This window comes from Vannielia sp. ABF1_015, from assembly GCF_056160745.1.
The window spans coordinates 54,617-275,988 of record NZ_JBSWXT010000002.1; the positions used below are offsets into that span (position 1 = coordinate 54,617).

At 64.0% G+C, this 221,372-nt stretch carries 222 protein-coding genes, 1 tRNA gene, 1 other RNA gene and 1 pseudogene (2 of these 225 running past the window's edge); 109 read left to right on the forward strand and 116 right to left on the reverse strand.

Annotated features, from left to right (window positions below; translation table 11 throughout):
• The 7 genes from ACXAG6_RS12680 to ACXAG6_RS12710 all read left to right on the forward strand — a co-directional run.
• Window position 1, forward strand: partial view of a PepSY domain-containing protein gene (locus ACXAG6_RS12680; RefSeq protein ID WP_475338023.1) — a 1-nt sliver only. 266 nt of this gene lie to the left of the window's left edge; just 1 of its 267 coding nucleotides falls inside the window; its start codon lies off the left edge, out of view; its stop codon straddles the left edge of the window (only 1 of its three bases is visible, at window position 1).
• 67 nt (window positions 2-68) lie between these two features.
• Window positions 69-1,040, forward strand: coding sequence for an ABC transporter substrate-binding protein (locus tag ACXAG6_RS12685; protein ID WP_475338024.1), 972 nt, complete (start codon window positions 69-71; stop codon window positions 1,038-1,040).
• A 4-nt stretch (window positions 1,041-1,044) separates the two neighbouring features.
• Window positions 1,045-1,791, forward strand: coding sequence for an ABC transporter permease (locus ACXAG6_RS12690; RefSeq protein ID WP_475338026.1), 747 nt, complete (start codon window positions 1,045-1,047; stop codon window positions 1,789-1,791).
• Window positions 1,788-2,414 carry an ABC transporter ATP-binding protein gene (locus tag ACXAG6_RS12695; RefSeq protein WP_475338027.1) on the forward strand — a complete coding sequence of 209 codons (627 nt, stop codon included), beginning with the start codon at window positions 1,788-1,790 and terminating at the stop codon, window positions 2,412-2,414. The genes ACXAG6_RS12690 and ACXAG6_RS12695 overlap by 4 nt, the downstream gene beginning before the upstream one ends.
• A 19-nt stretch (window positions 2,415-2,433) precedes the next feature.
• Window positions 2,434-3,159, forward strand: a complete 726-nt coding sequence (locus tag ACXAG6_RS12700; RefSeq protein ID WP_475338029.1) for an ABC transporter ATP-binding protein — start codon at window positions 2,434-2,436, stop codon at window positions 3,157-3,159.
• Window positions 3,156-3,950, forward strand: coding sequence for an ABC transporter permease (locus tag ACXAG6_RS12705; protein WP_475338030.1), 795 nt, complete (start codon window positions 3,156-3,158; stop codon window positions 3,948-3,950). Before ACXAG6_RS12700 ends, ACXAG6_RS12705 begins: the two co-directional genes overlap by 4 nt.
• Before the next feature lie 282 nt (window positions 3,951-4,232).
• Window positions 4,233-4,988 (forward strand): LuxR family transcriptional regulator, encoded by a 756-nt coding sequence (locus tag ACXAG6_RS12710; RefSeq protein WP_475338031.1) that lies wholly within the window; start codon window positions 4,233-4,235, stop codon window positions 4,986-4,988.
• Between the two features lie 412 nt (window positions 4,989-5,400).
• Here ACXAG6_RS12710 and tsf read toward each other — a convergent pair whose 3' ends face one another.
• Both tsf and rpsB read right to left on the reverse strand, forming a co-directional pair.
• On the reverse strand, window positions 5,401-6,282 hold the full coding sequence (gene tsf / locus ACXAG6_RS12715) for a translation elongation factor Ts (protein WP_140014342.1): 882 nt from the start codon (window positions 6,280-6,282) through the stop codon (window positions 5,401-5,403).
• Window positions 6,283-6,396: 114 nt separating this feature from the next.
• Window positions 6,397-7,215 (reverse strand): 30S ribosomal protein S2, encoded by an 819-nt coding sequence (gene rpsB / locus ACXAG6_RS12720; RefSeq protein ID WP_475338032.1) that lies wholly within the window; start codon window positions 7,213-7,215, stop codon window positions 6,397-6,399.
• Window positions 7,216-7,459: 244 nt separating this feature from the next.
• Between rpsB and ACXAG6_RS12725 the strand changes: the two genes are divergently transcribed.
• The 6 genes from ACXAG6_RS12725 to ACXAG6_RS12750 all read left to right on the forward strand — a co-directional run bounded on the left by ACXAG6_RS12725 (window position 7,460) and on the right by ACXAG6_RS12750 (window position 11,647).
• A complete protein-coding gene (locus tag ACXAG6_RS12725) occupies window positions 7,460-8,209 on the forward strand; it encodes a PAAR domain-containing protein (protein WP_475338034.1) in 750 nt (249 codons plus the stop codon).
• 16 nt (window positions 8,210-8,225) lie between these two features.
• The gene (locus ACXAG6_RS12730; protein WP_475338035.1) at window positions 8,226-8,543 is read left to right on the forward strand and encodes a YrhB domain-containing protein; all 318 of its coding nucleotides are present in this window, start codon (window positions 8,226-8,228) and stop codon (window positions 8,541-8,543) included.
• A gap of 51 nt (window positions 8,544-8,594) precedes the next feature.
• On the forward strand, window positions 8,595-9,485 hold the full coding sequence (locus ACXAG6_RS12735; RefSeq protein WP_475338036.1) for a PfkB family carbohydrate kinase: 891 nt from the start codon (window positions 8,595-8,597) through the stop codon (window positions 9,483-9,485).
• Window positions 9,482-10,405, forward strand: coding sequence for a pseudouridine-5'-phosphate glycosidase (locus ACXAG6_RS12740; RefSeq protein ID WP_475338038.1), 924 nt, complete (start codon window positions 9,482-9,484; stop codon window positions 10,403-10,405). The genes ACXAG6_RS12735 and ACXAG6_RS12740 overlap by 4 nt, the downstream gene beginning before the upstream one ends.
• Before the next feature lie 75 nt (window positions 10,406-10,480).
• Window positions 10,481-11,260 (forward strand): DUF502 domain-containing protein, encoded by a 780-nt coding sequence (locus ACXAG6_RS12745; RefSeq protein WP_475338039.1) that lies wholly within the window; start codon window positions 10,481-10,483, stop codon window positions 11,258-11,260.
• Between the two features lie 150 nt (window positions 11,261-11,410).
• Window positions 11,411-11,647, forward strand: coding sequence for a hypothetical protein (locus ACXAG6_RS12750; RefSeq protein WP_475338041.1), 237 nt, complete (start codon window positions 11,411-11,413; stop codon window positions 11,645-11,647).
• 66 nt (window positions 11,648-11,713) lie between these two features.
• On the opposite strand, the gene ACXAG6_RS12755 is transcribed toward ACXAG6_RS12750, so the two are convergent.
• Together ACXAG6_RS12755 and ACXAG6_RS12760 are read right to left on the reverse strand one after the other, a co-directional pair.
• Entirely contained in the window at window positions 11,714-12,811 is a 1,098-nt protein-coding gene (locus tag ACXAG6_RS12755) for a patatin-like phospholipase family protein (RefSeq protein ID WP_475338042.1), read from the reverse strand.
• Between the two features lie 9 nt (window positions 12,812-12,820).
• Window positions 12,821-13,594 carry a 3-hydroxybutyrate dehydrogenase gene (locus tag ACXAG6_RS12760; RefSeq protein ID WP_475338043.1) on the reverse strand — a complete coding sequence of 258 codons (774 nt, stop codon included), beginning with the start codon at window positions 13,592-13,594 and terminating at the stop codon, window positions 12,821-12,823.
• Window positions 13,595-13,939: 345 nt separating this feature from the next.
• Between ACXAG6_RS12760 and ACXAG6_RS12765 the strand changes: the two genes are divergently transcribed.
• The 3 genes from ACXAG6_RS12765 to ACXAG6_RS12775 all read left to right on the forward strand — a co-directional run bounded on the left by ACXAG6_RS12765 (window position 13,940) and on the right by ACXAG6_RS12775 (window position 17,051).
• Window positions 13,940-15,760, forward strand: coding sequence for an extracellular solute-binding protein (locus tag ACXAG6_RS12765; protein ID WP_475338045.1), 1,821 nt, complete (start codon window positions 13,940-13,942; stop codon window positions 15,758-15,760).
• Window positions 15,757-16,689 carry an alpha/beta hydrolase gene (locus ACXAG6_RS12770; RefSeq protein ID WP_475338047.1) on the forward strand — a complete coding sequence of 311 codons (933 nt, stop codon included), beginning with the start codon at window positions 15,757-15,759 and terminating at the stop codon, window positions 16,687-16,689. Before ACXAG6_RS12765 ends, ACXAG6_RS12770 begins: the two co-directional genes overlap by 4 nt.
• Before the next feature lie 137 nt (window positions 16,690-16,826).
• The gene (locus ACXAG6_RS12775; protein WP_475338049.1) at window positions 16,827-17,051 is read left to right on the forward strand and encodes a hypothetical protein; all 225 of its coding nucleotides are present in this window, start codon (window positions 16,827-16,829) and stop codon (window positions 17,049-17,051) included.
• A gap of 42 nt (window positions 17,052-17,093) precedes the next feature.
• On the opposite strand, the gene ACXAG6_RS12780 is transcribed toward ACXAG6_RS12775, so the two are convergent.
• Window positions 17,094-17,714 carry a helix-turn-helix domain-containing protein gene (locus ACXAG6_RS12780; RefSeq protein WP_475338051.1) on the reverse strand — a complete coding sequence of 207 codons (621 nt, stop codon included), beginning with the start codon at window positions 17,712-17,714 and terminating at the stop codon, window positions 17,094-17,096.
• A 67-nt stretch (window positions 17,715-17,781) separates the two neighbouring features.
• Here ACXAG6_RS12780 and ACXAG6_RS12785 point away from each other — a divergent pair, with 67 nt between their 5' ends.
• Genes ACXAG6_RS12785 through ACXAG6_RS12795 form a run of 3 tightly spaced genes read left to right on the forward strand, consistent with a single transcriptional unit; the run spans window position 17,782 to window position 21,168 of the window.
• Window positions 17,782-19,242: a class I adenylate-forming enzyme family protein gene (locus ACXAG6_RS12785; RefSeq protein ID WP_475338052.1), complete on the forward strand. Its 1,461-nt coding sequence runs from the start codon at window positions 17,782-17,784 to the stop codon at window positions 19,240-19,242.
• A 52-nt stretch (window positions 19,243-19,294) separates the two neighbouring features.
• Complete coding sequence (locus ACXAG6_RS12790) at window positions 19,295-19,939, forward strand: DsbA family oxidoreductase (RefSeq protein WP_475338053.1); 645 nt, start codon at window positions 19,295-19,297, stop codon at window positions 19,937-19,939.
• Window positions 19,936-21,168: a multidrug effflux MFS transporter gene (locus ACXAG6_RS12795; RefSeq protein WP_475338055.1), complete on the forward strand. Its 1,233-nt coding sequence runs from the start codon at window positions 19,936-19,938 to the stop codon at window positions 21,166-21,168. The genes ACXAG6_RS12790 and ACXAG6_RS12795 overlap by 4 nt, the downstream gene beginning before the upstream one ends.
• Here the strand turns inward: ACXAG6_RS12795 and mfd are convergent.
• Both mfd and ACXAG6_RS12805 read right to left on the reverse strand, forming a co-directional pair.
• A complete protein-coding gene (gene mfd / locus ACXAG6_RS12800; RefSeq protein WP_475338056.1) occupies window positions 21,165-24,608 on the reverse strand; it encodes a transcription-repair coupling factor in 3,444 nt (1,147 codons plus the stop codon). The genes ACXAG6_RS12795 and mfd overlap by 4 nt on opposite strands.
• Window positions 24,609-24,744: 136 nt before the next feature.
• Window positions 24,745-25,386, reverse strand: a complete 642-nt coding sequence (locus ACXAG6_RS12805; RefSeq protein ID WP_140014324.1) for an LCCL domain-containing protein — start codon at window positions 25,384-25,386, stop codon at window positions 24,745-24,747.
• Window positions 25,387-25,461: 75 nt separating this feature from the next.
• Here ACXAG6_RS12805 and ssrA point away from each other — a divergent pair.
• The 8 genes from ssrA to ACXAG6_RS12845 all read left to right on the forward strand — a co-directional run bounded on the left by ssrA (window position 25,462) and on the right by ACXAG6_RS12845 (window position 31,356).
• Window positions 25,462-25,815: a transfer-messenger RNA gene (ssrA, locus tag ACXAG6_RS12810) on the forward strand.
• 38 nt (window positions 25,816-25,853) lie between these two features.
• Window positions 25,854-27,119: a chromate efflux transporter gene (chrA, locus tag ACXAG6_RS12815; protein ID WP_475338057.1), complete on the forward strand. Its 1,266-nt coding sequence runs from the start codon at window positions 25,854-25,856 to the stop codon at window positions 27,117-27,119.
• Window positions 27,120-27,209: 90 nt separating this feature from the next.
• Window positions 27,210-27,689 (forward strand): SspB family protein, encoded by a 480-nt coding sequence (locus ACXAG6_RS12820; protein WP_475338059.1) that lies wholly within the window; start codon window positions 27,210-27,212, stop codon window positions 27,687-27,689.
• Between the two features lie 145 nt (window positions 27,690-27,834).
• Window positions 27,835-28,392: a class I SAM-dependent methyltransferase gene (locus tag ACXAG6_RS12825; RefSeq protein ID WP_475338060.1), complete on the forward strand. Its 558-nt coding sequence runs from the start codon at window positions 27,835-27,837 to the stop codon at window positions 28,390-28,392.
• Between the two features lie 178 nt (window positions 28,393-28,570).
• Window positions 28,571-29,968, forward strand: a complete 1,398-nt coding sequence (fumC, locus tag ACXAG6_RS12830; RefSeq protein WP_140014320.1) for a class II fumarate hydratase — start codon at window positions 28,571-28,573, stop codon at window positions 29,966-29,968.
• Window positions 29,965-30,144 (forward strand): DUF4169 family protein, encoded by a 180-nt coding sequence (locus tag ACXAG6_RS12835; RefSeq protein ID WP_475338062.1) that lies wholly within the window; start codon window positions 29,965-29,967, stop codon window positions 30,142-30,144. The genes fumC and ACXAG6_RS12835 overlap by 4 nt, the downstream gene beginning before the upstream one ends.
• Before the next feature lie 195 nt (window positions 30,145-30,339).
• On the forward strand, window positions 30,340-31,125 hold the full coding sequence (locus ACXAG6_RS12840; protein ID WP_475338064.1) for a Hint domain-containing protein: 786 nt from the start codon (window positions 30,340-30,342) through the stop codon (window positions 31,123-31,125).
• 3 nt (window positions 31,126-31,128) lie between these two features.
• On the forward strand, window positions 31,129-31,356 hold the full coding sequence (locus tag ACXAG6_RS12845) for a ribbon-helix-helix domain-containing protein (protein ID WP_140014317.1): 228 nt from the start codon (window positions 31,129-31,131) through the stop codon (window positions 31,354-31,356).
• 19 nt (window positions 31,357-31,375) lie between these two features.
• Here the strand turns inward: ACXAG6_RS12845 and ACXAG6_RS12850 are convergent, their stop codons facing one another.
• From ACXAG6_RS12850 to ACXAG6_RS12860, 3 genes are all read right to left on the reverse strand, one after another.
• Window positions 31,376-32,737, reverse strand: a complete 1,362-nt coding sequence (locus ACXAG6_RS12850) for a cytochrome P450 (RefSeq protein ID WP_475338067.1) — start codon at window positions 32,735-32,737, stop codon at window positions 31,376-31,378.
• Window positions 32,734-33,990 (reverse strand): hypothetical protein, encoded by a 1,257-nt coding sequence (locus ACXAG6_RS12855; protein ID WP_475338069.1) that lies wholly within the window; start codon window positions 33,988-33,990, stop codon window positions 32,734-32,736. The genes ACXAG6_RS12850 and ACXAG6_RS12855 overlap by 4 nt, the downstream gene beginning before the upstream one ends.
• Window positions 33,991-34,093: 103 nt before the next feature.
• Entirely contained in the window at window positions 34,094-34,840 is a 747-nt protein-coding gene (locus tag ACXAG6_RS12860; protein WP_475338070.1) for a cytochrome c biogenesis CcdA family protein, read from the reverse strand.
• Between the two features lie 136 nt (window positions 34,841-34,976).
• Here ACXAG6_RS12860 and ACXAG6_RS12865 point away from each other — a divergent pair, with 136 nt between their 5' ends.
• Entirely contained in the window at window positions 34,977-35,207 is a 231-nt protein-coding gene (locus ACXAG6_RS12865; protein ID WP_475338072.1) for a sulfurtransferase TusA family protein, read from the forward strand.
• A gap of 50 nt (window positions 35,208-35,257) precedes the next feature.
• On the opposite strand, the gene ACXAG6_RS12870 is transcribed toward ACXAG6_RS12865, so the two are convergent.
• The 6 genes from ACXAG6_RS12870 to ACXAG6_RS12895 form a co-directional block, all read right to left on the reverse strand.
• A complete protein-coding gene (locus ACXAG6_RS12870) occupies window positions 35,258-37,972 on the reverse strand; it encodes an Rne/Rng family ribonuclease (protein ID WP_475338074.1) in 2,715 nt (904 codons plus the stop codon).
• A 479-nt stretch (window positions 37,973-38,451) separates the two neighbouring features.
• Window positions 38,452-39,543 carry an ABC transporter ATP-binding protein gene (locus tag ACXAG6_RS12875; RefSeq protein ID WP_475338076.1) on the reverse strand — a complete coding sequence of 364 codons (1,092 nt, stop codon included), beginning with the start codon at window positions 39,541-39,543 and terminating at the stop codon, window positions 38,452-38,454.
• A 24-nt stretch (window positions 39,544-39,567) separates the two neighbouring features.
• Window positions 39,568-41,223, reverse strand: coding sequence for an alpha-amylase family glycosyl hydrolase (locus tag ACXAG6_RS12880; protein WP_475338078.1), 1,656 nt, complete (start codon window positions 41,221-41,223; stop codon window positions 39,568-39,570).
• Window positions 41,224-41,230: 7 nt separating this feature from the next.
• On the reverse strand, window positions 41,231-42,388 hold the full coding sequence (locus tag ACXAG6_RS12885; RefSeq protein WP_475338080.1) for a carbohydrate ABC transporter permease: 1,158 nt from the start codon (window positions 42,386-42,388) through the stop codon (window positions 41,231-41,233).
• Window positions 42,389-42,415: 27 nt separating this feature from the next.
• Complete coding sequence (locus ACXAG6_RS12890; RefSeq protein ID WP_475338081.1) at window positions 42,416-43,420, reverse strand: carbohydrate ABC transporter permease; 1,005 nt, start codon at window positions 43,418-43,420, stop codon at window positions 42,416-42,418.
• Between the two features lie 106 nt (window positions 43,421-43,526).
• Window positions 43,527-44,795, reverse strand: a complete 1,269-nt coding sequence (locus ACXAG6_RS12895; RefSeq protein WP_475338083.1) for an ABC transporter substrate-binding protein — start codon at window positions 44,793-44,795, stop codon at window positions 43,527-43,529.
• A 289-nt stretch (window positions 44,796-45,084) separates the two neighbouring features.
• On the opposite strand from ACXAG6_RS12895, the gene ACXAG6_RS12900 reads away from it, so the two are divergent.
• From ACXAG6_RS12900 to ACXAG6_RS12945, 10 genes are all read left to right on the forward strand, one after another.
• On the forward strand, window positions 45,085-46,110 hold the full coding sequence (locus ACXAG6_RS12900; protein ID WP_475338085.1) for a LacI family DNA-binding transcriptional regulator: 1,026 nt from the start codon (window positions 45,085-45,087) through the stop codon (window positions 46,108-46,110).
• 9 nt (window positions 46,111-46,119) lie between these two features.
• Window positions 46,120-47,445 carry a GH1 family beta-glucosidase gene (locus ACXAG6_RS12905; RefSeq protein WP_475338087.1) on the forward strand — a complete coding sequence of 442 codons (1,326 nt, stop codon included), beginning with the start codon at window positions 46,120-46,122 and terminating at the stop codon, window positions 47,443-47,445.
• On the forward strand, window positions 47,442-48,407 hold the full coding sequence (locus ACXAG6_RS12910; RefSeq protein WP_475338089.1) for a glucokinase: 966 nt from the start codon (window positions 47,442-47,444) through the stop codon (window positions 48,405-48,407). Before ACXAG6_RS12905 ends, ACXAG6_RS12910 begins: the two co-directional genes overlap by 4 nt.
• Before the next feature lie 171 nt (window positions 48,408-48,578).
• Window positions 48,579-48,869, forward strand: coding sequence for an STAS domain-containing protein (locus ACXAG6_RS12915; RefSeq protein WP_475338091.1), 291 nt, complete (start codon window positions 48,579-48,581; stop codon window positions 48,867-48,869).
• Window positions 48,866-49,258: a response regulator gene (locus ACXAG6_RS12920; RefSeq protein WP_140014302.1), complete on the forward strand. Its 393-nt coding sequence runs from the start codon at window positions 48,866-48,868 to the stop codon at window positions 49,256-49,258. The genes ACXAG6_RS12915 and ACXAG6_RS12920 overlap by 4 nt, the downstream gene beginning before the upstream one ends.
• Window positions 49,255-51,471, forward strand: coding sequence for a chemotaxis protein CheA (locus ACXAG6_RS12925; RefSeq protein ID WP_475338093.1), 2,217 nt, complete (start codon window positions 49,255-49,257; stop codon window positions 51,469-51,471). The genes ACXAG6_RS12920 and ACXAG6_RS12925 overlap by 4 nt, the downstream gene beginning before the upstream one ends.
• 4 nt (window positions 51,472-51,475) lie before the next feature.
• A complete protein-coding gene (locus ACXAG6_RS12930; protein WP_140014301.1) occupies window positions 51,476-51,946 on the forward strand; it encodes a chemotaxis protein CheW in 471 nt (156 codons plus the stop codon).
• A 65-nt stretch (window positions 51,947-52,011) separates the two neighbouring features.
• On the forward strand, window positions 52,012-52,875 hold the full coding sequence (locus tag ACXAG6_RS12935; protein WP_475338095.1) for a CheR family methyltransferase: 864 nt from the start codon (window positions 52,012-52,014) through the stop codon (window positions 52,873-52,875).
• Window positions 52,876-52,879: 4 nt separating this feature from the next.
• Window positions 52,880-53,266, forward strand: coding sequence for a response regulator (locus ACXAG6_RS12940; RefSeq protein WP_475338097.1), 387 nt, complete (start codon window positions 52,880-52,882; stop codon window positions 53,264-53,266).
• Entirely contained in the window at window positions 53,263-53,646 is a 384-nt protein-coding gene (locus tag ACXAG6_RS12945) for a hypothetical protein (protein WP_475338099.1), read from the forward strand. The genes ACXAG6_RS12940 and ACXAG6_RS12945 overlap by 4 nt, the downstream gene beginning before the upstream one ends.
• 279 nt (window positions 53,647-53,925) lie before the next feature.
• On the opposite strand, the gene ACXAG6_RS12950 is transcribed toward ACXAG6_RS12945, so the two are convergent.
• The 4 genes from ACXAG6_RS12950 to ACXAG6_RS12965 all read right to left on the reverse strand — a co-directional run bounded on the left by ACXAG6_RS12950 (window position 53,926) and on the right by ACXAG6_RS12965 (window position 60,047).
• Window positions 53,926-54,429, reverse strand: a complete 504-nt coding sequence (locus tag ACXAG6_RS12950; RefSeq protein WP_475338101.1) for a chemotaxis protein CheD — start codon at window positions 54,427-54,429, stop codon at window positions 53,926-53,928.
• Window positions 54,430-54,446: 17 nt separating this feature from the next.
• A complete protein-coding gene (gene cheB / locus ACXAG6_RS12955; protein WP_475338102.1) occupies window positions 54,447-55,484 on the reverse strand; it encodes a chemotaxis-specific protein-glutamate methyltransferase CheB in 1,038 nt (345 codons plus the stop codon).
• A 41-nt stretch (window positions 55,485-55,525) separates the two neighbouring features.
• Entirely contained in the window at window positions 55,526-58,711 is a 3,186-nt protein-coding gene (locus ACXAG6_RS12960; RefSeq protein WP_475338104.1) for a methyl-accepting chemotaxis protein, read from the reverse strand.
• Window positions 58,712-58,850: 139 nt separating this feature from the next.
• Entirely contained in the window at window positions 58,851-60,047 is a 1,197-nt protein-coding gene (locus tag ACXAG6_RS12965) for a multidrug effflux MFS transporter (RefSeq protein WP_475338106.1), read from the reverse strand.
• A gap of 139 nt (window positions 60,048-60,186) precedes the next feature.
• Here ACXAG6_RS12965 and ACXAG6_RS12970 point away from each other — a divergent pair, with 139 nt between their 5' ends.
• Entirely contained in the window at window positions 60,187-61,059 is an 873-nt protein-coding gene (locus ACXAG6_RS12970; RefSeq protein WP_475338108.1) for an alpha/beta fold hydrolase, read from the forward strand.
• Here ACXAG6_RS12970 and ACXAG6_RS12975 read toward each other — a convergent pair.
• The 4 genes from ACXAG6_RS12975 to ACXAG6_RS12990 form a co-directional block, all read right to left on the reverse strand.
• Window positions 61,056-61,718 carry a hypothetical protein gene (locus tag ACXAG6_RS12975; protein ID WP_475338110.1) on the reverse strand — a complete coding sequence of 221 codons (663 nt, stop codon included), beginning with the start codon at window positions 61,716-61,718 and terminating at the stop codon, window positions 61,056-61,058. The genes ACXAG6_RS12970 and ACXAG6_RS12975 overlap by 4 nt on opposite strands.
• 392 nt (window positions 61,719-62,110) lie before the next feature.
• Window positions 62,111-63,079, reverse strand: a complete 969-nt coding sequence (locus ACXAG6_RS12980) for a DUF3179 domain-containing protein (RefSeq protein ID WP_475338112.1) — start codon at window positions 63,077-63,079, stop codon at window positions 62,111-62,113.
• Window positions 63,080-63,155: 76 nt separating this feature from the next.
• Entirely contained in the window at window positions 63,156-63,761 is a 606-nt protein-coding gene (locus ACXAG6_RS12985) for a peptidylprolyl isomerase (protein WP_475338114.1), read from the reverse strand.
• Entirely contained in the window at window positions 63,754-64,254 is a 501-nt protein-coding gene (locus ACXAG6_RS12990) for a peptidylprolyl isomerase (protein WP_140014290.1), read from the reverse strand. Before ACXAG6_RS12990 ends, ACXAG6_RS12985 begins: the two co-directional genes overlap by 8 nt.
• 118 nt (window positions 64,255-64,372) lie before the next feature.
• On the opposite strand from ACXAG6_RS12990, the gene ACXAG6_RS12995 reads away from it, so the two are divergent.
• The 7 genes from ACXAG6_RS12995 to ACXAG6_RS13025 all read left to right on the forward strand — a co-directional run bounded on the left by ACXAG6_RS12995 (window position 64,373) and on the right by ACXAG6_RS13025 (window position 71,298).
• Entirely contained in the window at window positions 64,373-65,551 is a 1,179-nt protein-coding gene (locus tag ACXAG6_RS12995) for a phosphoglycerate kinase (RefSeq protein ID WP_475338116.1), read from the forward strand.
• Window positions 65,552-65,708: 157 nt separating this feature from the next.
• Window positions 65,709-66,602, forward strand: coding sequence for a fructose bisphosphate aldolase (locus tag ACXAG6_RS13000; RefSeq protein WP_475338118.1), 894 nt, complete (start codon window positions 65,709-65,711; stop codon window positions 66,600-66,602).
• Window positions 66,603-66,778: 176 nt separating this feature from the next.
• Window positions 66,779-67,081, forward strand: a complete 303-nt coding sequence (locus ACXAG6_RS13005) for an FtsB family cell division protein (RefSeq protein WP_475338120.1) — start codon at window positions 66,779-66,781, stop codon at window positions 67,079-67,081.
• Between the two features lie 202 nt (window positions 67,082-67,283).
• A complete protein-coding gene (gene pdhA / locus ACXAG6_RS13010) occupies window positions 67,284-68,312 on the forward strand; it encodes a pyruvate dehydrogenase (acetyl-transferring) E1 component subunit alpha (protein ID WP_475338122.1) in 1,029 nt (342 codons plus the stop codon).
• 15 nt (window positions 68,313-68,327) lie between these two features.
• Window positions 68,328-69,707, forward strand: a complete 1,380-nt coding sequence (locus ACXAG6_RS13015) for a pyruvate dehydrogenase complex E1 component subunit beta (protein ID WP_475338124.1) — start codon at window positions 68,328-68,330, stop codon at window positions 69,705-69,707.
• A 10-nt stretch (window positions 69,708-69,717) separates the two neighbouring features.
• Complete coding sequence (locus ACXAG6_RS13020) at window positions 69,718-69,960, forward strand: hypothetical protein (protein ID WP_475338125.1); 243 nt, start codon at window positions 69,718-69,720, stop codon at window positions 69,958-69,960.
• Window positions 69,961-69,963: 3 nt separating this feature from the next.
• Complete coding sequence (locus ACXAG6_RS13025) at window positions 69,964-71,298, forward strand: pyruvate dehydrogenase complex dihydrolipoamide acetyltransferase (RefSeq protein ID WP_475338126.1); 1,335 nt, start codon at window positions 69,964-69,966, stop codon at window positions 71,296-71,298.
• A gap of 69 nt (window positions 71,299-71,367) precedes the next feature.
• Here the strand turns inward: ACXAG6_RS13025 and cysE are convergent, their stop codons facing one another.
• The gene (gene cysE / locus ACXAG6_RS13030) at window positions 71,368-72,177 is read right to left on the reverse strand and encodes a serine O-acetyltransferase (protein ID WP_140014281.1); all 810 of its coding nucleotides are present in this window, start codon (window positions 72,175-72,177) and stop codon (window positions 71,368-71,370) included.
• A 91-nt stretch (window positions 72,178-72,268) separates the two neighbouring features.
• Between cysE and ACXAG6_RS13035 the strand changes: the two genes are divergently transcribed.
• The gene (locus ACXAG6_RS13035) at window positions 72,269-72,607 is read left to right on the forward strand and encodes a TraR/DksA family transcriptional regulator (protein WP_475338128.1); all 339 of its coding nucleotides are present in this window, start codon (window positions 72,269-72,271) and stop codon (window positions 72,605-72,607) included.
• Between the two features lie 3 nt (window positions 72,608-72,610).
• Here ACXAG6_RS13035 and ACXAG6_RS13040 read toward each other — a convergent pair whose 3' ends face one another.
• The 23 genes from ACXAG6_RS13040 to fabD form a co-directional block, all read right to left on the reverse strand.
• A complete protein-coding gene (locus ACXAG6_RS13040) occupies window positions 72,611-72,910 on the reverse strand; it encodes a DUF7742 family protein (protein WP_475338129.1) in 300 nt (99 codons plus the stop codon).
• Entirely contained in the window at window positions 72,910-73,620 is a 711-nt protein-coding gene (locus tag ACXAG6_RS13045; protein WP_475338130.1) for a DUF2793 domain-containing protein, read from the reverse strand. Before ACXAG6_RS13045 ends, ACXAG6_RS13040 begins: the two co-directional genes overlap by 1 nt.
• On the reverse strand, window positions 73,613-77,545 hold the full coding sequence (locus ACXAG6_RS13050) for a baseplate multidomain protein megatron (protein WP_475338132.1): 3,933 nt from the start codon (window positions 77,543-77,545) through the stop codon (window positions 73,613-73,615). The genes ACXAG6_RS13045 and ACXAG6_RS13050 overlap by 8 nt, the downstream gene beginning before the upstream one ends.
• A complete protein-coding gene (locus ACXAG6_RS13055; protein WP_475339060.1) occupies window positions 77,545-77,982 on the reverse strand; it encodes an NlpC/P60 family protein in 438 nt (145 codons plus the stop codon). Before ACXAG6_RS13055 ends, ACXAG6_RS13050 begins: the two co-directional genes overlap by 1 nt.
• A 13-nt stretch (window positions 77,983-77,995) precedes the next feature.
• Window positions 77,996-78,922, reverse strand: a complete 927-nt coding sequence (locus ACXAG6_RS13060) for a DUF2163 domain-containing protein (protein ID WP_475338133.1) — start codon at window positions 78,920-78,922, stop codon at window positions 77,996-77,998.
• Window positions 78,919-79,551 carry a phage distal tail protein, Rcc01695 family gene (locus tag ACXAG6_RS13065; protein ID WP_475338134.1) on the reverse strand — a complete coding sequence of 211 codons (633 nt, stop codon included), beginning with the start codon at window positions 79,549-79,551 and terminating at the stop codon, window positions 78,919-78,921. Before ACXAG6_RS13065 ends, ACXAG6_RS13060 begins: the two co-directional genes overlap by 4 nt.
• Window positions 79,552-79,585: 34 nt before the next feature.
• On the reverse strand, window positions 79,586-80,248 hold the full coding sequence (locus ACXAG6_RS13070; protein WP_140014276.1) for a phage tail tape measure protein: 663 nt from the start codon (window positions 80,246-80,248) through the stop codon (window positions 79,586-79,588).
• A 4-nt stretch (window positions 80,249-80,252) separates the two neighbouring features.
• Entirely contained in the window at window positions 80,253-80,435 is a 183-nt protein-coding gene (locus ACXAG6_RS13075) for a rcc01693 family protein (RefSeq protein WP_475338135.1), read from the reverse strand.
• The gene (locus ACXAG6_RS13080; protein ID WP_475338137.1) at window positions 80,436-80,756 is read right to left on the reverse strand and encodes a gene transfer agent family protein; all 321 of its coding nucleotides are present in this window, start codon (window positions 80,754-80,756) and stop codon (window positions 80,436-80,438) included.
• Between the two features lie 2 nt (window positions 80,757-80,758).
• Window positions 80,759-81,172 carry a phage major tail protein, TP901-1 family gene (locus ACXAG6_RS13085; RefSeq protein ID WP_475338138.1) on the reverse strand — a complete coding sequence of 138 codons (414 nt, stop codon included), beginning with the start codon at window positions 81,170-81,172 and terminating at the stop codon, window positions 80,759-80,761.
• A 25-nt stretch (window positions 81,173-81,197) separates the two neighbouring features.
• Window positions 81,198-81,605 carry a DUF3168 domain-containing protein gene (locus ACXAG6_RS13090; protein ID WP_475338139.1) on the reverse strand — a complete coding sequence of 136 codons (408 nt, stop codon included), beginning with the start codon at window positions 81,603-81,605 and terminating at the stop codon, window positions 81,198-81,200.
• A complete protein-coding gene (locus ACXAG6_RS13095; protein ID WP_475338140.1) occupies window positions 81,602-81,943 on the reverse strand; it encodes a head-tail adaptor protein in 342 nt (113 codons plus the stop codon). The genes ACXAG6_RS13090 and ACXAG6_RS13095 overlap by 4 nt, the downstream gene beginning before the upstream one ends.
• On the reverse strand, window positions 81,940-82,536 hold the full coding sequence (locus ACXAG6_RS13100; RefSeq protein ID WP_475338142.1) for a head-tail connector protein: 597 nt from the start codon (window positions 82,534-82,536) through the stop codon (window positions 81,940-81,942). The genes ACXAG6_RS13095 and ACXAG6_RS13100 overlap by 4 nt, the downstream gene beginning before the upstream one ends.
• A gap of 194 nt (window positions 82,537-82,730) precedes the next feature.
• Window positions 82,731-83,939 carry a phage major capsid protein gene (locus tag ACXAG6_RS13105; protein ID WP_475338143.1) on the reverse strand — a complete coding sequence of 403 codons (1,209 nt, stop codon included), beginning with the start codon at window positions 83,937-83,939 and terminating at the stop codon, window positions 82,731-82,733.
• A gap of 63 nt (window positions 83,940-84,002) precedes the next feature.
• On the reverse strand, window positions 84,003-84,572 hold the full coding sequence (locus ACXAG6_RS13110) for an HK97 family phage prohead protease (protein ID WP_475338144.1): 570 nt from the start codon (window positions 84,570-84,572) through the stop codon (window positions 84,003-84,005).
• 16 nt (window positions 84,573-84,588) lie between these two features.
• Window positions 84,589-85,773 carry a phage portal protein gene (locus ACXAG6_RS13115; protein ID WP_475338146.1) on the reverse strand — a complete coding sequence of 395 codons (1,185 nt, stop codon included), beginning with the start codon at window positions 85,771-85,773 and terminating at the stop codon, window positions 84,589-84,591.
• A 57-nt stretch (window positions 85,774-85,830) separates the two neighbouring features.
• Window positions 85,831-87,177 (reverse strand): DNA-packaging protein, encoded by a 1,347-nt coding sequence (locus ACXAG6_RS13120; protein ID WP_140014267.1) that lies wholly within the window; start codon window positions 87,175-87,177, stop codon window positions 85,831-85,833.
• Complete coding sequence (locus tag ACXAG6_RS13125) at window positions 87,101-87,499, reverse strand: hypothetical protein (RefSeq protein ID WP_475338147.1); 399 nt, start codon at window positions 87,497-87,499, stop codon at window positions 87,101-87,103. Before ACXAG6_RS13125 ends, ACXAG6_RS13120 begins: the two co-directional genes overlap by 77 nt.
• A gap of 269 nt (window positions 87,500-87,768) precedes the next feature.
• Entirely contained in the window at window positions 87,769-88,926 is a 1,158-nt protein-coding gene (gene mltG / locus ACXAG6_RS13130) for an endolytic transglycosylase MltG (protein ID WP_475338148.1), read from the reverse strand.
• Window positions 88,926-90,215 (reverse strand): beta-ketoacyl-ACP synthase II, encoded by a 1,290-nt coding sequence (gene fabF, locus ACXAG6_RS13135; protein WP_475338149.1) that lies wholly within the window; start codon window positions 90,213-90,215, stop codon window positions 88,926-88,928. Before fabF ends, mltG begins: the two co-directional genes overlap by 1 nt.
• Before the next feature lie 200 nt (window positions 90,216-90,415).
• Window positions 90,416-90,649, reverse strand: a complete 234-nt coding sequence (locus ACXAG6_RS13140) for an acyl carrier protein (RefSeq protein ID WP_074255369.1) — start codon at window positions 90,647-90,649, stop codon at window positions 90,416-90,418.
• A 191-nt stretch (window positions 90,650-90,840) separates the two neighbouring features.
• Window positions 90,841-91,578 (reverse strand): 3-oxoacyl-[acyl-carrier-protein] reductase, encoded by a 738-nt coding sequence (gene fabG / locus ACXAG6_RS13145; protein ID WP_475338150.1) that lies wholly within the window; start codon window positions 91,576-91,578, stop codon window positions 90,841-90,843.
• A 7-nt stretch (window positions 91,579-91,585) separates the two neighbouring features.
• The gene (gene fabD / locus ACXAG6_RS13150; protein WP_475338152.1) at window positions 91,586-92,527 is read right to left on the reverse strand and encodes an ACP S-malonyltransferase; all 942 of its coding nucleotides are present in this window, start codon (window positions 92,525-92,527) and stop codon (window positions 91,586-91,588) included.
• A 191-nt stretch (window positions 92,528-92,718) separates the two neighbouring features.
• On the opposite strand from fabD, the gene ACXAG6_RS13155 reads away from it, so the two are divergent.
• Window positions 92,719-93,963: a cytochrome b/b6 domain-containing protein gene (locus tag ACXAG6_RS13155; protein ID WP_475338154.1), complete on the forward strand. Its 1,245-nt coding sequence runs from the start codon at window positions 92,719-92,721 to the stop codon at window positions 93,961-93,963.
• 84 nt (window positions 93,964-94,047) lie between these two features.
• On the opposite strand, the gene ACXAG6_RS13160 is transcribed toward ACXAG6_RS13155, so the two are convergent.
• On the reverse strand, window positions 94,048-94,623 hold the full coding sequence (locus tag ACXAG6_RS13160; RefSeq protein WP_475339062.1) for a YceI family protein: 576 nt from the start codon (window positions 94,621-94,623) through the stop codon (window positions 94,048-94,050).
• Between the two features lie 129 nt (window positions 94,624-94,752).
• Window positions 94,753-95,295: a hypothetical protein gene (locus ACXAG6_RS13165; protein WP_475338155.1), complete on the reverse strand. Its 543-nt coding sequence runs from the start codon at window positions 95,293-95,295 to the stop codon at window positions 94,753-94,755.
• A gap of 288 nt (window positions 95,296-95,583) precedes the next feature.
• On the opposite strand from ACXAG6_RS13165, the gene rpsF reads away from it, so the two are divergent.
• From rpsF to rplI, 3 genes are read left to right on the forward strand one after another with little or no spacing between them, the layout of a single operon-like run.
• The gene (gene rpsF / locus ACXAG6_RS13170) at window positions 95,584-95,937 is read left to right on the forward strand and encodes a 30S ribosomal protein S6 (protein WP_140014259.1); all 354 of its coding nucleotides are present in this window, start codon (window positions 95,584-95,586) and stop codon (window positions 95,935-95,937) included.
• Between the two features lie 28 nt (window positions 95,938-95,965).
• A complete protein-coding gene (gene rpsR / locus ACXAG6_RS13175; RefSeq protein WP_036700444.1) occupies window positions 95,966-96,193 on the forward strand; it encodes a 30S ribosomal protein S18 in 228 nt (75 codons plus the stop codon).
• Window positions 96,194-96,205: 12 nt separating this feature from the next.
• The gene (gene rplI, locus ACXAG6_RS13180; protein WP_475338157.1) at window positions 96,206-96,844 is read left to right on the forward strand and encodes a 50S ribosomal protein L9; all 639 of its coding nucleotides are present in this window, start codon (window positions 96,206-96,208) and stop codon (window positions 96,842-96,844) included.
• A 95-nt stretch (window positions 96,845-96,939) separates the two neighbouring features.
• On the opposite strand, the gene ACXAG6_RS13185 is transcribed toward rplI, so the two are convergent.
• Window positions 96,940-97,674 carry a hypothetical protein gene (locus ACXAG6_RS13185; protein WP_475338158.1) on the reverse strand — a complete coding sequence of 245 codons (735 nt, stop codon included), beginning with the start codon at window positions 97,672-97,674 and terminating at the stop codon, window positions 96,940-96,942.
• 147 nt (window positions 97,675-97,821) lie between these two features.
• Here ACXAG6_RS13185 and ACXAG6_RS13190 point away from each other — a divergent pair, with 147 nt between their 5' ends.
• On the forward strand, window positions 97,822-98,298 hold the full coding sequence (locus ACXAG6_RS13190; protein WP_475338160.1) for a transglycosylase SLT domain-containing protein: 477 nt from the start codon (window positions 97,822-97,824) through the stop codon (window positions 98,296-98,298).
• A 60-nt stretch (window positions 98,299-98,358) separates the two neighbouring features.
• Window positions 98,359-100,308 carry a bifunctional 2',3'-cyclic-nucleotide 2'-phosphodiesterase/3'-nucleotidase gene (locus ACXAG6_RS13195; protein WP_475338161.1) on the forward strand — a complete coding sequence of 650 codons (1,950 nt, stop codon included), beginning with the start codon at window positions 98,359-98,361 and terminating at the stop codon, window positions 100,306-100,308.
• A 28-nt stretch (window positions 100,309-100,336) separates the two neighbouring features.
• On the opposite strand, the gene rsgA is transcribed toward ACXAG6_RS13195, so the two are convergent.
• From rsgA to tig, 3 genes are all read right to left on the reverse strand, one after another.
• A complete protein-coding gene (rsgA, locus tag ACXAG6_RS13200; RefSeq protein WP_475338163.1) occupies window positions 100,337-101,290 on the reverse strand; it encodes a ribosome small subunit-dependent GTPase A in 954 nt (317 codons plus the stop codon).
• A 205-nt stretch (window positions 101,291-101,495) separates the two neighbouring features.
• On the reverse strand, window positions 101,496-102,434 hold the full coding sequence (locus ACXAG6_RS13205; RefSeq protein WP_475338164.1) for a hypothetical protein: 939 nt from the start codon (window positions 102,432-102,434) through the stop codon (window positions 101,496-101,498).
• Between the two features lie 67 nt (window positions 102,435-102,501).
• Entirely contained in the window at window positions 102,502-103,827 is a 1,326-nt protein-coding gene (gene tig / locus ACXAG6_RS13210) for a trigger factor (RefSeq protein WP_140014252.1), read from the reverse strand.
• A 275-nt stretch (window positions 103,828-104,102) separates the two neighbouring features.
• On the opposite strand from tig, the gene ACXAG6_RS13215 reads away from it, so the two are divergent.
• A complete protein-coding gene (locus tag ACXAG6_RS13215) occupies window positions 104,103-105,647 on the forward strand; it encodes an alkaline phosphatase D family protein (protein WP_475338165.1) in 1,545 nt (514 codons plus the stop codon).
• A 50-nt stretch (window positions 105,648-105,697) separates the two neighbouring features.
• Here ACXAG6_RS13215 and ACXAG6_RS13220 read toward each other — a convergent pair whose 3' ends face one another.
• Window positions 105,698-108,655: a CHAT domain-containing protein gene (locus tag ACXAG6_RS13220; RefSeq protein ID WP_475338166.1), complete on the reverse strand. Its 2,958-nt coding sequence runs from the start codon at window positions 108,653-108,655 to the stop codon at window positions 105,698-105,700.
• Window positions 108,656-108,719: 64 nt separating this feature from the next.
• Window positions 108,720-108,801 (reverse strand) — tRNA-Leu (locus ACXAG6_RS13225).
• A 142-nt stretch (window positions 108,802-108,943) separates the two neighbouring features.
• Between ACXAG6_RS13225 and ACXAG6_RS13230 the strand changes: the two genes are divergently transcribed.
• Complete coding sequence (locus ACXAG6_RS13230) at window positions 108,944-109,441, forward strand: Hint domain-containing protein (protein WP_475338168.1); 498 nt, start codon at window positions 108,944-108,946, stop codon at window positions 109,439-109,441.
• A 28-nt stretch (window positions 109,442-109,469) separates the two neighbouring features.
• Here the strand turns inward: ACXAG6_RS13230 and ACXAG6_RS13235 are convergent.
• Window positions 109,470-111,052 (reverse strand): annotated as a pseudogene (locus ACXAG6_RS13235) (NAD(P)H-hydrate dehydratase).
• Between the two features lie 178 nt (window positions 111,053-111,230).
• On the opposite strand from ACXAG6_RS13235, the gene ACXAG6_RS13240 reads away from it, so the two are divergent.
• From ACXAG6_RS13240 to ACXAG6_RS13260, 5 genes are all read left to right on the forward strand, one after another.
• The gene (locus tag ACXAG6_RS13240) at window positions 111,231-111,569 is read left to right on the forward strand and encodes a P-II family nitrogen regulator (RefSeq protein ID WP_140014247.1); all 339 of its coding nucleotides are present in this window, start codon (window positions 111,231-111,233) and stop codon (window positions 111,567-111,569) included.
• A 53-nt stretch (window positions 111,570-111,622) separates the two neighbouring features.
• A complete protein-coding gene (gene glnA, locus ACXAG6_RS13245) occupies window positions 111,623-113,029 on the forward strand; it encodes a type I glutamate--ammonia ligase (protein WP_475338169.1) in 1,407 nt (468 codons plus the stop codon).
• Window positions 113,030-113,152: 123 nt separating this feature from the next.
• On the forward strand, window positions 113,153-113,887 hold the full coding sequence (locus ACXAG6_RS13250) for a hypothetical protein (protein WP_475338171.1): 735 nt from the start codon (window positions 113,153-113,155) through the stop codon (window positions 113,885-113,887).
• A gap of 78 nt (window positions 113,888-113,965) precedes the next feature.
• Window positions 113,966-114,277 (forward strand): hypothetical protein, encoded by a 312-nt coding sequence (locus tag ACXAG6_RS13255; RefSeq protein ID WP_140014244.1) that lies wholly within the window; start codon window positions 113,966-113,968, stop codon window positions 114,275-114,277.
• 103 nt (window positions 114,278-114,380) lie between these two features.
• Window positions 114,381-115,910, forward strand: a complete 1,530-nt coding sequence (locus ACXAG6_RS13260) for a hypothetical protein (protein WP_475338172.1) — start codon at window positions 114,381-114,383, stop codon at window positions 115,908-115,910.
• 20 nt (window positions 115,911-115,930) lie between these two features.
• On the opposite strand, the gene ACXAG6_RS13265 is transcribed toward ACXAG6_RS13260, so the two are convergent.
• Window positions 115,931-116,692 carry a heme-dependent oxidative N-demethylase family protein gene (locus ACXAG6_RS13265; RefSeq protein WP_475338174.1) on the reverse strand — a complete coding sequence of 254 codons (762 nt, stop codon included), beginning with the start codon at window positions 116,690-116,692 and terminating at the stop codon, window positions 115,931-115,933.
• A gap of 135 nt (window positions 116,693-116,827) precedes the next feature.
• Here ACXAG6_RS13265 and ACXAG6_RS13270 point away from each other — a divergent pair, with 135 nt between their 5' ends.
• Window positions 116,828-117,622, forward strand: a complete 795-nt coding sequence (locus ACXAG6_RS13270; RefSeq protein WP_475338175.1) for a lytic murein transglycosylase — start codon at window positions 116,828-116,830, stop codon at window positions 117,620-117,622.
• A gap of 55 nt (window positions 117,623-117,677) precedes the next feature.
• Here the strand turns inward: ACXAG6_RS13270 and ACXAG6_RS13275 are convergent, their stop codons facing one another.
• The gene (locus ACXAG6_RS13275; protein ID WP_475338176.1) at window positions 117,678-118,556 is read right to left on the reverse strand and encodes an endonuclease/exonuclease/phosphatase family protein; all 879 of its coding nucleotides are present in this window, start codon (window positions 118,554-118,556) and stop codon (window positions 117,678-117,680) included.
• Between the two features lie 199 nt (window positions 118,557-118,755).
• On the opposite strand from ACXAG6_RS13275, the gene ACXAG6_RS13280 reads away from it, so the two are divergent.
• Genes ACXAG6_RS13280 through ACXAG6_RS13290 form a run of 3 tightly spaced genes read left to right on the forward strand, consistent with a single transcriptional unit; the run spans window position 118,756 to window position 121,558 of the window.
• Window positions 118,756-119,697 carry a nucleoside hydrolase gene (locus ACXAG6_RS13280; protein WP_475338177.1) on the forward strand — a complete coding sequence of 314 codons (942 nt, stop codon included), beginning with the start codon at window positions 118,756-118,758 and terminating at the stop codon, window positions 119,695-119,697.
• Window positions 119,694-120,161 (forward strand): GNAT family N-acetyltransferase, encoded by a 468-nt coding sequence (locus ACXAG6_RS13285; protein WP_475338178.1) that lies wholly within the window; start codon window positions 119,694-119,696, stop codon window positions 120,159-120,161. Before ACXAG6_RS13280 ends, ACXAG6_RS13285 begins: the two co-directional genes overlap by 4 nt.
• Window positions 120,158-121,558: a protein adenylyltransferase SelO gene (locus ACXAG6_RS13290; RefSeq protein ID WP_475338180.1), complete on the forward strand. Its 1,401-nt coding sequence runs from the start codon at window positions 120,158-120,160 to the stop codon at window positions 121,556-121,558. The genes ACXAG6_RS13285 and ACXAG6_RS13290 overlap by 4 nt, the downstream gene beginning before the upstream one ends.
• A 78-nt stretch (window positions 121,559-121,636) precedes the next feature.
• Here the strand turns inward: ACXAG6_RS13290 and ACXAG6_RS13295 are convergent, their stop codons facing one another.
• Window positions 121,637-122,536, reverse strand: coding sequence for a DMT family transporter (locus tag ACXAG6_RS13295; protein WP_475338181.1), 900 nt, complete (start codon window positions 122,534-122,536; stop codon window positions 121,637-121,639).
• 86 nt (window positions 122,537-122,622) lie between these two features.
• On the opposite strand from ACXAG6_RS13295, the gene ACXAG6_RS13300 reads away from it, so the two are divergent.
• The 4 genes from ACXAG6_RS13300 to ACXAG6_RS13315 all read left to right on the forward strand — a co-directional run bounded on the left by ACXAG6_RS13300 (window position 122,623) and on the right by ACXAG6_RS13315 (window position 126,235).
• Window positions 122,623-123,918: a cation:proton antiporter gene (locus ACXAG6_RS13300; protein WP_475338182.1), complete on the forward strand. Its 1,296-nt coding sequence runs from the start codon at window positions 122,623-122,625 to the stop codon at window positions 123,916-123,918.
• A 198-nt stretch (window positions 123,919-124,116) separates the two neighbouring features.
• Entirely contained in the window at window positions 124,117-124,572 is a 456-nt protein-coding gene (locus tag ACXAG6_RS13305) for an N-acetyltransferase family protein (RefSeq protein WP_475338183.1), read from the forward strand.
• Window positions 124,572-125,957, forward strand: a complete 1,386-nt coding sequence (locus tag ACXAG6_RS13310) for a DUF2927 domain-containing protein (protein WP_475338185.1) — start codon at window positions 124,572-124,574, stop codon at window positions 125,955-125,957. The genes ACXAG6_RS13305 and ACXAG6_RS13310 overlap by 1 nt, the downstream gene beginning before the upstream one ends.
• Before the next feature lie 113 nt (window positions 125,958-126,070).
• Window positions 126,071-126,235 carry a hypothetical protein gene (locus ACXAG6_RS13315; protein ID WP_475338186.1) on the forward strand — a complete coding sequence of 55 codons (165 nt, stop codon included), beginning with the start codon at window positions 126,071-126,073 and terminating at the stop codon, window positions 126,233-126,235.
• On the opposite strand, the gene ACXAG6_RS13320 is transcribed toward ACXAG6_RS13315, so the two are convergent.
• Both ACXAG6_RS13320 and ACXAG6_RS13325 read right to left on the reverse strand, forming a co-directional pair.
• Complete coding sequence (locus tag ACXAG6_RS13320; protein ID WP_475338187.1) at window positions 126,232-127,179, reverse strand: isopenicillin N synthase family dioxygenase; 948 nt, start codon at window positions 127,177-127,179, stop codon at window positions 126,232-126,234. The genes ACXAG6_RS13315 and ACXAG6_RS13320 overlap by 4 nt on opposite strands.
• A gap of 71 nt (window positions 127,180-127,250) precedes the next feature.
• Window positions 127,251-128,015 (reverse strand): hypothetical protein, encoded by a 765-nt coding sequence (locus tag ACXAG6_RS13325; RefSeq protein WP_475338189.1) that lies wholly within the window; start codon window positions 128,013-128,015, stop codon window positions 127,251-127,253.
• Window positions 128,016-128,205: 190 nt separating this feature from the next.
• On the opposite strand from ACXAG6_RS13325, the gene tpiA reads away from it, so the two are divergent.
• Window positions 128,206-128,967 carry a triose-phosphate isomerase gene (gene tpiA / locus ACXAG6_RS13330; protein ID WP_475338190.1) on the forward strand — a complete coding sequence of 254 codons (762 nt, stop codon included), beginning with the start codon at window positions 128,206-128,208 and terminating at the stop codon, window positions 128,965-128,967.
• A 333-nt stretch (window positions 128,968-129,300) separates the two neighbouring features.
• On the opposite strand, the gene ACXAG6_RS13335 is transcribed toward tpiA, so the two are convergent.
• The 4 genes from ACXAG6_RS13335 to ACXAG6_RS13350 form a co-directional block, all read right to left on the reverse strand.
• Window positions 129,301-131,667, reverse strand: coding sequence for a TRAP transporter large permease (locus ACXAG6_RS13335; RefSeq protein WP_475338191.1), 2,367 nt, complete (start codon window positions 131,665-131,667; stop codon window positions 129,301-129,303).
• A gap of 11 nt (window positions 131,668-131,678) precedes the next feature.
• A complete protein-coding gene (locus ACXAG6_RS13340) occupies window positions 131,679-132,572 on the reverse strand; it encodes a TRAP transporter small permease subunit (RefSeq protein WP_475338193.1) in 894 nt (297 codons plus the stop codon).
• Window positions 132,573-132,649: 77 nt separating this feature from the next.
• On the reverse strand, window positions 132,650-133,738 hold the full coding sequence (locus ACXAG6_RS13345) for a TRAP transporter substrate-binding protein (RefSeq protein WP_475338195.1): 1,089 nt from the start codon (window positions 133,736-133,738) through the stop codon (window positions 132,650-132,652).
• A gap of 306 nt (window positions 133,739-134,044) precedes the next feature.
• Entirely contained in the window at window positions 134,045-134,485 is a 441-nt protein-coding gene (locus ACXAG6_RS13350; protein WP_475338196.1) for a hypothetical protein, read from the reverse strand.
• A gap of 346 nt (window positions 134,486-134,831) precedes the next feature.
• On the opposite strand from ACXAG6_RS13350, the gene ACXAG6_RS13355 reads away from it, so the two are divergent.
• Window positions 134,832-136,583, forward strand: coding sequence for an acetolactate synthase 3 large subunit (locus ACXAG6_RS13355; RefSeq protein ID WP_475338197.1), 1,752 nt, complete (start codon window positions 134,832-134,834; stop codon window positions 136,581-136,583).
• A gap of 76 nt (window positions 136,584-136,659) precedes the next feature.
• Window positions 136,660-137,226 (forward strand): acetolactate synthase small subunit, encoded by a 567-nt coding sequence (gene ilvN / locus ACXAG6_RS13360; protein WP_475338199.1) that lies wholly within the window; start codon window positions 136,660-136,662, stop codon window positions 137,224-137,226.
• A 48-nt stretch (window positions 137,227-137,274) separates the two neighbouring features.
• Here ilvN and ACXAG6_RS13365 read toward each other — a convergent pair whose 3' ends face one another.
• On the reverse strand, window positions 137,275-137,670 hold the full coding sequence (locus ACXAG6_RS13365; protein ID WP_475338200.1) for a hypothetical protein: 396 nt from the start codon (window positions 137,668-137,670) through the stop codon (window positions 137,275-137,277).
• A gap of 78 nt (window positions 137,671-137,748) precedes the next feature.
• Between ACXAG6_RS13365 and purB the strand changes: the two genes are divergently transcribed.
• Complete coding sequence (purB, locus tag ACXAG6_RS13370; protein ID WP_475338202.1) at window positions 137,749-139,050, forward strand: adenylosuccinate lyase; 1,302 nt, start codon at window positions 137,749-137,751, stop codon at window positions 139,048-139,050.
• An 81-nt stretch (window positions 139,051-139,131) separates the two neighbouring features.
• Here the strand turns inward: purB and ACXAG6_RS13375 are convergent, their stop codons facing one another.
• The gene (locus ACXAG6_RS13375; protein WP_475338203.1) at window positions 139,132-140,217 is read right to left on the reverse strand and encodes a PQQ-dependent sugar dehydrogenase; all 1,086 of its coding nucleotides are present in this window, start codon (window positions 140,215-140,217) and stop codon (window positions 139,132-139,134) included.
• Between the two features lie 151 nt (window positions 140,218-140,368).
• Between ACXAG6_RS13375 and ACXAG6_RS13380 the strand changes: the two genes are divergently transcribed.
• The 16 genes from ACXAG6_RS13380 to ACXAG6_RS13455 all read left to right on the forward strand — a co-directional run bounded on the left by ACXAG6_RS13380 (window position 140,369) and on the right by ACXAG6_RS13455 (window position 153,283).
• Window positions 140,369-141,565, forward strand: a complete 1,197-nt coding sequence (locus tag ACXAG6_RS13380; RefSeq protein ID WP_475338204.1) for an ABC transporter substrate-binding protein — start codon at window positions 140,369-140,371, stop codon at window positions 141,563-141,565.
• A 63-nt stretch (window positions 141,566-141,628) separates the two neighbouring features.
• Window positions 141,629-142,411 (forward strand): ABC transporter ATP-binding protein, encoded by a 783-nt coding sequence (locus tag ACXAG6_RS13385; RefSeq protein ID WP_475338206.1) that lies wholly within the window; start codon window positions 141,629-141,631, stop codon window positions 142,409-142,411.
• Window positions 142,408-143,019, forward strand: coding sequence for a hypothetical protein (locus tag ACXAG6_RS13390; RefSeq protein WP_475338207.1), 612 nt, complete (start codon window positions 142,408-142,410; stop codon window positions 143,017-143,019). Before ACXAG6_RS13385 ends, ACXAG6_RS13390 begins: the two co-directional genes overlap by 4 nt.
• Before the next feature lie 81 nt (window positions 143,020-143,100).
• Entirely contained in the window at window positions 143,101-143,802 is a 702-nt protein-coding gene (locus tag ACXAG6_RS13395; protein ID WP_475338208.1) for a hypothetical protein, read from the forward strand.
• Entirely contained in the window at window positions 143,799-144,287 is a 489-nt protein-coding gene (locus tag ACXAG6_RS13400) for a hypothetical protein (protein ID WP_475338210.1), read from the forward strand. The genes ACXAG6_RS13395 and ACXAG6_RS13400 overlap by 4 nt, the downstream gene beginning before the upstream one ends.
• 1 nt (window position 144,288) lies before the next feature.
• Window positions 144,289-145,104 (forward strand): ABC transporter ATP-binding protein, encoded by an 816-nt coding sequence (locus ACXAG6_RS13405; protein ID WP_475338211.1) that lies wholly within the window; start codon window positions 144,289-144,291, stop codon window positions 145,102-145,104.
• 2 nt (window positions 145,105-145,106) lie between these two features.
• Window positions 145,107-145,496 (forward strand): hypothetical protein, encoded by a 390-nt coding sequence (locus ACXAG6_RS13410; protein ID WP_475338212.1) that lies wholly within the window; start codon window positions 145,107-145,109, stop codon window positions 145,494-145,496.
• A 79-nt stretch (window positions 145,497-145,575) separates the two neighbouring features.
• Entirely contained in the window at window positions 145,576-146,028 is a 453-nt protein-coding gene (locus tag ACXAG6_RS13415) for a hypothetical protein (protein ID WP_475338214.1), read from the forward strand.
• On the forward strand, window positions 146,025-146,414 hold the full coding sequence (locus ACXAG6_RS13420) for a hypothetical protein (protein ID WP_475338215.1): 390 nt from the start codon (window positions 146,025-146,027) through the stop codon (window positions 146,412-146,414). The genes ACXAG6_RS13415 and ACXAG6_RS13420 overlap by 4 nt, the downstream gene beginning before the upstream one ends.
• Window positions 146,411-146,818: a hypothetical protein gene (locus tag ACXAG6_RS13425; protein ID WP_475338216.1), complete on the forward strand. Its 408-nt coding sequence runs from the start codon at window positions 146,411-146,413 to the stop codon at window positions 146,816-146,818. The genes ACXAG6_RS13420 and ACXAG6_RS13425 overlap by 4 nt, the downstream gene beginning before the upstream one ends.
• The gene (locus ACXAG6_RS13430) at window positions 146,815-147,228 is read left to right on the forward strand and encodes a hypothetical protein (RefSeq protein ID WP_475338217.1); all 414 of its coding nucleotides are present in this window, start codon (window positions 146,815-146,817) and stop codon (window positions 147,226-147,228) included. The genes ACXAG6_RS13425 and ACXAG6_RS13430 overlap by 4 nt, the downstream gene beginning before the upstream one ends.
• On the forward strand, window positions 147,225-147,647 hold the full coding sequence (locus ACXAG6_RS13435) for a hypothetical protein (RefSeq protein WP_475338219.1): 423 nt from the start codon (window positions 147,225-147,227) through the stop codon (window positions 147,645-147,647). The genes ACXAG6_RS13430 and ACXAG6_RS13435 overlap by 4 nt, the downstream gene beginning before the upstream one ends.
• Window positions 147,647-148,657 carry a branched-chain amino acid ABC transporter permease gene (locus ACXAG6_RS13440; protein ID WP_475338220.1) on the forward strand — a complete coding sequence of 337 codons (1,011 nt, stop codon included), beginning with the start codon at window positions 147,647-147,649 and terminating at the stop codon, window positions 148,655-148,657. The genes ACXAG6_RS13435 and ACXAG6_RS13440 overlap by 1 nt, the downstream gene beginning before the upstream one ends.
• A complete protein-coding gene (locus ACXAG6_RS13445) occupies window positions 148,654-149,952 on the forward strand; it encodes a branched-chain amino acid ABC transporter permease (protein ID WP_475338221.1) in 1,299 nt (432 codons plus the stop codon). Before ACXAG6_RS13440 ends, ACXAG6_RS13445 begins: the two co-directional genes overlap by 4 nt.
• 289 nt (window positions 149,953-150,241) lie before the next feature.
• A complete protein-coding gene (locus ACXAG6_RS13450) occupies window positions 150,242-152,650 on the forward strand; it encodes a GcvT family protein (protein WP_475338222.1) in 2,409 nt (802 codons plus the stop codon).
• A 30-nt stretch (window positions 152,651-152,680) separates the two neighbouring features.
• A complete protein-coding gene (locus ACXAG6_RS13455; protein ID WP_475338223.1) occupies window positions 152,681-153,283 on the forward strand; it encodes a nucleotidyltransferase family protein in 603 nt (200 codons plus the stop codon).
• Window positions 153,284-153,343: 60 nt separating this feature from the next.
• Here ACXAG6_RS13455 and ACXAG6_RS13460 read toward each other — a convergent pair whose 3' ends face one another.
• The gene (locus tag ACXAG6_RS13460) at window positions 153,344-154,219 is read right to left on the reverse strand and encodes an NAD(P)-dependent oxidoreductase (protein WP_475338225.1); all 876 of its coding nucleotides are present in this window, start codon (window positions 154,217-154,219) and stop codon (window positions 153,344-153,346) included.
• 80 nt (window positions 154,220-154,299) lie between these two features.
• Between ACXAG6_RS13460 and ACXAG6_RS13465 the strand changes: the two genes are divergently transcribed.
• Window positions 154,300-156,762, forward strand: a complete 2,463-nt coding sequence (locus ACXAG6_RS13465; RefSeq protein ID WP_475338226.1) for a penicillin acylase family protein — start codon at window positions 154,300-154,302, stop codon at window positions 156,760-156,762.
• An 85-nt stretch (window positions 156,763-156,847) separates the two neighbouring features.
• Here ACXAG6_RS13465 and ACXAG6_RS13470 read toward each other — a convergent pair whose 3' ends face one another.
• From ACXAG6_RS13470 to dusB, 11 genes are all read right to left on the reverse strand, one after another.
• Window positions 156,848-157,561, reverse strand: coding sequence for a hypothetical protein (locus ACXAG6_RS13470; protein ID WP_475338227.1), 714 nt, complete (start codon window positions 157,559-157,561; stop codon window positions 156,848-156,850).
• Between the two features lie 69 nt (window positions 157,562-157,630).
• Window positions 157,631-158,914 carry a GTPase HflX gene (hflX, locus tag ACXAG6_RS13475; RefSeq protein WP_475339063.1) on the reverse strand — a complete coding sequence of 428 codons (1,284 nt, stop codon included), beginning with the start codon at window positions 158,912-158,914 and terminating at the stop codon, window positions 157,631-157,633.
• The gene (hfq, locus tag ACXAG6_RS13480; RefSeq protein ID WP_140014201.1) at window positions 158,911-159,144 is read right to left on the reverse strand and encodes an RNA chaperone Hfq; all 234 of its coding nucleotides are present in this window, start codon (window positions 159,142-159,144) and stop codon (window positions 158,911-158,913) included. The genes hflX and hfq overlap by 4 nt, the downstream gene beginning before the upstream one ends.
• Window positions 159,145-159,300: 156 nt before the next feature.
• Window positions 159,301-160,830: a TrkH family potassium uptake protein gene (locus tag ACXAG6_RS13485; protein WP_475338228.1), complete on the reverse strand. Its 1,530-nt coding sequence runs from the start codon at window positions 160,828-160,830 to the stop codon at window positions 159,301-159,303.
• A 12-nt stretch (window positions 160,831-160,842) separates the two neighbouring features.
• A complete protein-coding gene (trkA, locus tag ACXAG6_RS13490) occupies window positions 160,843-162,219 on the reverse strand; it encodes a Trk system potassium transporter TrkA (protein WP_140014199.1) in 1,377 nt (458 codons plus the stop codon).
• Between the two features lie 159 nt (window positions 162,220-162,378).
• Entirely contained in the window at window positions 162,379-162,843 is a 465-nt protein-coding gene (locus tag ACXAG6_RS13495; RefSeq protein ID WP_475338230.1) for a CHAP domain-containing protein, read from the reverse strand.
• A gap of 331 nt (window positions 162,844-163,174) precedes the next feature.
• Complete coding sequence (ntrX, locus tag ACXAG6_RS13500; protein ID WP_475338231.1) at window positions 163,175-164,581, reverse strand: nitrogen assimilation response regulator NtrX; 1,407 nt, start codon at window positions 164,579-164,581, stop codon at window positions 163,175-163,177.
• 23 nt (window positions 164,582-164,604) lie between these two features.
• Entirely contained in the window at window positions 164,605-166,890 is a 2,286-nt protein-coding gene (locus ACXAG6_RS13505) for a sensor histidine kinase NtrY-like (protein ID WP_475338232.1), read from the reverse strand.
• Between the two features lie 55 nt (window positions 166,891-166,945).
• Window positions 166,946-168,319, reverse strand: a complete 1,374-nt coding sequence (locus tag ACXAG6_RS13510; RefSeq protein WP_140014195.1) for a response regulator — start codon at window positions 168,317-168,319, stop codon at window positions 166,946-166,948.
• A gap of 12 nt (window positions 168,320-168,331) precedes the next feature.
• Window positions 168,332-169,423 carry a two-component system sensor histidine kinase NtrB gene (locus ACXAG6_RS13515; RefSeq protein ID WP_475339065.1) on the reverse strand — a complete coding sequence of 364 codons (1,092 nt, stop codon included), beginning with the start codon at window positions 169,421-169,423 and terminating at the stop codon, window positions 168,332-168,334.
• Window positions 169,423-170,391, reverse strand: a complete 969-nt coding sequence (gene dusB, locus ACXAG6_RS13520; RefSeq protein ID WP_475338234.1) for a tRNA dihydrouridine synthase DusB — start codon at window positions 170,389-170,391, stop codon at window positions 169,423-169,425. The genes ACXAG6_RS13515 and dusB overlap by 1 nt, the downstream gene beginning before the upstream one ends.
• Window positions 170,392-170,573: 182 nt before the next feature.
• Between dusB and ACXAG6_RS13525 the strand changes: the two genes are divergently transcribed.
• Genes ACXAG6_RS13525 through ACXAG6_RS13535 form a run of 3 tightly spaced genes read left to right on the forward strand, consistent with a single transcriptional unit; the run spans window position 170,574 to window position 172,689 of the window.
• Complete coding sequence (locus ACXAG6_RS13525) at window positions 170,574-171,725, forward strand: bifunctional 2-C-methyl-D-erythritol 4-phosphate cytidylyltransferase/2-C-methyl-D-erythritol 2,4-cyclodiphosphate synthase (protein ID WP_475338235.1); 1,152 nt, start codon at window positions 170,574-170,576, stop codon at window positions 171,723-171,725.
• Entirely contained in the window at window positions 171,722-172,219 is a 498-nt protein-coding gene (locus ACXAG6_RS13530) for a phosphatidylglycerophosphatase A family protein (RefSeq protein ID WP_475338236.1), read from the forward strand. Before ACXAG6_RS13525 ends, ACXAG6_RS13530 begins: the two co-directional genes overlap by 4 nt.
• Window positions 172,210-172,689, forward strand: a complete 480-nt coding sequence (locus ACXAG6_RS13535; RefSeq protein WP_475339066.1) for a CinA family protein — start codon at window positions 172,210-172,212, stop codon at window positions 172,687-172,689. The genes ACXAG6_RS13530 and ACXAG6_RS13535 overlap by 10 nt, the downstream gene beginning before the upstream one ends.
• Before the next feature lie 7 nt (window positions 172,690-172,696).
• Here the strand turns inward: ACXAG6_RS13535 and ACXAG6_RS13540 are convergent, their stop codons facing one another.
• Complete coding sequence (locus ACXAG6_RS13540) at window positions 172,697-173,191, reverse strand: type II toxin-antitoxin system RatA family toxin (protein ID WP_475338237.1); 495 nt, start codon at window positions 173,189-173,191, stop codon at window positions 172,697-172,699.
• Window positions 173,192-173,261: 70 nt separating this feature from the next.
• Here ACXAG6_RS13540 and hpt point away from each other — a divergent pair, with 70 nt between their 5' ends.
• Window positions 173,262-173,807, forward strand: coding sequence for a hypoxanthine phosphoribosyltransferase (gene hpt, locus ACXAG6_RS13545; RefSeq protein WP_140014190.1), 546 nt, complete (start codon window positions 173,262-173,264; stop codon window positions 173,805-173,807).
• Window positions 173,808-173,930: 123 nt separating this feature from the next.
• Here the strand turns inward: hpt and ACXAG6_RS13550 are convergent, their stop codons facing one another.
• Complete coding sequence (locus ACXAG6_RS13550) at window positions 173,931-174,842, reverse strand: tetratricopeptide repeat protein (RefSeq protein WP_140014189.1); 912 nt, start codon at window positions 174,840-174,842, stop codon at window positions 173,931-173,933.
• A gap of 361 nt (window positions 174,843-175,203) precedes the next feature.
• Here ACXAG6_RS13550 and ACXAG6_RS13555 point away from each other — a divergent pair, with 361 nt between their 5' ends.
• Both ACXAG6_RS13555 and ACXAG6_RS13560 read left to right on the forward strand, forming a co-directional pair.
• A complete protein-coding gene (locus tag ACXAG6_RS13555; protein WP_475338238.1) occupies window positions 175,204-175,674 on the forward strand; it encodes a c-type cytochrome in 471 nt (156 codons plus the stop codon).
• Window positions 175,675-176,562, forward strand: coding sequence for a c-type cytochrome (locus tag ACXAG6_RS13560; protein WP_475338240.1), 888 nt, complete (start codon window positions 175,675-175,677; stop codon window positions 176,560-176,562).
• Between the two features lie 582 nt (window positions 176,563-177,144).
• Here the strand turns inward: ACXAG6_RS13560 and recG are convergent.
• From recG to sciP, 4 genes are all read right to left on the reverse strand, one after another.
• The gene (recG, locus tag ACXAG6_RS13565; protein WP_475338241.1) at window positions 177,145-179,235 is read right to left on the reverse strand and encodes an ATP-dependent DNA helicase RecG; all 2,091 of its coding nucleotides are present in this window, start codon (window positions 179,233-179,235) and stop codon (window positions 177,145-177,147) included.
• Window positions 179,232-181,487, reverse strand: coding sequence for an NAD-dependent DNA ligase LigA (gene ligA / locus ACXAG6_RS13570; protein WP_475338242.1), 2,256 nt, complete (start codon window positions 181,485-181,487; stop codon window positions 179,232-179,234). The genes recG and ligA overlap by 4 nt, the downstream gene beginning before the upstream one ends.
• A gap of 132 nt (window positions 181,488-181,619) precedes the next feature.
• Entirely contained in the window at window positions 181,620-182,339 is a 720-nt protein-coding gene (gene ctrA / locus ACXAG6_RS13575) for a response regulator transcription factor CtrA (RefSeq protein ID WP_140014184.1), read from the reverse strand.
• A gap of 173 nt (window positions 182,340-182,512) precedes the next feature.
• The gene (gene sciP, locus ACXAG6_RS13580; RefSeq protein ID WP_140014183.1) at window positions 182,513-182,785 is read right to left on the reverse strand and encodes a CtrA inhibitor SciP; all 273 of its coding nucleotides are present in this window, start codon (window positions 182,783-182,785) and stop codon (window positions 182,513-182,515) included.
• Window positions 182,786-182,915: 130 nt separating this feature from the next.
• Here sciP and mnmA point away from each other — a divergent pair, with 130 nt between their 5' ends.
• On the forward strand, window positions 182,916-184,052 hold the full coding sequence (gene mnmA, locus ACXAG6_RS13585; RefSeq protein WP_475338244.1) for a tRNA 2-thiouridine(34) synthase MnmA: 1,137 nt from the start codon (window positions 182,916-182,918) through the stop codon (window positions 184,050-184,052).
• On the opposite strand, the gene ACXAG6_RS13590 is transcribed toward mnmA, so the two are convergent.
• Both ACXAG6_RS13590 and ACXAG6_RS13595 read right to left on the reverse strand, forming a co-directional pair.
• The gene (locus ACXAG6_RS13590) at window positions 184,049-184,636 is read right to left on the reverse strand and encodes a helix-turn-helix transcriptional regulator (protein WP_475338245.1); all 588 of its coding nucleotides are present in this window, start codon (window positions 184,634-184,636) and stop codon (window positions 184,049-184,051) included. The two genes, mnmA and ACXAG6_RS13590, sit on opposite strands and share 4 nt — an antisense overlap.
• Window positions 184,637-184,667: 31 nt before the next feature.
• Window positions 184,668-185,237 (reverse strand): hypothetical protein, encoded by a 570-nt coding sequence (locus tag ACXAG6_RS13595; RefSeq protein WP_475338246.1) that lies wholly within the window; start codon window positions 185,235-185,237, stop codon window positions 184,668-184,670.
• 336 nt (window positions 185,238-185,573) lie between these two features.
• On the opposite strand from ACXAG6_RS13595, the gene ACXAG6_RS13600 reads away from it, so the two are divergent.
• Both ACXAG6_RS13600 and ACXAG6_RS13605 read left to right on the forward strand, forming a co-directional pair.
• Window positions 185,574-185,780 carry a hypothetical protein gene (locus ACXAG6_RS13600; protein WP_475338248.1) on the forward strand — a complete coding sequence of 69 codons (207 nt, stop codon included), beginning with the start codon at window positions 185,574-185,576 and terminating at the stop codon, window positions 185,778-185,780.
• A 59-nt stretch (window positions 185,781-185,839) separates the two neighbouring features.
• Window positions 185,840-186,091 carry a hypothetical protein gene (locus ACXAG6_RS13605; RefSeq protein ID WP_475338249.1) on the forward strand — a complete coding sequence of 84 codons (252 nt, stop codon included), beginning with the start codon at window positions 185,840-185,842 and terminating at the stop codon, window positions 186,089-186,091.
• A gap of 110 nt (window positions 186,092-186,201) precedes the next feature.
• On the opposite strand, the gene ACXAG6_RS13610 is transcribed toward ACXAG6_RS13605, so the two are convergent.
• From ACXAG6_RS13610 to pyrH, 21 genes are all read right to left on the reverse strand, one after another.
• Window positions 186,202-186,834 (reverse strand): hypothetical protein, encoded by a 633-nt coding sequence (locus ACXAG6_RS13610; RefSeq protein WP_475338250.1) that lies wholly within the window; start codon window positions 186,832-186,834, stop codon window positions 186,202-186,204.
• Window positions 186,835-186,949: 115 nt separating this feature from the next.
• Complete coding sequence (gene lpxB, locus ACXAG6_RS13615; protein WP_475338252.1) at window positions 186,950-188,104, reverse strand: lipid-A-disaccharide synthase; 1,155 nt, start codon at window positions 188,102-188,104, stop codon at window positions 186,950-186,952.
• The gene (locus tag ACXAG6_RS13620; RefSeq protein ID WP_475338253.1) at window positions 188,101-189,033 is read right to left on the reverse strand and encodes an LpxI family protein; all 933 of its coding nucleotides are present in this window, start codon (window positions 189,031-189,033) and stop codon (window positions 188,101-188,103) included. Before ACXAG6_RS13620 ends, lpxB begins: the two co-directional genes overlap by 4 nt.
• Window positions 189,034-189,037: 4 nt before the next feature.
• Window positions 189,038-189,835: an acyl-ACP--UDP-N-acetylglucosamine O-acyltransferase gene (gene lpxA, locus ACXAG6_RS13625; RefSeq protein WP_475338254.1), complete on the reverse strand. Its 798-nt coding sequence runs from the start codon at window positions 189,833-189,835 to the stop codon at window positions 189,038-189,040.
• Window positions 189,832-190,302: a 3-hydroxyacyl-ACP dehydratase FabZ gene (gene fabZ / locus ACXAG6_RS13630; RefSeq protein ID WP_140014173.1), complete on the reverse strand. Its 471-nt coding sequence runs from the start codon at window positions 190,300-190,302 to the stop codon at window positions 189,832-189,834. Before fabZ ends, lpxA begins: the two co-directional genes overlap by 4 nt.
• A gap of 1 nt (window position 190,303) precedes the next feature.
• Window positions 190,304-190,930 carry an OmpH/Skp family outer membrane protein gene (locus ACXAG6_RS13635; RefSeq protein WP_475338256.1) on the reverse strand — a complete coding sequence of 209 codons (627 nt, stop codon included), beginning with the start codon at window positions 190,928-190,930 and terminating at the stop codon, window positions 190,304-190,306.
• 35 nt (window positions 190,931-190,965) lie between these two features.
• Window positions 190,966-193,347 carry an outer membrane protein assembly factor BamA gene (gene bamA / locus ACXAG6_RS13640; protein ID WP_475338258.1) on the reverse strand — a complete coding sequence of 794 codons (2,382 nt, stop codon included), beginning with the start codon at window positions 193,345-193,347 and terminating at the stop codon, window positions 190,966-190,968.
• A 123-nt stretch (window positions 193,348-193,470) separates the two neighbouring features.
• Window positions 193,471-193,593, reverse strand: a complete 123-nt coding sequence (locus ACXAG6_RS13645; RefSeq protein ID WP_256377581.1) for a hypothetical protein — start codon at window positions 193,591-193,593, stop codon at window positions 193,471-193,473.
• Between the two features lie 129 nt (window positions 193,594-193,722).
• A complete protein-coding gene (gene rseP / locus ACXAG6_RS13650) occupies window positions 193,723-195,090 on the reverse strand; it encodes an RIP metalloprotease RseP (RefSeq protein ID WP_475338259.1) in 1,368 nt (455 codons plus the stop codon).
• 2 nt (window positions 195,091-195,092) lie between these two features.
• Window positions 195,093-196,268, reverse strand: a complete 1,176-nt coding sequence (dxr, locus tag ACXAG6_RS13655) for a 1-deoxy-D-xylulose-5-phosphate reductoisomerase (protein ID WP_475338260.1) — start codon at window positions 196,266-196,268, stop codon at window positions 195,093-195,095.
• Window positions 196,265-197,047 carry a phosphatidate cytidylyltransferase gene (locus ACXAG6_RS13660; RefSeq protein WP_475338262.1) on the reverse strand — a complete coding sequence of 261 codons (783 nt, stop codon included), beginning with the start codon at window positions 197,045-197,047 and terminating at the stop codon, window positions 196,265-196,267. Before ACXAG6_RS13660 ends, dxr begins: the two co-directional genes overlap by 4 nt.
• Window positions 197,044-197,769, reverse strand: coding sequence for a polyprenyl diphosphate synthase (gene uppS, locus ACXAG6_RS13665; protein WP_475338263.1), 726 nt, complete (start codon window positions 197,767-197,769; stop codon window positions 197,044-197,046). Before uppS ends, ACXAG6_RS13660 begins: the two co-directional genes overlap by 4 nt.
• A 169-nt stretch (window positions 197,770-197,938) precedes the next feature.
• Window positions 197,939-198,649: a hypothetical protein gene (locus ACXAG6_RS13670; RefSeq protein ID WP_475338264.1), complete on the reverse strand. Its 711-nt coding sequence runs from the start codon at window positions 198,647-198,649 to the stop codon at window positions 197,939-197,941.
• A 46-nt stretch (window positions 198,650-198,695) separates the two neighbouring features.
• Window positions 198,696-199,406, reverse strand: coding sequence for a hypothetical protein (locus ACXAG6_RS13675; RefSeq protein WP_475338265.1), 711 nt, complete (start codon window positions 199,404-199,406; stop codon window positions 198,696-198,698).
• Window positions 199,407-200,156: a Tox-REase-5 domain-containing protein gene (locus ACXAG6_RS13680; protein WP_475338267.1), complete on the reverse strand. Its 750-nt coding sequence runs from the start codon at window positions 200,154-200,156 to the stop codon at window positions 199,407-199,409. It lies immediately after the preceding gene.
• Between the two features lie 99 nt (window positions 200,157-200,255).
• Complete coding sequence (locus ACXAG6_RS13685) at window positions 200,256-200,624, reverse strand: hypothetical protein (RefSeq protein ID WP_475338268.1); 369 nt, start codon at window positions 200,622-200,624, stop codon at window positions 200,256-200,258.
• A 117-nt stretch (window positions 200,625-200,741) separates the two neighbouring features.
• Complete coding sequence (gene frr / locus ACXAG6_RS13690) at window positions 200,742-201,299, reverse strand: ribosome recycling factor (RefSeq protein ID WP_475338270.1); 558 nt, start codon at window positions 201,297-201,299, stop codon at window positions 200,742-200,744.
• A gap of 72 nt (window positions 201,300-201,371) precedes the next feature.
• On the reverse strand, window positions 201,372-202,157 hold the full coding sequence (locus ACXAG6_RS13695; protein ID WP_475338271.1) for a hypothetical protein: 786 nt from the start codon (window positions 202,155-202,157) through the stop codon (window positions 201,372-201,374).
• A 13-nt stretch (window positions 202,158-202,170) separates the two neighbouring features.
• Window positions 202,171-202,854, reverse strand: a complete 684-nt coding sequence (locus ACXAG6_RS13700; RefSeq protein WP_475338272.1) for a Tox-REase-5 domain-containing protein — start codon at window positions 202,852-202,854, stop codon at window positions 202,171-202,173.
• A gap of 10 nt (window positions 202,855-202,864) precedes the next feature.
• Window positions 202,865-203,233 carry a hypothetical protein gene (locus tag ACXAG6_RS13705; protein WP_475338273.1) on the reverse strand — a complete coding sequence of 123 codons (369 nt, stop codon included), beginning with the start codon at window positions 203,231-203,233 and terminating at the stop codon, window positions 202,865-202,867.
• A gap of 9 nt (window positions 203,234-203,242) precedes the next feature.
• Window positions 203,243-203,980: a UMP kinase gene (gene pyrH, locus ACXAG6_RS13710; protein ID WP_475338275.1), complete on the reverse strand. Its 738-nt coding sequence runs from the start codon at window positions 203,978-203,980 to the stop codon at window positions 203,243-203,245.
• Between the two features lie 85 nt (window positions 203,981-204,065).
• Here pyrH and miaA point away from each other — a divergent pair, with 85 nt between their 5' ends.
• From miaA to ACXAG6_RS13745, 7 genes are all read left to right on the forward strand, one after another.
• Window positions 204,066-204,935, forward strand: coding sequence for a tRNA (adenosine(37)-N6)-dimethylallyltransferase MiaA (gene miaA, locus ACXAG6_RS13715; protein WP_475338276.1), 870 nt, complete (start codon window positions 204,066-204,068; stop codon window positions 204,933-204,935).
• A gap of 228 nt (window positions 204,936-205,163) precedes the next feature.
• The gene (locus tag ACXAG6_RS13720) at window positions 205,164-206,003 is read left to right on the forward strand and encodes a helix-turn-helix transcriptional regulator (RefSeq protein WP_140014154.1); all 840 of its coding nucleotides are present in this window, start codon (window positions 205,164-205,166) and stop codon (window positions 206,001-206,003) included.
• Between the two features lie 332 nt (window positions 206,004-206,335).
• Window positions 206,336-207,985 carry an ABC transporter substrate-binding protein gene (locus ACXAG6_RS13725; protein ID WP_475338278.1) on the forward strand — a complete coding sequence of 550 codons (1,650 nt, stop codon included), beginning with the start codon at window positions 206,336-206,338 and terminating at the stop codon, window positions 207,983-207,985.
• 107 nt (window positions 207,986-208,092) lie between these two features.
• Window positions 208,093-209,142, forward strand: a complete 1,050-nt coding sequence (locus tag ACXAG6_RS13730; RefSeq protein ID WP_475338279.1) for an ABC transporter permease — start codon at window positions 208,093-208,095, stop codon at window positions 209,140-209,142.
• Window positions 209,143-209,152: 10 nt separating this feature from the next.
• A complete protein-coding gene (locus ACXAG6_RS13735) occupies window positions 209,153-210,577 on the forward strand; it encodes an ABC transporter permease (protein WP_475338280.1) in 1,425 nt (474 codons plus the stop codon).
• 4 nt (window positions 210,578-210,581) lie between these two features.
• Window positions 210,582-210,740, forward strand: coding sequence for a glycine zipper domain-containing protein (locus ACXAG6_RS13740; RefSeq protein ID WP_475338282.1), 159 nt, complete (start codon window positions 210,582-210,584; stop codon window positions 210,738-210,740).
• Between the two features lie 131 nt (window positions 210,741-210,871).
• The gene (locus ACXAG6_RS13745) at window positions 210,872-212,956 is read left to right on the forward strand and encodes a dipeptide ABC transporter ATP-binding protein (RefSeq protein WP_475338283.1); all 2,085 of its coding nucleotides are present in this window, start codon (window positions 210,872-210,874) and stop codon (window positions 212,954-212,956) included.
• A 32-nt stretch (window positions 212,957-212,988) separates the two neighbouring features.
• On the opposite strand, the gene ACXAG6_RS13750 is transcribed toward ACXAG6_RS13745, so the two are convergent.
• The 3 genes from ACXAG6_RS13750 to ACXAG6_RS13760 form a co-directional block, all read right to left on the reverse strand.
• A complete protein-coding gene (locus tag ACXAG6_RS13750) occupies window positions 212,989-213,186 on the reverse strand; it encodes a YdeI/OmpD-associated family protein (protein WP_475338284.1) in 198 nt (65 codons plus the stop codon).
• Between the two features lie 167 nt (window positions 213,187-213,353).
• On the reverse strand, window positions 213,354-213,800 hold the full coding sequence (locus ACXAG6_RS13755) for a hypothetical protein (RefSeq protein WP_140014148.1): 447 nt from the start codon (window positions 213,798-213,800) through the stop codon (window positions 213,354-213,356).
• A 10-nt stretch (window positions 213,801-213,810) separates the two neighbouring features.
• Window positions 213,811-214,356, reverse strand: coding sequence for a lytic transglycosylase domain-containing protein (locus tag ACXAG6_RS13760; protein WP_168222973.1), 546 nt, complete (start codon window positions 214,354-214,356; stop codon window positions 213,811-213,813).
• A 236-nt stretch (window positions 214,357-214,592) separates the two neighbouring features.
• Between ACXAG6_RS13760 and ssb the strand changes: the two genes are divergently transcribed.
• Entirely contained in the window at window positions 214,593-215,108 is a 516-nt protein-coding gene (gene ssb, locus ACXAG6_RS13765; protein ID WP_475338286.1) for a single-stranded DNA-binding protein, read from the forward strand.
• 66 nt (window positions 215,109-215,174) lie between these two features.
• Here the strand turns inward: ssb and ACXAG6_RS13770 are convergent, their stop codons facing one another.
• The 3 genes from ACXAG6_RS13770 to ACXAG6_RS13780 form a co-directional block, all read right to left on the reverse strand.
• Window positions 215,175-215,804 carry a hypothetical protein gene (locus ACXAG6_RS13770; protein WP_475338288.1) on the reverse strand — a complete coding sequence of 210 codons (630 nt, stop codon included), beginning with the start codon at window positions 215,802-215,804 and terminating at the stop codon, window positions 215,175-215,177.
• Window positions 215,805-216,031: 227 nt separating this feature from the next.
• Window positions 216,032-217,141, reverse strand: a complete 1,110-nt coding sequence (gene aroB, locus ACXAG6_RS13775) for a 3-dehydroquinate synthase (protein ID WP_475338289.1) — start codon at window positions 217,139-217,141, stop codon at window positions 216,032-216,034.
• An 18-nt stretch (window positions 217,142-217,159) separates the two neighbouring features.
• Entirely contained in the window at window positions 217,160-217,750 is a 591-nt protein-coding gene (locus ACXAG6_RS13780; protein WP_475338291.1) for a shikimate kinase, read from the reverse strand.
• Between the two features lie 84 nt (window positions 217,751-217,834).
• On the opposite strand from ACXAG6_RS13780, the gene ACXAG6_RS13785 reads away from it, so the two are divergent.
• The 3 genes from ACXAG6_RS13785 to ACXAG6_RS13795 are packed head-to-tail and all read left to right on the forward strand — an operon-like array spanning window position 217,835 to window position 220,454.
• Window positions 217,835-217,969, forward strand: a complete 135-nt coding sequence (locus tag ACXAG6_RS13785; RefSeq protein ID WP_256377559.1) for a hypothetical protein — start codon at window positions 217,835-217,837, stop codon at window positions 217,967-217,969.
• 44 nt (window positions 217,970-218,013) lie between these two features.
• On the forward strand, window positions 218,014-219,516 hold the full coding sequence (locus ACXAG6_RS13790; RefSeq protein ID WP_475338292.1) for a hypothetical protein: 1,503 nt from the start codon (window positions 218,014-218,016) through the stop codon (window positions 219,514-219,516).
• Window positions 219,517-219,521: 5 nt separating this feature from the next.
• A complete protein-coding gene (locus ACXAG6_RS13795) occupies window positions 219,522-220,454 on the forward strand; it encodes a tyrosine recombinase (protein ID WP_475338293.1) in 933 nt (310 codons plus the stop codon).
• A gap of 37 nt (window positions 220,455-220,491) precedes the next feature.
• Here ACXAG6_RS13795 and ACXAG6_RS13800 read toward each other — a convergent pair whose 3' ends face one another.
• Window positions 220,492-221,372, reverse strand: the 3' portion of a protein-coding gene (locus ACXAG6_RS13800; RefSeq protein ID WP_475338294.1) for an ABC transporter ATP-binding protein. The gene runs 208 nt beyond the window's last position; 881 of the gene's 1,089 nt are visible here — the last part of the coding sequence; its start codon lies off the right edge, out of view; the stop codon is at window positions 220,492-220,494.

Here is a 221,372-nt window from a genome sequence, read left to right on the forward strand (position 1 = left end):
GCCCGCCCATCGGCCCCTTGCCTGTGCAGGAGCAGGGCAGGGGGCCTCACTCTGGGAGGACTGACATGATGACGCTGAGAACACTTGCACTGGCCGGGGCTGCTGCCCTTGCCACGGCGGCGAGCGCGATTGCGCAGGATTTGCCGCAGATCCGGGCAGCTGTGCTGAAGATCGGCACGGTGAACTGGGAGCTTGAGACGATCAAGGCCAATGGCTTTGACAAGAAGCACGGCTTTGAGCTTGTGGTGCAGCCCTTTGCCGACAATGGCGCGACACGGGTGGCGCTGGAGGGCGGCGAGGCCGACCTGGCCGTGGCCGACTGGATCTGGGTTGCCCGGCAGCGGGCGGTAGGCAAGGATTATGTTGTGGTGCCCTATTCCAAGGCCGTTGGCGGCCTCGTGGTGGGGGAGGGTAGCGACATTCAGAGCCTTGAGGACATGAAGGGCAAGAAGGTCGGCATTGCCGGCGGGCCGCTTGACAAGAGCTGGCTGATCCTGCGCGCCTATGCCGAGCAGGAATACGGGATGGACCTGAAGGCCGAGACCGAGCAGGTGTTTGGCGCGCCGCCGCTGATCTTCAAGAGCGGGCTTTCGGGTGAGACGGATGGGGCCATAAACTTCTGGCACTTCCTCGCCAAGATGAAGGCGGCGGGCATGCGCGAGGTGATCTCGGTGGAGACGGCCAGTTCTGCGCTTGGGCTCGACCCGGAAACGCCGCTGCTGGGCTACGTGATGAAAGAGAGCTTCCTTGCGGAAAACCCCGACCTGGGCCATGCCATGTATCGGGCCAGTCGGGATGCAAAGGAGCTTCTGGCCTCTGACGATGCCGCATGGGAGGCGATCCGCCCGATGATGAATGCCAAGACCGACGCGCAGTTTGAAACGCTAAAAACGGACTTTCGCGCCGGGATTCCGGCCGATGCACCGGTTTCGGAAGCCGGGGCGGACGCGCTGCTGAAGGTTATGGCAAGCCTCGGCGGAGCGGAACTGGTGGGTGAAGCGACGGAGCTGCCCAAGGGCCTGTTCCTGACCTCCGAATAACCGCGTGAAAGGGGTCGGCACGCCAGCGCTATCGCTTCTGGGGCTCGTTTGCCTCTGGATCGTTGCCGCCGCGCTGACAGCCGACCCGACGATCCTGCCCCAGCCCTGGGCGCTGATCGGGCCATTTTGGGCCGAGTTGCGTGCGGGTGAGCTGCTATATCATCTGGGCCATACGCTTTTGCGTGTGGCCTGGGCGTTTTTACTGGCGATGTCGATTGGCTGCGTGCTGGGCCTGATGATGGGCCGCAGCGAGCGGGTGAACCAATGGCTGGACCCGTGGCTGGTGGTGTTTTTGAATCTGCCGGCGCTGGTGCTGATCGTGCTTTGCTACCTCTGGATTGGCCTCACCGAAGCGGCTGCCATTGCCGCCGTAACGCTCAACAAGATCCCAAATGTGACCACGGTCATAAGAGAGGGCGCGCGGGCGCTCTCGCCGGATCTGGACGCGATGGCAGGGGTTTACCGGATGCCCTTCATCGACCGGCTGCGCCACGTGGTGCTGCCCCAGCTTGCCCCCTTCATGGCCGCCGCAGCCCGCTCGGGCATCGCCGTGATCTGGAAGATTGTGCTGGTGGTGGAGTTCTTGGGCCGCTCCTCGGGCGTGGGCTTTCAAATCCACCTCTACTTCCAGCTCTTCGACGTGGCGATGGTGCTGGTGTATGCCTTCTCCTTCATCGCGGTGATGCTGACGGTGGAATGGGCCGTGCTGCAACCCTGGGAACGGCGCACACGCCGGTGGCGGACGGCATGATTTCGGTCGATATCCATTCCAAGCACTTCGGCGAGAGCCAGGTGCTGGGCCGCGTGCGGTTTGAACTGGGGCAGGGGGAAACCCTTGCCGTTCTGGGGCCGTCCGGTGTGGGCAAAAGCACCATGCTGCGGATCGTGGCGGGGATCGACCGGCGCTTTGAAGGCCATGTGGAGCGGCCCGAGCGCATGGCCATCGTGTTTCAGGAGCCGACGTTGCTGCCGTGGCGCACCGTTCTCCAAAACCTGACGCTGGTGCATCGCGGGCTGGGTGACGCCGAGGCGAAGGAGGCGCTGGGGCGGGTTGGGATTGCCGATAAGGCAGGGCTCTTTCCGGGGCAGCTTTCGCTTGGCCAGCAACGGCGGCTTTCACTCGCGCGGGCCTTCGCGGGCAAGCCGGAGTTTTTGGTGATGGATGAGCCCTTCGTGTCGCTCGATGTGGAGATGGCCGATGGCATGATGCGGCTGACAGAGGCGCTCATTGCAGAGGTCGGGCCATCGGTGCTGCTGGTCACACACGCCCGCGAGGAAGCGGAGCGGCTTGCGGGGCGCATCCTGCACCTTGAAGGCAGCCCGGCGGTGCTGCATCCTGAGGAAAAGGACCACCTCAGATGTGTAAAGCCCTGACAGAGCTTTGTTTTCCGGCATGAGCGAGGCGCTCCTCCTGCGTGATGTGTCGTTTCGCTATGGCGCGAAACAGGCGCTGGATGGCGTCAGCTTTGCAGTGCCGCGCGGGCGGTTTTGTGCCTTGCTGGGGCCAAACGGGGCAGGGAAGAGCACGCTGTTTTCTCTGCTGACCCGGCTGTTGGTGACGCGCGAGGGCGACATCCGGGTCGCCGGGCATGATATGGCCCGCGCGCCCCGGGCGGCTTTGGCCAAGATCGGCGTGGTCTTTCAGCAATCGACGCTTGATCTGGATATGACGGTGGCCCGCAATATGGCCTATTTTGCATCGCTCCACGGCATCTCGGGCCGGGCCGCGCAGGCGCAGATCGACGCGGCGCTCGACCGGCTGAAAATGCGCGAACGTGCCGGCGAAAAGGTGCGCAGCCTCAACGGCGGGCACCGGCGGCGGATGGAGATTGCCCGCGCGCTGGTGCATGGCCCGGAACTGCTGCTGCTTGATGAGCCGACAGTGGGGCTGGATACCGCCTCACGGATGGCAATTACTGAACATGTTCATGCACTTGCGGGCGGAGGCTTAAGTGTTCTCTGGTGCACGCATCTGGTGGATGAGATCGCCCCGGAAGATGACGTTGTGGTGCTGCACAAGGGCCGGGTACTGGCGCAAAAGCGGGCCAGTGAACTTGCTGGCGACGGCTCTCTGCAAGATGCCTTCATGGAGATGACAGGCGCGGGGCAGGGCGCATGACCGGCTTTTTCACCGCCCTTGTCGCCATCGTGCGGCGCGAGGCGGCGCGCTTCGTCAATCAGCGGTCCCGCTTTTTCTCGGCGCTGGTGCGGCCGCTTGTCTGGCTAATCATCTTTGCCGCAGGCTTTCGTGCCGCGCTCGGCGTGTCGATCATCCCGCCGTATCAGACCTATATCACCTATGAGGTCTATATCCTGCCGGGCCTATGCGGAATGATCCAGCTTTTCAATGGGATGCAAAGCTCTCTGAGCCTGGTTTACGATCAGGAGATGGGCTCGATGCGGCTGTTGCTGACTTCGCCGCTGCCGCGCTGGTGGCTGTTGTTCTGCAAGCTGATGGCCGGTGTGGCAGTGTCGATCTTGCAGGTTTACGCCTTCCTCGGGATCGCGGCGCTCTATGGCATCCAGCTGCCTTGGGAGGGGTATCTACTGGTGTTTCCGGCGCTTGTGCTCAGCGGGCTGATGCTGGGCGCACTGGGGCTGCTCATCAGCTCCACGGTCAAACAGCTGGAAAACTTCGCGGGGGTGATGAACTTCGTGATCTTCCCGATGTTTTTCCTGAGCTCGGCACTTTACCCACTGTGGAAGATGGCCGAGAGCTCTGAGCTGTTGCGGGACATCTGCGCGTGGAACCCGTTTACCCATTCTGTCGAGCTGATCCGCTTTTCGCTCTACGCCACGCCAAACCTTTGGGCGCTTGTCATCGTAGCGGTTTGCTTCGCCGCGTTCTTTGTTCTGGCGCTCTGGGGCTATGACCCGGCGCGGGGGCTCATGCGGCGAAAAGGGGGGTGACGGGGCGCTTGAGTATATATGACCTTGGTAGCGTCCATTATGCCTATAATCAGTATTATGTTAATATATAAGGTTGAGGAATGTCGGGTAACCACCTGCCATAACACCATATTCGCCATATGGGTGTTGGCGCTCAACTTATTCACGAATTAACCAACTCCGTTACTGTTTCAGCAGAATTCCGCCTGAGCAATCGACAACCTGGGTTTAAGACCATAGGTCAAGCTGGGGATAACGAGGAATGGGTGCAGGTGTTACTGCCTGCGCGCCAGTTAAACAAAAATGCTAGATACGGTTGAGAAGATCATTGCTTGCCGCAACTTGGAAGACGTCTGGGGGTATCTGCGCGGTGCGATGGCGGAGTTCGGGCTTACCCGCCTTCTCTATGGCCTAACCAGTCACCGCTCGGGGCTGCACCTCGGCGACCGGCAAGACATTACCATCATGTCGACCTTCGACCCCGACTATATGGCGCGGTTCCTTGATGAAGGGCTGTACTTTCATGCGCCGATGGTGCGCTGGGGCATCGACAATGTGGGCGCTCGCTCTTGGCGGTGGATTGCAGAGCGCGCGGAAGCCGGGCTGATGGATTCCGCTGAGCAGCGGTTGTTTGAGCTCAATCACAGCTATGATCTACTGACGGGCATTACGCTGAGCTTTCCGCACTCCAGCCAGCGCACGCGTGCCGGGATCGGGCTGGCACCCGATCCGGGCGTGGAGCAGGATGAGGTTGATGAGATCTGGGACCGTCATGGCCGCGAGATCTGGGCGCTGAACAACGTGGCGCACCTCAAGATAACCACCCTGCCCCTCCTGAACGCCCGCCGCCCGCTGACCCCGCGTCAGCGCGAGGTGCTGGAATGGGTTGGCGATGGCAAGACGACCGCCGATATCGCAACCATCGTTGGGCTGACTGCGGCCACCGTTGAGAAGCACCTACGGCTCGCACGCGAGTCTCTGGGGGTTGAAACCACCGCACAGGCGGTGCTGAAGGCGAGCCTTCTTAACCAGATTTATCAAGTTGAACGCGGCGGATAGCCGGGCCTGTCCTGCAAATCCGTGAACGAGCGTGAATGTAGCGTGAAAAGGATTGTGGGTAAGCTTTTCCCTGCTTTCCTTCCCTTACGGTATTTGTCACTTTGACACCGTTCCGTGAGTGGTGGCATTAGCCAAGGAACTCGTGGCAGGAGTGGCCTCACAATACTGGGGAGCTCAGGCTACACCGGGTAACCGGATCGCTGGCCTGGGGGTGTATTTTCACCTGCCGGGTCGGCACCCCGAACAGGATAGCCTGTCCTCATCCCCAAAATGACGCGGTGTCATTCGGTTCGGTTTTTGTGGTGCGGTCCCTTCCCAGGGTGCCGCACCACAGTGTTTTCACTGGTGTGTCAAAACGAAAAAGGGCCGCCGAACCTGCGTTCGACGGCCCCTGTTTTTCAGATTGAAAGGCTTAGCCCTGGGCAGCCTTGGCGACTTCGGCGGCGAAGTCTTCGGTTTTCTTCTCGATGCCTTCACCCACTTCAAGACGCACGAAGCCGACGATCTCGGCACCGGCTTCCTTGGCGGCCTCGGCCACAGTCAGGTCGGGGTTGATGACGAAGGACTGGTTGAGAAGCGTGATCTCGGCGAGAAACTTCTTCATCCGGCCAACGATCATCTTTTCGATGACCTGCTCGGGCTTGCCGCTTTCGCGGGCGATGTCCATCTGCACCTGACGCTCTTTCTCGACGATCTCCTGATCGAGCTCATCTTCGTTGAGGGCCTGCGGGCGCGGGTCGGCGGCGGCCACGTGCATGGCAACCTGCTTGCCGAAGGCCTCATCACCGCCCTTGAGGGCGACGAGCACGCCGATTTTGCCCATGCCGGGCGCAGCAGCGTTGTGCACGTAGGACACAACGGTTTCGCCCTCGATCTTCGCCATGCGGCGGATCGACATGTTCTCGCCGATGGTGGCGATCTTGTCGGTGATCACGGCTTCAACGGTTTTGCCGCCCATGTCGGCGGCTTTCAGCGCGTCAACGTCATCAACGCCGGTGGCCACATCGGCAATGCCGGCAACCATTTCCTGGAATTCGGCGTTCTTGGCGACGAAGTCGGTTTCGGCGTTCACCTCAACGGCCACGCCCTTGCCACCCTCAACCTTGACGGCCACGAGGCCCTCGGCGGCGGTGCGGCCGGATTTTTTGGCGGCTTTGGCAAGGCCCTTGGTGCGCAGCCAGTCGATGGCGGCTTCCATGTCGCCGTCGTTCTCGGTCAGCGCCTTCTTGGCGTCCATCATGCCAGCGCCAGTCTTGTCGCGCAGCTCTTTCACCAGTGCAGCGGTAATAGCCATGTCATGCTCCTTCGGGAGATCTTATTGCAATAGGTACGGGCGGTTATGCACCGCCCGTTTATCGGTGTGATGACAAGGGGGTGGGGCCATCAAAGCCCCCTGCCCCGGTGCCTCTCAGCTCTCGGCGGCCTCTTGGGCGGGCGCAGCCTCTTCAGCCGCGGGGCCTTCTTCACCGGCTTCAGCGGCGAGCGCCTCTTCAACAGCGGCCTCTTCCAGCGCGCCGATGTCAACGCCGGCGGCGCCCATCTGGGCGGTCATGCCGTCGAGCGCGGCGCGGGCGATGAGGTCGCAGTAGAGCGCGATGGCGCGGGCGGCGTCGTCGTTGCCGGGGATGATGTAGTCGATGCCATCGGGCGAGCAGTTGGTGTCGACCACGGCCACGACCGGGATGCCAAGTTTCTTGGCTTCGGCGATGGCGAGGTCTTCCTTGTTCACGTCGATGACGAAGAGCAGGTCGGGCAGGCCGCCCATTTCGCGGATACCGCCGAGCGAGGCTTGCAGTTTGGCCTGCTCGCGCTCCATGCCGAGACGCTCTTTCTTGGTCAGGCCTTCAAAACCGATGGCCGACTGCTCGTCGATGTTCTTGAGGCGCTGGATCGACTGGGAGACGGTCTTCCAGTTGGTCAGCGTGCCACCGAGCCAGCGGTGGTTCATGTAGTACTGCGCGCATTTTTCGGCGGCTTCAGCAATCGGGCGAGCGGCCTGACGCTTGGTGCCAACGAAGAGGATGCGGCCGTTCTTGGCCACGGTCTCACGCACGACGTTGAGCGCGGCGTCCAGCATCGGGACGGTCTGCGTCAGGTCGAGAATGTGGATGCCGTTGCGGTCGCCATAGATGAACTCGCCCATGCGGGGGTTCCATCGTTGGGTCTGGTGACCAAAGTGAACGCCAGCTTCAAGCAGCTGACGCATGGAGAAATCAGGGAGCGCCATGTCCAATGTTCCTTTTCCGGTTTGCGCCTCGGCGGGGCGTGAGGGCTGATGCCCAACCGGCGGACCTTTGCGGGATGTCTCCCCGCAGGGCCCAAACCCCGCCTGTGAAGTGTTCGCGCATCTAGCGCGGGTCGCAAAAACTTGCAACCCCGGATCGCAACCCCTATCTGTTTTAGCAGACAGACGCTGCGGGTTACCGTGGCAAATATTTTTTGACCGATCATTTTACCGAAAGGCGCAGGCCATGCCCCCCGCCGCCAGACTCAGTGATTTTCACGTGTGCCCATTGGTTACTCCGGGCGTTCCCCCCATTCCGCATGTCGGTGGCCCGATCCTGCCGGCCTGTTCGACCAACGTGTTCACCTGCAACCTGCCTCAGGCGCGACTGTCGGATAAGGCGTTTTGCGTCGGCCCGCCCGACGTTATCGTCTTCGGCTCCCCGACCGTGCTCGTCAACAACCTGCCCGCCGCTCGCATGGGCGACCCCTGCGCCCATGGCGGCACCATCACCATGGGCTGCCCCACGGTGATGATCGGGGTGGCCTATACACCCGGGAGCATGTTGCAAAGCGCGGCCAACGGGGTGAACCCTTCGGGCAGCGTGATCAACTGCGGCCATTCCATCGACGCGGTGCTCGACCGGCTCGACGGCACCGACCCCAACGCCACCGCCCCGGCGCATGGTGACGGGTCGTTCTCTGACATCGAGGCACGGCACGGGACCACGCTCCAGTGGGGCTCCAGCTTTCAGGATGCGTTCGACGCGGTTCAGGCCGGCGGCCCCGGAACCCGGGCGATCGTGGGGATCGGCTATTCCAGCGGCACCGCCTCCCACGTCGTCGTCATGGCCAATGACGGGGGCACCGTGGGGATCGTCGAAAGCCAGGACTGGGGGCCGGGCAACCGGAGAGAGGTGATCACCGATGCGGCGAGAGCGAACCAGCGTTACAACTCTGATGGCGGCAGCAATATTGGCTGGGGCCTTGTGCCTTGAGCCGGGAGACGGACTGATGGCGGGAGAGCGGATCACACCGGAAGAGGCGCTGGCGCTGGTGCAGGAGAAGATCGCCAAGATCAGCGACCATGACTTCGTGGTTGAGGAAGAGCGCACGATGGAGCGCACCTATGGCTGGATCTTCTTCTACAACACCCGGGCCTACCTGTCGTCGGGCGACCCGAGCGATACCATGCCGGGCACCGCGCCGATTGTCGTTCTGCATGATGGCTCGGTTGTGCCTATGCCCAGCTCGATGCCCCCGCAGACGGCGATTTTGCGGTTCGAGGAAATGCTCGAAAACCCCGATATGCGGCCCGAAGACTGGAAATAGGCTTGCCTTCGGGGGCTTGCCTCGGCCCGCGCTTGGAGCCACAAAGCGCGCATGGCTGCGCCCTCCATCCTCTGTATCGGCTCCGTCCTCTGGGACGTGATCGGCCGCACTCCCGCCTCGATGCGGCTGGGCGCGGATGTGCCGGGCCGGATCACACGCATTCCGGGCGGCGTTGCGCTCAACATCGCCATGGCCCTGCGCCGCGCCGGGTTGTCGCCGGTGCTGCTGAGCTCGGTGGGCCGCGACGGGCCGGGCGAGGAACTGGTGGCGCGTTGCGACCTGCTGGGGCTGGAAACCGGCTTCCTGCACCGCTCCGATGACCTGCCGACAGACACCTATATGGCCATCGAAGGCGCGGGCGGGCTGGTGGCGGCGCTGGCCGATGCCCATTCGCTGGAGGCCGCAGGAGCGCGCATCCTGTCACCGTTGGAAGACGGGCGGCTCGGCTCGGCGCAGGCCCCCTACCCCGGCCTCATCGCGCTTGATGGCAATCTGACAGAAACCTTGCTGGCCGAAATCGCTGAAAGCCCCCTGTTCGCGGCCGCCGATTTGCGGGTTGCGCCCGCCTCGCCAGGCAAGGCCGAGCGCCTTCTGCCACTGCTCGGCCATCGGGGCACCACGCTCTACCTCAACCGCGAAGAGGCCGGGCTACTGGCCCAGCGGCCGTTTGACGATGCCGCGAGCGCCGCCAAGGCCCTTGTCGCGCGGGGCGCGGGCCGGGTGCTGGTGACGGATGGCGGGGCGGAAACCTGCGATGCATCCGAGGCCCAAACCCATGTATCCACCCCGCCGCCGGTGATGGTTGAGCGGGTGACGGGCGCGGGAGATACCTTTATGGCCGCCCATATCGCCGCCGAGGCCGCCGGGCAAAACCGGGCCGAGGCGCTGGCCCATGCCCAGGCCGTGACGGCCGCTTATGTTTCTGGAGAAACCCGCCTGTGAAGTTGAAGATCACCGCAGAAGTCGCTGATGCGATTGCTGAAAGCCGCCCCGTGGTTGCTCTGGAGAGCACCATCATCACCCACGGTATGCCCTATCCGCAGAATGTGGAAACCGCGCGCGCTGTGGAGGATGATATCCGCGCGGCCGGTGCGGTTCCGGCCACCATCGCTGTGTTGGAGGGCGCACTCTGTGCCGGGTTGACCGAGGCACAGCTGGACGCGTTGGGGCAGGCAACCGGCGTGGCCAAGCTCTCTCGCGCCGACATCGCCCATTGCCTCGCCAGCGGCGGCACCGGGGCCACCACCGTCGCCGCCACGATGATCGGGGCGCGGCTGGCAGGGATCGAAGTCTTCGCCACCGGCGGCATCGGCGGGGTGCATCGCGGGGCCGAACTGAGCTTTGACATTTCTGCCGACCTTCAGGAACTGGCCAAGACACGGGTGAGCGTGGTGGCCGCCGGGGCAAAGGCGATTCTGGACATCAACAAAACCCTTGAAGTGCTTGAAACCCTTGGCGTTCCGGTCATCACCATGGGGCAGACAGAGTTTCCGGCGTTCTGGTCGCGTAGCTCCGGCCTGCCCTCGCCGCTCAGCGCTGAAACCGCCGCCGAGGTGGCGCAGGCCCACGTGATGCGCGGCAATATGGGCATTGAGGGCGGGCAGCTGGTCGCCAATCCGATTCTGCGCGAGGCCGAAATTCCCGCCGAGGAGCTGGCACCGGTGATCGCCGAGGCGCTGGCCGCTGCCGAAGCCGAGCAGATCGCCGCCAAGGCGGTGACGCCCTTCCTGCTCGACAGGATTTTCCACGCCACAGAGGGGCGCTCGCTGACCGCAAATATTGCCCTTGTGCGCCACAACGCCCGGCTTGCTGCCGAAATCGCAGGCGAAATCGCCCAAATGCGGGCAAAAACGGTGCGTTAACACCTGCCATCCCTTGTCGCGCCCCACTTGCGCGCATAGTTCTGATGCAATCGCCCAAGGAGTGCCCACCCCACGATGGCCAAGACGCCACCGACCCCGGAAAACCCGCTCGATCCCAAGCCCTACCGCCGTCCCGGTTGGCTCTCTGGGTTGCGTTCTTCCTTCTTCACCGGCCTTGTTGTCGTCGGCCCCGTTGCCGTGACCATCTGGCTGATCTGGACGGTTGTGGGCTGGGTCGATGGGGTTGTGATGCCCTTTGTGCCCGGCGCCTATCACCCTGAAACGCTGGTGAACCGCTTTTTCAACTGCGAGGGCTGTGAGCCGATCCGGGTGAATATCCGGGGCGTCGGCGTGGTCGTCTTCCTGCTGTTCACCATACTGGTCGGCTGGATGGCCAAGGGGTTTTTGGGCCGCTCCTTCTTGCGTTGGGCTGAGAGCCTCGTGGACCGAATGCCGGTGGTCCGTTCCATTTACAACGGCCTCAAGCAAATCGCAGAAACTGTGTTTGCCCAGACCGAGACAAACTTCGACAAGGCCTGCCTTGTGCAATACCCGCGCGAGGGGATCTGGGCGATTGCCTTCGTCTCGACCAAGGCCAAAGGCGAAATCGCCGCGAAGTATCCGAATGATGACGAGTTGCTTTCGGTCTTTCTGCCGACCACGCCCAACCCGACCTCGGGCTTCTTGCTCTTCGTGCCGCGTAAGGATGCCATCATTCTCGATATGACGGTGGAAGACGCCGCCAAGTTGGTTATCTCGGCGGGCCTCGTTTACCCCTCCGACAGAATCGCCGCCTCGATCCCGGGCGGCGCGGCGGCGGTAGAAGAGATGCAAAAGAAGAAAGGGGCGGCCTGAGGCGCCTCCAAGGCCCCTCACCCGCACCATATGCGCCAAAAATGCGACATTGCAGCCACATCTTGTGGTTCAACCGAGAGCTGTCGTTGCGACCGCACGGAAACAGCTTAAATTAAGTTCCGAGCAGGTAAAAAAATGGGAAAAAACCCGATGAAACTCTTCTACGCAGGCATTCTCTCTGTCGCCCTTTCCGCCCCGGCCTTTGCCGGTGGCCTGAATGAGCCGGTGATGGAACCGACCGTGACCGCCGACGCAGACACCACCGCCCCTCAGGACACACTGGTCAGCCGTGACGCCATTGCCGCCGACACTGCGGCAGGTGGCAGCCACGACATCATCGTGCCGATCACGGCCCTTATCCTCTTCGGGATCAGCGTCGCCAACTGACGCCAACCGGATTGTCGCCCGGCAGGGGCCGCTCGGAGCTTTCCGCAGCGGCCTGTTTGCCGTTTGTCATTCCGGAAAGGTCCGCCCAAGCCCGTCGCCATAGATCGCGGCCAGATCGACGCTGCTTTTCTTACCGACCTTGGCGCCATTGACGTTCAAGAACCGCGCCGCAGCCCGGCGTCCGGCTTCTTTCAACTCGCTCATCACATAGGGGTTGGGCACGGTTTTGGTGGCGACAGACAGATCGTTCATCAGATCGTCATCCGAGATCATGTGCACCCGAACGTATTTCATCGCGCCCTCGGGGATGGTGCCGCTGTCGATCAGCCGATGGACAAAGGCAATGGCACGCAGTTCCTGCATCAGCGCGGCGTTGAAGCTAATCTCGTTGACACGGTTGGCGATGTCTTGCGGGGTTTGCGGCAGTTCCTCGCGCTCCAGCGGGTTGATGTTGATGATGATGATGTCATCGGGCAGATGGCGCGCATAAAGCGGAAACAGCGCCGGGTTGCCGGTGTAGCCGCCATCCCACCAAAATTCATCGGTTAGCGTTACCGGATCCTTGGCCTCTACCGCACGAAAGACCGTGGGCAGGCAGGCCGAGGCCAGAATGACCTCTGGCGTGATCTCATCGCCGCGAAACACCCGGATGCGCCCGGTGCGCACATTGGTGGCAGACACATAAAAGTCTGGCCCCCGCTCGTGGCAGACATGGCTGTAATCGAAGGCTTCCACCACCTTGCGGAGCGGATTGTCGTAAAACGGGCCGAGGCTGTAGGGCGAGGCCACGCGGGCGGCGGTTTCCTGCATCCAGAAATAGGGCGAGAACTCCATGAACTTGCTCACCACTTCGGCGGGCGGCGCGAAGGGGGCAAGCCATTGGCTGATCTGGGTGTCAGGAATCGCGCCCATCTGCTCCCAAAGCCAATCGAGGTTGGCCCGGGCCACCCGGTTGCCCTCTTCCACATCGCCATCGGCCAGCCCGCGCACCAGCCCGGCCTTGAGCGCCGCGCCATTCACCGCCCCGGCTGAGGTGCCGGATATGGCCGCCACTTCAAAATCGCCGGTCTCCAGCAGCCGATCAAGCACACCCCAGGTGAAGGCACCATGGGCTCCTCCCCCCTGGAGTGCGAGGTTGACGGCGATCTTCTTTTTCTGTGCCATGATGCGTGCCTAGCTGGCCGTCCAGCCACCATCGGCAGAGATCGTGGTGCCGGTGATCTGCGCCGCCGCGTCGGAGCAAAGGAAGATGGCGAGGCCGCCAAGCTGCTCGGTGGTGACGAACTCCTTGGAGGGCTGCTTTTCGAGGATGACCTTCTCGACCACCTCGTCTTCCTTCATGTTGTATTCCTTCGCCGTGTCGGGGATCTGCGCTTCCACCAGCGGGGTCAGCACGTAACCGGGGCAGATGGCATTGGCGGTGATCGGCTCTTTCGCCGTCTCCAGCCCCACGGTCTTGGTCATGCCGACGATGCCGTGCTTGGCGGAGATATAGGCCGATTTGTAGGGCGAGGCGCGCAAGCCGTGGGCGGAGGCGATGTTGATGATGCGGCCCCAGCCTGCCTTGCGCATCAGCGGCAGAGCGGCAGCGGTGGTGTGGAAGGCCGAGGAGAGGTTGATGGCGATGATCGCATCCCACTTCTCCGCCGGAAACTGGTCGATCGGGGCCACGTGCTGAATGCCGGCGTTGTTGACGAGGATATCACAGACGCCCGCCTCGTCGATCAGCTTGCGGCACTCATCGCCCTTGCTCATGTCGGCTTTGATGTAGCGGGCCTCGACGCCGTGGGCCTTGCCGATCTCTTCGGCCAGCGCGTGATCTTCGTCGCGGTCGGTGAACGAGTTGAGCACCACATTGGCCCCCGCTTCAGCCAGCGAACGCGCAACTCCCAGCCCGATCCCCGAGTTGGACCCGGTGATGACGGCGGTTTTGCCTTTGAGAGACATCTCTCTTCTCCTTTTGCGAAAATCCGTTGGCGCAGAGCATAGATGCTGCACCTGCAAAGGAAACGGTGAATGTCACAAGACGTTCCCGCCCTGCGTCAGTTTGTCGGATCGTGATGTTGCGCGGGACGGAGGAAAGACACGGGTCTGCCGCAGCCAAAAAAAAGCGCCCGCACAAGGCGGGCGCAAGTTATTGAGGCAGGTTTCATACAGGCAAGAAACCTATCGAGCAGTGCCCCCTTTATACGCGTTCAGGCGCTCATGTCCAAGGTAAAAGTTTGAAAAGGCTGAACTCCGCCGTTAGGCTTTGGCTCAAATAAACAAGGGCAGACAGGGATTGTTGCCAAAATGGCCTCCGATTTTTTCCGAACAGCTACGCAGGTTTGCGCGGTTCTCGCAGCAGTTTCCCTAGGGGGATTCGCAGCAGCAGAGCCAAAACACGGTATTGCGATGTATGGCGAGCCCGCGCTGCCGCCCGATTTTACCGCCCTGCCCTACGTCAACCCGGATGCGCCCAAGGGTGGCGAGTATGTGCAGAGCGAGATCGGCAGCTTTGACTCCATGCACCCGTTCATCCTCAAGGGCCGCGCGCCCTGGGCCTGGCGGACTTTCGGATTCGAAACGCTCATGGGCCGCAGCCAGGACGAGCCTTTCACGCTCTACGGTTTGTTGGCCGAAACGGTGGAAACCGGGCCGAACCGGGAGTGGGTGGAGTTTCACCTGCGGCCCGAGGCACGGTTCAACGACGGCTCGCCGGTGACGGTGGAAGATGTGATGTGGTCTTACGAGACCCTCGGCACCCTCGGCCACCCGCGCTACCACACGGCGTGGAAGAAGGTGGCCAAGATGGAGAAGGTGGGCGAGCGCGGCGTGCGCTTTACCTTCAACGAGCCCGATAACGAGCTGGCCTTGCTCATGGGGATGCGCCCGATTCTGAAGAAGGCCGATTGGGACGGGATCGACTTTGAAGAAGCCTCCATGCGCGTGCCCGTCGGCTCCGGCCCCTATGTGATTGACAGCATAGACCCGGGCCGCTCGATCACCCTCAAGCGCAACCCGGACTGGTGGGCCAAGGATTTGCCCTTCTACCGGGGCCAGCACAACTTCGACACGCTGCGCTATGAGTGGTTTGGCGATGGCGACGTCGCCTTCGAGGCCTTCCGCGCGGGCGAACTCAGCTACAACCGCGAGAACAACGTGGCCAAGTGGAACAGCTCTTATGATTTCCCCGCAGTCCAATCGGGCGACGTGGTGAAGGCGCTGATCCCCCACGAGCGGCCCTCGGGCATCACCGGGCTGGTGATGAACACCCGCAAGCCGATGTTTGAAGACTGGCGCGTGCGCGAGGCGATGATCCTCGCGTTCAACTACGAGTTCATCTCTGACAAGCTGAATGACGGGGGCGATCCGCGCATCTGCTCCTACTTCTGCAACTCCGAACTGGCGATGAAGCCCGGCCCGGCAGAGGGCAAGGTGGCAGAGCTTCTGGCCCCCTTCGCCGCCGATCTGCCGCCGGGCACCATCGAGGGCTACGAGCTGCCCAAGGGCGATGGCTCTGTGCGCAACCGCGCCAATGTGCGCGCTGCGATGAACCTGCTCAACGAGGCCGGCTGGACGGTGGATGACGCAGGCGTGCTGCGCAACGCGGCGGGCGAGGCCTTTGCCTTCGAGATCCTGCTGCAAACCGGGGCGCCGCAGCCTGCCAATATCGCCGACCTCTACGTCGAAGGGCTGAAACGGCTGGGGATGCAGGTTACGGTCGAGGCCGTTGACCGGGCGCAATATCGCGAGCGCACCAACGTCTATGACTTCGACATGACGTGGTATACCCGCCCGCTCTCCATGTCGCCCGGCAACGAGCAAACGCTCTACTGGGGCTCTGATGGCGTGACCGAGCCCGGAACCCGCAACTGGATGGGCATGAACTCTCCCGCCGGTGAGGCGATGATCCGCGCGATGCTGGAAACCGAAGACCGCGAGGTGTTTCTTGCAGCCGTGCGCGGGCTCGACAGGGTGCTGACGGCAGGGCGCTATGTGATTCCGATCTGGTACAGCCCGGAGGCACGGCTCGCCTTCAAGAAAGAGATGAAATTCAACGCCGACCACCTGCCCGCCTATGGCGATTGGGCCGGGTTCCTGCCCGATGTCTGGTGGTGGGAAGAGGAGTGATCCGCCCTGCCCTGCGTGCAGCACTGATTGGCCTCATGGCCACGGCCGTGCAGGCAGAAACCGTGGAAATCCCCGGCCCGGAAGGCCCGCTTCAGGGCGAATTGCTGCTGCCTCAGGGCGCGCAGGCCGGGGTGGTGATTGTGCCCGGCTCTGGCCCGATCGACCGTGACGGGCGATTTTCCACCGGGCGCGGTGCCCTGACCTATCGCCTGTTGGCCGAGGCGCTCGCCGCCGAGGGGGTGGCGAGCCTTCGGATCGACAAGCGCGGGCTCTTTGGCAGCAAGGCCGCCATCAGCGACCCCGAGGCGGTGACGGTGGAGGCCTATGGCGAGGATGTCAGCCATTGGGCCGCGCTGCTCTCCGCGCGGCTGGGGCAAGAGTGCGTCTGGCTCGTCGGGCATTCGGAGGGCGGGCTGGTTTCGCTCGCCGTAGCCTCTGCTGGCGCGCCGGGGGTTTGCGGGCTGGTGCTGCTGGCTGCACCGGGGCGGCGGCTTTCGGTGATCCTGCGCGAGCAACTGGCCCGGCAACCGCAGGCCAAGCCCTTCGAGGAGGAAATGGAGCGCATTCTTTCCACGCTGGAGCGCGGCGAGCGTGTGGATATCGACAGCCTCAGCCCCGCCCTGCGCCAGCCCTGGCGCGACAGTATTCAGGGCTTTCTCATCAACCTTTTCGCCAAGGATCCGGTGGCGCTGGCGCGCGCCTACCCGGGGCCGGTGCTGGTGATTCAAGGCGAGCGGGATGCTCAGATTGCCCGGGTCGATGCCAATGCGCTGGCAGGGGCCGCGCCGGGGGCCAAGCTGCGCCTCTTTCCGCAGATGACCCATATGCTCAAGGATGATGTCGAGGGCGCGCCCTTTGCCACCTATGAAGATCCGGACCTGCCGCTGACGTGTGGCCTTGCCGAAGCCATCGCCGCCTTCACCCGTTAAGCGACCAGCGAGCGGGCCTTGTACTTGTTAACGCAGCATTAATCGTGACTGCCTAGCCTCCACCCCCATCAACCACAACGCGAATTGATGGGAATCGGCAAATGCGCTACGCTTCGGATGATCTGGGAGGACAATCGATGGCTTGGAAACAGCTCTTCGAGAACTGGGCGGATGCCCTACCAAAGATCGTGGACCTATATCCACATGTGGATACAGTCGCGCTGCAAAGGTTTCGTGGCAACCGAACGCTCTTTGTCGCCTACCTCGCGGCCACCCACGACCTGACGCTGAGAGAGGCCGATGAGGGCGTGAACGAAATGCTCCGCCGGTTTGGCCGCAGCGAGATGGCACAGGCCGCCTGAAGCTTGCCAGCCTGAGGCCGGTTAACTGCGCGGCGCACAGGGCTAGGCCAGCGAGGTCACCCAGAGGATCGTGGCATCCTCGTCGCTCTGCGACACCACGTTATGCCCCATCGTGGCATCGTAATAGGCACTGTCGCCCCGGCGCAGCTCCACCGGCGCATAGAACTCGGTGTAGAGCATGACCACACCGGTCAGCACATATAGGAACTCTTCGCCATCGTGGCGCACCCAGCCGTCAAACTCCTCCATCCGGCGGGCCCGGATGCGGGCGCGGTAGGGCAGCATCTTCTTTTGGGTAAGCTGGTTGGCAAGCAGGTCATGCTCGTAGGTCGGCGTAAGCTGATGGTCTCCCTCGCCTGCCGTCGTCACCGCCATCCGGCCATTCACACGGGTATCGCTGGGCGGTGTGAAGAGCTGGGGCAGCGATATCTTCAGCCCCTCGGCCAGCTTTTTCACGGCGTCATAGGTGGGCGACATCTGGCCGTTCTCGATTTTGGAGAGGGTCGAGCGCGCCAGCCCCGCCTGTCGTGCGGCCTGCTCCAGCGTCCAGCCCTGAGCCGTGCGCAGGCTGCGCACCCGCTCACCCAGATCGAGCGGCGCGGCCTCGGCCTGCTGGCCGCTCTCCCGCGCGATGCGTATCAGGCTCTTTGGATCGTCTCCCATGAGCAGCCGGTTTAGGCGGGCGGGCGAGCCCTTGCAAGCGCCTCCGCCCGGCGCTAGCAAAAAGCCCATGCAAGCCCCCTGCCCCAGCCCTTTCAACATGGCCGCCTATGTGCTTGGCGCGGCTGAGAAAACCCCGGGTAAAACCGCATTGGTCATCGCCGGGGCCACAAAGGCGCAGCGCTGGCGCTTCGGCGAGATCCGCACCCATGTGGCTGCCATCGCGGCCGGGCTTCTGGCGCGCGGCCTTCAGCCGGGTGACAGAGTGCTGCTTCGGCTGGGCAATACGGTCGAGTTTCCGCTGGCCTACCTCGGGGCAATCTGGGCCGGGCTGGTGCCGGTGCCAACCTCTGCCGCGCTGTCCGTGCCAGAAATCACCGCCATCGCCGCAGAGCTGCCCCCTGCGCTGGTGATCGCCGGCAAGGACGTGCCCCTGCCCGAGCACCCGGCCCCGGTTCTGCCCGAGGCGGCGCTGCATGACATGCAGGGCGAGGCACCGCCCCAGATGGGCAGCCCCGACCGGCTCGCCTATATCATCTACACCTCTGGCACTTCGGGCCGCCCGCGCGGGGTGATGCACGCCCACCGCGCGGTCTGGGCGCGGCGGATGATGTGGGAGGGCTGGTATGACCTGCGCGAAGAGGACCGGCTGCTGCACGCCGGGGCCATCAACTGGACCTACACCCTCGGCACCGGCCTGATGGACCCTTGGGCGCGGGGCGCCACCGCTGTGATCCCCGCGCCGGGCACGGAGCCACGCCAACTTCCGCTGCTGATGGCCCGCCATGATGCTACGCTTTTTGCCGCCGCGCCGGGGGTTTATCGGCAAATGTTAAGGCATCATGAGCGGCTCTCCACCCCCAAGCTGCGCCACGGCCTTTCTGCCGGTGAGAAGCTGCCCGACGCGCTGCGCGAGGCCTGGGGCAACGCCACCGGCACCGAGGTTTACGAGGCGCTCGGCATGTCGGAATGCTCCACCTATATCTCCGCCAACCCGGCCCGCCCCGCGCCTGAGGGGGCCACCGGTTACCCGCAGCCCGGGCGGCGCACCCGGGTGGGTCCGGACGGAGAACTGGCGATCCACCGCAGCGATCCGGGCCTGATGCTGGGCTATCTGAACGCGCCCGAAGAGACAGCCGCGCGCTACGATGGCGACTGGTTCTTGACCGGCGACACGGTGGCCGAGGGGCCGGACGGCGCAATCACCTACCTCGGGCGCAATGACGACATGATGAATGCGGGCGGCTACCGGGTATCTCCGCTAGAGGTGGAAGCAGCGCTTGTGACGCATCCGCAGATCAGCGCGGCGGCGGCTGTGGAGCACGAGGTAAAGCCCGGCACCACCGTCATAAGGTGCTTCTATGTCGCATCAGAAGATATTGATGATGCGGCGCTTTCCACCTTCGCCGTCGCCCGGCTCGCGCGCTACAAATGCCCCCGTATCTTCACCCGTGTTGAAGCGCTCCCCGCCAACGCCAACGGCAAGATCAACCGCACTGTTCTGCGCAATCGCCCGCTCGGGCCTGCGTGAGCGCACGGCTTTCACCCTTCCCCCCGCCGCGCGGGCGTGACACATACGCCCCATGATCAAGCTCGACATCTTCTCCGACCCGATCTGCCCGTGGTGCTTCATCGGAAAAACCCTGCTCGACAGGGCACTGGCCGACGCCCCGCAGAACCCGTTCACCATCGAGTATCATCCGTTTCAGCTGAACCCCGACATGCCCAAGGGCGGGATGGACCGGCGCGCCTATCTGGAAGGCAAATTCGGCGGCAAGCAGGAGGCACTGGAGGTTTACGGGCGCATCGCCAAGGCTGCCGAAGAGGCCGGGCTGATGCTGAACCTTGAGGCCATCGAGCGCACACCCAACACGCTGGATGCCCATCGCCTAATCCACTGGGCGGGGCTAGAAGAGCGGCAAATCCCTGTGGTTTCAATGCTCTTCGACGCCTACTTCATGCAAGGTCGCGACATTGAAGACCACGAGGTTCTGGCCGATATCGCAGACTCTGCGGGCTGCGATGCTGCAGTGATCCAGCGTCTCCTGGAGAGCGATGCCGACAGTGAAGATATCCGCGCGCGTGATGCTCACGCCCGTGAGCGCGGCGTCACGGGTGTGCCCACGCATATCATCGCCAACCAGCATGTGGTGCCCGGCTGCCAGCCGCCCGAGCTCTGGACCAAACTCATCGACGAGATCAACGGTCAGATCGGCACCGTTCGATGAGTCTGGCCGACGGCGCGGCGCCCGAGCGCAGGCTGGGCCGAACGGAATTTACCGCCCTCATGGCGATGCTCTTCGCCACCATCGCCTTCTCGACCGATGCGATGTTGCCGGCGATGCCCACCATCGTGGAAGAGTTGACGCCAGATGCGCCCAACCGCGCACAGCTGATCATCACCTTTTTCATGCTGGGCATGGGCATTGGCACGCTAATCACCGGCCCGCTTTCGGATGCCTTCGGGCGCAAGCCAACCATCCTGGCCTGCGCCGCGCTCTACATCGGCGGCTCGCTGCTGGCCTGGGTCGCCCCCTCGCTGGAGCTTGTGCTGGCCGCGCGGGTGCTTCAGGGTCTTGGTGCCGCCGGGCCGCGCGTGGTCGGCCTTGCCATCGTGCGAGATCAATATGCCGGGCGCGAAATGGCCCGGATCGTCAGCTTCATCTTCCTCGTCTTCTCGCTCTTCCCGGCCTTCGCCCCGCTGATCGGCTCAGGTGTGATCACACTGTTCGGATGGCGTGCGATCTTCCTCGTGTTCGTGCTCTTCATCGGCATATCCACGCTCTGGCTCACCCTCCGCCAGCCCGAAACCCTGCCCCGCGCAGGCCGCGTGCCTTTTCAGGCCCGCTCGCTTTGGCAGAATGTTCGCATCGTGGTCGCCAACCGCACCGTCCGCTTTACGATTGCAGTGCAGATCTTTGTATTTGCACAGCTTCTGGCCATCATCGCCACCACGCAGCCGGTATTTGACGAGGTGTTCGGCAAGGCCGATAGCTTCCCGGTTTGGTTTGCGCTCATCGCACTCTGCGCCAGCACCAGCAGCTTTTTGAACGCACGCTTCGTGATGACAGTCGGGATGCGCGGCATGGTGATCCGAGCACTGACCGGCGTGCTCATTATCACCGCAACGTCGCTTGTGATCACAAGCCTGCTCCAACAGGCCTCCACCGCGCATTTCGTTGTCTATGTGATCTGGATCATCACCATCTTCTACCAGATGGGCCTGACCATGGGGAACCTGAACGCGCTTGCGCTGGAGCCAATGGGGCGGTTGGCGGGGACGGCCACCTCGGTGATCGGGGCGATCAGCACGGCCTGTGCCGTGGTGGTCGGAACGCCGATCGGGCAGTTCTTCGATGGCACCACGACGCCGATCATGATTGGTTGCCTGCTTTGCGGGGGCGTCGCCCTCGGCCTCATGCTCTGGATGGGAAATCCCGACGAAACAGGCGCTTAGGCCTTTGCCTTCACCTTCTCGGCCAGGTCGCGGGCAATCGCGAAGGCGCCTTTGATCTTATCCGATGCCTTGGCCCAGTCGCGCCGCACGACCAGCTTGTTGTCGCGGATCTTCGCGTATCCGTTCTGCGCCTGAATGTACTCCACAAGCCCCGCCGGGTTGGCAAACTTGTCGTTATGAAACTGCACCGTCCCGCCCTTGGGCCCGCCATCGAGTTTGGCGATGCCCGCGCGCTTGCACATCGCCTTGATGCGGACGATGAGCATCAGCGTGTTCACCTCTTTGGGCAGCGGGCCGAACCTGTCGATCAGCTCGGCGGCAAAGCCCTCCAGCTCGACCTTGGTGGTGAGCGAAGAGAGCCGCCGGTAGAGCCCGAGGCGCACATCAAGATCAGGAACGTACGCCTCTGGAATCAAGACAGGAACGCCGAGGTTGATCTGCGGCGCCCATTGCCCGTCATCTTCCAGCAGCCCCTCGGCCTCGCCCGATTTGATCTTGGAAATCGCGTCTTCCAGCATCGACTGATAAAGTTCATAGCCGACCTCTTTCACATGGCCTGACTGCTCCTCACCCACCAGATTGCCCGCGCCGCGAATATCGAGGTCTTGGCTGGCCAGCGTGAAGCCCGCGCCAAGGCTGTCGAGGCTGCCGAGAACCCGCAGGCGCTTCTCGGCGGTGTCGGTCAGCGGAATGCGCGGACGGGTGGTGAGATAGGCGTAGGCCCTCGTTTTGGCACGCCCAACGCGGCCCCGGATCTGGTAGAGCTGGGCAAGGCCAAACATGTCGGCGCGATGCACGATCATGGTGTTGGCGGTGGGGATATCGAGGCCGCTTTCAACAATCGTTGTCGCCAGCAGGATGCCGAACTTGCCATCATAGAAGGCGTTCATCTTGTCATCCAGCTCGCCCGCCGCCATCTGGCCATGCGCCACAACATAGCTAACCTCGGGCACCTGCTCCTTCAGGAACTCCTCGATCTCGGGCAAGTCCTTGATGCGCGGCACCACGTAAAAGCTTTGCCCGCCACGGTAATGCTCGCGCAGCAAGGCCTCGCGCACCGTCACCGGATCGAACTCGCTGACGTATGTGCGAATGGCCAGCCGGTCCACCGGCGGCGTGCCGATTATCGAAAGATCCCGGACACCTGTGAGCGATAGTTGAAGTGTGCGCGGAATCGGCGTGGCGGTTAGGGTGAGCACGTGGATGTCGCTGCGCATCTCCTTCAGCCGCTCCTTGTGGCCGACGCCGAAGTGCTGCTCTTCGTCGATGATCAGCAGGCCCAGCTCCTTGAAGCGGATATTCTTGGCCAGCACCGCATGAGTCCCGATCACGATATCCACCGTGCCATCCGCCAGCCCCTTGCGGGTGTCGGTGGCCTGCTTGGCGGGCACAAAACGCGAAAGCTGGCGCACCTTCAGCGGGAAGCCCTTGAACCGCTCCGCAAAGCCCTGCGCGTGCTGGCGGGCCAGCAGCGTGGTGGGGGCAATCACCGCCACCTGCTTGCCCTGCATCGCCGCCACGAAGGCCGCGCGCATCGCCACCTCGGTTTTGCCAAAGCCGACATCGCCGCAAATCAGCCGGTCCATCGGGCGGCCTGCCTCAAGGTCCTCCAGCACCTCGGCGATGGCTTTCAGCTGATCATCCGTCTCGGTGTAAGGGAAACGGGCCGAAAACTCTTCCCACGCGTGGGGCACGGGCTCAAGCACGGGCGCCTTTCGCAGCATCCGCTCGGCGGCAGTGCGCATCAGCTTCTCGGCGGCAATGCGAATGCGCTCTTTCAGCCGGGCCTTCTTGGCCTGCCACGCGCCGCCGCCCAGCCTGTCGAGCAGCCCTTCCTCGTGGCCGTAGCGCGAAAGCAGCTCGATGTTTTCCACGGGCAGGTAGAGCCGGGCAGCATCGGCATATTCGAGGTGGATCATCTCGTGATCCGCGCCAAGCGCATTGACCACCTCCAGCCCCATATAGCGCCCGACGCCATGATCGACATGCACGATCAGATCGCCGGGGCTGAGGCTTTGCGCTTCCGTCAGGAAGTTTTCGGCCCGCCGCTTGCGCTTGGGCGCGCGAATAAGCCTGTCGCCCAGCACATCCTGCTCGGAAATCACCGTCAGGCCGGGTTCGGTAAAGCCGTGTTCCAGCGGCCAGATCGCAAGGTAAACGCCGCCCTTGCCCTCGGGCACATCGCGCCAGTCGGTGATCGGCGTCGCGCCGTCAACGCCCTCGTCGGCCATCAGCCCCGAAAGCCGCTCCCGCGCGCCCTCGGAGTAGGAGGCCACCACCACCTGCCCTTCCCGGCGCTGCGCTTCAACATGAGTCTTCAAGGCCCCGAAAAGGCTGACAGTTTCTTGCTGTCGCTCGGGAGAGAAGTTGCGCCCAATCCGCCCGCCCGCATCCAGCACGCCCGGCCCGGTGCCCTGCGGCAGCGGCGAAAGCTGGATCACCCGGCGGCGCTGCATGGCCGCCTCCCAAGCGCTGTCATCAAGGTAAAGCTGCGCTGGCGGGGCGGCCTTGTAGCTGCCCCCCATCCGCGCCTTCACCGCCGCCGCCTCGCGCCGGTTTTCATAGCTGTCCACGATGCCCTCCCACCGCGCCAGCCGGGCGGGAGTGAACTGATCGTCGAGCATCACCGATGCATCGGGCAGGTAGTCGAAGAAGGTATCGAGCGACTCGTGAAACAGCGGCAGCCAGTGCTCGAAACCGGCATGTTTGCGGCCCGCGCTGACGGCCTCGTACAGCGGGTCATCCGAGCCGGCCGCGCCAAACTCGATCCGGTAGTTCTGACGAAACCGGGTAATCGCCGCCTCATCCAGCACCACCTCGGAGGCTGGAGACAGCTCAACCCGCGTCAGCTTTTCGGTGGTGCGCTGGGTAGCCGGATCAAACCGGCGGGCCCCGTCGAGCACATCGCCGAAGAGATCAAGCCGCACCGGGCCGCCATCGCCGGGCGGGTAAATATCTATGATGCCGCCGCGCACGGCAAAATCGCCCGGCTCCAGCACCGTCGGGGCCTGGCTGAAGCCCATGCGCACCAGAAAATCACGCAGGCCGGCCTCGTCCACCCGCTCGCCCACCACCGCCACAAAGCTGGAAGACTCCACCAGCGCCTTGGCCGGCACGCGCTGGGTGGCCGCGTTCAGCGTGGTCAGCACCACGAAACGGCCAGACATGCCGCTGGCCAGCGCCGAAAGCGTGGCCATGCGGCGGGCCGAGATGTCGGGGTTGGGCGACACCCGGTCATAGGGCAGGCAATCCCAGCCGGGAAATTCGATCACCGGCACATTCGGCGCAAAAAAGGCCAGTGCCGCGCGCATCTCAGCCAGCCGCTTGTCATCGCGGGCGCAATGCACCACGGGCACGCCGCGCTCAAGCTCGCGGGCGATCAGCAGGGCATCAAACCCCTCGGGCGCACCGCCCAGCGTTATGCGCGTCGTCTCGGCCATCAGGTGGTCTGACCTACCCTGCGCCAGACGGAAGTCAACCGGCCTCGCGCCCCGGATTCACATTATCCCGGCGGATGTGTGGACCGGGCGGCGCAGAATTGGCCGGTAGCCCCCGTCCGGCCCTGCTTTGGCGGGCTCAGTTGCGGTTGAAGACGATCGAAAAGTCGTAGCCGCCCCAGTCACTGGTGGCCACGCCTTCGGCCTCAGAGGCGGTATAGGCTTTCAGCCCCGGCACCCGCAGCACCGTCACCTCTCCGCCGCCGGCGCCAACCGCGCCTGCATGAAAGGCGGCTGCGCAAATATCGCTGTCTCCGGTATAGGGGCCAGAACCCCAGACATCGCGTTGCTTGCTGGCATCGGCCGGGCAAAAGCAGGAGTGGCTCTCGGTGCCGGTCGGAAAGCGCGCGCATTGCGCGAGGTCCGATTTGGCCGCAGGCGGCGGGAAGGAGATGGATTTGGCAAAGCTGCCCCAGTCGCGGGTGACAACCCCATTGGCCTCAGAACCGGTGTAGCTGGCTTGGCCTTCCACGGTCTTCAGCGCCACCATGCCGCCCTCTGCGCCGATCACCCCGGCATGGCGGGCGGCGGTGCACACGTGGCTATCGGCGGTATAGGGCCCCGAGCCCCAAACCGAGCCGGGCGCTGCGTTTGCCTCGCAATGGCAGCTCCAGCCCGCCTTGTCAGAGCTGTAGCTGCTGCAATCGGGGGCAACGGATTCTGCCGCGGCGGGCGCGCCAAGAAAGGCGGCAAAGGCACTGAGAATAATTCGGTTTTTCATCTGGTAGCTCCTCGGAAGAACTTGGTCTGAAATTGTAATATGCGGAGTGTAGCCGCCATGCCCGCTGCCGGAAAGTGCCTTGAATTCGCCGCGCCCCGCGCCTATGTGTAAAGCGTTCCGGCAACGGGACTATGGACATAAACGCGCTCGTAATAAGCGGATCGGACCCGGGGGCGGTACCCGGCGGCTCCACCAAACTCTCTCGTTGGGGGATCATGGGGCCGAAACAGGATCGACGAACGTCTAAAGGGGTTTGCTTTGTCTCGGTGAGGTACCACCGATATCGGTCCGTTAAGCATAATTGCCAACGACAATCGTGCTCCGGTCGCTCTCGCTGCTTAATGCAGCGCGATAGATCGAAATCTTAAGCCCTTGCCTCTAGCCAGGTAAGGCGGGGTTCGCAGGCACCTGGCAACAGAAGCCTGCACTTTACTTCCCCGACACATTAACCCGTCATGCCCCCAGCCATGACTGTTGCTCTCTCCACCCTCACACGCACCTTCCTGCGCATCGGCCTGCTCTCCTTTGGCGGCCCTGCGGCGCAGATTGCCTTGATGAATGAGGAGTTGGTGGACAAGCGCGGCTGGCTGACCGAGCGGCAGTATCTCTCTGCGCTGTCCTTCTGCATGATGCTGCCCGGCCCCGAGGCTATGCAGCTTTGCACCTATGCGGGCTGGCGGCTGCGGGGCATCCCCGGCGGGCTGATCGCGGGCACGCTCTTTGTGGCCCCGGGGGCCGTGGTGGTGCTGGCGCTTGCGCTGACCTATGCCGCCTTCGGGCAGGTGCCGCTGGTGCAAAGCCTGTTTCTGGGCATTCAGGCCGCCGTGGTGGTGATCGTGCTTCAGGCGCTGATCAAACTGGCCAAACGGGCCTTCGGGCCGGGCTACATGGCCGAGGGGCTGGCTCTGGCCGGGGCCGCCTTTTTGGCGATCTACGGCTTCGGCCTGCCCTTTCCACTCATCGTCGGCCTCGCCGCGCTCTGGGGAGCCTTGCGCTCAGCTGGCACCACGGAAGAGCCCGCCACCGCCCTGCCCCCCGGCTCCGCGCGCCGCACGGTGCTGACCGTGGTCATTTTTCTGCTGCTCTGGGCCGCTCCCTTCGCACTGGTCTCCGGCTCTGCCTTTCTGACCAACATCGGCCTGTTCTTTTCGCAACTCGCCGTTGTCACCTTCGGAGGGGCCTATGCGGTGTTGGCCTATATGACGCAGGAGGTGGTGAGCACGCAGGGCTGGCTGACCACCGCTGAAATGATCGACGGGTTGGGGCTGGCCGAAACCACGCCCGGCCCGCTCATCCTCGTGACCGAGTTCGTCGGGGCGCTAGCCGGGGCCAAGCACAGCCTGCCGATGGCCCTCGCCGCCGCCGCGCTCACCCTCTGGGTCACCTTCATCCCCTGCTTCCTGTGGATCTTCGCCGGTGCCCCCTACATCGAGTGGATTACCCGCCAACCGCGCCTTGCCGGGGCGCTGCGGGCGATCACCGCTGCTGTTGTCGGGGTCATTGCCAACCTCTCGCTCTGGTTTGCGTTGCATGTGCTGTTTGCCCGCGTTCACACCGCATGGCCGGCCTCCCCGGCCCATCGCCCGGCCACCCCGGAATGGGCCACGCTCGATGAGGCGGCGCTCGGGCTCACCCTGCTTGCCGCAGTGCTTATGCTCGGGTTTCGCCTCGGCATGGCCCCGGTGCTGGGGCTCATGGCGCTGGTGGGCGCTGTAGCGGGCAGCCTCCTGTAACCGCCCCAACGCGCCGTCGATTGGCCCTGTCATTCGGCCCCGAATCTCTTATGCTGAGGGCAACCAAGCACCAAGAGGCCTTCGTCCCTGATGACCCGAGAAATCGACTACGGCAGACTGATGCACCGGGCCATGCGCAGCCTGATCCGCGATGTTCTGTCTGAAGTCGCGGAGCGGGGCCTGCCGGGCCAGCACCACTTTTTCATCACCTTCGACACCCGCGCCGAGGGCGTCGAAATCGCGGATTGGCTGCAAGAGCGTTACCCAGAAGAGATGACGGTGGTGATGCAACACTGGTTTGATGACCTCGACGTCACCGATGAAGGATTTTCCGTTTCGCTCAACTTCGGCGATGCGCCCGAGAGGCTTGTCATCCCCTATGACGCCATCGCCACCTTCGTTGATCCTTCCGTCGAATTCGGCCTGCGCTTTGAAAGCCAGGACGAGGAAGATGACGAGGAGGACGAGGTTGAAGAGTTCGTCGCCCCGGCCCCCATGGCCGAGGATGTCGAAGAGAGCGATGAGCAGCACGACGCCGAAGTCGTCAGCCTCGACAGCTTCCGCAAATAGCCCCTTCATGACAGTTCTGAATCGGCCCGGTGACACGCGCGTGGCACCGGGGTGAAGTTTCAGTAAAGCAGGCATTTCAGCCTTGCCCGAGGCGGTAGGGCTGGCGCATCTGGCGGGTATCAACCAGATATTGAGGGTCCGCCAAATGCCCAGCGATTTCACCGTTTTCCTCTCCGAAATGTTCCGCAAACCCGGCGAGGTGGTGGCCATCGCGCCCTCTTCCGCCGCCGTCGCCCGCAAGATGACGGAGGGGCTGGAAGCCATCGAAGGCCCCATTGTTGAGATCGGCCCGGGCACCGGCGTTTTCACCAAGGCGATCCTCGAGCGGGGCATTCACCCCTCGCGGCTGACCTGCATGGAAACCAACGACCGCTTCTGCGAGACGCTGCGGCAAAAGTTCCCGGGCGTGAACGTGCTGAACCGGCCCGCGCAGGAAATTGCGGAGGTCGGCATTTCGGGCGTCGGCGCGGTGATTTCTGGCGTTCCGGTGCTGGCCCGTCCGAAGATCCAGCGCGAGGTGGTCGGCCGTGCGCTGGAGGTGATGCGCCCCGGCGGGATCTTCGTGCAGATCACCTACAGCCCCGGCGCACCGATCAGCCCCGAGATGCAGGCCGAACTCGGCGTCTCCGCCCGCCGCCGCGGCATCACATGGGCCAACCTGCCGCCCGCGCATGTTTGGGTGTTCACCCGCCGGGCGCAGTAACGGGCCCGCTCGTCCGCCCCGTCTCCTCGGGCGCGCCCCGAGGAGCCCTACCGGCAGAGATCCTCGGATCAAGTCCGAGGATGACAGCCCCACCAGCGACAGTTTGCGCTAACCTGCCATTGACCGCCGCGCCCGGTCGGGTATGTCTCCCCGGACATTACCAGCAAAGGGCGCAATCATGGCCGATACCCGCACCGAGACCGACAGCTTCGGGCCGCTTGAAGTTCCTTCCGACAAGTATTGGGGCGCCCAGACCCAGCGCTCCATCATGAACTTCCCGATCGGCTGGGAAAAGCAGCCGGTGGCCATCGTCCGTGCGCTCGGCGTCATCAAGCAGGCCTGCGCCGAAGCCAACAAGGAGAGCGGCAAGCTCGACGCCAAGCTGGCCGATGCCGTCATTCAGGCCGCCTCCGAGGTGGTCGACGGCAAGTTTGATGACAACTTCCCCCTCGTCGTCTGGCAAACCGGCTCTGGCACCCAGAGCAACATGAACGCCAACGAGGTCATCGCCAACCGCGCCATCGAGATCCTCGGCGGCGAAATCGGCTCCAAGGATCCGGTCCACCCCAACGATCACTGCAACATGGGGCAAAGCTCCAACGATACCTTCCCCACCGCCATGCATATCGCCACCGCGATGAGCGTGCGCGACGTGCTCATGCCGGGGCTGGAAAAGCTGGCCAGCGGGCTGGAGGCGAAGTCCGAAGAGTTCAAGGACATCATCAAGATCGGCCGCACCCACACCCAGGATGCCACCCCGCTGACGCTTGGCCAGGAGTTCTCGGGCTATGCTGCGCAAATTCGCAACGGCATCAAGCGCATCGAGGCCGCCATGCCCGGCATCTACGAGCTGGCACAGGGCGGCACCGCCGTGGGCACCGGGCTGAACACCGTCGAAGGCTGGGGCGAAACCGTGGCCGCCAACATGGCCCGCATCACCTCCCTGCCCTTCGTCACCGCGCCCAACAAGTTCGAGGCGCTCGCCGCCCATGACGCAATGGTCTTCCTCTCTGGCGCGCTCAGCACCGTTGCGGGGGCGATGTACAAGATCGCCAATGACATCCGCTTCCTCGGCTCCGGCCCCCGCTCCGGCCTTGGCGAGCTGATCCTGCCCGAGAACGAGCCGGGCAGCTCGATCATGCCCGGCAAGGTGAACCCGACCCAGGCCGAGGCGATGACCCAGGTTGCTGCCCACGTCATGGGCAATGATGCCGCGATCAAGTTCGCCGGCTCGCAAGGCCATTTCGAGCTGAACGTCTACAACCCGATGATGAGCTACAACCTGCTCCAGTCGATCCAGCTGCTGGGCGACGTGGCCGACAGCTTCACCGAGCGGATGCTCTCTGGCATCGAGGCCAACAAGCCCCGCATCCAGAAGCTGATGGAAGAGAGCCTGATGCTGGTGACGGCCCTCGCCCCCACCATCGGCTACGACAACGCCACCAAGGTCGCCAAGACCGCCCACAAGAACGGCACCACCCTGAAGGAAGAGGCCATCGCGCTCGGCTTCGTGGATGCTGAGACCTTCGACAAGGTGGTCCGCCCCGAAGAGATGGTCGGGCCGAAGGCCAAGTGAGCAAGCCGGTCAATCTGAACCGGGTGCGAAAAGAGAAGGCGCGGGCCGAGATGAAGGCCCGGGCCGACGAAAACGCGGCACTGCACGGGATGACCAAGGCCGAAAAGCAGCGGGCGAAAGCCGAGGCCGCCCGGGTGGCCCGGCTGCATGATGGCGCGAAGCGCGGCGAAGACTGAGCCGCCGCGCTTGCCGGGCCGGTTTTAGGCCGCCAGAGCCATGCAAATTTACCACAGCGCTGCCTTGTGTCGTGAGCGGAGAATCGCTTGCCACATTCTTGCCGCATTTCGGCCCGAACTTTGCCCGAGACCCGGAAAACCGGGCAATTTCAATGAGGCAGGCGCGGGGCCACTCCCCGCGAGACGGAGATGGGAATGGGGACCGAGCTGGCACGGGCGCCGCGTTTGACGCGGGCCGAACTTCAGGCTGACATCGAAGAATTCACAGCACATACCGCCGTAGAAACCGGCGAGTTCGCAAAGGCCTACGTGGCACCGGGGCTGGCTAAGCTGCTGCCCAACGCACGCCGCCTCAGCCGGGCGCTAAAGCCCACGCTCAAGAGTTTTGCCGCCAGCCCCGAGCCGGGCGTCTGGCTTGAAAGCGCCATTTCAGGCGAGGCCCGGGTGCTGACCCCCGAGGGCGCCGTGGCGGCGAGCCAACTTCGGGTTGGCGATATGGTTGAAACCAAGGATATGGGGCCGCTCAGGGTCAAATGGGTTGGGCTCACGCGGGTGACGCGCGAGCAACTCGGCCAAAGCCCCGCCCTCTGCCCCGTCCGGGTCAAGGCCGGCGCGATTGACGGCACCTATCCGCGTCAGGATCTGGAGCTTTCGCCCAACGCCGGGCTGGTGATGCATTCCAACGCCAACCCCGAGGATGAGCAGCTTGTGTCCGCCGCGGCGCTCTCCCGGCGCGACGGATTTTGCAAAGCCATCCCGCGCAACGGCATCACCTATGTGCAAATCCTGCTGGAGCGCCATGCCGTGATGGTGGTGGAAGGGCTTGAGATGGAAACCTTCCACCCCGGCAACCTGCGCCCCGTAAAGGAAGAGGCCGGCCTCTGGTCAGAGATCATGGCCGCCCTCCCCGAGCTGGAGCATGAGCTGGATTGCTACGGCCCCCGCGTGCGCCCCGTGCTGCGTGATCGCGCGCGGCCCTAAGCCATGGCCCGGCCAGAGAAACACTCGCTAACACTGGCCGGGCATCGCACTTCGGTGTCTCTGGAGCCCGAGTTTTGGGCCTGCTTCCGCCAGATCGCGGCAGAGAAAGATATACCGATCAACGCCTTGGCCGCTGCCATCGACGCCGATCGCGGCGTTGAGCGCGGCCTTGCCTCGGCCATCCGGGTCTTCGTGCTGGGCCACTATATGGCACGTGCCAAAGCGGAGTGACTGCGAGGAGAGGCCCCGCCTACCGCCGCGACACCCGCAAATGAATCCCATCCGCCGCCCGCACCGTCAGATGCGCAACCGGGCGTGGCACCTTGCCCTCAATGGTCTCAAAACGCAGCCGTTTCAGCAGCATCGCCAGAATGAGCGGCCCCTCGACCATCGCAAACCCGGCGCCCGTGCACACACGCGCCCCAGCCGAAAACGGCATATAGGCCTCCCGCCCGCATCGCCGCCCCTCCTCGGTGCTCCAGCGATCTGGGTCAAACCCGTCCGGATCACTCCAAAGCCGCTCATGGCGTTGCTGATGCCATGGTGAGAGCACAATCTGCGCCCCCGGTTTCACCGCACGGTTGCGGAAGGTCTCGGCCTTCACATTCTCCCGCACCATCATCGGCACGGGCGGATAAAGCCGCAGGGTTTCGCGGAACACATCACGGATGAACTTCATGCCGGAGATGTCTGAGAATGTTGTATTTTCGGGCAAGCCGGCGGCCTCCTCCGCTGCCCGCGCCTGCACCTCAGGGAAGGCCGCCAGCAGGTAAAGCGCCCAGGCCAGTGCCGAGGCCGATGTTTCATGTCCGGCCAAAAAGAAGATCGCCACCTGATCCACCATTTCCTCGGTGTCAAAGGTCTCGCCCGTAAGCGAATCGGCGGTGCTCATGATCTTGGTGGCAAGGTCATCCGGCGCCCTGCCCCGCGCAATCTCCCCAGCCCGTGCTGCTGTTAACTCGGTGATCAGCGCCCGGATCGAGGCCGCTGTGCGCTTCACCTCGCGCCCATGAAACCGTGGAAACCATCGCGGCAGCGGCAGGAAGGCGGCGAGGTTGAGGATCGGCTGCGCCCGCTGATAGGCGCGAAACTCCGAGAACACCCGCGCCGCAATCTCATGCTCGATCGGGATCGAGAACAGCGTGCGAAAGATCACATCTGCCGCGGCGTGGGAGGTCTCCTCCTCCACCTCCAGCGCACCTTCGCGCGCCTCCATCCGTGCCACGCAGGCCTGCGCCGCCTCCAGCATCGCCGGAAAGGTCTCGCGCAGCCGCCCGCCCTCGAAGGCCGGGTCGATAATGCGGCGCTGGCGCTTCCATGTCTCTCCATTGGTGACGAACACCGAATTGCCCAAGAGCGGCGCCAGCCCCTCTCGCACGCGGTTGGACTTGGGAAAGTCGTCAGGCCGTTCCTTCAGCACCAGATCCACCAGCGCAGGCTCGTTCACCAGATAGCTGCGAAAGAACGGCGTGCGAAACTCGGCCATCCATGCGCGGTAGAGCTTGGCGGGCTGCGCCGAAAGAATATCCTGCCGAAACAAGCGGATATAATTGCGCAGCGTGGTCTTTTCGGGGCGCGCGGGCGGTTTGGGTGGCAGATGCGGGCAGGTCATGCCGCCCGCGAGGTGTAGCGTGAGGCGGGCGTTTCGATCCGGCTCTTGGACGGCACCCGCTCAGCATACCGCGACGCCAGCGAAAGCGGCCCGGCGGTGATGAGGAAATAGTCATAATCGCGGGGCCGGTCGAAGGCGCAGAGATACTGAAAATGCAGCCGAAAGAACCGCCGTTTGATCTCGTTCCACCGCTCGGGGCTGAGGGTCTGGGTGAAAGCAGCCGAAAACACCAGCGGCCAGCGCTTGCCACTCTCCGGCGCAACCCCGGTGACGGACACCGGATCGCAAAGTGCAAAGGCGCAGCCATCGCCCGGCGCGGTCACATCCACCCAGGTGATCTGGTCCCATTGGCAGAGGTCATGCAAATCGGCGCGCAGCCTGTCGGCCCTTGGCAAAAAGCTCACCATCGGCACCACATGGCCCAGCGTCAGGAAGCCAAGGCGCGGCCCCTCACCCTGCGTCCAGCCAGAGCGCATCAGGTCGGCCAAAACCGAAATGCCGATATGGGCGCCCGACGAATGCCCCACCACCAGCACCTCTTCCACATCGCTCGCCAGCGCCTCTTCCACCCGGGCGCGAAACTCGGCAATCCGCGCCTCAAGCTCTGGCGGGTTGGCCCCCTTGTGGCGGGCTGAGTAGCTGTAGTCATGCATCAGGTAATAGGCGAAAAACTTGTTATCCCGCTTGCGAAACCAATGCAGCACGGCCCAGCCCACGGCAAGGAACAGGATGATGCCCAAAAGCGCCGCCGTCACCCCAAGGTGCACCGGCACGGGCAGTTGGAGCAGTGCCCAACCCCCAAGCCGCGCGGCGGCGTAGCCAAGCGCGCAGGCCAGCAAGAGCTGCCCGAGCAGAAAGACAATCGGGTAAAGCGCGGCAATCACCGGGCCCTTGCGCAGCCGCATCAGCCTGAACAGCGCGCCGGAGGCGATATAGGTCCATGCGGTGCGGACGAGCATGGCATAGGTCGCCGGGATCGAGGGGTTCATCGAGGCCTTCACGATATCTGACCAAAGCAGCACTTCGATTTGCGCCTCGGTCTGCGCCCCGCCCACCTCGCTTTGCACGCCCCACGCAAAAGGCCCCTGCCCCTTCGTGGCATGCTGGCTGATCTGGTACCCCGATATCTCTGCCTGCGCGGCGCTCTCCTTGCGATAAAGCTCGCGGTAGCGGCGCGGATGAAACGGATCATAGCCGGGGATATAAATCACCCGGCGGCGCGTCACATCCTGCGGTGTCTGCTCACTTGCCATCAGCCTTATCCTTGCCGTTCCGGCGCTCTTAGCAAGGGAATTTGGCGAAAGTTGGAAGCCGCGCGGCGGCAGGCACAGCCGATTGGTGGGAGAAGCCCACCATTCAGCCGACAGTCGCCAGCGCCGGGAAAATTTCCAGCAGCCAATAGGAGAAGTCGGAAAAGGCGCCGGTGAGCATCAGCAGGCCCACCGTCCACAGCAGCAGCCCCATGATCCGCTCGATCCGCCCCATGTGGCCCTTCATCCATCCCATCAGCCCCTTGAGGCGGGGGAAGAAGGCCGCCACGGCGAGAAACGGTAGGCCGAGGCCGAGGGCGTAAAGCGCCAGCAGAAAGGCCCCGCGCGCCACGTCGCCCTCCATCGCTGCCATCGAGAGGATCGCGCCGAGAATCGGGCCAAGGCAGGGCGTCCAGCCGAAGGCAAAGGCGAGGCCCAGCACGTAAGCACCCATGGCCGAGCCGCCCCGGTCGCCCGCGTCAATCCGTGCCTCCCGATTCAGAAACGGCAGGGTGAAAATGCCCAGAAAATGCGCGCCGAACACCATGATGACGAGCCCCGCCCCCATGGTGAACCATTCCCGGTTCTGCAAGAATACGCCCCCCAGCGCCGAGGCCGCCGCGCCGAGAAGCAAGAACACAGTCGAAAGCCCCAGCACAAAGAACCCGGCCGCCACCATCACCCGCTTGCGCCCGGCGCCTTCCATCTCATCCATCGAGATCCCGCCCATATAGGCGAGGTAGGGCGGCACGATGGGCAGCACGCAGGGGCTGACAAAAGAGATCAGCCCGCCGACAACCGCGATGAGAATGGCCGGCAAAAGCGCGGCGTCCATGATGTCGATGCCAAACATGTCTTTTCCTTTAAGCCCCCCGCGCGCGGGCCGAAAGCCCCGCTGCGCTCACAAGACCGTGGCGCATCATCGCGCCCTTATCCATTTGCGCCCTGTGGCTCTTCCGCCCCGCGGCCCCATCGGCTACCCCTGCCCCATGACCAGCCACCACGCCACCCTCGACGCTTCCGGCCTGCTTTGCCCCCTGCCGGTCCTGAAAACCGCCAAGCGGCTGCAGGCGCTGGCTTCCGGCGAGGTGCTGCGGGTTGAAACCGATGATCCGGCGGCGCTGATCGACATGCCGCATTTCTGCGCCGAATCCGGCCACACCCTTCTGTCGCAGCAGGAAATGGGCGAGGCGATCATCTGGCATATCCAAAAGAAATAGGGGCGCGCCCGGCAAGGCACGCCCCCTTGTTCTGTTTCTAAGGGCCCGGTTCAGCGCCCGAGAGACCACCAGCCTTTGCGCTTTGGCTTTGCGGGCTTCTCTTCAACGGCTTCCGGCGCGGCCTCTGTGGTTTCCAGCACCGGCTCAGGCTCTTGCTTGGGCTCGGGCGCAGGTTCTGGTGTGGCCGCGGTCACAGCTTCCTTAGGCGCGGCCCCAGCTGCGGGCGCCTCGGCCTCCGCTGCAGGCGCCGCCTCGGCCGGGGCCTTCTTGCGGGTGCGCCGGCGCTTGGGCTTCTCCTCGGCTACCGGCTCCTCGGCAGCCACCGGCTCTGCCGGGGCTTCGGCGGCGGTGTCCGCAGGCGCGGCCTCTGCCGCCTCCGGCGCTTCGGGCACAGGCTGCTCAGCCTCGTCGGTCTTCTTGCGAGACCGGCGACGACGGGTGCGCTTGGGCTTCTCTTCGCTGGCCTCACCGCCCTCTCCCGCTTCGGCACCCTCGCTTTGAGGGGCCTCTTTCGGGCTATCGCCTTCGGAGCTCTGATCGCTGGAGTTGGCGTCCTGAGAGTTGGCCTCCTGAGAATTGGCCCCCTGAGAGTCGGTCTTGCCGTTCTCCTCACCAGAGCCTTCACCGCCGCCACCGCGACGCCGACGACGCCGACGGCGCTTGCGCTTGGGCCGGTCCTCACCGTTTTCCTCGGCTTCGGGCGTTTCGGAGCGGGCCTCCACCTGCTCTTCCTCTTCCTCCTCGATCTCCGGCAGATCGGTGGTGTCGATGGAAATCACCGGGGCCGTAACCTCGGCAATCGAGCGCGTCGCTGTCTTCAGCTTCTCCAGCGTGAAGTCGGGCGAAATCATATGCGCATCCGCCTCAAGCCGGACCGACAGCCCATAGCGGCTCTCGATCTGGGCAATGTGCTCGCGCTTCTGGTTCATCAGGAAGTTGACGATCCCCACCGGCGCTTTCAACAGCACCTCGCGGCACTTGCGGCGGGTGCCCTCTTCCTCGATCTGGCGCAGGATGGCGAGCCCAATGCTGTCATCCGAGCGCAGCAGGCCGGTGCCGTGGCACGAGGGGCAAGGCTGGGTGGAGGCTTCGAGCATACCCGGGCGCAGGCGCTGGCGGCTCATCTCCATCAGGCCAAAGCCGCTGATCCGGCCCACCTGAATGCGGGCGCGGTCGGTCTTCAGCTTGTCCTTGAAGCGCTTTTCGACGGCGTTGTTGTTGCGCCGCTCTTCCATGTCGATGAAGTCGATCACGATGAGCCCGGCAAGGTCACGCAGGCGCAGCTGGCGGGCCACCTCTTCGGCGGCCTCCAGGTTGGTTTTCAGCGCGGTCTCCTCGATCGAGCCTTCCTTGGTGGCCCGGCCGGAGTTCACGTCAATCGCCACCAGCGCCTCGGTCACGCCGATCACGATGTAACCGCCCGACTTGAGCTGCACGGTCGGGTTGAACATCGCCGCAAGGTAGCTTTCCACCTGATAGCGGGCAAACAGCGGCAGCCCTTCGGTGTATTGCTTCACGTTCTTGGCGTGGGACGGCATGATCATCTTCATGAAGTCCTTGGCGGTGCGATAGCCGGTCTCGCCTTCCACCCAAACCTCGTCGATCTCCTTGGAGTAGAGGTCGCGAATGGTGCGCTTGATCAGGTTGCCTTCTTCATAGATCGGCGCAGGGGCAACCGACTTGAGGGTCAACTCCCGGATCTGCTCCCAAAGGCGCTTGAGATACTCGTAATCGCGCTTGATCTCAGTCTTGGTGCGCTTGGCCCCTGCCGTGCGCACGATCAGGCCGGCGCCCTGCGGCACCTCGATCTCGCTGGCGATCTCTTTCAGCTTCTTGCGGTCTGCGGCATTGGTGATCTTGCGAGAGATGCCGCCGCCACGGGCGGTGTTGGGCATCAGCACGCAGTAGCGGCCCGCAAGGCTAAGATAGGTGGTCAGCGCCGCGCCCTTGTTGCCACGCTCTTCCTTGACGACCTGCACCAGCAGGATCTGCCGCACTTTGACGACTTCCTGAATTTTGTAGCGCTTGGGCCGGGGTTTGCGCGGCTGGCGGATCTCTTCTTGCACATCCTCATCGGCAACCGACTCGATGTCTTCATCCTTGTCGGAGGCAGAGGTTTCCTCGGCCTCGTCATCATCGTCGCCGTCGTTCTGATCGTCACCCTCATCTTCAGCGGGTGCCTCACTGGCGGGAGCTTCGGCCTTTGCCTCTCCTGCGCCCTCGTCGGCGGGCGCCTCTTCAGCGGGCGCGTCCTCGGCCACGGCTTCGGCCTTTGCCGTGTCAGCAGCGGCGGCATCCCCTTCGCTCAGGAGCGTGTCGGCCTCTTCCTCTTCACCAAGATCAACCACATCCATCCCGGCGATGGAGCCATCCACCTCTTTGGTGGCGACAGCATCATTCGTGTCGGCCTTCTTGGAGCGCGAGCGGCGGCGGCGCGAGCGCTTGGGCTGCTCCTCCTCGGCGGCCTGCGCCTCGGCATAGGCCCGCTCTTCCTCCAGCAGCGCCTGACGGTCGGCCACCGGAATCTGGTAGTAATCGGGGTGAATTTCGCTGAACGCGAGGAAGCCGTGGCGATTGCCGCCGTAATCCACAAATGCCGCCTGAAGCGAAGGCTCCACGCGGGTGACTTTTGCTAGGTAGATATTGCCGGCAAGCTGGCGTTTGTTGACGGTCTCAAAGTCAAATTCCTCAACCTTGTTTCCGTCGACCACCACAACCCGAGTCTCCTCGGCGTGGGTGGCGTCGATAAGCATTTTCTTAGCCATATTAACTCATTGCACGGCGAAGCTCGCCTTTGCCCTGGTGGGCCGAGGTGAGAATGTCCGTGTCTGGAAAGGGGATGAGCGCGGGACGTGCGCGGCAGGACGCGTGCTGATGCAGCTTCCCTGGCCTCGTCGACTATCCTCACGCGTTGCATCGCGGTTTGTCTCCGACGCGTCCCGGCCTTTCGGCGGTCACGCCCGTTTGGGGGGCCATGCCAGCGTGGTGCGGGCCGGGCCGATTGGCCCTTCAAGTCACTGCTCTCAGGGCCGGTTAACTCTGACGGACGTGCGGTAGCGGCGCCTGTGGCTCGCGGTAGGCCCGTCCCTGCCAGGGAAATCGCTCCGGACCATCTCGGGGCACCTGCCCCGGACCGTCCGTGGACCGACCATAACGGAGGGCGGCGTGAAATGACAATGGCAAAAGCGCTTTCATGGCGCACGTTTAGGTTGAGCGGCCTCGGGCCGCTCCGCCCATTGCGCCTTTACCGATAGCGCAGAGACTCCCCGCCTGCGAACAGATGCACCTTCTCGGGCGCCGCCGCCAACACCACTTCCTGCCCGCGCATCTCGCGGTGCACGCCCGGAAGCTTGGCAATCACCTGCTCGCCGCCGTGCTGTGGCTCGAAGTAGAGCAGCGTGACTTCTCCAAGGTTCTCAGAGTATTCCACCACGCCCTTGAAGCAACAATCTGCCTCGGATCCGGTGCTCAGATCTTCGGGCCGGATGCCGATCTTGACCTCCATGCCCATGTCCGCAACCTGCGTTGGAACCGCCGAATGGGCCACAACTCCCGAGGCCAGCTCAACCGCCGTCACCTCGCCTGTCTCCACGATCTTGCCGGGGATCAGGTTCATCGCGGGCGAGCCGATAAACTGCGCCACAAACTCGTTGCGCGGCGTCTCGTATAGCTCCAGCGGCGTGCCGACCTGCGCAATCCCCTTGTTGGCCAGCACCACGATGCGGCTGGCCAGCGTCATCGCCTCCACCTGATCGTGGGTGACGTAGATCATGGTGCTCTCGGGCATGGCCTCCTTGAGCTGGGCAATCTCGATCCGCGTGGCCACGCGCAGCGCGGCATCAAGGTTCGAGAGCGGCTCGTCAAAGAGATAAACCTTCGGGTCGCGCACGATGCTCCGGCCAATCGCCACACGCTGGCGCTGCCCGCCAGAGAGTGCCTTGGGCAGCCGGTCGAGATACTCGGTCAGTTGCAGCTTCTTGGCTGCCGCGTCTACTGCCTCATCAATCTCGGCCTGGCTCTTCTTGGCAAGTTTGAGCGCAAAGCTCATATTCTCGCGCACCGTCATATGCGGGTAAAGCGCGTAGCTCTGGAACACCATTGCGATGCCGCGTTCGGAGGGCGGCACATCGTTCACCACCTGCCCGTCAATCTCCAGCGTGCCGCTGGTGATCTTCTCCAGCCCCGCGATCATCCGCAGCAGCGTGGACTTGCCGCAGCCCGAGGGCCCGACAAAGACGATAAGCTCGCCGGTGTCGATATCGAGGTTGATATCCTTGAGCACGTCCACGGTGCCGCCATAGGTCTTGGCCACATCGGTCAGTTTCAGCTCCGCCATCGCGGTGTCCTCCCTCGTATCCTCTTAGCGGCCCATGAGGGCAAAGCCCCACGGCCCCAGCGTTACCCGGCCTTCGCCAAGGGCTACCGCCCCCAGCGCGCGTCCTTCCTGTAGCGCGCTCCAGCCTTCGCCCATTTCATGCACAACTTCGCCCTCGCCCAGATGGAAGAGCGCCAGCACCTCCCGGCCTTCCAGCGTCCTGTGGATCACCAGCAGGTCGTCTTCGGCCTCGATCTTCTGCGCACCGGTCGCCAATGCCTCATGCGCCTTCCTTAGCGCCACTGCGCGGCGGTAGTGCGCCAGCATCGAGGCGTCGTCGCCCTCCTGCTCGGCCACCGACTTGGGCAGATGCTCGGGCGAGACCGGCAGCCAAGGCCGCGCCTCATTCCCCTGCGAAAAGCCGCCGTGCACCCCTGCATCCCACACCATCGGCGTGCGGCAGCCATCGCGGCCCTTGAACTCGGGCCAAAACTGGATGCCGTAGGGGTCTTGCAGGTCTTCATAGGCCACCTCAGCCTCGGGCAGCCCCAGCTCCTCACCCTGATAAAGGCAAGCCGAGCCGCGCAGGCACATCATCAGCACCACATAGGCCCGCGCCGCCTCATCACTCAGATGCCAGCGGCTGATATGGCGCGGCACGTCATGGTTGGAAAATGCCCAGCAGGCCCAACCCTCGGCGGCCACATCCTCAAGGTGATGCATGGTTTCAGCGATATAGGCGGCGCTGGGGATGTTCTGCGAGAGCAACTCGAAGGCGTAGCACATCTGCATCCGGTCCTCGCCCTTGGTATACTCGCCAAGGATCTCCAGCCCGCGCTGCGCATCGCCCACCTCGCCAACGGCGGCCGCGCCATAGGGCTTCATCACCCCGCGTAGCTTTTCCAGAAACGCAAGGTTTTCGGGCTGGTTCTTCGAGTACAGATGCTCCTGCCAGTTGTAGGGGTTCACCGCCGGGGCGATGTTGGAATTGCGCCGCGCCGGATCGAGCGCCGGGTTGTCGCGCAACTCCTTGTCGTGGACATAGAAGTTGATCGTATCAAGGCGGAAGCCATCCACCCCGCGCTCCAGCCAAAACTCTGCCACACGCAGAAGCTCCTCCTGCACCTCGGGGCAGTGAAAGTTCAGGTCCGGCTGCGAAGTGAGGAAGTTGTGCAGATAGTACTGCATCCGCGCGCCATCCCACTCCCAAGCCGAGCCGCCAAAGATGCTGAGCCAGTTGTTCGGCGGCGTACCATCGGGCTTCGCTTCGGCCCAAACATACCAATCCGCCTTCGGGTTCGCCCGGTTGGTGCGGCTCTCCACAAACCACGGGTGCTGGTCCGAGGTGTGGCTGAGCACCAGATCAATCAGCACCTTCAGCCCCAGCTCATGGGCCCGGGCAATCAGTGCATCAAAATCCTCCAGCGAGCCAAACATCGGGTCCACGTCCCGATAATCGCTGACGTCATAGCCAAAGTCTTTCATCGGGCTCTTGAAGAACGGGCTGATCCACACGCCATCCACCCCAAGGGAGGCAATGTGATCGAGCCGCTGGGCAATGCCCGCAAGGTCGCCCACACCGTCGCCCGAGCTGTCCTGATAGCTGCGCGGGTAAACCTGATAAATCACGGCCCCCCGCCACCAGTCAGGGTTGGTTGCGCGCGCCTGAATGGCGCCCTTGATGCTCGCTTTCATATTCATATCCGTCTTACTTCACCGAGCCGGCCAAGAGGCCGCGCACGAGAAACCTTTGCATTGCGAAAAACACGCAGAGCGGCACCGCGATGGAAACAAAGGCCGCCGTGGCCAAAATCTCCCAGTTGCCGCCCCGTGTGCCGAGGAGTTCGACGATTTGCCGGGTCATCACCGTGGTGTCGCCCGAGCTGTCGATAAGGAAGACCAGCGCCACCAGAAGGTCGTTCCATGTCCAGAGAAACTGGAAGATGGCAAAACTGGCCAGCGCAGGGAAGCTGAGAGGCAGGACGATCTTGGTGAAGATCTGAAAGTCCGTCGCCCCATCCACCTTCGCGTTCTCGATGATGTCGCGCGGCAGGCCTACCATGTAGTTGCGCAAAAGGTATATCGCCAACGGCAGCCCAAAGCCGGTATGCGCAAGCCACACCCCCAGGTAGCCCTTGCCGATGCCAATATCGTTGTGCAGTTTCAACAGCGGTATGAGCGCCAGCTGCAACGGCACCACCAGCAGCGCCACGATGGCCGCGATCAGCAGCGCGCGGCCCGGAAAATCCATCCAAGCCAGCGCATAGGCGGCGAAGGCCGCGATCAGGATCGGGATGATCGTTGCCGGAATCGTCACCGTCAGAGTGTTGAAGAAGGCCCGCGCCATGCTGTCTGTCCGGTCGCCCGACAACAGCACCCGCTCATAGTTGGCGGTGGTAAACTCCGGCGGCACCGTGGTGCTCACAAACACCCGCTGCCCGCGCCCGCTGATCTGCTCGTCGTCGCCCTCCCAGCGGTAGTTGCCCTGCGCATCTACCGTAAAGCTCTCGCCATCGCCCAGATCGGCCACATCGCCGGGGCCATAGGCCGAGACATCGCGGCTCGATGTGCCCCATGCGGTGATGTCATCGGGCGAGCCAGCCTCGCCAAAGAAGTTGCCTTCCACAGCATAGCGCCCTGCCCCGAGGTCGATGCGCGCCTCATCCGGGTCGGCGGCGCGCTGCTGAACCACCTGCTCGGTCGGAAACAGTGCCTTCCACCAGCCGGTTGCGCTGATCTGGTCACTGGTGCGGAAGGACGACACAAGCAGCCCCACCGTTGGAAACAGCCAGAGCAGCACAAGCGCAAGGGTGGAGATCTGGACAGCCCAGCTCAGGCCCGATTTCTTGCCAGCAATGTTATCCATGGTTTTCTCCCGTCCGGTCGAGGGCCATCAGCGCATCTCCTTGCGGGCGTTGTGGACGTTCCAGACAAGGATCGGCGTCACCAGCAGCATGATGACCATCGCACTGGCAGAGCCGACGCCCCAGTCGTTCGCCCGGAACAGCTTGTCATACATGTAATTGGCCAAAACCTGCGTCTCCCATTGCCCGTTGGTCATGGCAAAGACGATGTCGAAGACCTTCAGCACCACGATGGTGATGGTGGTCCAGACCACAACGATGGTGCCCATGATCTGCGGCACCTTGATCTTGAAGAAGATCTGGAAGGGGTTCGCCCCGTCCACAATCGCCGCCTCCACCGTCTCTTCGGGGATGCCGCGCAGGGCGGCGGAGAGGATCACCATGGCAAAGCCGGTCTGGATCCAGATCAGCACCGCCATGAGGAAGAAGTTGTTCCAAAACGGCACCGTCAGCCAAGCCGTCGGCTCGCCGCCGAGGCCCACGACGATGGCGTTCAGCACCCCGATCTGCTCTTCGCCCGCCGCACGGTAATCGTACACCAGTTTCCAGATCACCGCCGCGCCAACGAAAGAGATCGCCATCGGCATGAAGATGATCGACTTGGCCACCGCGCCCCACTTGATCCGGTCGGTCAGCTGGGCGGCCAGCAGGCCAAAGGCGGTCGAGAATGCGGGCACCACGATCAGCCAAAGGATGTTGTTGAACAGCGCCTCGCGAAACTTCGGATCGCCCGCCATTTGGGTGTAGTTCTCCAGCCCGGCCCATTCGTAACCGCCCCCCGGCACACGGTTGGTGAGCGAAAGCCGGAGCGTTTCCACCACGGGATAGGCGAGATAAAGACCAAGGGCAAAAACGGCAGGGGCCAGAAAGAGCCAAGGCCGGATCATGTTGGCGCGGTTGATGTTGCGCCCCGCATTGGGGCCGCGGGCGGGAAAGAGCACCTTGTCGATAAACAGGTTCGACGCCCAGAAGTAGCCGATACAGCCCCCCACGCCGACAAAGATGGTGATCAGCCCTTGGAATGCCGGATGCATGGCGCCCCTCCCCCGTTGCCTCTGGCGGATAAACCCGCTCGTAGGGTGGGCAATCTGCCCACCATTGGCGCGCCGCCCCGAGAGAGCCCCGGGGCGGCACTTCAGATCACTTTACAGCGTCCCAGCTGTCCTGAACCTCCTGAGCCACCTGATCGGCAGGCTTGCCGCCCACGTAGTCAACCATCCCGGTCCAGAAGCTGCCCGCGCCCACCGCGCCCGGCATGATGTCGGACGCATCGAAGCGGAAGGTTGTGGCCTCAAGCAGGATGTCATTCATCTTGGCGAGGGTCGGATCACCAAAAGCTTCCTTACTTACGCCTTTGTGCGGAGTCAGAAAGCCTTTGCGTGCCATCCAGATCTCATGGGCCTCTGGGGATTTGAGGAACTCAATCAGCTCATGGGCCGCCGGGCTATCATTGGTGATGGCCCACTGCGTTCCGCCGCCGAGCACCGGCTGTCCAAGATCACCCTCGCCGCTCGCCGGGAAGTAAAAGAAATCGACGTCCTCGCCCACGACGGAACCATCGGGGAAAAAGGAGGGGATGAAGCTCGCCTGACGGTGCATATAGCACTGCGGCGGCGCATCAAACAGTCCCTTGGGGCTCTCGCGGAAATCGACGGAAGCCGCCGCAGCAGAACCACCGGCCACCCATTCGTCATTCAGAACGAACTCACCGAACGCCTCAATCGCCCCCACGACACGCTCGTCTGTGAATGGGATTTCATTAGAAACCCACTGGTCATACACTTCAGGGGGCTGGGTGCGCAGCATCATGTCTTCCACCCAGTCAGTCGCTGGCCAGCCAGTGGCCGCCTGCGAGCCGATGCCAATGCACCATGGCGTCTCGCCGTCCTCAACGATCTGGGCCGAAAGCGCCTTCAGCTCTTCCAGCGTCTCGGGCACTTCGTAGCCCGCATCTTCGAAATTCTCCGGGATGTACCAGACGAGGCTCTTCAGATCGACCTTGTAGAAAAAGCCATAAAGCGCGTCATTGCCATCGGGGCCCGCATAGGTGCCAAGGTCAACCCAGCTCTGGCCCGCGGCGTAGTTTTCCTTCACCCAATCGCCCGTGCCATCGGCCAGCGGGGTCAGAAAGCCACGCTCGGCCATCACGGCGGCGAGGCCGGGCTGCGGGAAAACGGCGACGTTGGGCGCAGAGCCCGCCTCGGCGTCGATCACGATCTGCTGCTCGAAGCTATCGGAGCCGGTGTAGCGCACGTCATGGCCGCTCTGCTCGGCAAAAGCGGCCAGCACCGCCTGCACATGCTCCTCGTCAGCCCCGATCCACGGACCAGCCACGGTGATCTGTTCGGCAAGCGCAGGTCCGCTCATCAGGGCCAGAACGGCGCAGCTCGTCTTGATGGAATGCTTCATGAATATATCCTCCCGGTTGTGGTGCCGAGCGTGCAGCTCGTGTCGCGATTTCTCCCGCGCAAATTTGACTGAAGCCCGAAACGACTCAGGCCTCAAAGCGCTTTGGAAGCTTGAAGCATGGCCTATCCCACCCCACAGGTCAACCTGCAGCTCTCCGCCGACCGCCCTGTTTTTATTGCCAACTTCGCGCCTGCAGCATTTAATCGCTGCGACCCCAAGCCTTTGACGGCGGCGGCTCCAGACGCTAGTCTGCGCCAAAGTTAAAAGCGCTTTGAAAGGCTCCGCGCCCATGAACCTCAAGCAACTTGCCGCGAATCTGGGCTTGAGCCAAACCACCGTCAGCCGGGCGTTGAACGGCTATCCGGAGGTTGCCGAGAGCACCCGCAAGCGCGTGCTTGCCGCTGCAACGCAGCACAACTACCGCCCCAACACCCGCGCCAAAAGCCTCGCGACGGGCCGCGCCATGGCCATCGGTCACGTCATCCCGATCAGCACCAACCACGAGATGATGAACCCCGTGTTTGGCGACTTCATCGGCGGCGCAGGCGAAATCTATGCCCGCGCGGGCTATGACATGATGCTCACCGTGGTGCCCGATGACGATGAAGACACCGCCTATCGCTCCATGGCGCAGCGCAATTCGGTTGATGGCATCGTTATCCACGGCCCCCGCAAGGATGACCCGCGCATCGCGCTGCTCAAGGAGGTCGGCCTGCCCTTCGTCGTGCATGGCCGCGCGCCGGTGGACGACCATGATTACTCATGGGTCGACGTCAACAACCGTCGCGCCTTCGAGCGGGCCACACTCCACCTTGCAGACCTTGGCCACCACCAGATCGCGCTGCTGAACGGGTTGGAAGGCATGGATTTCGCCATGCGCCGCCGCGAAGGGTTTGAGGCCGCGCTCACCGCACGCGGGCTAACCTTCCGCCCTGAGCTTCACCGCTCTGAAGAGATGACCGAGAGCTATGGCTACGAGGCCGCCGCCGAGATGCTCGGCCACTCCAATCCGCCCACCGCCTTCCTCGTGTCCTCGCTGATCACCGCCATGGGCGTGCGCCGCGCGGTCGAGGAGCGTGGCCTTGCCATGGGCCGCGATGTGTCGATCATCACCCATGACGATGATCTCGGATACTTCAAGAACGGCGGCGAAGTGCCTGTTTTCACAGCCACCCGAAGCTCTGTGCGAGAGGCAGGCCGGATCACCGCTGAAATGCTCCTCGGCCTGATTGACAGTGAAGAGTCAGGCCCCCGCCAACACATTATGGAAGCCGAGTTGACCCTTGGCTCGTCCACCGGCCCAGCCCCGCGATAGGAGAACCCGATGCTCCGCCACACCCGCGCCGACTTCCCCGAAGGCTTTCTCTTCGGCACCGCCACCTCGGCCTATCAGATCGAAGGCCATGAGCACGGCGGCGCAGGCCGCACCCAATGGGATGATTTCGCCGCAACCCCCGGCAATGTCGTGGGCGCTGAGAATGGCGCGCGCGCCTGCGACCACTTCAACAAATGGCCGCAAGACCTTGACCTGATTGCCGATGCCGGGCTCGATGTCTATCGATTCAGCCTCTCATGGGCCCGTGTCATGCCCGAGGGTATCGGCCCGGCCAACCCCGAGGGGCTCGATTTTTACGACCGCCTGGTCGATGGCATGCTGGAGCGCGGCCTGAAGCCCGCCGCCACTCTCTACCACTGGGAGTTGCCCTCGCCCCTGCTCGACAAGGGCGGCTGGCGCAACCGCGACATCGCCAAGTGGTTCGCCGATTACACCTACACCGTGATGAGCACGCTGGGAGACCGTATCTGGTCGGCCGCGCCAATCAACGAGCCGTGGTGCGTCGGCTGGCTTTCTCATTTCATGGGCCACCACGCGCCGGGCCTGCGCGACATTCGCGCCACCGCCCGCGCCATGCACCACGTCTGCCTTGCTCATGGCGAGGCGATCGGCGCCATGCGCAGCCTCGGAATGGATAACCTCGGCGCCGTCTTCAACTTCGAATACGCCCAACCCGCCGATGACACGCCCGATGCCGCCCTCGCCGCGCAGCGCTATGACGGCATTTATAACCGCTGGTTCCGCTCCGGCATCTTCAAGGGTGAATACCCCGACGATGTGCTGGAGGGCCTCGGCCCGCATATGCCCGCGAACTGGCAGGACGACTTCGCCACCATCACCGCCCCGCTCGATTGGTGCGGCCTCAACTACTACACCCGCAAGCTCATCTCCCCCGCGCCCAATGAGCCCTGGCCGCATTACACCGAAGGCGCGGGCGATCTGCCAAAAACTCAAGTCGGCTGGGAGATCTACCCCGAGGGCCTCTTCCACTTCCTCACCGACACCGCCTCGAACTACACCGGCGACCTGCCGCTGTATGTTACCGAAAACGGCATGGCTTGGCCCGATACCCCCGGCGTGCCCGATGAGGCCCGCATCGCGTATCTCGATGCCCACCTCGGCGCGGTGCTGCACGCCATCGAGGCCGGCGTGCCGGTTAAGGGCTATTATATCTGGTCGCTGATGGACAATTACGAATGGGCGCATGGCTATGGCCCCCGCTTCGGGTTGGTGCATGTGGACTACGACAGCTTGCAGCGCACACCGAAAGCCTCCTATGAGGCGCTGAAAGCCGCATTGAGGAAGAACGGATGACCGCAGCCGCGCTGATCGCCGATATCGGCGGCACCAATACCCGCCTTGCACTGGCCCACGGGCGCGAGCTGGACGTGGCCAGCATCAAGCGCTTTCGCAATGCCGATTTCGCCAATTTCGAGGCGGTGGTGGCCGCCTATCTGCCGCAGGTCGGCACGCCCGCCATTGATGGTGCCTGCGTGGCAGCGGCCGGGCCGGTGGTCGATGGGGTGGCAGAGCTGACCAACATTGATTGGACGCTGGACATTCCCACCATCACGCGGGCGGCAGGCACCTCGCATGTGGCGCTGCTGAACGATCTTCAGGCCCCCGGCCATGCCATTGGCCATATCGCCCCCGAGGGCCTTGTGCCGGTGATCCCCGCGGCTCAGCCTGCTGCGCCTGAGGCAACCGCGCTTGTGGTCAACGTCGGCACGGGCTTCAACGCGGTGCCCGTTCATACCACCCCCGCAGGCCGCTTCGTGCCGCCCTCCGAGAGTGGCCATGTCAACCTGCCGATCCGCACTGAGGCCGACCTTCGGCTGTCGCATTACGTGGATGACAGTCACGGCTTTCCTGCTGTTGAAGAGGTGCTTTCGGGGCGCGGGCTGGAGAACGTTTATCATTGGCATTGCGCCGAAACCGGGGCCGCGCCCGAGCTGCGTGGCAGCGATATCATTGCAGCGGCGGAGGGCGGCACGAGCCCGCAGGCGGTGGCAGCGGTGCAGACCTTCCTGCGCTTTCTGGGCACGGTTTCAGGCAATCTCGCGCTGGAGCATCTGCCCTTCGGTGGTGTCTTTCTGGTCGGCGGTGTGGCCGTTGGGCTTGAACGGCTGCTGGGCACCGGTGCCTTTGCCGAGGGTTTCCGTGACAAGGGCCGGTTTGCCGGCTTCATGGGTGATTTTTCGGTCACGCTGGTGCGCGATGACAGGGCTCCGCTGATCGGCTGTGCCAACCATCTGCACGAGCTTCACACCGCCTGATCTGTGCCGCGCTGCGCGGGGTTGAAAAATCCTTCGCCCGGCGTGCGATTTCCTCATCTGGCGTAAGTTAATCTTAAGACCTGTCGGGCATCCCTTCCTCATCCAACCGACCGGATGAAGGAGTCGATCCATGCTTCCGCCCTTCGCCCCATACCAAAAGGGGCCTGCCCGATGAGCGATGCCAGTCTGCGCCTGCCGCTTCCCGCGCGGCTCGATCTGCCCGCTGCCGCACCGCTCCGCGATGAGTTGCTCGGTCATGCCGGCAAGCCGCTCGTGCTTGATGCCAGCGCCTGCGAAAGCCTCGGCACGCCCGGCCTGCAAGTGCTGCTCTCTGCCGCCAAAACCTGGCGAGAGGCTGGCGTGAGCCTGTCGGTGGATGCGTTGAGCGCGGAATGCGCGGCACAGCTCGCCATTTTCGGGTTCACCGCCGATGACCTTTGCAGCAAGGAGCTCGCCGCATGAGCCTTTCCATTTTGGCGGTGGATGACAGCCGCACCATCCGCGACATGCTCAAGCTCGCCCTCTCGCAGGCCGGGTTTGCCCCGCAGGTGGCCGAAGACGGGCTGCACGGGTTGGAAGTGCTGGAGGATATGGTCGATGACGGCACCCCGCCCGATGCGATCATCACCGACATCAACATGCCCCGGATGGATGGGTTCGGCTTCATCGACGCCGTGCGCGCCAAGGACCAGCACCGCGCCGTTCCCATCCTTGTGCTCTCCACCGAGAGCGCCGATGAGTTGAAGGCCCGCGCCCGCACCTCCGGCGCAACCGGATGGATCGTCAAGCCCTTCGATCCGGTCAAACTGGTGCGCGCCATCAACATGGTCGCCGGCAAAGGAGCTGCATGATGCCCGAAACAGATCCGATGGCCGAAATCCGGGCCAGTTTCTTCATCGAATGCGAAGAACTGCTCGAAAGCCTGCAAGACGGGCTGACCGCGATGGACGATGGCGACACAGACGCCGAAACCATCAACGTCTGCTTCCGTGCGGTGCATTCCATCAAGGGCGGCGCCGGGGCCTTCGGGCTGGAAGAGCTGGTGCGTTTCGCCCACCGGTTTGAAACCGTGATGGACGAAATCCGCAATGGCCGGCTGGAGCCCTCACGAGACACAATCGCCCTTTTCTTCCGCGGTGCCGATGTACTCTACGATATCGTCCGCGCCTCCCGCGATGGCGAAACTCTCGACAAGGCCACCACAGAAGCGGTGCTGGGCGACCTCGAAGCGCTGGTCGGTGGCGTCATCGAAGAGGAGGAAGCAGAAGAAGAGATCGACTTCGCCCCAATGACGCTCTCCCTTGATCCGCTGGACGCAGAGGAGGAGCCGGAGGCGACAGATGCCTCCACCGCCCCGGCCATCCACGTGCGGTTTCACCCCACTGCCGAACTCTTCGCCTCGGGCAACGAACCACGCCACATGCTGGCCGCCTTGGGTGATTTGGGCGAAGTCACCACCACCTGCGATATCTCAAACCTCCCGCCCCTCGCCGATCTGGTGCCCGAAGAGAGTTCCATCGGCTGGGAGGTGGAAATCGCCGGCACTGCCCAAAAGGACGAGGTTGCCGAAATCTTCGAATTCGTGGACGGTTTGTGCGAACTCTCGATCGAGCAAACCGGCACCCCATCCGCAGGCCTGCCAAACCTCGACACCATCGTCATTCCCGGCACGGTCGATGATGGCGAGGCACCGGGCACAGCATCGGAGGAAGACTCCGAGCCAGAACCGGAGCCCGAGCCAATGAGTGAAATGCCGGCCCCAGAGGCCCCGCCTGCACCCACGCCCGCAGCCGCAAAACCGGCCCCCGCCGCCAAACCGCCCTCGGGCGCTGCAAAGGACGGCAAGCAATCCGCCGCCGGGGCCAAGGCCACCGTCCGGGTTGACCTCGACCGCATCGAGCGGCTGGTCAACCTCGTCGGCGAGTTGGTCATCAATCAGGCCATGCTGAGCCAGAGCGTCGCCGAAGCGGGGATTCCGGCAAATTCCACCGTCGCATCAGGGCTGGAAGAGTTCCTGCAACTCACCCGTGACATCCAGGAAAGCGTGATGATGATCCGCGCCCAGCCGGTTAAATCGCTGTTCCAGCGCATGAGCCGGATCGTGCGCGAAAGTTCCTCCATGGTCGGTAAATCCGTGCGCTTCATCACCGATGGCGAGCAAACCGAAATCGACAAAACCGTGATCGAGCGCCTCGCTGATCCGCTCACGCATATGGTCCGCAACGCGGTCGATCACGGGCTCGAAACCACCGAGGGGCGCATCGCCGCTGGCAAGCCCGCCGATGGCGTGGTCACTCTCACGGCAGCCCACAAGTCCGGTCGCGTGGTTCTTGAAATCAAGGACGATGGCGGCGGCATCAACCGCGAAGTGGTCAAGGCCAAGGCCGAGGAAAAGGGCCTGATCCCACCCGGCGTGCCCATGCAGGACCAGGAGATTGATAACCTCCTTTTCCTGCCCGGCTTTTCTACCGCCAAAGAAGTCTCCGACCTCTCCGGTCGCGGTGTCGGCATGGATGTCGTGCGCAGCTCGATCCAAGCCCTCGGCGGGCGCGTCACCATCACTTCGGAGCCGGGCGTTGGCACGACCTTCTCCATATCGCTGCCCCTCACCCTTGCTGTGCTGGACGGAATGGTCGTCGAAGCCGGAGGCGAAATCCTCGTGGTCCCGCTCGGCTCGATCTCCGAAACCCTCACGCTTCAGTCGAGCGACATGGAACAGCTCGGCGCTGGCACCCAGCTTGTGCGCATCCGTGAAGAGTTCGTCCCGATCCTCGACATGGCGGTGCAACTCGGGTTCCGCACCCCGCTCGACAGCTACGAGGGCAGCTCGGTGCTGCTCATATCGATGGAAGATAACACCCGCTCCGCTCTGGTGGTGGACCGGATCGTCGAGCAACGCCAGGTCGTCATCAAAGGGCTGCAGGAAAGCTATGGCCGCGTGCCCGGTATCGCGGCGGCCACGATTCTCGGCAATGGCCGCATCGCCCTCATCCTCGACCCGGCGGATCTGATCGCCTCGGCGGGCACCTCCCGCAACATGCAAACCTTCGATCTTGCAGGATAATCTCATGACACAAACCGATGACAACGCCCAAGATCCCACCCGCCAGGAGCTTCTCAGCTTTCACGTTGGCGCGCAGGAGTATTCGATTGATATCATCTCGGTACGCGAGATTCGCAGCTGGACAGAGGCCACCCCCCTGCCCCATGCCCCGCCCTATGTCCGCGGCGTCATCAACCTGCGCGGAACGGTGCTGCCAATCATAGACCTCGCCAAGCGCCTCAGCATCCCCGCAGGTGAGAAAAACGAGCGAAACGTCATCGTCGTGGTCCAATCCGGCGACAATACCGTTGGCCTGCTGGTTGACGCGGTTTCTGATATCTTCGCCGTCTCGGAGGCTGAGCTGCAGGCCCCGCCGGACATGTCCAGCGACGGATCTCTGAAGTGCGTCCGCGCGCTCACGATCCATGAAGAGCGCATGCTCCGCGTGCTTGATCTGGCCGCCGTTCTGCCCAACATCGATGCCGAGGCCGCGTGAGCACAACCCAAGCCATATCTCCAGCGCGCCTGACGCAGCAGGCTGGCGTCGCAGCGCTAGAGCCGATGTCGCCAGAAAAACGCACCCAGTTTGACGCGATTGCGGGAATGGCCCGCGATGCTGCCGGGCTGAACATTGTCCCCGAGAAGGCGGCGATGGTTTTTTCACGGATCGGCAAGCGGCTTCGCGCCCTGAAGCTCTCAGGGGTGGATGATTACATCGCCCTGTTGCAGGGTCCGGAGGCCGGTGAGGAACGCGAGCATCTGATTTCTGCTCTCACAACGAATGTCACCAGCTTTTTCCGCGAAAACCATCACTTCGAACATTTTGCTGCCCGGCATTTGCCCAAGCTCATTGAGAAGGCTCGCGCAGGCGAGCGGGTGCGACTCTGGTCTGCCGCCTGTTCCTCCGGGCAGGAGCCTTACAGCCTCGCCATGGTGGTCCTTGAACAGTTCCCGGATGCCCTTCGTTACGATCTGAAGATCCTTGCCACAGACGTTGATCAGCAGATCCTCGCCGCAGCACGTGCCGCAACCTATGCGCCGGATCTTGTGACCCCACTCAAAACCGGCGGGCGGGATCGCTTTCTGCATCCGGTTGAGGGAGGCGATATGAGGGTGTCCGACGACGTCCGCAGCCTGGTGTCTTTCCGCCACCTCAATCTCATGGGCGACTGGCCGATGAAGGGCAAGTTCGATGCGATCTTCTGTCGAAACGTGATGATATATTTCGACCAACCCACGCAAAACCGGCTGATCTCCCGTTTTTCCGATATCTGTGCCTTCAACGCCGTCCTCTATCTCGGGCATTCCGAGCGGATAGATCCGGCGGCCGGTGCCCCGTTTTGTCAGGTGGGCCAAACGACCTTCGCTTTCGATTCAACGGCCCACCCCCCAGTTTCGCCGCGCCCAAGCGCCCATCAGGAGTAACCAGATGTCCCTCCGAGAAAAGCTCCACGTCATGGTTGTGGACGACATGTCCACAAGTCGCGGCCTGATCCTTCAGGCCCTTGATGCGATGGGTGTCACCAACGTGCGCTACACCGCCGATGGCAACGCCGCCATGGCCGAACTTGAGAAAAAGCCGGCCCATCTTGTCATCTCCGACTACAACATGCCGGGGATGGATGGCCTGCACCTGCTCAAGGCCCTGCGTACCCATGTAAGGTTGAAAGGCATCGGCTTCATCCTGATAACCGGAAAGGCCGACAAGCAGATTATCGACACGGGCCGGGCCCTCGGGATGAACAACTTCATCAAGAAGCCATTCCAGCCAAAGGATCTCCATGCCTGCATGGAAGCCGTGGTGGGCCGCCTGTGAGCGCTGTCGATACTGTTCAAACCGGCCAAGCAGATCTATCGATTTCCGCCCTTCTGACCCGACTGGCCGACACGCTGGATGGGTTGGCGGCCCGCACCTTTCAGATGCAGGATGATCTCGGCAACTTCCTCTCGCAGGCAGGCCATCCCTCCCGCGCACAGCTGAGAGAGCTCCAGGGCCTCGATCTAATCCATCAGACTCTTGATGATCTTCGGGCCGCCGCACATCTTGCGGCAGATGCGGCCGGCCGTAACGACCACATTGACATTGTCGCCCTTGCAGATCTGCTCCGTCTTGAGAGCTGCCGGATCGCATTGCTCCAAGGCGGTGCAGCCGCGTTGGAAGAAGAACGCCCCTGCGGTGAAGTCGACCTGTTCTAAAGAGAGATCTTTTTGCGGTCGCCTCCATGGAATCTCTTGCCCGGTGCAAGGTTAAAGCGCGAAGGCGGGCTACTTTTTGAAACCGCATGTCGCGTCGCCCTCGCCGGGCGCTCTCATCTCATTGGCGATCTGACACCGTAAGGATCAGCCGATGGCCGACCTCAACGGTGCTTGGCCCAAAATCCGATCCGAAAATATGCACTCTACAGAAGCTCAGCCAGCACAGGGGTGGGCCGTAAAATAGGCCCCGCATACATGGATCATGCGGATCGGGAACCTTCAAAACAGTTCCAGCGCATCATCCGCCGGGGCTTTTTCTTGCACTGCGGCGGCCACGGGCTCTTCAAACTTGGCAATCAACATTTGCCGGGCCCGCCCGTTTTCCGGCCAGAACTGAACGCGACGCCCGAGGGTTCCACCCAGCGACTGACCGGTAAGCGGAATATGCTCGCGCTCCAGAAACTCTGTCACAAAGGCCCCATTGCGTGCGCCGATGTCGGAGCTTGCCTTGATCATTCGTGCCCCGCCGAACACTTTTGCTTCGAGGGATTCGCGCCGGGCTCCGGCCTTGAGCATACCATTGATGAGCAGCTCCATTGCATTGGCGCCCGCGGCGGCCTGATACAAATCGGTGCCGCCGCCGCCGGGCAAGAGAATGTGGTTCATTCCCCCCAAACGCGACTGGCGGTCCCAAAGGCACACGGAAACGCAACTGCCGAGGATAGTGGTCAGCATCATCTCAGGGTCTGCAGAAACCCCAAACTCGCCCTGCGCGACGTGCATTGTTGGCCCCCTTCCGGTCATTGCATCGGCACCCGACCACGTCCGCAAAGCGATAGGATTTTGGCGCCCATGCCATTGAGCGGCACCAGCGCTTCGGCGGCACCGGTTTCCCAAGCGACGCGGGGCATGCCCCAGACCGTGCTGCTTTCTCGGCTTTGTGCCAGGCTGCGGGCGCCTGCATCCCGCAAAGCAAGCATGCCGCTAGCGCCATCTCGCCCCATGCCCGTCAGCAAGACGGCCAAACATTGCGACGCCATCGGCTCGGCTGAGAAGAACAATCGGTCGACGGAAGGACGGTGGCCGCTCATCAGCGGAGCCTCCACCATGCGGCAGCGCGGTGCGGCGCGAGGTGTGTGCACCAATTCGAGGTGATGCGCCCCGCCCGGAGCAAAGACCACCATGCCCTGCGTCACCTCCAAGCCTTCACGGGCCAGCGCAACACGTGGAGCGATCAGCCCTGAGAGCCGATGGGCGAGGCTTTCCATGAACTGTGGCGGCATATGCTGAACCACCACAATCGGCGGTGCATTGGGTGGCATGCCTCCAAGGACGCGTTCGAGCGCCTCCACCCCCCCGGTCGAGGAGCCGATCAACACCAACCGCCCGTTCCACCGAAAACTCGAATGATCACGCGAAACAGGGCGCGAGGCGCGAGGCTCAACGCGGGCGAGAGAGGCGTCAAAAATACGGTCGGTCACCTCGGCCGCGCCATCCGGTCGGCTGAACCCGTCTTTCCCGAGGCAGTCGATTGCCCCCTTGGCCAAGGCCTCAACGGCGAGGTCGCTGCCCGGGCCGGTGCCAGAAGACAGCATGACTACGGGGAGCGGACGCAGCGAGATGATCTTTTCCAAAAAGCTCAAACCGTCCATCCGTGGCATCTCGACATCAAGCGTTACCACATGGGGGTTTGTCGCCTTGATGACAGAGCGCGCCTCGTAAGGGTCCGCCGCCTCGCCCACCACGTCAAACCTGCCGTCGGAGGTCAACAACTGGCCAAGGATGGCGCGCATGGTCGTGCTGTCGTCCACAATGACAACGCGCCTCTTTTCAACCATCAAAGTCAATCCTCTTATCCAAGTCCACGCGGGGTAACGCCCTAGAATTCTTCCCAGTCCTCGTCGTCGGGGGGCATGGCCAGCGCGGCCGAGCCATCACTCTGGAGAACAGAGGGGCGTCCACTGCGGAAAGTCGGCGTTGGGGCGGTGGGCGGTGCTGCGGCATCTAACGTGTGGGCCGTTTGGTCGGGTTTTTCTGCCGGTAAGGACGCTACTTCGGCCTCACCTGTCTCTACCGTATCGCTGGCGGGTTCTGTGGCGGCGAGAGGCCGTGTGGCAGGTGCATGAGCCGGGGCTGCGGTGGTCTCCCCTTCCCCTGTGACCTCCGCAACTTTGCCGATTTCAAACCGGCTTACCGTCTTCTTCAAGAGGTCCGCTTCGCCAGAAAGGGACTGGCTTGCGGCATTGGTCTGCTCGAACATCGCTGCATTTTGCTGCGTCACCTGATCGAGCTGGTTCATCGCGGTATTGATCTCGTCAAGGCCGCCCGATTGCTCCTTGGCCGATTGCGCAATTTCCGAAACATGGCCGGCGATGTCGGTCACGCTGGTGACGATTTCCCGAAGGGCCTCGCCCGTCTGACCCACAAGATCGACCCCGCGCTTCACGTGATCTCCCGAAGAGGAAATCAGGCCGGAGATTTCCCGTGCCGCATCCGAGCTACGCTGTGCCAATGCGCGCACTTCCGAAGCGACGACGGCAAAGCCGCGCCCGGCTTCGCCCGCGCGCGCGGCCTCTACCCCGGCGTTGAGTGCCAGGAGATTTGTCTGAAAGGCAATGTCCTCGATCACCGTGATGATCTTGGAAATCTGGTCAGAGCTGCTGGAGATCTGGCCCATCGCCGCAACAGCCTCGCTTACCACCTTGCCGCCCTGCTCCGCATTGCCGCGTGCCTCCGTAACCATCTGGTTGGCACGATCGGCGCCCTGTGCGGCGGAGCGGACGCTGAAGGTGAGTTGGTCGAGCGCGGCGGCGGTCTCTTCCAATGTCGTCGCCTGCCGCTCCGTTCGGCGCGAAAGATCATCGGCAGACGTGGCAATTTCACCCACCTCTCGGTGTATTGCGCCCGCGTTCTCCGTCACCATGGCGATGGCCTCGCGAAGCTTGGAGGCCGCCTCGTTGAAGTTGATGCGCAGCTCGTCATAGCCCTCGGAAAACTGCTCATCGAGCAGCTTGGTCAGGTTGCCTTCTGCCAAGGCCATGAGCCCCACGCGCAGGCTGTCGACCACCTGTGTCTGTGCTTCAGCCACGCGGTTCTGCTCTCGCTCGGCCTCTGCGAGCTTTTCGCGGTCCTCCGTGACGTCAGAACCCATGAACAGGAACATCGCAACCTGCCCATCGGTATCCAGCACCGGGGAAAATCCGCCCTGAAGCCAGCGCAACTCGCCACTCGGGCCGCGCAAGCTGAACAAGCCAAACACGTTCTCGCCCTGCTTCAATCGTTCCAGAACCGTTCCGGTTTTGGTTTCGCTCTGCGGGTCGAACTGGAAGATCTCTGGCGCGCTCTTGCCCTGCAACTCCTCAGCAGTACAGCCAAGAACCTCAGCCATCGTGCCGTTGACTTCAAAGACCTTCGCCTTGCGGTCCATCTTGATGGTGGCCAGGAAACGGTTGATGGAGGTCATCAGCGCCCGATCCATGAATTCCTGTGTCGCGTTCGCCAGCTCCACAACAGTGCCAATCGGGGCACCCTGATCATCCACCACCGCGCCCACGCGCATGGAAAAGCGGGTGTCGTCGAGCCGGAAGAACAGCGTGCGCGGCAGATCTTCTGGCACATCCAGGGCCCGCTGCAGGCTGTCCGGGTTTGGCATCAATTGGTCAATCCCCTGCCCCGTCAGCTCGCCAGTGCCGCTATAGAGTCCGCCCGCCGCAAAGGTTTCGGCGTGTTTGTCGAAGAATGCTTCAACGGCGGCATTGGCGTAGCTGACGCGAAGATCGGAATCGAGCATGAGCATCGGCGCAGAGCTGGCCTGAAAACCGGCGCCACGGAAGATGTTGTCCTGTTCCGCGGCCTGGGCGCTCTGAAGTTTGTCGCGCAGGGTTTCGGCGCTGCGCGCCATCTCGCCAAGCTCGTCCCCGCGTGCGGTGCCGGAAACGGCGTAGGAATATTCGCCCCGCGTCAGCCCCTGCAACCCGTTGCGGACCGCCGTCACAGGCCCGACGATCCCGCGAGACAGGGCGAACCCCACTGCCGTTGCCAGCAGCAGCAATATCGTTCCGCCAATGGCGGCTTCGGTCAGCAATCTATTGATCCCGCCGAAAGCAGCCTCATCGGTCATTTGCGCCGTGACGGCCCAGATAAAGCTGCCGAAGTCGACAGGCCCATAGGCGGCCAGCCCCGTCTCACCGCTATGGATCGGCCCGGTCAGGCGCCCCACTTCGCCTTGCAGCGCGCGGCGAACCGCCTCATCGTCCAGAGGCTCAATCCCCGCCTGCCCCGCCGTGTTACGCTGCTTCATGTCGCTTCCGGCGAAAATCTCCTGAATCCCTGCACTCTGCGATATCAGCGAAGCGACCTGATCGGTTGGCATTTGCACAGCCAGCACACCCTGCAACGTGCCGTCTTCGCGGGCAATTGCGATCCCGGCAAAGCCTGCTGGCGCGCTGTTCGATGGCCCATAGGGGGCGTAATCAACAAAAAACACCCGCTCTTCGGCGCCGGCCTGGGAGACAGCGCCGCGATACACTTCTCCAAGCCCGCTTTCCGCCCAGGGCCCATCCACCACGTTGGTGGCAAAGTCCAATTCCTTGAAAACGCTGTAAATCACGTTGCCATCGGCATCCATGAGGAACACGTCATAATAGCCACGCACCTGCTGGAGCGCCCGAAAGAAGCCGTGATAGCGACGGTGCGCGATAGAATAGCCCGATCCATCGCGGGCGAAGTCGTAAAGGTGTTTTTCCCCCACGGGATGCGGGTTTTCCTCGATGTAAAGCCGCTGCAGATCACTGGCCGGGTCTTCGATCGCGGCAAAGGCACCGGTGAGCTTTTGCAATGCCGAGGTCACCGTGGCTTCGGTGGAATTCACCACGAGATCGCTGCGGATGGTATCCACCCAGCTCTGCAGGGCCGCGCGGTCCTTTTCCAGCGCGGCATCGAGGCGGGCATAGGCCGAGCGCTCCGCGTTCTTCCACCCTTCCATGGCCAAAAGGCCGAGAAATCCGGCCACGGTGACAGCGACGATCAGAAAAATCAGCAGCGGCAGCTTTATCCGCAGTTTCATGTTGCTCAGCATGGGTCTCAAGGTCTCCGGAGCCGTGGCAGGCGGCCCACGCCCATTGCGGGCGGGCCGATTTCAGCTCCGGAAATGCCTCAAGGGTGCTAAAATAGGTTTAACCAACGCCAGATTCTGGCACCGCGCTTCAGGCAGGTTGCCGTATCCGCGCCAGCACCGTCCAGGCCAGCGTTACCGCGCCAATGCCGCAGGCTGCGATGGCCCCCACCATCGGCACCGAGGTGCCATCATGGAACGGCCCCGCCAGCATCACCGCCACCCCGCCGGCCACCATTTGCAACGTGCCGCCGAGGCTGGAGGCCATGCCGGCAATCTCGCCGTGATCGTCGAGCGCCATCACCATCGTCGTGGGGATCACGAGGCCCAAAAAGGCGTTGGCAATAAAGAGCCCGGCCATCACCACCACAAGGCTGCTGCCGCCCGAGGCCACCACCGCAAACAGCACCGAGGCCGCCAGCGCAAAGCCCGAAACCCCGGCCAACACCACGCGCGAAAGCCCCACACGCTCTGCCAGCGGCCCGGCGATCTGGCTCGCCCCAAAGAACCCGGCAGCATTCACCGCGAAGGCGAGCGAAAAGCCGGTTGGCGTAAGGTCAAACTCCTGCCGGTACACATAGGGTGCCAGCGAGATGAACACGAAAAAGCTCGCCATCCCGAGCCCGCCTACAAAGGTCAGCCCCATGAACTTCACATCACGCAACAGCACCCCGCAGGCCCGGCTCAGGGCCTTGACCTTCACATTCACCCGGCGCTCCGGCGGCAGGGTTTCTGGCAGGGCAAAATGCATCAGCGTCACGCAGGCCAGCGCCGCCCCGGCCAGCACCCAGAAGATCGCCCGCCACCCCGCAGCAGCGGCCACGCCTGAGCCAGCAAGCGGGGCCAGCATGGGCGAAACGGAGATCACCAGCATGATCAGTGCCATCATGCGCGTCGCCTCTGGCCCGGTGTGCAAATCGCGAATGATCGCACGCGGGATCACCATCACCGCCGCGCCGCCAAGGCCCTGCACAACGCGCCAGCCCACCAGCGCCTCAAGGCTCCCGGCCATGGCCGCGCCCACCGAGCCAATCGCAAATACCCCAAGCCCGAAATACACCGGCAACCGCCGTCCAGCCTGATCGGCCCAGGGGCCATACACCAACTGCGCAAGGCCGAAGGCGATGAAATAGCCCACAATTGTGGCCCCCATCGCCGCCTCATCCACGCCAAGAGCCACCCCGATCTCGGGTAACAACGGCAGGTACATGTCAATCGCGAAGGGGCCAACCATCGACATGAGGCCCAAGATCAACGCGGAGCGAAACAGCCCCTGAGGCTTCGGCATCGTCTATCCTTTCAGAAACGGGCCGCACAGACGGGCTGCATCGCGGCACGCGGCGGAACCTAGCGATTTGCCGCCCCCCGTCCAGCCCGGGGCCGAAAATTTCTTGCTCTCGTCATACATCTGCTGACAAATGCGACGGATGACCAAGCACCCTGCCCCATTCGCCACGCAGCTCATCTCCGGTTACGGCGGCTGCCCGATCTCGGTGGCCGAGTATGGCGCACCCGATGGCCCGCCCATCCTCTTCGTGCATGGCTGGTCGCAGGCGCACCTCTCCTTTGCTCGGCAGTTCACCTCGCCCGCGCTGGCAGGCTTCCGCATGGTCGGGTTTGACCTGCGCGGCCATGGCGCAAGCGGCAAGCCGACCGATCCCGAGGCCTATGCCGGCTCCGAGCCATGGGGGGGCGACATTGCAGCGGTGATCGAAGCGCTCTCGCTCACCCGCCCGCTGCTGCTGGGCTGGTCGATGGGTGGCAAGGCGCTCTGCGACTACCTCGCGCTGCATGGTGACGCGGCCCTCTCAGGCACCGCCATGATCGGCACCGGCCCCACCTCCGGCAAGTTCATCCCCCCCGAGGCACGCGAGCTGCGCATGGCCGATCCGGATGTGCTGGCCAAAGGGATGCTCTCAGAGGTGCTGGCCGAAAATCTTTCCGCCACCGAGGCCTTCCTGCACGCCTGCTTCCACCAGCAGCCCGAAGCGGAATACTTTGCCACCATGATGGGCTTCAACATGATGTGCCCGCCCGCAATTCGCGGTCAGACCCGCCAGCGCCACGCAGATTATCGCCCCGCCGCCCGCGCCACGCAGCACCCCTGCCTCGTGGTCTGGGGGGCGCATGAACGGGTGATGCCCAAGCCGATTTTCGATGAATGTGCCGCCGAATTCGCCCATGCTGAAGCGCATGTTTTCGAACATTCCGGCCACGCGCCCTTCTGGGAAGAGCCCGAGCGCTTCAACGCCCTGCTGGCTGCCTTCGCAACCCGCCTCTTCGGCGGTGCATCGACCTAAAAGGTAAAGACCTCAAGGTTCGCCCCGCCCCGCGTCTCGCCAGAAAGATCCCGCGTCACCTCCAGCCCAAGCCGCAGCCCGGGCCTGTCCACAATGTTGATGCGTGCGCCAACTTCCAGCCGGTAGCGGTTTCGGGAGCTCGGGCCAACAAAATGCACCCGCCGCAGCGCATTGGCCGCCATGGGAGAGAGCTTCTCTACCTTGCCAAGCAGCACATCCTGCCAGATCAACTCGTCGATGATGTGCTGAATGGCATCCGGGCTATAGATCTTCTCCCCATTCGGCCCCAGTGCGACAAAGCCGAAAGTATCAACATGCACGCTGCATATCCCCGATGACACCGACACATGCAGGCTCGGCACCCCAACCTCACGATAGCCCTGGCCCTGTGTGGCCCCGGCCGCAACGGCATCGCACAGGTGGTTCCGATTGTCGGGCTCAAAGCCCCTGCGTTTCAACGCAGATGCAAAGGCGTCCGCATCGCGCGGCTGAAACTTGAAGCCAACGCCATGTGTCTTCCCGAGCGATTTCACTTCGCTGATATGGGAGGGAAGATTGATGAAGTGGCGCTTGTAAAACCGCGAGCAAATATCCTTGTAGACATCGCTCGACAGCAAGGCCCCCATCCCGACCGTCTTCAGATCTGCCTCTTTCGCCATCCCCGCATCCCCCCATCCACTGTTGGGTGAGTGTAGCACGAAAGCCGTTGTCAGGCCCGGTAAACCGTAATTGCCCGCGATCTGGGGCCTGTCGCCCCCGAATGGTGGCCTCGTTGGCCTGCGCCGCCCGAGCGGCGAGTTTGCAATGCAGCCGCAGAAATGGCTCGCAAGATTCGACTATGCATGGGTTGTGCATCACTTGTGCATAGGATGTTGCCCCGGTAATTTGATACCCCATTTGCACGAGGATCACTGGGTAATTCCCTGACAAATATCAACAATTTGGCATCAAGCGCAGCCTAAGCAGTTCGCGCACTGCCGCATCGCAGAAAGTTTGCAAACTGGATCTAAGGCCCTGATATAGCAGGGTATTCCTCACCCTTCACGAAATCTCAATCGCTTTTGCCTAACATCCAGGTTCCCCGCGGATAAAACGCGTGAAAGGCAAAGGCAAAAAGCAGGTCGTGCGCTACGTCCTCTCCCTTCTCGTTGCGCACCCGGATCATGCCCACATCACGTCCCTTGGCGATTGCGCCGCTGTCGAGGGCGCTCGCCTGCACGCCCGTCCAGTTGATCACAACCCCCGCTTCGCGGATCTCGCCTGCCTTCGCGATCCGCGGCAAGGGCCATGCGCGCTGGCCAACGCGAACCACACGCACCAGCGGCGGAATGCCATGCGGCGGCATTTCTCCATTGAAAAGAAAAGGTTTTTTCGAGCTGTCATACCGCTCATAAGGGTTTGTGCCATAGGGCCGCCCGTGGTTCGGCTCCGCCATCACCTCGCCCTTCGGATTGCGGGTGGCAAAGCTCTCCCAACTCTCCATCCAACTCGGCAGCGGTGATAATTGCGCCCCGGTCAGCTTACCCACAATCGCCTTGCCCGTGGCCTGCTGCCACCAGCTCTCGGTCTGGCGATCATACATGATCATATCCGAGTTCCGCAGCTTGCCCGTCACCCCGAATTCCAGCACTTCCCGCTTGTTCTTCCGGTAGTAAACCAGCGCAGAATTGCAGAGCGGGCAATAGGTTACGGCAATCGGCAGGCCCTGAAACCTGTCATTCACGATCTCATGCCAGATCAAATACCGCAGCGGATAAGCCCGCGCTTTTCCGGCAATCTCCAGCGTAATCACCGGCTCCCGCGCCGCGAGCTTCGCCTTGCTCACCGCAATGAACTTCGGCGCCGTCAGCGCCGGAATCCCGTCTTTCCCCGGCCCGCCTGAAAGGATCTCAACCCAGTTTTCAACGCTCGTCTTGGAAAAATCGGTCCGCGGCCACTCGTTCTTCCAGAATCCCGGGTCCGCCATCGCCACCCCGGTCGTCAGCACCAGCCAAGCCATTGTCCGCAAAAGAAAACCCATGGCACCCTCCCCTTCGTTCAGGTCAAGGATGCCATGGGCTGATCGTTTCACATAGCCTACTCACGCAGGCTTGAGGTCACTCTTGCAGGGTGACGCTCTGCATCACGTCGGGATTTTCCACAACACCGCTGCCGGGCACACCGCGGGTGATCTGGTCAACAACCTCCATCCCCTCGATGACATGGCCCACCACGGTATAGCTGCCGTTCAGATGAGTTGCCGGGGCGAACATGATGAAAAACTGGCTGTTCGCGCTGTCCGGGTCATTCGTGCGGGCCATGCCCACCGTGCCGCGCACATAGGGCTCGTCGGAGAATTCCGCAGGCAAATCAGGCAGTTTCGATCCGCCCGTGCCCGCGCGGCTCAGGTCTTCGCCCTTGCCAAACTCCACGTCGCCGGTCTGCGCCATGAAGCCATCCATCACCCGGTGAAACACCACCCCATCATAGGCCCCGGCCTCCACAAGCGCGGTGATCCGGTTCACATGCTCCGGCGCGAGGTCAGGGCGCAGGTCAATCACCACATCGCCCTTGCCCGCCACCGTGATCACGATGTTCGGCCCATCGGTGTCTTCCGCCGCCTCGGCTTCGCTCACGGTGCCGTTGGTGAACAGGAAGAACGCCGCCAAAAAGGCCAGCCCGACGGCGAAGATGCCGCCCGCAAAGACCTTGCCGTCAGACATCAGCGGCCACCTTCACGCTTTTCATCACGCCCGGGTTCGCAGGCGGTTCGCCGCGCGGGATCGCATCCACATGCTCCATCCCGTCGATCACCCGGCCATAGACGGTGTAATTGCCGTTGAGGAAGTGAACATCATCAAAACAGATGAAAAACTGGCTGTTCGCGCTGTCCGGGCTCTGGCTGCGGGCTGCGCCGATAACGCCACGATCAAACGGCAGCTTGTTGAATTCGGCCGGCACGTTGGGCAGATCAGAGCCACCGGTGCCAGCCCGCCGGGTGTCACCACCGGCCTTGCCATGGGCCACATCGCCCGTCTGGGCCATGAAGCCTTCGATCACCCGGTGAAACACCACGTTGTCATAGGCCCCGGCACGCGCCAGTTCCTTCATCCGCGCGCTGTGCTGCGGCGCCACATCGGGCAGCAGCTCGACGGTCACAGTGCCGCCTTCCAGCTCAATCAGAATGGTGTTCTCGGGATCCTTGATATCGGCCATGCTCGCCTCCTCATGTTCAAAGTCGCGCGCACCCTATGCGCGCACGGGCCGAAGGGAAAGGCCCGCGTTGACCGCGCCGTTCAAACCGGCGAGAACGGGGCAACAGATGGAGGTGGCAATGGCCTGGAAAACCCTTGACGACATGGACCTTGCAGGCAAACGAGTGCTGGTGCGCGTCGATATCAACGTGCCCGTAGACGGTGGCAAGGTGACGGACACCACAAGGATCGACCGGATCGTGCCCACCGTGCAGGACATTCTGGCCAAGGGCGGCAAGCCGATCTTGCTGGCCCACTTCGGGCGGCCCAAGGGCAAGGTGGTGCCTGAAATGTCGCTGGAGGTCACCCTGCACGCGCTTTCCGAGGCGCTCGGCCAAAAGGTCGCCTTCGCCGATGGCGGCTGGGATGCCGCCGTGGCGACGCTCTCGCAAGGCCAGATTCTGCTGCTTGAAAACATGCGCTTCTTCCCCGGCGAAGAGGCCAACGACCCGGAGTTCGCCAAGGAACTCGCCGCTCTGGGAGACATCTACTGCAACGATGCCTTCTCCGCCGCCCACCGTGCCCATGCGTCCACCGAGGGCGTCGCGCACCTGCTCCCCTCCTGCGTGGGCCGCAACATGCAGGAAGAGCTGGAAGCGCTCGAAGGCGCGCTTGGCGATCCGATCCGCCCGGTGGCGGCCGTGGTTGGCGGGGCCAAGGTCTCCACCAAGATCACCCTGCTCTCCAACCTGCTCGACAAGGTCGATCACCTGATCATCGGCGGCGGAATGGCCAACACCTTCCTGCTGGCCCAGGGCTACGAAATTGGCCAGAGCCTCGCAGAGGCCGAAATGACCGACACCGCGCTGGAAATCCTCGAAGAAGCCAAGACCTCGGGTTGCAAAATTCACCTGCCTGTCGACGTGGTCGTGGCTGAAGAATTCAAAGCCCGCGCGCCGCACAAGGTCTGCCCGGCGCAGGAATGTCCGGCTGAAGGCATGATCCTCGACGCTGGCCCCAAGACCGTGGCCAACATCTGCGCGGTCTTCGACGAGAGCGAAACCCTCATCTGGAACGGCCCGCTTGGCGCTTTCGAAATCATGCCCTTCGGCGCCGCCACCTATGCCGCCGCCCGCCAGGCCGGGGCGCTGACCGACCGAGGCGAGCTGATCACCGTGGCCGGCGGGGGTGACACCGTGGCGGCGCTGAACAACGCCAAGGCCAGCTATCAGTTCACCTACATCTCCACCGCAGGCGGCGCCTTCCTTGAGTGGATGGAGGGCAAAACCCTGCCCGGCGTCGCCGCGCTCGGCGGCTAAGGCTCGTTGAACGCCTTCGGCGCCACTCCTCGCCCCCGCGAGGACGCTCCGAAGGACGGACGAGCGCGCCCCGCCCTCACGTTAGCGCAACCACCTTTGCCTTCCCCGGCGGCCCCGGCTATCCCTCTGCGCAAACGTCATTTACGAGGGACGACCCATGCCGAACGCCGAGCAAAAACAAAAGATCGCCGCAGGTCAGGGCTTTATCGCCGCACTCGATCAATCGGGCGGCTCCACCCCCAAGGCGCTCAAGCTCTATGGTGTGGATGAAAGCCGCTATGGCTCCGATGAGGAAATGTTTGACCTGATCCATGACATGCGCTCGCGCATCGCCACTGCCCCGGCTTTCACAGGCGACAAGGTTATCGGCGCGATCCTGTTCGAAAAAACGATGGACCGGGACATTGCAGGCAAGCCCTCCGCCCAGTTTTTGTGGGACGAGCGCGGCGTTGTTCCCTTCCTGAAAATCGACAAGGGCCTCGAAGATGAGGCCAATGGCGTGCAGCTGATGAAGCCCATTCCCGGCCTGTCCGAGTTGCTCAACCGCGCCGCTGAGAAAGGCATTTTCGGCACCAAGGAACGCTCGGTGATCCACGCCGCCAATGCCGAAGGCATCGCCGCAAATGTCGCTCAGCAGTTCGAGCTTGGCGCACAGGTGGTGGAGCATGGGCTGGTGCCAATTCTCGAGCCGGAGGTCAACATCAAGGCCCCCGACAAGGCCGAGGCCGAGGCAATCCTCCTCGCCGAAATCTCCAAGCGGCTCGACGCGCTGCCCGAAACCTCAGATGTGATGCTCAAACTCACGCTGCCTGAGCAGGCCAACATCTACAAACCGCTGGTGGATCATCCGCGCGTGCTGAAGGTTGTGGCGCTTTCGGGTGGCTACACGCGCGCGGAGGCCAATGCCAAGCTTGCGCAAAACACCGGCATGGTGGCCAGTTTCTCCCGGGCGCTCACCGAGGGGCTTTCAGACAGCCAGTCTGATGGGGCGTTCAACAGCACCATCAGCGAAGCCATCAGCTCAATCTACGCGGCCTCCGTCGCGGGATAAACCCCGCTCCCGTGGCCCGGATGATCCGTTCCGGGCCGACGTGTTAACGAAATTGCCACAGGAAAGGTGGTATTTTCATCAGGTTGGGTGATTAAGGGATTCACTTGCCCGCGCTTTCGTGCAAATCTGGTGCGACGAGGCCCGCAAAGAGGCCCGCGAAGACGAGGCACGACGGTATGGCATTTTCCCGCAGACGGCCGGCATTCGGTGTGGTGATCTATTTCGCCGTTGCCCTGTCGCTTGGGCTCTATTTCACCTTCGCGGCGGTTCAGGGCGACTACGGCCTGTTTCGCCGGGTCGAGATTGAGGCCGAAGCGCGTGAGTTGAAGGCCGAGCGCGAGCGCCTGATGTCGGAGGTGGCGGTGCTGCGCAACAAGACGCACCGCATGTCTGACACCTACCTCGACCTTGACCTGCTCGATCAGCAAGCGCGCGATGTGCTGGGCCTGATCCGCGCCGACGAGATCGTTATTCGCTAAGCCCCTCTCTGCGCCGCAGCATTCCCCTGCGCGAAAACCGACACTTTCATTTTAAGCGCCCGCGGCGTTAACCTCTTGTCAACACAAGCGGAATGCTGCTGCTCATAGCTGCGTAAAATTTTCATGTGCATCCCCGGATGGGCGATGGTAAGACATGGTTCAACGTTAAACTACTTTTCTGACTCGGGGAGGAGAAGCTGCAATGGCGGCTCGGAAGACCACCAGGAAATCACCCGCAAAATCCAACACGTCGAAAGAAGAGCTGCTGGCCTACTACAAGGACATGCTGCTCATTCGTCGTTTTGAGGAGAAGGCTGGCCAGCTCTACGGCATGGGCCTGATCGGCGGCTTCTGTCACCTCTACATCGGCCAAGAGGCCGTTGTTGTCGGGCTGGAAGCAGCTGCGGAAGAAGGCGACAAACGCATCACCTCCTATCGTGACCACGGCCACATGCTGGCCTGCGGGATGGACCCGAACGGCGTCATGGCCGAGCTCACGGGTCGCGAGGGCGGCTACTCCAAGGGCAAGGGCGGCTCGATGCACATGTTCTCGAAAGAGAAGCATTTTTACGGCGGCCACGGCATCGTTGGCGCTCAGGTGCCCCTCGGCGCAGGCCTCGCCTTTGCCGATAAATACAAGGATAACAAGCGCGTAACCTTCACCTATTTCGGTGACGGTGCTGCCAACCAAGGCCAGGTCTACGAGACCTTCAACATGGCCGCGCTTTGGAAGTTGCCGGTGGTTTTCGTTATCGAGAACAACCAGTATGCAATGGGCACCTCGCAGGCCCGCTCCACCTCCACCGAAGACATCCACACCCGCGGCGTGCCCTTCGGCATCCCCGGCGAGATCGTCGATGGCATGGACGTGCTGGCCGTGAAGGCCGCCGGTGAAAAGGCCGTGGAGCACTGCCGCTCGGGCGAAGGCCCCTATATTCTGGAAGTCAAAACATACCGTTACCGTGGCCACTCCATGTCGGACCCGGCCAAGTATCGCACCCGCGAAGAGGTTCAGAAGATGCGTGAGGAGCGTGACCCCATCGAAAGGGTCCGCGCTATGCTGCTCGAAGGCAAGCACGCCTCCGAGGAGGATCTGAAGGCCATCGACAAGGAGACGAAAGAGATCGTCAACGCCTCGGCCGACTTCGCCAAGGAAAGCCCGGAGCCCGCGCTCAAAGAGCTTTGGACTGACATTTACGCGGACGTCGCTCCGCAAGAAGAAGACGCCTGAGGAGGAGGTCGAACAATGGCAACAGAACTGCTCATGCCCGCCCTGTCTCCGACCATGGAGGAAGGCACGCTGGCCAAATGGCTGGTGAAAGAGGGTGACTCCGTAAATTCCGGCGACATCCTCGCCGAAATCGAAACCGACAAGGCCACGATGGAATTCGAGGCCGTGGATGAAGGCACCATCGGCAAGATCCTCGTTTCCGAGGGCACCGAAGGGGTGAAGGTGAACACCCCCATCGCGGTGATCCTTGAGGAAGGCGAAGACGCCTCAGCCGCCGAAAACGTCTCTTCCCGCTCCAGCGAACCCACTGAGGTAAAAGAAGAAACCGCCGCCCCTGCTGCTGCCAAACCGCAGGCCGAAGCGCCGACCGAGTTGAAGGTAGACACGTCTCCCGATTGGCCCGAGGGCACGGAGATGGTGCAAACGACCGTTCGCGAAGCGCTGCGCGACGCTATGGCCGAAGAGATGCGCCGCGACGAAAACGTCTATCTGATGGGCGAAGAGGTCGCCGAGTATCAGGGTGCTTACAAGGTGTCCCAAGGGCTGCTCGACGAGTTCGGCGACAAGCGGGTGATCGACACTCCAATCACCGAGCACGGCTTCGCCGGTATCGCCGTTGGTGCAGCGTTCGGGGGCCTGCGCCCCATCGTCGAGTTTATGACCTTCAACTTCGCCATGCAGGCGATCGACCAGATCATCAACTCCGCCGCAAAAACGCTGTACATGTCTGGCGGTCAGATGGGGGCGCCGATGGTATTCCGCGGCCCCAACGGCGCGGCGGCCCGTGTTGGCGCTCAGCACAGCCACGACTACGCCGCATGGTACGCTCAGGTGCCCGGTCTCAAAGTCGTCATGCCCTACTCCGCCGCTGACGCGAAGGGCCTGATGAAGACCGCGATACGAGACCCGAATCCGGTGGTCTTCCTCGAAAATGAAATCCTCTATGGGCGGTCCTTCGACGTGCCCAAGCTGGATGATTTCACCATCCCCTTCGGCAAGGCAAAAATCTGGCGGGAGGGCACGGATGTGACCTTGGTCAGCTTTGGCATAGGGATGCAGTATGCGCTCGAAGCCGCTGAAAAGCTTTCCGAAGATGGGATTTCTGCCGAGGTCGTCGATTTGCGCACCCTGCGCCCGATGGACACCGCCACGGTGATCAAATCGGTAATGAAGACCAACCGCTGCGTGACCATCGAAGAGGGCTTCCCGGTCTGCTCGATCGGCAACCACATCTCGGCCGTGCTGATGCAGGAGGCGTTCGACTATCTCGACGCCCCGGTCATCAACTGCACCGGCAAGGATGTGCCCATGCCCTATGCCGCCAACCTCGAAAAGCTCGCGCTGGTCACCACCGATGAGGTGATCGAGGCGGTGAAAAAAGTGACCTATCGCTGAGGGGGGAGTGATGATCCTGATCGACATACTCGGAACCGGCCCTGATGGGCTGCGGATCGGGCTTGGCCCGGCCCGCGCGCTGGTGCCCAATGCCCTGCTCGCCCGCGAAATCAACGCCGATTACTCTACCGCACAGGCAGAGGAATGGGCCGCCGCGATGAGCCACGACTTGACCGAAGCCATGACGGCGCTGACCTCCGGCAAATCGCCCGATGCGCCTTACAACATGATCCAGCTTGAGAGGGAGGCCTGAGCCATGCCCACCGAAGTTTTGATGCCCGCCCTCTCGCCGACCATGGAGCAAGGCACGCTTGCGAAATGGCTGGTAAAAGAAGGCGATACCGTCTCCTCAGGCGACCTGCTGGCAGAAATCGAGACCGATAAGGCGACGATGGAATTTGAGGCCGTCGATGAAGGTGTGATCGGCAAGATCCTGATCGAGGAAGGCACCGAGGGTGTGGCGGTGAATACGCCCATCGCGGTGATGCTCGAAGACGGTGAAAGCGCCGATGACATTGGGGCTGCCTCATCCGGCAGCTCTGCGCCGAAAGAGGAATCCTCGGCCAAACCCGTGGGCCAGGAACGTTCGGGCGAGCCCGCAGTCAAGTCGTCCGGCGCAGCTGAAAAGTCTGACGTAAAGGCCCCGGCAGCCCCCGAGAAAGATGGCGAACGCGTCTTCGCATCGCCGCTGGCGCGCCGGATTGCAAAGGAAAAGGGCATCGACCTGACTGCCATCAAGGGGTCCGGCCCCAAGGGGCGGATTGTGAAGGCCGATGTCGAAAGCGCCAAGCCCGGTGCCGCCCCCGCCAAGGAGGAAAGCAAGGCCGCCACCCCGGCAGCCGCTGCGGCAGCACCCGCTGGTCCCTCCACCGAGACCGTCATCAAGATGTACGAGGGCCGCGAGTACGAAGAGGTCAAGCTCGACGGGATGCGCAAAACCATTGCCGCCCGTCTCACCGAGGCCAAGCAGACGATCCCGCACTTCTACCTGCGGCGTGACATTCAGCTTGATGCGCTGCTCAAGTTCCGCAGCCAGCTGAACAAGCAGCTTGAAGGCCGCGGCGTAAAGCTTTCGGTGAACGACTTCATAATCAAGGCCTGTGCCCTCGCGCTGCAATCCGTGCCCGACTGCAATGCCGTTTGGGCCGGAGACCGAGTGCTGAAGCTGAAGCCGTCGGACGTGGCCGTGGCCGTGGCTATCGAAGGCGGGCTGTTCACGCCTGTGCTCAAGGATGCCGACACCAAGAGCCTCTCCGCACTTTCTGCCGAGATGAAAGACCTTGCCACTCGTGCACGTGATCGCAAGCTCGCGCCGCATGAATACCAGGGCGGCACCTTTGCCATCTCCAACCTCGGTATGTTCGGGATCGACAACTTCGATGCCGTCATCAACCCGCCCCACGGGGCCATCCTCGCAGTGGGCGCTGGGGTGAAAAAACCGGTTGTCGGGATGGATGGGGAGCTGACCGTGGCCACGGTGATGAGCGTCACGCTTTCGGTCGACCACCGGGTGATTGACGGAGCGCTCGGCGCGGAGTTCCTCAAGGCGCTCACCGAAAACCTCGAAAATCCAATGGTCATGCTCGCCTGAGCGTCACCACAGAACACGAGAAGGGCCGCTCAACAGCGGCCCTTTTTCTTTGCCCTTCGGGAAATTGCGTTAGTCAGCACCGCCCAAGAGCTGGTTCATCGAAACCGAAGGCTGTGAGCAGCCTGCCTTGCCCACGATCTTGGCAGGTACCCCGGCTACGGTGCTTTCTGGCGGCACGTCATGCAACACCACCGAGCCAGCAGCAATGCGCGAGCAGCAGCCGACCGTAATATTACCGAGCACTTTAGCACCCGCTCCGATCAGCACGCCATCGCCGATTTTCGGGTGCCGGTCCTCGTCTTCCTTGCCGGTGCCTCCGAGCGTTACAGAGTGGAGGATTGACACGTTGTCTCCAACCACGGCGGTTTCGCCAAAGACGATGGAATGAGCATGGTCGAGGAAGATGCCCTTGCCGACGCGGCAGGCAGGGTGAATGTCGACCCCGAAGGTCTCCGAGATGCGCATTTGGAAGAAATACGCCATGTCCTGCCGGCCCTGCTTCCAGAGCCAATGGCCAATTCGGTAGGCTTGGATAGCTTGGTAGCCCTTGAAATACATCAGCGGCTGCAAAAAGCGGTGGCACGCCGGATCACGCTCAAAAACAGCCACAAGATCAGCCCGTGCTGCCTGCCCGATCGTTACGTCCGCAGCATAGGCTTCGTCGGCGATCTCACGCAGAAGCTGCTCAGACATTTCACCCGACGCGAGCTTCATCGAAACCCGAAACGCAAGCGCCTGCTCCATCGACTTATGGTGCAGAACACAGGAGTGCATGAGCCCTCCTAGGAGGGGTTCCAAGCTGATCGCTTCCTCACCCTCTCGGATGATCCGGTCCCATACGGGATCCACCTCACTGAGCTTGCTCTTCGTCTGGGCCATGGTCATGTCCTTGCGCGTGCTGCTAGCGTTCTAACGCAAATAGGGCCACGGGGCCAATTGCAAAGAAAGATGGGGAGGAAAACCAATCGTGATGGATGACCCAAGGCAACAAGCCTTTGAAAGGCGCCTGCAAGCGAGGCTGCAGGAACTGTCCGATGGGGAGGTGCTGGGCGAAGACGGAAAGAAAGTTGTGGAATTGTATCAGCAGTCGGTTGGGCGGCTGAGCCGTATGGATGCCCTGCAATCACAGGCAATGGCTCAGGCCGCAAGCCGGATGCGGGCTGCGGAGAAACAGCGGATCAATGCCGCGCTCGCCCGGATGGAGGAGGGGGAGTTTGGCTATTGTGTGGATTGTGGAGAAGAGATCGCCAAAGCCCGGCTAGAGCATGACCCTGCAGCCGCCCTCTGTATCACCTGCGCCCGTGGCTGAGGCTCAGGTCATCACCCCCTGCCCTGTCCGAAACCGCACGACCCCATCCAGCACCATCGCCCAACACTGCGCATAATCGACATCTTCAAAGCTCCGCGCGGGAGCACGCGGCTGCCGACCAACAGCGGCACCAAGTGTGCCGTCGCCCCAATGTTTATGCACTCGCCCAGTTGCCTGCCGAAACCGATCCGCCGCATCCGCGAGCGCGATAAACCGGTCCAGCGCCGGTGCCCGCTGCTCCGCCTCAAGTGGCAAAAGCACACGGGCAACCTCGCAGATGTCACAGTGTTGTAGAGGGCGCATCAGAGGCTCGGCAGATCTATCGTGTAGTAATGCGCTGCCACGCGGATCGCCCCGCCTGTAAAGTCACCACCCACCGCGCTGAGCTTGAGCGGCGATGCCGAGTACCAAGTGGTCGGCGTTCCGAGTAGCCCTGTACAATAGGAACCTTGCCCAAGGCCAAGCCCGGAGCCAAACTGGCTTTCAGATCCGTTGATGCCAAAGGTCCACGCACTCAGCGTCCCGGTTATTTCGGTGATAACTCGCGCGGAGATTGCAAACACCATCGAATTTGCAGGCACCTGCGTAACCGTCGTGTCAGAGGGCCCCGCTGCGATGCTGTGGTCAAACTCCAATATCTGCATCTTGGACGCAGCGCCGGAAGGGCTCGCGGCCATCAGCGGCGGCTGCCACGCCGTTCCGTCCCAAAGCGCGTCGGTTGCTGTGTCGATGATCCAGGCTCGCCACCCGACTTGCGGGTCGACAAAGGCCCAGCCACCGTTATTACCAATGGCAATCTGCCCGCCCTGCCCCGCCCATGCGTTGACAGAGCCGCTCGGCACAAACCAGCATTCCCCATCCACCACAACACCCGGCGGCGTTGTGGTTGTGGCGGACTGAAGCCGAAGTTGCGCCAACCCGTCCAACCGCATGAGCGCGGCGTTCACTGTCACATGTTTCTGCGCCTGACTGGCCTGCAAGAGTGGCAACTTGAGCTGCGTGGTCTCATCCATTGATCTCTACCTTTCCAAAAAGACCCGGCCCATACCGTTCCGAGATCTGGGCCACGTGAATCTCGAAGGCGCCGGTCACGCCGTCACTGGCCTGCTGCGAGGCGGTGTAGGTCCAACCCACCGCGGCTACTGTCACTTCCCGCACCACCGCTTCGGCCTGCACGACTCGCAGCGTATAGGCCTCGCTGGCTTCCCCGAGTGGCACCTCCGGCACATCCCAACTGTCGCCGTCCATCCGCGTGCGCCGGATCCAGCTCACTTCCAGATCCCCGCTTTCATCCCGGCGGCCCTTGAGGTGGACAGGGGCATATGGCCGGAGCCCATTGCCATCGAATGCCTCTTGTCGTTCTACGAACGACGCATCCGTATAGGGCCGCCCTGCAGGGCCAATCCGGTAATGACGAGAAAGTCGCCGCGCAGAACTGGCGAGGTCGATCTGCACAAGGCTGCTGTCCAGCAGCACCACCTGGCTCCCCACGGGCCAGACGTCTGGCATCAGCCCATCCGTGCCAAGCTGCCCCCGCAAGCGTTGCTTCAGCTCATACGTCCGGCTTGAGACGAGGTCCGCCGTAACAAACTGGAACACCTCCCAGTTGCCCGGCGATCCATCCCCAATCGCCACCGCATTGCGACCTGCAAGAACCTGGCCTTCCGTCGCGGAGGAGAGCGCACCCGCGCTGAGGCGCACGCGCAAAGGTTCACCCCATTCCCACTGCCCCGGTCGCCCAGCAACCAAGGGCGTCTCTGTTACGCCAATCGTCGCGCGGGCCGTGAGCAGCCGGTTAAGCTCATAGTCATCGCCCGTGGCGGAACCATACACCGCCACGCTACCCGGCCACGGTCGCGCCGTCGCCGCAACATGCGGCGCATGTTCCACCTCCTCGCCGGTCAGCAACGGCAGGTCGAGAAAAAGCGGATAAACCGGCAAGGGAGGCACGAAGGGAACGAGTGTTGCAGGGGATTCAATCGCATCGCTGGGCTTGTAAACGTTCGGCTCAACCCGCACCGCATCAATAATCTGGCTGCCCGCCTGCTCCACTCGGTCAACGCGGTAGCGGGCCGCGCGGTCCTCCGTCGGTAGCGTGATCACGTCACCTGCCCCGATTTTCAAACGGGATGGCGGCAAAGCAAAGCGCGCGGTGTCTCGCGCAATTCTGCTCTCCGAAAGCCAGCGCTCCACAATGCTCTGCGCCTCGGCCTGTGTCAGTGCTAGCGGCAACTCCGACTGCGCCACCGCGAAGGTCGACTCATCCGGAAAGATCGCCTCCGCCGCCCGCACCTCATAATCGCCGTTGCTCTCAACATAATTGAGCCGCACCTTGCCTGCCGTCTCCGCCGAAGGTGCGCGCACCAGCGTGATGTCGGCGTCAAGATCCTCTGTCACCGCCAGCGTCTCCCGGCTGATGCCGCCCACCGGCACGCCCGTTCGGCTCGCAAAGCGCAAAACCCCGTCTCGCTCCACCGCGTCGAAGCCGAAGGCCAGCATCAAGGGCTGCAATGCGGAGCGCGCGCCGGCAAGATCGGTCACCGTAAAGCCCCGCACCAAGCCATAGAGTTCGCCCAGATCGAGAGCATCCAGTGAGACGCCCGAGCGCAGGCAGATTTCGGCAACCACCGCCGAAAGCGCCTCACTCGTCGCGCGCCCGTTCAGCCAATGCCCTCGGGCGTAGTTTTCACCATCGCTCCAAAGGTCCAACGCCGCCGGGAAATAGGGAAAAGGTCGCGCATCCCAAGCCCAAACATGCGCCCGGCTCATGTCCACCATCGCCCCGCCATACTCTGCCGACACCGGGTTGTTTGCCGGGTTATCAAAATGCGCCGACATTGCCCTCAGGTATTGTGCCTGAATAAGGTCATCGCGCGTGCCATCCGAGTAGTGGGGCAGCCCGCTTTCAGAGCTCTTCGCATCCAGAAACTTGTTTGGTTGATTGGTGCCCTTGTCGAGTGCAGCGCAACCCAGCTCGGTAAACCAGATCGGCTTGCTCTGCGGCATCCACGCAGTCGGCTGCGCTTGTCGCACCCCGCCAACACGCTCAAAATGTTCGTTCTGCCACCAGCTCTTCAAATCCTTGTAGCGAAACACCCAATCCTCACCATGGGCCTGATCCACAATCGGCGTGCGGATCTGAGCATCGCGTGCTGCATCATGGGCGTAATACCAGTCATACCCCTCCCCGCCGGCCACATTGGCCTTCAGGTAATCGAGGTTATAAATCGCGCCCGCCGCCGCATCGGCGTGTTCATCACCCTCGCGCCAGTCAGAGAGCGGCATGTAATTGTCGATACCGATGAAATCGACATTGGGATCAGCCCAGAGCGGATCGAGATGAAAGAACACATCTCCCGACCCATCCTGCGGATGGTAGCCAAAATACTCGCTCCAATCAGCCGCATAGCCAATCTTGCAGGACGGCCCCAGAATGCTGCGCAGTTCGGCCGCCAAAGCCTGCATCTGCGCCACCGCCGGAAAGCCGCTGGCCCCGCGGATCTGGGTCAGCCCGCGCATCTCCGAACCGAGGCAAAAGGCGTCAACGCCGCCCGCAGCAACGCAAAGATGCGCATAGTGCAAAATGAAACGCCGAAATGACCATTCAGCCGGGCCTGTGTAGCTCACCGCCGTTCCGGCCACGCTGAAATCTGAAGCCGAGGCTGTGCCGAAGAACGCGGCAACTTCAGCCTCCGCACTCGCGGTGCCATCTGGCGAACCGTCGCGCCCCGCTGCGATGGATTGGGTGATCCGCCCACGCCATGGCAGCTTCGGCTGATCGCTTGCATCGCTCCACGGGTCTGCAAGGCCGTTGCCTTCCAGCTGATCCATCAGGATGAACGGATAAAAAACAACCTCCTGCCGAGATTCCTTCAGCGCGGCAATCGCCTGGGCCACCGCCTTATCCGCCGGGGTGCCGCCATAAATCGGTCGGCCCTCTTCCGTTTGCGGCGTCAAATCGGCACTCGCCCGGCTCACCCCGCTGACCTTCCACGCCATCGGCTTGCCGTCGTGGTCTGCCTGCTCCACCTTCGGCTTGATCTGGCAAGCACCACATCGCAGGTCATCGCCAAACCAACTGACCACCATTGAAACCGAGCCGCAGGCCGGCAGTTCTTCGTTCAAAGTGTCGAGCGACACCGAGAAGTCCGTCTTGCCGGTTGGCGAGTTGACGTTGGCCGATTGGCTCTCCCCAAGCCCGAAATCATAGTGCACAGGTGTTGTCGCCAAGGCGTATTCGCCGGTGCCGGGCACAAGCGCCACGGCCTTGACCACGCGGCTCAGGCTTCGGGCTTCCGGCGTATCGGCCTCCTCGATCACCGGACGAACAACCTCAAATGAGAGTTGCGGAACGCGGTTGCCAAAATCTCCCAGTTCAAGATCCTCAAGCACCACGTAAGCCACCCCGCGATAGGCAGGCACACGGCCCTCTCCCTCAACGGCCTCCATCTTCGGGTCCGGCAGCTGATCTTCGCTCCCGGTATAAACCCGCATGTTCAGATCATCCGGCGCAAGCTCCACCCCATCGGCCCAAATCCGTCCAACCCGGCTGATCTCCCCTTCACAAAGCGCAACAGCCAAGCTGATCGAATAGGAGTAACTGCGCACGGTTGGGCCCGACGGGGCCCCCTTGCCGCCCGTGTCTTCCTCACGAACGGTCTCCTTGAACTGGGTCGCCCAAATCACCTGCCCACCCACGCGCATCCGCCCGTAGATCTGCCCTATTGGTGCGCCTTCACTGGCGCCCGTCACCCGAAACCGCTCAACCTTGCCGGTTTCCACAACCTGGCTGCCCTGCCCCATCAAGCGCTGGTCGATCACCCGCCCGAGCGTTGCGCCAATCGCACGGCCAATTACCGCGCCCGACAGGCCAAGAAACGTGCCACCAAGCGACGAGCCAAGCGCAGCTCCCGCTGCCGAAAGTATAATCGTCGCCATCAGCCACCCCCTTCGGGAAATTCAAATCGTGCCACCACCCGCCGCATCCACGGCCGGGTAAACGAGCTTTCCACCACGCCATGCCCCGAATAGGCATGGATGAATGAGGCACTCTCACCAACCCGCGCCTGCAGCCCCAAATGCTTGGCCACGGCGCCATCGCGCATCCGAAACAAGATCACGTCCCCGGGCGACGCCTCGGTTAGAGCTTTCTCACGCAGATGCCGCCGCGCTGCGGCCCAAAGCGCTTCTTCGCGCGACGGCTCCGACCAATCGCGGCTGTAGGCAGGCACCTGTTCCGGCTCACGCCCCCAAAGCTCCCGCCAAACGCCCCGCAAGAGCCCAAGGCAGTCGCAGCCGGCCCCTTTGCACGACGCCTGGTGGCGGTACGGTGTGCCAACCCAACTGCGCGCGGCCCATACGGCCCGCGCAGGCATATCGTCCCTTGGCTCACTCATCTTGCAGGCCATCAAGCGCCTCCGACAGGAGAGTCCGGAACTTGCTCCCGCCTTCGTTCACACCGCCGCGTTTCGGATAGCTCATCAGCCAGTCCTCGCCGGGGATGTAGGGGAAGCCGCGAAAATTCAGGAAGTTGTCAAACTTGAGCCTGCAAGTCTCCGCCCGCTTGTCGCAGCCCGCCTCAAGCCGGATCATGTCTCCGGCCTCGATCTGCGCAGGCAGTTGCTCCCAAAGCTCAACCACGCGCCCATCGTTGGAAAGCCTGTCATTCTTGACGATCCCGACAAGCCCCTCCGCCGCGCCGCTCACAACACGCAGGCTTCCGCGCTCAAACCAACGTGGCTCATAGTCATCGAGACCGGCAAACCGAAACACCCTGCCATCGTCCACCGCCTCGACCGCCAGATCGGCGCGATAGCCGGGTGCAGAAAGGTCAAAGCGGCACATCCCGTCACCCAGCACAGCACTGCACTGCGGCTGATACACCCGCCCCTGCGGTTGGTTCAGCGCCTCGGTCAGGCCGCGCAATTCCGCCTCAAAGGCACCATTGGCCCGCGACACCTCGCCAATCGTCCCCCGAAACAGCATCATCCGGGCAGAGGGATCGGCCCAGTTCACCAACCATGCGCGCACCTCGGCCCCGTCATAGTGACCGGCCAAAAGGTCTTCCTCGGTGATCGCTTCGCTCATCAGAGCCCCCAGCGCTTCGGTGTTGTCCACCGCAAGCCCCGTGCCCTGCACCAGCGCCTTCGCCGTCAGCCCGCTGTTGGCCCGAAAGGAGATCTCATCAAACGCAACGCTCTCGTCATGATCGGTAAACCCGAGCACCGCGCCATCAGCCCGCGTGACCGACCAGCAGCGGCAAACCGATGTAATGCCCCCGCCAAGATGCGCATGCAGCGCCTCCGCCCCGCTCACAGCCGCAACTCCACCACCGGCACCGTCGGCACGTCGCCGGCCTTGAAGCTGGCCACGCTGGTCTGAATCCGGTCGGTGTCAAACCGCACCGGCACGTCAAACTCAAACCCCGCCGTCACCGTAAACCCGATAGAGGGCGCATCCTCGAAAGTGATCATCCCGGTCGCCGTATCGACCTCAAAATGAAGCCCCTCCCGGTAGTATGTTCCTTCGATCCCCGCCGTCACCGAGCCAGAAACCGGCTTGCGGATTGGGCGGGTATAAGAGGCGCCACCCGAGGCATAGATTTTCGAAAGCTGAAAGCTCCGGGTCACCCCATCCCCGGTCCCAATCACCTCATCCTGCCAGCCCGGCGTTGCGCTGGCGGCACCAGTCTTGAAGTCCGACCAATCCTTCCAGCGAAACCCATAAAGCTGGCCGCGCCGCGCCTCGAAGAAGGCCAGCAAGGTTTCCACATCATCCAGCGAGCGCATGCCCAGCCCGGCATCATACCTGCGCCGCGAGTGTGCCCAAGGCGTATTGCGCTCCTCAAACCCGTTCGCCAGCGTCACGATCTCTGTCCGCCGTTCCGGCCCGCCGACCGAGCCAAAGCTCAGGCTCGCCGGAAACCGCACCTCATGAAAACCCATCTGCTCCATCCTTCCAATTGCTGCTCTGCAAGCCTCAGCGGTTGCGCTGCCCCTGCGCCAAGGCCCGCGTCATCTGCGCCGCCACCTGCGCACGGCTGCGCTCAAACCCCCTCACATCCGGCGTCGAAATGTTCATCACCACGTTGACAGGCCGCCCCCCGCCCTGGGTCTTCACCCCAAGCGAGCCATCCGCGCCCCGCGCCAGCGGCATGATCGCCTCAGGCCCCGCCTCGCCCATCAGCCCGCGCCCGTTTCGCATCGGGAAATAGGTTGGCGATGAAACCACCCCACCCCGCGCAAAGGGCTGCACCCGCCCCTGCGAAAAGCTGCCTCCCTTCTCAAAGGCCATCCCGCCGGTGATAAAACTCTCCACCCCCTGCCCGATCAGGCTGCCAAAGTGGTTGGTGATCGGCTTCATCGCGGCGTTGTAGGTCGCGTTGATCATCGCTTCGGCAACCGTGCGCAGCGCTTCCGAAAGCCGCATCCCGTCAAAGATCAGCCCGTCAAACGCCTTGCGCAGTCCGCGCCCGATCTGGCTTGAGAGCTGGCCAACATTGGCCTGCGTCACGGTGAGGCTCGACTGCATCCGCATAAGCTCGCCATCAAAGGCCGCAGCCATCTGTGCGGCGCCCACAAAGGCGCCTTCCAACGCATCCACCTGCGCTTCAAGGGCCTCGGCCCCATCGAAATCTGCCATCAGATCATTCCTTCGGTTGGTCAGGGAAAGCGGCGGCCAGTTCGGCCAGCCGTGACCGTGTCAGCGGCGGGGCCGCCTGCTCCAGCCCCAGCATCACCATCAGTTCCACCGGGGTCAGCGCCCAGAACTCGGCAGGCTTCAGCCGCAGCTCCAGCAGGCCCCGTCGCAGCAGGCCTGCCCAATCCACTCAGGCCCCCTTGGGCAAGGCGAAGGCCCGCGCCAGCAACTCAGCGGCAACACGGGCGGCCTCCACAGGCCCCCCGCCGATCTCAACGGTGCGCAGGTCGGCGGCGCTGCCATTCCAGCCACCGCCCCGCAACCCGGCCACCAGCAGCGCCAGCACGTCGCGCGTGCTGAACCGCCCCGCTTCAAAGCGCTCAACCAGCTCCATCAGGGTGCTGGTCTCCAGCGCCTCCTCCAATTCCGCCAACGCACCCAGCGTCAGCTTGCAGCGGTGCTCCGTGCCATTCAGCACCAGCACCGCCTCTCCCGCCCAAGGATTGACCATGGTCAGATCGCCGTGAAACTCAGCGCACCCGCCGAGGCCAGCGCCAACTCATAGGTCGCCTCGCCATCGTGGCTGCCCGCGTATTCCACACTGGTGATCTGAAACGCCCCCTCCACCACGCCAAAATCCGGGATGATGACCTGAAACTCCGGCATCTCGCCGTCAAAAAAGATCTGCCGTGCCCGCTCGTCGCTGTCCTCGTCGCGAAACACTCCCGAGCCACTGATATTGGCGCTCTTCACCCCCGCACCTGCCAGCAGCTCACGCCAGCCGCCCTGGCTCTCAAGGCTGGTGACATCAACGCTCTCCGCGTTAAAGCTCACCCGCGTCGCCCGCAGGCCGGCCACGGTTTCGAACAGCCCGCTGCCGGTCATGTCCATCTTGATCAAAAGGTCTTTGCCGTTCTGGGCAACCATTTGCGTTCTCCTTCAGGATGAAAGGTCAGTCGTCGATCCACGCCGCAAAGCGCAGATCAATCCGACGTTGGTCGCCCTCGCCCACCCTGCGGGCGCGAGCACGTTCAAATTTCAAGCTCACCAAGGTGCCCCGGCTGAGCGAAAGCTCGGCGTCGAGCAGCGCGTCACTGATCGCCCCGGCAATCTGCTTGGCGGTGCCAAACCCCGCCGCATCCGTGACAACGCTCACCGTAAACCGATGCAGCGCCGCCTCCCCCGTGCAGTCGCAACGCGAGAGCACCTCTTCCGGCCCGAGGCTCACATAGGTGCCCGGTGGCGTGCCGGGCGGGGCTGCATCGTAGATGTCACTGCCCACAAGGGCTGCCACACCGGGATCTGTCTGAATATGCTGGTAAACCGCGGCCTGAAGCGCCGCAGAAGCTCCATAACTCATGCCGAAATCTCCTCACGCGCGTAGCAGGTCAGGTAGCGGCCAAACTCATCACGCTCGGCCACCGCCAAGATCCGATAGATCCTCTGCCCCTCCCTGAACCGCTGCTCAGGTTTCGGGCGGCTCATCGCGCCGGGCGGCGCCGCACGCACGGTGATGCGGTAAGGCACAGATGAAACCGTCAAAAATTCATCCGCCTTCTCCCGTCCACTGCCCGACTTGACCTCAGCCCAAAGCTGGCCCAACTCGGCCCATGTCTGGCTCCAGCCTCCCAGCCCGTCCGGCATCCGCTCCGGGGCTTCCAGCACCAGCTTGCGGTTCAATGCGGGGGGCCGTTTCATGTCCGCCCCCCGGTGATCCGAATGGAGCGCCAACGCTCGATCAGCGCAGACACCCCGTAAGGGATCACCCCTTCCCCCGGCCGCGCCTCATGGCGATAGTCGTAGTAGTGCCCGGCCAGCAGCAGCACAGCCTGCCCCAGATCGGCGGGGATATCGCTCCACGCCGGGCCAAACCCCGCATCAAACTCAATCACGATCTTCCCGCCCTTCGGCACCGACGGAAAAGCCGTGCCCGTCGCCCGGATCAGCGGGCGATGGGTGTCAGGCTCAAGCCGGTATTTTCCCGGCTCAACAACGCTCTCCCAATCCAGCAGATCGACAGTTTTCACCGCCGTGATGCCGCTGACCGGGGCCACCGGCAGCGCCATCGTGTCATCTCCCCGCCAATGGGCGAGCACCCATCGAAAATCCCGCTCCAGCAATACCTTGCCAGTCCAGGCCTCCACCGCCGCAAGGGCCGCTCGCAGGAGCAACTCCAGCAGCCCATCCTCCGCACCCTCGTCGGAAAAGCCGGTGCCCATGCGCAGATGCGCCTTGAACTCGGTCACCGGCAGCGCCGCCGCCTGCACCGAGGTCAGCTCGGTCAATATCATGTGTCTGTCTCCCGAAATCACTCAGCCCTCCCCCGCACCTCGCGGGTGGCCACGGGCGCACGCCCCATGCGCCACCCGGACGGAGGGGAGCAGCATCGGCACCGCATGGCGCGCCCGGAAACCCGACCGCCCCGGCGCACGCCCGTGTCGCGTCCCGGGCAGCGCAACCGCGCCACCCGGGCCTTCCCCGGCCCTTAGGAGGCCGAGAACTTCAGGAGCTTGATCGCCTCGAAGTCACTCACGTCGCCGCCGACGCGCTTGGTCGCGTAGAACAGCACATGCGGCTTGGCCGAGAACGGATCACGCAGCACCCGCAGATCGGGCCGCTCGGCAATGGTGTAGCCAGCCTGGAAGTCGCCAAAGGCGATGGCATGTGCATCCGTGGCAATGTCGGGCATGTCCTCTGCAATCAGCACCGGATAGCCGAGCAACCGCGCCGGCTCACCGGCCGCGAGCCCGTCCGACCACATGAAGCGCCCGTCCGCATCCTTCAGCTTGCGGATCGACCCGGCGGTCTTCGAGTTCATCACGAAGGTCGCATTGGCGCGGTATTCCGCCCCGAGCGAATAGACCAGATCAACAAGCCCGTCCGTATCGCCAATGTCGCCATCGGCGCCGGTCGCGATATAGCCCAGCTCACCCCAGGTCTGGGTGCCCTCAGCCACGATGGTGTGCTCCAGAATGCCGGTCGGCTTGTCGCTGCCATCACCGTTGATGAAAGACGCAGCTTCAGCCCGGGCAAACTTCTTGGCAATCCGGTCCGCCAGCCAGCCGTCGATATCGAAGGCCGAGTCGTCCAGAAGCCGCTGGCTCGCCTTGGGCAGGGCCGAGAGTTCGTGCAGCGGAATGGTGATGCGCTCGATCTGCGGCGTATCGGTCTCCACGCTGGCCCCCGTCTCGGTGGCCCATCCCGCGCCAAGGTCGGCCCGGTCGATCAGCACGTCAAACGAGGTCGCCTCGACGGTGACCACATTGGCAACCGCCCGCAGGCTCGCCGTGCTGGACAGAACAGTCTTGATCGTGTCCGACGTCTGCGGATCCACCAGATAGCCCCCATCGCCAGCCACAGCGGTGGAAAGGCCCTTGCCCTCCAACTCCAGCCCGCGCAGCCCATCGTCATCGCCGTTGCGCAGATAGGCATTGAAGGCTTTCTGATGCGGTGCACCGGCCTCATTGGCGGCGGCAAGGGCGGGCCGCCCGGCGGAAATGTTCTTCTTGTGAAGCATAGTCAGTCGCTCTTCCTGTTTCTGAACGCGGGTATCGAGGTCGTTCTGGAACGATTTGAATTCGCCCAGAAATTCCGTGAGTGCCGAGGCCACTTCAGCCACCGGCGTTGCCTGCTTTCGGGTCTTGGTTTCGGGCACGCTTCGCCCGCCCCCGGACCCAGTCTCGGGAGTGCTCATGGCAACCCTTCCTTTCTTGAGATTGGTCGGAAGCCCTGCGGCCTCCGAAGGTTCAGGCCGGCCTCAGCCCGCCAGCGCCCGGCGAGCCGCGCGGAGCGCCTCCGCCAGCTTTTGCCAGCCTTCGTCAGCCTCGGGCGTGAACTCTTCGCCCTTGGCCCCCGAAAGCCGCGCCTCGCGAAGCATCGGAAAGGTCACAAGCGACACCTCCCAAAGCTCCAGATCATGCAGCAGCCTGCGCCCCTGCGTGTCCTTTTCCGCCCGCTTGGTGCGATAGCCAATGGAGAGCCCATCGATGGCCCCCGCATTGATAAGCGCCGCAGCCTCTCGCGCGCGCGCCACGTCCTTCAGCAGGCGGCCCTTTACATAAAGGCCCCGCCGGTCCTCGCGCACCTCGTCCCAAATCCCGATCGGCTCGCAAGGGTCGTGTTGCCACAACATCTTGACCGCCTGGCCCTTGGCGGCAAGCGCCTTCAGCGAGCGCCCATAGGCTCCCGCCACCACCACATCCCCGCCCTGATCCGCAGCGCCGAAAAGCGAGGCATAGCCCGCAATCTCAAAGCTGTCGTCCACCGCCAGTTTGGCCTCCGGCGCACAAAACTTGTGCTCCAACTGCGGCCCGTGATCCTTTGCCATCACTTGCCTTTCTCCGTTACTCATCGCCCGCCTCCACCGGCGGAAGCCCAAGCAGGGCCCGCTTTTCCGCCGCTGTCAGAAACGCCGCATCGCTCACCCGCCGCCACTGCGCCTCGCGCTCTGCGGCCAGTGCAGGCACCCCGTCGAGATCCGGCTTCAGATCGACCGCCTCATTCGCAAGGCCCGAGAGCCAATCCCCCAGCGCACCGGCCACCTTTGCCACCAGCGGCAGCACGGTGAGCCGATAAAAGGCGCGGTTGGCCTCCTGGTAATTGGCATAGGTCGCCTCGCCGGGGATCCCGAGCATCATCGGCGGCACTCCAAACGCCGTCGCGATCTCCCGCGCCGCCGCCTCCTTGGTCTTCTGAAACTCCATATCCGAGGGCGAGAAGCCCATCGGCTTCCAGTCCAGCCCGCCTTCCAGCAACATCGGGCGGCCCGCATTGGCCGCGCCCTGATGGTGCGCGGCCATCTCGTCAATCAACCGGTCGTATTGGTCGCCGCTGAGTTGCCCGCTGCCATCCGCCCCGCGATAGACAATCGCCCCCGAAGGCCGCGCCGCATTGTCGAGCAACCCCTTGGACCATTTCGAAGCCGCGTTGTGCACATCCAGCGCATTGGCGGCGGCCTTGAGCGGCGAAAGGCCATAATGGTCATCCTGCGGATGGAACGCCTTGATATGGCAAACCGGCTTCGCCTCTCCGCTTACATCAAAGCGATGTTTCCGCCCGGCCACCGCGTATTCATAGGCCACCGGCCACCCATCGCTGCCGGGCACCACGCTCATCCGGTCACTGCGCAGCACATGCAGTTCCACCGGCAGCCCGGCGTCGCCCGCCACCGCCTCCACATAGCCATTGCCCGAGAGAAGCAGCTGCCCGTAAAGTGCCTCCAGCAGTTCCGCCCGCCCCTGCGCCGGGTTGGGCCGCCGCAGCAGGTCGGCCACCGGATGCGTCTCATAACGCCGCTCCGCGTCCTGGCAGATGAGTGGCACCGCCGTGGCCGCCTCGGCAATCAGCTTCACCGCCCTGAACCCCACCGGATTGCCGGTGAACCCCGTCTTAGTGAGCGAAACCGTGTCACGCGGGCTCCACGCCACCCGGCCTGCGCCGTGGTAGGCAATCACCGGGCCGGTCGCCGATGCCTTTTGCTCGGGCACAGCGCTACCGCCCGGCTCCCGCTTGAGGAAGTCGAAGACCATCCGTCTCTCCTTTTCGATTGTCCGTAGGGTGGGCAATCTGCCCACCATCCGCCCCGCCTAGAGGCTCCGCATCTTCGGCCGCCGCCATGTGGCCGCCGGGTCTAGGATCAGCTCGGTCAGCGCCCAAACAAGCGCGTCCACCCGGTCCGGCGAGCCACTGCCCTGATAGCCCTGCGCCGTCATCCGGCCCATTTCATCTTCCAGCTCTGTCAGCCCGGCAACATGCCGCACCCGCCCCTGCTCATAAAGCGCCGCCACCGGCTCGGCCCGCGCCGCCTTCCCGCGCGAGGCCCGCACCGCGCGGAAGGCCACCGTCGGATCAATCTGCCGCATCAGTGTTTCAACAAGGTCGCCGCCCTGGTTCACCTCGGCCACCACCCTGTCCGCGCCATAGCGTTCGGCGGCCCTCAGCGCGGCACCAGCCCAGTCCAGCGGCGAAGCGGCCTGCACCGAGGCATCCTCCAGCACCACCGCCCGCCAGTCCTTGGGCTCCGAGCCAGCCGCTTCCAGCCCGGCCACGATAATTCCGCAGGCGTCCGATCCCTTATGACCGGTCACCGGCGGGTCCACCGCCACCACGATCCGGTCAAGTTCGGGCACCTCGCCCAGCCGTGCCGCCTCCAGCGCCTCATGCCGCCACAGCGCGCCCTCAACGTCATCCAGCATCACGCCATCCAGCTCCTGCCGGCCCAGCCGGGTGCCGCCGTATCGCGCTCTGACTTCTTCAAGGAAGGCCGGGGCAAGCCAGGCTCGGTTCGCTTCCGTGCCCGCACGGGTCACAACCGTGCTTTGGCGCTCCAGCAGGTCTCGCAGCAACGCCTGCTTGCGCGGGGTGGTCGTCACGCACATCCGGGGGCTGTCACCGAGCCTCAAGCCAAACTGGAGCATATCCCACGCCTCCTGCGCCTTCTTCCACTTCGCCAGCTCATCCACCCATGCCCCGTCAAACTGCGGCCCCCGCAGCGCCTCCGGATCATGGGCCGAGAAAAGCTGCGCCACCGCGCCGTTGGGCCACTCCAACTGCTTTCGCCCCGCTTTCCACTCGGGGCGCCGGTCAGGGGGCGAGCAGGCCAAAATGCCGCTCTCGCCAAACACCATCACCTCGCGGGCCTGGTCGATGGTCTCGCCCACCAGCGCCATCCGGCGGCATCGCCCCTCGTCAAACGGCCCAGAGCCCTCCACCTGCGCGCGCACCCACTCCGCGCCCGCCCGCGTCTTGCCAGCCCCGCGACCACCGAGGATCACCCACGCTCGCCAGTCGCCCTCTGGCGGAAGCTGATGTGGCAACGCCCAAAACTCAAAGAGCCACGGCAGGGCCGCCAGCGCCTCAGGGCTCAGGCTCTCCAGAAAGCTCTCCTGCATCGCCTGCGGCGCGGAGGCGAGCCAAGCGGCGCCCGATCTCATCCCTTGCGGCGTCGAGGTCGAGCACGCCGTCTGGCTTGTCTCCATCGGGCGCTCCATTGCCGGATCGCCCGATGGCGCGGCTGCCGCCGCCTCGGGTCTGGTGTTCCTCAACAAGTTCTCTCTCCTGATAGGCCGCCAGAAGCACCCGGCGAAGCTGACGGATCTCCGCCAGCCCGCCTCTGGCGCGCCGTGACGTGCCTCCGCCCTTGCGCGCGATGCTCGCCACCAGCGCCCCCGCGCCGTCGGCCAAAAGCTGCTCCGCCGCAGGAAGCATGCCGCCTGCGGCCCCGCCCTCGCGGTCGGGTCGATCATCCATGGTCATGTCTCGCTAGAGGCCGGTGTCCTGCGTAACCGGCAATAAAAAAGCGGCCCACCCCCACAAGGGTTGCCGCGCCCACCTCTCTCATCGTGTCACAACCTATAGAGGAGACCGTTCGCAGAGTCAAGCCAATTCGGCGAGTTGCGCGGGCTAAGCGGTTGTTTCGTTAGGGGTTTCTTAACCATCCCCTCGGGGCTAGAGGGCCCGGCAACCGCCGGACCTCTCGCTATATACTTATTTCCGCGTGCCTCAGAGGGCCTCGGCAGCCGGTGCTAATTGTTGCCCTCGGCCCGCTCCGCCTCAATCTCGCGCCAGCGGGCGACGTTCTCATTGTGCTCTTCCAGCGTCTCGGCAAAGGCGTGGCCACCGGTGCCATCAGCCACAAAAAAGATGTAGGGCGTGGTATCCGGGTTCAGCGCCGCCTCAATGCTCGCCCGGCCCGGGTTTGCAATCGGTGTCGGCGGCAACCCGTCAATCACATAGGTGTTGTAATCCGTCCGCGCCCGCAGCTCGCTCTGCCGTAGGCCCCGGCCCAACGCGCCCCGGCCCTGCGTCACACCATAAATCACCGTCGGGTCGGTCTGCAGTTTCATGCCCCGCTCAAGCCGGTTGACGAAAACGCTGGCAACCTGCCCCCGCTCCTCCGAAACGCCGGTCTCCTTCTCGACGATCGAAGCCATGATCAGCGCCTCTTCCGGGCTGTCATAGGGCAAGCCCTCCGCCCGCTCCGCCCACGCCTCGGCAAGGATCGACTGCTGCGCCGTCTGCATCCGCTCGATCAGCGCGGCCATGTCAGCCCCCCGCCGCACTTCGTAGCTGTCTGGCGCAAGGCTGCCCTCGGCGGGCACTTCGGTTTCGCCCTCCATGAAGCCCCAAACCTTCAGGCTCTCAACCACCTGCCAGCTCGTCACCCCCTCGGCCAGCGTCACCCGAAACCGCACATCAGCGCCAGCGCTGCCCTCTACGTATTCGGCAGGGGCTTCCTCTTCGGCGGGGTTGTACTTGGCCACATCAACGTATTCCTGCGTGGCCGGGTCCAGCTCGCGCATCACCAGCTCGGCCCGCAACACGCCAATCCGATAGTTCACCTCGGTCCCGCAGGTGCTGCGCCCGGCCGTGGTGATGCTCTCGACGATCTCCCGCATCGAGGAGGCCTCGGGCACGAGGAAAGAGCCCGCCTTCAGCAGTTGCGTCCGGTCGGTATATTCCGCGCCCATCCGAAAGATCATGCCATTGCTGACAGCGCCGCGCTCCACAAGCTCGTCACTGACAGCGCCCATGTTCGAGCCGGGCCGGACCTGCAAACAGATCGCCTCCGCCAACGGGCCGGGGCCGGTGTATTGCTTCTGAGCCCAAGTCACGCCCACGGCGAGACCGATCATCAACACGATGATGATTGTCAGGCCATTGGAGGCCAATGAACGCCACATCAGTCGTTAACTTTCCGCAGGATAAGGCAGGCGTTTGTGCCGCCAAAACCAAAGCTGTTAGAGAGCGCCACGTCGATTTCGCGCTCATGCTTGGCATTGGCCGCGAGGTTCAGCTTGGGCGTCACCGCAGGGTTGTCGAGGTTGATCGTCGGCGGCGCCACCTGATCGCGGATCGCCAGCGTCGCAAAGATCGCCTCCACCGAGCCCGCCGCTCCCAGCAGGTGGCCAATCGCGGATTTGGTCGACGACATGGTCGCCTTGCTCGCAGCATCGCCCATCATCCGCTCCACCGCGCCAAGTTCAATGGTGTCGGCCATGGTCGAGGTGCCATGCGCGTTGATGTAGTCAATCTCCGCCGGGCTGATCCCGGCCCGGTTGATCGCCGCTTCCATCGCCCGATAGCCACCCTCGCCATCCTCGCTCGGCGCGGTGATGTGATAGGCATCGCCCGAGAGGCCATAGCCGATCACCTCGGCATAAATCTTCGCGCCCCGCGCCTTGGCGTGCTCGTATTCCTCCAGCACAACGATGCCAGCACCCTCGCCCATGACAAAGCCGTCGCGGTCTTCGTCATAGGGGCGGCTGGCCGTCTCCGGGCTGTCGCCCCGCTTGGTGGAAAGCGCCTTGCAGGCGTTGAAGCCGGCAATCCCGATCTCGCTGATCGGCGATTCCGTGCCGCCCGCCACCATCACATCGGCATCGCCCCACTGAATCAGCCGCGCGGCATCGCCAATCGCATGTGCGCCCGTGGAGCAGGCCGTCACAACCGCGTGGTTCGGCCCCTTGAACCCGTATTTGATGCTCACCTGCCCGCTCACCAAGTTGATCAGCGCGCCCGGAATGAAGAACGGGCTCACCCGCCGCGGCCCGCGCTCCTTGATGAGCACGGCGGTATCGGCAATCGAGTTCAGCCCGCCAATGCCGGAGCCGATCATCACGCCAGTGCGCAGCAGGCTCTCTTCGTCCTCGGGCGTCCAGCCTGCATCCTCAACCGCCTGAATCGCGGCTGCAACGCCGTAGAGGATGAAATCATCCACCTTCCGGCGGTCCTTCGGCGCCATCCAGTCGTCAGCGTTGAAGCTGCCATCCGAGCCATCGCCCATAGGGATCTCGCAGGCATAGGTGGTGGCCAGATGCGAGGCGTCAAACCGGGTGATCGTGCCCGCCCCCGACTTGCCCGCCAAAATCCGGCTCCACGTCTCTTCCACACCACAGGCTAGCGGAGTAACCATCCCCAACCCGGTAATCACGACACGCCGCGTGCTGTCAGCCATCTGCTCGGCCCCCATTCAAGCTCTTTTCTGGTGCTCCAAATACACGGATTTGCACTGGCGCGGCAAGGCACGATCCATGCCGCCGCGCGGCAAACCGCCCTCATCACAGGTATTTGCCAAGGCCAGCCCCAAACCTCGCGTTACCGCGACAAACGCAAAAACGGCGCCCCGAAGGGCGCCGCTTTCAAAAATCCGTCTATGCGGTTTCCGAGGCTTCAGGCAGCTTCGGAAATGAACTTCACCGCATCGCCGAAGGTCTGGATGGTCTCGGCTGCGTCGTCCGGAATCTCGATGCCGAACTCTTCTTCGAAGGCCATGACCAGCTCGACAGTGTCGAGGCTGTCGGCGCCCAGGTCGTCGATGAACGAGGCGTTCTCGGTCACTTTCGACTCTTCGACGCTGAGGTGTTCCACCACAATCTTTTTGACCCGATCAGCGATATCGCTCATGAAAATTCTCCGTCTGTTTCCAGGAGCTTCCGCCCCGTCCGTGTCCCTTGCCCCATTGGCTCTCTCGTGCCGCCGGGCCCTGCCTGCTGACCTGTCATTCTCGACAGACCGCTCGAAATGTGCGCCGCCTATAGCATGTTCTCAGACGGACGCAAACGCTTTCGCGAGGGGCCAAACCAGGCCCTTCGCCGTCAGATCATGGCCATGCCGCCATTGACGTGCAAGGTGGTTCCGGTGGTGTATCCGGCCTCGTCACTCGCCAGATATAGGGCGGCAGCGGCGATCTCGCCAGCATCGCCCATCCGACCGGCGGGGATCTGCTTCATGATCCCCTCCTTCTGATCGTCGTTCAGCTTGTCTGTCATCGCGGTGGTGATGAACCCCGGCGCGATGCAGTTCACGGTGATGTTCCGGCTGGCAACCTCATAGGCCAAGCTCTTGCTCATCCCCACAAGCCCGGCCTTGGAGGCGGCGTAATTGGCCTGCCCCGGGTTGCCCGTAACGCCCACCACCGAAGACACGTTGATGATACGCCCCCAGCGGCTCTTCATCATGCCGCGCAGCACGCCCTTGCAGAGCCGGAAGGCCGCGGTGAGGTTCACCTCGATCACCTGCGCCCATTCCTCTTCGCTCATCCGCATAAAGATGTTGTCGCGGGTCACACCGGCGTTGTTGACCAGAATATCCAGGCTGCCCATCGCCTCGATTGCCTGCTTGGGCAGGGCGTTGACCGCATCTGCATCGCCAAGGTTGCAGGGCAGCACATGGGCGCGCTCGCCCAACTCGGCGGCCAGCGCCTTCAGCGGCTCCTCGCGGGTGCCGCTCAGCCCCACGGTCGCGCCCGCGCCATGCAGCGCCTTGGCAATTTCGCCGCCAATCCCGCCGCTCGCGCCCGTAACAAGGGCGCATTTGCCCGTCAGATCAAACATCTCTCGCTCACTCCTCGTTCAGCGACGCTACGGCCGCCTTTACATCGTCAGGCGAGCCCACCGCACGGGTCGCCACCTCTTTGTCGATCCGGCGGATCATGCCGCTCAGCGCCTTGCCCGCCCCGATCTCCCAGATCTCCGTCACGCCCTCATGGGCCATGAACTGCACAGATTCCCGCCAGCGCACCCGTCCGGTGACCTGCTCCACCAAAAGCGAGCGGATCGTGGTGGGGTTGCTCGTGGCATGGGCCAGCACATTGGTCACCAGCGGTACCTTGGGGTTCTTCATATCCACCTGAGAAAGCGCCACCGCCATCACCTCGGCCGCAGGCCCCATCAGCTCGCTGTGGAACGGTGCCGAAACCGGCAGCAGCATCGCCCGCTTTGCGCCGCGCTCTTTGGCAATGTCGCAGGCCGCTTCCACGCAATGCTTGCTGCCCGAAATCACCACCTGCGAGGGGTCGTTATCATTCGCCGCCTGGCAAACGCCGTTCTCACTGGCATCCTTTGCCACAGCTTCCACCGCGTCAAAGTCCAGCCCGAGGATCGCAGCCATCGCGCCTTCCCCCACCGGAACCGCCGCCTGCATCGCCGCGCCACGCTTGCGCAGCAGCCGCGCGGTATCGGCAAGGCTCAGGGTGCCCGCCGCGCAGAGCGCCGAATATTCGCCCAAGGAGTGACCGGCCACGAATTTGGCCACCGTCACCTCCACGCCTTCAGCCTCCAGCGCACGCATCGCCGCAATCGAGGTTGCCATCAGCGCAGGCTGGGCATTGGCCGTCAGCGTCAGCTCTTCCGCTTCGCCCTCCCAGATAAGCGCACTCAGCTTCTCTCCGAGCGCCTCATCGACCTCTTCAAAAACTGCCGCCGCTTCCGGATAGGCATCGGCCAGCGCCTTGCCCATCCCAATCACCTGAGCCCCCTGCCCGGGAAATACGAATGCTCTCATGGCCCCCTCCTGTAAGTTGCTGCCCGTCCTAGCGTGTCGCGCATGGTGCCACAAGTGCGCCCCGCGCCAGAGGGCTTACGTCCCATGCCTGCGATTTATTCGGTGAGTATTTGCACAAGTCATACGCGCATGCTCCCACTACTTCCCGGTTGCGCACAAGGGTATCTTGCGCCCAACAACCGGAGTTTTTCATGTCGCTCGCCAATACCCAAACCCGCTATGGCACTGTCGCCAAGTCCTTTCACTGGCTCACCGTGCTGCTCATTCTCACCCTCTGGCCGCTCGGATGGTTCGCCAATTGGTGGCCCTATGATACCCAAGCCGCCTTCGACACCAAGTGGCTCCTGTTCTCGCTGCACAAAACCCTCGGCGTGATCCTCTTCGCCGTCGCCATCCTGCGTGTGATTTGGGCCCTCACCCAAACCCACCCCCGCCTGCTCAACGGCGAAAACCGGGTGGAGAGCCTCGCCGCAGAGGTGGTTCACTGGGTGCTCTACGGCTCCATCATCGCCCTGCCTGTCACCGGCTGGATCGAACACGCCGCCTCCACCGGCTACGCCCCCATCTTGTGGCCCTTTGGCCAGGGCCTGCCGTTCATTCCCAAAGACGTCGGTCTCGCAGTGGCCTTCGCCCATATGCATGTCGCCCTCACCTGGGTCATCCTCGGCGCGGTCGGTCTCCACGTTGCAGGCGCGCTGAAGCACGCGCTGATAGATCGGGACGGCATCATGTCCCGCATGTGGTTCACCAAGAAAACACCGCCAACACCGCCCGCCAGCAAAGGCCACGGCCCCGCCCCCGCGCTCATCGCCACCGGCGCCTTGGCGATCGCCCTCGCCTTCCCCTTCATCGCGGGCGAAGAGGCCGCCGCCACCACGGAAACATTCGCCGAGGCCACCGAAAGCGCCGAGGCACCTGCTCAAACGGCTCAATCCACCGAGCCTACCGGTGAAGCCCCGGTCTGGACGGTCGAAAGCGGCACAATCGGCCTGACCATACAGCAAATGGGCCAAGCCGTCAGCGGCACCTTCCCCGAGTTCACAGCCACCATCAGCTACGACCCCGACGCCACCGGCCCCACCAAGGGCGAGGCCTCCGTCGAGATAAACATCGCCACACTCGCCCTCGGGTCCGTCGCGGCGCAGGCCCAAGGTCCGGATTACTTCGACAGCGCCCAGCACCCCACGGCCACCTACAGCGGCCCGATCATCGCAGACGAAAACGGCAACCTGCGCCTTGACGGCACGCTCTCGATCAAGGGCCACAGCGCCGAGGTGCCGCTCCCCTTCACCCTCACCATCGACGGCAACACAGCCACCGCATCGGGCACCACCACCGTCGACCGCCGCACCTTCCACATCGGTGACAGCATGACAGACGAAGGCTCCCTCGCCTTTCCGGTCGAGATCTCCATCGAGATCACCGCCACCCGGTAAGGCGCGTCGCACACCCTCACCAGAAACAAAAAAGGGCCGCCGGATCACCCCGGCGGCCCTCTCTTTTCAAACGCGTGCGCAGGCTTACTCGGCCTTGCCGGCTTCCACCGAAATCTCCACCGCAACCTCGTCGCTCACCATCGGCGCGAAGGCACCGAGGTTGAAATCGCTGCGGGTCAGCGTGGTGGTTGCGCTGAAACCGGCCCAAGGCACACCGGCCATCGGGTGGCTGTCGGTCTGACCGTTCAGCTTGGCATCCAGCACCACTTCCTTGGTCACGCCGTTGATCGTCAGATCGCCGGTGATCAGCGCTGTGTCATCGCCGGTCACTTCGATCGAGGTGGAGGCAAAGCTCACATCTTCCCCCTCATCGGCCCCAAAGAAGTCGCCGCCCATCAGGTGCTGCGTGCGCTCATCCCAGCCGGTGATGAGGCTGGCTTCGGGGAAGGTCACGGTCACGCTGGAGGCTGCCGGGTCTTCCTTGTCCCACATGATCTCACCGTCAAAGCCGGAGAACATCGAGGTGGTGGTGGAAAAGCCGAAGTGATCGTAGCTGAAAACGATCTGGCTGTGGCTTGCGTCCAGCGCGTATTTCTCTGCTTCAGCAAAAACCGGGGTGGCGACAATGGCGATTGCAGCGCCAAGGAAGTGGGATTTCAACACGTTGTGGTCCTCTCGGGTAAATGGGTGTTCCCCCGAGACATCAGACGCCGCGCTGCAGAATGCAACGCGCACCACCGCACAAGACCTGTTGTAAATCGCGCATCATGTGCGCGTGATCAAAGCCTGTCAGCCCTCGGCCCGGCTCCGCAGCAGGTCAGCCCCAATCCGTTGGGCGGCATGCCGCAGCGCATCCGGCGCGCCACGCAGCACGGTGCCGCGCCGCTTGCCCGTCTCCAAAATCAGCACGCCCCGCCCGGCCTCACTGTCCAGATCGAGCCCCGAGATCTCGTCAAAGCTCCACTGCGCCACAAGCCGGGTGCCGCCATCCGTGGTCAGCTCACGCTTGCGCAGCAGGCCCTTCTCAAGGTCCACCTCAAGCTCGCCCCTCGGTGTCTTGCCCGAACGGGTGGCCAAAAAGCCGCCGCCCGCAACCAGAGCCACACCCACAATCGCCTTGCCAATCGCCCCTGCAACCACCGGCAAAGCCAGCAAGCCCAGCCCTGCCAGAATGAAGCTGACACCGATCAGCCGCCCCATCACCCGCGAAGCCACAATCTCACCGTCTTCCGACAGCACATAGCCGCCCGCGCGCTCGGTGGTGCGCAATCCGGTCACCGCAGACTGCAAGGCAGCCCGAACATCGTTCTTGTGCATTTCAATAGACGCCATCGCCAGATTATCCTCTCGCTTATTGTGTCGTCAGCTCTGCTCTCGCGCCCATCTTGCCGCCTAACCTGCCGGATTTAAGGCAAAATGAACGCGCGCCCCCGGCTTCGTTTCCACGCGAGTCCTTTGAGCAACAGCCCCCTGCGCCCAGCCGGGGTTGCATCACGCGCCGCCTCGCGTATAAGGCCGCATCTCTTCGCAAACTTATTCACAGCGGAGCCACTCGTGCCGGGGCCGCGAAGAGACCTCGCCCAGGCTTTGAAGCCCGCTCGAAACAAAAGGAACTGCCGCATGCCGCTCTACGAGCATGTTTTCATTTCGCGCCAGGATCTGTCCGGCGCCCAGGCCGAGGGCCTGATCGAACATTTCTCCTCCGTTCTCGGTGACAATGGCGGCAAGGTCGTCGAACACGAGTACTGGGGCGTGAAGACCATGGCCTACAAGATCAACAAGAACCGCAAGGGGCACTACGCCTTCCTGCGCACCGAGGCCCCCGCGCCCGCCGTGCAGGAAATGGAGCGCCTGATGCGCCTGCATGACGATGTGATGCGCGTTCTGACCATCAAGGTCGACGAGCACGCCGAAGGCCCCTCCGTGCAGATGCAAAAGCGCGACGAGCGCGAACCGCGCCGCGAGCGCCGTTGATCGAAACCTGAGAAAAGGACAGTAAGCTATGGCTACCAAACCGTTTTTCCGCCGTCGCAAGGTCTGCCCGTTCTCCGGTGAGAACGCGCCCGCCATCGACTACAAGGACACCCGTCTGCTCCAGCGCTACATTTCTGAGCGTGGCAAGATCGTGCCCTCCCGCATCACCGCAGTCTCGGCCAAGAAGCAGCGTGAACTCGCTCGCGCCATCAAGCGCGCCCGCTTCCTCGCCCTGCTGCCCTACGCCGTTAAGTAAGGAGAGATATCCATGGAAATCATCCTGCTCGAACGCGTCGCCAAGCTCGGCCAAATGGGCGAAGTGGTGAACGTCAAAGAAGGCTACGCCCGCAACTACCTGCTCCCGCAGGGCAAAGCGCTGCGTGCCAACGACGACAACATTGCTCGTTTCGAAACCGAGAAGGCACAGCTTGAGGCCCGCAACCTCGAAACCAAGAAAGAGGCCGACAGCCTCGCCGCCAAGCTCGACGGCCAGACCTTCATCGTGATTCGTCAGGCCTCCGACGCCGGTTCGCTCTACGGCTCCGTCACCCCCCGTGACGCCGCCGATGCTGCAACCGCCGAGGGCTTCTCGGTCGACAAGCGCCAGATCGCGCTCGCTGCACCGATCAAGGAGCTGGGCCTGCACGACGTGCACATTCAGCTGCACCCTGAGGTCGAAGCCACCATCTCGCTCAACGTGGCCCGTTCCAACGAAGAGGCCGAGCTTCAGGCCTCCGGCAAATCCATTCAGGATCTCGCCGCCGAGGAAGAAGCCGCTGCCGAGTTCGAAATCTCCGAACTCTTCGACGACATCGGCCAAGCCGCCAACGAAGACTTTGGCGACGAGCCTTCCCCCGCTGCCGAAGCGGTTGAAGACACCGCCGGGGACGACGAAGAAAACGCCTGAGACCCACAGGCTAGAGAACAGAAAAGGCCGCTCCATCCGGGGCGGCCTTTTTCGTTTCTAGGGGGTGTCACTGCCTCGGAAATAATTGACCGCGGTCAATAACCGACCATCGCCAGCATCATCCGCATGTCATGGTTCAAAAACGCCCAGCTTCCGGCCCCCGCAACAACCAACCCCGCCAGCGCAGCGCCCTGTAGCACCCTCAGCTTGCACCAGCCCCGCAAGGCCTCCCGTCGCCGCGCCGCCATCACGCCGCGCCCGGCCACCATCAACCCGGCGCCCAGCCCTTCCGCCGCCCGGCGCGCCTCACCCGCGAGGCTGCGCGAGGGATGTAGTCCCGGCGCTTCGCCCACCGGCAAGCCCGGCATCGGCCGCACGAAGGCATTGGGGATGACAAACAGCGCACCGCCCTCATCCCACCCCTCAAACCGCGCCCGCCGCACCACCCGGCGCAGCCTGTGTCGAAAACAAAAGGCCTCCGCCCGCGTCACTTCCAGCGCCTGAACCGTGTAAAACCCCGCCTCAAAGCGCTCCACCAGCCGTGCCATTACCGCTGCCAGCCGCTCATCCTCGCGCGTGCCCATCCAGACCTCTGCGTTGAACAGGCTCCAGAACAGCCGCACCGCATTGGAGCGGTCGAGTTCCCTGCGGCCCACCATCCACTCCAGCGCCCGCGCCTCCGGCGTTCCGCCTTGGCGCTCCAGTCCTCGGATCACATGGGCCCAGACTTCCTGGGATTGGGCAGCCAGCCATTCCGAAAGGCAGGCGCCACTATCCGCCGGTGCCGCCTCGAAAAATGCTTCAACCGTGCCGTGTTGCGCCATGCCCATGCTCTGCCCCTACGAGTCGTTCTTTGGGCCATCCCAGCATTTGAATTGGGGCATTAGTTGGGCAACCGCGCTCCCACCTCGGCAAATTTCCCCCCTGTCACATCAGCACCCCTCGCCAAGCCGCCGCCCCGGTGCCAACCTTGCACCATGACGACTCGCCGCACAGCCCTCGCCCTAATCGCCGCCCTCCCGCTCGCCGCTTGTGGCAGTTCGGACCAAGAGCCAGACACCTCGCGTGACAGTTTCAACCCGCCGCTCTACCCGCAAGAAACCCCCGAGCTGCGCGCGCTGATCAACAAATACGCCGAGATCCACGACATCCCCCGCGAGCTGATCCACCGAGTCTGCATCCGCGAAAGCACCCACAATCCCCGCGCCCGCAACGGCCCCTACTATGGCCTCATGCAGGTTCTGCCCCAGACCGCCCGTACCATGGGCTTTCGGAGCGCCCCCTCCGACCTGCTCGATGCCGAGACCAATCTCAAATACGCCGGGAAGTATCTGAAAGGCGCATGGATCGTGTCCGGAGGCGATATCGACGAGGCGATCGGCTGGTATGCCCGCGGATACTACTACGAGGCCAAGCGCCTCGGCCTGCTCTACGAAACAGGCCTGCGCAGCTGACACACCCCCGTTACAACGCCGCGCCAAACCGGCGGCAACGCTCAACAAGGAGACGCCCCCATGCCCCTCAATCTCTCGCGCCGTAGCTTCCTCGCCTCAACCGCCGCCGGGGGCCTCATTGCCCTCCACCCCTTCTCGCTCCGTGCTGCTGCCGGTCAGGCCCACCTCCGCCTGATGGAAACCACCGACCTGCACGTGCACGTCTACCCCTACGACTATTACGCCGACCGCGAGGTCGATACCGTTGGCCTGTCGCGCACCGCCTCCATCGTCAACGAGATCCGCGCCGAGGCCACCAACTCCCTCCTGCTCGACAATGGCGACTTCCTGCAAGGCAACCCGATGGGCGATTACATCGCCTACGAGCGCGGTATGAAGGAGGGTGATAGCCACCCCGTCATCACCGCCATGAACACCGTCGGCATCGAGGCCTCCACCCTCGGCAACCACGAGTTCAACTACGGGCTTGAGTTTCTCACCAAGGCCCTCGCAGGCTCCGGCTTTCCGGTCGTCTGCGCCAACATCACCAAGCCCGGCAGCTCCGAAACTCTGCTGGAGCCCTACGTCATCCTCGAGCGCGAGCTCACCGATGGCGCAGGCGAGGCCCACCCGATCAAGATTGGCATCATCGGCTTCGTCCCGCCCCAGGTCATGAACTGGGATCGCAAGCACCTCGAAGGCAACGTCGAAGCCAAGGATATCGTCGCCACCGCCCGCGCCCTCGTCCCCGAGATGAAGGAAAAGGGCGCAGATATCGTCATCGCCCTCTCCCACTCCGGCATCGGCTCGGCGGATGAGGCCGACATGATGGAAAACGCCTCCGTGCCGCTGGCCGCCGTCGAGGGCATCGACGCTATCCTCACCGGCCACAGCCACCTCGTCTTCCCCTCCTCCACCTACGCCGATTTTGCCGCCGTCGACGCCGAGGCCGGCACCATCCACGGCAAACCCGCCGCCATGGCCGGCTTCTGGGGCAGCCACCTCGGCCTGATCGACCTGATGCTGGAGCGCGACGGCTCCGGCTGGCGCGTCACCGGCCACAGCTCCGAGGCCCGGCCCATCTCCAAGCGCGAGGAAGACCGCTCAATCACACCGCTGGTTGAGGATGACCCTGCCGTGCTCGAAGCCGTCAAAGCCGACCACGAAGCCACGCTCGCATATGTCCGCCGCGCCGTCGGCACCACCGCCGTGCCGCTCCACAGCTACTTCGCGCTGGTGGCCGATGACCCCTCGGTCCAGATCGTGAGCAATGCCCAAACCTGGTACATCGAGCAGATGATGCAGGGCACCGAATGGGAGGGCCTGCCCATCCTCTCCGCCGCCGCCCCTTTCAAGGCCGGTGGCCGGGGCGGGCCGGAGTATTACACCGATGTCGCCCCCGGCGCCGTCGCCATCAAGAACGTGGCCGACCTCTACCTCTACCCCAACACCGTCCGCGCCGTGCTGATCGACGGTGCAACGGTGAAAGACTGGCTCGAACGCTCCGCAGGCATGTTCAACCAGATCGAACCCGGCGCGCAGGACGCCACCCTGCTCAACCCCGATTTCCCGAGCTACAACTTCGACATCATGGATGGCGTCACCTACCAGATCGACCTCTCCGAGCCGTCGAAATACGGCCCCAAGGGCGAGCTGGAAAACCCCGATGCCAACCGCATCAAGAACCTCCAGTTCAACGGCCAGCCCATTGATCCGGCACAAAAATTCGTCGTCGCCACCAACAACTACCGCGCCTCCGGCGGCGGCAGCTTCCCCGGTGCCGATGGCTCCACCATCATCTTCGAAGGCCCCGACACCAACCGCGACGTGATCGTCCGCTACATCGTCGACAAGGGAGAGATCGCCCCCGCCGCCGATGCCAATTGGACCTTCGCACCGCTCGAAAACACCACCGTGCTCTTCGAGACCGGCCCCAAGGCGGCGGATTACGCGGCCTCGGTGAAAGGCGTGCAGATAGAGCCCGCCGGAGAAGGCGCAGACGGTTTCGCCGCCTTCCGCATCACCCTCTAAGCCAGCAGCGCCCCGTCTCGGCGGGGCGCTACTTCTTGCGGCTGTTCTTCACCACTTTGCGCACCATCTTGCCAAAGCTCTTGTCGCGCATCCGCCGCTCCGAAAGGCTCTCGGAGTTAAACCGCTCTTCCGCCACCAGCTTCTTCCACCGTTTGATCCGCGCCGCGTCAATCTCGCCGCGCTCAAGCGCCGCCAGCACCGCGCAGCCCGGCTCCGTCTCATGGGCGCAATCGCGAAACTTGCAGGCCTCGCCCAGGTCGCGCAGGTCTGAGAACAGGTCGCCAATCCCCGTCTCCGCATCCGTCATCTGCAACTCGCGCATCCCCGGCGTGTCGAGCACTGCGCAACCGCCGGGCACGAAATGCAGCTGCCGCCGCGTGGTCGTGTGCCGCCCCTTGGCGTCATCCTCGCGAATCGCCTGGGTCTCCACCGCCGCGCCCTGTGAAAGCGCGTTGGTCAGGGTCGATTTCCCCACCCCCGACGAGCCCATGAAGGCCACCGTCTGCCCCGGCCTGCACCACGCCGCCAGCGCCTCCGCCACAGCCTCGCCCTTGGCGTTCACCACCACCACCGGCACCCGGTCAGAAATCCTCCGCGCCTCCTCGGCAAAGCGCTCCGGATCATCCGCAATATCGGGCTTGGTCAGCACGATCACCGGGTCCACCTCCGCCTCCATCGCTAGCGCGATGTAGCGTTCCAGCCGCGCGATGTTGAAATCCTGATTGCAGGAGGTGACGATAAAGGCCGTGTCGAGATTGGCCGCAATCATCTGTACCTGCCGCTCCAGCCCCGCCGCCCGCCGCTTGATCAGGCTGGTCCGCTCCAACACCCGGCTCTGCGCCGGGGCCTCGCGGTTCAGCATCAGCCAGTCGCCCACCGTCGCGTCCGGCCCCGGCGGCAGCAGCTCGTCGATGCCATCTCCCACCACATGCAGCCCATTGCGATGCACCTGCGTCACCCGCACCGGCGGCGTCTCCGCCATCTCATCGGCATCGGTCTGCTGGGCAAAGAAGTTGCGCCACCCGAGGCCCTGTAGCGCCGAGCCCGGCGTCTTGCCCGCCCCTGTTGGCGGCGTCAGAAACTGCGAATAGTCGCGTGTAATCGGCCCACTCCCCGCCCTCCGCGCCCCAATCGGGCCGGATACTTCGGTTTAGCGCTCCCGCGCCCCTCGCGCCAGTGCTTCAACCTCAGCCGAACTCTTCCAGCAGCGCCGTAACCTCGCGGTTCGGCGCGCCATAGCTGACCACGGTCACATCCAGCCCCGCATTGCGATAAAGCCCAAACGCCCGCCGCATCGCTTCGGTGATCCACCATGTTTCATTGCCAAAGGCCCCGCCGCCAAGCAGCGTCAAGAACACCGGCACCTCCAGCCGCGCCGCCAGCCCCAGCGTGATCTCATAGGCCTCTTCCAGCACCAGCCGCGCAAACAGCTGCCACGCGCCCGCCCCGCCATAGGCCACCGGCAGAGCCGAGCAATAGACCTGGTGCACATCATGCCCGCCGCGCTCCAGCGTCACCTCCGTATCGCGCTGCAAGCCAACCTGCAGCCGCCCGCGAAATGCATTAAACTGCCCCCGCAGCCGCTCTTCCACGGCCTCCAGCCCGCCCGGGCGTGGCAGCGCGTAGCCGTTGCGCATCTCCCAAAGCGCCCCATCCTCATTGCCAAGCGCCCGCCCCAGCGGTTCCAAGCAGTCAATCTGCCGCTCGCATTGGCCGACATGCCCACTATGCTCCACAAAGTAGTTCCGCCAGATCGTCCCGGCGGCACAGGCCATCGCACAGGCCGGCCCCTGCGTGCGGTCCCACTGATAGCGGGTGATCCCATCCGCCGGGCTCACATCTGGCCCCACCATCTCCAACAGGTTGAACTGCGAGGCCACCTGAAACAGCGCACCCGGATGGGCCAGATGCAGCGCCTGCGCATCCCCGACCACTTGGGCAAACCGGCTACGCCCGCGCTCCGGCACCGGCCCCAAATCGGCCGAGGTCACCAGTTCCAACACCCCGGGTCGCATCACCCGCCCGTTCACCACCGAGCGCAGGTGGCCATCCTCCACCACCAGCTTTTCGCGCACCTCCTCCGGCCCGCGCTCCGCAAACCCCGTCAACGCCTCAAAAAAATCCATCCAGCTCCCTCCAACGCAAAAGGGCCACCCAAACGGGCGGCCCTTCGCTAGATCAATCCGGCAAAGCTCACTCGTCTTCGAGCTTGTCCACCGCATCCTTCAGCTCGTCCTTCGAAACTTCCTTCTCGGAAACCTCAGCCAGCTCAAAGATGTAATCCACAACCTTGTCTTCGAAGATCGGCGCACGCATCTGCTGCTGTACCTGCGCGTTGTTCTTCACGAACTCGAAGAACTCGCGCTCCTGACCGGGATACTGACGCGCCTGCGCCATGATCGCCTGAGTCATCTCGGCGTCAGACACTTCGATCTCGTTCTTGCGGCCCATCTCGGCGAGCAGCAGGCCAAGGCGCACCCGGCGGGCGGCGAGGGTCTTGTGCTCTTCGGTGGTCTCGATCTCGGGGTGATCGTGGCCCTCAACCTCGGGGTTTTCCTCGTGCCACAGCTGATGCGCAATCTGCCCGGCCTCGGCCTCCAGCAGGGTCGGCGGCAGCTCGAAGTCCACCAGCTTGTCCAGTTCGTCCAGCAGCGTGCGCTTCATCACCGCGCGCGAGGCCCCGGCGTATTCCGCTTCCAGCCGCTCGCTGATCTGGCCCTTCAGGGCTTCCATATCCTCAGCGCCGAACTGCTTGGCCAGATCGTCGTCAAGCTTGGCCTTGGCAGGCTTCTTCACTTCCTTGATCTTGCACTCAAACACGGCGGCCTTACCGGCCAGATGCTCGGCCTGGTACTCCTCTGGGAAGGACACTTCCACGTTCTTCTCGTCGCCAGCCTTTACACCCACCAACTGCTCTTCAAAGCCGGGGATGAACTGGCCCGAGCCGAGCGTCAGCGGAAAGTCTTCTGCCGCGCCACCCTCAAAGGCCTCGCCGTCAACCTTGCCGAGGAAGTCCATCAGCACCTGATCGCCGTCCTTGGCCGCGCCCTTCTTGGTCTCAAACGACTTGGCCTGCTCGGCCAGCCCTTCCAGCGCCTCGGTCACGGCGGCCTCATCGGCCTTGACCACGAGCTTCTCCAGCTTCACGCCCTTGAGGTCCACATCGGGGATCTCGGGCAGCGCTTCATAAGACATGGAAACGACAACATCGTCGCCCTCTTTCCAGTCTTCATTGGTCATTTTCACTTCAGGCTGAAGCGCCGGGCGGTCGCCGCTCTCTTCAAAGTGCTTTTCCATCGCGCCGTCGATGGTTTCCTGCATGGCTTCGCCCAAAAGGCGCGGGCCAAACTGCTTCTTCAGGAGGGCCATCGGCACCTTGCCCTTGCGGAAGCCTTTCATCTCGACGTCGGGGCGGGCTTCTTCGAGCTTGCCGGTCACCTTCGCATCCAGCTCACTGGCCGGAATGGTGATTTCGTAGCCGCGTTTCAGCCCTTCGTTCAGGGTCTCGGTGACCTGCATTCCTGCATCCTTCTTCGTATAAGCACCGCAACCCCCTCGGTGCCCGAGGGGGTGATAAATCAGGCGCCTTGTATGTGCAGCATTGCGCCGATGCAACCACATTCCCGCAGCAGCCACGGGCCGGGCCCAAGCGCCTCCGGCGGCGTTTCGCTCACAAGGCGGGCTTTCAAAAAACTGTAGGCTCCCGGTCACCCTCCCGTCATCGCCCGGGTGGAGCGTCCCGGCACCGCGCAGAGCGCAGTCACCAGCATCGCAGCACACGCCAGAGGACAGATATGCCCAAGCTTCACTCCCTTTCCCGCCGCAACCTCCTGATCGGGGGCTCCGCCCTCGCTACCACCCTCGCCATGCCCGCGATCTCCCGCGCCCAGAGCCGCCCGATCTTCACCCACGGCGTCCAGTCGGGCGATGTCGATGCGTCGTCCGGCATGATCTGGACCCGCACCGACCGCCCCGCCAAGGTGATGATGGAAGTCGCCACCACCGAAAGCTTCTCCAACGCCCGTCAACTCGCCCCGATGAACGCCCTGCCCGGCTCCGACATGGCGATCAAGCGGCTGGTCGAGGGCCTGCCCTCCGATCAAGACATCTTCTACCGCTTCACCGCGATGGACCTTTCCGACGTCAACGCCACCTCCGAGCCGCTGGTGGGCCGCTTCCGCACCGCGCCCGCCTCGCGCCGCTCGGTCAAATTCGCATGGTCGGGCGACACGGCCGGTCAGGGCTGGGGTATCAACGAAGACGGCATGGCCTGCTACAGCACCATGGCCTCCTACCAGCCCGATTTCTTCCTGCACTCGGGCGACACCATCTACGCTGACGGCCCGCTGGAAGATGAAGTCACCGATGAGAGCGGCGCCGTGATCTGGCGCAACACGGTCAACACCGACGCCAAGCGCAAGGTCGCCGAAACCCTCGATGAGTATCGCGGCCAGTGGCTCTACAACATGATGGACGAACACGTGCTGGCGATGAACGCCGAAGTGCCCACCTTCTTCCAGTGGGATGACCACGAGGTCATCAACAACTGGTCCTCCTCCCGCTCGATCATGGAAGACGAGCGCTACTCGGAAAAGAACATCCACGTCCTCGCCGCCCGCGCGGCCCAGGCCTTCCACGAGATGGCGCCGATCCGCTACACCCCCGCCGAGCCGGGCCGCGTTTATCGCAAAATCAGCTACGGTCCGATGCTCGACATCTTCTTCCTCGACCTGCGCAGCTATCGCGGCCCGAACACCGACAACATGCAGGATGAGCTGACGGATGAAAGCCGCATCCTCGGGGCCGAGCAAATGGCATGGCTCAAGCGTGAGCTGACCAACAGCCGCGCCACATGGAAGGTCATCGCCTCCGACATGCCCATCGGCCTCGTTGTCGGCGGCGGCGCCGAGGCGGTCGCCAATGGAGATAACGGCCCCGCCAAGGGCCGTGAGCTGGAGATCGCCAATCTTCTGCGGTTCATCAAGGCGGCGGAGGTCAAAAACACCGTCTGGCTCACCGCCGACGTGCATTACACCGCCGCCCACCACTACAGCCCCGACCGCGCCCAGTTCCAGGATTTCGCACCCTTCTGGGAGTTCGTCTCCGGCCCGGTCCATGCCGGCACCTTCGGCCCCAACGATCTCGACATGACCTTCGGCCCCGAGGTCCGCTACGTGAAGGCGCCCGAGGCCGGGCAGGTCAACCTGCCCCCCTCCGCCGGGCTTCAATTCTTTGGTCTGGTCGAGATCGACGGCGCGACCGAGCAGCTCACCGTCCGCCTGATGGACCGGGCGAACACCGAGCTCTGGGCCACCACGCTCGACCCCGAGCGCGTTTAAGCGCTCAAACTCAAGGGAGCGGCCTCGCCAGAGGCCCCTCCCGCCACCCGCTATCCGCCCACGGTCACAAACGGGCCCCAAGCCGCGGGATGCGCGTATCGCGCACGCGCCGGGCTGTCGATCATCTCCAGCATCACCCGCCGCAGAGCCCGCGCACCCGCCGCAGGCCCCGGCTCGGCTTCCGCCATCGCTTCAAACATGCCCGTGGTCAGCTCCACCGTCGCCAGTGAATCCACCGCCCAGTGGCTGACCAGCAATCGCCGCGCTCCAGCATAAAGAAAAGCCCGCGCCAGCCCCGAAAGCCCCTCTGCCCCCTCGCCGCCCGGCCCCAAGGCGGTGTTGCAGGCCGAGAGCAGCACCCAATCCGCGTCGAGGTCCAGAACCGCGATCTCACTGGCGCTCAAAAGCCCGTCAAACCCGGCCCCCGGAGCCGCCAATGCCAGCGCCGGCTCCGAAAGCCCCGCCGCCTCCCCGCCCAGCAGCCCGTGGGTGGCAAAGGCCAGCACCCGCGCCGCACCAAGGCGGATCGCACCGCCCATCTCGGCCTCTCGCGCCGCTTCGCCGGTGACAACTTCCCCCGCGCCACCTGCAACGGCTTGGTTGAGCGCCTCAACCTCGCCCACCGATTCCGGCAATCGCGCCAGCTGAAGCCCGGCGATATCCGCGCCAAAGGCCGGGTCTGCGATCCCCAGAAACGGCAGCGCCCCCGCGCTCGCGCCAGCCTCTCTCCGCAATGCCCTGAGAGACGCGGGCAAGGGTAGCGTGGCAAAGGCATGATGCCGGATCGCCCAGTCGATCTCGCCCCAAGCGGCCCCGTCGTCCGCAGGTTCGGCTACCAGCACACCCAAAGGCAGCGCCTGAAACGCACCATCAGGCACCGCGAGTATCACCGCTCCCTCCGGCACAAAACCCACCGCTGCCCCCAGCGCAGCCCGGTGCAGGTCATGCGCCGTGGCCGGATTAAAGGCGGTCGGTGGGGCTTCCGCAGCCTTCAGGGCAACCGCAGAGCGCTGCGGGCCAGATGGGTCCAGCGCCCGCCGCAACTCGCGCACGCCCCCGCTCACCTCCTCCTCCGTCACCGCCCGGCGCTGCCAGACAACCGTCTCTGGCGTCACGATAAACACATGAAAGCCCCGCGCCGTCTGCAATTGCACCAGCAGCGCCTCGTTCTCACCAAGCAGATCCCGCGCCTCCTCCAGCCCCAAGGGCTCCGGCGCAGCGCTGCTCTTCCATTCCGGCGCCGCCTCGGCCAGCGCGGCCTCGATCCGGTCCAGCTCCGCATCCACAGTCGCCACCTCGGCCTGCCCCACCGGCCCCCGCGCAACCAGCGCCTCGCGCCGCGCCAGCACCGCATCCCTGTCTCGCACCAACCGCCCAACCTCGCCGCCCCCTGCGGCCAGCCGCGCCGTCATCGCCTCAATCGCCCGGCCCGCCGCGCTCTGGCGGGCCGATTGCATCATTCCAAAGGCCTCATCCAGCCTGTCCACCCAGTAATCGCTTGCATCCAGCGGTACATAGCCATCGGTCTCGCGCCACGGAAAAACATAGGGGCCTTTCTGATCAAACCCCTCCACATGCGGCGCGCCCATCGGCCCAATCGGCGGGCGTGCCTCCATCTGGTCATAGAGGGCATCAACACCCCCCTCAAAGAGCGTTGCATAGGCCTCAAGCTGTCGCCGCGCCTCCGCGCCCAGCCGCGACGGCACGGCCTCAACCTGCCCCCGCGCCACCTGCGCCGCACTATAGGCCAGCCCAGAAACGGCATCAGGCCGGTCATGCGGCGCATCCAGCCCAACACGCGACAGTCCGCCAAGCGCGGCGGCCAGCTCGCTCAGCGTCACATCCGCCCGCAATCGCACCGCCTGATAATGCGCCCGCGCCGCATCAAACTGCCCCTCAGCCTCCAACATCCGCGCCAGATCCAGCCGCACCCCGGAGATCAACCGCCGCCCATAGCCATCCTGCGCCATGGTCTCGAAATCCAGCAAAGCCTCCGGCACCTGAAGCGCAGCCACAGCGGGCCGCGCGCCTTCCGGCACCTGCGCCACAACCTCCACAAGCATCGCCATCAACTCCAGCAGATCGACCATATCGGCATGCTGGTACTCCGCCCCCGGCGCCGGGCGGAACGTCTCGATCAACGGGGCCAGCGCCTCCAACTCCGGCACGCCCTCCTCCGTCAGCAGCACCAGCGCCTCCATCAGCGCGCGCCGCTTCGGCCCAAGCCCGCCATCCGCCAGCGCCGCCTCCGCCTCCTTGCGGGCAAACTCTCTCCGCCCCAATCGCCAGTCTGCCAGCGCCGCCAAAGCAAGCAGCCCGGCGCGGCTGTCACTGCCCGCCGCCTGCGCCATATAGCCTTCCCGCGCCGTGAGAAGATCACCCCGGTATTCCCGCATCCGAAGCGGCAGCACCCGCAGCACCGCGCCCCCCGGCTGGGCGATCATCGGCGCGAGCGGGCCAAGCAGCGCCTCCGCCTCCGTCACCCGCTTGCCGCCATCCGCCACCCAAGAGGCCCGCGCCTTCGCATGCACCTCAAACAGCCGCATCCGCGCCCGCGCCGCATCGTCAAACCGCGCCGACCAGCCCGACATTTCCATGAAATCCGCCGCCTGCTCATAGGCCACGCCCGCCTGCAAAAAGAGCCCAAACCCCGAAAGGATCTCCCCGCGCAAAAAAGCCATCTCCGGAATACGCTTCGTCAGCATCGGCTGCCGTGCACCCGCCTCATCAAGCCGCGCCAAGGCCGCGCTCGCCTGTCCGGCCGCGTGATGGGCCAACACCAATGCAAGGTAGATGTCCGAAAGAAGAAACGGGTCTTGCACCCCTTCGGCATCATACCGCGCCACCAGCTCACCCAACCGCACGGCGGCGGCCGGGGCATCCTGCGCAATCTGCCCATAGGCCGCGCCCAGCTCTTCGTAAATTGATCCCTCCGCCCGCGCCCCGCCCGCCAGCAGCACCACAAGCGCCAATGCGGCAAGGCCGCGCGTCAATGTCAAAACAGTCATCCCCATGCCCCAAGGCTATCAGCGCCCCGGGCCGTGCTAAAGACCTGCCATGGAAGAATTGCGGTGCGGGTGGAGGGACTTGAACCCCCACGCCTTGCGGCGCCAGAACCTAAATCTGGTGCGTCTACCAATTTCGCCACACCCGCTTTCCGTGGGAGCGGTATCTAACAGTGCCTCTCGCGGCACGAAAGCCCGAAAATGCAGATCACCCCTCGGAAAATAGTGGCCATCAACAGTTTCTTTACGCTAGCGTGAAAGAAAAACGAGGCAGTTTCAAAAGAGCACCCCATGTCTGATATGAACATGGGAGGCCTGCGCCGGGCAGCGCAGGTGTTCACTCCCGATCTCGGGCCAGCGGGCATATCCGCGTCCGCCCGGATTCTCACCGCCCGTGGCGAGCGCCGTCTTGGCGAGTTGGAGCCCGGTGACAGGATCGTGTCGCGCAGCTCCGGCATGGTCCGGCTCGCAGGCCTGTCGCGCTTCACCTGCGATGTCATCCCGATCGCGCTGGCCCCGCATGCCCTCGGCAACGGAAAGCCGTCTGATCTCGTCCACGTCACCCCGGCGCAAAAGCTGCTGCTGCGCGACTGGCGCGCCAAGCTGCTTTACGGCAGTTCCGCCGCCCTCGCCCCTGCCGCCGCGCTGGTCGACAATGGCTATATAACCCGCACGCCCCGGCTCAAGGGGATGGAGATGGTAACGCTGCTCTTCGACGCGCCCGAAATCCTCTACATCGGCATGCTCGAATGCGCCTTCGAGCCGGACGAGGCCGCCCAAGCCGCCTGACCGCCGCTCCACCCCGTAGGGTGCGCATTCATGGCGCACCTTCCCCGGCCTCCAGCCGCGCCAAGACGCGCGGCAACATCTCCGGCAAATCCTCCGCAATCAGCCCCGGCCCAAACGCACGTGCACACTCCACATGCAGCCATGCCGCCGCTTCCGCAGCCTGCATCGGCGCAAATCCCCGCGCCATCAACCCGGTGATGAACCCCGCCAGCACATCCCCCGCCCCCGCCGTCGCCAGCCAGGGCGCCGCCCGGTCATAAACCGCCGCATTCACCGAACATTCCCCATCCGGCCCCGCAATCACCGTATCCGGCCCCTTGAACAGCACCACGCAGCCCGCCCGCGCCGCCGCCTCCCGTGCTGCATCCACCTTCGAAAAGGCCGGGCCGGTCACCGCCGGGGCCGCCAGTTTCTCGGCAATGTCCGGAAAGAGCCGCGCGAACTCCCCGCCATGGGGCGTGAGCACACAGCCCTCGTGCAGGATTGCAAACAACGCCTCCGGTTCATCCGCAAAGGCCGTCAACGCATCCGCATCCAGCACCGTAGGGTGGGCAATCTGCCCACCACCCCGACCAAGACCCACCGGCACCATCTCCCGCGCCCGCTCAATCCCCAACCCCGGCCCAAGGCACATCGCATTGATCCGCCCATCCTCCAGCACCCGCGCCAGAGTCTCTGCGTCTCCCACCGCCTGCAACATCACCGCATCAAGCCGCGCAGCATTCTCCTGCAACGCCCCCGGCGTCGGCGCCACCGTCACCAACCCCGCCCCGATCCTCAACGCCCCCCGCGCCGCCATCCGCGCTGCGCCACCCTTGCCCGCGCCGCCTGCGAGGATGAGGGCATGGCCGTGGGAAAACTTGTGTTCTCCCTCCTTCGAGAGGCCGCGCAGGGTATCGCTGCCAACAGCCCGCACCGTCACAGCCCGATCCCCTTGATAGCCAGCTTGCCGCAGCCCCTTGGTCCTTCCGCCAGCAGATGCCCCAGCTTCGCGCCGTGGAACGTCACTGTTAGATTCGCCGTCGCACAAACATCAAAGGGGTTATCGCCCGCCATCCCTAGGTAACGCCCGCTGTCGGCACACAGCCCACTCGGAACATCCACCGCCACGACGCGCGGGCTATCGCCCTTCCGCCACATCGCCTGCCAGCTGTTCAATTCCATTTCCACCCGCGCCAGCCCTTCAAGAGAGCGCGACAAGCCGGTGCCAAAAAGCGCATCAACCGCAAGCGCCGTCCCCGGGTGATCCTCGGCATAGCCGCCGATGGAGTCATTCGACAGTGCCCGCACCTCCCCCATCTCCCCCCACCGCTCATAATTCACCCGCGCATCCGGCGGCAGCTTCCCGGCGTCCCCATACAAGAACACCTCCACCTCCCAGCCCCACTCCCGCAGCAGCCGCGCCACCACGAACCCATCGCCCCCATTGTTCCCCGGCCCGCAAAGCACCACCGCGCGGAAACTCCCAGCCGCCAGCTCAGGCCATTCCTCAAACACCGCCTCCACCACGCCCCGCCCGGCGCGTTCCATCAGCTCCAGCCCGGTGGCCTCCCCGGCCTCGATCGCGGCCTGCTCGATGGCGCGCATTTGTGCAGATGTCAGAAGTTCCATGCGCTCTCCGCCCAAAAAGTTTCCAAACCGCCCATGTGCAAATCGACTTGCACATTTTTTCATCACACCTGAGAATTCCCCCGAGACGCTCACCCGCCCGTGAGGCGGCCCCGTTGCCGCCCCCTGCGATAAGTGTTCTCACCCCTAGCGGAACGGACATCAAGGGAGTCGGTCTGTCATGAAAAAGATCGAGGCAATCATCAAACCCTTCAAACTCGACGACGTGAAGGAGGCTCTCCAGGAAATCGGCGTCCAGGGGCTTTCAGTCATCGAGGTCAAGGGCTTCGGCCGTCAGAAGGGCCACACCGAGCTTTACCGCGGCGCCGAATACGTCGTGGATTTTCTGCCCAAGGTTAAGATCGAGGTCGTGCTGGCCGATGACCAGCTCGACGGCGCGATCGAGGCGATCACCACTGCCGCCAAGACCGACAAGATCGGCGATGGCAAGATCTTCGTCTCAACCATTGAGCAGGCCATTCGCATCCGCACCGGCGAAGACGGCGAAGACGCGCTCTAAGCGCCCGGCCGCATCGCCCGAGAAACTTTCAGCAAGGAGAAAGAGAAGTCATCATGAGCAACAAGGACGTTCTCAAGACAATCAAGGATGAAGACGTCGAATACGTCGATATCCGTTTCACCGACCCGCGCGGCAAGCTTCAGCACGTCACGGTCATGTCCGATCAGGTCGACGAGGACTTCCTCGATGAGGGCTTCATGTTTGACGGCTCCTCCATCGCTGGCTGGAAGTCGATCGACAAATCCGACATGAAGCTGATGCCCGATGGCTCCTCGGCCTACATGGACCCGTTCTACGCCGAGAAAACCCTCTGCCTGCACTGCTCCGTTGTCGAGCCCGACACCGGCGAGGCCTACAACCGCGATCCGCGCGGCACCGCCCAGCTGGCCGAGGCCTACCTCAAGTCCACCGGCATCGGTGACACCTCCTACTTCGGCCCCGAGGCCGAGTTCTTTCTCTTCGACGACGTGCGCTTCTCCGTCGAGATGAACAAGGTGAGCTACCAGGTGGACGCAGGCGACGCAGCCTGGAACACCGACGCTGAGTTCGACATGGGCAACATGGGCCACCGTCCCGGCATCAAGGGCGGCTACTTCCCGGTCAACCCGATCGACGACGCACAAGATCTGCGCTCCGAGATGCTCTCGACCATGAAGCGCATGGGCATGAAGGTCGACAAGCACCACCACGAGGTGGCCTCCTGTCAGCACGAGCTGGGCCTGATCTTCGACTCGCTCACCAAGCAGGCCGACGAGCTTCAGAAGTACAAATACGTCATCCACAACGTGGCCAACGCCTACGGCAAGTCGGCCACCTTCATGCCCAAGCCCATCGCGGGCGACAACGGCACCGGCATGCACGTCAACATGTCGATCTTCAAGGATGGCAAGCCGCTCTTTGCCGGCGACAAATACGCCGACCTCTCCGACGAGGCGCTGTATTACATCGGCGGCATCCTGAAGCACGCCAAGGCGCTCAACGCCTTCACCAACCCCTCGACCAACAGCTACAAACGCTTGATCCCGGGCTTTGAAGCTCCGGTTCTGCGCGCCTACTCCGCGTCCAACCGCTCGGGTTGCGTGCGTATTCCGTGGGCCGAAAACCCCAAGGCCAAGCGCGTCGAGGCCCGCTTCCCCGACCCGGCAGCCAACCCCTACCTGTGCTTCTCGGCTCTGCTGATGGCCGGCATCGACGGGATCAAGAACAAGATCCACCCGGGCGAAGCCATGGACAAAGACCTCTACGACCTGCCGCCCGAAGAACTCGCCGGCATCCCCACCGTCTGCGCCTCGCTGCGTGAAGCCATGACCGAGCTGGAAGCCGACATGGACTTCCTCACCGCCGGCGACGTCTTCACCAAGGACCAGATCGAGGGCTACATGGACCTCAAGTGGGAAGAGATCTACGCCTACGAGCACACCCCGCACCCGGTTGAGTACAAAATGTACTACAGCTGCTGATCGCGGCAGGGACAATGAAACAAGAAAGGGGCGCTCCACGGGGCGCCCCTTTTGCTTTCCCCCTTGCGCCTCAGATCGCTCTCCGTTTCCATATGCCCTCGACTAAACAGACCAAGGCCCCCAATGCCCAATTGGCTCAAAGCACTTCTCCCCGGTGCCCGCCCCAAAGCCCTCCCCACCGATCGCGCCGAGCAGAACGTCTGGGTCAAGGCCCGCCACCGCGAATGGCAACTGGCCTGGCATGATCTCTTCGACCAAGACCCGGCCCTGACCGCCGAAGGTAGCCACCGAGACGATCCGCTGCCCGACGATCTGATGCAGGACAACCGCCTGATCCACGAGTATTCCCGAGCCACCCCGGAAACCCGCCGCGCCTGCCTTGCCCTGCTGCCCCTCGGGGCCGAGCTCTTCCGCCGGACGGAGGCCTTCCTCTCCGCAGCGCCCCAACCCCTGCCCGAAGCCGAGGCCCGCGCCCGCATTCCGGCCATCGCCGCGCTGTTTGAAGAGATCGGCCCCAACGAAGAGGTGGATTTCACCCAACTGACCGTGATCGAGCGCTGGACGCAGGAGGGCGAGGCCGCCATGCGCCGGACCAATGACATAACCATCCTGCTCGAAGGCAACCTCTTGGCCTCCACGCCGCCCGAAGCCCTTCCCGGCCAAGCGGCATCGTTTTTCCTCTCAGAGCCGCTTTACGCCGCAGCCGGCAATTTCTACACGCCTGGCGAGTGGATCTGTGCCCCCCTGCACGGCCAAACAGAAGATCGCCTCCACACCGCACTCTATGAGCTGTGGCAAGGCGGCTGGCAGCTCAGGCTGGCCAACGACGGTATCGCGCTCGCCCGATACGTCCGATAACGGCCGCACCGCCTCCTCCACTGGCCTCCCCGACCGCGCCATGGCACCCTCGCGGCATCCAAAACGCGAGGTACGCCAATGCTCCACCTCCTGCTCGTCGGCTCCCGCCCCGACGTCATCGCCCAAACCTGCGCCGCCCTCGCGACCCGCGCCCATTGCCACCCGGCCACCACGCTCGCAGAGGCAAAGGCCGCCATCGCCGCCCACCCGCTCGATGCAGTCATCATGGGTGCAGGCACCCCCATGGCCGAGCGCCTCGCCATCGCGGAAGCTGCGCTCACCGCCCACAAGGGCTGCGCCGTGCACCTGAAAGACAAATCCTCCGGCCCCGCGCGCTTCACCCACTGGGTCGAGGGGCTCATCGCCTTTCACCACGCCATGCATGGGTAACTCCGCCATCCCCAGCCGCGCCTCTGCCCTCACCTCGCCCAACTAACGCCAGATTGCTCCGGCATCACGCGGGCCAAGCAGTGAACCAAAAGAGGCACACAACATGCCCCTCCCCAGCCGGACCGATGCCGCGCTTCTCTATCCCGCCCCGCCGGAGGTGGATTTCGAGGGCATTGCAAACAGTGTCAAAGAAATCATGGCACCCTCCGGCATTGATCTGCAGACCACCATGCACAAGCCCGGCCAAGGCGCGAAACTCGAGGCCGAGGGACTCAGCCTCACCCTTGCGCAGGCGGGCAAACGGCTCACCGAGAGCCGCCTCACCAAGGCGATGGCCTCCGAGTATACCCGCCTCACCGGGATGAACGCGGGCGAGGATGTCGCGGCCCACGGTGCCTTCATTGCCGTGGTGGCCGAGGCCAAGGGCTTCGAGGCGGGCAGTCAGGACACGTTTGAAACCCTGCTCGCCCTCACCCAGATCGCCGCCAGCCACATCGCCATCGAGGCCGAGCCTCTGACGGTCCACTGGGGCCAGTCCGACCAGCTCTTCTCGCCCGAGCGCTTCCTTGCCATGGCCGATGTGCTGTTTCCGTTGCCGCTGTTCTGCCACCCCCGGCCCTTCTCGTCGGGCCGCGTGGCCGAGGGCACACAGGTCATCGGCTTCCGCCTCGATCACGCCGAAGAGGTGCTTGGCCGCCCGCTGCTCTTCCGCGAGGCCCCGGCCCGCCTGCCCTACCTGCTCGACCGCGCCTATGCCTTCATCGACCACTGCCGCGAGGCTGGCCGCATCCTTGGCGAAGGGGCCCAGTTCGGTGCCGGGCCCGGCGAGGTGATTGCCGTGGCCATGAAGCCGCCGTCAGAGGAATATCCCCAAGGCCATATCGAGCTGACCTTGCGAGATCGCGAAGGCGTTTTTCAGCTGCAACCCGAAGGCGCGCATAACCCCGAGGGCATGGCCGACGCCCGCCCCGAAAGCGCCCCCTCCGGCCCCCTGCCCACCGGCGGCAAAACCGGCAACGCGGTGGATGACTTTTTCTCCACCCCCGACGCCGCCGCCCGCGAGCGCATCGGGCAGGCCGGCACCGGCGGCGGCATGGGGATGAGCGGCCTTGGTGGCGGTGGAGGCGGTGCCGCCGCCATAAGCGCCCCGGACGGTCTGGAAAAGCTCCGCGAAGCCTCCCGCGAACGGGTCGAGCGCGACAAGCGCAAATCTCAGGCCCACGTCAAACAGGTGCAATGGGTCGGCTTCCTCTTCGGCGCTGGCATCCCCGGCTGGCAAACCGCCGCCACCTCGCCCGGCATGCAAAAGTTCATGCCCTGGCTCGCCGCCTTTGCCGTGGCCCTCGTGCACCCCATCGCGGCCTTGGTCATCATCGCCACCCACCTTGCACGCCCGCTGCCCTACTACGTCTACGGCGGCATCGCCCTGCTCGTGGTTTTCGGGGCCAGCATGACGGGGGCCGACCCCGCGCTTGGCTATATGGATATCTTCTCGCTGATCATGGGGGGTGAAGTCTCACTCTTCGGCGGCGGCTCCGGGTATGAACCTAACAATTTCGTCCAGCGCGACCAGTATGAATCCTATGGCGAAACCGGGGGCGGCATTGGCGCACTCCTCGGGGGCATGTTTTAAGCGATAGGCCCCCGCACCCCCTACCGTCCAACCAAAGCCCGCTGCGCCGCGCTCAGCGCCGTGGCCTCCACCACCGTCGTGTGGATGGAAAACAGCGTTGCCCCCGTCTGCGGCATCCGGATCAGCGCCTGCCGCTCGCTTCGGAAATATCGCGCCTCGGGCTCCCACTTCGTCTCCGCCACCTCCGCACGCGGATAAAACAGGCTCGGGTCAGAGTGAAAATGCCCATTGGCCCGCCACAGGCCTCGCCCCGGTTTCAGGGCCATCATCATCCGCTCCACCCGCATGTTCAGCTCCTCGCCATACACCTCCACCGGCGCGTGAATGCGCAGCATCGCCCGGCCCATCTTCTCCGCCAGCACCCAGCGGGACGGAAAGCACAGCACGGCCCCCACCAGCACCTGCGCGCCTTCCCGCGCCTCAAGCAGGCAGATATCCTCGGTAATCAGCCGCCCCAAACTGTCCAGCGGATCTTCCTCATCCACCTCCACCCGGCGGCCATCCGGGCAGCGCACGCTCCGCCCCTCCACATGCCACGCGTCCCGGCCAGCGATATGCGCCAGCACCATCTCCAGCGCCTCCAAAGCCACCGGCTCGCGCCCTGCCTCCAGCGCCACAACCTCGTCGCGCCGCTCCGCCAAAAGCCGCTCCCGCTCGGCCATCTGCGCCCCATAGGCCTCATCGACCATGAGCCACCGCTCCATATCCAGCGGCGCCGCGCCCGGCAGCCGCCCAAACCCCGGTGGCAACGCGCCCAACCGCTCCTGCAAGATCACGCTCATCTCCACACGCCTCTCTCGCCGCCGCTCTTACGCGGGCGGCCCCGGCAAGTTTCCGCCATAGCCGCTTTGTGACTTGGCCATTTACAGCCCACCGATTAACCTGTCGCAGACGTCATTTTCACGAGGTATTTTCCGATGTTCAAACCCTTCCTTGCCGCTGCCCTCCTTGCCCTTGCGCCAGCCGCCGCATCCGCCATCGGGTGCGGCAAAAACGCGAATGGTTTCGAAGCCTGGAAGGCCGACTTTGCCAAGGTGGCCCAGCAAAACGGCGTTGGCCAGCGCGGCCTGCAAGCCCTCGCGCAAACCAGCTACGCCAAACGCACCATCGCCGCCGACCGCAACCAGAAGAGCTTCAAATACTCCCTGCAAAAATTCATGCAGGTGCGCGGCTCCAACACCATCATCGCCCAAGGCAAAAAGCGCCGCGCCCGCAATGCCAATTACTACAATGCTCTCGAGTCCCGCTACGGCGTGCCGGCAGGCATCATCATCGCGATCCACGGGATGGAAACAGCTTTCGGCAATTACATGGGCGATTCCAACGTGCTGAACGCCACCGTTACGCTGGCCTACGACTGCCGCCGCCCGGCCTTCTTCCTGCCCCACGCCATCGCCGCGCTCAAAATGATCGACCGCGGGATCATGTCCCCCAATGCCATCGGCGCCAAGCACGGCGAGCTGGGCCACACCCAGTTTCTGCCCGGCAATGCGCTCAAATACGGCGTGGACGGCAACGGAGACGGGCGTCTTGATCTCAACAACCCGTCCGATGCTCTGGCCTCAACCGCCAACTACCTGCGCGCCAAGGGCTGGAAGCCCGGCCAGCCCTACGGTGAAGGCACCCACAACTTCCGCGTCCTGAAGGAATGGAACGCCGCCACCGTCTACCAAAAGAGCCTCGCCATCATGGGCAAGGCCATCGACGGCTGATCGGATTAGGCGCACCCCCGTAGGGTGGGCAATCTGCCCACCCCGCCCCCCGCGCTCACGGCGCAACCAACTCCATAACCACCCCAAAGTGATCCGAACCAAGCTGTGGCCGGATCACCGTCCGCCCGGCCCAGCCTTCCGGTGCCAGCACATGGTCGATCGGAAGCCATAGCTTGCCGCCAAACTGCTCAATGCTCAGCCGCGCCCGCCCCATGTGCCGCGCGCCAATCGCCTCCTCCACCCGTGCCATCGCCCCTGACCATGGCACCATGTTGAAGTCTCCCCCCAAAAACACCGGCTCCTCCAGCGCCGCCAGTTCCGGCAGGGCCTTGGCCAGATGCGCGTGTTGTGAATGGGGCGCAGGCCAGTGCAAGTGCAATGACACCAGCCAAACCGGGCCACCCGGCGCATCCACCTGCATCCCCGCCCAGCCATAGCCGCACCGGCGTTCCAGCTCAGGCCAGCGGGCCATCACCGCCTGCCCCCCAACCGCCGAGAATGCGCAATAATGCTGGCCGGGGTAGCGCTCTGCCAGCGCCGCCATCACCGCCTGGTTCTCCGCATCCACTTCCTGAAGCGTCACCATATCCGGCCCGACAGCTTGGATATCTTCCAACAGCGGTGCCACCGAAGGCATCCGAAAGTTCATGTTCTTCTGATAGATCACCAACGCCGCCGCGCCGCCGGGCTCAGGCCGCCACTTGTCCCACCCCACCGGGGCAAGCGCCGCCAGCACGACCAGCCACAGCGCAGCAACCCAGCGCCACGTCAGTGCGCCTGCAGCACCGCACAGCACCAGCCAGACCAGCCCGCCAAGCCCCACCCAGCTGCGCGCGACCGCCAAACTGTCGCCCCAAGCCCACCAGCGCCCGGCAAAGCTCGCCCCGAGGGCCAAAAGCCCCAAAACCACCACCACCCGCATCACTGCCCGCATGCCCGTCCCCTGCCTGTGTCTCCCGCAGCCTTTACCGCGCCCATCGCCCCGCATTAACCCCAAATCAAGGTTAACGCGCGCCCGCCCCGATTTTCTTGCACCCACCCAAACCTCGCCGCCGCGCGCACCCGCCGAGCCCGCGCACCCCCACTGGACATCCCGCCACCTCACCGCCACTCTCCGCGCCAAAGGAGCACCCATGTCCCCCCGCAAGATCATCATAGATACCGACCCCGGACAGGATGACGCCGTGGCCATCCTGCTGGCCCTCGCCTCTCCCGAGCTGGAGGTTCTCGGCGTCACCGCCGTCGCCGGCAACGTGCCGCTCGCGCTGACCTCGCTCAACGCCCGCAAGGTGGTCGAACTCTCCGGCCGCACCGACGTGCCTGTCTTCGCAGGCTGCGAAAAGCCACTGGCCCACAGCCTCACCACCGCCGAGCACGTCCACGGCAAAACCGGCCTCGACGGGGCCGATCTGCCCGCGCCGCAGCTGCCCCTGCAAAGCGCCCACGCGGTCGATTTCATCATCGAAACGCTCCGGGCAGAAGCACCGGGCACCGTCACCCTCTGCCCGCTCGGCCCGCTCACCAACATTGCCACCGCCCTCCAGCGCGCACCCGACATCGCGCCAAAGATCGCCGAGATCGTGCTGATGGGCGGGGCCTACTTCGAGGTCGGCAACATCACGCCCGCCGCCGAGTTCAATATCTACGTCGATCCCGAAGCCGCTGAAATCACGTTCAAATCCGGCGTGCCAATCACCGTCATGTCACTCGACGTCACCCACAAAGCCCTCGTCACCCGCCCCCGCCACGCCGCCTTTGCGGCGCTCGGCAATGCCGCTGGCGAGGCCGTGGCAGGCTGGGTCGGCTTCTTCGAGCGCTTCGACGTGGCCAAATACGGCTCCGAGGGCGGCCCCCTGCATGACCCAACCACCATCGCCTACCTGCTCAACCCAACCCTCTTCACCGGGCGGCACATCAACGTCGAGATCGAAACCCAAAGCCCGCTCACCCGGGGCATGACCGTGGCCGATTGGTGGGGCGTCACCGATCGCGCACCCAACGCCACCTTCATGGGCACCATCGACGCGCCCGGTTTCTTCGCCCTGCTCACCGAACGTCTGGCCCGCCTGCCATGAGCGCCCAGATCCACCTCGCCGGCCCTGATGACGCCGATCGCGTGCTCTCCATGGTCGCCCGCTTCCATGAGGAATTTGACCTCGACCTCTCCGACGAGCACCGCGCCAGCGCTGTCCTGCCGCTGCTCGAGGGCAACCCGCTCGGCGCGATCTACCTGATCGGCCCGCGCCGCGCGCCGGTCGGCTACATCTGCGTCTGCTTCGGCTGGGCCATCGAGATGGGCGGTATCGACGGCTTCATCGACGAATTCTGGATCCGCCCCTCCGTCCGTGGTCGCGGCATCGGCGCCGAGGCCCTCCACAAGCTGCTGCCCGCACTGGCCGCCGCCGGGGTTCGCTTCATGCACATGGAGGTCGACCGCGATGACGAGAAGGCACAACGCCTCTATCGCCGCTCTGGCTTCGAACTGCGCGAGCGCTACGTCCTGATGTCAAAGGACCTCAGCAAACCCCTCAAGGCATGACCCTCCACCTGCCCCTGACCCAAAGCTACACCGCCCTCGGCCCCCGCTTCTTTCATGCGCAGGAGGCCGAGCCCGTCGCTGCGCCCGAACTCCTGCTGCTGAACGAGGCGCTGGCCCGCGACCTCGGGCTCGACCCCGAGGCGCTGAAATCCCCTGAGGGCGTGGCCCTGCTCTCCGGCAATGCGCCGCCCGCCCAGCACAGCCCCATCGCGCAGGTCTACGCCGGGCACCAGTTCGGCGGCTGGTCGCCCCAGCTTGGCGATGGCCGCGCGCTGCTTCTGGGCGACATCGAGACGCCCAATGGCACCTTTGACCTTCAGCTCAAAGGCTCCGGCCGCACCCCGTTCTCCCGCTCCGGCGATGGCCGGGCATGGCTCGGCCCGGTGCTGCGTGAATATATCGTCAGCGAAGCGATGCACGCCCTCGGCGTTCCCACAACCCGCGCCCTCGCTGCCGTGGCCACGGGCGAAACCGTGCGCCGCGAGGCCCCGCTGCCCGGCGCCATCCTCACCCGCGTGGCCGCCAGCCACATCCGCGTCGGCACCTTCCAGTATTTCGCCGCCCGCAACGATGCCGACGCGCTGGAAGCGCTCGCCGCCTTCGCGCTGCACCGCCACTACCCTGAGGCAGACGGGCCAATGGGCCTGCTCGCCGCCGTCGTCCAAGCACAGGCGCAGCTCGTCGCCCACTGGATGTCCCTCGGCTTCATCCACGGCGTGATGAACACCGACAACATGGCGATCTCGGGCCAGACAATCGACTACGGCCCCTGCGCCTTCATCGACAGGTATCACCCGCAAACCGTCTATAGCTCGATCGACCGGATGGGCCGCTATGCCTATGATCAGCAAGCCAATATCGCCGGTTGGAACCTCGCCCAGCTCGCCTCTGCGCTCCTGCCCATCATGGGCGGCGAAGAGGCCATTCCCGAGGCCACGGCCTGCGTCAACACCTTCCGCGATAGCTATCAGGCCGCCTACCTCGCCCGCTTCGGCGCCAAGCTCGGCCTTGCCACGCCCACGCCCGATGACCTGCCGCTCATCACCGAACTGCTCGAACTCATGGCGCAGGAAGAGGCCGACTTCACCAACACCTTCCGGGCGCTGAGCGAAGGCCACAATCCCCTCCCCGAGAGCCTGCCCTTCGCCACATGGCACGCAAAATGGCAGGCCCGCGCGCCCTCCCAAGAGGTCATGCTGCGGGCCAACCCGGCCATCATCCCGCGCAACCACCGCATAGAAGAGGCCATTCAGGCCGCCGTGTCAGGGGATCTCGGCCCATCCGCCCGGCTGATCGCGGGGCTGGCGCATCCATACAACCCGCCCGAGGGCAGCGAAGACCTCCGCCTGCCGCCCGAACCCCACGAAGAAATCGAAGCGACCTTCTGCGGCACCTGAAGTCGGGTCAGCTCTTCGGCCCTTGCGGTCCTCATCGCAGCTGCGAAGAGGGTCCGAAGGGCCCGATGAGCTGCCCCGTCACTGGGTCCGAACCCGCCCCGCCGGGCGGTTCACCAGCCACAGCCCGGCCGCCACCAGCACCAGCGCCACCAGCACCGCAGGCCGCAGCTCTTCGCCAAGCACCAGCCAGCCCAACACGCCGGCGAACACCGGCGTCAAAAAGCCAAAGCTCGCCACCGAACTCGCCGGGTAAATCTTCAGGATCCACATCCAGAACAAAAACGCCGCGCCCGAGATCACCACGCCCTGCACGCCCAGAATGCCCCAATGCAGCAGGCCCGGCTCCCGCAGCACCGCGCCAAACAGCGGAGCCACGGCCAAGAGCACCACGGCAGAGACGACAAGCTGCCAAAACAGCTGGCTCTCCGCCCGCACCTCGCGCATCCGCGTGCCCCGGGCGATCAAGGCAATCCCAGCCCAGCCCCATGCGCCCAGCAAGGCGCAAATATCCCCGATGATGGCACCCTGCCCGCCGCTCCGCCCGCTCAGCAGCGCAATCGACACGCCCGCAAAGGCCAGCGCCAGCCCGGCCGCCTTCACCGCCGTCATCCGCTCGCCGGGCAGCAGAAAATGCGCCATCAGCGCCAGCCACACCGGCATGGTGTAAAACATCAGCGCCGAGCGGGCCACGGTGGTGAGATCGAGCGCGATGAAGAGCATCAGGAACTCCAGCGAAAAGCACAGCCCCAGCGCCAGCCCCACCCCCCAAAGCGGCCGCCCCAGCTCCATCGGCAGCCCCCTCAGCCGCATCCAGCCGAGCAGGAAGGCAAGCGAGACGACCGAGCGCATCCCGGCAAAAAACACCGGGCCAAACCCCTCATTGCCCACCTTGATGATGACCTGCCCAAACCCGAGCACCAGCGAGAAGGTCACCAGCGAAGCGGCCCCGAAGGCATCAATTCGATCTTTCCGCTCCATCTCCCCCTCGCCTATAACGGCCCAATCCCGGGCCAGCCCCGCCAGATGTTCACAAGCCCCGAGGGGCCGCAAGCAAGAGACGTTCCATGACCCTCCTCCAGATCGCTTCGCTCCTCATCGTGCTCGCCGCCGCCTTCGGCACCATCAACTACTTGGTGTTCAAGCTGCCCTCCGCCATCGGCATCCTCGTCGTGGCGCTGCTGGCCTCGCTCGGCGTTCTGGCCTTTGATTTCATTTATCCCGCCTCCACCGTCGAAGAGAGCATCACCGCCGTTGTGAAGGGCATCGAGTTTTCCGATGCTCTGCTTGAGGGCATGCTCGGCCTCCTGCTCTTTGCCGGGGCGCTCCACGTCAAGATCGCCGATCTGCGCGCCGAATGGCCCGCCGTGCTGATGATGGCCACCATCGGCGTCGGCCTCTCTACCGTCATCGCGGGCGTGGGCTTTTCGTGGATCACCGGAATGCCGCTGATGATCGCGCTCGTGTTCGGCGCGCTGATTTCGCCCACCGATCCGGTGGCGGTGCTGGGCGTGCTGCGCGAGGCCAACCTGAACAAGCGGCTGGAAACCAAGATCGCCGGCGAAAGCCTGTTCAATGACGGCGTGGGCTATGTCGTCTTCCTCGTCCTCATCGGCCTCGCCTTTCCCGGCGCGGGTGGTCATGGCGAGGGTGAAGCCGCGGCCCACGGCGCAGAGCACACGCTAAGCACCGCCGGCGCGCTCACCGGCGCCGCCGTGCTCTTTGCCCAAGAGGCGCTGGGCGGTGCGGCCTTGGGGATGATCCTCGGCTGGCTCACATGGCGGGTCATGCGCCGGATCAACGACTACTCGCTTGAGGTGCTCATCACCCTCGCGCTGGCCTTCGGCGGCTACGAGCTGGCGATCTGGCTGCACGTCTCCGCGCCGATCATGGCGGTCTGCGCCGGGCTGCTGATCGGTGAGGTCAGCTACCGCGATGCGATGTCCTCGGAAACCCGCGAATATGTCGATGCCTTCTGGAAACTGATCGACGAGATCCTCAACGCCGTGCTCTTCCTGCTGATCGGGGTGGAGATCTTCGCCGTCACCTTCGACGCCAGCTTCCTCGTCTCTGCAGTCTCCGCCATCGCACTGGCCCTGCTGGCCCGGCTCGCCGCCGTGGCGGTGCCCGTGCTCATCCTGCGCCCCTTCCGCACCATGCCCGAAAACGTCATCCCGGTGATGACATGGGGCGGCCTCAAGGGCGGCATCTCCATCGCCCTCGCGCTGTCGCTCCCCGATTCGGAATGGAAGCCCCTGATTCTCACCACAACCTACGTGATCGTGCTGTTTTCGATCATCGTGCAGGGCCTCACCGTCGCGCCGTTCGCCCGCCGGTTGAACCGAAACAGCACATCGGAGTGACTGTTTCCAGCCGGTGAACATAGGCGCGCAGGCAATATCTTGGGGGCGGCAACAATCGCCCCACTACGTGAGGTTTATCCCGTAACCCATTGGGCGCATTGGCAACGCCGCCAATTTAGAAGTCGCAAAGGCGTGATTTTTCCTCGCCCTGCGGCAATCTCGCGGTAATCTGACTCTCGCCTGACATAAGGGACCGCCATGCCCTCCACTGCCACGATCCGTGCGCTCGCGCCCGGCGACGAAGTCGCTTGGCGTCGGCTCTGGACCGACTATCTGACGTTCTACAAGGCCACCCGGCCCGAGGAGGTGTATACCACCACCTTCTCCCGGCTTGTGGATGCGTCCGATCCCGGCACCTTCGGCTTTCTCGCCGAAGTGGATGGCGAGGCAATCGGCCTTGTGAACTGCGTGATCCACCGCCACCTCTGGAGGGTCGAGGATGTTTGCTACCTCGGCGATCTCTACGTGGACCCATCGCTTCGCGGCACCGGCTCTGGCCGGGCGCTGATCGAGGCGGTCTATTCCCATGCGGAGGCGCTGGGGGCGCCTTACGTCTATTGGATGACGCAGGATTTCAACACCGAGGCACGAAAGCTCTACGACCGGGTCGGAAAGCTGACGCCTTTCATAAAATATCAACGGAGCGCTGCCTGATGTTGAACCGCTTTCTGCCCGCGGGACTCGCCCTTTTTCTGACTGCCTGTTCTTCTGTCTCCGTGCCGGATGTCGACGTGCCCCAGCGGCGCGAAAGCTACACCGGCTCACTGCCACCCATGCGCACCTTTTCCACCCCCCGCGTGGCGCCCACCTACCGCTCCAACGCGCAGCTTGCCGTGGATTTTCTTGATCTGACCTTCCGGATGGAAAGTGGCCGCCGCCTGCCGCATTTCTCCCGCTTCGAGGGGCCGGTGACAGTCACCGTCAAGGGCAACGCGCCCGCCTCTCTCACCGGCGATCTCACGCGTCTGGTGTCGCGCCTGCGCTCGGAGGCCGGCATTGATATCCGCCTCTCCAAACCCGGCAACCCCTCGCCCTCCATCACCGTTCAGGTCGTCTCCAAGCGCGAGCTGCAACGGCTGGTGCCGCAGGCCGCCTGCTTCGTGGTGCCCAACGTCTCCAGCTGGTCCGAGTTTCGCAAGGCCCGCCGCTCCCGCGCCGTGGATTGGGCCGCGCTGGCCGAGCGCAAGCAGATCGCCGTCTTCATGCCGGGCGACGTGAGCCCGCAAGAGGTGCGCGACTGCCTGCACGAAGAAATCGCCCAAGCCCTCGGCCCGCTCAACGATCTCTACCGTCTGCCGGATTCGGTGTTCAACGACGATAACTTCCACACCGTCCTCACCGGCTTCGACATGCTGATGCTGCGGGTCTACTACGATCCGGCCCTCCGCTCCGGCATGGAGCGCAGCCAGGTCGCCGCGCGCCTGCCCGCCATCCTCGCCCGGGTGAATCCCGCGGGCAATCGTGGCCGCGGCGCCCAGCCGGGCTACACCCCCCGCGCCTGGATCGACTCGATCGAAACGGCCCTCGGCCCCCGGGCCCGCCCCGCCGCACGGCTCGCGGCGGCCAAGAACGCGGTGAACCTGTCCAAGCGCCACGGCTGGTCCGACAACCGCGCCGCCTTCTCGCTCTACGCGCTGGGTCGGCTGTCGCTCTCGGCCGAGCCCGAGCTGTCTCTGTCCAGTTTCCTTGAGGCCTCCCGCCTCTATCGGAACAACCCGGAGACACAGATCCAAGCAGCCCATGTGGCCATGCAGCTTGCCGCCTTCTCGCTCTCTGCGGGTCAGGCAGATGGCACCATCGGCCTGATCGACGAGGTGCTGCCCGCCGTGCGCCGCGCCGAGAATGCCGCGCTGCTCTCCACGCTGCTGCTGTTGAAGGCCGAGGCCTACGAGCTTATGGGTCGCGTGCCCGAAGCCGCCGCTGTGCGCACCGAGGCCCTCGGCTGGGCCCGCTACGGTTTTGGCTCCGATGCCGTTGTGCGTGCCCGGGTGTCCGAAATCTCGGCGCTCAAGCCGCGCGGCCGCACCGCCGTAAACTGAGCCCTGCGGCCATTCCGCCCCAGCCTCAAACCCGCGCTTTCACCGGGGCGTCTTCTGCACTAGAAGGCGCCCCGTAACCTTTCGGCCCATAACCTTTCGAGATGCCAACACGCATGATTGTCCTCGCTGCCCTCGCCCTCGGCGCCCTCGCAGGCTTCGCACACGCCCGCCGCCGCAACGGCAACACGCTCGACAAGCTACAATACATGGCCGTTTATGCCATGATCTTCGCGGTCATCGGCCTGTTTGCCACGATTGCACTGGAGAAGATGCTCTAAGGCGTCGCCGCCCCGCTGCCTGCCACGTCTTGCGCGTCAGCCATGTGCAAATAGGTTTCGTCGTAGCGCTTCGCCAAATGGTCCCCCGCGCGAATGGGCGCGCCAGCGCCCGCCGGCGCAACATCGGCATCCCACTCCGGGTTGAAGAACAGCGGAATCGAAATTCGCTCCTCGCCGCCGCCCCTTACCCGGTGCAACGTCGCCTTCACCCGCCCGCCAGACCACATCTCCAGCATCTCGCCGAAGTTGATCACAAAGGCCCCGGGCTCAGCCGCGACCGGCTCCCATGAGCCATCCCGCCGCAGCACCTCCAGCCCCGGCGCACCATCGGTCGCCAGCAGGGTCAGGCAGCCATAATCGGTGTGCGGCGCAATGCCAAAATCCTTGTCCCCCGCCCAACCGGGCCGCGCCGGGTAGAAGTTGGCCCGCAACAGCGCCATCGGATGCACGAACTTCTGCTGAAAGTAGCTCCGGTCCTCCCCGATCGCCTCAGAGATCGCCCCCAGCAGCTGACGGCAAAAGCCCAGAGCCTCCTGATAATAGCCCTCCACCTCAGCCCGGAAGCCCTCTGGCGCATCCGGCCAGAGGTTGGGCGCATAGTAGCGCTCCGGGGCCCCCGCCTCCGCCGCCTCCGGCCACAGAAAACCGCAGTCGAACACCTCCTTGAGGTCCGGGTTGCTGGCCGGGTCCACCTGCTCCGAACGCATGCCGCCCCAGCCCCGGTTAGAGCCGGTCTTCGCCATATCCACCTTCGCCTTCTCGGCCTCCGGCAGATGGAAGAACGCGCGATAGATCTCGATCAGCCGCTCCATCCGCTCGGGCGCAAAGGGCGTGTTCTCCAGCACCATGAAGCCCGTCTCCAGCGCCGCGCCGCGCACGGCCTCCAGCGCCTCCGCCTCACTGGCCAGCACCGCCTCTGCATCAAGTCTGGGGATCGTCTTCATCGCCGCGCACCTCCTGCTCTTCCGCCCCCTGATGCCGCAGCACCCGGGGGGAGTGCAAGCGCGCGTGGGGCTCAGTTGCCCTGCGCGTCCAGCAGGCTGTCAATCGGCGGCAGTTCCTCGCCCCGCGCCACCGGGTATTCCCGCGCCGTATCGGCTGCGTTCGCTTCGGCACTGGCCCGCTCGCGGCGCACCTCTGCCATCGCAGCGGCCAGTCGCGGCAGAGCGGCAACGTTGCGCACCGCCTCGGCCTGCGCCTCGATCACCTCCGCCTCGCCGCGCACATCGGCCAGCGCCGGATCTTCGGCCACCGCGGCACATCCGCCCTCGCCGCCATCTTCGCAAATCACCTCTGTGCCACGCAGCGCCATCTCGGCCCCGCCCGGCAACCACCCGTTGCCCAGCCCCGCTGCCCGTTCTTCCAGCTCTTCCATCGTCGGAAAGCTCCCCGCGCGGATCACCTGCGCAATCTCGGGTGCCAGATCACCGGCCTCCACAGCTTCGGCCAGCAGCGCCTCCTGCCGCACCTCCGCCGCGCTCGGGCCGCTCTCCTGCGCATTCTCCGCACCGGGCCGCCCCTCGGGGCGGATGGAGGTCGCCACCAACCCTGTCTCGCGCCGGATCACCGGCCCGCGCGGCGCAGCCGCCGCCTGTTGCGGCGCCCGCTGGCGCTCGACGCGAATATCAACGCCCATCTTGCGCCGCATATCCCGCCGCGCCTCTCTCAGGTCGCGTTTGAACTGGTTGAGAAATCCGCCGCCCTGCGCCTCCACCGGAGCGGGCAGATGCACCACAGCCAGGGCCGCAATAACGGTCAAAACAGGGGTCCAGCGTGTCATCAGGGCAGCCTCCACGGGGCGGGCAAATGTGCCCGGCCTTCTCTACTCAACACCATCCCGCGCCGCCGGTTCCAACCCTTTCGCACCGCCCCGCCCGATCCCGCGCCTTTTCGCCCACGCCCCGCACCTTGCAAGCCCGCTCCGTTCGGGGCTAACTCCCCGCAATCACAGAGACAGAGGGAGATAGGGCATGAGACGCAAACTCGCCGCAGGCAACTGGAAGATGAACGGCCTCCGGGCCAACCTCGCCGAGGTCACCGCCCTCACCACCGCCCACAGCGCCCCGGCAGTCGACATCCTGCTCTGCCCGCCCGCCACACTGCTCGCCCCCATGGCCGCCGCCGCCGAAGGCACTGCGCTTGCCGTCGGCGGGCAGGATTGCCACGCCGCCGCCTCCGGCGCGCACACCGGTGACGTCTCCGCCAGCATGCTGGCCGATGCCGGCGCCAGCCACGTCATCCTCGGCCACTCCGAGCGCCGGGCCGACCACGGCGAGCAAAATGAAGACATCTGCGCCAAGGCCGAGGCCGCCCTTGCCGCCGGGCTCACCTGCGTGATCTGCGTGGGCGAAAGCGAGGCCGAGCGCGACGCCGCCAAAACGCTCGACATCATCGGTGAGCAGCTTTCGGGCTCCATCCCTGATGACCTCACCGCCGAAACCCTCGTCGTCGCCTACGAGCCCATCTGGGCCATCGGCACCGGCCGCACGCCCACCCTCGAGCAGATCGGCGAAGTGCATGACTTCATCCGTGCACGCCTTCAAAGCCGCTTTGGCGAGGCCACCGGCGGGGCGACCCGCATTCTCTACGGCGGTTCGGTGAAGCCCGGCAACGCCGCCGAAATCTTCGCCGTGCCCAACGTCGACGGCGCGCTTGTCGGCGGTGCCAGCCTAAAGGCCACCGACTTCTCCGCCATCATCACAGCACTCGAAGCCGCCCCCCAACAGGGCTGATCGCCACAAGCCAACCTGCTTCGGAGCCCTCCGTCGCCTGAAACCCCAAAGGACGGCGGGCGGACCGGGGTCAATGAAAATCGCCGAGGGGCCCCTCCGGGGATACGGCTATTTTCGTTGATGCCGGGCGGCGCGTCGGCCATGCCGGGGTCAGGTGATGGCGGGCGCCCGTGCAGGTTCCTGCTTTGGTGAGTCCCGAGCTGCAACCACGCCGCCATGATCGCAGGCCGGGCATGGCACGGCGGGGTGGGTGGGCGGGAGCTGTGCCATGCCCGGCCCCACCAAACAAAAAAGGGCGCCCCGCAAGGCGCCCTTTTCGCATATCAGCCCCGATCAGTTCGGGATCAAATCCGGCACGATCGAAACGATCCCCGGGAAGGCCCAGAGCAGCGCCAAGCCCACCACCTGGATCAGCACAAACGGTGCCACACCCCGATAGATATGCCCCGTCGTCACCTGCGGCGGCGCAACGCCCCGCAGGTAGAACAGCGCAAAGCCGAAGGGCGGCGTCAGGAAGCTGGTCTGCAGGTTCACCGCAATCATGATCGTCACCCATTTCGGGTCCATCGTCCCGCCATAGATCACCGGCCCCACAATCGGCACCACGATGTAGATGATCTCAAGGAAGTCGAGCACGAAGCCGAGGATGAACATCACCAGCATCACGATCAGGAAGACCTTGAACTCGCTGTCAAAGCTCCTGAGGAACTGCTGGATGTAATGCTCGCCACCAAAGCTGATGACCACGAGGTTCAGCAACTGTGAGCCGATGAGGATGGTAAACACCATGCTCGTCACCTTCGCCGTCTCCCGCACCACCGGTGACATCACCGCGCCGCGGTAAAGCACCCAGACGCCATAGAGCACCCCGAAGAAGGCCACCATGTAGGCGGCAAAGGCCACCAGGAAGGCAATCCACGTCACAAAGGTGACCGTCTCCTGATTGATCCGCAGATCAAAGTTCACCCCCGCGAGGATCATGATGATCGTCGCATAGGTGGCAATCAGGATCATCTGCCCCGAGCGGCCCTCTTCCTTCAGCTTGCGATAGGCCGCCAGCATAATCGCCCCGGCCGCGCCGAGCGCGGCGGCGGGGGTCGGGTTGGTGATGCCGCCAAGGATCGAGCCGAGCACGGCCACAATCAGCACCAGCGGCGGAAAGACCACGCGGATCAGCTCATTGCTGGCCAGGCGCCGTGCCGCATCCCGCATCGCCCAGAGGATCACGATGAGCGGCAGCAGCAGGATCACCAGCGTCTCCGCCGAGGACATCCCCGACTGGATCAACAGCGCATCCGCCAGCAGCATCACCGCAATGCCCCCCGCGCCCACGATCAGCGGAATCGGGCTGGCCGAGGGGGCAACGCCCCGCGCCACCATGAACGTCAGGCCAAAGAGCACGGCCAGCACCGCCACACCCGAGCCAATCGGCGGGGCGTTGGGCACCGGCGCAACAGCCTCGGCCGCGGCCTCGCCGGTTCCGTCAGCAGCCTCCGCGGAGGCGGTATCCTGCACCGGCTCCACACCAGCCGCCCGCGCGGCCACCGAGGCATCCCAGCGCTCCTGCCCGTGCAACTCGATCATCGCCGCCTGACATTGCTCGCTCACGTTGGTGCGCAGCAGGCCGCCTTCGACGCCGCTGGTCTCGGTCTGCGCCGCGCGCACAACCTGGCTGCCGATCACGCCAACCTGCCCAAGCAGCACCGCGCCACCAATCAGCACGACGGGCAGCGCCAAAAACCACGTCAGCCCCTCGCGGCGGGTAATCACCTCACCGCCGGTGGAGCTTTCCAGCTGCACCGAAGGCGCCTTGGAGGGGTTCACCACCGCGTAGCCAAAGGCATAAAGCGCATAGAGCCCCGCCAGCATGACGCCCGGCAGCATCGCCGCCTGAAACAGCGTGCCAACAGAAACAACCGCAGGCCGCCCCAGCAGCGTCAAGGCGTCCGAGCATCCAAGCGACTGCGCCCGCGCTTCCTGCGCCGTGGAGTAAAGATCCCCCGCCAGCGTGCCCAGCAAGACGATCACGATCGACGGCGGAATGATCTGCCCCAGCGTGCCGGAGGCCGCGATCACGCCCGTCGAAAGCTCGGGAGAATAGCCGTTGCGCAACATCGTGGGCAGGCTCAGCAGGCCCATCGTCACCACCGTCGCGCCGACAATGCCGGTGGAGGCGGCCAGAAAGGCCCCCACAACCACGACCGAAACCGCAAGGCCACCGGGCAGCGGGCCAAAGACCTTTGCCATCGTGGTCAGCAGATCCTCGGCAATCTTCGAGCGCTCCAGCACGATACCCATCATCACGAACATCAGCACCGCCAGCAGCGTCTCAATGGACTGGCCCGCAAAGACCCGCTCGTTCATACGGTTGACGACAAAAGAGAGGTTCCGGTTGATCGCCTGCTCCCAGCCACCGGGGAACAGCGGCACCTCAACCCTTGGTAACTCCGGGTATCGGAACACGCTCACATCGTCTCGATGCACCCCTGTGGCAAGTATCTCCCGATAGGCATCGCTCCCGGTATCAATCGCCTGATGTATCAAGATGCCCTGCCCGTCGAGCAGCGCAATGATCCCGAAAGAAATGATCCCCGCCCCGCCAATGGCAAAGGCCACCGGGAAGCCAGAGAGAATGCCTGCGAAAAGGCAGACAAGAACGATCAGTAGGCCGATCTCGACGCCATCAAGTCCGAAAATCATCTGCCCTACCCCTAGTGCGTGCCTTCATAGGCTTCTTCACCCTCACCGAGGGTGTCTTTGTCGAGATACTTGTCGGCGCTCTCAGGCCCTTCGCGGAACTCCAGCAAAGAGCGGTAGAAGTAGGCCACCGCCTGAAGCAGCACGAGCGCGCAGAAGGCCACCATCAGGATCTTGAAGAGGAAGTAGCCGTTGAAGCCATTGGGCGAAAAGCCGATGGTCTCCACGTTCCACTTCACGATCTTGCTCTTGCGCATCAGCAGGTCCAGCCCCTCGCTGGCACTCACCTTCGGCGTGATCAGCGAGCGCCAGAGGAAGAACCACGCGTAGAGCCATGTCAGCACCGCGACCGGCACCATGAAGAACAGCGAACCGAACATGTCGATCACCTTCTTGGTGCGGAACTTCACCACCGAGTAGATCAAGTCCACCCGCACGTGGCTGCCCTGCACAAAGGCATAGGTCACGCAGAGGGCGACGATCATCGCGTTGTAAAGTTTGAGCTCCTCGGCAAACCAACCCACCGATTGGGTGAAGCCAAAGCCGAAGGGCGCAATGGTAATCTCGCCAAACCGAAAGACCGATTGCAGGAAGACGACCATCACCTGCTGGAGCACCATCACAAGGCCAATCCACGCCACCGTGCGGCCCACCCCGTTGGCAAACCACTCCAGCCCGCGCACGACGCCCCACATGATACGCGGCCAGACAATCCCCACCACGGTCAGCAGCAGGAAAATGTCGAACACCGCGAAAAACAGCTCAACCGAGGCCCCGTAGTAGATGAAGCGCATCAGGCTCTCGCCGTTGCTCCAATCCAACCACAGCCCCGGGTGCGTGATCGCGTAGAAAATGTTGTAAAAGCCCATCCCGACATTCTGGATGAACCACACGAGCGCGGTCCCCATACGCCCTGCCCCTTTTATGTGAAATGGCCGCGCGCGTATATTCGCGCGCGGCCCTGTCTTTCAAGCAGCTTTCGCCCTTACATCGCCGCCAGAACGCGGTCGCGCTGAGTGGCGTAAAAGCTGTCAGACACCGAGAGCCAGCCCGAGGACGCCTTCATGCTGTCCATCGCGCTCTTGTGGATCTTGGCGAAGAGATCGTCCGAGGTGTAGCCCTGAAGCAGCTCGACCGAGGCCTTGCCGAAGGCATCCCAAACGTCCGGGGTGAATTCCTTCACCTGCGTGCCGCCCTGCTTCAGACGGGCCAGCGCCGGGCCGTTGTTGGCGATAAACTGGGCGTAGTTGGCCTGGTGAGCGTCGGCACAGGCAATCTCGACGATCTTCTGCTGCGCCGGGGTCAGGCTGTTGAACACTTCGAGGTTCATACCAGCCGACAGGGCCGCACCGGGCTCGTGGAAGCCGGCGGGATAGTAGAAGTCGCAAACTTCCTGCAGGCCCAGCTTCTCGTCCGACCAGGGGCCGATCCACTCGGTCGCGTCCAGCGCACCGGTCGACAGGGCCTGATAGATCTCGCCGCCCGGAAGCACCTGCACCGAGGCACCCAGCTTGGAGAGCGCTTCGCCGCCGAGGCCCGGCATACGGAACTTCATGCCGTTGAAATCATCGGCAGATTTCACCTCGTTGCGGTACCAGCCGCCACCCTGCGCGCCAGTCTGACCGGCGATGAAGCCGCGCACGCCAAACACTTCGCCCAGCTCGTGGTGCAGCGCCATGCCGTCCTGACCGTAGTACCAGGTCATCAGCTCGGGCACGGTCATGCCGAAGGGCACAGCCGTGAAGAAGGCCCATGCCGGATGCTGGCCAACCCAGTAGTAGTCCGCGCCGTGATACATGTCGGCCTGACCCGAAACCACCGCGTCAAAGCTCTCCAGCGCGCCGACGAGTTCGCCCGCGGCCTTCGGCTCAACGGTGATCTGCCCGTCGGTGGCTGCGGTGATGTTGTTGGCGACCCGTTCAACCGAGTCCCAAACGCCCGCCAGACCACGCGGCCAGGTCGTGACCATGGTCAGCGTCCGGTTGCCCTGGGCATAGGCCGGTGCGGCCAGCGTCGTGGCAGCAGCGGCACCGCCACCGAGGGCGGAAGTCTTCAGAAAAGAGCGGCGATCCATGTTGATCCTCCCCTAGTTGCTCTCTTTTTTGTCCCGGCCGGGTTTGCCCCGATCCGGTTTTCGGTGCGGTCAACCTAATGAGATGAAAGCGGTTTGGAAACCAAAAGAGCAGCAGGCCCTGCGCAAAAAGTGGCACTGACCCGGAGGCAGCGGCGCAATTTTTGTGCACAGGCACCCCGCCACAGCCTTTTGGCCCCAGCGCCGTTGCCATTCACGCAATGTGGCCGACACCGGCACCCGGTGCCTCGAATCAACTGCCGAAAAACAGCACGCCTGATGCAGAATACCTGTGAGGCACGCCCGGCACTAAAGCGCGTTCAGTTGATCCATAACGGCCTGCGCGATGTCATTGGCGTCACCCCCAATGAACTCTTCGCAGACCGATGTATCGAACTCTTCGTTCAAAAAGCCGATCAGCCGGTCGAAATTGTTCATTGTCTGGCCACTTGTGGTCAGCCACCACCCGGCATTCAGCTCCGCCATCGCCTCGATAATCCGCTTACAGCGGTTCCAGCGCGCCTGCTCGGCATTGCCGCCATCTTTGGGAGGCGTGCCTTGCGCTTCGGCACTAAGTCGATCTCCCGACCGCTTCAGTGCAATGCCCGCTCCCATGGACGTAAACTTGCTGTCCGACGGCTTCACAACAATTACCACGTAGAAGTCACCGAGATCATCGGCCTCGTGGGCCTTCGCCGACGAGAAAGAAAGCAGTGCGGCAAGGCCTGCCACCAAAAAAGAACGCTTCATGTTCTGTCTCCAAAATTGAATCAAAAGAATGCTCGCTTTGTTATGGAGCCAGAATTGCACGATGACGTTACAGATCAACCCCCTGAAACAAAATTACCCATTCTTCGCTCACCACGAAACTTTCTCCACAAACCCTGTTGACGCCCCTTTCCCCAGACTTTATCCACATCGCACGAAAGCATCAGGAGACCGGGCAAGGTGGATACCCTTCTTGTCATCGTAGGAGAAAGGCGCATGGGCCGGTAATCACCGGAAAGCTCAACACCTTATCCCATGCGCCCCCGATTGCCCTCGGGGGTTTTTTTATGCGAATCGCAGATAGATGACGCCAGAACGGAGAGAGAAAATGGCACGTCAGATGACCGGAGCAAAAATGGTGGTTCAGGCCCTGAAGGATCAGGGCGTTGAAGTCGTGTTTGGCTACCCCGGCGGCGCCGTCCTTCCGATCTACGACGAGATCTTCCAGCAGAACGACATCCGCCACATCCTCGTCCGCCACGAACAGGGTGCCACCCACGCCGCCGAAGGCTACGCCCGCGCCACCGGCAAGCCCGGCGTGGTGCTGGTCACCTCCGGCCCCGGCGCCACCAACGCCGTCACCGGCATCACCGATGCGCTGATGGACAGCATCCCGATGATCGTCCTCACCGGCCAGGTGCCCACCTTTGCGATTGGTTCAGACGCCTTTCAGGAGGCCGACACCGTGGGCATCACCCGCCCCTGCACCAAGATGAACTGGCTGGTGAAAGATACCGACGACCTCGGCCAAACCATCCACGAGGCCTTTCACGTTGCCACCTCCGGCCGCCCCGGCCCGGTCCTGATCGACATCCCCAAAGACGTGCAGTTTGCCAATGGCACCTATACCGCACCCAAGCAGATGCAGTCGCATTATGCGCCCAAGGTGAAGGGCGACGCCGAGGCGATCACCGCGCTGGTCGAGGCGATGGAAGAGGCCGAGCGCCCGATCTTCTACACCGGCGGCGGCGTCATCAACTCCGGCGCGGCGGCCAGCCAACTTCTGCGCGAGTTCGTCGAGGCCACCGGCTTCCCGATCACCTCCACCCTGATGGGCCTCGGCGCCTACCCCGCCTCCGGCAAGCAATGGCTGGGGATGCTGGGCATGCACGGTCTCTACGAGGCCAATCTGGCGATGCATGGCTGCGACCTGATGATCAACATCGGCGCCCGCTTCGATGACCGGATTACGGGCCGCACCTCCGACTTTTCTCCCAACAGCGCCAAGGCTCATATCGACATCGACCCAAGCTCGATCAACAAGGTGATCCACGTCGATATCCCAATCGTCGGCGACGTGGCCCATGTGCTGGAGGATGCCCTGCGCATCTGGAAGTCCCGTGGCCGCAAGGTGAACAAAGCCGGGCTGGAAAAGTGGTGGAAACAGATCGCCGAGTGGAAGGCCGTCCGCTGCCTCTCCTACGAGCCCTCCAAGAAAACCATCAAGCCGCAATACGCGCTGGAGCGGCTGGAGGCGCTGACCAAGGATCATGATCGCTACATCACAACCGAGGTCGGCCAGCACCAGATGTGGGCCGCGCAATTCCTCGGCTTCGAAGACCCCAACCGCTGGATGACCTCGGGCGGCCTCGGCACCATGGGCTACGGCTTCCCCGCCTCCATCGGCGTGCAAATCGCCCACCCGGACGCACTGGTCATCAACGTGGCCGGCGAGGCAAGCTGGCTGATGAACATGCAGGAAATGGGCACCGCCGCCCAATATCGCCTGCCGGTCAAGCAGTTCATCCTCAACAACGAGCGTCTGGGGATGGTGCGGCAATGGCAAGAGCTGCTGCACGGCGAGCGCTACTCGCATAGCTGGTCCGAAAGCCTGCCCGACTTCGTCAAGCTGGCCGAGGCCTTCGGTGCCAAGGGCTTCTGTGTCTCCGACCCGGCAGACCTCGACGATGCGATCATGGAAATGCTGGCCTACGACGGCCCCGTGCTCTTCGACTGCCTCGTCGAAAAGCACGAAAACTGCCTGCCCATGATCCCCTCGGGCGAGCCGCACAACAAGATGATCCTCAACGGCGCCAACACCGCCGATGCGATCAAGGAAGGCGGCAAGGTGATGGTCTGAGCCGGACCACGTGGCGCGGTTGACAAACCCCGCCCCGCGCCGCACCACCATCCCAAGTTCGCAGGAGGAGCCACCAATGGCCGCGCTAAAACTGAAAAAAGGCCTGTCGAAGCACTCGGCCTACGACCTCAAGGATCCCAACGCCGAGGTGATCGAAACCCACACCCTCGCGGTGCTGGTCGAAAACGAGGCGGGCGTGCTCGCCCGTGTCATCGGCCTGTTCTCGGGCCGGGGCTACAACATCGAAAGCCTCACCGTCGCCGAGGTGGACCATGAAGGCCACCGCTCGCGCATCACCATCGTCACCACCGGCACGCCCTCGATCATCGAACAGATCAAGGCCCAACTCGGGCGGCTGGTGCCCGTGCATGACGTGCATGACCTCACCGTCGAAGGCCCCGCCGTCGAGCGTGAACTGGCGCTCTTCATGGTGGCTGGCGAAGGCGAAAAACGCGTCGAAGCCCTGCGGCTGGCCGATATCTTCCGCGCCAATGTAGTCGACAGCACGCTCTCCAGTTTCATCTTCGAGATGACCGGCCCCTCCGAAAAGATCGACGCCTTCGCCGACCTCATGCGCCCCCTCGGCCTCACCGAGATCGCTCGCACCGGCGTCGTCGCCCTCTCGCGCGGCGAGAAGGGCTGAAGAGCCGCGCGCCGGTAGGGTGGGCAATCTGCCCACCAGCCCGCCGCCTCACTCACAGTCCAGCTCTCCGCCAAACTCCGCCTCCGGCCACCCCACCAGCCGCACGCCCCCCGGCGCGGCGCAGATGAGTTGCGGGTAGTTGCCCGCGTCCACCGCATAGTTGCAACTCACCTCTATCCCAAAGAGCCGCCCGTCCAGCCGCCAGCTTTCATGCACCCGCGCCCAGCCCAGCCGCCCCGCCGGGCCATCGCAGCCCTCTGCCGTCAGCCCGGTCAGCCCCAGCAGCTCGCGCCGCAGCGCCAGCTTTTTCTCCATCAGCGCGCCACCCGGCCCGCGCCCCACCAACTCGTAATTCCCCTCGAGAAACTGCAACTCCGGCCCGCGCTCCGGCCCCGCCGCGCAGGCCGCCCCCGCCATCATCACCCACGCCACGATCGCCCGCATCGCCGCACCCCTCTTGTTGCCACCTGCCCCCCAGTGTATCCGAGCGCCGACCGCTGACCAGACGCGAAAGGCGCCTCCATGATCCCTCGCTATTCCCGCCCCGAGATGACAGCCATCTGGGAGCCTGCCACCAAGTTCCGCATCTGGTACGAGATCGAGGCCCACGCCTGCGATGCCATGGCCGATCTCGGGGTGATCCCGCGCGAGAATGCCGAAGCCGTCTGGAAGGCCAAGGATGTCGAGTTTGACGTGGCCCGCATCGACGAGATCGAAGCCGTCACCAAGCACGATGTCATCGCCTTCCTCACCCACCTTGCCGAACATGTCGGCAGTGAAGAGGCCCGCTTCGTCCACCAAGGCATGACCTCCTCGGATGTGCTCGATACCTGCCTCAACGTCCAGCTCACCCGCGCCGCCGACATCCTGCTGGACGATATGGACGGCCTCCTCGCCGCCCTCAAAAAGCGCGCGATGGAGCACAAGGAAACCGTCCGCGTTGGCCGCTCCCACGGCATCCACGCCGAGCCGACGACCATGGGCCTCACCTTCGCCCGCTTCTACGCCGAGATGGACCGCAACAAGGCCCGGCTCCAAGCCGCTCGCGACGAAATCGCCACCGGCGCAATCTCCGGCGCCGTCGGCACCTTCGCCAACATCGACCCGGCGGTGGAAGAGCACGTCTGCGCCAAGCTCGGCCTGCACCCCGAGCCGATCTCCACGCAGGTCATCCCGCGCGACCGCCACGCCATGTTCTTCGCCGTGCTCGGTGTGATCGCCTCCAGCATCGAAAACGTCGCCATCGAGATCCGCCACATGCAGCGCACCGAGGTGCTGGAAGGGGCCGAGTTTTTCTCCATGGGCCAAAAGGGCTCTTCGGCCATGCCCCACAAGAAAAACCCGGTGCTGACAGAAAACCTCACCGGCCTTGCCCGCCTCGTCCGCATGGCCGTCGTCCCGGCAATGGAAAACGTCGCCCTCTGGCACGAGCGGGACATCTCCCACTCCTCCGTCGAGCGCGCCATCGGCCCCGATGCCACCATCACGCTCGACTTTGCCCTGAAGCGCCTCACCGGCGTGATCGACAAGATGCTGATCTTCCCTGAGAACATGCTGGAGAACATGAACAAGTTCCCCGGCCTCGTGATGAGCCAGCGCGTCCTCCTCGCCCTCACCCAAGCCGGTGTGAGCCGCGAAGACGCCTACGCAATGGTCCAGCGCAACGCCCTGAAGGTCTGGGAAGAGCGGGTCGATTTCCGCGAGCAACTGCTGGCCGATGATGACGTGGTGAAAGCCCTCGGCGTCGAGGCCATCAACGAGAAGTTCGACATGGGCTACCACACCAAACACGTCGACACGATCTTCAAGCGGGTCTTCGGCTAAGCCCGGGCGCCCTGCGCGTCTCGACGCTCCGAAAACCAAACACGGGTGGGGGGCCTGCCCCCCACTCCCCGGCCCGCGGGCCTACTTCGGCACCATACGAAACACTGCGCCCTCACCCACCGACATAAACCAGATAGACCCGTCCGGCGCCTCGCGCACATCGCGCACCCGGCTGGTCTCCGGCGTCTCGATCCGCTCAAGCTCTGTGCGCCCGTCCGCCGAGAGCCGTGAGATCATGTCAAACTTCAGCGATCCCACAAACACCTGCCCCTTCCACTCCGGAAAGGCCTTGCCCGAATAGATCATCAGCCCCGAAGGCGCGATCGACGGATCCCAATAATGCACCGGCTGCTTCATCCCCTCCTTGGCCGTGCCCTCGCCAATCCTCGCCCCCGAATAGTGCCGCCCGTATGAGATCACCGGCCAACCGTAGTTCGCGCCCTTTTCGATCAGGTTCAGCTCATCGCCCCCCTGCGCGCCATGCTCCACCACCCAGAGCCGCCCCTGCCCGTCCAGCGTTGCGCCCTGCGGGTTGCGGTGGCCATAGCTCCAGATCTCCGGCTGTGCGCCCTCTTGCTTGACGAAAGGGTTGTCGCCGGGCACCGATCCATCCCGCGCGATGCGCACCACCGAGCCGTTCTCCCGGCTCAAATCCTGCGCCGCAGGCCGGTCGCCCCGCTCGCCGATGGTAAGGTAGATATACCCGTCAGCCCCCTCCACGATCCGGCTGCCAAAATGCCGCCCGCCAGAGCTGCCCGGCTCCATCTCGAAGATCACCTCAAAGCCGTCCAGCGCCTTGCCATCGTCCGAGAGCCGCCCCTTGCCAAGCGCCGTCCCGGCGCCGCTGCCCTGCGGCTTGGCAAAGCTGAGAAACACCTCGCGGCTCTGCGCAAAATCCCGCGGCACCATCACGTCCAGCAAGCCGCCCTGCCCGCTGTCATAAACCTCAGGCACGCCGCTCACCCGCTGCGCCACGCCGTCTTTCACCAGCGTCAGCTTGCCGCCCCGCTCGGTCACCAGAAATCCGCCACCGGGCATAAAATCCAGCGCCCACGGCGCATCCAGCCCGCGCATCACCCGCTCGATCTTCATCTCCTGCGCTCCGGCTCCTGCGCCGGCCAATGTCATCATCGCCGCCACGAGCGGCCCCACAATACGTCCAGTCATTGCATATCTCCCGTTTCCCCAAAGCTAGCCCGCCCCAGCCCCCCGGCCCATTCAACTTTCCGAAAGAACGCCGCGTTGCCAGTGCTTTCCAAAGACAATTTCCCGGTCTAGGCTCCGTTTCAGGACATCAGATCCAATAGGGAGACCAACAATGAAAAAACTTATCCTCGCCACCACCGCGCTGGCAGCCCTCGCTGGCCCGGCTCTGGCAGAAGGCCACAGCTCCGAAATCAAGCTGGGCATTATCCTTGGCTTCACCGGCCCGATTGAAAGCCTCACGCCCCACATGCGCGACGCCGCCAAGATGGCGATGGCCGAAGTGACCGAAAGCGGCGCGCTCATGGGCGGTGCCACCATTACACCCGTCGAGGCCGATTCCACCTGCGTTGACAGCGCCGCAGCCTCCGCCGCCGCCGAGCGCCTGATCACCTCCGACGGCATCTCGGGCATCATGGGCGCCGATTGCTCCGGCGTCACCGGCGCCATCCTCACCAACGTCGCCGTTCCGAACGGCATGGTGATGATCTCGCCCTCCGCCACCTCGCCCGCGCTCTCGACCACCGAAGACAACGGGCTGTTCTTCCGCACTGCCCCCTCCGATGCCCGTCAGGGCGTGGTGATGACCGAGGTGCTGATGGATAAAGACATCAAATCCGTCGCCCTCACCTATACCAACAACGACTACGGCAAAGGCCTCGCCGACAGCTTTCAGGCGGCCTTCGAAGAAGCGGGCGGCACCGTCACCATCTCGGCAGCCCATGAAGACGGTAAGGCCGATTACTCCGCCGAAGTCGCCTCTCTGGCCTCCGCAGGCGGCGACCTTCTGGTGATCGCGGGCTACGTCGATCAGGGCGGCTCCGGCATCATCCGCGCCTCGCTGGATTCCGGCGCCTTCGATACCTTCCACTTCCCCGATGGCATGATCGGCACCGCGCTCGAAGAGAACTTCGGCTCCGAGATCGACGGCTCCTCCGGCCAGCACCCGGGCACCGACAGCCCCGGCAACGCCATGTTCGCAGAGCTGGGCGAGGCCGCCGGGTTTGATCCCACCTCTCCCTTCGCGCCAGAAAGCTATGACGCCGCCGCGCTGATCATGCTCGCCATGGCCGCCGCCGACTCCACCGATCCCAACGTCTACAAGGACAAGGTGATGGATGTCGCCAACGCCCCGGGCGAGCAGATCTTCCCCGGTGAGCTGAAAAAGGCGCTGGAGCTGATCGCAGCCGGCACCGACATCGACTACGTCGGCGCCTCCGCCGTCGAGCTGATCGGTGGCGGTGAGAGCGCGGGCAACTACCGCGAGATCATGTTCGAAGACGGCAAGATCGCCACGGTCAAATACCGCTGATCGCGGTCTGACAAGACAGATGCGGCGGGGGCCGTCCCCGCCGCATCCCATCGGGGACATCGCATGATCCAGGTCGAGAACCTGCACAAGCACTTCGGCGGCTTCCACGCTGTCGACGGGGCCACGCTCACCATCCAGCCCGGCTCCATCACCGGGCTGATCGGCCCCAATGGCGCAGGAAAAACCACTCTTTTCAACGTCGTGGCCGGGGTTCTTGAACCCACTTCGGGCCGCGTGACGATGGATGGTGAAGACATCACCGGCCTGCCGCCCCACGCTCTTTTCTCCAAAGGCCTGCTGCGCACCTTCCAGATCGCCCATGAGTTCTCTTCCATGAGCTGCCGCGAAAACCTGATGATGGTCCCCGGCGGCCAGTCGGGCGAGGCGCTGTGGAACACATGGTTCGGCCGCAAGCGCATCGCCGATGAAGAGCGCGCGCTACGGGCCAAGGCCGACGAGGTGCTGGAGTTTCTCACCATCGAACATCTGGCCGACCACAAGGCCGGACAAGTCTCCGGCGGCCAGAAAAAGCTGCTGGAACTGGGCCGCACCATGATGGTCGACGCCCGCATCGTCTTCCTCGACGAGGTCGGCGCCGGGGTCAACCGCACCCTGCTCAACACCATCGGCGACGCCATCATCCGCCTGAACAAGGAGCGCGGCTACACCTTCGTGGTGATCGAGCACGACATGGATTTCATCGAGCGCCTCTGCGACCCGGTCATCTGCATGGCCGAGGGCAAGGTGCTCGCCGAGGGCACGCTGGCCGAGATCAAGGCCAATGAGCAGGTGATCGAGGCTTATCTGGGCACCGGGTTGAAGCACAAAAAGGACTTCCCCGCATGAAACGCGCCCTAATGATCCCGCTCCTCTCCGCGCTTGTCGCCACCGCCCTTCCCGCCTCCGGGCAAGAGGTGATCGGGCGGGCGCTCGTCGAGGGCAAGATGGTGGAGATCCTCGACAACCAGACATGGCGCTACGCCGGTGCCGAAAGTGAAAGCCCGGGCTGCAAACAGATCCACAGCGCCGTCACCTTCTGCGGTGATCCGGCCACCTGGACATCAACGCCCCCGTCTGCCCCCGATGTCGCCGCCGCATGGCGCCACGACGACCGCCACTATGCCCAGTTCATCATCGAGGGCCTGGGCACGCAAGACGGCCTGACCCGCGAGCAGATGCGCAAGATCGTCATCGACAACGCCGCCTTTGCCACCAACCAGCCCGCCAGCTCCATTCCCACCCTTCTGGTAGAGCCCGCCACGATCGACGGAGAGGAGGCCGAAACGATCGTTTATCAAGTCGATTTCGACGGGCTGAAGGCAGTGTTTGCCAATACCGTCCTGATCCGCGAAACGCTGGTGGTGCAAGCCATCACCTACGCCATCGGCCCCACCTACAGCGAAGATCACATGGCCCTCCACGCTGACTTGTTGGAAAGCACCCGCCTTGACTGACCCGCGCCACACGCCTCGCCTCCATAGCGGGGCCCGCGCGGTCGCCAAGCACTGCCCACGCTCCGCCGTGCGGGAGGCCGAATGACCCTTTTGCGCCCGCTGTGCCTCGCTGCCGCCCTTCTCGCGGCTGCGCCCGCCTCGGCGCAGTCGGGCGATCCCCTCTTCAGCACCGAGTACCGAGGGCATGAGGTCACCGTCTATCCCGATGGCACTTGGGCCTTTACCGACCCAAACGTCACCCTCTCCGATGTCACCCCTTTTGCCGATGGCGGCTGCCTCTCCTCTTCCGGCGGCCGGGTCAGCTACTGCGGCCTGCCTGAAGGGTTCTCCGGCAATCAGGTCGTCAGCGCCTACGGGGTCGAGGAGCACAGCTTTACCGACAGGGCCACCGGCCTCAGGTTCACCCTCACGCTGGGCTCCGACTACGGCCACGAGGGCGATCTCGACTATTACCGCCAGATCGAGTCCCAAGGCGCGGGCGGAGATGTGATGCTCGCTATCGTGGGCTTCCTAACCGGCATGGACATGGAGGGCGAAACCGCCACCGTCCGCAACGGCATCGCCGTGCTCGAAACCGGCTTCTCCTTCGAATCCGAAGCAGGCAACGGCATGTCGAACTTCTCCATTGATGTGATGACCGAGAGCCAAACCCTCACCATTCAGGCCAGCGCCTATAACTCGGCAGAGACCGCCCCGCCCGACATGCAAGACGTGATCGCCCGCCTCACCGCCAACCTCACCATCGACGGCACACCCCTCGCCGCATGGAAGGCCGCCAAATGATCCGCGCCGCCCTTCTCTCCCTCGCAACCGCCCTGCCCGCGCAGGCCGAAGACTGCACCCAGATCACCGCCAGCTTTGATCTCTGCCTTGCAGGCACCACCATGGAAGGCGCCTATCTCGAACAGTACGGCGATGGCTCCCGGCTCGAACTCTCCGAAGTCTCGCTCGACTATATCGAACCCTACGCAGGCCGTGGCACCGGCACGCTGGCCGAGGATATGGCCGCCTTCAACGCCGCCTTCGAGATCCCCGCAGAGGCCGTGCTCCGCCGCGCAACCCATGAAGCCAGCAACCGCGCCGCCTTCATCGAGGTGATAAACGATCCCCACTCCACCCGCCGCAACGCGCGGGCCGTGGTGGAGCTGGAGCGCACCCGCATCCTGCTGATCTACGGTGCCCCGTGGGATGCATGGCCCGAAAGCCTTGAAGAGGGCGTCCTTGAAATGGCAAACGCCCTCCAGCTACGTTGCCCGGGAGGCTGCTGACATGACCGACTATTCCAGCCGCGGCAACGCCGACCGCTCCATCACCAACCCGCGCCCCGCGGGCACCCTCACCGCCTCCCCCGGCACTGGCGAGCCGGTGACCAGTGGTAATGCCTTCCTCATCGGTGACAGCATGACAGGCGGCTACGGCAGCGGCCCCGACATTCTGCACGATTGCACCATCGCCGTGGACCCGGGCGAAATCGCCGTCATCGTCGGCCCCAACGGCGCGGGCAAATCCACCGCGATGAAGGCGGTGTTCGGCATGCTGAACATCCACAGAGGCTCCGTGCGGCTGAACGGCGAAGACATCACCGACCTCACGCCTCAGGCCCGCGTCCGCGCCGGGATGGGCTTCGTGCCGCAAACCAACAACATCTTCACCACGATGACGGTGGAGGAAAACCTCGAAATGGGCGCCTTCATCCGCGAGGATGACATCACCGGCACGATGGAACAGGTCTACGAGCTCTTCCCGATCCTCAAGGACAAACGCCGCCAACCCGCAGGCGAGCTTTCGGGCGGCCAGCGCCAGCAGGTCGCCGTGGGCCGCGCCCTGATGACCCAGCCCAAGGTGCTCATGCTCGACGAGCCCACCGCTGGCGTCTCCCCCATCGTGATGGACGAACTCTTCGACCGTATCATCGAAGTCGCCCGCACCGGCCTGCCGGTGCTCATGGTTGAGCAAAACGCGCGCCAAGCGCTGGAGATCGCCGACAAGGGCTACGTGCTGGTGCAGGGCCGCAACGCCCACACCGGCACCGGGCAAGAGCTGCTGAATGATCCGGAAGTTCGCCAGAGCTTTCTGGGAGGATGAAGATGCTTCGCCAAGCCATTGCAATTGCGCTCCTATCCTCTCCCGCGGCCGCCGCGCTGGAGTGCCTGCCCAGCACCGCCTGCACGGTCGAGGGCACCTGCGAAACCGAGGTCAACGAAGGCCCCTTCCGCCTCTCCTTGCAGGGCGATACGCTGGCCTTCGTCACCCTGCCCGAAGCCGAGCAACCGCCCACCGCGCCCAAAGTTGTCTTTACCGAGGTCGCCCATAACAACGCGGCCCTGCGCGTCTTCACCACCATCCCCTCCGCTGCGGGCGATGCGGCCCTGCTCACCCTCACCAACGAGAGCCACTTCACCCTCTCTGTACACGGCCAGCTCTTCGGCACCCCCTTCGGCCTACTCTCCGAAGGCCCCTGCACGGGAGCGCTCTGATGTCCGCACCAACACCCTTGCCCCCGCAGGCCACCTGCCAAGGCCGCGCCGCCCTCGCTAGCTATTTGGAGGCCCAATCATGAGCCGAACCGCTCTCGCCGCCCTCGCCCTCGCGCTTTGCCCGCTCAGCGCTGCGGCGGCCACGCTCTGCACCGGCACAATCGAATGCCGCAACACCGGCGCCTGCAATCAGGATGACCCGATCCCCCTGTTCCAGCTCGATAGGCAAGGCTCTGGCCTCACGCTCGCGTGGAATCGCCCGAGCGAAAAGCTGAAGGATCAGCTGCAATCGCTGATCGACAAGCGCACCGGCAAAACCGGCCCCAGCACCGATACCGGCTGGAACGGCCCGGGCCGCACCCTGTCGCTCTCTCCCATCGGCCCGCGCAGCTTTGCTGGCTCCGAAGGCGCAGGCGGCTCAACCCTGCTGCTCACCCTCTCCCGCTCCGGCGCCTTCGTGCTCACCAGCCACCGCGCCGGTCAACGCCCCACGGGCAACTCCATCACCGGCACCTGCGAGGGCCAGCCATGACGCGCCTCACCTTCTCCGCCCTCATCCTCGCCCTGTTGCTGCCCGCCAGTCAGGCCGCCGCCGCAGAAGACCGACGCTGCCGTTTCGAGCTGGCAATCTACACCCAGTCTCAACCGCGCAAGATCCGCCGCTCTGTCGTGATTGATGCCGAACGACACAAGGCCCGGGTCCGCGTCACCCGCTCCGGCTCATGGGGCGCAGATCGCCAAACCCTCTCCAACGGGATCGACGTGATCACCTTCGACACCGCCACAACCCGCGATACGCTCCGCATTCGGCCCACCGGCCACGCCCAGTGGGACATCCAATACAAGCGCCCTCCCGCCGCCAAAGACCACGTAAAAGGATACGCAGGCCGCTGCGGCGACTGGAGGCGCAAAAAATGACGGCCCGCCTCACGATCATCCGGAGCCTGACCGGTCTCGCAAGCCTCCTCGCGCCGCTCCCGGCCCTCGCCGTGGGCTATGAATGCAGCTTCACCCGTTACTGCGTCGAAGAGCGCTCCTGCCAGCCCTCTGGCCTCACGCTCCACATCCGCCCGCGCCCCGGCGCCGAACGCCCCGACCAATGGGAGATGGAAACCGGCGGCGCCGCCTCTGCCCGGGTCATCCCCCTCCGCCAAATCCGCGACCCGCTGGGCGACAGCCACAGCTACGTCTCGGCGATGGAATATGACTCCATCCACCTCGTCTCGATCTTCAAACGCGGCATTACCCGCTACTCGATGCACAACTCGGTGGAAGGCATCCAGAGCCAAAACTTCCACGGCACCTGCAAGGTCGCCCCGTGAGCGGCCGGATCTTCCGCACAACCGCCCTGCTGGCCCTCGCCCTTCCCGGCCCCGCCCTATCTGAGGGCGCGCGCCTCACCCTCACCTGCGAGGTCCAGCGCAGCTGCAACGAGGCCGCGGCCTGCGACCCCTTCGGCGGCACCCAAGTCTTTATCTTCGCACCGACCGCCACCGACGAAGACGGCACCGGCGACTGGACCGTGGCGCTCAACAACAGCGAGGCCATCCCGGCCCGCGGCCTCGCCCACACCGGCCCCTGGGTCTGGCAGCCCGGCGATGGCCACCTGCACACCCTGTCGCTCACCGGCGAGGCCTCGGCCCTGCGGATACGCCAATGGCTGCCCACCGAGCGCTATCCCGAAACCTACGCCGAGATCGACATCATGACCTGCGAGGCCGCCACGCCGTGAAGTATGCTTTCCTCACACTCGCCGCGCTTTTCGGCTCTGTTGCCCCCCCGGCTGCCGCCGACCGGCTTGGCACGCCCACCCCTGAAGAGAACGCAGCCATCATCGCCGGGATGGGCAGGGCCTACGTCTGGCTCTGCACCGAAACCGCACAGGAAAACATGTCACCACCCCCAATCCAGTTCGCTATCTATCAAACCGGCAGCGGCGATTCCGTCACCTATACCCACTACATCATCGGCAACGACTATACCGACCGGCTCACCCGCGCCGCCCGCGTGGCGGGCGACCACTTCGACTATGTCAGAGCCGATGCCAGCATCGCCATAGGCCCCAGCGGTGCCATGCGCTCTTCTTTCACCGGCCCCGATGGCAAGGCCATCACCCGCCCCGGCACCTGTATCCTTGGAGACCAAGGCTGATGGACCTGCTCAACGCCTTCGTGGCCCTGCTCAACTTCGTCATCATCCCGGCGGCCACCTATGGCTCGCAACTCGCTCTCGGGGCGCTCGGGGTGACGCTGATCTACGGCATCCTGCGCTTCTCCAACTTCGCCCATGGCGACACGATGGCCTTCGGCACCACCATGACCATCCTCGTCACATGGGCGTTGCAGGCCATGGGCATCACCCTCGGCATCCTGCCCACCGCCCTGCTCGCGCTGCCCTTCGGCATCGCCGCCACCGCGCTTCTGGTGCTCGGCACCGACCGCGCCGTCTATCGCTTCTACCGAAGGCAAAAGGCCGCGCCGGTGATCCTCGTGATCGTCTCCATCGGCGTCATGTTCATCCTCAATGGCCTGACCCGCTTCATCATCGGCGTTGATGACCAGCGCTTTGCCGATGGCGCACGTTTCGTGATATCCGCCCGCGATTTCAAAGAGATGACCGGGCTGGCCGAGGGCCTCGCCCTACGCTCCACCCAGGCCCTCACCATGATCGTGGCCGCCATCTGCGTGGTGCTGCTCTTCTGGTTCCTCAACCGCACCCGCACCGGCAAGTCCATGCGCGCGTTTTCCGACAACGAAGACCTCGCCCTGCTGTCGGGCATCAACCCCGAAAAGGTCGTCGCCGTCACATGGATCATCGTCGCCGCGCTCGCCACCATCGCGGGCGTGCTCTACGGGCTCGACAAGTCGTTCAAACCCTTCACCTACTTCCAGCTCCTGCTGCCCATCTTCGCCGCCGCCATCGTCGGCGGCCTCGGCTCCCCGCTCGGGGCCATCGCGGGCGGCTTCGTCATCGCGTTTTCCGAAGTCACGGTGACCTACGCCTTCAAGAAGGTCGCCACCTACGTCCTCCCCGAGGCGCTCGCCCCCTCCGGCCTGCTGCAACTGCTGACCACCGAGTATAAATTCGCCGTCAGCTTCGCCATTCTGGTCATCGTCCTGCTGATAAAGCCCACCGGCCTCTTCAAGGGAAAATCCGTATGAAGCTGCCCCCCGCCCTCCTCTTCGCCCTCGTCGCGGCGCTCTACATCGGCACCGGCTTTGTCCAAAGCTGGAACTCCACGCTGACCATCCTCAACATGGGCCTCGTCTCGGCGATCATGGCGCTGGGGCTCAACATGCAATGGGGCTTTGCCGGGCTCTTCAACGTTGGCGTCATGGGCTTCGTCGCGCTGGGCGGGCTGGCCTCGGTGCTCATCGCCATGCCCCCGGTGCCCGAGGCCTGGGCGGCGGGCGGTGCGCGGCTCTATGGCGGCCTCCTCCTCGGCGCGGCCTCCGTCGCCGCCGCCATCTTCACCTTCAACCGCATGCCCCCGGGCCGCGCCCGCCTGCTGGCCACCGCAGCGGTGATGCTGCTCGGCTTCGTGCTCTACCGCCTCACTTTCGACCCGGCCCGCGATGCCGTCGAGGCCATCAACCCCGCCGCCACCGGCTACCTCGGCGGCCTCGGCCTGCCGGTCATCTTCGCATGGCCCGCAGGCGGCTTGCTCGCCGCCGGGGCCGCATGGATCGTCGGCAAAACCGCCCTCGGCCTGCGCTCCGATTACCTCGCCATCGCCACCCTCGGCATCGCCGAGATCATCATCGCCGTGATGAAAAACGAAGATTGGCTGGCCCGCGGCGTCAAAAACGTCAACGGCATCCCCCGCCCGGTGCCCTATGAAATCGACCTGCAACAAAGCGAGAGCTTCCAAGGCTGGGCCGCCTCCGCCAACCTGCCAGTCGAAACCGCCTCAACCCTCACCGTCAAGCTGCTCTACGGCTGCCTCTTCGCATCCGTCCTCATCCTCATCATCATCGCCCTGCAACTGGCGCTCAAATCGCCATGGGGCCGGATGATGCGCGCCATCCGTGATAACGAAACCGCCGCCCGCGCCATGGGCAAGGACGTGACACGCCGCCACCTTCAGGTTTTCATCATCGGCTCCGCCATCTGCGGCATGGCCGGCGCGATGATGACCACGCTCGATGGGCTGCTGGTGCCCGGCACCTACCAGCCGCTGCGCTTCACCTTCCTCATCTGGGTCATGGTCATCGTCGGCGGCTCGGGCAGCAACCTCGGGGCGCTGCTCGGCGGGCTGCTTGTCTGGTGGCTGTGGATTCAGGTCGAGCCGCTCGGTCGCCTGTTCATGGAAGCCATCACATGGCCCATGCCCGAGGGAAGCTGGCTCAAGGCCCACCTGCTCGACAGCGCCCAGCACATGCGGTTGCTGACCATGGGCGTGGTGCTCCTGCTGGTGCTCCGCTTTTCCCCGCGCGGTCTGATCCCCGAGCGCTGACCCCGCGTGCCGTCATCCTCGGGCTCGACCCGAGGATCTCCAAGGCCTGCGGTCACAGCATCGCACCTTGCGTTAACCTTCGCCGCCCCCACAAGACGGCCAAAATTCTCCTATGCATAGGTTGTGCATGGGATGTGCATGAGGTGTTGCCCCTTAACCTTCCGGTAACACCTCCCCCCGTTAACCCGCCTGAACGCACCCCAAATCCGACACCTGTTGTCGCAAAACGGCCAGCACCCGCCGCGTGCGGCCCACAGCATTGACCCAACAGCCAAAGGAGTCGGAGCCCATGAAAACCACCACCCGCGTCTGCGTTATCGGCGGCGGCGTCGTCGGCTGCTCGGTGCTCTACCACCTCACCAAACTGGGCTGGTCCGATGTCATGCTACTGGAGCGCTCCGAGCTCACCTCCGGCTCCACATGGCACGCCGCAGGCGGCTTCCACACGATGAACTCCGACACCAACATGGCCGCGCTCCAAGGCTATACCATTGGCTTGTATAAGGAATTGGAAGAGATCACCGGCATGTCCTGCGGCCTCCACCACGTTGGCGGCATCACCCTGGCCGAGACGCCGGAACGCTTCGACATGCTCAAAGCCGAGCGCGCCAAGCACCGCTACATGGGCCTCGACACCCGCATCGTCACCCCGGATGAAATCGCCGAACTGGCCGAGCTGGTAAACCTCGATGGCATCCTAGGCGGCCTCTACGACCCGCTCGATGGCCACCTCGACCCCTCTGGCACTACCCACGCCTACGCCCGCGCCGCCAAGCTGGCCGGTGCCGAAATCGAAACCCACTGCAAGGTTGAAGACCTCCAGCCCCGCCCCGACGGCTCTTGGGACGTGACCACCAACAAGGGCACCATCCACGCCGAGCATGTCGTCAACGCCGCCGGCCTCTGGGCTCGCGAAGTCGGCGCGATGGCGGGCGTCTACCTGCCGCTGCTTCCGATGGCCCACCAATACCTCGTCACCGACGATCTCCCCGAGATCATGAACCGCGACACCGAATTCCCCCATGTGCTTGACCCGGCTGGAGAATCCTACTTCCGCCAAGAGGGCCGCGGCCTCTGTATCGGCTTTTACGAACAGCCCTGCGAGCCTTGGGCGCTTGACGGCACGCCTTGGGAGTTTGGCCACGAATTACTGCCGGACAACCTCGACAAGGTCTCCGACAGCATCGAAATGGCCTACCACCGCTTCCCTGTGCTCGAACGCGCAGGCGTCAAGCGCGTCATCCACGGCCCCTTCACCTTCGCGCCCGACGGCAACCCCCTCGTCGGGCCCGTCCCCGGCTTGCGCAACTACTGGTCCGCCTGCGCCGTCATGGCGGGCTTTTCCCAAGGCGGCGGCGTGGGCCTGACCCTTGCGCAATGGATGATTGAAGGAGAACCCGAACGCGACGTAACCGGCCTCGACGTCGCCCGCTACGGCAAGTGGATCACCCCGGGCTACACCGTCCCCAAAGTCATTGAATTCTATCAAAAACGCTTTTCCGTCAGCTACCCGAACGAAGAGCGCCCCGCCGCCCGTCCGCACCGGACAACTGCCATGTATGACATTTTTAACGAAATGGGCGCAGTCTGGGGCCACCAGTTCGGGCTGGAGGTGCCCAACTACTTCGCACAAGGCAATGAGCCGGGGTATGAAACCCCAAGTTTCACCCGCTCCAACGCTTTCGAAGCAACCGGCCGCGAGGTCCGCGCCGTGCGCGAAAGCGTCGGCATCAATGAAATTCAGAACTTCGGCAAATTCCGCGTTACCGGCCCCAAGGCGCGCGCTTGGCTCAACAAAACCATGGCAGGCCGCATCCCCAAGGAAGGCAAACTCGCCCTCAGCCCCATGCTCTCGCCCAAGGGCCGCATCATCGGAGATTTCACCATCTCCTGCCTCGGGCCAGAAACATACGCCTTAACAGCCAGTTACGGCGCACAGTCAATGCACCTGCGCTGGTTCGAGCAACATGCTGAAGAAGGCGTTAACATTGAGAACGTCTCCGACCGCCTCACCGGCTTCCAACTCGCAGGGCCAAACTCACGGGCGGTCCTGCAAGCCTGCACCGATGCCAATGTCGCCGCGCTCCCCTTCCTCGGCGTCGCGCAAATGACCGTCGGCCAAACTGCCTGCACCGTCCAGCGCGTCAGCTACACCGGCGACTTAGGCTATGAGATCTACTGTGATCATATGGATCAACGCGCCCTCTGGCACAGCCTCTGGGCCGCCGGACAAGTCCACAACATCACCCCCTTCGGCATGCGCGCCATGATGTCCCTGCGGCTGGACCGCTTCTTCGGCTCCTGGCTGCGCGAATATTCCCCCGATTACACCCCGGCAGAAACGGGGCTGGACCGCTTCATATCCTTCAACAAAAACAGCAACTTCATCGGCAGGGCTCACGCAGAATCCGAGCGCGGCGCCCCGCCCCCACGCCAACTCGTCGCCTTCATCGTCGAGGCCGATAACGCCGATGTTCACGGTTATGAACCTGTCTGGATCAACGGCATAGTCGTCGGCTTCTGCACCTCCGGCGGCTACTCCCACCACGCCCGCCAATCCGTTGCCCTCGCCCTCATCCCCCGCGAATACGCGGTTGAGGGCCAAGAGGCCGAAATCGAAATCCTCTCCCAAATGCGCCCCGCGCGCCTCACAACAACCCCGCTCTTCGACCCGGAAGGCACCGCCCTGCGTGCTTGAGCCAAACCCCCGGCAGGGCTACACAATCACATGACCCTGCCCATCCTCATCCTCGCCGCCGGCGCCGCCACCCGCATGGCCCCGCGCGACAAGCTGCTGGAGCCGATCAACGGCAAACCGCTGCTCACCCGCGTGGCAGAAATGGCAAGCAAAATCAGCGACTTCACACTCGTCGCCCTGCCACCAGACCGGCCCGCCCGCTTCGCCGCGATAGAAGACACAAACGCCCGCCCGCTCACCGTTCGGGATGCCGCCGAAGGCATGAACACCTCCCTCCGCGCGGGCCTTGAAGCGCTCCCTGAAGCACCCGCCTTCATGCTCCTGCTCGCCGACCTCCCCGAGCTCACAGAGGACGACCTGCGCGCTGTGATCGCAAGCCACAAGGCCCACCCCGAGGCCCTCATCTGGCGCGGCGCCACAGAAGACGGCAAGCCCGGCCATCCGGTCGTCTTCGCCGCCCCGCTCTATGAAAAAATCGAGCGCCTCCAAGGGGATGATGGGGCGAAGTCAGTCGTCGCCGCCGCCGGCGACAGGCTGCACCTCACCCCGCTCCCCGGCCAACGTGCCCGGCTCGATCTCGACACGCCCGAGGCCTGGGCCGCCTGGCGCGCAGCCACCGGAACGCCGCGCTAACCCCATTTTCTTGCTGAAAATATCTCCCGCCGGAGGCCCAATAACTCTTTTGGCACGACCTCAGCCGTCAAAGGCCTTCAGCCGCTTGATAAGCGAGGAAGTATCCCACCGTCCGCCGCCAAGGCTCTGAACATCCTTGTAAAACTGGTCCACCACAGCCGTCACCGGCAGGGCAGCACCAATCTCGTTGCCGGTCGAAAGGCAGATGTCGAGATCCTTGCGCATCCAGTCAACGGCAAACCCGTGGGTAAAGTGGTCATCCACCATGGTCTCGTAGCGGTTCGCCATCTGCCAGCTTCCGGCCGCACCATCCTTGATCACCTGCACCACGGCCTTGGCATCCAGCCCGGCCTTCTGAGCAAAGTTGATCCCCTCCGACAGCCCCTGCACAAGGCCGGCGATACAAATCTGGTTCACGCATTTGGTCAGCTGGCCCGCGCCGCTCTCGCCCATCAACTGGCAATTCTTCGCGTAGGCGTCGATGATCTTCTCGGCCCGCGCATAGGCCCCCTCATCGCCGCCACACATCACCGCGAGCGCACCGTTCTCTGCGCCCGCTTGCCCGCCCGAAACCGGCGCATCCACGAAGCTCACCTGCCGCTCATTGGCAGCCGCATACATTTCGCGGGTCACGGCGGCGCTGACGGTGGTGTGATCCACAAAGACAGCGCCCGCAGACATTGCTGCCAACGCGCCGCCGTCGCCCACGCATACGGACCGCAGGTCGTCGTCATTGCCCACGCAGGCCATCACAAAATCCTGCCCCGCAGCTGCCTCTTCAGGGGTTTTCGCCGCCTTGCCGCCGTGCTGACCCACCCATTTTTCCGCCTTAGCGAAGGTGCGGTTATACACCGTCACCTCATGGCCCGCCGCCGCCAGATGTCCTGCCATGGGGTAGCCCATGACCCCAAGTCCGAGAAATGCTACTTTCGCCATGTCTTTATCCTCCCGCGGGGTTCCATTACGCTTGCTCCCTGATTACCCCGCAGGGGCAGAAGGTCAACCGAGGGACATCCATGGCACGCATCTTTCGCTGGCTCCTGCGGATCGTCACGGCGGCGTTGCTGGTCACGTTCCTTTTCGCCTGCGTCACCTACTACCTCGCATCGCGCTCCCTGCCCGACTACAATGCAAGGCTCACCGTTGCAGGCTTGTCGGGGCCGGTCGAGATTGTGCGCGACAACGCAAATGTGCCGCATATCTTCGGCTCCAGCGATGAAGACGTGTATTTCGGCCTCGGCTTTGCCCACGCGCAAGACAGGCTTTGGCAAATCACCATGGCACGCCGCGCGGCACAGGGGCGGCTTTCCGAATTGTTCGGGGTGCGCACGGCCAAGACAGACGAACTCTTGCGCCGGTTCGGGCTTTACGAGGCCGCCTCCGCCTCCCTCTCGTCGCTCGATGCAGAAACTATCGCGGCGCTGGAGGCCTATTCGGCGGGGATCAACGCGTGGATCAACGCGGTCAACGAAGGGGCGCTGGGGCGCGGCGCGCCAGAATTCTTCCTGTTTTCCCGCGAGATAGCCCCTTGGCGGCCCACCGATACGGTGGCCTTGGGCAAGGTCATGGCCCTCCAGCTTTCCGGGCAATTGCCAAGCGAGGTGCTGCGCGCCCGGGTCTCGCTGCAACTGCCAGAAGCCCGGCTGGCCGACATCCTGCCCGACGATCCCTCGCGCGGCACCGCCGCCCTTCCCGATTACGCCAGCCTTGTGCCGATCGACGGCCCCCAAGGCGGCTGGACGCAATTCGCCCTCGATCCCCTCTCCCCCGTCAAACCACCCGCCTTTGCGGGGGCCTCCAACGCATGGGCCGCAGCCCCCAAACGGGCGGCGGCGGGCAAGTCTCTTCTGGCAAACGATCCGCATCTTGAGCTGACAGCCCCGACAATCTGGTATCTCGCCCGGATCGAGCTTTCCTCCGGCGGCGTGATCGGGGCCACCATTCCCGGCGTCCCCTTCGTGCTTTCGGGCCGCTCCGACGCGCTGGCTTGGGGCGTCACCTCGGCCTACCTCGACGATCAGGACGTGTTCATGGAAGAGCTGAACCCGGCCAACCAACAGGAATACCGCACGCCCACGGGCTGGAAGCGATTTTCCACCAAAAGCTCGATCATTCGGATCAAGGACGCCGAGCCCATCACCATCACCCTGCGCCGCACAGAGAACGGGCCAGTTCTTCCCGGCTCGCATTACAACCTGTCCACCGTCACCCCGCCCGGCCACGTTGCCGCGCTGGGGTGGACGGCGCTCTCACCCCGCGACACCTCGATGCAAGCCGCGCTACGGCTGCAAAAGTCCAAAACCATCGAGCAGGCCATCGACGCGATGGAGGGCTACATCGCCCCGGCGCAAAACCTCACCATCGCGGAGCCCGGGCGTGTCGCGCTCAAGATGGTGGGCGCAATGCCCAAACGAAACCCCGGTCACGCCAGCCAAGGCCGGATGCCGGCGCTCGGATGGCGCGCCGAGAACCGTTGGTCAGGGCGCATCCCCTACGCCAAGAACCCCGAGTTCATTGACCCGCCCGGCGGCATTCTCGGCAACACCAACAACAAGACGGTCGACAGGCCCTTCCCCGATCACGTCGCTTTCCGCTGGGGCGACACGCAACGCATCCAGCGCTGGACCCGGCTCATGCAGACCCGCGAAGTGCACACCCGCGAAAGCTTCATCGACGCGCAGCTCGATACCGTGAGCTTTACGGCGCGCGCGCTGCTGCCTCTGATCGCCAAAGACTTGTGGTTCACCGGAGAGGCCGCGCCGGAGGGCACCGCAGAGCGGCAACGGCAACGGGCGCTCGAATTGCTGGCCAACTGGAACGGCGAGATGAGCGAGCATCTGCCCGAACCACTGATCTTTGCCGCTTGGCTGAAGCACCTGCAAAACAGGCTCATCCGCGACGAGCTGGGGCCGATCGCTGCCGAGTTCAACCACCCGGAGCCGCTGTTCCTTGAACGGGTATACCGCGATGTTGACGGGGCCGCCGTGTGGTGCGACGTGGTGCAATCAACCGCCAAGGAAACCTGCACCGATATTGCCCGCATCGCGCTCGACGAAGCCTTGCTCTGGATCGGCGAAAACTATGGCACCGCGCTGGAAAGCCTGCGTTGGGGCGATGCGCATGAAGCGCTTCACGACCATCAGGTCTTGGGCGACGTGCCGGTGCTGAAGTGGATCGTGAACATCCACCAAAGCACCTCTGGCGGCGATTTCACCCTGCTGCGTGGGCGCACCAAGGGCACGGGGCCCCAGCCCTATGCCAACGTCCATGGCGCAGGCTATCGCGGTGTCTACGATTTTTCGGATCCCGACAGTTCAGTCTTCATCACCGCCACAGGCCAATCCGGCCATCCGCTCTCACGGCACTATGACGACCTTGGCGCGCTCTGGCGCCGTGGGGAATATATCCCGATGTCGCTGGACCCGGAGCTTGCCCGCGCGGCGAACGTGGGGGTGACGGTGCTCACGCCATCAGAATGAGCCTCTCAGGGGGCCTCGCTGCGCTCGGACGATGGGCCCTCTTCGCTGCGCTCATCGGCCCTGTGAAAGCCGGTGCAATCTGCCGCTAGCGCTCGTCGCGCGCCCGCTTGTCCAGTGCCTTCCGCGTACCGAAATAGCCGAAATCCTTCACGACCGAGACCAAATCACCGTTCTCGTCGAAGCCCGCGTAGATATCGGCAGAAAACGTCTCGAAGCTGGGATCAATCAGCAGCACATCGCGGCCCTCGGCCGAAAGGGTAGCAAAAGGCACCGGGCCGGACGCGGCTGAGAGCGCCGCTTTCACCGCCTCGCCCTCAAGCGCCGCCACGGCCTCCACATCGCCAAGCGCAACCAGCTCATCGGTCGAGAAGTCGAAGTCAATCGGCCGGTTCTTGCGGCCAGCCCTCTCCCAACGCGCCACCGGGGCCTGCGACAGGTGCAGCGCCACCATGCCAATCACCTTTGGCTCCTCCTCCGGGCGGTAGATCTTTACCCGGTAGCGGCCTTCCGGCACGTCGAGGTCAAAGGCGGGGCGATCAGCGGATTCGATCGGGTCGGTCAGGGTCAGCCCCTCCGGCCCCACATCAACCTCGCCCGCCTCGATCACCACCGCGCCCTGCGCCACAGGATCGCCCGTGATAACCTCGGATGAGGGAAACACCTCCGTCTCCAGCGCATCCCCCAGCCCGGTGCCCTCGCCCCGCAGGCCGGCAATCAGCATAAAGGCGCCGCCAGCCAGCATCAGCGCCGCCCAGAGACCGCCACCGATCCAGTAAAAGTGTTTCTGGCTTTTGAGCACAGTGCCTCCGGTTTTGCAGTGTCGCCAAGCTGGCGCGATGCGTTGCAAATGTCTACGGGCTCGCCCCGCTCAGAGCTTTGAAAACTCGGCCTTCTGGCGCGGCGTCCAGCGCAGGTGCACCTGCCAGCCTGCCTCGGTTTCCTCTTCCCGCTCCACCACGCCGCGCTCAAACAGCCAAGCCCGGGCGCGGCCTTCGCTGAACGCGAGTGTAATCACCTCTTCGGTGCGCACGCCTTCAAGATGGGCCGTTACAGCAGCCTGCAAATCGCCAAGCCCCTCGCCCGACACGGCGGAAATCACCAGCACATCCTCGCGCCGGGCCGCCTGATTGCGCAGGGCTTCGGCGGCGTCGGCAGCCAGCAGGTCTGCCTTGTTCCACAGTTCCAGCTTCGGCACGGTCTCAGGCACGCCGAGACCGTCCAGAATGGTTTCAACGTCGCGCGCCTGATTTTCGGTCTCGTCAGAGGCAATATCGCGGACATGGAGGATGAGATCAGCCTCCAGCACCTCTTCCAGCGTAGCGCGGAAGGCGGCGACCAGCTCGGTGGGCAGGTTGGAGATGAACCCCACGGTATCGGAGAGAATAACCTTGTCACCGCTGTCCAGCTCAATCGCCCGCATCGTCGGGTCCAGCGTGGCAAAGAGCATGTCTTTCGCCATCACCTCCGCCCCGGTCAACCTGTTGAACAGGGTGGATTTTCCGGCGTTTGTGTAACCAACCAGCGCGACCACGGGAAAGGGCACCTTGGCGCGGGCTGCGCGGTGCAGCGCGCGGGTTTTCGTCACCTTGGAAAGCTGACGTCGGATACGGGTGACAGCCTCGTCAATCGCCCGCCGGTCCGCCTCGATCTGGGTTTCACCGGGGCCGCCAACAAACCCGAGGCCACCACGCTGACGCTCAAGGTGGGTCCAGGCGCGCACAAGACGCGTGCGTTGGTAGGACAGCGCGGCAAGCTCAACTTGCAGCACACCCTCGCGGGTTGCGGCGCGGTCGGCAAAGATCTCAAGGATCAGCCCGGTCCGGTCCAGCAATTTGACCTTCCACGCCTGTTCCAGATTGCGCTGCTGCACGGGTGTGACTGGCCCGTCGATCAGCACGAGGCCAATGTCTTGAGCCTGCATCAGAGCCTTGAGCTCATCCATCTTTCCGCTGCCAAAGAGTGTGCCGGGCTGCGGCTGGCGCAAAGACACAACCTCTCCGGCGACAACCTCCAGCCCCGGCAGCGCCAGCGCGAGGGCCATCGCCTCTTCAAGCGCGGGCCCGGCGGCAGGGCGCTCGGGGTCTGTCTGGATGTCGGGGTGGAGCACCAACGCCCGCGTTGGCCGCTCCGCGGTATCGTGAAATTCCGCTATTCTTCGCCCTCGTAAAGGCTGATCGGCTGGGCCGGCATGACGGTTGAGATCGCATGCTTGTACACAAGCTGCGATTGTCCGTCGCGGCGCAGAAGGACGCAGAAGTTGTCAAACCAGGTGATAACGCCCTGAAGTTTCACCCCATTGATGAGGAAGATGGTCACCGGAACCTTGGTCTTCCGCACATGATTGAGAAATGCATCCTGCAAATTCTGTTTGTCGTTGGCCATTTCAATGCCTTGTTCTTGTCGTTGATTCAGTCACGCACGCATTCAGGCGCCCTGCCTCAGACCGCGAGCCCCCGTCCACGGGGTCACTATGGAGGCTGTCCCTGCAAGATTCCACCCCCAAATTCAGAGCGCTAGAGAGGGTGAGGCAGCAGGGCCTCAGGCGCGCCAGAACTCGGGGTTGAGAAGCGCGATAAGCGCCAGCGCCTCGATCCGGCCAAGCACCATGGCCCCCGCCAACACCGCCTTGGCCACATCGGTGATCTGCACGTAGCTGATTGGGTCGCCCCCGCCCACCTCGGCCAGCTGCCCGGCCGTGGAAAGGCCCGAGAGAGACAGGATCATGGATTGCTCAAAGCTAAGGCCCGTCGCGGCCAGCATCGCTGAAACACCCGCCAGAGACAGGGCGTAGAGCATGAAGAACAGCCAAGCAATATAGGCCCCCTGCCGGCGCATGTGCCGCCCGAAGGCCCCGCCCGATCCGCTGACAGAATGAGGGTGCACAAGCCGCTCCATCTCGCGGTGGCCGTGCTTGTAGAGCGCATAGACCCTAAGCAGCTTCACCCCGCCCGCCGATGTCGCCACACCGCCCCCCACCAGCGCCAGCCCCATCAGCACCATGCCGGGCGTTTGCAGGCCCGACCATGTTTCGGTGCCGCCCCACTCAGAGCTGGTGAACCCGGTGGTGGTCAGGAAGCTCGCCACCGAAAAGACCGCGCCCCAAAGCGCGCGCAGGGCGGCATCAATGTCGGCCACGTCATCCACCTCGAATGCCCCAATCCAATGGCGCAGGAACAGCGCTGAGGGGATGAGGATGATGGTGTAAAAGGCAATCCGCGCCTCAACATCCCGATACACGGCGCTCACGCGGTCAACGCTCATGCCATAGCCGGGCGAAAACGTTTTGCGGCTGAAGGCGAAAACGAAGAACAGCAGGATCAGCACCTCGCCCGCCAAGCCGCTCTGCGCCTGTGAAAGCCCGTCCACGGGGGATATTCCGGAGGTGGAAAGCACACTCATCGCGTGACAGATCGCAATCAGGGGGTCTTCGCCAGCCCCGACAAGCGCCACCCAGAGAACCCCCGTCAGCGCAATGTAGATAGGGCCCATCTGGCAGGTCAGGGCCAACAGCCGCTCACGCGGGTCCGTCTGGGCGTCGGCATCCAGCACCCTGTCTCGCCGCGCACCGGAGCCGGGCCGTGCCATCGAAGTGACCTCAAAGCCGCCGAGGTTGAGGGGGGCCATGATCGCCGCAGCCGTCACCCAGATAAAAAGCCCCCCCATCCAGCCAACCATAGCCCGCCAGAGGTGCAGGGTTTCCCGCAGCCGCTCAGGCTCGAAAAGGGAGGCGCCGGTGGTTGTGAAAGACGAGATCATCTCGAACCACGCATTAAAGAACGTCGTGTTCTGAACCGCTTCGTAGAATGGCCAGGCGAGCATGACCGGCAAAAGCGCATAGGCCCCGACCAACGCCGTCAGATGGCTCCGGGCAACACTGCGCGACCTCTTGTGGTGGGTGGCGATGCTGAGAAAAATGACCAAGGTCAAAAACAGCGTGCCTGCGTAAAAAAAGCTGCGGGCCGAAAGCCAGTCCCGCACCGTGACCGCGTGAAAGACCGGCAGGTACATCAGCAGCGCCGACACCCCCATGAGGATCACGATCAACGGCAGTTCGAGGAGGCGGCGCATCCGGCGGCGGCCTTAGAAGAAGTCGATGGAGACCTGCAACAGCCGCTCCACCTCGGGCACGTCGTCTGCCATGGCAAAGAGAACAATCACATCGCCCTCGTCGATCCGTGTTTCGGCAACCGGCTTGATGTATGTGTCGCCCCGAAGCAGGGCGCCAACGCAAACGCCTTCGGGAAACTCGATATCGCGGATGCGCCGTCCCGAGAGCGGCGAGGTCGAAAGCACCTGCGCCTCAATCACCTCGGCCTCCGCATCGCCGATCGAGTAAACACCGCGCACCCGCCCGTGGCGGATGTGGCGCAGGATCGAGCTGACGGTGGTGGCGCGCGGGTTGATATAGGCATCAACCCCGAGCGGGCGCATCAGCGGCACCAGCGTTGGGTCGTTCACCAGACAGATCGCCATCGGGCAACCATTGGATTTGGCCCGCACCGCCGCAAGCAGGTTCACCTTGTCATCATCTGTGACGCAAAGCACCGCGTCGGCCTTGTCGATGTTGGCTTCGATCAGCAACTCACGTGACAGCCCGTCACCATTGAGCACAATTGTCCGCTCCAGCGCGTCGGCCGCCCGCTCGGCAATGGGGCGCGAGCGTTCGATCACCTTGGCCCGGATGCGCTCCACACGCTTTTCCAGCGCCGAGGCCACCGCAAGGCCTACGTTGCCGCCGCCGATAATCACCACCCGCTCCTGCTTGCGCAGCACCTTGCCGAAAATCTCCATGGTGCGGGTCGTATCGTCGGTATTGGCGCAGACATACACCTGATCCCCGGCGAAGAGCTGATCGCCCGGATCGGGGGCGAAAAGCTTGTTCTGGCGGCGCACCCCGACAACGATGGCTCGCAGGGTAGAAAACAGATCGGTCAGCTGGCGCAACGGCGTGTTGAGAACCGGGCAATCATCATCAAGCTGGATGCCAAGCAACTGGGCCCGCCCACCCAAAAACCGCTCCGTGTCGAAAGCGGCAGGCGCGGCGAGGCGTTGCAGCGCGGCCTCGGCCACCTCGCGCTCTGGGCTGATCACAACGTCGATCGGCATGTGATCGCGCCGGTAAAGGTCGGAGTAGATCGCCGTGAGGTAGCTTTGCGAGCGCAGCCGGGCCACTTTGCGCGGGATCGAGAACACCGAATGCGCCACCTGACAGGTGACCATGTTCACCTCGTCCGAGTGGGTGGCGGCGATGATCATATCGGCATCCCGGGCCCCTGCCCGGTCGAGGATATCAGGGTAGCTGGCGTGGCCTGCAATGCCCTGAACATCAAGCGAGTCCGTCGCGCGGCGCACGAGTTCGGCGTTGTTGTCCACCACCGTCACGTCGTTTCGCTCGCCGGAAAGGTGCCGCGCAATCTGCCAGCCAACCTGGCCCGCGCCACAGATGATGACCTTCATGGATGCTCCTGCCCCGTTCGGGCCTCGCCGTTATGCTGGCCCTTTGCTTGGCACTTCGGCGCGGCAGGGTCAATCCGGGCAAGACGACGGGCCAGGCAAAAAGCGGGAGCCGGGCAAACAGGCCCGGCATTCACCATCATCACGCCGCGCAAGGCTGGTTTACTGGGCGCTGGCCATCTGAACCGGCTGCGGCAGGATAAACCCGTCAATCCGGTAGGGGCTGCCAAACTGGCCCGGGTTGCTCTCCACAGTCACGAGAGACCAGTCATTCGCCGGGGAGATGTCCTTGACCTTCATCCCGAGGCTGATCTGGTTGCGATGCCAGTTGGCATGGTCGATCTCGATCAAACGATCATCGTGGATGCGCGACACCACGGCCACATGGCCCATCGGTAGCTTGCCGGTGCCCGAAAACGCCATGACGGAGCCGACATGGGGATCCTTGCTGCGCGGATAAAGACCAGCGGCCTTGCCCCACCAAAACTCGGCATTGCCCCGGATCTGAATGCCCGAAGCGTTGCGCGCAAAGGGCACACACCAAACGCGCGCGCCCGTGGCCCGCAAGCTCCGGGCCTCGGAAATCGCAAAGTCCAGCAGCTCGGGCTTGAGCTGCGGCGCAGTCATGGTGGAGAGGGTCTCATTGCTCTGCTTAGCCCCGCAGGCCGCCGTCATCAAAAGCGCGGCGCAAAGCATCGGAAGCCTCAGGGCATTTGCCCGCTTGAAAGTGCCCAACCTCATCTGTCCCTCGAGTATTTTTTCTCGCTGGTCTTTGTGTTCACCGAATTAGGAACAAATTTCAAGTTAGCGTGTTAAACGTGACGCACAAAACACACGAATGGGCGAGTTTCCGCCAGTTTGTGATGTGTTTACCGGCCTGAACAGTGGCAGCGGCAATCGCAATCGCTTGGCGCCCGGGCGGAAGCCTGCCCGCCTCAGAGCGCCAGAAGTTCCTGCCCTACTCCGCCGCTTGGCTCTCGATATGCGCCACGCGTGCGCCCGCCTTGGTCGAGGTCACAACCCCGAGCGACTTCAGTTTGCGGTGCAAGGCCGAACGCTCCATGCCCACAAAGGTCGCCGTGCGAGAGATATTGCCGCCGAACCGGTTGATCTGGGTCAGCAGATACTCCCGCTCAAACAGCTCCCGTGCCTCGCGCAGCGGCAGAGTTGCCAGCCCGCCCGACAGCACGACGCGGCCATCGTCGTCTTCCTGGCTCTCACCGCCTTGCAACTCCCGCGCATCAATCGGGTCCGTGGTTTCGCCAAGGATCAGCGCCCGCTCGATGATGTTCTTGAGCTGCCGCACGTTGCCCGGCAGGTGCATGGTTTGCAGCAACGCATCGGCTTCTTCCGAAAGCTCCCGCGCCGAAAGGCCCTGGCTGGCGTTGAATTCGGCGATGAAATGCCGCGCCAGTTCCGGAATATCCTCGCGCCGCTCTTCCAGCCCCGGCACCCGGATCGGCACGACGTTGAGCCGGTGATATAGCTCTTCACGGAAAGTGCCGCGCGCAATTTCGGCCTCTAGGTCACGGTTGGTCGAGGAGATCACCCGCAGATCGACCCGCACCTTGTCGGCGCCCCCAACCCGTTGAAACTGTTGGTCAACCAGCACCCGCAGGATTTTGGACTGGGTGCCAAGCGGCATATCCGCGACCTCGTCGAAATAGAGCACGCCGCCGTGGGCCTGTTCCAGCAGGCCCGGCTCCACGCCGCGGGCATCGCTCTCGCGGCCAAACAGCACCTCTTCCATCCGGTCGGGCTCGATAGACGCCGAGTTGACTGACACGAAGGGCGAGGAGGCGCGTGATGAATTGGCGTGAATGTAGCGCGCCGCCACCTCCTTGCCCGAGCCAGCCGGCCCCGTCAGCATCACCCGCCCGTTGGACTTGGTCACCTTGTCCAGTTGGCTCTTCAGTGCTTTGAAGGCGGTGGAATTGCCGACCATATCGGTGACGCTCACCTCCTTGCGGCGGAGCTGCGAGTTCTCGCGGCGCAGGCGAGAGGTTTCCATCGCGCGGCGGATTACCACCATCAACTGGTCGATGTTGAAGGGCTTCTCGATAAAGTCGTAGGCCCCCTGCTTGATCGCGGCCACGGCGATCTCGATGTTGCCATGCCCCGAGATAATGACGATCGGAATATCAGGGTTGTCGCGCTTCACCGTTTTCAGGATGTCGATTCCATCCATCCGGCTGTCTTTCAGCCAGATGTCGAGGATCATCAGCGCAGGCGGCGCTTCGTTGATCTCGGCCATGCAGTCGTCGGAGTTGCCCGCGAGACGGGTCTGAAACCCCTCGTCGCGCAGGATGTCTCCTACCAATTCGCGGATGTCGCGCTCGTCGTCTACAATCAGAATATCGGTCATCGCTGCTCTTCCTTCCTTTCCTGTCATTCGGCGGCTGCGCTGATCTCTGCGCTGCGCGGAAGCCTGACAACGGCCAGAGCGCCGCAGTGCGCCCCTTCCGTGAAAGGCTCGGCATCGGTGAGTTCGAGGCTGCCGCCATGTTCTTCGATGATCTTCTTCACGATAGGCAGGCCGAGGCCGGTGCCCTTTTCCCTTGTCGTCACGTAGGGCTCAAAGAGCCGTCCGCGGTCTTCCGGCAGGCCGATCCCGTTGTCGGCCACTTCCACCACCGCCTCCCCGGCGTCGGTGTATAGTCGGACGCGCACAATGGGCACATGGCCCTCTGGCGCGCCTTTTTCCTGCAAGCTTTCAATGGCTTCTCCGGCGTTCTTAATCAGGTTGATCAGCGCCTGGCTCACCATGGTTTCATCCAGATCAGCCATCACGCCGCCGGTTTCATCTTCATACTGGAGCCCGTCACCAAGGCTCTCGCGCTGCAACAGCACCGCATCCCGCAGCACCTTGGCCAGATCAACCGGCTTGCGGTCCGGCTCGGGCATCCGGGCGAACTTGGAGAACTCATCGACAATACGGCGCAGATCCCCGGTCTGGCGCACGATCACGCCGGTAAGCTGATCAAGGCTCTCGGCCTCTTCGCCCACCATGGGCGTGAACTTGCGGCGAATGCGCTCGGCCGACAGCTGAATCGGCGTAAGCGGGTTCTTGATTTCATGGGCAATCCGGCGCGCCACGTCGCCCCAGGCGGCCATCCGCTGTGCTGTCACCAACTCGGACACATCATCGAAGGCCACCACGTAGCCCTCAATCTCGCCCTCCTCGCCGCGCCGCCGGGCCATCCGCACCAGCAGCGTTTCGAGCTTGCCCTTGCGGCTGATCTTGATCTCCTCGCGGGCCACTTCCTTTTCACCGGTGCGCAGGCGCTCCAGCAATCCCGCAAACTCCGGCACCGCCTGCCCAACTGCAACCAGCGGCTCACTCTCATCGTCGAGGTCCAGCAGCGTGTGGGCCGACCGGTTCATGAATTCCACCTGCCCGTTGGGATCCAGCCCGATCACACCGGCGGTGACAGAGGACAGCACCTGCTCGAACAGCCTTCGGCGCTCTTCGATCCGGGCCGAGTTATCCAGCAGCCGGGTGCGTTGGCCTTTCAGCTGGCGGGTCATCTGGTTGAAGATGCGGCCCAGCATAGCGATTTCGTCATCGCCCGAATCCTCGATCACCCGCACATCAAGGTCGCCCTCGCCCACGCGTTGCGCGGCGCCGGTCAGGCGACCGACGGGGCGGCTGAGGCGCTCGGCAAACCACAGGCCGAGCCAGATCGAGGCAAGGATCAGGATCGCGGCAAAGCCCAGATAAATAACACCAAACTCAAAGAGCCTGCGCCCGCGCTCCTGCTCCAGCTGGTTGTAAACCGTCACTGTCTCTTCGGTGTCGTCGAGCAGCCCGAGCAACTGGCCATCCACCTCGCGGGACACGTAGAGGAAGCGATCGGGGAAGGCGCTCAGCCGCAAGAGTGCGCGAAATTCGCTATTCTCCCAATCTTCGATGATCACGGTTTCGCCCGTCCGCGCCGCCTCCATCTGCGCTTCGGTCGGTTTCTCGAAGTCGAAGAGATAGGAGCGCTCGCCGCGAGCCCGCAGATCGCCCCCGCCGTCGATCACATAGGCCTCGCGCAACCCGCGCTGCACCTGCGCCTGCCCCTGCCCCAACACCTGCCGGATTTGCCCGTCGCTCACTGCGCCACGGGCCGCGCGCGCAACGTTGAGGTAACCGGCCAGCACAGCGGCGTCTTGCTCCAGATCGTGCCGGTGCTCTGCCTTATAGGCCTGAGCGGCTTCCAAGGACGCGCCCACCACCTCGCGCACCCGGTCAGAAAACCAGCTTTCAAGCCCGAGGTTGATGGTGAGGCCCGCGAAAACCGCCACAAGAACGGTGGGCACGGCGGCAATGAGCGCGAACACCCCGGTGAGGCGCAGGTGCAGCCGCGACCCGGCCGATTTTCGGCGCCGCGCCGCGACCAGCTTGCCGACCTGCCAAAGCACGAGCGCGGCCACGATGAGCACGTAAACGATATCGGCCAGAAGAATCGCCCGAAGCGCGGGCGAGTTCGCGCCCTGCCCGAACGGGCCGAGCGTCAGGTATGTACCGATTGCCAGCGCAGGGCCAAGAACGACAAGCGCGAGCGTCGCTGCATTGCGCAACCGACGCAATCTACGCAATTTAACAAGGCGTTCCCACCCAAACGCTCGTGCGGAGGATCCCACCGCATGCCTCACATATCTAGTGCCCCCGAAAGGGCATACCGCCATATCCCGTGATCTCACCGGGGGCCTGAGGCCCCTCTGCCACGGCTATGTTGCCCTTTTACATCAATTTGCGGCGGCGTGTCACCTGAATATCGAGGTCATTTATCTTCTTGCGGAGGGTATTTCGGTTGATGCCCAGCAAATCGGCGCATTTGGCCTGATTGCCACCGGTCGCATCAAGCGCAATTTCGATCAGCGGAAGCTCCACCTCCTTGAGAATCCGGGTGTAGAGCCCGGGCGGCGGCAGCGCGCCGCCATGCAGATCGAAGTAGCGGCGCAGATGTTTCGCGACCGAAGACGAAAGCTTTTCACCGTCGCCCCCGCCCACAAGCGGCTCGATCTCGGGCTGCGAGCTTAGCACCGCCTCAACATCGGCAAGGCCAACCTGCTCTTCGGTGGCCGTCACCACCAACCTGCGAATGGTGTTTTCCAACTGCCGCACGTTGCCGGGCCAGCTGTAGGCGCGGATCAGCTCCATCGCGGGCGGGGCGATGCGCTTGGCAGGAGCCCCTTCCCTGTCGGAGCGGGAGAGGAAGTGCTCGGCCAAAAGCGGGATGTCATCGACCCTCTCACGGAGAGACGGCACATTGATGGTCACGCCGCCGAGCCGGTAAAATAGATCCTGCCGGAAGCCGCCGCTTTCCATCCGCTCCATCAGGTTGCCCTGCGAAGTGCTCATCACCCGTGGCGCGGAATCTCCGAAGGCATCGAGCATGCGCACGATCCGTCCCTGCGCCTCATCATCGAGGTCGGCGATTTCATCAAAGAGCAGCGAGCCGCCCCGGGCGCGGGCCACCACCTGCGCCGGGCCATCCGCCCCTTGCAGATCGCCGGGCGACACCACCACGAAGGGCAAGGTGCGCCTGTCGGAAAAGTCATGAATTGCACGCGCAATCAAAGACTTACCCGTCCCACTCTCGCCCGTCACGAGCACCGGAAGGTCAGTGTTCATGACCTTTGCCACCAGCCGGTAGAGCCCCTGCATCTGCGGGGTGCGGCCCACCAGCGGCAGGTCACTATCGGTCTGCGGCACCTCGGGCGCTTCGGCCCGCTGCGTTGCAAGGCGTCGTCTGCTCTCAAGCGCCCGTGCGGCGCGTTTCATCAGGTCTGGCAGGTCAAACGGCTTCGGGAGGTAGTCGTAGGCCTCCGCCTCGGCGGCCTGAATCGCCGTCATGATGGTGTTTTGCGCCGAGATCACGATCACCGGCAGGCCGGGCCGCTCGGATGAGATTTTTGGAAGTGTTTCCAAGCCGTTGCCGTCAGGCATAACAACATCGGAGATCACCAGATCGCCCTTGCCCTCCTCGACCCAGCGCATCAGCGTGACCAGCGACGAGGTGGCATGCACCCGGCAGCCAGCCCGGGTCAGCGCCTGCGTGAGCACGGTGCGTATCGTGCGGTCGTCGTCAGCTACCAGTACCGTTCCGTCCATCGGTCGTTGCTCCTAGTAATATTCGCTGTTGCTCAGATCGGGTGCCACCTGAAGTGACACCCGGAACACTGTCTTGCCTGGCACCGAATCCACCTGAATCCAGCCGTGATGCTCGCCTATGATTTTCGTGACCAAGGCCAGCCCAAGCCCGGTGCCGTTTTCGCGGCCCGATACGAAGGGCTCGAAGATCTCATCCGAGATCTCTTCGGGCAGGCCCGGCCCATTGTCGGTGATCTCCACCTGCAAAGGCACCGCAGCGCCCTTGCCATCCTTGCCCCGCAGCCTCAGCGACAGGTCATAGAAGGTGCGGATCCTGATGATGCCTTCGTGATTGGGGCCAAGCTTTTCAGCGGCTTCGGCGGCGTTCTTGAAGAGGTTGAGAAACACCTGAAGCAGTTGATCGGAATCCCCCAATGTCGGCGGCAGCGAGGGGTCATAGTCATCTATGAAGGTCATCCCCGCCGCATAGCCCACCTCGGCAGACTTGCGGGCCCGGTCGAGAATATCGTGGATGTTCACCGGCTTCATCAGCGGCGGGCGCACGTTGCCAAACTGCTCCACCTGCTCCAGCAACTTCACGATCCGGCGGCTTTCGGCAACGATTAGGTCGGTCAGTTCCAGCTCGGATTTGGGCAGGTTCATCGAGATCAGCTGAGCCGCCCCGGTGATGCCCGCCAGCGGGTTTTTAATTTCATGCGCCAGCATCTCGGCCATGCCGATCGCGCTCTTGGCGGTGGCATGCACTGAATGCGCACGGCCCAGTTTGCCGGCAATCTCGCGCGGCGAGATCAGCATGATCAGGCGCTTGCTGTCATCGTTCAGCGGCGCGATCTGCAGGTTGCAATGTACCGGCGGGCGCTCTCCGGTGCCAAGGTCGACGTCATTGACGAAGAGCGCCGACTGGTTCTTGCGCACCCGCTCAAAGCCGCCCTCAATAGGAGCGGCAACCATGATCTTGTCCCAAACATGGTGGCCCTTGAGCGAGCGCAACGAGGTGTTCAGAAAGGTCTCTGCCGCCGGGTTGATATCGTCGATCTGATCCTTGTCATCCAGCAGGATTGCAGGCACCGGCAGCGAGACCCAGATGATGTTTTCGCGGTCCATCATGCAGCCTCACTCTGGCGGGCGGGGATATCGTGGATAAAGGCGCGCACGCGAGCCGGGTCGGTTTCCGTCAGGATCTCGCGGCGCAGCGCGGGCGCGGTTTGAGCCTGGTCCATATACCAACCGAGATGTTTGCGGGCGACGCGGTTGCCGAGCGCGGCGCCGTAGAAGTCAATCATCGCGTCGTAGTGGCGGCAGATCATCTGTGCGAGGTCCGCGCCCTGCGGGATGGTTGGGGCCGGCCCCTGCCCCAACGCATGGGCAATTTCGGCCAGCCGCCATGGCGCGCCCTGCGCCCCGCGCCCCACCATCACGCCATCGGCGCCAGACGCGGCTAGCGCGGCGCGGGCCGAGGCGGCATCGGTGATGTCTCCGTTGACGATAACCGGGATCGACACCGCCTCTTTCACCGCGCGGATCGCGGCCCAGTCGGCCCGGCCTTTGTAAAACTGGCAGCGCGTGCGGCCGTGAACGGTGACCATCTTCACCCCGGCCTGCTCGGCGCGGGCAGCCAGCTCTGGCGCGTTGATCTGACCGTCATCCCAGCCGAGGCGGCATTTCAGCGTTACCGGCACGCGGACCGCGGCGACAACCGCCTCGATCAGCGTGAGCGCATGATCGAGATCCTTCATCAGCGCCGAGCCAGAGAGGCCGCCTGTCACCTTCTTGGCGGGGCAGCCCATGTTGATGTCGATGATATTTGCGCCGTTCTCTTCCACCATCGCGGCGGCGCGGGCCATCCACTCGGCATCGCGGCCCGCCAGCTGAATCGAGGTTGCCTGTTCGCCAAACCCCAGCTCGGCCCGCTCGCGCACGCCGGGCTTTGCCTGCACCATCTCTTGGCTCGCCACCATCTCTGACACCACCAAACCCGCGCCGAAGCTGGCTACCAATTGGCGGAACGGCAGGTCTGTGATGCCCGCGAGCGGGGCGAGGAGAACCGGAGGGTCTAACTTTATATCTGCCACGGAAACGGACAAATGCTTAATCCTTGAGCAACTCTTGCTACATATCGGCGGTTCGCCCCCGAATGCAAAGCCTTCGGCGTGGGTTTTCACGGTCCAGACATGAAGCGATTAATTTTTGTGCAGCCCTTTGCGTTGAGGGGTCTTCTGTTGCCCCCGGTAGCGGCAGGGCGTAGAGGGGTCTGGTGCCAAAAGACACCGTGCATATCGCCGCGCTGATTGTCGCCGCCGGGCGTGGAACCCGGGCTGGGGGCGCGATTCCCAAACAATACCAGAACCTTGGCGGAGTGCCGTTACTGGCCCGCACGTTGGATGTTTTCTTGCAGCACGAAAAAGTGGCAAGCGTCACGGTCGTGATTGGCGAGGGCGATGAAGCCTTGGCGCGCGCGGCGCTGCCCGGCGGCGTTGCGCGGGTAGTCGGGGCTGATAGCCGCGCCCGCTCTGTTGCTGCAGGGCTCGCGGCGCTGCCGGATGATGCGACCCATGTGCTTATCCATGACGGCGCGCGGCCCTTGGTGTCTACGGCGCTGATTTCACGGGTGATTTCTGCTCTGGAGCAGTCCCCGGGCGCGGCCCCTGCCCTTGCGGTCACCGATGCGCTCTGGCGCGCCGGAAATGGCGTGGTGCAGGCGGTGCAACCGCGCGACGCCCTTTGGCGGGCGCAAACGCCGCAGGGGTTTGAATTGGCGGCCATTCGTGCGGCGCATGAGGCATTTCAGGGCACGGCAGCGGATGATGTAGAGGTGGCACTGGCGGCCGGGATGGGCGTGGCGCTGGTGACGGGTGAAGAGCGGAATCTGAAGGTGACACACCCCGAGGATTTCACCCGCGCAGAGAGAATTTTAAAGGAAGATCAAATGGCTATCCGGGTTGGCAACGGGTTTGACGTGCATCGCTTTGGCGCGGGAGATCATGTGGTGCTTTGCGGCGTGACGGTGCCCCACGGGCGCGGGCTTCAGGGCCATTCGGATGCCGATGTGGGGATGCACGCGGTGACCGATGCGATCTATGGCGCGTTGGCCGAGGGGGATATCGGGCAGCATTTCCCGCCTTCCGACCCGCAGTGGAAGGGTGCGGCGAGCGAGATTTTTCTCAAGCATTCCGTAGAGTTGGCCAGCGAGCGTGGCTTTGTACTCGGCAATGTAGACCTCACGCTGATCTGCGAGCGGCCCAAGATCGGGCCGCATGCGCCAGCGATGCGGGCAGAGATGGCGCGGATCATGGGGTGTGAGCTTGGCTGCGTTTCGGTGAAAGCCACCACATCGGAGCGGCTCGGGTTTACCGGGCGGGAAGAAGGGATCGCGGCGATGGCGACGGTTGTTCTGGTGCCGAAATGAAGGCGCTAACCCACGGGATCGCCACGTTTTTCTGGGTCGGCCACCTGAGGCCTGCACCGGGAACCTGGGGCTCACTCGCCGCGCTTCCGGCGGGCTATGTGATTGCGCTCTACGCAGGCTTTTGGGGGTTGGCGCTGGCCACGCTCACGGCCTTCGCGCTCGGCCTTTGGGCCACGGCGGAAGAGACGCGGGGCGCGGCGGATCATGACCCCTCCGAAATTGTGGTCGATGAGGTCGTCGGCCAGTGGATTGCCTTGTTTCCAGTGGCTTACGGGGCCATCGCCGCCGGTCAGGAGCTGCATCGCCTCTGGCCCGGGTGGCTTGCGGCCTTTGTGCTCTTCCGGCTGTTCGACATCACCAAACCCTGGCTCGTCGGCTGGGCAGACCGGCGCGGGGATGCGCTGGGGGTAATGCTGGATGACGTGATCGCAGGGGTCTTCGCAGCGGTGGCCGTGATGGCGCTGGCCGGTTTGGCCCATGGGGTATTGATGTGAGCATTGCCTCTGAATTTCTTGATATTGCACGAAAATCTGGCGCTACACTCGCCACGGCAGAAAGCTGCACTGGTGGAATGATTGCGGCGGCGATCACCGATGTGGCCGGGTCTTCGGATGTGTTCGACCGGGGATTCGTGACCTACTCTAACGCCGCCAAACAGGAGATGCTCGGGGTCAAAGGCGAAACCCTTGAAGCGCATGGCGCGGTTTCCGAGGAGGTTGCAGCAGAGATGGCCAAGGGTGCCCTCGCTCGGTCGGAAGCATCGCTGGCGGTGTCGGTCACGGGCATCGCGGGGCCAGGCGGTTCTGAGCACAAGCCGGAGGGTCGGGTGTGCTTTGGGCTGGCGTGGGGCGATTATGTGATCACAGAAACGCGGGAGTTTGGCGCTCTGGGGCGCGACGCGGTGCGCAAAGCAACTGTTAACCACGCCCTACGGCTCATGATGTCAAAACTCTCGCCGCAATAACAGCGCGTTACGAGCCTTTCTTAACCCCGTATAGTTCATCGGCCCGCGCCTCGAAGGCCCGCACAATGCGCTGCATGGCCTCGTTGAAGAACATCCCGGCCGCCCCTTGCAGCAGACGGTTCTTGAATTCGAAGTCCACCTCGAAGTGCACGTCGCAGCCCTCCGGCGCGGGCGTCATCTGCCAGACAGACCGCATATGCTTGAACGGGCCGTCGATGTAGCGCGTTTCGATCCGCTTTGCCTCCTCGAAGAGCCAGACGCGCGACAGGAAGGTTTCACGGAAAACCTTAAACGAAATGACCAGATCGGCCTCCATGATCTCGCAGCGGCCAAACCGCTGCTGGCCATGCTCCAGCTCGTCCACCGGCACCTCGCGGCGCGACCGCACCCGTGCCGCTGCCGTCCAAGGCAGAAACTTGGGGTAGGAGGCCACATCGGCAACCAGATCATAGATTTCCTGAGCGGAATAAGGGAGTTGGCGGGTCTCTGCGTGGCGTGTCATGAGGCCTGTATCATCGCGGCTGGATGGGCCATGATGAGCCCGAACGCGCCGGGGATTGCAAGGGGAAGCCATGCCGCAGCGACCGTATGTCATCGACCAGATGATTTCTGCCAAGGCGATTGCCGCCAAGATCGAGGAACTGGCCCGCAAGATCGAGGCCGAATTCAGCGGCACCGACAAGCTGGTGGTGATTGGCCTCCTGCGCGGATCATTCGTGTTTATCGCCGATCTGGTGCGCGAGATGGATCTGCCGCTGGAGGTGGATTTCATCGAGGCGTCCAGCTACGGCGACGCGATGGAGAGCAGTAAGGAAGTGCGCATTCTCAAAGACTTGCGCGGCGAAATTCATGGGCGCGATGTGCTGGTGGTGGAGGATATCGTCGACACCGGCTTTACCCTGCACCACGTCATCCACATGCTGAAAGCCCGCGAGCCTGCCCGCCTGCGCACCATTGCCCTGCTCGACAAACCATCGCGGCGCGAAGTGGATTTTGCCGCCGATTTCATAGGCTTCGACATCCCTGACGAGTTTGTCGTGGGCTATGGTATCGACTATGCCCAGCGAAACCGCGACCTGCCCTATATCGGCAAGGTCCGCTTTCCGGACGAAGGTTAATTTCGCGGCGTTAACCCCAAAAAGCGAAGGGCAACATCCTGTGCACAAGTGATGCACAGGCGATGCACACGTCAAATGACATAGGACGTGTTAATCAACCCATCGCGCGGCCCTGTGATCACATCACTCCGCGCCAATGCTCTCGGCAAAGCGTTTGGCCGCGTCTTCCTCTTCCACGGTCAGGTATTCCACCAGCGGCTCGCAGGTTTGGATGAAGTTTTCACGGTCGCTGTCGGCGGCGTTGTTGATGCCCCAGAGGCAGTAGCCATAGCCTTCTACCGGATCCTGCCACCAGCCCTCGGTGGAGGTGGCAAATTCGCCAAGGTTCACCCCCGCAAGCGCAAGGCCGCCGTCAATCGCCTTGCGGAAGGCCAGATAGGCGGCCTCGGGGTTGGGCGCGCCAACCATGCCGTGCTGATTGAACAGCGCGACGGCGTTCCAGGCCTGCGGATGGCCTGCGAGGGCGGATTCGGTGTAGAGCTCAAGCGCGCGATTTAGGTCTTCCTCCACGCCCTGCCCGAGACGGTAGTAGTTGGCGAGGTTGTAAAGCGCGTGCTTTTCGCCCGCCTCGGCGCCGATCTGGTAGTATTCGACGGCTTTGGAGAGGTCTTTTTCCACCCCCTCGCCGCGCTCATACATCAGGGCAAGCCCGTTGGCCGCCGCGCCATAGCCCGATTCGATGGCCTGCTCATAAAGGGCGCGGGCCTTGTCGAAGTCTTGCGGCACCCCTTCGGCACCGTTCTGGTAGAGATGGCCGAGGTTATACATGGCCTTCTGGTGGCCCTGCGCGATCGCCTTTTCATACCAGCCAATCGCCGCTGGCGGGTTTGCCTCGGTGCCTTCGCCGTCTTTCAAGGCAATGCCATAGACGTTTTGCGCATCGGGGTGGCCGGCCTCGGCGGCGGGGATCAGCACAGTCATCGCCAAATCCCAATGGCCGTCGTTATAGGCTTGCCGCGCGGCTTCTACCTCATCGGCGGTTTGCGCGGCGAGCGGGCTGGCGAGAAGGCAGAGGGCAAGGGCTGTGGCGCGCATGGGCGGCTCCTTTCAACGGGTCTTGGAAAACTCGGCGCATGCGGCCCGCTCGGCCTTGGCCATGGTGTTGGGTCGGGCGATGGTGAACGGACGGTGCAAAGCAGAGCTTTCGTAATAGCGGCTAAAATTTCAGCCCGAGTGTAGCAGCCTGCCCTGCTGAAGAAAGTGAAAGTCACTGTCATGTCATGCAGATAACATCTAAGCGAGCCACCGCCTGCCGAAGCGGAAACCGCTTGCCGCCGTGCGTGGGTGGAGGCCAAGCTGTGCAGAACCGCACCATTCGGCTGCGGAAATGACAGAAAGAGCAGGTACGGGTGCTGGTGTAGCCTCGAGCCACGTCGATCAACAGTTGGAGGAATTCATGAAGACCACAGCTAAGCGCATCAGCTTCGTTCTTGCCGCGACCCTCGCGGCAGGCAGCGCTTTTGCCGCCAGCCATGCGATGGAGCAGCAAGAAGCCCGCGAAGCCCTGATGAAAGAGATGGGCAAGAACCTCGGCACTCTCGGCAAAATGGCCAAGGGCGAGATTGATTTTGACTCAGCCGCAGCCAGCGCCGCCGCCACCGCTTTGCATGAAGCCTCCGTAAAGGCGCTTGCCGATGACATGTGGAGCGAAGGCTCTGACAGCATGTCGGTCGACGGCAGCCGCGCCAAGCCTGAGATCTGGGACAACTACGCAGATTTTCAGGAAAAGGGTGCGACGCTGATCGCCGCTATCGAAAGCGCTCAGGCGGCGACCGGTGAAGGCTTGCAGGCCGTGCAGGCTTCGATGGGCGATCTGGGTGGGGCCTGCGGCGGCTGCCACAAGGTCTACCGCGCGCCGGAAGAATAAATGCATCCGCTGTTTCGCTGGATCATCGCGGTGGCGCTCGTGGGCGCCGCCGTTTTCTGGGTTGTGACCATTCCGGGCGATGTGCCCAAGGAGGATCTCGCCGGGCTGGAAGGCGATCCGGCACGCGGCGAGGGCCTGTTTTGGGCGGCGGGCTGCGCCAATTGCCACGCCGCACCGGGCGCGGAGGATGAGGCGCGGCTGGTGCTGGCGGGCGGGCAGAAGTTTCCCTCCCCCTTCGGCACCTTCCTTGCGCCCAACATCTCGCCCAGTGACGAGGGCATTGGCGGCTGGAGTCTGCATGACCTTGCCCGCGCGATGGTGAAGGGGGTGAATGCCGAGGGCCAGCACCTTTACCCCGCCTTTCCCTACAACTCCTACGATGGCATGGCGCTGCAGGACGTGGCCGATATTCACGCCTATATTCAGACCCTGCCGCCCGACACCACGCCAAGCCAGCCCCATGAGGTTGGCTTTCCGTTCAACATCCGGCGTTCGCTGGGGGGCTGGAAGCTGCTCTTCATGCGCGAGGGCTGGCAGGTTGAGGGCGATCTGACCGAGCAACAGCAGCGCGGGCGCTATCTGGTTGAGGCTCTGGCCCATTGCGGCGAGTGCCACACCCCGCGCAACGTGCTTGGCGGATGGACGGGAGAGTGGCTGGGCGGCGCAGCCTCGCCAGACGGCAAAGGGCGCATCCCCAACATCACCCCGGGTGGGCTGGACTGGTCAGAAAGCGATATTGCCGAATATCTGAAATCCGGCTTTACGCCCGAGTTTGACACCGCAGGGGGCGAGATGGCCGTTGTGGTGGAAAGCACCGCGAAGCTGACGGATGAAGACCGTGCGGCGATTGCGGCCTACCTCAAGGCCGTGCCTGCGGTTGATGACTGATCCTTAGCCAGCCGTGCCCTGGCCGCCCTGCTCGGGCGCACCGGGGTGCGGCTGGCGCAGCGCCGCTGGTGAACGCGTTACTGGCCCGTGCTGGGCCGGACTGTTCGCCCGCACTCGACCTTCCACAAAAAAAACCGCCGCGCGCCCTTTCAGGCGGCGGCGGAAGGTTAGGACGGATGCAGAGACCGGACGCCGGGCGGGGAAGCCCGTGGAGTGGCGCTCGGGACAGGCAAGTGAGCGCGTGCATCCCTAAGTTGGGGACAGGTGGATGCAACGCGCCCGGTCTCTGGACCGCAGGCAAGCCGGGTGACAAGAGGCAGATGCCACCCCGCAGAGAAACTCTAAAGCAGCGACGGCAGATGCAGCCCCCCAACCAGCATGACGATCAGGGCAACGGCGCCGATAGCGTCTTGCGCGAGAGGCGTGATGCGGGAGGAGAACTTGGCGATCATGGTCGGTGATCCTTCAGGCGTTTCGTTGCACCTTTGTTCTCATATGCAGGCCAACCTGTCCAGAACTTTTTGAGAACATTCGTGAACAAAGCGCCATTCCGGCGTTAACCTTTTGCAAAAAGAGAACAAATCAACCGACCGAAAGCAGCCGGATCGCCCTGTCTTGTTCGGTCAGCCAAAGCAGCATTCTGGCGGCCGTGCCGCGTGTGCCCGAAAGCTCCGGATCGGCTTCCAGCAATGCGCGCGCATCGCTCTGCGCCACCTGCGCAAGGCCCACCATCCGCTCCATATCGGCGATGCGAAACCGGGGCAGCCCGGATTGTGCGGTGCCCAGAACATCACCCGCGCCGCGCATTTCAAGGTCCACCTCGGCAATGCGAAAGCCATCCTCGGTTTCGCGCAGCGTGGTCAGCCGCTTGCGCGAGGTCTCTCCTAACGGTGCTGTATAAAGCAGGATGCAAGTGCTCTCCGCCGCGCCTCGCCCGACGCGACCACGCAGTTGGTGGAGTTGCGCAAGGCCGAAGCGCTCGGCCTGCTCGATCACCATGATCGAGGCATTGGGCACGTCCACCCCCACCTCGATCACCGTGGTCGCAACCAGCACCCCGGTTTCACCAGACAGGAAGCGAGCCATCGCCGCATCTTTCTCGGCGGGGGGCATCTGCCCGTGCACAAGCCCCACCACGCCCTCGCCCAGCGTGGCGCGTAGTTGCTTGAAGCGTTCTTCGGCGGCCGTGGCCTCGCTCACCTCGCTCTCGCCCACAAGCGGGCACACCCAGTAGCACTGCCGCCCCTCGGCCACCGCGCTGCGCAACCGCTCCACCACGCTGCCCAGCCGCTCGGCGCTGACCATCGCGGTCACCACCGGCGTCCGCCCCGGCGGCTTTTCATCGAGCACCGAAATTTCCATATCGCCATATTGCGTCAGCGAGAGAGAGCGCGGGATCGGGGTGGCCGACATCACCAGCACATCCACCGCCGCGCCCTTGGCCCCCAGCCGGGCGCGCTCGTTCACGCCAAAGCGATGCTGCTCGTCAATCACCGTCAGCCGCAGATCGTCAAAGCGCACCGCATCCTGAAACAGCGCATGGGTGCCCACCACGATCTGCGCCGAGCCATCGGCCAGTGCCGCCAGCTTGGCCTCGCGCTCCGGGCCCTTGTCGCGCCCGGTCAAAAGCTCCACCCGCAGGCCTGCGGCTTCGGCCAGAGGGGTGAGCGAGGCAAGGTGCTGACGGGCCAGAATTTCGGTGGGCGCCATCATCACCCCCTGCCCGCCCGCCTCGACAGCGATCAGCAGCGCCATCAGAGCAACCAGCGTCTTGCCCGCGCCAACATCGCCCTGCAACAGCCGGTTCATCCGCCGGTCACTGGCCATGTCACCGGCAATCTCCGACACCGCCCTGAGCTGGGCGCCGGTTGGCGTGTACGGCAGGGCGTTCAACACCTTGTCCTGCAAGGTGCCGGTGCCCTTGGTGGCAATCCCGGGCTTAGCGCGGCTGGTGGAGCGGGCCAGCGCGAGGGTGAGCTGATGGGCAAAGAGCTCGTCATAGGCGAGGCGGCGATGGGCGGGCGCGGTATCGGATACATCGGCGGCGGTCTTGGGCAGATGCGCCGCCTCCATCGCGTCACGCCACGCAGGCCAGCCCTCGCGCTTGAGAAGTTCGGCGTCGATCCATTCATCCAGCTCTGGTGCGCGCTCCAGCGCTGCCTCGGCAGCCTTGCCCATCACCCGCTGCGTCACCCCGGCAGTGAGCGGATAAACCGGCTCATGCTCGGGGATCTCGCCCGCCTCTTCGATGCGCAGAATATGATCGGGATGCACCATCTGCGCCATCCCGTCAAAATGCTCCAGCTTGCCCGAGATCACCCGGCGCTGGCCGGTGGGCAGCTGCTTTTCGATCCACTTGCTGCCGCCCCGGAAGAACACCAGCGTGATGGTGGTTTCGGCATCTTCCACCTCCACCCGATACGGCCCGCCGGGCCGGGAAGAGCCGCGATGGCGCCCCACGGTGACCTCCACCGTCACCACAGTGCCGGGCGGCACCACTTGAACGGTGGTGCGCCGGCGACGGTCGATCAGGCCATGCGGCAGGGTAAAGAGCAAGTCGCGCGGGCGGGTGATGCCCATGCCCTCCAGCGCGGTGGCGGTTTTGGCGCCAATGCCCGGCAGCGTATCGACCCCGGCAAAGAGCGGGAAGAGGCGCGCCGGACGGGTGCTCATGCGTCGCCTATAAGAGAAAGCCAGCCGTCTTCGTCGATGGTTTCAACGCCGAGGTCTGCGGCCTTCTTCGCCTTGCTCCCCGCGCCCGGCCCCGCCACCAACAGGTCGGTCTTGGCGCTGACGCTGCCCGAAACCTTGGCCCCCAACGCCTCGGCGCGCGCCTTGGCCTCGGCGCGAGTCATCTTTTCGAGCGTTCCGGTAAACACCACCGTCTTGCCCGCCACGGGGCTGCCGGTGGCGCGTGCCTCGGGAGGCAGCGGGGTGAGCTGCGGCAGGAGCCTGTCCATCGCGGCGCGCTCGTCGGGGTTGGCGAAGGCGTCGGAGAGCGAAAGCGCCAGCGTGGGGCCGATGCCATCGGTGCCGATCAGGTCGGCCCAGGCCTCGGCGGCCTCTTGCGGCACGTCACCCGCCACGGCGGCCCGCGCCTCGGCCAGCTTTGCACGGCGTCCCTCTTCGGCGGCGGCGGCGCGTTCGGCCTCTGCCGCCTCATCGGCCTTGCGATGGGCCAGCGCGGCGGGGCGCGCCACATCGAGCGCCTGGGCCATCGCCTCCCAACTGCTGTAGTGGCGTGCCAGATCCTGTGCGGCCACCTCGCCCACATGGCGGATGCCAAGCCCGAAGATCAGCCGCGACAGCGCGATTTCTCTCTTTTCATCAATGGCTTCAAAGAGGTTCTTTGCGCTCGTCTCTCCCCAGCCATCCCGGTTGGCGAGCTTGGTGAAGGCCTCGGCGTCACGTTGCCGGAGGGTGAAGATATCGGCAGGCTCCTTCACCGGCAGTTGGTCGTCACCATAGAAGGCCTCAACCTGTTTGGCCCCAAGCCCCTCGATATCGAAGGCGGCGCGGGAGACGAAGTGCTTGAGCTTTTCCACCGCCTGCGCCGGGCAGATCAGCCCGCCGGTGCAGCGGCGCACCGCATCGCCCTCTTCGCGGATCGCCGGGGAGCCGCATTCGGGGCAGGTTGTCGGGAAGCTGTAGGGCGTTGCCTCTTCGGGGCGCTTTGACAGGTCCACATCCGCGATCTTCGGGATCACGTCACCCGCGCGATAGACCTGCACCCAATCGCCCTCGCGGATGTCTTTGCCCTCGCGAATGCGGCCGCCCTTGGCGTCGCGCCCGGCGATGTAATCTTCGTTATGCAGCGTCGCATTGCTGACGACCACGCCGCCCACCGTCACCGGGGTCAGCCGCGCAACCGGGCTGAGGGCGCCGGTGCGGCCCACCTGAATTTCGATCTTCTCGAGCCGGGTCCAGGCCAGCTCGGCGGGGAACTTGTGGGCAATGGCCCATCGCGGCGTGGTAGAGCGGAAGCCGAGCCGGGCTTGCAGGGCAAGGTCGTTCACCTTGTAAACAACCCCGTCGATGTCATAGCCCAAGGTCGCGCGCTTCTGTTCGATTTGCGCGTAATGGGCCAGCAGCGCCTCGGTGCCCTCGCAGCGGGCGGTGAGCGGGTTGGTGGAAAACCCGAGGGTTTCGAGCCGCTGGATGGCTTCATATTGCGTTTCTGCCAGAGGAGCGCTGAGCTCGCCCCACGCGTAGGCGAAGAAACGCAAGGGCCGGGCGCGGGTGATCTCGGAATCCAGCTGCCGCAACGAGCCCGCCGCGGCGTTTCGCGGGTTGGCGAAGCGCTTGGCGCCAGCGGCCTCCTGCCGTTCGTTCAGCGCGGCAAAATCCTCGTGGCTCATATAGACTTCGCCACGTACCTCCAGCACCTCCGGCGCGCCTTGCAGGTTTTCCGGTATGTCCTCGATGGTGCGGGCATTCGCGGTGACATTTTCGCCGGTCTCGCCATCGCCCCTTGTGGCGGCCTGGATCAGTTTGCCGTTCTCGTAGCGCAGAGAAAGCGACAGGCCGTCAATCTTGGGCTCGGCGGTATAGGTCAGCCCCTCTTCGCGCCCGAGGTAGCTGCGCACCGAGCGGTCAAACTCGGCCACGTCCTCGGCGTCAAAGGCATTGCCAAGCGAGAGCATGCGCACCGCGTGGCGGATCTTCGAGAAAGTCTCGGAGGGGGCCGCGCCCACTTGGTCGGAGGGGGAATCGCTGCGCTTGAGGTCGGGAAAGGCGGACTCGATCGCCGCATTGCGCCGTTTCAGCGCGTCATAGTCGGCATCGTCCATCTCGGGCGCATCGGCCTGATGATAGGCGGCGTTCGCCTTGTTCAAAAGCTCTGCGAGCCGGGCAAGCTCGGCCTCCGCCTCGACGGGGCTCAGCGATTTCACGTCTTTTGTTGTGGTGGATGTGGTCTCAGACATCCCTGTCCTCCCCGAAGGCTGCCCTCGATTGATAGGAGGCAGCACCGGGGAGGTCCAGAGAGGGAACGTGAGTGGGGGTCGTTATCCTGTCACCCGGTTGCGAGGGCACCCGGGGCGTTTCTGTCTGGCCGGTCAGGCGCCCACGGCAATCCGATTGTCGCCGCCATCCTCCATCGGCTCCGGGTCGCGCAGCACGTAGCCCCGGCCCCAGACCGTTTCGATGTGGTTGTCACCGCCGGTGGCGCTGGCCAGCTTCTTGCGCAGCTTGCAGATGAATACGTCGATGATTTTCAGCTCGGGCTCATCCATGCCGCCGTAGAGATGGTTGAGGAACATCTCCTTGGTGAGCGTTGTGCCCTTGCGCAGGCTCAAAAGCTCCAGCATCTGATATTCCTTGCCCGTCAGGTGCACAGGCCGGTTTTCAACCTCAACCGTCTTGGCATCGAGGTTGACGACGATCTTGCCGGTCTTGATGACCGATTGCGCATGGCCCTTGGAGCGGCGGATGATCGCATGGATGCGTGCCACCAGCTCTTCTCGGTGGAACGGCTTGGTCAGGTAGTCATCGGCGCCGAAGCCAAAGCCTTTGATCTTGTTCTCGGTGTCATCGGCCCCCGAAAGGATCAGGATAGGCGTGTCGATCCGCGCAAGGCGCAGCTGGCGCAGCACCTCATGGCCTGTCATGTCGGGCAGGTTGAGATCGAGCAGGATCAGGTCGTAGTCATAGAGCTTGGCAAGATCTATCCCCTCCTCGCCAAGATCCGTCGAATAGACGTTCAGATTGGCGTGGGTCAGCATCATCTCAATGCTTTTGGAGGTGGTGGGATCGTCTTCAACCAAGAGTATACGCATCGGAATGCTCCGTTCATCTGCTGTTCAGCTATGACCATGCAACACAATGGTTAATTGCCGGTTACCAATGGTAAACAGTGTCCGGCTACAACCTTGCGTTGTCCAGTTCGCTATTTTGGGGGAGTAGGCATTGGAGAAGTTCAGCGCGCGGCCAGATGGCTGCACGCGGGTGCTTAGCGGAACTTTTGCAGGCTGGTGGCCTTCAGGGCCTGTTCGCCATGTTGCTCGACAGCGTGGGACCAGCTGCCATATTCTTCCTCGGAGATGCCGTAGGTTTCCATACAGTCTTCCAAGGAAATCAACCCGTTCTGCACCGCACGGACCACCGCCGCCTTGCGGCTGGCAACCCAGCGGCGCGTATCCGATGGCGGCAGGTCGGCCCGGGTCATCACCGAGCCGTCGGGCAGCGTCACCGCGCGGGGGCCATCTATGCGTTTGAGGAACATATCCGTCTCGTCATTCGCCTGAACGGATGCACCTTACCCACGCGTGGCTTAACGGGTCGTGAACCCACCCTTGAGAGTGCTTAGGATTTTCCTATATTCCCTCCTTCTTCCTCCGACTCAGGGCCACCCCATGCCGCTTGATGCGCTCAACTCCCTCGGATTTGCCAAACCGCCCGCCGAAACGCGGGTGGTCGTTGCCATGTCAGGCGGGGTCGACAGCTCTGTTGTCGCCGCCGAGCTGGCGTCTCAGGGCTATGATGTGGTTGGGGTCACGCTCCAACTTTATGACCACGGGGCTGCGCTGGCCAAGAAGGGTGCCTGCTGCGCGGGCGTCGACATTCACGATGCGCGCCGCGTGGCCGAGGAGATGGGCTTTCCGCATTACGTGCTGGATTATGAGAACATCTTCAAGGACGCGGTGATCGAGGAATTTGCCGAAAGCTACCTTGCCGGGGCCACTCCTGTGCCCTGCATCCGCTGCAACGAGCGGGTGAAGTTCAAAGACCTGCTGGAAACCGCGAAGGACTTGGACGCCGACTGTATGGCCACCGGGCATTATATTCAGCGCAAGATGGGCGCGACCGGCCCCGAGCTGCATATGGCGGGCGATCCGAACCGGGATCAGAGCTACTTTCTGTTTTCCACCACGCCCGAGCAGCTTTCTTTTCTGCGGTTTCCGCTGGGCCACCTGACCAGCAAGGCTGAAACCCGCGAACTGGCGCAAAAGCATGGGCTAGCAGTGGCCGACAAGCCCGACAGCCAAGACATCTGCTTTGTGCCGAACGGCAACTACGCCAGCGTGATCGAAAAGCTGCGCCCCGGCGCGGGCGAGCCGGGCGAGATCGTCGACATGGACGGCCGGGTGCTGGCGCAGCACAACGGGGTGATCCACTACACCATCGGCCAGCGCCGGGGCCTTGGCATCGGCGGGCTCTCCACGCCGCTCTATGTCGTGAAGCTGGACCCGGAAACGCGGCAGGTGATTGTCGGCCCCAAGGAGGCGCTGGCCAAACGGACGGTGCCGGTGCGAGAGATCAACTGGCTGGGAGATACCCCGCTGGAGCCCGGCCAGGAGATCGAGATCCGCACCCGCATCCGCTCCACCCGCCCCCCGGCAGAAGCCCTGCTGCGCCCGCTGGCGGACGGCACGGCGGAGGTGGAGCTGTTGGCGGCGGAAGAAGGGGTTTCACCCGGGCAGGCCTGCGTCTTCTATGCGCCGGAGGGCACACGCGTGCTCGGCGGCGGCTGGATCTGGCGCGGGGCCTAGCGCGCGGCGAGAGACATCTGCACCCGCGCGCGCTCTACTGTCTCACCTGGCAGCGCCACGCCCTCGAACAGCTCCTCAACAAGGCAGGAAATCAGCTGGCCCCGGCTGGTGAAGCCCGACTTGCGATACACCGCGTTCATCTGGCTCTTCACGGTGGAGGCGCTGGTGCCACGCAAGGCGGCGATTTCGCCGTTGGAGAAGCCCTTCATCGCATAGACCGCAACGCTCATCTCGCTCTCTGACAGATCCCACTGCGCAAAAAGCTCCTGCAAGTGTTGTGAAAAGTTGCCAGAGGCCACATCGACCTGTCGATTCAACTCCACCACCCGCCGCTGGCTGCGGCGCAGGTAAAGGCCCGACACGACGAGGCCGATGACCAGCCCCAGCGAGGCGAGCAACTGGATGACCTCTTGCCATTCATAAGGGATCGGTGCGGTCCGCAGGCCAAGAATTTCGCTCCAAAGATCGCCTACGAAAAAAAGCGCGCCCAGGGCCTGCAGGGCGAGCGCAATGTAAAGGCTGCCACGGCCCGCCATACGGGCAAATCCGGGGGAAAGGCGCGGGGTTACGCCTGTTTCGGGCAAGCCGCTACGGCGCCCGAAATCTGCTGGAAAGTCAGTTGCCAAGGCTCACACCAACGCCGCCGCCGCCTACCGAGACGCTTGCGCCGCCAACACCGACTGAAATGCCGCCGCTGTCTACATCGACGGAAACGCCGCCGCCGTTTTCATTGCCGACACCCACCGAAACACCGCCGCCCGTGGAGCCGCCGGTGGAGCCTCCTGTGTTGCCGCCGCCGCCGGTGGCGGGTGCATTTACTGCGCCGCGGATGCGCTTGCCGGTCTTCTTGTCTTCACGGCGGGCCTTGAACACCTTCAGGATCACATCATGCTTGATCTCGCCGGTTGAACGGCTGACGACGATTTCCCGCAGGTGCACTTTGTTCTGGGCGAGGATCTTCACGCGGCCGAGCATTGTGCTCGACATACTGACAACGCGGTATCCGTTGCGTTCCAGCACCGCGATGACATCGGTGTAGTTCTGCCGCGCAAGATATACACGTTCGGTCGGGGCACCGCGCAGGCCGCTTGCTGCCGCATAGGCGGGGCCACTTGGAGTTAGGCTTATCGCGAGCGCCAAGCCGGTGCACAGGATGGCAACTCGGCTGTGATCATTGGTGGTCATGGCAGTCCCTCCTGATGATTCGAGGGTGTCCCCGAAATACGGCAAAGATGCGGTATTTGAGTGATTAAAGATCGCCTTTAAGGAGTATTTTCGGCGTCTCCACCCTAGGTACGATCAACGAATTTGGCAGAGATACGGCGGTAGGAAGCAACGGTGAATCCTCTATTTCCTGAGTTTTCTCTTAGGCCCTAGGGTCGAAAGCGGCTTCTTCCTCCCATTGGGCAATTCCGCTCAGTGCCAAGACGTGGCGAGCTTGTGTCATCACCAGCCGTGGCCCCGATCCACTGCCCCGGCGCTCCGACCAAACCGCGCTCTGCGCAAAGAAAGGAACGCACGATGACCACACCGAGCCCCCTCGCCAACCTCGCCCGCGAAAACCGTAAAACGGCTCTGCTCGCGGCCAAGCTCTTCAAGCATGACAACGTGGTTCGTCTTTCCCGCCGCGCTGTGCCCACACGGCGCCCGGTGTTTCCGGGTGATCTCGGGATGCGGCAATTCCTTCCCGTGCGGACCAACGCATATTTCTCTGCACTGGCCGCCTGACCCCGGCCAGAACACCCCCAATCTTTCCACGCCCCCGATACGATACAGGAGAGTCCACGATGAAATTTTTCTCTACCCGCGCCCGCCAAAACCGCAAGGCCGCTCTGAAGGCCCTCGCGGAGCAGCGAAAGTGCGCCAATCTCAGCCCGGCCCTCGATGATAGCCGCGAGGTTTCGCTCCCGGTGCTGGATTTCGGTGCAAGGCGTCGGGCCTGCCCCGAGCTGGCAAGCGTGCCCTGCAAGAAGGCCGCACCAGCCCGGATGCCCAAACTTGTGCTCGTCGCTGATGCATCGCACGCCCAGGTTGCCTGAGCATCAGTGAGGGAGAGGCGCGGCCCCCGCCGTCCTCTCCCACCCGTCCGCCGCGTTCCGGGACTTTACCGGTTCGACCGGAGCCGGCGGACGGCCCTCCAAGAAGGCCTCTATTGCGAACCGAACCTGTATATCTCTACCTCCAACCAGATCTCCGACCCGGGCAAGGCCCCGCCTGCCCGGGTCATATCGATCCGAAAACGCCCCACCATCCGCCCGCCCCTTGGCGCTGTATCGCCACCGCGATAGCTCCGGTGCCCGGGCTGGCCCGGCTCAGTATCCACGGCCCATGTTTCCAGCATGTCCTGCGCCCCGCGCAGAATAAGCGGGCCGAGGTTTCGCCCCCAAAACACCCCTGCCCCCTCACATGTCAGCCGCGCCACTGCCCCGCCGGGCCACGGGCGCAGGCCGGGCGCGCGGGCGGCGATCATCGCGCGATGGCTCTCATGCCCGTGGCGGCTGCAGGTGAGGCTGAGGCCGTGGCGCGGCGTGGCCTCCATGCCGGGGGTCTGAAACACCGCACTCCAAAACCACGGGTCGCCCTCTGTCACCGGGCCGGGGCCGCGCCCGATGATCCGGCTGCCGCGCCAAGCCGCGTCAAGCTCGCCCAGCACCGCATCCGCCTCGCCCACCGGCAAATCGAGCAGCACCGCCAGCGTGCCCTCCGCCTCGATGCCTTGCGCCAGCGCCATCGGGCCGGTGAGGCTGTAAAGTGCAAGTGTGATGCTGGCAAACCAGTGCAAGGCGCGCCTCCCAAGGGGTCATGCTGGCTGCAAGCCTAGGGCGCGTTGACGCTACGTCAAAGCTCAATCGTGGCCGCGCTTGGTGCCTTGGCGGGAGAAACTGACCGCAGTCAGCCTAACCAATGCGCTCCAGCACCGAGCGCGCGGCCCGCAGCCCCGGTGGCTCTTCGCCCCGCCCCAGCCGCGACATGGTGAGCGCCATCGCCTCAAGCTGCGCCCCCGGCGCGGCGAGCACGGCCTTGAGGCCCTCGGCGATCTTGGCAGGTTTGCATTCGGCCCCAATGAACTCGGGGATGGTGCGGCTTTCTGCCACGAGGTTCACCAGCGTGACCGTATCAACCTTCAGCATCCGGCTGATGATCTGGCGGCTGAGCCAGCTCATATCATAGGCGATCACCATCGGCAGCGCATTGGCCGCCAGTTCCAGCGACACCGTGCCAGAGGCCGCCAGCGCCACATCGGCGGCCGCGAAAGCGGCACGCTTCTCCGCCTGCGCCGCCTTGGCGTCCTTCCCGCGTGGATCGAGCAGAACCGGCGCACCGGGCCAGCGGGCGGTGAGATCCTTCACCAACTCCGCCGTGGAGGCGACGCAGGGCACCACGACCCGCGTGTCAGGCCGCTCTGCCACCAGCGGGCGCAGCGCCTCGCCAAAGATCGGGGCCAGCCGGTTTACCTCACCGCGCCGCGAACCGGGCAGCGCCATGACCAACGGCGCATCCCCAATGCCATGTTCCGCGCGGAAGGCCGCGCCATCCTCTGCATTGGCCACCGGCTCAGACACCACCGGATGGCCGACGAAATCGCAGCTCATCCCGGCGGCCTCCATGTAGGGTGGCTCAAAGGGGAAGAGCGCGAGGACGTGGTCGATCACTTGCGCCATCTTCTCGGCCCGGTGCGGACGCCATGCCCAGACGGTGGGGGCCACGTAATGCACGGTTTTCACATCCACCTCGGCCTTCACCCGCCGCGCCACCCGCAGGCAAAAATCGGGGCTGTCGATGGTGATCAGCACATCGGGCTTCCACGCCACCACCTCGGCGGCGCATTGCTTTATCCGCCGCATCAGCGCGCGATACTTGGGCAGCACCTCGGCGATGCCCATCACCGAGAGCTCCTCCATCGGAAACAGGCTCTCCAGCCCTTCGCCCGCCATGCCGCTGCCGCCCACACCACGAAACTCCACGCCCGGAGCCAACGCCTTCAGCCCGCCCATCAGCGCCGCGCCCAGCCTGTCGCCCGAGGGCTCGCCCGCTATGATGAAGACCCTCACGCCCGCGCCTTTGGTCGGATCCAGATGAACATGCCCACCGCATCGGCCATGGCAATGCAGGTGTCGACATCAATCACCATGACACCGCCCGCCTCAACCACAATGCCGGTCAGCCCGGCCTCGGCGGCCCGCATCACCGTTTCGGGGCCGATCACCGGCAGGTCGGCGCGGCGGTCTTGCCCCGGTTTGGGCGCTTTATAGAGCAGCCCGCCGGGCGGCAGGCCCGGATCGCGCTCTGGCAGGCGGGAGCCGTCCTTGGGGGCGAAGAAGTCGGCAAAGTCGCCGAGCCAGTCCATCGCCTGATCCATAAGCGAGGCGCCCTTCAGCACCTCATCCTCGCGGCGCTTTGCCTCTTCCGGCGTGCGCAGCAGCGAGCGCAACATCCAGTCGGTGCCGCCAATCGCCTCGACCGCCAGCGCCTGCCCGGAGCCAACCACGCAGGCCTGCCCCACATCCGCCGCGCCCATCGCATCCACGATCTCTTCGGCGCGGGCGGCGTCCGACACATCGCGTGCCCCCGGGCCCGCCTTGGTGAGCACGCCCGAGCCGGGCAGCAGTGCTGGCGCAATTTCATGCGCGGCCCGCACCACCAGACCGGCCTCTTCAAAGATGGCGATGATTTCGCGCAGCGCGGCATCGTCGCCCTGCAAGACCGCGCCCTTGATCCGGGGCACCAGCGGCAGGGTGGCCTCGTCGATCTGCTGGGGGTCCAACGCGGGCCGCCGGACGGCGCCTGCCATGCAAACCTCGCTCACGCCGCGCTGCTTGAGGCCATGGATGAAGCTGCCCAGCCGCTCCAGCCGAAAGCGTTCATCCACCTCCAAATGCGCGGGGGTGAAGCCCTCGAGCGCGCAAATCCGCACCGGCCCCTTTGCGGCAAGCGCAATCCGGGCGGGCAGTTGGCCCTGCCCTGCGATCAGCGCCAGCAAGGGGCTACTCCGGCGTCAGGAAAGAGCGGTCGCTCTCCCCGGTGACAAAATCGACGATCCGGCGCACGTAATCGCTCTCGGTCTCTTCGCCGAGCCGCTTGGCGCGATCCTGAAACGCGCCCTCGCCTTGTGCCAGCATCTGGTAGGCGGCGCGCAAGGCGGTGATGTCGGCCCGTGCCACCCCTGCCCGCTTGAGGCCCACAAGGTTGAGCCCGTCGAGCTTGCCCCGGCTGGCTTCGACCAGCCCGTAGGGGATCACATCGCGCGTCACCATGGTGACCGCGCCGATGATTGCGCCCTGCCCGATCCGCACCCATTGATGAATGCCCGAAAGCCCGCCGATGATGACATCATCCTCAATCACGCAATGGCCTGCCACGGCGGCGGAATTGACAATCACAACCCGGCTGCCAACCTGCGCGTCATGGGCCACATGGGCACCTGCCATGATCAGGCAATCGTCGCCCACACGGGTCACGCCGCCACCGCCCTCGGTGCCGCAGTTGATGGTTACATGCTCGCGGATCCGGTTGCGCGCGCCAATCACCAGCCGGGTCTCTTCGCCAGAAAACTTCAGATCCTGCGGGATCTCGCCAATGACCGCGAAGGAAAACACCGTGCACTCCGGCCCAACCTCGGTATCGCCGGTGATCACCGCATGGCTCTTGATCTGGCAGCCATCGCCGATTTTGGCCTTGGGGCCGATATAGGCAAAGGGGCCAATATCGACGCCGGCCCCGATCACCGCGCCTTCATCAACGCAGGCGGTGGGGTGAATGGTGGCGCTGGAGGCGACGGTCATTTGCCCTCCGCAGGCATATCCATCATCGCGGTAAACTCAGCCTCCGCGGCCATCTCGCCCTCTACGCTGGCTTCGCCGCGGAACTTCCACACCTTGCCGCCGGGCTTGCCCCGGGTGACGGTGACATGCAGTTCCAGCACATCGCCCGGCACCACCTTGCGGCGAAACTTCACGCCTTCCATGCCCATGAAATACACCAGCATGCCCTTGTCCTGCAGGCCAAGCGAGGCCCCCACCATGACCGCCGCCGTCTGGGCCAGCGCCTCGATGATGGTGACACCCGGCATGATCGGCGCACCGGGGAAGTGGCCCTGAAAATGCGGCTCGTTGAAGGTGACATTCTTGATGCCAACCGCGCTCTCGCAAAACTTAACGTCGCGCACCTTGTCCACCAGCAGGAAGGGGTATCGGTGCGGGATAATCCGCTGGATCATCTCCAGATCAACGGTTTCGGGGGCGTCGCTCATGCTATTGTCCTTCTTCTTCGGTCGGCGCTTCGCTGCCGTCGCCTTCTGATGTTTGCTCGGTGTCGTCTTCCGGCGGCAAGGGCGGAATCGCAATTTCGCCGCCGTCCCCCAACAGCCGATCCACCCGCATGCGGACCAGATCGGTCACGTCTATGTCGGAGATCGCCAGAAGGATAGCACGGGAGTCGAGGATCACGGCGGCCCCGCGCTCTTCGACCACCTCTTTCACGACCGGGCCGATGGCCGCGTTGAAAATCTGTTGATTGCGCTCTTGCAGCCGCTGAAGCTGCCGGGTCTTGCCCTCTTGCTCGGCGCGGATGGCGGTGACCTTCTCGTCAAAGGCATCGGCCAACTCGCGGAAAGCATCCGGGTCCATTTCGGCGCGCTGCTCGGTCAGGCTGGCCTCTTCGGCCTCCAGATCTTCCTGAATGCGGGCGTTCTCTGCGATCAGATCAGACCGTGCCTCGTTCAGCTCTCGCTGCAAACGCTGGCCCAGCAGCGTGGTTTGAAACAGCCGCTCCTGATCAATCGTCAGCACAGAGCTTGGCGTGGCCCCGGCCTGCTGCCCGATGCTGGCAACAGGCGCGAGCCCGAGGCAAAGCGCAACAACAGCGGCCAAACCACGCATCCCGACCGTCCCGCGCCTATGTGCGGGCCCGAACATCAGAAGTCGGTTCGGATCGAGATGTCGAAGCTGCGCTCCTTGTCGTAGTCCTCTTTCATGATCGCTTCAGAGAAGTTGAAGCGCAGCGGACCAATGGGCGTATCCCAGAAGATCGACACACCAACCGCCGAGCGCCAGTGCAGATCATCGTCAACCGGGTCGGCGCCGGTGGGGCCGCCGCCGGTGTTGTCGAGCCCCCAGACGGAGCCGATATCATAGAACACACCGCCCGAGATGCCGTATTCTTCCGGCAGACCCAGCGGGAACTCGGCCTCCAGACGCGCCACAAAGAAGAAGTTGCCGCCAAGCGCGTCTTCATTGGTGACGTTCAGGTCACGCGGGCCGGTGCCATTGGCCTCGAAGCCCCGGATCTTGCCGTTGAGCGTGAAGCGGTCCAGCACCGTCGAGCCGCCGGTGGAGTAGTGCAGCGCACCGCCCTCAAGCTCGGCGCGCAGGGTCACCTCTTCGTTCCACACCTTGGTTTGCGCGGTCAGTGAGGCGATGGTCTTGATATACTGGTTCTCACCGTCGAGCCCGCCAAAATCCTGTCCGAAGGTAAAGCGGATGGCCGCATTCGGGTTTAGGCCGGTGATCCGGCTGTCGTAGGTGTAGGTGTAGCCAAGGCTCACATCCCAGCGCTCGCCCTCTTCCTGCCGCAGGATAAAGGAGGAGCCGGTATCGCCGCCCGGGCCGGGGTTGCCCTCGGGATCGCCGAGGTCCAGCCCCGAAAGCTCCTTGTAAAGCAGCGTGGTGCGCACCTGCAGACGGCTGCGATCACCCAGCGGGAATGCAAAGAGCGGGCGGAAGGAGCCGACAGCAGAGTCGTAACGCGTGTTCTCAGATTCCGACGCCCGGTAGGAGGCATCGAGCCCGAAGGTCACCTCACGGCCAAGGAAGGCAGGCTCGCGGAAGGAGAAGTTCAGCCCGTTGGCCGCGCTGGTGGTGTCGAAGCCAAAGTTGAGCGATTGGCCACGGCCCAGAAAGTTGCGCTCCGAGAAGCTGACGTTGAAGCCCAGGCCATCGTCGGAGCCATAGGAGGCCCCGAAGCCGAGCGAACCGGTGGGCGCTTCCACCACGTCGACATCGACCACAACCTGATCGGGCGCGGAGCCTTCGCGGGCGTTCACATCGGCGGTTTCGAAGAAGCCAAGCGCCCGGATGCGTTCTGCGGCCTCACGCACCTCGCGCGGGTTGAACGGGTCGCCTTCCACCACCTTGAACTGGCGGCGCACCACCCTGTCGAGCGTGGAGGCGTTGCCCTCGATGTCGATCCGCTCAACAAAGATGCGCGGGCCCTTGCTGATGGCAAAGTTGATGTCGAGGGTCAGATCACGCTCGTTGCGGCTGATCTGCGGCTCGACCCGCAGAAAGTTGATGCCCTTCTGCGCGGCCAGCCGCTCCATACGGCTGATGTTGGTTTCCACGATCTGCGGGTTGTAGACCTTGCCGCTGCGGATGCGCAGGGCCTTGCGGAACTCATTGGCATCGGCTTCGGGCAAGCTCGACGTTACCGTCACCCGCCCAATGCGGAATTGCTGCCCCTCTTGCACGTTGAAGGTCACAAGGAAGGCATCACGGTTGCGGGTGATCTCGGCGGTGGCGCTCTGGACGCGGAAGTCGATGAAGCCACGGCTCAGATAGAAGTCGCGCAGCACCTGCTTGTCAAAGTCGATGCGCTCTTCCACCAGCGTGTCGCGCTGGATGAGCTGGCGGAACAGGCCGGCCTGCTTGGTTTCGAGCGCGCCGCGCAGGCGCCGGTCGGAGAAGCGGCGGTTGCCGACAAAGCTGATGCGCTCATTTTCAACCGTCCGGCCCTCGGTGACCTCAAAGACAAGGTCAACGCGGTTGCCTTGGCGGCGGATGACCTTTGGCGTGACGGTCGCGGCCACGCGGCCCTGCACCCGGTAGAGCTCCACGATCGACGCCGCATCAGATTCAACCTGGCTGGGCTGGAACACCCGGCGCGACTGGCTGCGGATCACCCCGGCCATCGCCTCATCTTTCACCCGCTTGTTGCCTTCAAAGGCAATGCGGTTGATCGTCGGATGCTCGCGGACGTTGATCACCAGTGTGGAGCCGCGCGGCACCACTTCGACGCTCTGGAAGAGGCCGGAGGCAAGGATGTTTTGATAAGCGTCGTTCAACTGCCCCGCGCTCACCGTCGCGCCACGAGCGATTCCGGCGTAGGAGACGATGGTGGCCGCATCAACCCGTTGGTTGCCGTTCACCTCGACCCGGCTGAAGGTAAAGCTTTGCGCCACAGCCTGGCTTGGCGCCACGGCGTATGCCACTGCAAATCCAGAGAAAATCAGGAACGTGAAACGCAGCGCAAGCGCCTTGGCCACGTTTAGCCCCTTCACGGTCTCGCGTGCTCGAAACATGCCCACAGCCCTCAGTATTACCGCCTTTTGTTGTCCAACTTCACTAGCCGGTATTGGGGGTGGTGTCAAAGCACGCAAAAGCGCCCCGGGGCGCTTTTCTGCATTGCGTTTTGCAGCCTTGCGTCAGTTGAAGAGCGATCCGATCCAGGCGCCGCCACCGAGGGCGGTCAGGATGGTTGCCACATAGAGCATACGATCCGAGTTGAGCCGGACGATCAGGCTCAGGCTGCGGTATCCTTCGGTCATGGTGTGCATGGGCTGGCCCTGCGTCTCCGGTTCAAGTTCCGCTCGTGCTTAATGGCCGACTATGGCCCCAATTGGGCGAACCGGCTGCGGAATGTGGCAAAACTGAGGCAGCAGCCCCCTGCCCCGCGCTCAGACGAACCAGCTGCGGATTTTCCAGAAAATTCCACCTTCGCAGAACAGATCGTTGCCAAGCGCAAAGACCATGAGGCTCAGGATCAGCGTCAGGCCGATGGCCATCAGCACGTTGAGCAGCTTCTCGGGCGGCGGCTTGCCGGTGACGGCCTCATAGGCGTGGAACACCAGATGCCCGCCATCCAGAACCGGGATCGGGAAGAGGTTGAGCAGGCCCACAGCCGTCGAAAGCACCGCGACAAACCAGATAAAGCTCTGCCCGCCCTGGCTGGCCATCTGGCCTGCGGTGGTGGCAATCTTCAGCGGGCCCGAGAGGTTGCAGCTCGAAATTGCGCCAGAGACCATGTTGTAGAGGCCCGAGATCGAGCTGGTGACGATAAACCAAGTTTGCCGCACGCCGTATTCCAGCGCCTTGAGCGGGCCGAGCCTGTCGGTCGCGGGTTCAAAGGCGAGGCCGCCGTTGATGCCGATCAGGTAGCGGGTTTCAAATCCGCCATCGGGCGTTGGCAGGTCTGTGCGGCGCGGAGTCATGGTGAAATCGAGCACCTCGCCCTCGCGCCAAACCTTGAGCGCCACCGGCTTGCCCTCGCCCTCGCGCACGATGTCCTGCAATTCCTTGAAGGCGGTGATCGGCTCACCGTCGATCGCGGTGATCACATCGCCCACCTGCAACCCGGCGTCGATCGCCGCCGAGTTGGGGCTGACGGCGGAAATCAGCGGCGGAAAGGGCGTGGTGCCCTCCACGATCATCTCCGCGCCGTTGCGCTCGATCCGGTAGGCCACGGGGCGGGTGAGATCGAGTTCGGCGGTCGCGTCATAGAGACTGCCGATATCGGTGATCTCCTTGCCGTCGATCTGCAGGATCGTGTCGCCCGCTTCAAGCACGCGCACCTGTTGCGGCAGCGGCTGAAGCGTGCCCACCTGCACCGGCTCGCTGGGCACGCCGCGCACCGTGACGATGGCGCTGAAGATAAGGAAGCTGAGGATGAAGTTGAACACCGGGCCAGCCGCAACCGTCGCGGCGCGCGCCCAAAGCGGTGCGCCCGGCATGGTGCGGCGTTTCTCGGCCTCGCTGAGGCCCGCCATCGCCTCGCCATCGACTCCGGCCGAGGCGGCATTCGCATCACCCATGAATTTTACGTAGCCACCAAAGGGCAGCGCGGCCACCTGCCACTCGGTCCCGCGCTTGTCGGTCCGGGTGTAGAGCACCTTGCCAAAACCGAGGCTGAACACCTCGGCATGGATCCCGCACCAGCGGCCAACGATGTAATGACCGTATTCATGCACCGCCACGATGATCGAAAGCGCCACGATGAAGGCCACGACGTAGCCCGCCGTGCCTCCCAGAATGCCGAAGAATTCCATGCCTAGCCCGTTGCCTCACTCGTATTTTGCATGGCCTCACGGGCCAGTTCTCGTGCCATCTGGTCTGCCTGCAGCACGTTATCAAGGGTCATCATGTCATTGTTAAGGCCGGTTTGCGAGGCCATACGGCCCATCACCGCCTCCACAACGCGGGCCATATCGGTAAAGCCGATGCGGCGGGCGATGAACCCATCCAGCGCCGCCTCCTTGGCCGCGTTGAAGACCGCGCCCATCAGCCCGCCCGCCGCCATCACCTCCTGCGCCAGCCCCAGCGCCGGATAGCGCGCCGGATCGGGCGCGGCAAAATCCAACCGCCCGAGGGCGGCAAGGTCCAGCCGCGCCACTGGCAACTCGGCCCGCTCGGGCCAGTGCAGCGCATAGCCGATTGCATGGCGCATATCCGGCGCGCCCAGATGCGCCATCATCGCCCCATCGCAAAAGCCCACCAACGCATGCATCGTGCTCTGCGGGTGGATCAGCACCTCGATCCGCTCTGGCGGGATCGCAAAAAACTCATGCGCCTCAATCACTTCCAGCGCCTTGTTGAACATGCTGGCCGAGTCGATGGTGATCCGCTGGCCCATATCCCAATTGGGGTGGGTTGCCGCCTGCTCCGGGGTTGCCCGCGCCAGCTTTTCCAGCGGCCAATCGCGGAAAGCGCCGCCGCTTGCGGTGATCACCACACGCTCGACCGCGCTCATCTCTTCGCCCACCAGCGCCTGAAACACCGCCGAATGCTCGCTGTCCACCGGCAGCACCTGCGCCCCCGCCTCACGGGCCGTAGCCATCAGCAGAGGGCCGGCGCACACGAGGCTTTCCTTGTTGGCTAGCGCCAGCGTGGCCTCGGCGCGCACCGCCGCCAGCGAGGGTTGCAGCCCGGCCGCGCCGACGATGCCGTTCAGCACCAGATCGGCGGGCTGCGCCGCGGCCTGCGCCACCGCATCCGCGCCCGCGGCCACGTCAACGCCGGTGCCTTCAAGCCGCTGGCGAAGCTCTTCATAACATTCAGGAAAGCAGGTGACCGCCAGCTCGGCGCCAAGCTCCACCGCCTGCTCGGCCAGCCGCGCCACATTGCGCCCGCCCGTCAGGGCTACGGCCTGAAAGCCGCCGCGCCCGATCAGATCCACCGCGCTCTCGCCGATGGAGCCGGTGGCGCCAAGCAGGCTGACCCGTTTCAAATCCGCACCTCGGGCACGTCGACGATGAGCGCGACCACCAGCATCAACAGCGCCGCGCCGAGCAGGCCATCAAACCGGTCGAACAAGCCGCCGTGGCCGGGAATCAGGGAGGAGCTGTCTTTCACCCCCATCCGCCGCTTCAGCGCGCTTTCGGCGATGTCGCCCATCTGCGAGGCGAAGGCGAGCACGGCGGAAATCCAGATCAGGTCGCGCCCGGCATTGGTGAAGGTCAGAAAGAGCACGCCAACCAGCGCCGCGCCAAACCAGCCCGCCACCGTGCCGCTCCATGTTTTCTTGGGGGAGACCTTGGGCCAAAACTTCGGCCCGCCGATCATCCGCCCGGCGAAATAACCGGCCACATCGGTGACGACGACCACGAAGACCAGCCAGAACAGCCATGTGCCGCCGTGTTCCTCACGGAAGGTCACCAGCCCCCAGCCTGCCGCCATGATACCAAGGGCAAACAGGAAAAACGTCAGCCGTTCGCGCGGCATCATCGCCGTGCCCACCACCGGCGGCAGGAGCAGGAGCAGCATGGCCCAGCTGGCCTCATGGGCCAGCAGCCCCGAGAGAACAGAGGCGGTGATTGCGGCGAGCAGCATGGCGCTTTCGCCCTCGCGCTTGATCATGCTGGCCAGTTCCCAGACCATGACGGCGGTGACGAAGACCGCCAGCATCTGAAACCAGATCCCCCCGGCCCGAATCCCCGCAACGCCGACCACAACCATCACCGCCCCCGCGATGACCCGTGGTGCCAGATCGTCCCATTTTGCGCTCATGCCTTCACTGCCCCAAACCGCCTGTCCCGGGCGGCGAACCCCTCGATGATTTCGGCAAAACACGCGGCGGAAAAGTCCGGCCAGAGCGTGTCGACAAACTCGTATTCCGCATAGGCAGACTGCCAGAGCAGAAAGTTGGATATCCGCGCCTCCCCGCTGGTGCGGATCACCAAATCAGGGTCGGGCAGCATGCAGGTGTCGAGGAAGCGGCTGAGGGTTTCGGCCCCAACCTCCTCGGGCTTGATCCGCCCTTCGGCCACCTCCACCGCAAGGCGCTGGGTGGCGCGGGTCACCTCGTCGCGCCCGCCGTAGTTGAGCGCGATGGTCAGATGCACCTTGGTATTATGGACTGTCAGCGATTCCAGCTCATCCATGAGCGCCACCAGCTTGGCATCCAGTTTCACCCGGTCGCCGATGAAGCGCACGCGCACGCCCTTGGCCAGCAGCCGCTGCGCCTCCTTGGTGATGTAGCGCCGAAACAGCAGCATCAGCCCGGCCACCTCAACCTGGGTGCGCTTCCAGTTCTCGGTGCTGAAGGCAAAGATGGTAAGGTATTCCACCCCCAGATCGGGGCAGGCCTCGACAATCTCGCGCACCCGTTTTGCGCCCGCCTGGTGGCCGAACAGACGCGGCCGCCCCCGGCGCGTGGCCCATCGCCCATTGCCATCCATGATGATGGCGACGTGTCGCGGTGCAGAGCCTTCGCTCGCCTGTTTCGCCATGCTGCGGCCTCCTTGCCGATGAACGTTCTGCTGTATCGGCACCGCCGTCTTTAACGCGCTACGGGAGCCATTGCCAGTTTGCGCTGACACGCCCGGCATAGACCTTCTGTCTTGCGATTGGGTTACTTCGGTTTAAATGCGGCATACTCGGAGTGATGCGCCCGCCGCCCTAACCGCCCTGCCCCCAAGTGCCATCCCGCAAATCCGCCCCGGTCGGCAGCATCCCCAGCGCATTCAGCGCCAGCTCCAGCTCTTGCCCGCGCTTCACGCCTGCGCGGTCGGGCACATCCCAGAAGCGCTCTTGGGTCGCGATAAAGCTCCCCCTACCCATAGGCTCGATGATGGTGCCCTCGGGCAACGCCGCCGGCTCCGGCCGGAACAGAACCCACCCCGCCCAGCCGAGGCCGGTGCAGCGCAGCCCGATGGGAGACTCCTCCATCGCATAATACGGGTCCATGATCGCCAGATGCTGAAGCGGCGCCCATTCGATCAGAAGGGCCACAACCGCGCGTGCCAGGTCGAGCGACAAAAGGATTTGCGCGATATCCAGCATCAGGCCAAGTTCGGGAGCCTGCTTACCCCCGAAGTGAACGGCCAGGAAATAATGGTCCGGAACAGTAACTCCTTGCGCATTTTTCGCCGCGCTTTCAGCCAGGATCGAGTAACTCTCGAATTGCTTTTGTTCGCGGCTCATCTCGGAGAGTTGCAACTCGTAGAATGCTCTCTCGTTATCCTTGAGAGGTAATCCATCGGCCGCCCAACCTGATGCGAACGCGGGCAGAGCGGACAACCGCCCGAACAGCTCGTTGCAGGCCGATACCCCCTGCTCGAAGGTCATGGGCTGCGGTTTGAAGGTTGCATTGAGCTTTGCAGGCAGCATTCAGCACTCCGGCGCAGAGCCATGTCCTGCGTTATCGCAGCGGTCCCTAATCACTATTCCCCCACGTGCCATCCCGCAAATCCGCCCCTGTTGGCAGCATCCCCAGCGCATTCAGCGCCAGCTCCAGCTCTTGCCCGCGCTTCACGCCCTCCCGGTCAGGCACACGCCAGAACCGCTCCTGCGTGGCAATGAAGCTCCCCCGCCCCATCGGCTCCACGATGGTGCCCTCCGGCAGCGCCGCAGGCTCCGGCCGGAACGGAACCCACCCCGCCCAACCGAGGCCGGTGCGGCGCAGCCCGATGGGAGACTCCTCCATCGCGTAGTAAGGGTCCATGATCTTGAGGTGTTGCAGCGGTGCCCAGTCGAGACAGACCGCCACGATCTGCCGGGCAAGGGCGAGGGTCATGTCTTTGGGTAAGAAATCGAGGCGCATTTCCCGCCGCGGACTCCTTGCGCCCCCGACATAGATATCCGCGAAGTATTGCTCTATCGGAATGGCGACACCATCGAGATGACGGGCGCTCTCCGCAAGCACGCCGTACTGCTCGAACTCGAGGTTCTCCGCCGTCAGTTCCTTGCGCTGAACCTCAAGAAACTCTGCTTTGTCGGAAGCAAGCACAACTCCCCTCGCCTCCCAACCCGGCGCAAAAACCGCCAGACGCGATAGCGCAGTCAGAAGTTCGACACAGGCTTCCAAGGCCGTGTCGATATCGAATGCGTGAGGCGTAAAACGGGCAAACAACTGAGATTTCAGCATTCAGAACTCCGGCGCGGGAATATGCAGGGCCGCAAATCGCCACTCTTCATAGAGTGACAGGCCCCCGCGTTCATGGAAATAGGCCCGTGAATCCGAATTGGAAAACGACCAGATCAACCCCACTTCGGGCGTCGGTCGGAGTCTATCAATCTGTGCCCTCGCTTGCTCCAGGAGCTTACGAAATGTCCTGCGAACCTGCCACTCCCGCCCCGGCTGCGGAATGGTTCGGTATCGGGTGTCCGTGCCGCCTCCATCCGTAAGCACCTGCTCGTAGGTATGGCTGAGCAAGCCGCCATACCCGTACTTCGCCTCCAGCATCACGCATCCCGGTGGCAGGTGGCCGTCCCAGGAATAGGCAGCGAATTTCCACTCCACGATCTTGCTGCGCGGCGGATCGTAGGGCAGCCCGCAGATCATGTGCTGATAGTGGTAGCCGTTCCAGCTGGATTCCTCCACATACTCGGCATCGTCCGGCGCGTAGTTCGTCCAGTCCGGATAGCCCTGAACAGTGGGCGCGCACTCTTCGCAGCCGGCGGTGCAAGGCTCGGTGCCATCTTCCGCCATCTCTGCCGCTTCGGCGGCCACGTCGGGGTGGGGCTGCGCCTCGGGCCATTCATCGGGCGGCGCATCGGGGCCGACAGTGATACCGCCCTCCTCGCCGGTGTCGATCTCACCGGTCTCGCCCGAGCCGGGCACGCCCGGTATCTCGATGCCCGGAAAATCCTCAACGTCCGGTGCTGGAGGCAGCAACCCCCAGCATCGGTGGGTCTGATAAAGGTTTCCGTCAGCGCCGACGAATGGGTCACCAACGGGTCGGCAGACCTGCAAGAAAGAAGTCAATCCCAGCATCTACCACCACACCTCGTCACCCCGGCCATTCTGCCGGTAGGTGATTTTCATCAGCTGAAACACATCCTCCGCCTTCGCATCGGGCGTGCCCTTTGCCTTATCGAAGTGCTCCACCACGTCAGGCAACTCATAGAATTGCGGGGCGAGCAGCGCATCGGCCATGATCCACCGCCGCACCAACCGCCCGTCCCTGAGGCCGAACCTGCGGGCCGAGCGGCGCGAAAGCCGCACGATCTCGGCCAGTTGCGCATCGCTGACAGCCCGCACCGGATAGGGCCGAAACGCCCTGATCCGCCGGGCCATGGCCAGGTTTTCCGGCCTTTCCACCAGCGCGTTCAGCCCGTCGATTTCATGTTCCGAAAGGATCACGGCCAAACCCGCTCCACCATGCACCACACATCAGGGCAAGCGAGTCACTCGCCGCCCGGTTGCAGCCTGCGGCGAAATGGCTGAATGGTCAAACAGCTTAGGCCTGGGAGGCAGCCCTCACACCTGCATGATCTCGCTTTGCTTGTTCTCCAGCGCCGCGTCTATGGCCTTGATGTGGCTGTCGGTCATGTCCTGCACCGCGCCTTCCCAGAACTTCTGGTCATCCTCGGCCAGCTTGTCGGCCTTCTTGATCTGCTGCATCCCGTCCTGGCGCACGTTGCGCACACTTACCCGGGCGTTCTCGGCATATTGCGCGGCCACCTTGGTCAGCTCGCGGCGGCGCTCTTCGTTCAGCTCGGGGATCGGCAGCATGATGATGGTGCCGTTCATCTGCGGGTTAATGCCGAGGCCGGAGTTGCGGATGGCTTTTTCCACCGCGTTGACCAGCCCCTTGTCCCAAACGTTGATAGTCACCATCCGGGGCTCGGGCACGTTGACCGTGCCGACCTGGTTGATCGGGGTCATCTGGCCATAGGCCTCCACCTGCACCGGCTCCAGCATGCTGGCGCTGGCCCGTCCGGTGCGCAGGCTGGCAAACTCGGTGCGCAAATTGGCAATTGCCCCGTCCATCCGCCGCTCAAGGTCGTCGGTATCAAGCTCGAAATCGTCAGACATGTCTCTGTCCTTCCCCGCAAATATCCTGCTGCGGTTCTAAGCCAGAGCGCAGGCGATTGCCAGATGGTTGCGTCAGGGCTGCTGCCCCCAATCCCCGCGCGCCAGATCATCGGCACTGGGCAGCACGCCCAGCAGGTTCAGCCGCCGGTCCACCGCCTGCGCGCGGGCCAGGGCCTCGGGGTTCTCATGCGGGGTCCAGTAGTCTTCGTTGGTCACGATCAACGCCCCCCGCCCCAGCGCCTCCACCCGCGCCGCCTCGGGGACGTCGCGCTGGGTGAGCGGAAAGGGCACCCAGCCGATCCAACCGATGGCGCGGCGCGTGATATCCACCGGCCAGTGCTCCGTCCGGTAGCTCCAGAAATAGAGCGCCACATGCTGCGCGGGCCGGAAGGCCACAAGCGCCTTCACCACCTCAATCAGCGGGCCGGGCTCCATGCCCCATTTCGGATGCGGCTGGGGGAACTCCACAGTCCCGTGGCAAAGCGGCTTGCCTGCAGGCAGGGTGGCCGGCACGTTGGCCCGGTTCCACTCCGGCACCGTCCACTCCAGCTTCGCGCCGTAGCTGCGCGAGGCATAGGGGCCCGGCTGATCGGCATGGGCTGCGGGCGGCATCATCGGCGGCTTACCGTTGTAGCCGGAAGCCTTGTAGCGTTCGAGAAAGAAATCATGGGTGGCAATACGGTTCTCGAACGGGTCGAAGCCGGAGGTGTCTTCCTCGTCTTTCGGGGTCGGAACGAACCAGCCGTCACCGGTGCGCTTGGCCTGACCGAGCGCCTTGAGGAAGGCGAGATACTGGGCGATCCCCTCTTCGAACGTCAGGTCATCCGGTACAAAGTCAGCGTGGGCATCGAAGGACATAAGCGCCTCAAAGTCAGGGAAGATGGACGGTGTTGATCGTCAGCGCGAGGCCATTGGCCAGCAGCCACTCGGTAAAGTAGATCTTGAAAACCATGTGGCTGAAGTGCCAGGTCAGCGTCACCTGTGGCATCCCGCCAACCGCACCGGCCTGCGCGGTGGCCTCGGCGTGGATCTTCACCAAGAGCACATCGCGGTGGAAGGGCGAAGCTGGCTGCGGCCGTCCGCCCGGCCCCCAGTTTTCGACAAACCAGCTGGAGTGGTCTGCCTTGGCCTCCAGCAAATGGCAGAGCGCGGCCACTAAGCCGTCCCAGCGGATGCCGCCCCAGGTCCACTCGGTAATAGTGCCGCCGGAATAGGGAAAGAGGCCGCCAACGCCATAGCTGCTGTTTACCCGAAACTGGTAGGCAGCACCCTTTGCCCCTGCATCTGTCCCGGCCACGGCGAAGGGCGCCAACGCACCGGCCTGCGGTGGGCAGTCCGGGCAGCCTGCAGTGCAGGTATCTGTGTCGGTGTCAGCGGTGCTCTGCTCTTCGACCTGCGTACCAGTGCCCGTTCCGGTGCCCGTGCCTGTCCCGGTTCCCGTGCTCGGCGCTGGTACCGGGGGCGGCGGCGGCAGGCCGGGGCCTTTGCAGATCGTGCCGACGATAACGTTGACGCACCAGTCGTAGAGATTTCCGTCCGGTCCTACCGTGGCCATCTGTTCCTCCCTACCACCAACATTCCTGCCCTGCTCCCGCATCGCGCAGCGCCGCCTTGACCGTGGCACAGATATCGCCAAAGCGCACCTCCGGCGTGCCGCCGGGCCGGGCCATCAGTTTTTCTGCTTCCGGGTGCGTCCAGAAGCGCGGCACGATCAGCACATGGATCATGATGAACCGCGCGCGCATCCTGGCATCCGTGAGGCCCAGATCATTCGCCGCCAACCGGCCCGTGCGCACCTCGCGCACCAGCTCTGCATCGCTCTTGTCAGCCAGCCACTCGGGCCGATAGGCCCGCATCCGGGCGGCAAGCTCCACGTCTTTCCCCGCGCTCGTCAGCGCGTTCAGCGCCTCGAGTTCCTCGCGAGAAAGGTCCACTCGCCAGCCTCAGCCCTTCACAACCGTGCAGGTGCCCTCGCCCGCGAGGATCGAGGTGAAGCCGCCCGGCTCATCGAGCGAAAACACGATGATCGGCAGGTTGTTGTCACGCGCCAGCGCAATGGCGCTCGCGTCCATCACCTTGAGGTTCTTCATCAGCACCTCGTCGTAACTCACCTTGTTGTAGCGCTTGGCCTCGGCGTGCTTCATCGGGTCCATGTCATAGACCCCGTCCACCTTGGTGCCCTTGAAGATCGCCTCGCAGGCCATCTCGTTGGCGCGCAGCGTCGCGGCGGTGTCGGTGGTGAAATAGGGGTTGCCGGTGCCCGCAGCAAAGATGCAGACGCGCTTCTTTTCAAGGTGGCGCACGGCGCGGCGGCGGATGTAGGGCTCGCAGACCTGATCCATCGGGATCGCGCTGATAACCCGGGTGTGCACGCCCAGCTCTTCCATCGCGCCCTGCATCGCCAGCGCGTTCATCACCGTGGCCAGCATTCCCATGTAATCGGCCGTGGTGCGCTCCATCCCCTGCGCGGCGCCCGCAAGCCCGCGAAAGATGTTGCCGCCGCCGATCACCATGCAGATCTCGACGCCGAGATCATGCACGCTCTTCACCTCGCGGGCGATCCGCTCCACCGTGGGCGGATGCAGGCCAAAGCCCTGATCGCCCATCAGCGCCTCGCCCGAAATTTTCAGCAAAACCCGCCGATACGTCGTCTTCGCCCCGTCTGTGCCTGCATCCATCATCACGCTCTCCTCGGGGCCACTTGCATCTGGCGCGCAAAATGTCGGAATTTGGCAGCAGGTTCAACGGCGGAAATCGGCAAGCGGCATGATCGACTGGAAATCGCTCGACGCGGAGCGCCCGGTGCTCATCGCCGGGCCCACAGCCTCGGGCAAATCGGCGCTCGCGCTTGAAATCGCCGCCCGCTCCGGCGGCGTTGTTGTAAACGCCGATGCCTTGCAGGTTTTTGCCAACTGGCGCGTGCTCACCGCCCGCCCCTCGCCCGAGGAGGAGGCCGCCGCGCCCCATGCGCTTTATGGCCATGTGCCCGGCGATCTGGCCTACTCCGTGGGGCATTGGCTGCGCGATGTTGCCCCCCTGCTGGCTGGCAAGGGCCGCCCGATCATCGTGGGGGGCACCGGCCTTTACTTCACCGCGCTCACCGAAGGGCTGGCCGAAATCCCCGAAACACCTGCCGAGGTGCGCGCCAAGGGCGATGCCCTGCCCTTGCCCGAGTTGCGCGCTGCGCTGGATCAGGCGCAATTGGCGCGGATCGACACCGCCAACCGGGCCCGCGTGCAGCGCGCATGGGAGGTGCTGCAATCCACCGGCAAGCCGCTCTGGCGCTGGCAGGACGAAACGCCGCCGCCCCTCCTGCCGCTTGCCAAGGCCCAGCCCTTCCTGATCGACGCCCCGAAAGAGTGGCTCACCCCGCGCATCGAAACCCGCTTCGAGACGATGCTGAGAGCCGGTGCGCTGGAGGAGGCGCAGGCGAATCTCCCCGGCTGGTCGCCCACCCTGCCCTCGGCCAAAGCCATCGGCGCGCCTGAGCTGATCACCCATCTCAGGGGCGAACTCAGCCTCCCCGACGCTGCCGAACGTGCTAAAATTTCAACACGGCGCTACGCAAAACGGCAAAGAAGCTGGTTTCGCGGCCGGATGAAAACGTGGGGATACGTCTCAGCGGCGGCGCTCTAGCCACCCGATCTGGTGGCACCGGCGCAGCGCCCCGCCAGATATCGCCCTCGCCCCGTGGATTGCGCCCGAAACCGCAACAAAACCGCCCAAACCGGCCGATTTGCACTAATCCAACATGCCCCTTGATCCGCACCGCGGTGCGCGGCAATCATCCTGCCATCTGCTTGCCGCCAACCTGCCACAGTGCGGCCATTGTTCTGTTCTGCCACCGGGAAACCTGCTGCCGCCATGCTTCCGCGTTCCACCTCCCGCCCCGTAACCGGGCCTCTAACGCCAGCGCTGCCCAAAGCGCCGATCGAACTGGTGCCGCTGGCGCGGCTGTCCACCGGCGGCAAGTGGCGCACCGAGGCGATGCGCAGCTATCGCACGCCGCTGATGCTCTGGTTCACACGCGGTCAGGGCCGGATCACCGTTGCCGGGCTCACGCGCGGCTACGGGGCGCATAACGCTGTCTTCATTCCGGCGCGCACCATGTTTGGCTTCGAGGTGACGGCGCAGGCCTATGGCACCGCGATCTTCTTTCACGAGAACGCCGAGATCACCTTGCCCGAGGCCCCCTGCCACCTGCGGGTGCGCGATGCGCTCTCTCAGGGCGAGGTGACCACCATCCTTGAAAACATGCAGCGCGAGATCGACGGCGACCGCCCGGCGCGAGACAAGGCCCTGACACATCACGGCGGGCTACTCTCTGTCTGGATCGAGCGTCAGCACGCCGGCAGCCAGGATGCCGCTGCCGACACCGCCGCCCGCCGCCTCGCGCGGCGTTACACCGATGCCGTCGAGCGCGGGCTCTATACCGGCCAGTCGGTGTCGGACTATGCCGAAACCCTCGGCGTCACCCCCACCCACCTCTCGCGGGCCTGTCGGCAAAGCTGCGGGCGCCCCGCTTCGGCCATCCTCGCAGACCGGCTGGGCTACGAGGCCCGCCGCCTGCTGGTGGAAACCGAAATGCCCGTGCGCCGGGTGGCCGAGATGCTGGGTTATCGCTCTTCGGCCTACTTCTCCCGCGTCTTCCATGAGCGCACCGGGCAGACCCCTACCGATTTTCGCACCACCCGGCGCGGCTGAGGACCTCCTCCACCCGGGCGCACCGCCGCCAACCCGGCGCCGCCAAGCCTTTGAAATGTCGCCCATCCACCCGGATATGACGGTTTTTGGTGTATTCCGTCGCACATGTCGTTTTTGGCTCGCACCTATGTCGTATTTGTTACATCCTATGGCGGAAAGCGACGTTGACGCAGGCGGGCCAGTCAGGCCTCATGGCGTCATCAGGGGGATGCTGCCTGCGGGCTTGGATGCTTTCGCGCTGCCGTGCCAACACGGCCGCCGCGCATTCTCCGACAACAAAGCACAAGGCGCCGCCAAGGTGCCCCCACGCCATGTGTCACAGGGAGAACAAGATGACGCACCCCACCAAAACCACCGAAGCGGTCCACAGCGCCGCGCGGATGTATGCCGCCGAGCACCTCGAAGGCAAACTCGACCGCCGCGAATTTCTGACCCGCGCCACCGCGCTGGGCGTCACCGCCGCCGGGGCCTACAGCCTGATCGGCGCCAAGCCCGCCAGCGCCGAGAGCCACGGCATGGAGCCGCAGATGGGCGGCACCCTGCGCGTGCAGATGGAAACCAAGGCCCTGAAAGATCCGCGCAACTACGACTGGTCGCAAATGGCCAACTTCTCGCGGGGCTGGCTTGAGTACCTCGTGCGCTACAACAACGACGGCACCTTTGAAGGCCAACTCATCGAAAGCTGGGAGGTCAACGACGACGCCACCGAATACACGCTCAAGGTGCGTGAAGGCGCCACCTGGAACAACGGCGATCCTTTCACCGCCGAGGATGTCGTGTTCAACATCAACCGCTGGTGCGAGAAGGGCGTCGAGGGCAACTCGATGGCCTCCCGCATGTCCTCGCTGATCGACGAAGAGACCGGCACCGCCCGCGAAGGCGCGATTACCATCGTCGATGCCAACACCGTCAAGCTGACCTGCGCGGCCCCCGACATCACCCTCATCGCCTCCATGGCCGACTACCCTGCGGCGATTGTCCACCAGAGCTACGATGGCGGCGATCCCTCCGAGAACCCGATCGGCACCGGCCCCTTCCTGCCGGAGGAGAACGAGGTTGGCGTCAAGCAGACCCTCGTGAAGAACGCCGATCACAACTGGTGGGGCGGCGAGGTGTACCTCGACCGGATCGAGTTTATCGACTTCGGCACCGACATGGCCTCATGGATGGCCGCAATGGACGCCGATGAGGTGGATATGACCTATCAGTCCACCGGCGAGTTCATCGAAGTGCTCGATGGGATCGGCTTTACCAAGTCCGAGGCCGTCACCGCTGCCACGATCTGCGTGCGCTTCAACCAGTCCAATGCGCCCTATGATAACGTCGATGTGCGCAAGGCGCTGCAACGGGCAACCAACAACGCGGTCGTGCTCGAACTGGGCTACTCCGGCCTCGGCACTGTGGCCGAAAACTTCCACGTCTGCCCGATCCACCCGGAATACGCCGAGATCGAAACCCCGGCGCCGGATGCCGCCGAGGCGATGAAGCTGCTGGAAGGCGCAGGCCATGCCGACACCGAGTTCGAGCTGATCTCGATCGACGATGAATGGCAGTCGGCCACCTGTGACGCGGTCGCCGCCCAGTGCCGCGACGCGGGCATCAACGTCAAGCGCACCATCCTGCCCGGCTCCACCTTCTGGAACGACTGGCTGGCCTACCCGTGGTCGGCCACCGAGTGGAACATGCGCCCGCTCGGCGTGCAGATCCTCGGGCTGGCCTACAAATCCGGCGTGGCCTGGAACGAAACGGCCTTCTCCAACGCCGAGTTCGATACTCTGCTGGCCGAGGCCATGTCGATCGCCGATGCCGACAAACGCTCCGAGGTAATGGCCAAGATCGAAGCCATCATGGTTGACGAAGGTGTTGTCATCCAGCCGTACTGGCGCTCGCTCTTCCGCCACTACAAATCAACGGTCCACGGCACCGAGATGCACCCGACCTTCGAAATGCACCACGACAAGTGGTGGATCGAACAGGCCTGATCGGCCGCCTCCAAGACCGGGCGGGGCCATCATAGGCCCTGCCCACCCATCCAGACCGCGCACCTCACGACAATCCAAAAACCCGCGCGGCCAGACAGGGACGACCCATGGGACTATTCCTCGCCCGACGCATCGGGACGATGCTGATCACAGCGCTTTGCCTCAGCTTCATCGTCTTCTACCTGACCAATCTCGACAGCAATCTCGAGAAGCTGGCCAAGTTTCAGGGCAACAGCAGGATGACCGATGAAGAGGTCGGCAACTGGCTCGAAAACAACGGCTTCGGGCAGCCGATGGTGGTGCGCTACGGCGAATGGCTCGGCGTGGTGCCCGGCTGGACCCGCGAGGACGAGGCGGGCGATGTGGTCGCCGGGCGCTGCACCGATCTGGCCGAAACACCCGCCGAGGCGCCCTCCTTCTGCGGTATCCTGCAAGGCTACTGGGGCGAAAGCACAGTGTTCCGCGACTCTGTCGCCTCGATCATCGGCACAAGGCTGGGCCTGACCGCCAAGCTGATGTTCTGGGTCATGGTGCTGATGGTCCCCTGCGCCCTGCTGATTGGTGTGCTCGCCGGGATGCGCGAGGGCTCGCGGACAGACCGCACGCTCTCCACCGTCTCCATCGCCACCACCGCCATGCCCGAATACGTCTCTGGCGTGATCCTGATCGCGGTCTTCGCCAGTTCCGCCGTGGGGCTGAAGTGGTTCAAGGGCACGGCCACCTCCGCGATGGATGGCGCCAACTTCGAAAACTTCTTTCTGCCGGTGCTCACCATCGCGCTCTATGGAATGGGCTACATCGCCCGGATGACGCGGGCCTCCATGGCCGAGGTGATGACCGCGCAATACATCCGCACCGCCCGCCTCAAGGGGGTGAGCTTTCCCAACATCGTGATGAAGCACGCCCTGCGCAACGCCCTCATCGCCCCCTTCACCGTCATCATGCTCCAGTTCCCATGGCTGCTGAACGGAGTGGTGATCGTCGAGAGCCTGTTCAACTACAAGGGCTTCGGCTGGGCTCTGGTGCAGGCCGCTGGCAACAACGACATCAATCTGCTGCTGGGCGTCTCTGTTGTCTCGGTGCTGGTGGTGCTGATCACCCAGCTGATCTCCGACATCGGCTACGTCTACCTCAACCCCCGCATCCGAATTTCCTGAGGAGAGAGACATGGACCCGCTTACCTGGACAGGCTCGCTCTCCTTTCTCAACCCGGTCTTTCTGACCGCCGGGGCGCTGCTCATCATCGCCTTCCTCCTGCAATTCCTCCTAGGCCTCTTCGGCATGAAGTCCGGCGAGCTGGTGATCCAATCCGATGGCACGGCCCTGCGCACCCGCACGCCGATGGATTACATCGGTTTTGTCACCATGGGCGCCCTGCTCGTGGCGGTGGCCTGCGTGGTGGGATACCTGCTGGTGGGCATGCTCCTGCCCGGCGAGGCGAAAGGGATCATCGGCCATGTCTCGGCGCGGCTCATGCCGGTCTGGGTGGCCATGGCACTGGTGTTTTCCCTGTCCTACACCTTCAAGCGCCGCCTCGGGCTTTACGGCAAGCTGTTTGACAGCACGGTTGGCATGATCGGCTTCGGGATCGTGCTGTTCTGGGTCTTCACCGCGCTCTTCCACCAGATGATCCTCACGCATGACCCGCTCACCGCCGTCTCGGGCCTCAAGAACAAGATCCCCGGCACGCCCACGCCCGACGGCACCGACGGCACCGACGGGTTGGAGTGGTATCTGCTCGGCGGCGACAACCTCGCGCGCGATGTCTTCTCCCGCATGGTCGCAGGCGCATGGGAGGTGATGAAGATCGCACCCTTCGCCACCATCTTCGCCTTCATGGTCGGCATCACGCTGGGCCTGCCGGCGGGCTACTACGGCGGCAAGCTCGATACCGTCCTGAGCTTCCTCGCCAACCTCATCCTCGCCTTCCCGGTGATCCTGCTGTTCTACCTGCTGGTGACGCCCGAAATCGTGGCAAGCGGCCTGCCCCGCTACATGGCGGGCGTGCTCTTCCTCTTCCCGATCCTCTTCCTCGTGGTGCTGTTCAACTCGCGCTACTTCACCGACCCAACCAAACGGGCCCTCTACATCGGCCTCTCGGTGGTAATCGGCGGCTATATCTACCTTGGCGTGGCGTGGGACGCAGACCCCTTCGGCCTGATCTCGATGGAGGGCAACATCCTCGTCGTCTTCGTCTCGGTCGTCTTCGTGAACTCGCCCACCGTGTTCCGCATTGTCCGGGGCCTCGCGCTCGACATCAAAACGCGGGACTACGCGGCGGCGGCGCAAACCCGCGGCGAAGGCCCGTGGTACATCATGCTCTGGGAGATCCTGCCCAACGCCCGCGGCCCGCTGATCGTCGATTTCTGCCTGCGCATCGGCTACACCACCATCCTGCTCGGCACGCTGGGCTTCTTCGGCCTCGGCCTGCCGCCCGACAGCCCGGACTGGGGCACCACGATCAACGCGGGCCGCAAGCTCCTGTCGATCTACCCCCACCCCGCCCTCGCCCCGGCGCTGGCGCTGATGAGCCTCGTCCTTGGCCTCAACCTGCTGGCTGACGGGCTGCGTGAAGAAAGCCTGAGGGATTGAGCGGATGCGTGGCTTCAACCCCGCCGGCCTTGCCATCGGCATCGCCATCGGAGCCGCCTTCGGCGTGGCGCTGGATAACATCGCCGTTGGCATTGGCCTCGGCGCGGGCATCGGCATTGCGCTGGGCATTGCCATGGGCGGCAAAGGAGGCGGTGATGAATAACCCCCGTCAACCCGCCGCGCACGCCCGGTTAACGCCTTCCCGCCGCCCGAAATCTCGTAGGTATGGATTGTGCATAGGATGTGCATCACTTGTGCCTGTGTTCTCAAAACCACTTAACGCCGGAGGCCCTCATGGCTGAAGAAACCTATGACGGCCCGATCCTTGAGATCGACAAGCTCTCCATTTCCTTCTTCACCCGCCTGCGTGAAATCCCGGCGGTGATGGACTTTTCGGCCAAGGTGATGCCCGGTGAAGCCCTTGGCCTGGTTGGAGAATCCGGCTGCGGCAAGAGCACCGTCGCGCTCGGCGTGATGCAGGATCTGGGGGTCAACGGCCGGGTCGTGGGCGGGTCGATCAAGTTCAAGGGCGAAGACCTCGGCCAGATGTCGGGCGAGCGGTTGCGTGACATTCGTGGCAAGGAAATTGCCATGATTTATCAAGAACCTATGGCCTCCCTGAACCCGGCAATGAAAATCGGCAAACAGCTTATGGAAGTGCCGATGATCCACGAGGGCATCGGCGAAAAGGAGGCCTGGGCCCGCGCCCTGGAGGTGGTAACAGACGTCAAGCTGCCCGACCCGGAGCGCATGCTGAAGAGCTACCCCCACCAGCTTTCCGGCGGCCAGCAGCAGCGCATCGTGATCGCTATGGCCTTGATGTCCAAGCCTTCTCTCCTGATCCTCGACGAGCCCACCACCGCGCTCGACGTCACGGTGGAGGCCGCCGTGGTCGAGCTGGTCAAGGACTTGGGCAAGAAATACGGCACCTCGATGCTGTTCATCTCCCACAACCTCGGGCTGGTGCTGGAAACCTGCGACCGCCTGTGCGTGATGTATTCCGGCGAGGCGGTTGAACGCGGCTCCATCGCCGATGTGTTCGACAAGATGCAACACCCTTATACACAAGCGCTTTTTCGCTCCATCCCGCTCCCCGGAGCCGACAAGAACGCCCATCCCCTCGTTGCCATTCCGGGCAACTTCCCCCTGCCCCACGAGCGCCCGCCGGGCTGCAATTTTGGCCCGCGTTGCGACTACTTCGAGAAGGGCCGGTGCGACGGGCAAGAGATCCCCATGTTCGACGTGCAGGGAGACGACCGCCACGCCACCCGCTGCCTGCGGTTCGAGGAGATCGACTGGAACGCCCCCATCGAGGCCGGGGTCACCCACGTCAAGAACGAGCCCGGCGATGTGGTGCTGAAAATGGACAACCTCAAGAAGTATTACGAGGTCGCCTCCAGCGCGCTTTTCGGCGGCGGTGATACCCGCGTGGTGAAGGCCAACGAGACCCTCAGCTTCGAGGCCCGCGAAAGCGAAACCCTTGCCATTGTTGGTGAATCCGGCTGCGGCAAGTCCACCTTCGCCAAGGTGCTTATGGGGCTGGAGACGGCGACCGAGGGGCAGATCCTGCTCTTCAACCAAGACATTCAGGATACCCCAATCGAGGCCCGTAACCCCGATACCGTGTCCTCTGTTCAGATGGTGTTTCAAAACCCCTTCGACACGCTGAACCCCTCGATGACGGTGGGCCGCCAGATCATCCGTGCGCTGGAGATTTTCCGCATCGGCAACAACGACAAGGAGCGCGAGCAGCGCATGCTGGAGTTGCTCGATCTGGTCAAACTCCCCCGCGCCTTTGCCGACCGTATGCCGCGCCAGCTTTCGGGCGGGCAAAAGCAACGGGTTGGCATCGCCCGGGCCTTTGCGGGCGGGGCCAAGATCGTGGTTGCGGATGAGCCTGTTTCGGCGCTGGACGTTTCCGTGCAGGCCGCCGTGACCGACCTGTTAATGGAAATTCAACGCGAAGAGAAGACAACGCTCCTGTTCATCAGCCACGACCTCTCGATCGTGCGCTACCTCTCTGACCGGGTGATGGTGATGTATCTCGGCCATGTGGTCGAGATCGGGGCAACCGATCAGGTCTTCGCCCCGCCCTATCACCCCTACACCGAGGCGCTGCTCTCGGCGGTGCCGATTGCCGACACCAGCGTGACGAAGAAACATATCGTGCTGGAGGGCGACATTCCCTCCGCCATGAACCCGCCGCCCGGCTGCCCCTTCCAAACCCGTTGCGGCTGGAAGAGCCGTGTGCCCGGCGGGCTTTGCGAGAAAGAGGTGCCGCCGATGCGCCAAATGGCGACGGGACATCAGGTAAAATGCCACCTCTCAGAGGAGGAGTTTGCTTCGATGGAGCCGGTGATCAAGATGGCGGCGGAGTGAAGATCGCGATGTAAGGGATTGATAAATAGCGCCTAACCGCGCCTCAACTCCTCAATCATCCGCTCTATCCTTGCCTTGCGTGCCGGCCCCTTGCGGGCAGCTTCGATCCGGCTGACGTAGCTAATCCTCCTGTCCGCCGGCGCGGCACCGTAACGGGCAAGCAAGCCGTGCTTTGAGAGTTCTGCGCGCATGTCAGCGGGCATGGAGCGGGGCGGCGGCGATGTGGCCATGGGAAACCTCTTTGCAGGTGCTGCCCCGGCATTTAGTCGAGCGATCATCCACCTGCCAGATGGGTCAGACCAGCTTAGCGATAAGTGACCGATGGCACCGGATGCCTTCGGCTACAATCTGCCAATCTATCTGATAATACTGGAATAATTTTCTGCGCCTTGGCGCATCAAATCTCCCATTCCTCTTGCCCCGGAGGCGGTGCGCCAAAGTGGAAGCGTGCGATTTTCCACGCCTCCCGCTCTTTCACCAGTTGCACGAAAACCGGCAGCACAGAGCCGTCAGCCCGGGTGTAGCTGCCCTTGATCCGCGCAACCTTCCCCGCGATGTTCCGACTGCTGAAGGAGAACTCGCCAGCATCGCCCCAGATCCGCTGGGCCCGAAACTCGCGCTCGAACTCCTCGGCAGAGACGGTCTGCTGCAAGTCTTGCGCCAGAAACCCATAGGCTTCTTCGTCGCTGTTGGCGTTCATCGCCGCATGCATCTCTATCACCGGGTCGTCCACCTCGGTGAACACGCCAACCAGCCCGGTCACGCCGCGATAGACCGTCCACGCGATGCTCCCTGCCCCGATAAGGAGCACGACGATAACGAGAGGGATCAACCACTTGCGCATCACGGTCGGCTCAAGAGCCCCAGATGACCTTCACGTAGTTCTTAGTTTCGCGGTAGGGCGGCACGCCGCCGTATTTGTCTACCGCGCCGGGGCCGGCATTGTAGGCCGCCAGTGCAAGCCGCCAGCTCTTGTAGCGATTGTACATGAGTTTCAGATACTTGGCGCCACCTTCGAGGTTTTGCTTCGGATCATGCGGGTCCACGCCCATCTTCTTGGCCGTGAAGGGCATAAGCTGCGCCAGCCCGATTGCCCCCTTGTGGCTCTTGGCCTTGGGTTTCCAGCCACTCTCCTGCTGGATCAGCCGCAGGAACAGATCTTCGGGCACCCCATGTTTGGCCGCAGCGGCCTTGGCCATGGGCAGGTAGACGCCCCGGTAAGAGCCGGTAAAGCGCGGTCCGGTGTCGTTCTTCGACGGGGTGTTCACCGTCGGCGGCTGCAAACGCACCGAGGCGGCGTATTGGCTGGCCGCCCGGCTGTCGAGCAGCTTGGTCTGGTTCAGAAACAGCTTTTTGCGTGATTTGGAAGAGACGCTCTCGCCCACCACTGGCGTGGCCATGCATAGGCACACCACCGCCGCTATCGCTCGCTTCATGCCCCTCGGCCCCGTTTCTTGCAGGCCCCGAGGGCCCCCTTGCAGCCCGCATTCTAGCGAAAATCGCTCTCGCTGCCACCCCGCAATTCCGCACAACTTCGTTAGAGGCTCTGGGGCGGCGTAAACTGGTTTTTAACCACGTTCTGGTGGTGTAGCGTCAGCGAAAGATTCGAACCACAAGATATGGGGAGGACGGCAGCATGGCCGGTTCCGTCAACAAGGTTATCCTGATCGGCAATCTGGGCCGTGATCCCGAGACCCGCACGTTCCAGAACGGCGGGAAGGTCTGCAACCTGCGCATCGCGACCTCCGAGAACTGGAAGGATCGCAACACTGGCGAGCGCCGCGAGCGGACCGAGTGGCACTCGGTGGCGATCTTCAACGAGAACCTCGCCCGTCTTGCAGAGCAGTATCTGCGCAAAGGCTCGAAAGTCTATGTCGAGGGCAAGCTCGAAACCCGCAAGTGGCAGGACCAGAATGGTCAGGATCGTTACTCGACCGAGGTTGTGTTGCGGCCATACGCGGGCGAGCTGACCTTCCTCGACAGCCGCGAAGGCGGCAGCGGTGGAGGGGGCGGCAACTACGGCGGCGGCTCCTCCTCGGGTGGCGGCTACGATGACCGTGGCGGTTATGACGACCGGGGCGGCAGCTCAGGTGGCTACGGCGGCGGCAATGCCCCCGCCGGTGGCGATATCGACGACGAAATTCCCTTCTAATCAAAGGCTTCGGGCGCGACCTTAAACAAGATCGCGCCCACTTCTACGCTAAAACCAATCCGCGCGTCAGCGCCATTCCCGCATGCCAGCGACGGCGGACCAGTTGAGCAGCGGCATCGGCTTGACCGCAGCGATCCTGAGAACACCGGGCACGACCGATACCCCAGCCACCGCCGGAACGAAGAGAACAGCCCAGGCATTGTGGCCCTCGAAGTAACCGCAGAGTTTGGGCAATTGGTTTTGGTTCTCCCGCGCGATGCGGATTTGCTCGTCTTGTCGGATGACCTTTGTCGGCGCTTCGCCCATCGCGGTGGCCCCATGAGCGCCCATCATGCCGCTCCAGACCGCCTTGGCGCGGATCGTGCCGTCGGATTCCGGCGTGTTATCGGTGCCGACATGGGCCACAGAGGCCCCGCCGGCCGACTGATAGCGAAACAGGTAGCAGCCAGACATCGGCCCGGTGAGCACACCGCCAGCGAGGGCACAGGTAGTCACCTCGCCTGCGCAATATTTCAGGAAGGTAAACATCCACGGCGTTCCGCCGACGAGGTTGCGAGGGTCAGCGCCCACGTTGACCGCCGCCATTGCGGTTTGGCCCGCCATAGGTGCCACCGGGCCCGGATTGTCGGCAGCTGATTGTCCCGGGTCGATCTGATAGGAAATACACTGGCCGATGAAATTTGTAGGATCTGGCATGACGCCCCCTTTTATCACGTCACGGCGCACGCCCTGCCGAGCGTCCCCGCTGGGTTGAATTGAGGATCGGGAGTGGTCTCATGGTCTCCTCGCGGAGCCCTGGCCTGAAAATACCTACTTGATCAAAATGACCGAGGCCCGTGCCGAGCCTCGGGATGTCTCCCATTCCAAGGGGAGCCTAGCGCGAAAGGTAAGCCCTGTCGTCAACAAAATTTCCCTAGGGGAAGTTATCGCTCCAGTTGATCGCGCAGCACCCCGAGCACAGCCTCGCGCGGCACATCGGACGTGACAAAGGCCTCCCCGATCCCGCGCGCCAAAATGAAGCGCAGCTTGCCGTCGACCACCTTCTTGTCTTGCCCCATCAGCTCCAGCAGCGCTTCGGCGGAGGGCAGATCGCCGGGGATGTCGGCCAGATCCTTCTTCATCCCCATCGCCGCCAGATGCGCCCTCACCCGGCTTGGCGCCTCCTGCGCGCACAGGCCAAGCCGCGCGGAAAGCTCGAAGGCCAGCGCGCAGCCAATCGCCACGCCTTCGCCATGCAGCAAGCGGTCGCCATAGCCGGTGGCCGCTTCGAGCGCGTGGCAGAAGGTGTGGCCGAGGTTCAGCAGCGCGCGGTCGCCCTGTTCCGTCTCGTCGCGCAACACGATCTCGGCCTTCATCTCCACCGAGCGGCGCACTGCATAGGCCCGCGCCTCGCGGTCGCCCGCCGCAAGGGCGGGTCCGTTCTGCTCCAGCCATTCAAAGAACCGGGCGTCGCCGAGAAGCCCGTATTTTTGCACCTCGCCGTAGCCTGCAAGAAAATCCCGCGTGGTGAGGCTTTCCAGCGCCAGAATGTCGGCCAGCACGAGGCTGGGTTGGTGGAAGGCCCCCACGAGGTTTTTGCCCAGTGGCGAGTTGATGCCGGTCTTGCCGCCCACCGAGCTATCGACCTGCGCCAGCAGCGAGGTTGGTACCTGGACGAAGCGCACGCCTCGGCGCAGAACGGCGGCGGCAAAGCCCGCAAGGTCTCCGATGACGCCCCCGCCAAGGGCCACGACGACATCGCGCCGCTCGACCCGCTCTGCGATGAGCCACTCAACGGTCTTGCCCAGATGCTCCCAGTTCTTGGTTGCCTCGCCAGCAGGCAGCACGAGCGACGCAAGCTCGATGCCTTCAGCCTGCAGACCGGCCTCCAGCGCGCCAAGATGCGCCTCCGCGACATTGCTGTCGGTCACCACGGCCACACGCTTTCGGGCCAGCAAGGGCGCAATTTCCTTACCCGCTCCGGCAATCAGCCCCTCGCCGATCCGCACGTCATATTCGCGGCCCGGCAGTGCGACAGGCACGGTGGTGGTCATAGGCTTTACCTCATGCTTTCAGTCTGTTACGAGCACATCTTCACGCGTGGCCAAAACCTTAGTGACCTGCTCCACCATATCGGCGATGGAGTATTCTGCCCGGGCCTGCGCGGTTAGCTCAGCCTTGGCGTAGGCGGGCTCGCGCGTGGCCACGAGCTCCTCCAGTGTGGCGCGCGGATTCGCGGTGCGCAGGAGCGGACGGGTGGTTTTATGTTTGACCCGGCTCCACAGCAAATCGGTATCGGCCTTCAGCCAGAGCGCCACCCCTTTGCGGTGAATCACCTCGCGATTATCGGCCGACAGATAGGCCCCACCGCCAGTCGAGAGGATACCCACCTGCCCCTGCAGCAGCCGCGACAGCACCTCCGCCTCCCGCGCCCGGAAGAAGGCCTCGCCATCGCGCTCGAAGATCTCGGCAATGCTCATGTTCGCCGCCTGCACGATAGCCTCATCGCTATCCAGAAACGGCACGCCCAACCGCTTGGCCAATGCTGTGCCAATCGCCGTCTTGCCCGAGCCCATCATACCCACGAGGGCCACTGTCTTTTTCAGCCGTTCCGCCAATCTCTTGGCACCTTCCTGCCGGTCAAAAAAATTTGTCGCCCTCAATGGCGTGAACTCGGGCGGATTGCCATATATAATCGTGACAATCGGGGGGCGAGGCAAAATAACAAGGGCAGGACAGCAGGGCATATGGTCCGATTTCTCAAACTCATCGTGGTACTACTGGTGCTTGCCTTCATCGGGCTGGTAGGGTTTGCCTATCTGGGCGATCTCAGCCCCGAGATGGAAGAGGTGCGCGAGCCGGTGGAGCTCGACGTGGATTGACGATGAAAATTTCGCATGCGTTCGGGTGGGCAACGGTCGGGGTGATGAGCCTCGGTGCAGGAGCAATGGCTCAGGACGCGCCGATTTCTTCCATCGACTGGCTGTCTGACAGCCTTGCAACGCCGGTTGTGGCAGTTGCGCCTTCCAATGAGCCGCCAGTGGCCAATTCGGCCGGGATCGAGACGGTCACCGTCTCGCCGCTTGGCGCGCCGTCGCCTGATGGCATTGGCCTGATCGGACGCCGTGAGGCGGGATTTCCGGGCAACCTCTGGGGCGATTCCGAGCTGGACAGATTGCGCCGGCTGATTGCGGAGATGCCGATAGAGCCGCTTCCGGCCCAGCAGGAGCTGATCCGTCTACTGCTGCTGACCGAGCTTGACCCGCCTATCGGGGCCGGGCCGGAGGGGCTGTTGTTTCAGGCCCGTATTGATGCGCTTCTGGCCCGCGGCGCGGTGGACGAGGCTGCCGAGATGCTGAAGCGGACAGGCTCGAAGGCTCCGGCAATCTTTCAGCGCAGTTTCGATGTGGCCTTGCTTCAGGGGCATGAGGATGCCGGTTGCCAACAGCTTCGGGCCACGCCGGGCATTTCTCCCAGCTATTCGACCCGCATCTTCTGCCTCGCCCGCACGGGCGATTGGCAGACAGCCGCGCTCACCCTCGATACGGCAAAGGCGCTTGGGCACCTCGATGCAGAGGAAGACGCCTTGCTGGCCCGTTTTCTGGACCCGGAGCTGGCCGATGGCGCTGCGCCCCTGCCAGCGTTCAAACGCCCGTCGCCGCTGATTTACCGGATGCTCGAAGCCATTGGAGAGCCGGTGCCAACGGCTCAGCTGCCGCTTGCCTTCGCCCATGCCGATCTGCGTGAAACCGCTGGTTGGCGGGCGCGGATCGGGGCTGCGGAGCGGCTTGCACGGGTCGGCAGCCTTGCGCCCGAGCGGCTGCTTGAAATCTGGTCGGAGCGGCAGCCTGCGGCTTCGGGCGGGGTTTGGGACCGGGTTGATGTGATGCAGCGCCTTGATGCCGCGCTGAGCGATGGTGACGCAGATGCGGTGGCCAAGCTGCTGCCCGGGGCATGGGCGCAGGCCGAGAGCGCTCATCTGGAACTGCCTTTTGCGGGCCTCTTCGGCACCCGGCTGGAGGATGTGGTGCTGAGTGGTCAAAGCGCCGTGCTGGCCTTCCGCATTGGCCTGCTGACCGATGGCTACGAGCGGCTTGCACTCACCCAACCCGCACCGCCCGGCGCATCAGGTGCCTATCTTTCCGCGCTCGCCCGTGGACTGCCGCAAGACGCCAAGGCGCCAAACAGCCTTGCCGAGGCGATCACCGAGGGCTTCACCAGCACGGCCCTGCCCGAAGCACTCTCCCGCCCCATCGCGGACGGGCGGATTGGCGAGGCCATCCTGCTGGCGATGGAAACCTTGGAGAATGGGGCCGAGGGCGATCTGGACGATGTTACCACCGCCATCGCCTTCCTACGCAGCGTCAGCCTTGAGGACACCGCACGCCGCTATGCGTTGCAACTGATGCTGCTTGACCGGCAGGCCTGAGGCCAATGGACGCCACCGCACACCGCTGGATCAGCGCCTTTCTCGCAGCGCAAGCCGCCGAACTGGATGCCGCCAGGAACACCCAGCTGGCTTATGGCCGCGATCTCACTGATTTTGCCGAGTTTCTTGACCGGAAGGCCAGCCAGATAGACAGTGCCGACAGGTCGGTGATTGAGGAGTATCTCGTAGATTGCGAGGCGCAGGGGCTGGCAAAATCCACCCGGGCGCGCAGGCTTTCGGCCATCAAGCAGCTGTATCGCTTTGCCTTTGAAGAGGGCATGCGCCCCGACAACCCCGCGCTTCAGATCAAGGGGCCGGGCCGCTCCAAGGCGCTACCCAAAACGCTGTCACCTGAGGAGGTGGAACGGTTGCTCGCCTCGGCCCCGGAAACCGGGCGCGGCGATGACCGGCTGCGGAACGCCTGCCTGATGCAGCTGCTCTATGCGACCGGGATGCGCGTGAGCGAGCTGGTCTCTCTGCCGATCCAGGCCGCACGCGGCGACCCAAGGATGTTGCTGGTGCGCGGCAAGGGCGGCAAGGAGCGAATGGTGCCCCTCTCGCCGCCTGCCCGCGCGGCCCTTTCGACATGGCTGCAGGCGCTTGATGCCTCGCAGGAGCAGGCCAAGCAGGAGCGCGGTGTGGTGCCCTCGCGCTTTCTTTTTCCGTCCACCTCGAAAGAGGGCCACTTGACCCGGCATCGCTTTTACGCGTTGATCAAGGAGATCGCCGTGGTGGCCGGAGTTTCGCCTGCGAAGGTCACGCCGCACCGCCTGCGCCACGCCTTTGCCACCCATTTGCTGGCTGGGGGCGCTGACCTGCGGTCCATTCAGGTTCTGCTCGGCCATGCCGATATCTCGACGACCGAAATTTACACCCATGTGCTGGAAGAGCGGTTGAAAGAGCTGGTGCTGGAGCACCACCCGCTGGCGAAGGGCTAACGCGGATGGCGGGCGTCAGCCACTGCGGTTACTGCGGTTACTGCGGAAAATAGATCAGCGACGAGGCGTCCCATTCCAGCCGCGCAGATGTGCCGCGCTCCAGCACCGGGCGTCCGGCGCGGTTTTTCATTGAAACAGTCAGCCGCTCTGGTGCGCCGGGAAGGGCGATTTCGTAATAGGTCATGTCGCCGTAGTAGATCACCTCGGCCACCTCGCCCTCGGCCACTTCGCCCCGCGCCTGCTCACCCTCGAACAGAACCTGAAGGCTCTCGGGCCGCACGCCCACGGCCCCAGAGCCGTTGACGAAACCTGCGGGGCATTGATCCTGCTCGATGACGGTGCGCCCAAGACCGGCGATATCGACCACAATATCGCGGCCCTCTTCCAGCTTCCCGTCTGCGGGAAGGAAGTTCATAACACCGATGAAATCCCCGACCCGGCGGTTGACCGGCCGGCGGTAAAGCTCCTGCGGCGGGGCGAGTTGGGCGATCTGGCCATCAAACATCACCGCGATGCGATCGGACATGATGAGAGCTTCTTCCTGATCGTGAGTCACAAGGATGAAGGTAATTCCCACCTGCCGCTGGAGCCTGCGCAGCTCGCTTTGCATCTGTTCGCGCAGCTTTTTGTCGAGCGCTGAGAGTGGTTCGTCGAGCAGCAGCACCTTGGGCTCGAGAATCAGGGCGCGGGCCAGCGCCACCCGCTGGCGTTGCCCGCCCGAAAGCGCATGGGCCGCCCGGCCGCCATAGCCACCAAGGCCGACCATCTCCAGCGCGGCCTCGATCTTCTTGGCTTTCTCCGCTGGGGCCAGCCCAGAGCGCCGCAGCCCGAAGCCCACGTTTTGCGCCACGGAAAGGTGTGGGAACACGGCGTAGGACTGGAACACCATATTGGTGGGGCGCTTGTTGGCAGGCACCC

Excerpts from the sequence above, each read along its gene's own strand:
- ssb (WP_475338286.1), top strand. The coding sequence starts at position 214,593 with ATGGCCGGTTCCGTCAACAAGGTTATCCTGATCGGCAATCTGGGCCGT.
- cysE (WP_140014281.1), bottom strand. The coding sequence starts at position 72,177 with ATGGCCCAGACGAAGAGCAAGCTCAGTGAGGTGGATCCCGTATGGGAC.
- ACXAG6_RS12785 (WP_475338052.1), top strand. The coding sequence starts at position 17,782 with ATGCAAGCCCCCTGCCCCAGCCCTTTCAACATGGCCGCCTATGTGCTT.
- ACXAG6_RS13785 (WP_256377559.1), top strand. The coding sequence starts at position 217,835 with ATGGTCCGATTTCTCAAACTCATCGTGGTACTACTGGTGCTTGCCTTC.
- fabG (WP_475338150.1), bottom strand. The coding sequence starts at position 91,578 with ATGTTTGATCTGACGGGCAAATGCGCCCTTGTTACGGGCGCGAGCGGC.
- ACXAG6_RS12760 (WP_475338043.1), bottom strand. The coding sequence starts at position 13,594 with ATGTCTCTCAAAGGCAAAACCGCCGTCATCACCGGGTCCAACTCGGGG.
- ACXAG6_RS12875 (WP_475338076.1), bottom strand. The coding sequence starts at position 39,543 with ATGGCGGAGCTGAAACTGACCGATGTGGCCAAGACCTATGGCGGCACC.
- ACXAG6_RS13165 (WP_475338155.1), bottom strand. The coding sequence starts at position 95,295 with ATGGCGTCTATTGAAATGCACAAGAACGATGTTCGGGCTGCCTTGCAG.
- ACXAG6_RS13250 (WP_475338171.1), top strand. The coding sequence starts at position 113,153 with ATGCCCAATTGGCTCAAAGCACTTCTCCCCGGTGCCCGCCCCAAAGCC.
- ACXAG6_RS13020 (WP_475338125.1), top strand. The coding sequence starts at position 69,718 with ATGATCCTGATCGACATACTCGGAACCGGCCCTGATGGGCTGCGGATC.
- ACXAG6_RS13290 (WP_475338180.1), top strand. The coding sequence starts at position 120,158 with ATGACCCTCCACCTGCCCCTGACCCAAAGCTACACCGCCCTCGGCCCC.
- ACXAG6_RS13675 (WP_475338265.1), bottom strand. The coding sequence starts at position 199,406 with ATGCTGAAATCTCAGTTGTTTGCCCGTTTTACGCCTCACGCATTCGAT.
- ACXAG6_RS13420 (WP_475338215.1), top strand. The coding sequence starts at position 146,025 with ATGACGCGCCTCACCTTCTCCGCCCTCATCCTCGCCCTGTTGCTGCCC.
- ACXAG6_RS13155 (WP_475338154.1), top strand. The coding sequence starts at position 92,719 with ATGTCGCTCGCCAATACCCAAACCCGCTATGGCACTGTCGCCAAGTCC.
- ACXAG6_RS13190 (WP_475338160.1), top strand. The coding sequence starts at position 97,822 with ATGACGACTCGCCGCACAGCCCTCGCCCTAATCGCCGCCCTCCCGCTC.
- uppS (WP_475338263.1), bottom strand. The coding sequence starts at position 197,769 with ATGGCGAAACAGGCGAGCGAAGGCTCTGCACCGCGACACGTCGCCATC.
- ACXAG6_RS13380 (WP_475338204.1), top strand. The coding sequence starts at position 140,369 with ATGAAAAAACTTATCCTCGCCACCACCGCGCTGGCAGCCCTCGCTGGC.
- ACXAG6_RS13385 (WP_475338206.1), top strand. The coding sequence starts at position 141,629 with ATGATCCAGGTCGAGAACCTGCACAAGCACTTCGGCGGCTTCCACGCT.
- ACXAG6_RS13310 (WP_475338185.1), top strand. The coding sequence starts at position 124,572 with ATGTTGAACCGCTTTCTGCCCGCGGGACTCGCCCTTTTTCTGACTGCC.
- ACXAG6_RS12950 (WP_475338101.1), bottom strand. The coding sequence starts at position 54,429 with ATGCACGTCGCGCAGGGCGAGTTTGGGGTTTCTGCAGACCCTGAGATG.
- ACXAG6_RS13505 (WP_475338232.1), bottom strand. The coding sequence starts at position 166,890 with ATGGCGGTATGCCCTTTCGGGGGCACTAGATATGTGAGGCATGCGGTG.
- ACXAG6_RS13395 (WP_475338208.1), top strand. The coding sequence starts at position 143,101 with ATGACCCTTTTGCGCCCGCTGTGCCTCGCTGCCGCCCTTCTCGCGGCT.
- ACXAG6_RS13280 (WP_475338177.1), top strand. The coding sequence starts at position 118,756 with ATGTCCCCCCGCAAGATCATCATAGATACCGACCCCGGACAGGATGAC.
- ACXAG6_RS13015 (WP_475338124.1), top strand. The coding sequence starts at position 68,328 with ATGGCAACAGAACTGCTCATGCCCGCCCTGTCTCCGACCATGGAGGAA.
- chrA (WP_475338057.1), top strand. The coding sequence starts at position 25,854 with ATGACTGTTGCTCTCTCCACCCTCACACGCACCTTCCTGCGCATCGGC.
- bamA (WP_475338258.1), bottom strand. The coding sequence starts at position 193,347 with ATGTTTCGAGCACGCGAGACCGTGAAGGGGCTAAACGTGGCCAAGGCG.
- mltG (WP_475338148.1), bottom strand. The coding sequence starts at position 88,926 with ATGTGGCGTTCATTGGCCTCCAATGGCCTGACAATCATCATCGTGTTG.
- mfd (WP_475338056.1), bottom strand. The coding sequence starts at position 24,608 with ATGGCCGAGACGACGCGCATAACGCTGGGCGGTGCGCCCGAGGGGTTT.
- ACXAG6_RS13215 (WP_475338165.1), top strand. The coding sequence starts at position 104,103 with ATGCCCAAGCTTCACTCCCTTTCCCGCCGCAACCTCCTGATCGGGGGC.
- ACXAG6_RS13320 (WP_475338187.1), bottom strand. The coding sequence starts at position 127,179 with ATGAAGACGATCCCCAGACTTGATGCAGAGGCGGTGCTGGCCAGTGAG.
- ACXAG6_RS13770 (WP_475338288.1), bottom strand. The coding sequence starts at position 215,804 with ATGCCAGATCCTACAAATTTCATCGGCCAGTGTATTTCCTATCAGATC.
- ACXAG6_RS13555 (WP_475338238.1), top strand. The coding sequence starts at position 175,204 with ATGAAGACCACAGCTAAGCGCATCAGCTTCGTTCTTGCCGCGACCCTC.
- ACXAG6_RS13085 (WP_475338138.1), bottom strand. The coding sequence starts at position 81,172 with ATGGTTGCCCAGAACGGCAAAGACCTTTTGATCAAGATGGACATGACC.
- ACXAG6_RS13300 (WP_475338182.1), top strand. The coding sequence starts at position 122,623 with ATGACCCTCCTCCAGATCGCTTCGCTCCTCATCGTGCTCGCCGCCGCC.
- ACXAG6_RS12750 (WP_475338041.1), top strand. The coding sequence starts at position 11,411 with ATGAAACTCTTCTACGCAGGCATTCTCTCTGTCGCCCTTTCCGCCCCG.
- hfq (WP_140014201.1), bottom strand. The coding sequence starts at position 159,144 with ATGGCCAACGACAAACAGAATTTGCAGGATGCATTTCTCAATCATGTG.
- ACXAG6_RS12755 (WP_475338042.1), bottom strand. The coding sequence starts at position 12,811 with ATGGCACAGAAAAAGAAGATCGCCGTCAACCTCGCACTCCAGGGGGGA.
- ACXAG6_RS13000 (WP_475338118.1), top strand. The coding sequence starts at position 65,709 with ATGCCGAACGCCGAGCAAAAACAAAAGATCGCCGCAGGTCAGGGCTTT.
- rpsR (WP_036700444.1), top strand. The coding sequence starts at position 95,966 with ATGGCTACCAAACCGTTTTTCCGCCGTCGCAAGGTCTGCCCGTTCTCC.
- ACXAG6_RS13295 (WP_475338181.1), bottom strand. The coding sequence starts at position 122,536 with ATGGAGCGGAAAGATCGAATTGATGCCTTCGGGGCCGCTTCGCTGGTG.
- ACXAG6_RS13695 (WP_475338271.1), bottom strand. The coding sequence starts at position 202,157 with ATGTCCTTCGATGCCCACGCTGACTTTGTACCGGATGACCTGACGTTC.
- ACXAG6_RS13740 (WP_475338282.1), top strand. The coding sequence starts at position 210,582 with ATGCGTGGCTTCAACCCCGCCGGCCTTGCCATCGGCATCGCCATCGGA.
- ACXAG6_RS13325 (WP_475338189.1), bottom strand. The coding sequence starts at position 128,015 with ATGACACGCTGGACCCCTGTTTTGACCGTTATTGCGGCCCTGGCTGTG.
- tig (WP_140014252.1), bottom strand. The coding sequence starts at position 103,827 with ATGCAGGTCACCGAGACCCTGAACGAAGGGCTGAAACGCGGCTACGAA.
- ACXAG6_RS12840 (WP_475338064.1), top strand. The coding sequence starts at position 30,340 with ATGGGGACCGAGCTGGCACGGGCGCCGCGTTTGACGCGGGCCGAACTT.
- ACXAG6_RS12685 (WP_475338024.1), top strand. The coding sequence starts at position 69 with ATGACGCTGAGAACACTTGCACTGGCCGGGGCTGCTGCCCTTGCCACG.
- ACXAG6_RS12900 (WP_475338085.1), top strand. The coding sequence starts at position 45,085 with ATGAACCTCAAGCAACTTGCCGCGAATCTGGGCTTGAGCCAAACCACC.
- ACXAG6_RS13185 (WP_475338158.1), bottom strand. The coding sequence starts at position 97,674 with ATGGGCATGGCGCAACACGGCACGGTTGAAGCATTTTTCGAGGCGGCA.
- ACXAG6_RS13070 (WP_140014276.1), bottom strand. The coding sequence starts at position 80,248 with ATGGCAGATTTCGATGGGGCCGAGGCCCTTGAAGCGCAGGTGGATGCG.
- rseP (WP_475338259.1), bottom strand. The coding sequence starts at position 195,090 with ATGGAATTCTTCGGCATTCTGGGAGGCACGGCGGGCTACGTCGTGGCC.
- ACXAG6_RS13730 (WP_475338279.1), top strand. The coding sequence starts at position 208,093 with ATGGGACTATTCCTCGCCCGACGCATCGGGACGATGCTGATCACAGCG.
- rsgA (WP_475338163.1), bottom strand. The coding sequence starts at position 101,290 with ATGGCGGAGACGCCGCCGGTGCGGGTGACGCAGGTGCATCGCAATGGG.
- ACXAG6_RS13350 (WP_475338196.1), bottom strand. The coding sequence starts at position 134,485 with ATGAAGCGTTCTTTTTTGGTGGCAGGCCTTGCCGCACTGCTTTCTTTC.
- glnA (WP_475338169.1), top strand. The coding sequence starts at position 111,623 with ATGAGCAACAAGGACGTTCTCAAGACAATCAAGGATGAAGACGTCGAA.
- ACXAG6_RS13405 (WP_475338211.1), top strand. The coding sequence starts at position 144,289 with ATGACCGACTATTCCAGCCGCGGCAACGCCGACCGCTCCATCACCAAC.
- recG (WP_475338241.1), bottom strand. The coding sequence starts at position 179,235 with ATGAGCACCCGTCCGGCGCGCCTCTTCCCGCTCTTTGCCGGGGTCGAT.
- tpiA (WP_475338190.1), top strand. The coding sequence starts at position 128,206 with ATGAGACGCAAACTCGCCGCAGGCAACTGGAAGATGAACGGCCTCCGG.
- ilvN (WP_475338199.1), top strand. The coding sequence starts at position 136,660 with ATGGCCGCGCTAAAACTGAAAAAAGGCCTGTCGAAGCACTCGGCCTAC.
- pdhA (WP_475338122.1), top strand. The coding sequence starts at position 67,284 with ATGGCGGCTCGGAAGACCACCAGGAAATCACCCGCAAAATCCAACACG.
- ACXAG6_RS12990 (WP_140014290.1), bottom strand. The coding sequence starts at position 64,254 with ATGGCCGATATCAAGGATCCCGAGAACACCATTCTGATTGAGCTGGAA.
- ACXAG6_RS13355 (WP_475338197.1), top strand. The coding sequence starts at position 134,832 with ATGGCACGTCAGATGACCGGAGCAAAAATGGTGGTTCAGGCCCTGAAG.
- ACXAG6_RS13340 (WP_475338193.1), bottom strand. The coding sequence starts at position 132,572 with ATGGGGACCGCGCTCGTGTGGTTCATCCAGAATGTCGGGATGGGCTTT.
- rplI (WP_475338157.1), top strand. The coding sequence starts at position 96,206 with ATGGAAATCATCCTGCTCGAACGCGTCGCCAAGCTCGGCCAAATGGGC.
- rpsF (WP_140014259.1), top strand. The coding sequence starts at position 95,584 with ATGCCGCTCTACGAGCATGTTTTCATTTCGCGCCAGGATCTGTCCGGC.
- ACXAG6_RS12880 (WP_475338078.1), bottom strand. The coding sequence starts at position 41,223 with ATGAATATGAAAGCGAGCATCAAGGGCGCCATTCAGGCGCGCGCAACC.
- ACXAG6_RS13515 (WP_475339065.1), bottom strand. The coding sequence starts at position 169,423 with ATGGACCGCGAAAACATCATCTGGGTCTCGCTGCCGGTGCCTGCAATC.
- ACXAG6_RS13040 (WP_475338129.1), bottom strand. The coding sequence starts at position 72,910 with ATGCGCCCTCTACAACACTGTGACATCTGCGAGGTTGCCCGTGTGCTT.
- ACXAG6_RS13120 (WP_140014267.1), bottom strand. The coding sequence starts at position 87,177 with ATGAGATCGGGCGCCGCTTGGCTCGCCTCCGCGCCGCAGGCGATGCAG.
- ACXAG6_RS12795 (WP_475338055.1), top strand. The coding sequence starts at position 19,936 with ATGAGTCTGGCCGACGGCGCGGCGCCCGAGCGCAGGCTGGGCCGAACG.
- ACXAG6_RS12865 (WP_475338072.1), top strand. The coding sequence starts at position 34,977 with ATGACCAGCCACCACGCCACCCTCGACGCTTCCGGCCTGCTTTGCCCC.
- ACXAG6_RS13510 (WP_140014195.1), bottom strand. The coding sequence starts at position 168,319 with ATGGACGGAACGGTACTGGTAGCTGACGACGACCGCACGATACGCACC.
- ACXAG6_RS12995 (WP_475338116.1), top strand. The coding sequence starts at position 64,373 with ATGGCCTGGAAAACCCTTGACGACATGGACCTTGCAGGCAAACGAGTG.
- ACXAG6_RS13700 (WP_475338272.1), bottom strand. The coding sequence starts at position 202,854 with ATGGCCACGGTAGGACCGGACGGAAATCTCTACGACTGGTGCGTCAAC.
- ACXAG6_RS12870 (WP_475338074.1), bottom strand. The coding sequence starts at position 37,972 with ATGGCTAAGAAAATGCTTATCGACGCCACCCACGCCGAGGAGACTCGG.
- ACXAG6_RS13460 (WP_475338225.1), bottom strand. The coding sequence starts at position 154,219 with ATGGCGAAAGTAGCATTTCTCGGACTTGGGGTCATGGGCTACCCCATG.
- ACXAG6_RS13760 (WP_168222973.1), bottom strand. The coding sequence starts at position 214,356 with ATGGCCACGCCAGTGGTGGGCGAGAGCGTCTCTTCCAAATCACGCAAA.
- ACXAG6_RS13465 (WP_475338226.1), top strand. The coding sequence starts at position 154,300 with ATGGCACGCATCTTTCGCTGGCTCCTGCGGATCGTCACGGCGGCGTTG.
- ACXAG6_RS13635 (WP_475338256.1), bottom strand. The coding sequence starts at position 190,930 with ATGCGTGGTTTGGCCGCTGTTGTTGCGCTTTGCCTCGGGCTCGCGCCT.
- ACXAG6_RS12885 (WP_475338080.1), bottom strand. The coding sequence starts at position 42,388 with ATGGATAACATTGCTGGCAAGAAATCGGGCCTGAGCTGGGCTGTCCAG.
- ACXAG6_RS13560 (WP_475338240.1), top strand. The coding sequence starts at position 175,675 with ATGCATCCGCTGTTTCGCTGGATCATCGCGGTGGCGCTCGTGGGCGCC.
- ACXAG6_RS12700 (WP_475338029.1), top strand. The coding sequence starts at position 2,434 with ATGAGCGAGGCGCTCCTCCTGCGTGATGTGTCGTTTCGCTATGGCGCG.
- ACXAG6_RS13230 (WP_475338168.1), top strand. The coding sequence starts at position 108,944 with ATGTCTGATATGAACATGGGAGGCCTGCGCCGGGCAGCGCAGGTGTTC.
- ACXAG6_RS13745 (WP_475338283.1), top strand. The coding sequence starts at position 210,872 with ATGGCTGAAGAAACCTATGACGGCCCGATCCTTGAGATCGACAAGCTC.
- sciP (WP_140014183.1), bottom strand. The coding sequence starts at position 182,785 with ATGTTCCTCAAACGCATAGATGGCCCCCGCGCGGTGACGCTGCCCGAC.
- ACXAG6_RS13080 (WP_475338137.1), bottom strand. The coding sequence starts at position 80,756 with ATGGTCAATCCTTGGGCGGGAGAGGCGGTGCTGGTGCTGAATGGCACG.
- fabZ (WP_140014173.1), bottom strand. The coding sequence starts at position 190,302 with ATGAGCGACGCCCCCGAAACCGTTGATCTGGAGATGATCCAGCGGATT.
- ACXAG6_RS13065 (WP_475338134.1), bottom strand. The coding sequence starts at position 79,551 with ATGGGTTTTCATGAGGTGCGGTTTCCGGCGAGCCTGAGCTTTGGCTCG.
- ACXAG6_RS13305 (WP_475338183.1), top strand. The coding sequence starts at position 124,117 with ATGCCCTCCACTGCCACGATCCGTGCGCTCGCGCCCGGCGACGAAGTC.
- ACXAG6_RS13205 (WP_475338164.1), bottom strand. The coding sequence starts at position 102,434 with ATGGATTTTTTTGAGGCGTTGACGGGGTTTGCGGAGCGCGGGCCGGAG.
- ACXAG6_RS12960 (WP_475338104.1), bottom strand. The coding sequence starts at position 58,711 with ATGAAACTGCGGATAAAGCTGCCGCTGCTGATTTTTCTGATCGTCGCT.
- ACXAG6_RS13315 (WP_475338186.1), top strand. The coding sequence starts at position 126,071 with ATGATTGTCCTCGCTGCCCTCGCCCTCGGCGCCCTCGCAGGCTTCGCA.
- ACXAG6_RS12745 (WP_475338039.1), top strand. The coding sequence starts at position 10,481 with ATGGCCAAGACGCCACCGACCCCGGAAAACCCGCTCGATCCCAAGCCC.
- purB (WP_475338202.1), top strand. The coding sequence starts at position 137,749 with ATGATCCCTCGCTATTCCCGCCCCGAGATGACAGCCATCTGGGAGCCT.
- ACXAG6_RS12985 (WP_475338114.1), bottom strand. The coding sequence starts at position 63,761 with ATGTCTGACGGCAAGGTCTTTGCGGGCGGCATCTTCGCCGTCGGGCTG.
- ACXAG6_RS12790 (WP_475338053.1), top strand. The coding sequence starts at position 19,295 with ATGATCAAGCTCGACATCTTCTCCGACCCGATCTGCCCGTGGTGCTTC.
- ACXAG6_RS13095 (WP_475338140.1), bottom strand. The coding sequence starts at position 81,943 with ATGAAACGGCCCCCCGCATTGAACCGCAAGCTGGTGCTGGAAGCCCCG.
- ligA (WP_475338242.1), bottom strand. The coding sequence starts at position 181,487 with ATGTCTGAGACCACATCCACCACAACAAAAGACGTGAAATCGCTGAGC.
- ACXAG6_RS12910 (WP_475338089.1), top strand. The coding sequence starts at position 47,442 with ATGACCGCAGCCGCGCTGATCGCCGATATCGGCGGCACCAATACCCGC.
- ACXAG6_RS13790 (WP_475338292.1), top strand. The coding sequence starts at position 218,014 with ATGAGCCTCGGTGCAGGAGCAATGGCTCAGGACGCGCCGATTTCTTCC.
- ACXAG6_RS13050 (WP_475338132.1), bottom strand. The coding sequence starts at position 77,545 with ATGGCGACGATTATACTTTCGGCAGCGGGAGCTGCGCTTGGCTCGTCG.
- pyrH (WP_475338275.1), bottom strand. The coding sequence starts at position 203,980 with ATGATGGATGCAGGCACAGACGGGGCGAAGACGACGTATCGGCGGGTT.
- ctrA (WP_140014184.1), bottom strand. The coding sequence starts at position 182,339 with ATGCGTATACTCTTGGTTGAAGACGATCCCACCACCTCCAAAAGCATT.
- fumC (WP_140014320.1), top strand. The coding sequence starts at position 28,571 with ATGGCCGATACCCGCACCGAGACCGACAGCTTCGGGCCGCTTGAAGTT.
- ACXAG6_RS13365 (WP_475338200.1), bottom strand. The coding sequence starts at position 137,670 with ATGCGGGCGATCGTGGCGTGGGTGATGATGGCGGGGGCGGCCTGCGCG.
- ACXAG6_RS13005 (WP_475338120.1), top strand. The coding sequence starts at position 66,779 with ATGGCATTTTCCCGCAGACGGCCGGCATTCGGTGTGGTGATCTATTTC.
- ACXAG6_RS13795 (WP_475338293.1), top strand. The coding sequence starts at position 219,522 with ATGGACGCCACCGCACACCGCTGGATCAGCGCCTTTCTCGCAGCGCAA.
- ACXAG6_RS12780 (WP_475338051.1), bottom strand. The coding sequence starts at position 17,714 with ATGGGAGACGATCCAAAGAGCCTGATACGCATCGCGCGGGAGAGCGGC.
- lpxA (WP_475338254.1), bottom strand. The coding sequence starts at position 189,835 with ATGACCGTCGCCTCCAGCGCCACCATTCACCCCACCGCCTGCGTTGAT.
- fabD (WP_475338152.1), bottom strand. The coding sequence starts at position 92,527 with ATGAGAGCATTCGTATTTCCCGGGCAGGGGGCTCAGGTGATTGGGATG.
- ACXAG6_RS13445 (WP_475338221.1), top strand. The coding sequence starts at position 148,654 with ATGAAGCTGCCCCCCGCCCTCCTCTTCGCCCTCGTCGCGGCGCTCTAC.
- ACXAG6_RS13495 (WP_475338230.1), bottom strand. The coding sequence starts at position 162,843 with ATGACTGCGCCGCAGCTCAAGCCCGAGCTGCTGGACTTTGCGATTTCC.
- ACXAG6_RS13255 (WP_140014244.1), top strand. The coding sequence starts at position 113,966 with ATGCTCCACCTCCTGCTCGTCGGCTCCCGCCCCGACGTCATCGCCCAA.
- ACXAG6_RS13110 (WP_475338144.1), bottom strand. The coding sequence starts at position 84,572 with ATGGCAAAGGATCACGGGCCGCAGTTGGAGCACAAGTTTTGTGCGCCG.
- ACXAG6_RS13390 (WP_475338207.1), top strand. The coding sequence starts at position 142,408 with ATGAAACGCGCCCTAATGATCCCGCTCCTCTCCGCGCTTGTCGCCACC.
- ACXAG6_RS13645 (WP_256377581.1), bottom strand. The coding sequence starts at position 193,593 with ATGACCGAAGGATACCGCAGCCTGAGCCTGATCGTCCGGCTCAACTCG.
- ACXAG6_RS13335 (WP_475338191.1), bottom strand. The coding sequence starts at position 131,667 with ATGATTTTCGGACTTGATGGCGTCGAGATCGGCCTACTGATCGTTCTT.
- trkA (WP_140014199.1), bottom strand. The coding sequence starts at position 162,219 with ATGAAGGTCATCATCTGTGGCGCGGGCCAGGTTGGCTGGCAGATTGCG.
- ACXAG6_RS13440 (WP_475338220.1), top strand. The coding sequence starts at position 147,647 with ATGGACCTGCTCAACGCCTTCGTGGCCCTGCTCAACTTCGTCATCATC.
- ACXAG6_RS13275 (WP_475338176.1), bottom strand. The coding sequence starts at position 118,556 with ATGCGGGCAGTGATGCGGGTGGTGGTGGTTTTGGGGCTTTTGGCCCTC.
- ACXAG6_RS13125 (WP_475338147.1), bottom strand. The coding sequence starts at position 87,499 with ATGACCATGGATGATCGACCCGACCGCGAGGGCGGGGCCGCAGGCGGC.
- rpsB (WP_475338032.1), bottom strand. The coding sequence starts at position 7,215 with ATGGCGCTCCCTGATTTCTCCATGCGTCAGCTGCTTGAAGCTGGCGTT.
- ACXAG6_RS13045 (WP_475338130.1), bottom strand. The coding sequence starts at position 73,620 with ATGGATGAGACCACGCAGCTCAAGTTGCCACTCTTGCAGGCCAGTCAG.
- ACXAG6_RS13260 (WP_475338172.1), top strand. The coding sequence starts at position 114,381 with ATGCCCCTCCCCAGCCGGACCGATGCCGCGCTTCTCTATCCCGCCCCG.
- ACXAG6_RS12725 (WP_475338034.1), top strand. The coding sequence starts at position 7,460 with ATGCCCCCCGCCGCCAGACTCAGTGATTTTCACGTGTGCCCATTGGTT.
- ACXAG6_RS13035 (WP_475338128.1), top strand. The coding sequence starts at position 72,269 with ATGGATGACCCAAGGCAACAAGCCTTTGAAAGGCGCCTGCAAGCGAGG.
- ACXAG6_RS13140 (WP_074255369.1), bottom strand. The coding sequence starts at position 90,649 with ATGAGCGATATCGCTGATCGGGTCAAAAAGATTGTGGTGGAACACCTC.
- ACXAG6_RS13220 (WP_475338166.1), bottom strand. The coding sequence starts at position 108,655 with ATGACTGTTTTGACATTGACGCGCGGCCTTGCCGCATTGGCGCTTGTG.
- ACXAG6_RS13595 (WP_475338246.1), bottom strand. The coding sequence starts at position 185,237 with ATGACCACCAATGATCACAGCCGAGTTGCCATCCTGTGCACCGGCTTG.
- ACXAG6_RS13720 (WP_140014154.1), top strand. The coding sequence starts at position 205,164 with ATGCTTCCGCGTTCCACCTCCCGCCCCGTAACCGGGCCTCTAACGCCA.
- ACXAG6_RS13375 (WP_475338203.1), bottom strand. The coding sequence starts at position 140,217 with ATGACTGGACGTATTGTGGGGCCGCTCGTGGCGGCGATGATGACATTG.
- ACXAG6_RS13540 (WP_475338237.1), bottom strand. The coding sequence starts at position 173,191 with ATGACACGCCACGCAGAGACCCGCCAACTCCCTTATTCCGCTCAGGAA.
- miaA (WP_475338276.1), top strand. The coding sequence starts at position 204,066 with ATGATCGACTGGAAATCGCTCGACGCGGAGCGCCCGGTGCTCATCGCC.
- mnmA (WP_475338244.1), top strand. The coding sequence starts at position 182,916 with ATGCCGCTTGATGCGCTCAACTCCCTCGGATTTGCCAAACCGCCCGCC.
- ACXAG6_RS12765 (WP_475338045.1), top strand. The coding sequence starts at position 13,940 with ATGGCCTCCGATTTTTTCCGAACAGCTACGCAGGTTTGCGCGGTTCTC.
- ACXAG6_RS13450 (WP_475338222.1), top strand. The coding sequence starts at position 150,242 with ATGAAAACCACCACCCGCGTCTGCGTTATCGGCGGCGGCGTCGTCGGC.
- ACXAG6_RS12925 (WP_475338093.1), top strand. The coding sequence starts at position 49,255 with ATGATGCCCGAAACAGATCCGATGGCCGAAATCCGGGCCAGTTTCTTC.
- ACXAG6_RS13600 (WP_475338248.1), top strand. The coding sequence starts at position 185,574 with ATGACCACACCGAGCCCCCTCGCCAACCTCGCCCGCGAAAACCGTAAA.
- ntrX (WP_475338231.1), bottom strand. The coding sequence starts at position 164,581 with ATGACCGATATTCTGATTGTAGACGACGAGCGCGACATCCGCGAATTG.
- ACXAG6_RS12890 (WP_475338081.1), bottom strand. The coding sequence starts at position 43,420 with ATGCATCCGGCATTCCAAGGGCTGATCACCATCTTTGTCGGCGTGGGG.
- ACXAG6_RS13530 (WP_475338236.1), top strand. The coding sequence starts at position 171,722 with ATGAAGGCGCTAACCCACGGGATCGCCACGTTTTTCTGGGTCGGCCAC.
- ACXAG6_RS13240 (WP_140014247.1), top strand. The coding sequence starts at position 111,231 with ATGAAAAAGATCGAGGCAATCATCAAACCCTTCAAACTCGACGACGTG.
- ACXAG6_RS13550 (WP_140014189.1), bottom strand. The coding sequence starts at position 174,842 with ATGCGCGCCACAGCCCTTGCCCTCTGCCTTCTCGCCAGCCCGCTCGCC.
- ACXAG6_RS13750 (WP_475338284.1), bottom strand. The coding sequence starts at position 213,186 with ATGGCCACATCGCCGCCGCCCCGCTCCATGCCCGCTGACATGCGCGCA.
- ACXAG6_RS12845 (WP_140014317.1), top strand. The coding sequence starts at position 31,129 with ATGGCCCGGCCAGAGAAACACTCGCTAACACTGGCCGGGCATCGCACT.
- ACXAG6_RS13425 (WP_475338216.1), top strand. The coding sequence starts at position 146,411 with ATGACGGCCCGCCTCACGATCATCCGGAGCCTGACCGGTCTCGCAAGC.
- ACXAG6_RS13605 (WP_475338249.1), top strand. The coding sequence starts at position 185,840 with ATGAAATTTTTCTCTACCCGCGCCCGCCAAAACCGCAAGGCCGCTCTG.
- ACXAG6_RS12975 (WP_475338110.1), bottom strand. The coding sequence starts at position 61,718 with ATGGCGAAAGAGGCAGATCTGAAGACGGTCGGGATGGGGGCCTTGCTG.
- ACXAG6_RS13670 (WP_475338264.1), bottom strand. The coding sequence starts at position 198,649 with ATGCTGCCTGCAAAGCTCAATGCAACCTTCAAACCGCAGCCCATGACC.
- ACXAG6_RS13285 (WP_475338178.1), top strand. The coding sequence starts at position 119,694 with ATGAGCGCCCAGATCCACCTCGCCGGCCCTGATGACGCCGATCGCGTG.
- ACXAG6_RS13115 (WP_475338146.1), bottom strand. The coding sequence starts at position 85,773 with ATGGTCTTCGACTTCCTCAAGCGGGAGCCGGGCGGTAGCGCTGTGCCC.
- ACXAG6_RS12915 (WP_475338091.1), top strand. The coding sequence starts at position 48,579 with ATGAGCGATGCCAGTCTGCGCCTGCCGCTTCCCGCGCGGCTCGATCTG.
- tsf (WP_140014342.1), bottom strand. The coding sequence starts at position 6,282 with ATGGCTATTACCGCTGCACTGGTGAAAGAGCTGCGCGACAAGACTGGC.
- ACXAG6_RS12730 (WP_475338035.1), top strand. The coding sequence starts at position 8,226 with ATGGCGGGAGAGCGGATCACACCGGAAGAGGCGCTGGCGCTGGTGCAG.
- ACXAG6_RS12965 (WP_475338106.1), bottom strand. The coding sequence starts at position 60,047 with ATGCCGAAGCCTCAGGGGCTGTTTCGCTCCGCGTTGATCTTGGGCCTC.
- ACXAG6_RS12825 (WP_475338060.1), top strand. The coding sequence starts at position 27,835 with ATGCCCAGCGATTTCACCGTTTTCCTCTCCGAAATGTTCCGCAAACCC.
- ACXAG6_RS12920 (WP_140014302.1), top strand. The coding sequence starts at position 48,866 with ATGAGCCTTTCCATTTTGGCGGTGGATGACAGCCGCACCATCCGCGAC.
- ACXAG6_RS12980 (WP_475338112.1), bottom strand. The coding sequence starts at position 63,079 with ATGGGTTTTCTTTTGCGGACAATGGCTTGGCTGGTGCTGACGACCGGG.
- ACXAG6_RS13455 (WP_475338223.1), top strand. The coding sequence starts at position 152,681 with ATGACCCTGCCCATCCTCATCCTCGCCGCCGGCGCCGCCACCCGCATG.
- ACXAG6_RS12970 (WP_475338108.1), top strand. The coding sequence starts at position 60,187 with ATGACCAAGCACCCTGCCCCATTCGCCACGCAGCTCATCTCCGGTTAC.
- ACXAG6_RS13100 (WP_475338142.1), bottom strand. The coding sequence starts at position 82,536 with ATGATATTGACCGAGCTGACCTCGGTGCAGGCGGCGGCGCTGCCGGTG.
- aroB (WP_475338289.1), bottom strand. The coding sequence starts at position 217,141 with ATGACCACCACCGTGCCTGTCGCACTGCCGGGCCGCGAATATGACGTG.
- ACXAG6_RS13735 (WP_475338280.1), top strand. The coding sequence starts at position 209,153 with ATGGACCCGCTTACCTGGACAGGCTCGCTCTCCTTTCTCAACCCGGTC.
- ACXAG6_RS13400 (WP_475338210.1), top strand. The coding sequence starts at position 143,799 with ATGATCCGCGCCGCCCTTCTCTCCCTCGCAACCGCCCTGCCCGCGCAG.
- ACXAG6_RS12775 (WP_475338049.1), top strand. The coding sequence starts at position 16,827 with ATGGCTTGGAAACAGCTCTTCGAGAACTGGGCGGATGCCCTACCAAAG.
- ACXAG6_RS12940 (WP_475338097.1), top strand. The coding sequence starts at position 52,880 with ATGTCCCTCCGAGAAAAGCTCCACGTCATGGTTGTGGACGACATGTCC.
- ACXAG6_RS13725 (WP_475338278.1), top strand. The coding sequence starts at position 206,336 with ATGACGCACCCCACCAAAACCACCGAAGCGGTCCACAGCGCCGCGCGG.
- ACXAG6_RS12820 (WP_475338059.1), top strand. The coding sequence starts at position 27,210 with ATGACCCGAGAAATCGACTACGGCAGACTGATGCACCGGGCCATGCGC.
- ACXAG6_RS13345 (WP_475338195.1), bottom strand. The coding sequence starts at position 133,738 with ATGGATCGCCGCTCTTTTCTGAAGACTTCCGCCCTCGGTGGCGGTGCC.
- ACXAG6_RS12695 (WP_475338027.1), top strand. The coding sequence starts at position 1,788 with ATGATTTCGGTCGATATCCATTCCAAGCACTTCGGCGAGAGCCAGGTG.
- ACXAG6_RS12735 (WP_475338036.1), top strand. The coding sequence starts at position 8,595 with ATGGCTGCGCCCTCCATCCTCTGTATCGGCTCCGTCCTCTGGGACGTG.
- ACXAG6_RS13195 (WP_475338161.1), top strand. The coding sequence starts at position 98,359 with ATGCCCCTCAATCTCTCGCGCCGTAGCTTCCTCGCCTCAACCGCCGCC.
- ACXAG6_RS12805 (WP_140014324.1), bottom strand. The coding sequence starts at position 25,386 with ATGAAAAACCGAATTATTCTCAGTGCCTTTGCCGCCTTTCTTGGCGCG.
- ACXAG6_RS12850 (WP_475338067.1), bottom strand. The coding sequence starts at position 32,737 with ATGACCTGCCCGCATCTGCCACCCAAACCGCCCGCGCGCCCCGAAAAG.
- ACXAG6_RS12860 (WP_475338070.1), bottom strand. The coding sequence starts at position 34,840 with ATGTTTGGCATCGACATCATGGACGCCGCGCTTTTGCCGGCCATTCTC.
- ACXAG6_RS13485 (WP_475338228.1), bottom strand. The coding sequence starts at position 160,830 with ATGCGCCGCCTCCTCGAACTGCCGTTGATCGTGATCCTCATGGGGGTG.
- ACXAG6_RS12710 (WP_475338031.1), top strand. The coding sequence starts at position 4,233 with ATGCTAGATACGGTTGAGAAGATCATTGCTTGCCGCAACTTGGAAGAC.
- ACXAG6_RS13660 (WP_475338262.1), bottom strand. The coding sequence starts at position 197,047 with ATGAGCGCAAAATGGGACGATCTGGCACCACGGGTCATCGCGGGGGCG.
- ACXAG6_RS13055 (WP_475339060.1), bottom strand. The coding sequence starts at position 77,982 with ATGCCTGCGCGGGCCGTATGGGCCGCGCGCAGTTGGGTTGGCACACCG.
- frr (WP_475338270.1), bottom strand. The coding sequence starts at position 201,299 with ATGTCTGACGATTTCGAGCTTGATACCGACGACCTTGAGCGGCGGATG.
- ACXAG6_RS12705 (WP_475338030.1), top strand. The coding sequence starts at position 3,156 with ATGACCGGCTTTTTCACCGCCCTTGTCGCCATCGTGCGGCGCGAGGCG.
- ACXAG6_RS13410 (WP_475338212.1), top strand. The coding sequence starts at position 145,107 with ATGCTTCGCCAAGCCATTGCAATTGCGCTCCTATCCTCTCCCGCGGCC.
- ACXAG6_RS13105 (WP_475338143.1), bottom strand. The coding sequence starts at position 83,939 with ATGAGCACTCCCGAGACTGGGTCCGGGGGCGGGCGAAGCGTGCCCGAA.
- ACXAG6_RS13755 (WP_140014148.1), bottom strand. The coding sequence starts at position 213,800 with ATGCGCAAGTGGTTGATCCCTCTCGTTATCGTCGTGCTCCTTATCGGG.
- ACXAG6_RS12935 (WP_475338095.1), top strand. The coding sequence starts at position 52,012 with ATGTCGCCAGAAAAACGCACCCAGTTTGACGCGATTGCGGGAATGGCC.
- ACXAG6_RS12905 (WP_475338087.1), top strand. The coding sequence starts at position 46,120 with ATGCTCCGCCACACCCGCGCCGACTTCCCCGAAGGCTTTCTCTTCGGC.
- cheB (WP_475338102.1), bottom strand. The coding sequence starts at position 55,484 with ATGGTTGAAAAGAGGCGCGTTGTCATTGTGGACGACAGCACGACCATG.
- ACXAG6_RS13025 (WP_475338126.1), top strand. The coding sequence starts at position 69,964 with ATGCCCACCGAAGTTTTGATGCCCGCCCTCTCGCCGACCATGGAGCAA.
- ACXAG6_RS12855 (WP_475338069.1), bottom strand. The coding sequence starts at position 33,990 with ATGGCAAGTGAGCAGACACCGCAGGATGTGACGCGCCGCCGGGTGATT.
- ACXAG6_RS13415 (WP_475338214.1), top strand. The coding sequence starts at position 145,576 with ATGAGCCGAACCGCTCTCGCCGCCCTCGCCCTCGCGCTTTGCCCGCTC.
- fabF (WP_475338149.1), bottom strand. The coding sequence starts at position 90,215 with ATGGGGGCCGAGCAGATGGCTGACAGCACGCGGCGTGTCGTGATTACC.
- ACXAG6_RS13270 (WP_475338175.1), top strand. The coding sequence starts at position 116,828 with ATGTTCAAACCCTTCCTTGCCGCTGCCCTCCTTGCCCTTGCGCCAGCC.
- ACXAG6_RS12930 (WP_140014301.1), top strand. The coding sequence starts at position 51,476 with ATGACACAAACCGATGACAACGCCCAAGATCCCACCCGCCAGGAGCTT.
- hpt (WP_140014190.1), top strand. The coding sequence starts at position 173,262 with ATGCCGCAGCGACCGTATGTCATCGACCAGATGATTTCTGCCAAGGCG.
- ACXAG6_RS12895 (WP_475338083.1), bottom strand. The coding sequence starts at position 44,795 with ATGAAGCATTCCATCAAGACGAGCTGCGCCGTTCTGGCCCTGATGAGC.
- ACXAG6_RS13265 (WP_475338174.1), bottom strand. The coding sequence starts at position 116,692 with ATGAGCGTGATCTTGCAGGAGCGGTTGGGCGCGTTGCCACCGGGGTTT.
- ACXAG6_RS13090 (WP_475338139.1), bottom strand. The coding sequence starts at position 81,605 with ATGAGTTATGGAGCTTCTGCGGCGCTTCAGGCCGCGGTTTACCAGCAT.